The organism is Cohnella lupini (assembly GCF_003386205.1).
In the GTDB taxonomy this organism is placed as follows: domain Bacteria; phylum Bacillota; class Bacilli; order Paenibacillales; family Paenibacillaceae; genus Cohnella; species Cohnella lupini.
This window is the reverse complement of the sequence record NZ_QRDY01000002.1, coordinates 173015-403700: the sequence shown is the minus strand read 5'-3', so window position 1 is coordinate 403700 and position 230686 is coordinate 173015. Positions and strand designations below refer to the sequence as shown.

General features: G+C 52.5%; 168 protein-coding genes and 3 pseudogenes (2 of these 171 cut by a window edge). 28 read left to right on the top strand and 143 right to left on the bottom strand.

Going from position 1 to position 230686, the window contains the following annotated elements:
• The 5 genes from DFP95_RS05970 to clpP form a co-directional block, all read right to left on the bottom strand.
• Window positions 1-114: the 5' portion of a Gfo/Idh/MocA family protein gene (locus DFP95_RS05970; RefSeq protein WP_115991658.1), read on the bottom strand. Its footprint begins 990 nt before the window's first position; only the first 114 of its 1104 coding nucleotides appear in the window; its start codon is at window positions 112-114; its stop codon lies beyond the left edge, outside the window.
• Between the two features lie 22 nt (window positions 115-136).
• Window positions 137-856: a ThuA domain-containing protein gene (locus DFP95_RS05965; protein ID WP_115991657.1), complete on the bottom strand. Its 720-nt coding sequence runs from the start codon at window positions 854-856 to the stop codon at window positions 137-139.
• Window positions 857-875: 19 nt separating this feature from the next.
• The gene (locus DFP95_RS05960) at window positions 876-1898 is read right to left on the bottom strand and encodes a LacI family DNA-binding transcriptional regulator (RefSeq protein ID WP_245987386.1); all 1023 of its coding nucleotides are present in this window, start codon (window positions 1896-1898) and stop codon (window positions 876-878) included.
• 185 nt (window positions 1899-2083) lie between these two features.
• Window positions 2084-2863 carry a sugar phosphate isomerase/epimerase family protein gene (locus tag DFP95_RS05955; RefSeq protein ID WP_281273397.1) on the bottom strand — a complete coding sequence of 260 codons (780 nt, stop codon included), beginning with the start codon at window positions 2861-2863 and terminating at the stop codon, window positions 2084-2086.
• 44 nt (window positions 2864-2907) lie between these two features.
• The gene (gene clpP, locus DFP95_RS05950) at window positions 2908-3501 is read right to left on the bottom strand and encodes an ATP-dependent Clp endopeptidase proteolytic subunit ClpP (RefSeq protein ID WP_115991654.1); all 594 of its coding nucleotides are present in this window, start codon (window positions 3499-3501) and stop codon (window positions 2908-2910) included.
• 172 nt (window positions 3502-3673) lie between these two features.
• On the opposite strand from clpP, the gene DFP95_RS05945 reads away from it, so the two are divergent.
• A complete protein-coding gene (locus DFP95_RS05945; protein ID WP_115991653.1) occupies window positions 3674-4423 on the top strand; it encodes an RNA polymerase sigma factor in 750 nt (249 codons plus the stop codon).
• Between the two features lie 36 nt (window positions 4424-4459).
• Here the strand turns inward: DFP95_RS05945 and DFP95_RS05940 are convergent, their stop codons facing one another.
• The 6 genes from DFP95_RS05940 to DFP95_RS05915 form a co-directional block, all read right to left on the bottom strand.
• The gene (locus tag DFP95_RS05940) at window positions 4460-6055 is read right to left on the bottom strand and encodes a glycoside hydrolase family 3 protein (protein WP_115991652.1); all 1596 of its coding nucleotides are present in this window, start codon (window positions 6053-6055) and stop codon (window positions 4460-4462) included.
• 112 nt (window positions 6056-6167) lie between these two features.
• Window positions 6168-7709: an ABC transporter substrate-binding protein gene (locus DFP95_RS05935; RefSeq protein WP_115991651.1), complete on the bottom strand. Its 1542-nt coding sequence runs from the start codon at window positions 7707-7709 to the stop codon at window positions 6168-6170.
• A 114-nt stretch (window positions 7710-7823) separates the two neighbouring features.
• Entirely contained in the window at window positions 7824-8642 is an 819-nt protein-coding gene (locus tag DFP95_RS05930; RefSeq protein WP_115991865.1) for a carbohydrate ABC transporter permease, read from the bottom strand.
• A gap of 118 nt (window positions 8643-8760) precedes the next feature.
• Window positions 8761-9750 (bottom strand): ABC transporter permease, encoded by a 990-nt coding sequence (locus DFP95_RS05925; protein WP_115991650.1) that lies wholly within the window; start codon window positions 9748-9750, stop codon window positions 8761-8763.
• A 196-nt stretch (window positions 9751-9946) separates the two neighbouring features.
• Window positions 9947-12295: a helix-turn-helix domain-containing protein gene (locus tag DFP95_RS05920; RefSeq protein ID WP_115991649.1), complete on the bottom strand. Its 2349-nt coding sequence runs from the start codon at window positions 12293-12295 to the stop codon at window positions 9947-9949.
• A 205-nt stretch (window positions 12296-12500) separates the two neighbouring features.
• A complete protein-coding gene (locus DFP95_RS05915) occupies window positions 12501-14576 on the bottom strand; it encodes a right-handed parallel beta-helix repeat-containing protein (protein ID WP_115991648.1) in 2076 nt (691 codons plus the stop codon).
• Window positions 14577-14833: 257 nt separating this feature from the next.
• On the opposite strand from DFP95_RS05915, the gene DFP95_RS05910 reads away from it, so the two are divergent.
• Window positions 14834-15709 (top strand): helix-turn-helix domain-containing protein, encoded by an 876-nt coding sequence (locus tag DFP95_RS05910; RefSeq protein ID WP_181907283.1) that lies wholly within the window; start codon window positions 14834-14836, stop codon window positions 15707-15709.
• A 10-nt stretch (window positions 15710-15719) separates the two neighbouring features.
• Here DFP95_RS05910 and DFP95_RS05905 read toward each other — a convergent pair whose 3' ends face one another.
• From DFP95_RS05905 to DFP95_RS05890, 4 genes are all read right to left on the bottom strand, one after another.
• Entirely contained in the window at window positions 15720-16736 is a 1017-nt protein-coding gene (locus DFP95_RS05905; RefSeq protein ID WP_115991646.1) for a phytanoyl-CoA dioxygenase family protein, read from the bottom strand.
• 91 nt (window positions 16737-16827) lie between these two features.
• Window positions 16828-17736: an AraC family transcriptional regulator gene (locus DFP95_RS05900; RefSeq protein ID WP_115991645.1), complete on the bottom strand. Its 909-nt coding sequence runs from the start codon at window positions 17734-17736 to the stop codon at window positions 16828-16830.
• Window positions 17737-17867: 131 nt separating this feature from the next.
• On the bottom strand, window positions 17868-18719 hold the full coding sequence (locus DFP95_RS05895) for a phytanoyl-CoA dioxygenase family protein (protein WP_115991644.1): 852 nt from the start codon (window positions 18717-18719) through the stop codon (window positions 17868-17870).
• A 120-nt stretch (window positions 18720-18839) separates the two neighbouring features.
• Complete coding sequence (locus tag DFP95_RS05890) at window positions 18840-19619, bottom strand: phytanoyl-CoA dioxygenase family protein (protein WP_115991643.1); 780 nt, start codon at window positions 19617-19619, stop codon at window positions 18840-18842.
• Between the two features lie 147 nt (window positions 19620-19766).
• Between DFP95_RS05890 and DFP95_RS05885 the strand changes: the two genes are divergently transcribed.
• A complete protein-coding gene (locus DFP95_RS05885) occupies window positions 19767-20636 on the top strand; it encodes an AraC family transcriptional regulator (protein ID WP_181907282.1) in 870 nt (289 codons plus the stop codon).
• Window positions 20637-21352: 716 nt separating this feature from the next.
• Here the strand turns inward: DFP95_RS05885 and DFP95_RS05880 are convergent.
• The 4 genes from DFP95_RS05880 to DFP95_RS05865 all read right to left on the bottom strand — a co-directional run bounded on the left by DFP95_RS05880 (window position 21353) and on the right by DFP95_RS05865 (window position 25008).
• Window positions 21353-21988 carry a ThuA domain-containing protein gene (locus tag DFP95_RS05880; RefSeq protein ID WP_245987381.1) on the bottom strand — a complete coding sequence of 212 codons (636 nt, stop codon included), beginning with the start codon at window positions 21986-21988 and terminating at the stop codon, window positions 21353-21355.
• A 67-nt stretch (window positions 21989-22055) separates the two neighbouring features.
• The gene (locus tag DFP95_RS05875) at window positions 22056-22667 is read right to left on the bottom strand and encodes a hypothetical protein (protein WP_115991641.1); all 612 of its coding nucleotides are present in this window, start codon (window positions 22665-22667) and stop codon (window positions 22056-22058) included.
• Entirely contained in the window at window positions 22664-23518 is an 855-nt protein-coding gene (locus DFP95_RS05870) for a hypothetical protein (RefSeq protein WP_115991640.1), read from the bottom strand. The genes DFP95_RS05875 and DFP95_RS05870 overlap by 4 nt, the downstream gene beginning before the upstream one ends.
• A 107-nt stretch (window positions 23519-23625) precedes the next feature.
• On the bottom strand, window positions 23626-25008 hold the full coding sequence (locus tag DFP95_RS05865) for an aminotransferase-like domain-containing protein (RefSeq protein WP_115991863.1): 1383 nt from the start codon (window positions 25006-25008) through the stop codon (window positions 23626-23628).
• 154 nt (window positions 25009-25162) lie between these two features.
• Between DFP95_RS05865 and blaOXA the strand changes: the two are divergent.
• Window positions 25163-25962: pseudogene (gene blaOXA, locus DFP95_RS05860) on the top strand (class D beta-lactamase).
• Between the two features lie 96 nt (window positions 25963-26058).
• The gene (locus DFP95_RS05855) at window positions 26059-27225 is read left to right on the top strand and encodes an epoxide hydrolase family protein (RefSeq protein ID WP_115991639.1); all 1167 of its coding nucleotides are present in this window, start codon (window positions 26059-26061) and stop codon (window positions 27223-27225) included.
• Window positions 27226-27329: 104 nt separating this feature from the next.
• Here DFP95_RS05855 and DFP95_RS05850 read toward each other — a convergent pair whose 3' ends face one another.
• The 10 genes from DFP95_RS05850 to DFP95_RS05810 all read right to left on the bottom strand — a co-directional run bounded on the left by DFP95_RS05850 (window position 27330) and on the right by DFP95_RS05810 (window position 49673).
• Window positions 27330-28949 (bottom strand): response regulator transcription factor, encoded by a 1620-nt coding sequence (locus tag DFP95_RS05850; protein ID WP_115991638.1) that lies wholly within the window; start codon window positions 28947-28949, stop codon window positions 27330-27332.
• A 13-nt stretch (window positions 28950-28962) separates the two neighbouring features.
• A complete protein-coding gene (locus tag DFP95_RS05845; RefSeq protein WP_115991637.1) occupies window positions 28963-30708 on the bottom strand; it encodes a cache domain-containing sensor histidine kinase in 1746 nt (581 codons plus the stop codon).
• A gap of 55 nt (window positions 30709-30763) precedes the next feature.
• Window positions 30764-32326 carry an ABC transporter substrate-binding protein gene (locus DFP95_RS05840; protein WP_115991636.1) on the bottom strand — a complete coding sequence of 521 codons (1563 nt, stop codon included), beginning with the start codon at window positions 32324-32326 and terminating at the stop codon, window positions 30764-30766.
• A gap of 620 nt (window positions 32327-32946) precedes the next feature.
• Complete coding sequence (locus DFP95_RS05835) at window positions 32947-35985, bottom strand: carbohydrate-binding protein (protein ID WP_220376332.1); 3039 nt, start codon at window positions 35983-35985, stop codon at window positions 32947-32949.
• 285 nt (window positions 35986-36270) lie between these two features.
• Window positions 36271-42429 carry an S-layer homology domain-containing protein gene (locus DFP95_RS05830; RefSeq protein ID WP_115991634.1) on the bottom strand — a complete coding sequence of 2053 codons (6159 nt, stop codon included), beginning with the start codon at window positions 42427-42429 and terminating at the stop codon, window positions 36271-36273.
• Between the two features lie 575 nt (window positions 42430-43004).
• Window positions 43005-43847: a sugar ABC transporter permease gene (locus DFP95_RS05825; RefSeq protein ID WP_115991633.1), complete on the bottom strand. Its 843-nt coding sequence runs from the start codon at window positions 43845-43847 to the stop codon at window positions 43005-43007.
• A gap of 1 nt (window position 43848) precedes the next feature.
• Window positions 43849-45159 carry a sugar ABC transporter permease gene (locus tag DFP95_RS05820; RefSeq protein WP_115991632.1) on the bottom strand — a complete coding sequence of 437 codons (1311 nt, stop codon included), beginning with the start codon at window positions 45157-45159 and terminating at the stop codon, window positions 43849-43851.
• An 86-nt stretch (window positions 45160-45245) separates the two neighbouring features.
• Entirely contained in the window at window positions 45246-46580 is a 1335-nt protein-coding gene (locus tag DFP95_RS05815) for an extracellular solute-binding protein (protein WP_115991631.1), read from the bottom strand.
• Window positions 46581-46814: 234 nt separating this feature from the next.
• Window positions 46815-47495: a hypothetical protein gene (locus DFP95_RS28635; RefSeq protein ID WP_147304137.1), complete on the bottom strand. Its 681-nt coding sequence runs from the start codon at window positions 47493-47495 to the stop codon at window positions 46815-46817.
• A 33-nt stretch (window positions 47496-47528) separates the two neighbouring features.
• Window positions 47529-49673, bottom strand: coding sequence for a beta-galactosidase (locus DFP95_RS05810; RefSeq protein ID WP_181907281.1), 2145 nt, complete (start codon window positions 49671-49673; stop codon window positions 47529-47531).
• A gap of 130 nt (window positions 49674-49803) precedes the next feature.
• On the opposite strand from DFP95_RS05810, the gene DFP95_RS05805 reads away from it, so the two are divergent.
• The gene (locus DFP95_RS05805; protein WP_245987432.1) at window positions 49804-50694 is read left to right on the top strand and encodes an AraC family transcriptional regulator; all 891 of its coding nucleotides are present in this window, start codon (window positions 49804-49806) and stop codon (window positions 50692-50694) included.
• Between the two features lie 254 nt (window positions 50695-50948).
• On the opposite strand, the gene DFP95_RS05800 is transcribed toward DFP95_RS05805, so the two are convergent.
• Entirely contained in the window at window positions 50949-51785 is an 837-nt protein-coding gene (locus DFP95_RS05800; protein WP_115991628.1) for an AraC family transcriptional regulator, read from the bottom strand.
• A 129-nt stretch (window positions 51786-51914) separates the two neighbouring features.
• On the opposite strand from DFP95_RS05800, the gene DFP95_RS05795 reads away from it, so the two are divergent.
• Window positions 51915-52907 carry a Gfo/Idh/MocA family protein gene (locus DFP95_RS05795; RefSeq protein ID WP_115991627.1) on the top strand — a complete coding sequence of 331 codons (993 nt, stop codon included), beginning with the start codon at window positions 51915-51917 and terminating at the stop codon, window positions 52905-52907.
• A 1-nt stretch (window position 52908) separates the two neighbouring features.
• Window positions 52909-53676 carry a TIM barrel protein gene (locus DFP95_RS05790; protein ID WP_115991626.1) on the top strand — a complete coding sequence of 256 codons (768 nt, stop codon included), beginning with the start codon at window positions 52909-52911 and terminating at the stop codon, window positions 53674-53676.
• Window positions 53677-53741: 65 nt separating this feature from the next.
• Here the strand turns inward: DFP95_RS05790 and DFP95_RS05785 are convergent, their stop codons facing one another.
• The 3 genes from DFP95_RS05785 to DFP95_RS05775 all read right to left on the bottom strand — a co-directional run bounded on the left by DFP95_RS05785 (window position 53742) and on the right by DFP95_RS05775 (window position 57885).
• Entirely contained in the window at window positions 53742-54776 is a 1035-nt protein-coding gene (locus DFP95_RS05785; RefSeq protein ID WP_115991625.1) for a cytochrome d ubiquinol oxidase subunit II, read from the bottom strand.
• A 4-nt stretch (window positions 54777-54780) separates the two neighbouring features.
• A complete protein-coding gene (locus DFP95_RS05780; RefSeq protein WP_115991624.1) occupies window positions 54781-56112 on the bottom strand; it encodes a cytochrome ubiquinol oxidase subunit I in 1332 nt (443 codons plus the stop codon).
• Between the two features lie 162 nt (window positions 56113-56274).
• The gene (locus DFP95_RS05775; RefSeq protein WP_115991623.1) at window positions 56275-57885 is read right to left on the bottom strand and encodes a glycoside hydrolase family 36 protein; all 1611 of its coding nucleotides are present in this window, start codon (window positions 57883-57885) and stop codon (window positions 56275-56277) included.
• Window positions 57886-58022: 137 nt separating this feature from the next.
• Between DFP95_RS05775 and DFP95_RS05770 the strand changes: the two genes are divergently transcribed.
• Window positions 58023-58901, top strand: a complete 879-nt coding sequence (locus DFP95_RS05770; RefSeq protein WP_115991622.1) for an AraC family transcriptional regulator — start codon at window positions 58023-58025, stop codon at window positions 58899-58901.
• A gap of 58 nt (window positions 58902-58959) precedes the next feature.
• Here DFP95_RS05770 and DFP95_RS05765 read toward each other — a convergent pair whose 3' ends face one another.
• The gene (locus DFP95_RS05765; protein ID WP_115991621.1) at window positions 58960-61851 is read right to left on the bottom strand and encodes a family 78 glycoside hydrolase catalytic domain; all 2892 of its coding nucleotides are present in this window, start codon (window positions 61849-61851) and stop codon (window positions 58960-58962) included.
• A 150-nt stretch (window positions 61852-62001) separates the two neighbouring features.
• On the opposite strand from DFP95_RS05765, the gene DFP95_RS05760 reads away from it, so the two are divergent.
• Entirely contained in the window at window positions 62002-62934 is a 933-nt protein-coding gene (locus tag DFP95_RS05760) for an AraC family transcriptional regulator (protein ID WP_181907279.1), read from the top strand.
• On the opposite strand, the gene DFP95_RS05755 is transcribed toward DFP95_RS05760, so the two are convergent.
• The 3 genes from DFP95_RS05755 to DFP95_RS05745 form a co-directional block, all read right to left on the bottom strand.
• Window positions 62921-63283 (bottom strand): eCIS core domain-containing protein, encoded by a 363-nt coding sequence (locus DFP95_RS05755; protein WP_115991619.1) that lies wholly within the window; start codon window positions 63281-63283, stop codon window positions 62921-62923. The genes DFP95_RS05760 and DFP95_RS05755 overlap by 14 nt on opposite strands.
• Before the next feature lie 22 nt (window positions 63284-63305).
• Window positions 63306-63866, bottom strand: coding sequence for an NUDIX hydrolase (locus DFP95_RS05750; RefSeq protein ID WP_342768186.1), 561 nt, complete (start codon window positions 63864-63866; stop codon window positions 63306-63308).
• 202 nt (window positions 63867-64068) lie between these two features.
• The gene (locus DFP95_RS05745; protein WP_115991618.1) at window positions 64069-64881 is read right to left on the bottom strand and encodes a phytanoyl-CoA dioxygenase family protein; all 813 of its coding nucleotides are present in this window, start codon (window positions 64879-64881) and stop codon (window positions 64069-64071) included.
• 135 nt (window positions 64882-65016) lie between these two features.
• Between DFP95_RS05745 and DFP95_RS05740 the strand changes: the two genes are divergently transcribed.
• A complete protein-coding gene (locus tag DFP95_RS05740; RefSeq protein ID WP_115991617.1) occupies window positions 65017-65823 on the top strand; it encodes a helix-turn-helix domain-containing protein in 807 nt (268 codons plus the stop codon).
• A 7-nt stretch (window positions 65824-65830) separates the two neighbouring features.
• On the opposite strand, the gene DFP95_RS05735 is transcribed toward DFP95_RS05740, so the two are convergent.
• Window positions 65831-66868, bottom strand: coding sequence for a Gfo/Idh/MocA family protein (locus DFP95_RS05735; RefSeq protein ID WP_115991616.1), 1038 nt, complete (start codon window positions 66866-66868; stop codon window positions 65831-65833).
• Window positions 66865-67599 (bottom strand): ThuA domain-containing protein, encoded by a 735-nt coding sequence (locus DFP95_RS05730; RefSeq protein WP_115991615.1) that lies wholly within the window; start codon window positions 67597-67599, stop codon window positions 66865-66867. Before DFP95_RS05730 ends, DFP95_RS05735 begins: the two co-directional genes overlap by 4 nt.
• A gap of 185 nt (window positions 67600-67784) precedes the next feature.
• On the opposite strand from DFP95_RS05730, the gene DFP95_RS05725 reads away from it, so the two are divergent.
• On the top strand, window positions 67785-68714 hold the full coding sequence (locus tag DFP95_RS05725; RefSeq protein WP_115991614.1) for an AraC family transcriptional regulator: 930 nt from the start codon (window positions 67785-67787) through the stop codon (window positions 68712-68714).
• A gap of 4 nt (window positions 68715-68718) precedes the next feature.
• Here the strand turns inward: DFP95_RS05725 and DFP95_RS05720 are convergent, their stop codons facing one another.
• Entirely contained in the window at window positions 68719-70395 is a 1677-nt protein-coding gene (locus DFP95_RS05720; protein ID WP_425453243.1) for a glycerol-3-phosphate dehydrogenase/oxidase, read from the bottom strand.
• A gap of 256 nt (window positions 70396-70651) precedes the next feature.
• A complete protein-coding gene (locus DFP95_RS05715) occupies window positions 70652-71200 on the bottom strand; it encodes a glycerol-3-phosphate responsive antiterminator (RefSeq protein WP_115991613.1) in 549 nt (182 codons plus the stop codon).
• Window positions 71201-71325: 125 nt separating this feature from the next.
• Here DFP95_RS05715 and DFP95_RS05710 point away from each other — a divergent pair, with 125 nt between their 5' ends.
• Window positions 71326-71664, top strand: a complete 339-nt coding sequence (locus DFP95_RS05710) for an ArsR/SmtB family transcription factor (RefSeq protein WP_115991860.1) — start codon at window positions 71326-71328, stop codon at window positions 71662-71664.
• 154 nt (window positions 71665-71818) lie between these two features.
• Here DFP95_RS05710 and DFP95_RS05705 read toward each other — a convergent pair whose 3' ends face one another.
• From DFP95_RS05705 to DFP95_RS29240, 3 genes and pseudogenes are all read right to left on the bottom strand, one after another.
• Window positions 71819-72619 carry an alpha/beta fold hydrolase gene (locus DFP95_RS05705; RefSeq protein WP_115991612.1) on the bottom strand — a complete coding sequence of 267 codons (801 nt, stop codon included), beginning with the start codon at window positions 72617-72619 and terminating at the stop codon, window positions 71819-71821.
• Window positions 72616-73032: pseudogene (locus tag DFP95_RS29245) on the bottom strand (SRPBCC domain-containing protein); the annotation flags it as partial. The pseudogene DFP95_RS29245 and the gene DFP95_RS05705, both read right to left, overlap by 4 nt.
• A gap of 132 nt (window positions 73033-73164) precedes the next feature.
• Window positions 73165-73476: pseudogene (locus DFP95_RS29240) on the bottom strand (ArsR/SmtB family transcription factor); the annotation flags it as partial.
• A 943-nt stretch (window positions 73477-74419) separates the two neighbouring features.
• On the opposite strand from DFP95_RS29240, the gene DFP95_RS29785 reads away from it, so the two are divergent.
• Window positions 74420-74572 (top strand): helix-turn-helix domain-containing protein, encoded by a 153-nt coding sequence (locus DFP95_RS29785; protein WP_115991611.1) that lies wholly within the window; start codon window positions 74420-74422, stop codon window positions 74570-74572.
• A gap of 115 nt (window positions 74573-74687) precedes the next feature.
• Window positions 74688-75278, top strand: coding sequence for a phosphatase PAP2 family protein (locus tag DFP95_RS05685; protein ID WP_181907278.1), 591 nt, complete (start codon window positions 74688-74690; stop codon window positions 75276-75278).
• Between the two features lie 107 nt (window positions 75279-75385).
• Here the strand turns inward: DFP95_RS05685 and DFP95_RS05680 are convergent, their stop codons facing one another.
• The 27 genes from DFP95_RS05680 to DFP95_RS05550 all read right to left on the bottom strand — a co-directional run bounded on the left by DFP95_RS05680 (window position 75386) and on the right by DFP95_RS05550 (window position 119930).
• Complete coding sequence (locus DFP95_RS05680) at window positions 75386-76609, bottom strand: DEAD/DEAH box helicase (RefSeq protein ID WP_115991609.1); 1224 nt, start codon at window positions 76607-76609, stop codon at window positions 75386-75388.
• Window positions 76610-76635: 26 nt separating this feature from the next.
• Complete coding sequence (locus DFP95_RS05675) at window positions 76636-76992, bottom strand: nucleotide excision repair endonuclease (RefSeq protein ID WP_115991608.1); 357 nt, start codon at window positions 76990-76992, stop codon at window positions 76636-76638.
• 285 nt (window positions 76993-77277) lie between these two features.
• Window positions 77278-78576 carry an alpha-glucosidase/alpha-galactosidase gene (melA, locus tag DFP95_RS05670; RefSeq protein ID WP_115991607.1) on the bottom strand — a complete coding sequence of 433 codons (1299 nt, stop codon included), beginning with the start codon at window positions 78574-78576 and terminating at the stop codon, window positions 77278-77280.
• 55 nt (window positions 78577-78631) lie between these two features.
• Window positions 78632-79516, bottom strand: a complete 885-nt coding sequence (locus DFP95_RS05665) for a carbohydrate ABC transporter permease (protein ID WP_115991606.1) — start codon at window positions 79514-79516, stop codon at window positions 78632-78634.
• 18 nt (window positions 79517-79534) lie between these two features.
• Window positions 79535-80431 carry an ABC transporter permease gene (locus tag DFP95_RS05660; protein WP_115991605.1) on the bottom strand — a complete coding sequence of 299 codons (897 nt, stop codon included), beginning with the start codon at window positions 80429-80431 and terminating at the stop codon, window positions 79535-79537.
• Window positions 80432-80470: 39 nt separating this feature from the next.
• On the bottom strand, window positions 80471-82159 hold the full coding sequence (locus tag DFP95_RS05655; protein WP_220376329.1) for an extracellular solute-binding protein: 1689 nt from the start codon (window positions 82157-82159) through the stop codon (window positions 80471-80473).
• A 339-nt stretch (window positions 82160-82498) separates the two neighbouring features.
• Complete coding sequence (locus DFP95_RS05650) at window positions 82499-82690, bottom strand: hypothetical protein (protein ID WP_115991603.1); 192 nt, start codon at window positions 82688-82690, stop codon at window positions 82499-82501.
• A gap of 363 nt (window positions 82691-83053) precedes the next feature.
• Window positions 83054-84094, bottom strand: coding sequence for a response regulator (locus DFP95_RS05645; protein ID WP_115991602.1), 1041 nt, complete (start codon window positions 84092-84094; stop codon window positions 83054-83056).
• Window positions 84069-85838: a sensor histidine kinase gene (locus DFP95_RS05640; RefSeq protein ID WP_115991601.1), complete on the bottom strand. Its 1770-nt coding sequence runs from the start codon at window positions 85836-85838 to the stop codon at window positions 84069-84071. Before DFP95_RS05640 ends, DFP95_RS05645 begins: the two co-directional genes overlap by 26 nt.
• Before the next feature lie 173 nt (window positions 85839-86011).
• The gene (rbsK, locus tag DFP95_RS05635; protein WP_115991858.1) at window positions 86012-86926 is read right to left on the bottom strand and encodes a ribokinase; all 915 of its coding nucleotides are present in this window, start codon (window positions 86924-86926) and stop codon (window positions 86012-86014) included.
• Window positions 86927-86934: 8 nt separating this feature from the next.
• Window positions 86935-87942, bottom strand: a complete 1008-nt coding sequence (locus tag DFP95_RS05630; protein ID WP_115991600.1) for a LacI family DNA-binding transcriptional regulator — start codon at window positions 87940-87942, stop codon at window positions 86935-86937.
• Window positions 87943-88387: 445 nt separating this feature from the next.
• Complete coding sequence (locus tag DFP95_RS05625; RefSeq protein ID WP_115991599.1) at window positions 88388-89515, bottom strand: glycoside hydrolase family 88 protein; 1128 nt, start codon at window positions 89513-89515, stop codon at window positions 88388-88390.
• A 92-nt stretch (window positions 89516-89607) separates the two neighbouring features.
• Window positions 89608-90414, bottom strand: coding sequence for a response regulator transcription factor (locus DFP95_RS05620; protein ID WP_115991598.1), 807 nt, complete (start codon window positions 90412-90414; stop codon window positions 89608-89610).
• Window positions 90407-92266 carry a cache domain-containing sensor histidine kinase gene (locus DFP95_RS05615; protein ID WP_181907277.1) on the bottom strand — a complete coding sequence of 620 codons (1860 nt, stop codon included), beginning with the start codon at window positions 92264-92266 and terminating at the stop codon, window positions 90407-90409. Before DFP95_RS05615 ends, DFP95_RS05620 begins: the two co-directional genes overlap by 8 nt.
• An 81-nt stretch (window positions 92267-92347) precedes the next feature.
• Window positions 92348-98602, bottom strand: coding sequence for an S-layer homology domain-containing protein (locus DFP95_RS05610; protein ID WP_115991596.1), 6255 nt, complete (start codon window positions 98600-98602; stop codon window positions 92348-92350).
• Between the two features lie 86 nt (window positions 98603-98688).
• The gene (locus tag DFP95_RS05605) at window positions 98689-100356 is read right to left on the bottom strand and encodes an extracellular solute-binding protein (protein ID WP_115991595.1); all 1668 of its coding nucleotides are present in this window, start codon (window positions 100354-100356) and stop codon (window positions 98689-98691) included.
• 83 nt (window positions 100357-100439) lie between these two features.
• Window positions 100440-101315: a carbohydrate ABC transporter permease gene (locus DFP95_RS05600; RefSeq protein WP_115991594.1), complete on the bottom strand. Its 876-nt coding sequence runs from the start codon at window positions 101313-101315 to the stop codon at window positions 100440-100442.
• A gap of 17 nt (window positions 101316-101332) precedes the next feature.
• Window positions 101333-102286, bottom strand: a complete 954-nt coding sequence (locus tag DFP95_RS05595) for an ABC transporter permease (protein ID WP_115991593.1) — start codon at window positions 102284-102286, stop codon at window positions 101333-101335.
• Between the two features lie 126 nt (window positions 102287-102412).
• Entirely contained in the window at window positions 102413-104185 is a 1773-nt protein-coding gene (locus tag DFP95_RS05590) for a glycoside hydrolase family 36 protein (RefSeq protein ID WP_115991592.1), read from the bottom strand.
• A 285-nt stretch (window positions 104186-104470) separates the two neighbouring features.
• Window positions 104471-108646 (bottom strand): Ig-like domain-containing protein, encoded by a 4176-nt coding sequence (locus DFP95_RS05585; RefSeq protein ID WP_115991591.1) that lies wholly within the window; start codon window positions 108644-108646, stop codon window positions 104471-104473.
• 93 nt (window positions 108647-108739) lie between these two features.
• The gene (locus DFP95_RS05580) at window positions 108740-109729 is read right to left on the bottom strand and encodes a DUF4432 family protein (protein WP_115991590.1); all 990 of its coding nucleotides are present in this window, start codon (window positions 109727-109729) and stop codon (window positions 108740-108742) included.
• A 14-nt stretch (window positions 109730-109743) separates the two neighbouring features.
• Window positions 109744-111753, bottom strand: a complete 2010-nt coding sequence (locus DFP95_RS05575; RefSeq protein WP_115991589.1) for a beta-galactosidase — start codon at window positions 111751-111753, stop codon at window positions 109744-109746.
• A gap of 94 nt (window positions 111754-111847) precedes the next feature.
• Window positions 111848-113419 (bottom strand): ABC transporter substrate-binding protein, encoded by a 1572-nt coding sequence (locus DFP95_RS05570; protein ID WP_115991588.1) that lies wholly within the window; start codon window positions 113417-113419, stop codon window positions 111848-111850.
• A 73-nt stretch (window positions 113420-113492) separates the two neighbouring features.
• On the bottom strand, window positions 113493-114389 hold the full coding sequence (locus DFP95_RS05565) for a carbohydrate ABC transporter permease (RefSeq protein WP_115991587.1): 897 nt from the start codon (window positions 114387-114389) through the stop codon (window positions 113493-113495).
• A gap of 15 nt (window positions 114390-114404) precedes the next feature.
• Window positions 114405-115316, bottom strand: a complete 912-nt coding sequence (locus DFP95_RS05560) for an ABC transporter permease (RefSeq protein ID WP_115991586.1) — start codon at window positions 115314-115316, stop codon at window positions 114405-114407.
• A gap of 222 nt (window positions 115317-115538) precedes the next feature.
• Window positions 115539-117779, bottom strand: a complete 2241-nt coding sequence (locus tag DFP95_RS05555) for an AraC family transcriptional regulator (protein ID WP_115991585.1) — start codon at window positions 117777-117779, stop codon at window positions 115539-115541.
• A 93-nt stretch (window positions 117780-117872) separates the two neighbouring features.
• The gene (locus tag DFP95_RS05550) at window positions 117873-119930 is read right to left on the bottom strand and encodes a beta-galactosidase (protein WP_115991584.1); all 2058 of its coding nucleotides are present in this window, start codon (window positions 119928-119930) and stop codon (window positions 117873-117875) included.
• A 128-nt stretch (window positions 119931-120058) separates the two neighbouring features.
• Between DFP95_RS05550 and DFP95_RS05545 the strand changes: the two genes are divergently transcribed.
• Window positions 120059-120925 carry a helix-turn-helix transcriptional regulator gene (locus DFP95_RS05545; protein WP_115991583.1) on the top strand — a complete coding sequence of 289 codons (867 nt, stop codon included), beginning with the start codon at window positions 120059-120061 and terminating at the stop codon, window positions 120923-120925.
• Window positions 120926-121007: 82 nt separating this feature from the next.
• Here DFP95_RS05545 and DFP95_RS05540 read toward each other — a convergent pair whose 3' ends face one another.
• Window positions 121008-121877: a phytanoyl-CoA dioxygenase family protein gene (locus DFP95_RS05540; RefSeq protein WP_181907276.1), complete on the bottom strand. Its 870-nt coding sequence runs from the start codon at window positions 121875-121877 to the stop codon at window positions 121008-121010.
• A 129-nt stretch (window positions 121878-122006) separates the two neighbouring features.
• Between DFP95_RS05540 and DFP95_RS28630 the strand changes: the two genes are divergently transcribed.
• Both DFP95_RS28630 and DFP95_RS05525 read left to right on the top strand, forming a co-directional pair.
• Complete coding sequence (locus tag DFP95_RS28630) at window positions 122007-122864, top strand: AraC family transcriptional regulator (protein WP_147304136.1); 858 nt, start codon at window positions 122007-122009, stop codon at window positions 122862-122864.
• Between the two features lie 7 nt (window positions 122865-122871).
• Complete coding sequence (locus tag DFP95_RS05525; protein WP_181907275.1) at window positions 122872-123729, top strand: helix-turn-helix transcriptional regulator; 858 nt, start codon at window positions 122872-122874, stop codon at window positions 123727-123729.
• Window positions 123730-123748: 19 nt separating this feature from the next.
• Here DFP95_RS05525 and DFP95_RS05520 read toward each other — a convergent pair whose 3' ends face one another.
• The 9 genes from DFP95_RS05520 to DFP95_RS05480 form a co-directional block, all read right to left on the bottom strand.
• Window positions 123749-126103: a glycoside hydrolase family 95 protein gene (locus DFP95_RS05520; protein WP_181907274.1), complete on the bottom strand. Its 2355-nt coding sequence runs from the start codon at window positions 126101-126103 to the stop codon at window positions 123749-123751.
• A 219-nt stretch (window positions 126104-126322) separates the two neighbouring features.
• Window positions 126323-127246, bottom strand: a complete 924-nt coding sequence (locus DFP95_RS05515) for a phytanoyl-CoA dioxygenase family protein (RefSeq protein ID WP_115991580.1) — start codon at window positions 127244-127246, stop codon at window positions 126323-126325.
• 63 nt (window positions 127247-127309) lie between these two features.
• Complete coding sequence (locus DFP95_RS05510; RefSeq protein WP_147304135.1) at window positions 127310-127633, bottom strand: hypothetical protein; 324 nt, start codon at window positions 127631-127633, stop codon at window positions 127310-127312.
• On the bottom strand, window positions 127630-128469 hold the full coding sequence (locus DFP95_RS05505) for a carbohydrate ABC transporter permease (RefSeq protein WP_115991578.1): 840 nt from the start codon (window positions 128467-128469) through the stop codon (window positions 127630-127632). Before DFP95_RS05505 ends, DFP95_RS05510 begins: the two co-directional genes overlap by 4 nt.
• A complete protein-coding gene (locus DFP95_RS05500) occupies window positions 128466-129359 on the bottom strand; it encodes a carbohydrate ABC transporter permease (protein ID WP_115991577.1) in 894 nt (297 codons plus the stop codon). The genes DFP95_RS05505 and DFP95_RS05500 overlap by 4 nt, the downstream gene beginning before the upstream one ends.
• A gap of 80 nt (window positions 129360-129439) precedes the next feature.
• Window positions 129440-130729, bottom strand: a complete 1290-nt coding sequence (locus DFP95_RS05495) for an ABC transporter substrate-binding protein (protein WP_220376328.1) — start codon at window positions 130727-130729, stop codon at window positions 129440-129442.
• Between the two features lie 115 nt (window positions 130730-130844).
• Window positions 130845-132389 (bottom strand): response regulator, encoded by a 1545-nt coding sequence (locus DFP95_RS05490; protein WP_115991576.1) that lies wholly within the window; start codon window positions 132387-132389, stop codon window positions 130845-130847.
• Window positions 132386-134173, bottom strand: a complete 1788-nt coding sequence (locus tag DFP95_RS05485; protein ID WP_115991575.1) for a cache domain-containing sensor histidine kinase — start codon at window positions 134171-134173, stop codon at window positions 132386-132388. Before DFP95_RS05485 ends, DFP95_RS05490 begins: the two co-directional genes overlap by 4 nt.
• Before the next feature lie 154 nt (window positions 134174-134327).
• A complete protein-coding gene (locus tag DFP95_RS05480) occupies window positions 134328-135158 on the bottom strand; it encodes a helix-turn-helix domain-containing protein (protein ID WP_115991574.1) in 831 nt (276 codons plus the stop codon).
• 127 nt (window positions 135159-135285) lie between these two features.
• On the opposite strand from DFP95_RS05480, the gene DFP95_RS05475 reads away from it, so the two are divergent.
• The gene (locus DFP95_RS05475; protein ID WP_115991573.1) at window positions 135286-137283 is read left to right on the top strand and encodes a glycoside hydrolase family 127 protein; all 1998 of its coding nucleotides are present in this window, start codon (window positions 135286-135288) and stop codon (window positions 137281-137283) included.
• Window positions 137284-137487: 204 nt separating this feature from the next.
• On the opposite strand, the gene DFP95_RS05470 is transcribed toward DFP95_RS05475, so the two are convergent.
• The 6 genes from DFP95_RS05470 to DFP95_RS05445 form a co-directional block, all read right to left on the bottom strand.
• Window positions 137488-139095: a response regulator gene (locus DFP95_RS05470; protein WP_115991572.1), complete on the bottom strand. Its 1608-nt coding sequence runs from the start codon at window positions 139093-139095 to the stop codon at window positions 137488-137490.
• Window position 139096: 1 nt separating this feature from the next.
• Complete coding sequence (locus tag DFP95_RS05465) at window positions 139097-140884, bottom strand: sensor histidine kinase (protein ID WP_245987378.1); 1788 nt, start codon at window positions 140882-140884, stop codon at window positions 139097-139099.
• A 132-nt stretch (window positions 140885-141016) separates the two neighbouring features.
• Window positions 141017-142705, bottom strand: a complete 1689-nt coding sequence (locus DFP95_RS05460; RefSeq protein ID WP_181907273.1) for a type 2 periplasmic-binding domain-containing protein — start codon at window positions 142703-142705, stop codon at window positions 141017-141019.
• A gap of 66 nt (window positions 142706-142771) precedes the next feature.
• The gene (locus tag DFP95_RS05455; RefSeq protein ID WP_115991571.1) at window positions 142772-143668 is read right to left on the bottom strand and encodes a carbohydrate ABC transporter permease; all 897 of its coding nucleotides are present in this window, start codon (window positions 143666-143668) and stop codon (window positions 142772-142774) included.
• A 3-nt stretch (window positions 143669-143671) separates the two neighbouring features.
• The gene (locus DFP95_RS05450; protein ID WP_115991570.1) at window positions 143672-144565 is read right to left on the bottom strand and encodes an ABC transporter permease; all 894 of its coding nucleotides are present in this window, start codon (window positions 144563-144565) and stop codon (window positions 143672-143674) included.
• Between the two features lie 537 nt (window positions 144566-145102).
• Complete coding sequence (locus DFP95_RS05445; RefSeq protein ID WP_115991853.1) at window positions 145103-145942, bottom strand: sugar phosphate isomerase/epimerase family protein; 840 nt, start codon at window positions 145940-145942, stop codon at window positions 145103-145105.
• Between the two features lie 284 nt (window positions 145943-146226).
• Between DFP95_RS05445 and DFP95_RS05440 the strand changes: the two genes are divergently transcribed.
• A complete protein-coding gene (locus tag DFP95_RS05440; protein WP_181907272.1) occupies window positions 146227-147105 on the top strand; it encodes an AraC family transcriptional regulator in 879 nt (292 codons plus the stop codon).
• 662 nt (window positions 147106-147767) lie between these two features.
• Here the strand turns inward: DFP95_RS05440 and DFP95_RS05435 are convergent.
• The 5 genes from DFP95_RS05435 to DFP95_RS05415 all read right to left on the bottom strand — a co-directional run bounded on the left by DFP95_RS05435 (window position 147768) and on the right by DFP95_RS05415 (window position 155653).
• The gene (locus DFP95_RS05435; RefSeq protein WP_115991568.1) at window positions 147768-148685 is read right to left on the bottom strand and encodes a phosphotriesterase family protein; all 918 of its coding nucleotides are present in this window, start codon (window positions 148683-148685) and stop codon (window positions 147768-147770) included.
• A 131-nt stretch (window positions 148686-148816) separates the two neighbouring features.
• Window positions 148817-151906, bottom strand: a complete 3090-nt coding sequence (locus tag DFP95_RS05430) for a glycosyl hydrolase family 95 catalytic domain-containing protein (protein ID WP_220376327.1) — start codon at window positions 151904-151906, stop codon at window positions 148817-148819.
• A gap of 120 nt (window positions 151907-152026) precedes the next feature.
• The gene (locus DFP95_RS05425; RefSeq protein WP_115991567.1) at window positions 152027-153052 is read right to left on the bottom strand and encodes an ABC transporter substrate-binding protein; all 1026 of its coding nucleotides are present in this window, start codon (window positions 153050-153052) and stop codon (window positions 152027-152029) included.
• 67 nt (window positions 153053-153119) lie between these two features.
• Complete coding sequence (locus tag DFP95_RS05420) at window positions 153120-154115, bottom strand: ABC transporter permease (RefSeq protein ID WP_181907271.1); 996 nt, start codon at window positions 154113-154115, stop codon at window positions 153120-153122.
• A 29-nt stretch (window positions 154116-154144) separates the two neighbouring features.
• The gene (locus tag DFP95_RS05415; RefSeq protein ID WP_115991566.1) at window positions 154145-155653 is read right to left on the bottom strand and encodes a sugar ABC transporter ATP-binding protein; all 1509 of its coding nucleotides are present in this window, start codon (window positions 155651-155653) and stop codon (window positions 154145-154147) included.
• Between the two features lie 256 nt (window positions 155654-155909).
• Between DFP95_RS05415 and DFP95_RS05410 the strand changes: the two genes are divergently transcribed.
• Window positions 155910-158093 (top strand): fibronectin type III domain-containing protein, encoded by a 2184-nt coding sequence (locus tag DFP95_RS05410; RefSeq protein ID WP_115991565.1) that lies wholly within the window; start codon window positions 155910-155912, stop codon window positions 158091-158093.
• A gap of 27 nt (window positions 158094-158120) precedes the next feature.
• On the opposite strand, the gene DFP95_RS05405 is transcribed toward DFP95_RS05410, so the two are convergent.
• The 13 genes from DFP95_RS05405 to DFP95_RS05345 all read right to left on the bottom strand — a co-directional run bounded on the left by DFP95_RS05405 (window position 158121) and on the right by DFP95_RS05345 (window position 175227).
• The gene (locus tag DFP95_RS05405; RefSeq protein WP_115991564.1) at window positions 158121-159104 is read right to left on the bottom strand and encodes a substrate-binding domain-containing protein; all 984 of its coding nucleotides are present in this window, start codon (window positions 159102-159104) and stop codon (window positions 158121-158123) included.
• Window positions 159101-160882, bottom strand: coding sequence for a cache domain-containing sensor histidine kinase (locus DFP95_RS05400; protein WP_115991563.1), 1782 nt, complete (start codon window positions 160880-160882; stop codon window positions 159101-159103). Before DFP95_RS05400 ends, DFP95_RS05405 begins: the two co-directional genes overlap by 4 nt.
• Before the next feature lie 6 nt (window positions 160883-160888).
• Window positions 160889-162508: a response regulator gene (locus DFP95_RS05395; protein ID WP_115991562.1), complete on the bottom strand. Its 1620-nt coding sequence runs from the start codon at window positions 162506-162508 to the stop codon at window positions 160889-160891.
• Window positions 162509-162528: 20 nt separating this feature from the next.
• Window positions 162529-164601, bottom strand: a complete 2073-nt coding sequence (locus tag DFP95_RS05390) for a methyl-accepting chemotaxis protein (protein WP_181907270.1) — start codon at window positions 164599-164601, stop codon at window positions 162529-162531.
• 741 nt (window positions 164602-165342) lie between these two features.
• Window positions 165343-166242 carry an SGNH/GDSL hydrolase family protein gene (locus DFP95_RS05385; RefSeq protein ID WP_115991560.1) on the bottom strand — a complete coding sequence of 300 codons (900 nt, stop codon included), beginning with the start codon at window positions 166240-166242 and terminating at the stop codon, window positions 165343-165345.
• 21 nt (window positions 166243-166263) lie between these two features.
• Window positions 166264-166998, bottom strand: a complete 735-nt coding sequence (locus tag DFP95_RS05380) for an alpha/beta fold hydrolase (RefSeq protein ID WP_115991559.1) — start codon at window positions 166996-166998, stop codon at window positions 166264-166266.
• A gap of 188 nt (window positions 166999-167186) precedes the next feature.
• The gene (locus DFP95_RS05375) at window positions 167187-168230 is read right to left on the bottom strand and encodes a CapA family protein (RefSeq protein ID WP_115991558.1); all 1044 of its coding nucleotides are present in this window, start codon (window positions 168228-168230) and stop codon (window positions 167187-167189) included.
• Between the two features lie 133 nt (window positions 168231-168363).
• A complete protein-coding gene (locus DFP95_RS05370; RefSeq protein WP_115991557.1) occupies window positions 168364-169044 on the bottom strand; it encodes a YjgB family protein in 681 nt (226 codons plus the stop codon).
• A gap of 18 nt (window positions 169045-169062) precedes the next feature.
• The gene (gene alr / locus DFP95_RS05365; RefSeq protein ID WP_281273396.1) at window positions 169063-170100 is read right to left on the bottom strand and encodes an alanine racemase; all 1038 of its coding nucleotides are present in this window, start codon (window positions 170098-170100) and stop codon (window positions 169063-169065) included.
• A 331-nt stretch (window positions 170101-170431) separates the two neighbouring features.
• Window positions 170432-171430: a type I glyceraldehyde-3-phosphate dehydrogenase gene (locus DFP95_RS05360; protein ID WP_115991555.1), complete on the bottom strand. Its 999-nt coding sequence runs from the start codon at window positions 171428-171430 to the stop codon at window positions 170432-170434.
• A gap of 176 nt (window positions 171431-171606) precedes the next feature.
• Window positions 171607-172356, bottom strand: a complete 750-nt coding sequence (eutC, locus tag DFP95_RS05355; RefSeq protein WP_115991554.1) for an ethanolamine ammonia-lyase subunit EutC — start codon at window positions 172354-172356, stop codon at window positions 171607-171609.
• 24 nt (window positions 172357-172380) lie between these two features.
• Window positions 172381-173739: an ethanolamine ammonia-lyase subunit EutB gene (locus tag DFP95_RS05350; protein ID WP_115991553.1), complete on the bottom strand. Its 1359-nt coding sequence runs from the start codon at window positions 173737-173739 to the stop codon at window positions 172381-172383.
• Window positions 173740-173751: 12 nt separating this feature from the next.
• Window positions 173752-175227, bottom strand: a complete 1476-nt coding sequence (locus tag DFP95_RS05345; protein WP_115991552.1) for an ethanolamine ammonia-lyase reactivating factor EutA — start codon at window positions 175225-175227, stop codon at window positions 173752-173754.
• A 182-nt stretch (window positions 175228-175409) separates the two neighbouring features.
• Between DFP95_RS05345 and DFP95_RS05340 the strand changes: the two genes are divergently transcribed.
• Both DFP95_RS05340 and DFP95_RS05335 read left to right on the top strand, forming a co-directional pair.
• The gene (locus DFP95_RS05340) at window positions 175410-176162 is read left to right on the top strand and encodes a hypothetical protein (protein ID WP_115991551.1); all 753 of its coding nucleotides are present in this window, start codon (window positions 175410-175412) and stop codon (window positions 176160-176162) included.
• Window positions 176163-176367: 205 nt separating this feature from the next.
• Entirely contained in the window at window positions 176368-176697 is a 330-nt protein-coding gene (locus DFP95_RS05335) for an antibiotic biosynthesis monooxygenase family protein (protein WP_115991550.1), read from the top strand.
• A 566-nt stretch (window positions 176698-177263) separates the two neighbouring features.
• Here the strand turns inward: DFP95_RS05335 and DFP95_RS05330 are convergent.
• From DFP95_RS05330 to DFP95_RS05305, 6 genes are all read right to left on the bottom strand, one after another.
• On the bottom strand, window positions 177264-179714 hold the full coding sequence (locus DFP95_RS05330; protein WP_115991549.1) for an RICIN domain-containing protein: 2451 nt from the start codon (window positions 179712-179714) through the stop codon (window positions 177264-177266).
• Between the two features lie 117 nt (window positions 179715-179831).
• Complete coding sequence (locus DFP95_RS05325; RefSeq protein WP_115991548.1) at window positions 179832-180572, bottom strand: hypothetical protein; 741 nt, start codon at window positions 180570-180572, stop codon at window positions 179832-179834.
• 29 nt (window positions 180573-180601) lie between these two features.
• Window positions 180602-181417: a carbohydrate ABC transporter permease gene (locus DFP95_RS05320; RefSeq protein ID WP_115991547.1), complete on the bottom strand. Its 816-nt coding sequence runs from the start codon at window positions 181415-181417 to the stop codon at window positions 180602-180604.
• A 1-nt stretch (window position 181418) separates the two neighbouring features.
• Window positions 181419-182300 carry a carbohydrate ABC transporter permease gene (locus DFP95_RS05315; RefSeq protein ID WP_220376326.1) on the bottom strand — a complete coding sequence of 294 codons (882 nt, stop codon included), beginning with the start codon at window positions 182298-182300 and terminating at the stop codon, window positions 181419-181421.
• A gap of 31 nt (window positions 182301-182331) precedes the next feature.
• Complete coding sequence (locus DFP95_RS05310; RefSeq protein WP_181907269.1) at window positions 182332-183657, bottom strand: ABC transporter substrate-binding protein; 1326 nt, start codon at window positions 183655-183657, stop codon at window positions 182332-182334.
• 166 nt (window positions 183658-183823) lie between these two features.
• Window positions 183824-184822 (bottom strand): LacI family DNA-binding transcriptional regulator, encoded by a 999-nt coding sequence (locus tag DFP95_RS05305; protein WP_181907268.1) that lies wholly within the window; start codon window positions 184820-184822, stop codon window positions 183824-183826.
• A 318-nt stretch (window positions 184823-185140) separates the two neighbouring features.
• Between DFP95_RS05305 and DFP95_RS05300 the strand changes: the two genes are divergently transcribed.
• The 3 genes from DFP95_RS05300 (at window position 185141) to DFP95_RS05290 (ending at window position 187452) form a co-directional block, all read left to right on the top strand.
• Window positions 185141-186085: an alpha/beta hydrolase gene (locus tag DFP95_RS05300; protein WP_115991544.1), complete on the top strand. Its 945-nt coding sequence runs from the start codon at window positions 185141-185143 to the stop codon at window positions 186083-186085.
• A gap of 182 nt (window positions 186086-186267) precedes the next feature.
• Entirely contained in the window at window positions 186268-186933 is a 666-nt protein-coding gene (locus DFP95_RS05295) for a Type 1 glutamine amidotransferase-like domain-containing protein (RefSeq protein ID WP_115991543.1), read from the top strand.
• 15 nt (window positions 186934-186948) lie between these two features.
• Entirely contained in the window at window positions 186949-187452 is a 504-nt protein-coding gene (locus DFP95_RS05290) for a phosphoglycerate mutase family protein (protein WP_115991542.1), read from the top strand.
• Between the two features lie 58 nt (window positions 187453-187510).
• On the opposite strand, the gene DFP95_RS05285 is transcribed toward DFP95_RS05290, so the two are convergent.
• From DFP95_RS05285 to DFP95_RS05235, 11 genes are all read right to left on the bottom strand, one after another.
• Window positions 187511-188008 carry an LptM family lipoprotein gene (locus DFP95_RS05285; protein ID WP_115991541.1) on the bottom strand — a complete coding sequence of 166 codons (498 nt, stop codon included), beginning with the start codon at window positions 188006-188008 and terminating at the stop codon, window positions 187511-187513.
• Window positions 188001-189761 carry a sensor histidine kinase gene (locus DFP95_RS05280; protein WP_115991540.1) on the bottom strand — a complete coding sequence of 587 codons (1761 nt, stop codon included), beginning with the start codon at window positions 189759-189761 and terminating at the stop codon, window positions 188001-188003. Before DFP95_RS05280 ends, DFP95_RS05285 begins: the two co-directional genes overlap by 8 nt.
• Entirely contained in the window at window positions 189758-190438 is a 681-nt protein-coding gene (locus DFP95_RS05275; protein WP_115991539.1) for a response regulator transcription factor, read from the bottom strand. The genes DFP95_RS05280 and DFP95_RS05275 overlap by 4 nt, the downstream gene beginning before the upstream one ends.
• Before the next feature lie 808 nt (window positions 190439-191246).
• Complete coding sequence (rhaS, locus tag DFP95_RS05270; protein ID WP_115991538.1) at window positions 191247-192299, bottom strand: rhamnose ABC transporter substrate-binding protein; 1053 nt, start codon at window positions 192297-192299, stop codon at window positions 191247-191249.
• Between the two features lie 73 nt (window positions 192300-192372).
• Window positions 192373-193362 (bottom strand): ABC transporter permease, encoded by a 990-nt coding sequence (locus tag DFP95_RS05265; RefSeq protein WP_115991537.1) that lies wholly within the window; start codon window positions 193360-193362, stop codon window positions 192373-192375.
• A 2-nt stretch (window positions 193363-193364) separates the two neighbouring features.
• Window positions 193365-194414, bottom strand: coding sequence for an ABC transporter permease (locus tag DFP95_RS05260; protein WP_115991536.1), 1050 nt, complete (start codon window positions 194412-194414; stop codon window positions 193365-193367).
• The gene (locus tag DFP95_RS05255; protein WP_115991535.1) at window positions 194411-195946 is read right to left on the bottom strand and encodes a sugar ABC transporter ATP-binding protein; all 1536 of its coding nucleotides are present in this window, start codon (window positions 195944-195946) and stop codon (window positions 194411-194413) included. Before DFP95_RS05255 ends, DFP95_RS05260 begins: the two co-directional genes overlap by 4 nt.
• Before the next feature lie 174 nt (window positions 195947-196120).
• The gene (locus DFP95_RS05250) at window positions 196121-196453 is read right to left on the bottom strand and encodes an L-rhamnose mutarotase (protein ID WP_115991534.1); all 333 of its coding nucleotides are present in this window, start codon (window positions 196451-196453) and stop codon (window positions 196121-196123) included.
• Window positions 196431-198098 (bottom strand): response regulator transcription factor, encoded by a 1668-nt coding sequence (locus tag DFP95_RS05245; protein ID WP_115991533.1) that lies wholly within the window; start codon window positions 198096-198098, stop codon window positions 196431-196433. Before DFP95_RS05245 ends, DFP95_RS05250 begins: the two co-directional genes overlap by 23 nt.
• Window positions 198085-199917, bottom strand: a complete 1833-nt coding sequence (locus DFP95_RS05240) for a sensor histidine kinase (protein ID WP_115991532.1) — start codon at window positions 199915-199917, stop codon at window positions 198085-198087. Before DFP95_RS05240 ends, DFP95_RS05245 begins: the two co-directional genes overlap by 14 nt.
• Window positions 199907-200866: an autoinducer 2 ABC transporter substrate-binding protein gene (locus DFP95_RS05235; RefSeq protein ID WP_115991531.1), complete on the bottom strand. Its 960-nt coding sequence runs from the start codon at window positions 200864-200866 to the stop codon at window positions 199907-199909. The genes DFP95_RS05240 and DFP95_RS05235 overlap by 11 nt, the downstream gene beginning before the upstream one ends.
• 324 nt (window positions 200867-201190) lie before the next feature.
• Here DFP95_RS05235 and DFP95_RS05230 point away from each other — a divergent pair, with 324 nt between their 5' ends.
• Window positions 201191-201664, top strand: coding sequence for a LysM peptidoglycan-binding domain-containing protein (locus tag DFP95_RS05230; RefSeq protein WP_181907267.1), 474 nt, complete (start codon window positions 201191-201193; stop codon window positions 201662-201664).
• 210 nt (window positions 201665-201874) lie between these two features.
• Here DFP95_RS05230 and DFP95_RS05225 read toward each other — a convergent pair whose 3' ends face one another.
• The 7 genes from DFP95_RS05225 to DFP95_RS05195 all read right to left on the bottom strand — a co-directional run bounded on the left by DFP95_RS05225 (window position 201875) and on the right by DFP95_RS05195 (window position 210529).
• Entirely contained in the window at window positions 201875-202558 is a 684-nt protein-coding gene (locus tag DFP95_RS05225) for a helix-turn-helix domain-containing protein (RefSeq protein WP_115991530.1), read from the bottom strand.
• Between the two features lie 864 nt (window positions 202559-203422).
• On the bottom strand, window positions 203423-203959 hold the full coding sequence (locus DFP95_RS05220) for an MgtC/SapB family protein (RefSeq protein ID WP_245987374.1): 537 nt from the start codon (window positions 203957-203959) through the stop codon (window positions 203423-203425).
• 60 nt (window positions 203960-204019) lie between these two features.
• The gene (locus tag DFP95_RS05215) at window positions 204020-205951 is read right to left on the bottom strand and encodes a CehA/McbA family metallohydrolase (RefSeq protein WP_115991529.1); all 1932 of its coding nucleotides are present in this window, start codon (window positions 205949-205951) and stop codon (window positions 204020-204022) included.
• 28 nt (window positions 205952-205979) lie between these two features.
• Window positions 205980-206876 carry a carbohydrate ABC transporter permease gene (locus tag DFP95_RS05210; RefSeq protein WP_115991528.1) on the bottom strand — a complete coding sequence of 299 codons (897 nt, stop codon included), beginning with the start codon at window positions 206874-206876 and terminating at the stop codon, window positions 205980-205982.
• A gap of 15 nt (window positions 206877-206891) precedes the next feature.
• Window positions 206892-207818 carry an ABC transporter permease gene (locus DFP95_RS05205; protein ID WP_115991527.1) on the bottom strand — a complete coding sequence of 309 codons (927 nt, stop codon included), beginning with the start codon at window positions 207816-207818 and terminating at the stop codon, window positions 206892-206894.
• A 119-nt stretch (window positions 207819-207937) separates the two neighbouring features.
• Complete coding sequence (locus DFP95_RS05200) at window positions 207938-209581, bottom strand: extracellular solute-binding protein (protein ID WP_115991526.1); 1644 nt, start codon at window positions 209579-209581, stop codon at window positions 207938-207940.
• A 195-nt stretch (window positions 209582-209776) separates the two neighbouring features.
• Window positions 209777-210529, bottom strand: a complete 753-nt coding sequence (locus DFP95_RS05195) for a GntR family transcriptional regulator (protein WP_281273395.1) — start codon at window positions 210527-210529, stop codon at window positions 209777-209779.
• A 345-nt stretch (window positions 210530-210874) separates the two neighbouring features.
• On the opposite strand from DFP95_RS05195, the gene DFP95_RS28810 reads away from it, so the two are divergent.
• The gene (locus DFP95_RS28810) at window positions 210875-211096 is read left to right on the top strand and encodes a hypothetical protein (protein ID WP_181907266.1); all 222 of its coding nucleotides are present in this window, start codon (window positions 210875-210877) and stop codon (window positions 211094-211096) included.
• A 587-nt stretch (window positions 211097-211683) separates the two neighbouring features.
• On the opposite strand, the gene DFP95_RS05185 is transcribed toward DFP95_RS28810, so the two are convergent.
• From DFP95_RS05185 to DFP95_RS05120, 14 genes are all read right to left on the bottom strand, one after another.
• The gene (locus DFP95_RS05185) at window positions 211684-212634 is read right to left on the bottom strand and encodes a sensor histidine kinase (protein WP_245987372.1); all 951 of its coding nucleotides are present in this window, start codon (window positions 212632-212634) and stop codon (window positions 211684-211686) included.
• Window positions 212635-212656: 22 nt separating this feature from the next.
• Window positions 212657-213448, bottom strand: a complete 792-nt coding sequence (locus DFP95_RS05180) for an ABC transporter permease (protein ID WP_115991524.1) — start codon at window positions 213446-213448, stop codon at window positions 212657-212659.
• Window positions 213441-214364: an ATP-binding cassette domain-containing protein gene (locus DFP95_RS05175; protein ID WP_115991523.1), complete on the bottom strand. Its 924-nt coding sequence runs from the start codon at window positions 214362-214364 to the stop codon at window positions 213441-213443. The genes DFP95_RS05180 and DFP95_RS05175 overlap by 8 nt, the downstream gene beginning before the upstream one ends.
• Window positions 214365-214486: 122 nt before the next feature.
• Window positions 214487-215491, bottom strand: a complete 1005-nt coding sequence (locus DFP95_RS05170) for a wax synthase family protein (RefSeq protein ID WP_181907265.1) — start codon at window positions 215489-215491, stop codon at window positions 214487-214489.
• Entirely contained in the window at window positions 215488-215907 is a 420-nt protein-coding gene (locus DFP95_RS05165) for a hypothetical protein (protein ID WP_147304134.1), read from the bottom strand. The genes DFP95_RS05170 and DFP95_RS05165 overlap by 4 nt, the downstream gene beginning before the upstream one ends.
• Before the next feature lie 130 nt (window positions 215908-216037).
• Window positions 216038-216727 (bottom strand): response regulator transcription factor, encoded by a 690-nt coding sequence (locus DFP95_RS05160; protein WP_115991520.1) that lies wholly within the window; start codon window positions 216725-216727, stop codon window positions 216038-216040.
• A gap of 199 nt (window positions 216728-216926) precedes the next feature.
• Complete coding sequence (locus DFP95_RS05155) at window positions 216927-219410, bottom strand: family 43 glycosylhydrolase (protein WP_115991519.1); 2484 nt, start codon at window positions 219408-219410, stop codon at window positions 216927-216929.
• A gap of 102 nt (window positions 219411-219512) precedes the next feature.
• Window positions 219513-220343, bottom strand: coding sequence for a carbohydrate ABC transporter permease (locus DFP95_RS05150; RefSeq protein ID WP_115991518.1), 831 nt, complete (start codon window positions 220341-220343; stop codon window positions 219513-219515).
• Complete coding sequence (locus tag DFP95_RS05145) at window positions 220340-221206, bottom strand: carbohydrate ABC transporter permease (protein ID WP_115991517.1); 867 nt, start codon at window positions 221204-221206, stop codon at window positions 220340-220342. The genes DFP95_RS05150 and DFP95_RS05145 overlap by 4 nt, the downstream gene beginning before the upstream one ends.
• Window positions 221207-221294: 88 nt before the next feature.
• Window positions 221295-222695 carry an ABC transporter substrate-binding protein gene (locus tag DFP95_RS05140; protein WP_115991516.1) on the bottom strand — a complete coding sequence of 467 codons (1401 nt, stop codon included), beginning with the start codon at window positions 222693-222695 and terminating at the stop codon, window positions 221295-221297.
• A 134-nt stretch (window positions 222696-222829) separates the two neighbouring features.
• Window positions 222830-223624, bottom strand: coding sequence for a response regulator transcription factor (locus tag DFP95_RS05135; protein ID WP_115991515.1), 795 nt, complete (start codon window positions 223622-223624; stop codon window positions 222830-222832).
• A gap of 3 nt (window positions 223625-223627) precedes the next feature.
• On the bottom strand, window positions 223628-225382 hold the full coding sequence (locus DFP95_RS05130) for a cache domain-containing sensor histidine kinase (protein ID WP_115991514.1): 1755 nt from the start codon (window positions 225380-225382) through the stop codon (window positions 223628-223630).
• A 293-nt stretch (window positions 225383-225675) separates the two neighbouring features.
• Window positions 225676-230097 (bottom strand): S8 family serine peptidase, encoded by a 4422-nt coding sequence (locus tag DFP95_RS05125; RefSeq protein WP_115991513.1) that lies wholly within the window; start codon window positions 230095-230097, stop codon window positions 225676-225678.
• A 72-nt stretch (window positions 230098-230169) separates the two neighbouring features.
• Window positions 230170-230686, bottom strand: partial view of a S8 family serine peptidase gene (locus DFP95_RS05120; RefSeq protein WP_115991512.1) — the end only. 3005 nt of this gene lie beyond the right edge of the window; only the last 517 of its 3522 coding nucleotides appear in the window; its start codon lies beyond the right edge, outside the window; the stop codon is at window positions 230170-230172.

Here is a 230686-nt window from a genome sequence, read left to right as displayed (position 1 = left end):
GACGTCTATATCCGCGCACGCGACGACTTCCATCGACTCGAACCTTTTGCCGTTCTGAAAATAAATGCCGCTGATATTACCTGTTCCGATGATGCCGACTTTGATTTTCTCCATGAAATGATCCTCTTCTCGCCAGTTAGAGTTGGTTGTCCGCCATGCCCGTGTACGTTCCTGCATCGGTCTCTGTTGGAGCCTGCGCCTTGCCTTCCGCGCACCAATTGAATCCTCTGCGCATCAGTTCCTTGACGACGGGAATTTCCATGATATTCGCTTGATGACCAAGGGAATTGTAATATACGCGACCATGTCCCCAACGCTTCGTCCAAACGACGGGCATATCGACCGTTTTGTTCGGGGAATGCGGTCCGGGAGCTAACGGAAATCTAGTCGTCGCCAACACTTCGTTGGCCGGATCGACATGCAGGTAGTACTGCTCCGACGATACGGTGAAATCCTCGATTCCTTCGACTAGGGGGCTGGAATTGTATTTGATGTTGACGGTGTATTCCGTGCCGTCGTTGCCCGGATGAGCGACCCATTGCCCGCCGGTCATGAATTGCCAATCCGTGTTCGCGCGGAACGCGTCGCACATCCCGCCATGGCAGCCCGCCAATCCAACGCCGCTCTGAACCGCCGCGGACACGTTGTTGACCCAATCTTGCTCGATGCGGTCCATCGTCCATACCGGAACGATCAGATCGAGACCCTTCAGCTTCTCTCCGTCCGCGAAAGCTTCCAGCGTATCGGATACTTCGACTTCGAAGCCTTCTTCTACCAGCTGGCCGCGAAAAATTTCAGCGACCTCCTTAGGCTGGTGTCCGTCCCATCCGCCCCATACGATTAGCGCTTTTCTCATCTTGTTTTCCCCATTCGGCTTAGATTCCGCTAGATTTTCTGACTTTAAGCTCCGTTTGCAAAATCTCGTTGATAACCGGCTCCGCGTTGTCTTTGTCCGCCAGCAAGGTCAGCAGCCGTTCCGCGGCTAGCTTGCCCATCTCGTAGAAAGGCACTTTAACCGTCGTAAGCGGCGGTTCGGTGAGACTGGCCGAATCCGAATCGTCGTACGCGACGACCTTGAGATCCTCCGGCAGCCGGCAGCCCTTCTCTCTCAAACCTTGCATAAGCCCGATGGCCATGCGATCGTTACCCACGAAGATGGCATCCAGTTTCCCAAGATCCCGATAGACGGCTTCGGCAACGTTAATGCCGCTCGTCCTGCTGTAATTCCCTTCGTAAACGATCGAATCGTCCACTCGGATACCCGCTTCCTCCAACGCTTGGCGGTAACCGGTCATCCGGTCCCAGCTATTGGAGTATTGCGGAGAGCCGTTCAGAAATCCGATATTCCGGCAGCCCTTGCCGATCAAATGCTTAACCGCGTCGTAACTGCCCTGCACATGATCCGCGGCGACGATGCTCACGAGCGGATTATCGAATCTCTGGTCCATCACGCAGAACGGCAATTTCTCCGCCGCTAACCGATCGATTCCTTCGGACTCCGATTCCGCCGCGTTCGCTCCGAGCACGATGCAGGCATCGACCCGTTGCGTGCGGTATAAGGATGCATAGTCGTAAACGCTGGACGGATCGCGGAACAGCAGAAGCAATCCGTAACCCCTCGATCGAACGGCTTCCCCGATTCCGCTTAACAGCTCCGAGAAATAATAAGTCGAGAAGAGATGAACCTTCGGCACGTGGGGCAGCACGACTCCCAGATTTCCGCTCCTTCCTCGAGCGAAGCTGGATGCGACGGCGTTCAGTTCGTAGTTCAACCGTTTGGCCGCTTCCAAGACGCGAACGCGGGTCGATTCCTTCATCGGGCCTATTCCGTTAAGCACTCTGGACACCGTCGCTTCCGAAACGCCGGCAAGCTTAGCCACTTCCTTGCGGTTAGTCAAAAGTCTGTTCATCCTGTCTGTCTCAATTAATGTACACGTGTACATTATGGCATGGAGACTAATCGGAGTCAAGACATAATCGTGCGGTAATCGCAGCGAAAAAGCCCGGCCCCGCAACCTTTTCAAGGGCGGGATCGGGCTCTCCGGACAGGCTGCGACTTGTGCTAAGGCTCAAATTACGACGACTACAGCTTTACGCCTATGTCTACGGCAACGCCTCTGATATAAGCCGCGGCAGCTGCATACTCTTCTTCGCTCGACAAATGCTCTATCATAAGAGGGGTATCGGGATCAAGCTTATCAAGTTCGCGCAAAAACATCTCGTAGTCGAGAGCTCCCGTTCCCGGCAGCACTTCGTCAAGATGCACGGTCAGCTTGCCGGACAACCGGATGTCCTTCGCATGACAGTTCTTAATATACGGACCTAACTTGGCGAAAAATTCCCGGATCATTTCGCCGTTCCGATAATACACCCTCGGACTGCTAATCATGTTCACGGGATCCAAGTGAACCGCGAAAGCCTTGCGGTCGATCGCCTTGATCAACGCCAGATAGGAATCCGCCGAATCGGGGAAAACCCAAGGCATCGTTTCCAACGCGAAGAAAGTTTCGCGAGGCTTCACCGTATCTATGATATCTCGTACGGTATCCACGATTAAGTCGAATGTCCCGTCCGAGAAATTATCCGGATGCTGGCCATCCCACTGTTCTCCGAGCGAGCCCGCGATATTGACGCAGCATCTGGCGCCGATTTCGTCCGCTAGCCGCAACTGTCTTATACAATGCTCCAAAGCCGCTTGCCGCACGACGGAATCCGGACTGATCGGATTGCTCCATGCGCCGACCTCGGAAATCACGATGTCATTCGATATGGCGCTCTCCCGATACGCTTGAACGAGCACCTCGTCCGCGTCGCTCCCGATCGGGCTGACCGCGGCCCGGAAGCCCGCTTTCTTAACGGCAATCGCCCAGCTCGCGGGATCTTGTAACGATAAGGAGGCCGGAAACTCTATGCTTGATCCGAAGAGGCGATCACTTGATCGATGATTCCGTATTCCAGCGCTTCATGGGCGGACATGAAATAGTCGCGATCCATGTCTTTCTCTACCTTCTCGAGCGGCTGCCCGGTGCGCGACGCGGTCAGCTTGTTCAGTCTCTCGCGAGTATCCAATATCCGCTTGGCGCTAATCGCGATATCGCTGGCCTGCCCTTGCGCGCCTCCATGCGGTTGGTGGATCATGATCTCGCTGTTCGGCAACGCGAACCTTTTGCCCGGAGCGCCTGACAGCAGCAGAATCGCCGCGAACGAAGCCGCCATGCCCGTGCATATCGTATGAACCTGGGGCTTAATGAATTGCATCGTGTCGTAGATGGCGAAGCCCGCCGTCGTCGACCCTCCGGGAGAGTTAATATAGAGGCTGATTTCCTTGTCCGGGTCTTCCGCCGACAGGAACAATAATTGGGCGATGATGCTGTTCGCGACTTGATCGTCGATCGCGCTTCCCAAGAAAACGATTCGATCCTTCAGCAGACGGGAATAAATATCGTAAGACCTCTCGCCTCGATTCGTCTGTTCGACCACGTACGGTACGTAATTGCTCATGGGCATTTCCTCCGCTTCCTGAGTTGTCGTTCGCTTTCCCCCTGTAAACGAACGAACGGCGCTCGGGGATACGGATAATATTTTTACTTAGCATCTATAAAATGAGTATCTTCCTAAGGGCTTCGTTCGTTTACAATAGAGGAAAAGACCGAGTGAAGGAGGAGGATGTTCCATGTACAAGGTTGAAGACGTCGACCATGACCCGGTCAGCATCCGGGATGACGACCGCGGCTTGGAGCGATTGCACGCGATGCTCAGACGTTATTGCCTGTCGCTGACCGAATCCGCATGGGAAGCGGAAGATCTGGCGCAGGAAACCTGGCTCAAAACCATACACGCGATGCCCGGCTTCGATCATCGCAATCTCGAGGCTTATTTGCTGCGGATCGCCAGAAATACTTGGATTGACCAAACAAGGAGAAGCGCGACGCTTAACCGTATCCTGAAGAAGGAACGACCGGTATCCTCGGCTGCGGACATCGGAAGCGTAGAGATCGAGGTTATCTTCCAAGCGCTGCTCAACCATATGTCCCAGCTTCAGCTCACGATTTTCTTGCTGCGGGACGTGTTCGACTATTCGATAGCCGAGACGGCGGACCTATTGAAGACGACCGAGGGAGCCGTCAAGGCGGCGCTTCATCGCGCTCGCCGCATGCTTCCGGCCGTCAAGAACGAGATCGAGTCGGATATCCTCTCTCTGCCCGCGAACAACGAAGACATGAAGACTCTGCTAAGGGTCGTTGCTCTAGCATACGATTCCGGGAATATCTCCACGCTTGTCGATTTGATCAACCGGAGCGAGATGGAGCCCGTCATGGCAATCGGAATGCTGCATAGCGGATATCTCCAAGCTTCCACCGCTTCTCCTGGCGGGTTTCATACCTATACGGGCTACAATACGAACATGTCTTTGGCCGCATAACGGCATAAACTACCGACTTACCACTCTTCGCGTTACTTACAGGGCTACCGGAGATTTCCCCGTCATGGGGATTTCTCCGAATAGAGCATCCACCGCCGCTTTCAACGTAGCCGGAACATGAGAGTAAGCGTTCAGGTACACGTCCGCCATCTCGAAATAATCCGTGAACATATACGGCGATCCGAAAGAGACGACGACGGATTTATCCGCCGCGACCGTCAAGGAGCTCCAGATCGCGCTGGCTTCCTCGGCGCTGTATTGCATCGGTCCCATAGGGCGATGCGGCCTCATGTAAGGAGCATAAACGATTAGATCAAACTCCGCTTCGATCTTTTCCAGTTCTTCGTACCAGATATTCCGCCTGAATTCCGCTTCTATGCCACGCTCCGCGAACACACCCGTCAATCCCTTAAGCTCACCGATATCCTCTTCGTTCGGACTGATACCGATAATAAGCGCTTTTCCGATCTCCTCCCGCCTCAAAGGAAGCAATCCATTCCGATCCCTCAGCAGCGTAATGCTCGCCTCCGCGACCCTGCGCGCGGTCTCCCGCACCCAAATCGTTTCCTGCTCCGCAATCGGTTCTGCGACCTTACGCGCTTCGTCGAACAGCCCAAGCTTACGCTTCATCTCCAGAATTCTGCTTACGGCATCGTCAAGCCTCTCCATCGATACCTCTCCGGTTTCCACCGCCCGCTCCATAAGCTCGAAGTACTCCAAGCCCGGCCACAGCATCATGTCGGTTCCGGCTTTGAAACATTCGATCTCCGCCCGTCCGCGCGCGAACCACTTCAAATAACCGCCCATAATAAGCGCGTCGGACACGACGACGCCCCGGAAGCCCATGTCCCGCTTAAGCAACTGCTGCGTTAGCTCATCCGACAACGTAGCCGGAAGCGGCATTCCCTTGATCGACTTCTTCTGGTACGCGGGAAGCGAAATATGCCCGGTCATAATCGAATACAGTCCCTTGTCGATCAGGCGTTGAAAAACATAACCGTGATTGCTCAGCCATTCCTCCATCGGAAGAGGATTTCGGGTCGTCACCATATGCTGATCGCGGTAATCGTTGCCGTCTCCCGGAAAATGCTTGGCCCCGGCGGCAAGGCCTCCGTCTTGCATTCCCTGGATGACCTGTTCCAGAATGGCGGCGGTTAATTCCGGCTCGTCGGATACCGCGCGAATGTTCGTTATCGGATTGAAACGGTTCTGGTTCAAGTCGGCAACGGGTGAGAACGTCCAATTTACGCCGATCGATCGTGCTTCCAATGCCGTCGCTTTGCCGTAATCGTAGGCAAGCTGGCCGGAACCCGCCGCCCCAAGCGCCATGGCCATCGGCAGCTTCGTTAAACCCGAAACCATGCTGCCGCATCCGTTCTCGAAATCGGAAGCGAACAGCAGCGGCACGCGAGATGCCGCCGAATAAGCGGCAGTCGCCTGCTTCACCTGCTCCTTGTCCCCGCCCGTCATCACCTCGTCGATAATCTCTGCGCCGACGAAGAACCCCCCAACCGGATATTTCTCTAGAAAGCCTTCCAACGAACCCCCAAGCTTCGTTTCCTTAACCGGATTGCTAAGCAGGACGACCGTCTGGCCGATTTTCTCCCGCAAGCTTAATTGTTTAATGTCCACCCTGGTTGCCTCCTCGTCTTCTTACAATCCGCTCTTCGTTTCATTCCGTTATGTTCTATTTCGTCGCATAAGAAAAGAGAGAGCCGGAGGAGGCCCTCTCTATCCTTCGGACTTATTTCTTGCCGTGCGCTTTCAACCATTCGTCCAGTTGTTTTTGCATTTCTTCGGTTTGCTTATCGACGCCCGCTTTTTTCACGGCATCTTTATATTTAGGGAATACTTTTTCCGGATCTACGGCACCGCTATTTAATGCTTTGCCATATTGTTCGCCTACCGCGAATACGTTGGCGCCTTCCGTTTTGTAAGGCTCGTTGTTGAAGTTAAAGCCGTTGACTTCAGGGAGCTTAGCGGTTTCGTTCAACGTTTTCGTCACTTCCCACGTATCCGCCGCTTGACCTTCCTTCAAGTAGCCGATGAGAACGTTACCGAATACCCAACCGAGATCTTCCTTGTATCCGCCGTCTTGGTTGATTTTAACCGTTTTGTCATCGATTTTCGTATAGTGCTTGCCTTCGATTCCAAATGCGAGAAGATTGAATAGAGTCGGATCCGTAGCCGTCAATTCTAAGAACTTAATAGCGGCTTGCGGGTTTTTCGAAGTTTTGCTGATTGCCGTCATCGTAGGACGAACACCCGTGAACTCAGGCTCGGAGATGCGTTTGTACACGATCTCGTTACCGCCGAAACGCTTCTGATCATCCACTTCGCCGCCCGGTTTCATCGTCGTGTTCCACTCTACGGCTACTTTACCGGATAGAAGCAGGTTGTTGAATTGATCGTCTTTGATCGTCGGAGCATCTTTGTAGATATAACCGGCTTGGTACCATTTGCGCATCAAGTCAAGGAACGTTCTGTATTCCGGCTTGTCGATCGTATCGATGATTTTGTATTCCGGATCGCCTAGCTTGTAGCCTGTCGGAGCATAACCGTAATGTCTGCCGAAGTCGAACATGTTAGCCGTCTTCGCGATCGGAATGATGTCGGGCTCGCCTTCTTTAATGGCTTTCAGCACAGGCTCGATATCGGCTTGGGTCTTGATCGCATCCAGATCGATATTATATTTGTCTACGAATCTCTTCTGAATAGCGAAGCCTTCGGCTTTCGCGGCGATTTGCATATTCGGCACGGCGTAGATTTTGCCGTCTACCTTCGTGTCGTCCCATGCGACTTGAGGAATGGCCGATTGCAAAGCCGGAGTAGAAGCAATCAGCTCGTCAAGCGGCAACAATGCGCCTTTGACGACTTTGTTGTCGTAATCCCCGCCGCCCCAGTTGGACGTCCACAGCAGGTCGAATGCTTCGTTCGCTGCAAGCATCGTGTTGATTTTATCTTTGTAACCGGATTCAATAACCGGTTTAAGTTTGATCGTTGCGTTGATTTTCGGTTTAATGTACTCGTTGATGGCATCTTCCACCGCTTGTTGGTCGGTCGGCATGTTGAATACGATGTAATAATAAGTCAATTCGGCCGGCGGCTCTTCCGGCGTAGGCGATGGAGATTCCGAAGCGACTTCGGATGCCGGTGCCGAGGACTGGGCTGCGGAGGATGAGGCTGCAGGCTCGTTATTGTTTTTCCCGCTGCACCCGGCGAGCACGAGCGTGATCATAAAGCATAAAGCCAAGACGCTTACCATTGAACGTTTCAAGACTTTCATTGTTTGACCTCCTTGGTCGACTCTTGTTTTTATATTTCAAACTATTGCCGGGTAAGAACAAATTCGAGATGACCCCGCCGTGTTCCTACCTGGTCGAATAGAAGAAAACGATCTTTAACCTTTAAGCGAGCCCACCGTTAACCCTTTGACGAAATACTTCTGGAAGAAGGGGAAGATGAATACCATCGGTCCACCCGCCAGAATCGCCATCGCCATACGCGCTGACAACGTAGGAAGCTCGCTAGTATCGACTCCGAACTGATTCACGAAATCGCTGTTGCTGGTCAGGAACTCCAAGCTTTGAAGCATTCGGACGAGAAGGAGCTGGATTGGGATCAGCTTCTCGTTATCGATATATAAGAGCGAAGGGAACCATGAGTTCCAGAATCCGAAAGAGATGAACAAGCCTAATGTCGCGAGCGCCGGAGTGGAGAGAGGCAGAATGATCTTGAAGAAGATCTTAAGCTCCCTGGCCCCGTCCATCTTCGCCGACTCGATGATCTCGAACGGCATTTTCGATAGGAAACCCTTCATGATCATGATGTAGAACGGCGAGATCAACGCCGGCAAGATAAGCGCCCACAACGTATTCTGCAGGAACAGATATTGCGTGATCAGAATGTAGGAGGGAACCAACCCTCCGTTAAACAACATCGTGAAGAAAATGAGGAAGGTCGCCGGAGTCCGATACCTGAAATCTCGCCTAGAGATGACGTAACCTAACATCGCGGTGACGAACAAGCTGAGCAAAGTACCGGCAACCGTCGTCAGGATCGTAACGCCGTACGCTCTCAACAGCAGGATCGGCGCTTTGAAAATATACTCGTAAGCTTTCATCGAAAATTCACCCGGAATAAATTGATAGCCGTTCTCCATGATGGAGGTCTCGTCCGTGAACGATATCGAGACGACTAATATAAAGGGAACGATCATGCACAAGGTCACTATGATAAATAAGAGATGGATCAACAACTTGGAGAAGGAAATCGGGTTTAACCTTCTCGCTTTGGGCGTCGTTTTTGCGTTAATCGAGTTCAAGTCTGTCTCCCCTTTAGAAAAGCGAGTTTTCTTCGCTGATTTTGCGAACGACGAAATTGGCGGTGATGACCAGGACCAATCCGACTATCGATTGATATAAGCCGATCGCCGTCGACATTCCGATATCCCCGTAAACGCGCAACGCTCTAAATACGTAGGTGTCGATAATATCCGTCGTCGGGAAGGTCATGCCGTTATTGTTCGGAATGAAATAGTGAAGTCCGAAATCTCCTACGAAAATGTGTCCGATGGCTAGGATCAGAAGCACGACGATCAACGTGGAGAGCATGGGCAGCGTTATTCTCGTCGCCATCTGCCAACGGGAAGCGCCGTCGATCTTAGCGGCTTCGTAGTACTCTTGGTTGATTCCCATGATTCCCGCGAAGTAGACGAGAGTCGAGAATCCGATGTTCTTCCATAGATAAGCGGAGATGAGAATGTAAGGCCAAGGCTTCGTCTCCAGATACCACATGTGAGTCTCCATATGGAAGAACTCCAGTATCTTGTTTAAGTACCCGTTCGAGCTGTCCAGCAAAGCCAAGGCTAGATAACTGACGACAACCCAGGAGAGGCAGTACGGGATGAACATCGCGGTTTGGTGAATTCGAAGCCACTTTTTCCCCATCTCGTTCATGAGAATGGCGAAGGTGAGCGCGATGACCGTCGTCAAGATCATATACACGAGACCGTAACCGACCGTGTTGCGAGTAATGAGCCATGCGTTATCCGACACGAAGAAAAATTTGAAATTGTCGAATCCGATCCACTCGCTACCCCAGAATCCCTTGTCGTAACGGAAATCCTTGAAGGCGAGCACGGTACCGAACATGGGCAGGTAGGAAAATATAAGGAGGAGAAGGGCGCCCGGCGTCAGCAACAACAACAATTCCGAGTTCTTCTTGAGATAGAACCATTCGGTCCTTCGTTTCTTCTTCGCGGCACCGGGAAGCGTAAGCCGCTGCTCCACTGCGTCTATCGATTCGGTATTGCTTAGTTTGGCCATGCTTTTACCTCCGATGTTTGGCGTTGCGACTTGCTGCTACCCCATCATGGCAAAAGCGAAACGAAAGGACTACTGTGCGATTAAATGTTTCATCGATTTTCGACTATGATTTTTGCGACTCTCTCCATGAAATGAAAATAACGCTCCGAGAAAGCCCTTAAAGCAGGCTTTTCGAAGCGTTATTCCGCTATTCCGACTAGCTAATGTTTCGCTTCAATCGGTATTCCTTCGGCGTTACTCCGTACTTTTTCTTGAAAAGCTTGAAGAAGGTGCTTTCGTTCAAGTATCCGACCAGCTCCATGATCTCCTTGATGCTGAAATTTTTGGTTTCCAGATATTCAAGCGCGTGGGATAGCCTGACTTCGTTAATATATTCGCCGACGGAAACGAATTCGCTTTGCTTAAACATCCGCCCAACGTATGCGGGAGTCATCCGCAGCATCGTGGCGATCGCTTGCAGGCTTAAATTCATATCGTCGTAATTCGTCGCTACAATCTCTTTGATCGCGTCCATGAGGACGGCATTCTTATCTTGTTCCGAATCCTTGAGCTTCTCGTGGATTTCTCGGCATACTTGGACGATTAATTGTTCGATTTCTTCCATCGTTTCCTTCTCGAGCACTTGCCTGCTTAAAGCGTTAAGATCGACGGGTACGGAGGCAATTCTGTTCTTGTTGATGTCGCGAATCGTCGATTTGATAATATCGACCAAATGCAAGATGCCGTGCAGGATGTGATCGTAATGGTAAGCCGTCACTTGCGCCAATATTAAGCCTGCCGAGCTTTCCATCGCTTCGAGATCGTTCGTCTTGATCGCTTCGATCAGCTTCTTCTCCTGATCCGCGGGGAAGCTGTATTCGAATCTCTCGTTGTTCGTCTTCACCCGATCCGGCGTAATGATCTCTTTTTTACCTAAAATGAGTTTGTACATCGAATTATGCAAGACTAAATTATATTGTTCCGTTATCGAATCATGACTGGGTATGAACTTGCTGATCGTCATGGTCAACGATAGCTTGTAGTAGCTGAGCACGACTTCCTGAAGCTTCTTAAGATGGGACACGGCATCTTGGTAATGGGCTTCCGTTCCCGCTTCGACGCTCAGGATCATGACCAAGTGATCGCTTCTCATATCGGCGGTTTCGGACCGAAACGGGCTCGGAGACATAATCTCGCTCGCGATATTGGAGATCGCGAAGGAATATAGCCTTCTTTCGTTCTCGCTCGTTCTCGCGATGAAATCGGCATAGTTATCGATCTTGATGACCACGAGCAGGAATACGCCGTCCGTTGCGATAGCCAGCCCGTTCTGCTCCACGCAATTGCGGAATCCGTCTTGCGAATAGGAGGAGCTCCCCGTAATGATACTTCTCAGGTGGTAATTATGGATGATGTTTTTCTGCTTATCCTGCTCGTTCGTGACCAGGCTCAGCTTCTGCGCCATATCGCTGTAGACGTTCGTAACGTAGGAAAGTTCGTCCTTGCCCCGCTTCATCCCGTCCGATTCCTCTCCCGCATGGGTTCGGATTCCCGCCAGCATTTGTTCGACGGGCTTATACAGCTTATGGGCCATAATGATGGAGACGGCTACGGATAAGATCAAGAAGCAAACAATGACGTAAACGGAAGTCATCCTCATCTCGTAAATTCCGCCAAGAACGGCATCATACGGTTGAATGCTAATGACATTCCATCCTCCGACTCCCATCTCCATATACGAGACCATGTATTTGCCGGAATTGCCGAAGGATCGGGAGAAGAAGCCGAACTTGTCTTTGTTTTTCGATTGGTGATTGCTTAAGGCTTCCGTAAGACCGTTCAGTTCCGGAATGTTCTGCTCGCTGCCCGATAACACGAGATTGCCCGACTGATCGATGATGAAGACGTCCGACTCGCCCGGAATCGCGAAATCGTTCACCGCGTTCAAATTGTCGAATATCCATTCCGGTTTGACGTTGAGAACGAGAGCGCTTTCATGATCGTTTTTGTCGCTGAAGCTCTCGTAAATGACCAACGAGAAAAAATCGACGGAATTTTCGCGTTTGCTGAAGTTCATCGGGAGCAACTGCATCTGAGGAATCTTCGTTTCGTTCTGAAGCATGACGGCCATCGCTTCCGCTTTATCATGGTCCTTCATGTTATCGGCAAGATCGCCCAAGGCGTAGATTTTGTCCATATGTCCGTTGTAGATCATGATGGAATGCAGGAAATTCGAGGCTTCCTGAGCTTTGCTCATTAACCGCATTCCGTTAATAATATCCATATCCTCTTGCTGCTGGCTCGACATCAAGGTGAAAAAAATCTGGTTGTCGTTGTATATGGTAAGAGCTTGATTCTTAACGATCTCCTGCATGTAAGTAATATTGTGATTGATCTGATTCATGACCTTGCGGTTGGCTTCCTTCTGCATCTGCACGACCCGGGTTTCCGAACTATAATGGAGGACGGTGGAAGATAAGAATAAGACGATAACCATCAGGAACGTAATTGAAAGTAGGATCCGAAGCAAGTATTTCCTGGATTTGTACGACTGTAGCATTCTCATCGGATGACACCCTCTTTGTATAGACTTCTGTTAAGTTTAGAATGGCACACAACCGACGTTTGATCTACTATGAATTTTGCGAATAACTTCCTTATACCCCGATGAACGGCGTCCAACCGCAAAAAGCCCTTGCCGCCCGGAATTGGCGGCAAAAGCTTGATCGGTTCAGGGGTGCTGCGACGTTTTCCGGATTTTGGAATTCGTTCTATGGTCGGGGGCCAATCCGATCGAAATCGATATCCAGCCACCCTAACGCATAAGCGGGGGAATTTGCCCGCATTCGATAATCGCCCGACTCGGCATCGACGAACAGCGGGTCGGCGACCATCGATTCTCCGTCGTATTTACGATCGAGCAGCAACCGCCATTGCTCCCACGTATACTCGTTTCGCTCCAACGCGTCTTCCCCCTGCGGGGTTAACGGGGTTATTTCTCCAGCGACCTTACACGGCTCGCCTTCCCGCCAGAAGAGATTCCGATCGGCGGCGGTAAACCTGTCGTCCGCCCAGTTGACGAAGTAATACAAATATTGTCCGGAGTTATAGATTACGTTACTCTCGGCAATCACGTGTTTATTCGCATCGCCAACCATCTCTTGCGTTCCGATTCCGGAAATCGCCTGAGGGTTGTTAACCAGCAGGTTGTTGCGAATGCGGTTCCCGATGCCCTTGGAGAAGATGGTCATCCACAGCTTCCCTTCGCCCGTGCTGTACAGATCGTGCAGGATATTGTTCGTCACCGTGAAATCGTCCGCGGCGTCATCCAAGTAAATACCGAAACCGAACGAGAAATGAATTCCGCTATGATGCAGCCGATTACCGTGGATCGCATTGCCGCGGCCCGGCCCCCATGCCTCGATCATCCCTCCGTCTTGGCTATCCAGCATCACGTGCGAGATGTCGTTGTAAGCGATCAGATTATTCTTCGTATGGAGGAAATCGTAATGGTTATCCCAAGTCACGGGAATTCCGTATAACGAATCGGGCATCGCCCCGAACCGCAGTCCTTTTATCGAGATCCCGTATCGCGGCATGTGGGAGATCAGATTATGGGAAATTTCGTTGTCTCCGCTCTGATAGAGCAGAATTCCGCTGCCGTGACCGATCAACTCCCCGCCGTGCGAGATCCGGTTGTTCGTAATGACATGACCCTTATTCGTATACGAAGCGGCGGCTTCGGTAAACTCGCCTTCTCCGGCCGCATATCCGGAAGCATAAATACCGTTATAGCCTACGTGCTCGATCAAGTTGCCGTCGATGGCGATATGATTCGCATGCCGATCCAGATAAATGCCGCTCGTACCGGATTGGGTAATGGAACAACCGGAAATTCCGATCTCAGAGGCATGATCGACATAGATCATAGCCTGCCGGTGTTGTTCCTTCTCGGCATTCCCGTCCATCATCGCATAATCGCGATCGCTGTTCGTACACTCCAGAGTCAGGCCTTCCAGGACCAAGTTCCGAACGGGACGGTCGCGATCGCTTCCGATGAGTTCGATAAGCCTCGTTAAGGTCGGAGCTATGACTTCTTGTCGAGCCGGAACTTCGTTATCGTTGCTCGGCCGATAATAGACTACGCCGTTCTCTTCGTCCAAATGAAACTGCCCCGGGTTGCGCAGGAACGCGAGCGACCCTTGAACATAGTAACGGGAGCCGTGACCGATGCCCCATGTCGCCGGTGTCTCGAACGTCAAAGTCCGAGTATTCTGATCCATAGCCTTGACCGCCTTCGTTTCGGAGAACCAATTCCATTCCCCTTCCCCCGGCCAGACGAACACTTGGGCATCCTGCAGCTCCAATTCTTCGGGAATATCGCCCGCGCGGAACCTGATCCCTTCGGCCGATCGTCCCTCTTCGACCTCATCCGTCAGGAAGTAACCCGTTGCCGGGAATCTCGCTTTCTTTACGCGTGCTCCGTCGGCGTACAGGGTCTGAAATCCGCGATTCGACTCGAGCTTGGTTTTCCAGATATAATCATCGTGTTTCTCCCAACCGTCTAATCTTATCCCCCCGACCAGAACCGGCTTCTCCCCGGGCGCGTTGCGATAATGGACGCGATACCCGTCTCTCCCGGAGTCGCGTTCGTCGAACCGGAGCGTCGATTCCATTTGATATAGACCGCCATGAATGTAAACGGTGACATCGGAAGTCATGCCTCCCGCGATCCCTTCGCGAACGGCTAGCTGCGCTTGGCCGATCGTCAAGAACGGTTGTCCGGCGTTTCCTTGGCCGAGATCGCTCCCGTGCGGAGCCACGTGATATTCGTAAATATGATGCATGCGTAAAGGGCCTCCCTGCTTCGGCAACAGATATGTTTAACTTCCTTCATTGTGACGGCAACCGCTCCGCGAACCTACTGCTAGTATGCAAAAACCCTGCTTGGCGGACTGTTCATATTACGAATTCCTGCTCCATATGCGATTTACCACGCTATATTAACGGAACCGACGCCGGCAATATTCTGTTGCTTCTCTTTCCTTTGCTATTTATGATGGGAATGAACCTTGCTAGATTTCGTGTTGGAAGAGGGTCACTTATGTCCATTCGAGCGTTGGACGAATTGATGCCGACCGTGAATTTCGCTAGCCGCGCTACCGCCTTGCCGGGTACGGATTGGGGAGTACGGCTTATCCCCGATTGCCAGCTTGTCTACGTGGTATCCGGTCATGCGGAGCTGAACGTCGGCGAATGCTTTTATGAAATCCGAGCAGGAGAGTGCGTCTATTATGACGGAGAAATTCCCCATAGGCTCTTAGCCTTAGGAACGACCGATTACTATAGCATACATTTTCAGTGGACCCGGCACTCGTCCCGGCCCCTTCATCCGGGTCATTCCATTCGGTATATGGAGCCGCGGGATTTAATCGGCAAGCCCCTTCATCCGAAGGTCGAAATTCCTGATATCGGGGAGTTCACCCTGCCTACCAAATGGTCCCCTTCCGGTTTAGAGCCTATTTTCACGAAAATAGTCAAGGAATACGAGCTCGAGCAGCCGGGATACGGGGTTTCTTTGCGCGCGTTGATGATGCAAGCATTATCGCTCATCTTCAGGCAACTGGTAGGCCAACGTTCGGAGCAACGATCACGCAGCCGTATCGACCCGGCCATACAAGCCATGCAGGAGCAGCCGGGCAAGAACTGGGCAGTCTCGGAGCTGGCGGCGATTTGCGGGTACCACCCGATTCATTTTGCGAAGCTGTTCAAGGAAGAGATCGGCTTATTGCCCAAACACTACATTATCGGGGAAAGAATCAAATTGGCGAAGCGCGCGTTATTGCAGGGGGAGAAAGTCGAGGCTTTGTCGGAGAGGCTGGGATTCACGAGCATCCATTATTTCAGCCATCAATTCAAGCATTTAACCGGATTGACGCCCACCGAATTCAGAATGCATGGGCGTCCGCCGGAGTCGTGAATCGTTGCTTCTATTCTTTCTTCTGAACGACCGGCATCATCATTCCGTCGTCCATTCCCATCATCCTAACGCTATCCGACTCGTCTTCCGCCTCGGATAAGTATATCTCCGTTCCGAAAGCGGGCTCGGCATAAGGAAGCTGCGTTCGGCCCCGCGCAAGAATTTGCCGGTAGTTGCCCGACTCTCCTTCATAGCCGTCGTGATCCCACGGAACCCATGAACGCGCATTGCAATAATGGCATACGTAGGCACGGCGGAAGCGATCCTGCGTGCGATTCGGATAGGAACGATGGAACAGATGCGAATGGAAAAACAGGACGTCGCCCGGCTGCATCGGCACGGGAATCGGAGGCGGATAGTTCGATACCACCTTGGATAGGGTGTTCACCTCGTCGTCCAAATGGCTAACGTTCTCGACGGATCGCAGATCCTTGAACGCGTCGACGGCATGGACATTGCCGCCGCCATTGTTCCCTTCCGGCGGATAAATCGGTTCGTGATTGGAACCCGGAACGACCCACAGGCAACCGTTCTCTTCATCCACTTCCTCCAAAGCTATCCAAGCGCCGACCATCGTGTCGGGATGAGTCTTGATATAGTAGGAATCCTGATGCCAGCCTTGACCTCCGCGACCGGGAGGATTGAGGAACATCATCGACTGCAAGGCGTACACGTCCGGCCCGACCAACGCTTCCGTTACGTCGAGAATACGGGGATGAAGCAGACCCCATTCCGCAGTCTTATCCAATCTGGATACCATATGGACTCTCGTCTGGTGTATGAATTCCCCCGACAAAGGGTCCTTGCTTTCAGGGTCTTCCGGTTGGTAGGAAGATTCGTTTCCCTTCGTGTTAATGCCGCCGAGCCTCGTTCTCTCCGCTAAATCGTAAAGAAGACCGGTGTCTTCTTTTGATAACAAACCTCTTACGACCAAATATCCGTCCCGGTGATATTGCGTATATTCCTTCACGCTTACCAAGTAGCGATTATCCCTTGCCTTCGACTTCGGCGTATATGAAATTCCCATCGTACGAGCCCCTCTCCATGGATTGTCTTTCTTCTATTGTGCGCGATCGAAGCGCCAATGCTCAATGGATGGAAACCTGAAATCGATGTGTTTATTTGATATATTCGTTCACCAGAATATAGCGATTGACGGGATACGGGGTTTCCGGATCCGGAACTGCCGCGGCATGCCGGAACTGCGAGCTCTCGCATCGTTCGATATATTCGCTGGCGGTGATTCCCCGAAGTCGTTTGTACATTTTCGAGAAGTGGTGCTCGTCCCCGAAGCCGACTTGATACGCGATCTGTTTGACGCTCCATTGACCGCTCATCATCAGGTGCTCGGCTCGAAGCAGCCGACGTTCCAGAAGCGCGCGCTTGGGCGACGATCCGACGGAGGCGACGAACATTCTCGTGAAATGCTCGTGAGACCACCCCGACTGCTGGGCGATCGCTTCAATCGTCAGCGGTTGCTCCAGATGCTCCTCCATGTACCGGATCGCCCTGGCGATCGGAATCGGGAGCGGACTCGCGAGCTCTTCGATCGCGTTATCCGCCGAAGCGCATAATTCCTCTAACGCGGTAGCCAGTAGCGCGGACACCCTTCTCTTCCAATAAGGCAATTGATAATTGGCAATTCGCAGCATTTGCTTCATCAGTGCCGGAAGCAGACTGTTCGCGCTAACGGGAAGCGGGTTGCCTTCCCCTTGCAGCAAAGCGCCAAACCGGCTATCCGACCGGCGAAGGCAGTCGTAATCGAAATGCGCGAAGAGATGTCGGACTTTCCGGTCGGGATCGAAGAGATAGCGGTGCTCCTCGTCCGGGCGCGTAAAGATGAAGCAAGGTTCGCGCAAAACGTTAGACGCGCCCCGTAACTCGTAAAGAGTAGCCGAGCCCTCCGGAAAATAAACGAGCTCGTAATCCGGGATGCTTCGCGTACCTAATACGGAGCCCGCTTGCGCCCACATATCGCCCATGTTATGGACGAACGGCCAGTGCTCCTCTTGCTCTTTTTCCGCCATTTTCTCCCCACCGCCCAATTAACCTTCTGATGATTGTATTTTAAGTCCGGTTTGGATCCGGCGCAATGGCTGTCGTCCGGAATTACGAAAATCAAAAACCCCCGTGAACGGGGGCTTCTACTTGCACGCTATTAACGAACGCCTGCCGGAGCATAAACGACCGGGAAATGCTCGCCTTGCATGATATCGCCTTTGTTAACCGTTACGTAGGAGAGCATGACATGGTCGCTCGACGGTTCGTAGCGGGTGTGACCCGGCATATAGTGGACGGCGATGGCCCGGCGCTTCAGTTCGGAGCGGTTGTTCGGGCTTCCGTGCCAGGTTAGGCTGTGATGATAGCCCACTTGACCTTTCTTGATCTCGAACGGTACGGCTTTCACGTCGGCGCCTGCCGGAAGCAGCTCGGGATGGCGGTGATACGGCATGAAATCATTGTCGCTGGCGAGATGCTTCTGGTGGTTGCCCCATTTATGACTGCCGGGAACCATCCACATACATCCGTTTTCGATTACCGCATCGTCGAGCGCGACCCACGCGCTCACGAGATCCGCCGGTTGGATAATCGGCCAGAGCGGATGATCCTGATGCCAAGCCGTCGGCCCCCCCGTGATCGGCGGTTTGTACTGGATTTGATCATGCCAGATGCGCAGCGTATCGGTGCCGCAGAGCTGCGCGACCTCTTCGCATATCGTCTTGTTCGCCGCATGTCGGAAAAACGCGTCGCTAGCCATCCAAATGTTGACGATCTGAACCACTTTCTCGTTCGCGGTCATTTTCATATTCTCGTAGAGAGAGGAGCTTTCCTTATTACCTTCCTCATCGCCTAAAAGATTATGGTTCAGGACCGGTTTCTTCACGGACTTGCCTTCCATGACGTCGTTCAGTTCTTCCCGTAGCGCCTCCACTTCACCGTCGCTTAGCACGACGCTCCCCTTAAGAAATCCGTTTCTTTCAAATTCCGCTAGTTGGCTCTCGTTCAACATCCTGCTACACTCTCCTCGGCACTGGTTACGATTGGTTGATGGCTTAATCATACGTGTTAGGAGAGCGGATGTATTTCCGATAAACCAACATTCGTTTGCGTTTTTCTTAGATTGTGATCGCTATTCGCCGTCGATGCGGAAATCGGGCTTCACTTTATCGAAGTTGGGATTTTTCCCGTTTACCATAAGCCCCATGCCCCAATCGAAATGAACGTTAGCCGTCGGGAAATCTTCCGGGTCCTTATATTGAAACAGCACGTTTCTTCTAGTTCTGTCGCTACGGTTTGCCGATGATCCATGGATCGTTAAATAGTTGAAGAACAGTACATCGCCGGCATCCGCTTCGCAAAGCGTTCCGTCCGTAATCGGATACTCCTTATGATTCAAGTAGTACGACCCTACGTGCGGCAGCTCTCCTTGAATATGAGATCCGGGAATGACGCGCAGACATCCGTTCTCTTCGTCGGCCCGATCCAAGTGAAGGCTGGCGGCGAGCATCGTATGCTTGGCATGGGGAAAATACGGATAATCCTGATGCATCGGGAAAGCGGCGCCGTTTTCGGGAGGTTTCACGAGCATCTTGGAGTGATGCAGCTGGACGTTCGGTCCGATCAAGCTGGAAAGCACGGATGCCATGTTCGGATGAATCGCCGCCCGCATGAAGGAAGCGTCGTGATAATGAACATCGTGAAATCCCTTAAGCACGAGTTTCTTCAGCTGTTCCGGCGGAAGAAAATCTCCTTGCCAGGCTGCATTCGAATCTTGCTTGGCTAGCGCCGCTCTGCGAACGATTCCTTCAACCGCTTCCCTCATTCGTTCTACCTCGTCCGCATTAAAAACCCCTTTAACCAACAAGTACCCATTTTCTTTGTAAAATCGAACGTCTTCATCCCTAATCATAGTCTAGCCTCCACGTTGGAATTTGAATTGAAATCATTGTTTATATCCACTATTGTAGAGTTATCGGCTGTTGTTCGTCTTTGTTGGCAGCAGACCTATTTTTGCACAATGAAGCCAATATCCCGAATAAGGTTAGGCGGAAAAGTTATGTATCTAACGCAAGAAACGTATAAGCTGCTGAATGACCGAGCTCTGTTGCTAAAGGGAGACGGCGCAGCTTTTAAAGTTTATTACTGGGGTTTCGAGTCCCCGTTGTTCGATAATCCGGTGCACAAACACTCCTTCATCGAGGTTTGTTACGTCATGGATGGCGAAGGCGAATATATCGAAAACGGAATCCGATACCCGCTAAGCCAAGGAACCCATTTCTGCTCCAAGCCCGGCATAACGCACCAAATACGCACCCGGAACGGACTTTTCCTCCTCTTCGTTGCCTTCGAATTGGATGAAGCCGACTCGACGGCGAACATCGTCGAGTCGTTCCGCTCGCTTGCCGATAACGGGGAAGTCTGCGTATTCGCGGGCGACGAGTTGCCGACCGCTCTCTTATGGAAAACACTACTCGTTCGGGATAATACGAAAGGGAATATCCCCGCGCACGCGATCGCATCAGTCGCGCATGCGTTGCTGCTGTCTTTTCTCTCTTTATTCGGCAAGGACGAGCCTCTCCCAACCGCCAGAAGGGATTCCGCGATCCTTCTCCGCCAAGCCAAGCTATTCATTCGCGATAACTTGTCTCAGCCATTGACGCTGAACGGAATCGCCCGGTACTTAAACGTGTCGGAAAGACACTTATCCCGAATGTTCTCCACGGGCATCGGCGAGAATTTCACGAATTACGTGCGCGATGAAAGAATTCGCAAAGCCGCCACCTTGCTCGCTTCCGGCGACCTTCCGATTAAAGAAATATCCGAGGCTGCCGGCTTCTCGTCCGTTCACTACTTTACTCGCGTGTTCACGCAAATGAAGGAGGTTCCTCCGGGGCAATATCGCAGAAAATATCAAGCTTCTCCGTGATTATGAACACCAGGCATGACAAAAAGACCGCAGAGATGCTCATAGTCACTCTGGCGGTCCAATGTTGGCGGTGTGCGCGGAGTTTCTCCGCCAAGCATAACCACCCCGTAGCGGCACGGCGTGCCGTTATCGTCCTTCCTCACACTTACAAGCCTCTGGTCTTGCCGCTACTGGCGGAATAGCCGTTCCTCAAGCGGGTATTTGGTTGGTTAGCGAAGCTTTCGGCGAAATAGCAGTTTCTGGCGCGGGTATTCGACTGGTTAGCAAGTTTTCGGCGAAATAGCAGTTTCTGGCGCGGGTATTTGGTTAGTTGGCGAAGTTTTCGACGAAATAGCCGTTCCTCACGCGGGTATTCGACTGGTTAGCGAGTTTTCGGCGAAATAGCAGTTTCTGGCGCGGGTATTTGGTTAGTTGGCGAAGTTTTCGGCGAAATAGCAGTTTCTGGCGCGGGTATTCGACTGGTTAGCAAGTTTTCGGCGAAATAGCAGTTTCTGGCGCGGGTATTTGGTTAGTTGGCGAAGCTTTCGGCGAAATAGCAGTTTCTGGCGCGGGTATTTGGTTAGTTGGCGAAGCTTTCGGCGAAATAGCCGTTCCTCACGCGGGTATTCGACTGGTTAGCGAGTTTTCGGCGGAATAGCCGCTACAGAAAGACGCTCAAAAAAAGCGTCAGCATAGCGATCACCCTACGCTGACGCTTTTCCTATCAAGATCCGAGATTAAATGACTTTCGCCGCCCATAAGCCGGCGTTTAAAATCAATTTGCGGTAAGCCTCTACCTTAAAAGCAGACAATTGATGACCGGGCATGAGGTACACGATGCGGCCCAAGCCGAACTCGTGCGTCCAAGCGGCGGGCCACTTTTCTCCGTCATGATCGTACTCGGCGAGGATGGTCTTTTGGACAAACGGATCGAATTCGAACCGGTATGGCTCGTCGTCAACCGCAAAAGGCTCCACGCGATCCATGATTCGGTGATTCGGTTGACGGATGCTGATCGGCAGCGTCGTAAAGTCCGGATGGCTTACGAATTTGGCGCCGATCATGGAAGCCAGCTCTTGGTTTCGCTGCAAGGAGATGCCGTTATGGATGGCCAAGAACCCGCCGCCGCGCGCCACGAACGAAAGAAGCGCGGCAGTTCGCGCCGGAGATAGCTTCTCCTCGACGAACTCCGTGTACGAAATGAACAGACGATACGGCTCCAAATACTCCTCCTTGAGCATACCGTAATCGCCCGTGCTCCTTACGTCTATCGCTCCTCGAAAGATGCTTTCGATTTCCTTGTCGACGCCTTCGAACGGATGATAAATCGCGTCCGCGTAATTCCCCAACGCCAGTGCATGAATGTTGCTCATCGGCTTCACCTCGTCCCTTCCCTAGAAGAATAACACGACTACCGCTTGTCGCATGCAAGCTTTTAAGTTATGCGATAATATCCATCTTCCGTCCCAAGTTCCCGTCTGGATCGCTCCCGTGTTGACCAGGCAGCTCTCGAGAAGCGCGCCTTGCCAGTAAAATAACCCAAAAACTTGAAAAGAGATAACCGAGCATCACCATTATAGTGAGCGCTTTCCCCTCTTCGATAAGATGGCTAAGTTGAAAGGGCAATAGGAAGGATACCCCCGCTCCGAAAGCGAAATTCGCGTGCCATGTATTCCTCGCGGCATTCGCAAGCCGGATTCTTCCTCTAGCCTGCGCGTTCGCTCTTATCACTCCGCAAATGCCGTATAGCATCGCAAGATCGATTACGATAGTCGCAGCGACTATTGACAAAGAGTCCACAGTGGGAATCCCGTTATCCGTAAGAGAGATTTCCGCCTGCATTCCGCCGAGTCTTGCAATCGACAATACGAGCAGCATTACCGTTGCCCCCCACGCGATTCTGAAATCGCTTCTTGCCGACTTCAATGTCGTAAGTCCAAGCATAATGAGTAAATAACCTATACCATCGGGAAGAAGATCGATACTCTGAATTCGAAAGTCGAACAGTGCCAGCACGAGTCCCCACGAAATCCGGATATAAGCCCTCTTCATTCCGCCTGCCTCCTTGTCTCCCTAACAAAGGAACGCATATCGGCTTCCGTCGGATAAGGCGTGTAATCCGCGAACAGCACATGGTTGGTTCGTCGCCCGTCCGATTCTTGAAATTCTTCTCTAAGCATCACCCGATAAGCCGTCATTTCGATTTTGTTTTCATCCGGAATCATGAACCGATAATTCACCGAAAGAGATTCTCCCTGCTTCAACTCCGCCGGTAACGTGAGGGGTATTTCCTGAGGAGTTCCACGGTTCGAAGCCAGCTTCACATCGAATTGAAATCGATCTCCCAACCTATCCAACAATCGCGAGTTCACGCTCGTAAGTTTAATCGGCTTATCGATTCGAATAGTTCCATACCCACTGTTATCGGAACTGCTTCCACCGGAACTGAATAAAAACGGCCTTTCCTTTTCCGACATCGGCCAAACATTGCGGTACACGATTATCTCGCCGACTTCTTCTTCGCGTTCGGTACCGTCATTATATAACGCTGTAATCGAATGCAATATTAGTGGCTCCATCGCTGTAGTCCGCGGTTCGACCGCTTCTTCCTCAAAGTAACCTCTTATCACATAAATCGATTGTAATCTCATTTCCTGATGGGCTGCTATGGGGTAAAACCTAAACGCGGACAGCTCCTTGATACGGATGCCGATCAGCTTCCGCTTGTCTTTATTATTGTCCACGTACAGTAGATCGAAAACGGCGCTAGGAGCATAGTCGGTCTCGATATAATGGCTGAGGAATTGCCCCTCGGGCAGCTGAGATCCGCGGCTATAAGCTATATTGCCGATCCAGCTCGCTATGACCAGCGCTAACACGGCCACGTATACCGTAATTTTCATGCTGCATCCCCCTTCGATGTGCTTATAAGATTTAACGCTATTCGAAGGGTTTTGTTACTATGAATTGGAAATTATACGCTGAAATCCTGGACAACTTCGTCCTCGCATCATTGTGCTGATGATTGACTTGCGAACCTCACTTCAATCCGTCTGTTTATCAACTCGGTTATTCCCTTAGCAATCATTTGAATCCCTTTCTCGATCAAGTCCTCTTCCACTTGAGAGATACTGAGACGGACCACGTTATCCTTGGCGAAGTCAGGGAGGAACATTCGCTCCGCTTGATCTACTAACACATGCTGATTCTCAAGATATTGCGCCATCTGCTTCGCCTTAATAGGTACAGGCAATTCGATGGTCGAATAGAACCCGGATAAAGAACCCGAGTAGCTGGCCTCTGCAGGCAACCAATCTTGGAAAGCTCGCTGCAGGAGGGTCGCCTTCCTGCTATACAGCTTTCTCATCCGATCGATATGCGCGTTGAACATGCCGCTTTGAAGGTAAATCTCGAGCGCGCCTTGCGTTAGCATCGGAGTATGAACGTCCGCGGCGAACTTGGCCCGCAGGAACGCTTCGCGCAATTCGTCGGGGATTACCGCTAAGCCTAGCCGGAGGCCGGGGAGCATGACTTTCGAGAAGCTTTTCACATAGATAACTCTACCTGAAGGATCGTAAGCGAACATCGGGTCATTCTTAGGGTTCGAGTCGAGGTCTCCCATATAATCATCTTCGATGATATACACATCATATTGTTGAGCTAGTTCAACAATCCTTTTCCTCGACTCATTCGTATGACTGTAACCGGTCGGGTTGTGAAACCGGGAGACCATGTAAAACAGCTTAATGTCATGATGCTTGAACAGCTGTTCCAACCGCTTCAGATCGATCCCTTCTCTCCCCACCTCTATTCCGTATGATTCCTTGCCATAATGCCGAATGGATTCAATGAACCCGGCGTGCGTGGGCTGTTCAAGACAAATATTTTGCTTGCCATTGGGAAAAGGCAGGGATACGAGCAGATGCAAAGCTTGCTGCGAACCGGATACGACATAGATTCTCTCAGGCACCGTGAATACCTGGAGGTCTTGCAAATGACGTGCCAGCTGAAATCGTAACGACTGTAGCCCTTGAATGTCAGAATACGTGAACATCTCTTCTTTGTATCGTTCTATAGCCTGATTGATGCAATGCTGGAAGTCGAGATAGGGCATCGCATGTCGATCCGGACCAGCTGATAGAAAATCAATAGTAGCGTCCGTTTCTTCCGTTTGTTCCCTTCTTCGGTATCCTTCCACGACATAATAACCGCTCTGAGGCACGGAATAGATGATATGCCTCTTCTCTAATTCGATATAAGCCTTAATCGCCGTGTTCTTGCTGCAAGCGAAATCCTGGGACAGAGCACGAATAGAAGGCAATTTGTTCCCGGGTTTTAATGATCCATCCTCTATTCGCTTCATTATCTCATCCACGATTTCTTCATAAATCATCATTCCGATTAACCCCTTTCCTTCCGAACTGTATGGGTACAATTCAAGATTAACGCCCTATAGAATTCGATCGAATGCGCTTATACTCAACGGGACGAGACTCAATCACACGAGTCTTTGGACAATTATGCTGACGATGAAGGAGGAATGCAAGATGAAGAAAGTCACGAAAGTCGTTCTGCTGTTCATTGCCATGCTGCTTACCATTACATGCTCCCTAGGTAACCTAGAGACAAACGTAATCGCTGCATCCCGAGTCAAAGAGCTTCATGCGGAAGAAATATTCCATGGAGTTCCGGGCACCACCGTTATCAAGAACCTGAGGACGAATAAGACTTACGCCTATAACCTTCAGAGGAGCAACCAGCGCTTCACGCCGGAATCTTCGTTTAAAGTCCCCAATGCATTAATAGGCTTGGAAGAACATGCGGTGGAGGACGAGTACGAAGTCAAACGTTGGGACGGAGTCATTCGGGAATTCGAAGTCTGGAATCAGACCATACGCTAGCCTCAGCAATGAGAGAATCCGCCATCTGGTATTATCAAGCGCTAGCTCGGGATATCGGTCCTGATCGAATGCAAAGCAACCTGAATCGAATCCAGTATGGTAATCAAGACATCAGCGGCGGAATCGACCGATTCTGGTTGAACAGCAGCCTGAACATCTCGGCGCAAGAGCAAGCCTCGTTCATGGAGAATCTCGTAGAAGAAACTTTACCGTTCCATGAGCAAACGATGAAAACAGTTAAACGCATGATGATCGATAACGAACAGGATGACTATACGATTCATGGCAAAACAGGGACAAGACTATCCGACCTTGGTCTCGGATGGTATGTGGGCTACGTGGAAACGGATAAAACGGAATGGGTATTCGCCACCAACGTGGACGGTAGCGGCTCGACCGCCAAGACGATAACGCTGGATTGTCTGGAGGAATTAGAAATTCTATGAGCACTTCCAACCCTGACAATATGCTGTCAAGGTTCATGCTCTAAATTAAGAAGTATACGAAGGAAAAAACACCCACATTTCGAGGAGGCAATAATAATGACAATCTCTGCACAAAAATTAAACGATGAAGCAATCTCCGAGATCTTACCTTTTCGTATCGCAATTGCACAGTCCGACTTGGATGACTTGCAATATCGCTTGGCGCATACTCGCTGGCCCGATGCGTTATCCGAAACCGGCTGGAAATACGGCGTGTCTCTACCGTATGTGAAAGAGCTGGTTTCCTATTGGCAAAATGAATATGACTGGCGCAAGCATGAAGCACGCCTGAATGAATTTCCGCAGTTCGTCACTACCATAGACGGGGCGCAAGTACACTTCCTGCATGTCCGTTCTCCCGAGCCCGACGCGCTTCCGCTCATACTCACGCACGCATGGCCAAGCTCCATTGTAGAGTTTCTAGACTTAATCGGACCATTGACCGACCCCCGGGCTCATGGCGGCGATCCGGCGAACGCCTTTCATCTGGTCATTCCTTCCGTGCCCGGTTTCGGCTTTTCCGGCTCAACCCTCGATGCTGATTGGAATATCTCTCGTATCGCTAAAGCCTGGGCTGAATTGATGAATCGTTTGGGCTACGAGAAATACGGCGCTCATGGCAGCGACGTCGGCGCGCTTGTTTCCCGTGAAATGGGCATTCAGAAACCAGCAGGGCTAATCGGCATCCATGTCCTGCAATTATTCTCGTTCCCTTCCGGCGATCCGGCGGAGATGGCAGATCTGTCCGAGAACGATCAGGCCCGCCTGCGATTTCTTGCCAACTTCCATGAACGGGCAGGCTTTAATGCCATACAGCAAACCCGGCCGTTAACGCTCTCTTACGGATTAACCGACTCTCCGGTCGGTCAGCTCGCTTGGGTCGCTGATCTGTTCAACGGGTTCGGCGATCATGTGGACTTTATTAACCGCGACGCGTTTCTGACGAACGTAACGCTGTATTGGCTAACCAATACGGTGGAATCCTCTACTCGCTTGTATTATGAAAACGCGCATAGCGAACAGACGGAGCAAGGACCGAACGCGACTCCGACAGGGGTCGCCGTGTTCGGGAATGACTTCAAGTCCATGAAGCGATTTGCTCAACGCGATAACACCAATATCGCGCATTGGTCGGAATTCGAACGCGGCACTCATTTCGCCGCCATGGACGAACCGGATCTTGTGGCCTCGGACCTGCAAACCTTCTTCCGTCGGTTCAAATAAAGAGAAGTCTCAAAATGGCCGAGCGTATCGCATGATACGCTCGGCCTTTTAATACACCATGTCCGAACAAGATCCCATCGCTCTAACGCAGAAGGAAGCTCTGTTTAAACCTTGCGGTAAGGTTTGCGATAATCATGCGGCGTCACTCCGTGCACCTTGCGAAATAACCTTGCAAAATACGAGAAATTACCGTAGTTTAAGCCGTCCGCGATGTCGCTGATACTGCGGTCCGTCGTCGTAAGCAGCTCGGCCGCTTTGCGCATTTTCTCCTGCAGGATGTAATCGGTCAGCACCATTCCCGTCTCCTTGCGGAATAGCCTGGACAAGTACGCCGGGTTTACGAAGGCGGTCGCCGCCAGTTGCTCGCGCGTCAATTCTTCGTGCAGATTACCCGCGATATGAGCCTTCACCTTCTGCACGACCGGGCTAATGGCGAGCGGCCTTAAGAACAAGCTACCCGCGGATGCGGCGATGCAACGAACCCATGTTTTAAAATGGACGACCGATCGGGTCGCCGTCTCCAAGCCGGGACAGGAACGCTCCTCGTAGAGCTGCTGCGCTTGAAGTCCTTTACGGTGCATAGCGTAATAAACGACTTGCAGCAGCGCGTGATAAGAAGCCGTTAGCGTTTCGACCGTTACCGTACCGGTGTCGAGCTGTTCGATCCAATCCTCCAGCTTCGTATCCAATTCGCGCAAAAGACCTTGTTCCAGCAAATCCGCCCAATCCAGCATGGAACTCGTCATGACGTGAGCATGCGGAGCGGCTTCTCCGCCCGAAATTCCCGTCGCATCTCCGCTCCAGATAATTCCGTTGGCCATGTTGACGTTGCGATATTCCTTGTTCAGCAACGCCAGGTAGCTATTCAGCACGTCAGTAACGGGCGTCGTATCCCCGATATAACAGGAAAGCCTGCAATAGAAATAGCTGTTGCAAGCATCCCGATATTCGCGGCAGCGGGCTTCGAGTTCTTCCCTCGTCGCCTCCGTCTCTCCTTGGTGCAGCACGACAAGAATGTTGCCCCGATGATCTTGTATCACGTTACCGGGAATGCCGAGCAGCAACACTTCTTCGGCAGCCTTGCGCAGGGCGAATTCCATGATCAACTCGTCGCGCTCGTTAAGAGGTTTCTCCCAGCTCTCGACGCTAATCAAAATCAGTCGCAGCTTTTCCACCGCGCCGAGTGCCATATCGTACGCCGCTAGCGATCTCGCAATGGACTCGCGGTCCATCGAAATTCTGCGCTCCAGCAGATCCTGCCAGAATCTCTCGATGAGCATCGGCTTGCGGCTGTTCCACAGCTCGACGATCTTGCCGTATTGGTCGTCCGTCTCGCTAATGCGCCTTTTCTCCGTTACTCTCGAAATCGCGTTCAGCAGAACGTTCTCCAGTTCCGTATAAACGACGGGCTTCAATAAATATTCGAACCCGCCGAGATGCATGGCTTTCTGAGCGTAAGCGAACTCGGAATGGCAGGTTAGCACGACCGTCTCGAGTTGCAGCCCACGTTCCTTTACCCATTCCATAAGCTCGAGTCCGCTCGTCTCCGGCATCTCGATATCGCAGATCACGATGTCGATCGGTTGTTCTAGCAATACCTGCTGGGCCATCGGAGCATGATAGGCTTCATAGACCTCGTCGACCCCGATTTTCTCCCACCTGACCCCGGAGCGCAGTCCCTTGACCGCATAGATTTCATCGTCGACTATGAGCACTCTTATCATTCTAAGCCCCCCTTTATACGGCTTTGTTGCGCGGCAACGGTAACCGCAGCATGATTAAGGTTCCTTGCGGCACGGCATCCGCGAACGTCATTCTGACCGGCGCTTTATAGTAGAGGCGACATCTGCGAACTACGTTCCACAGCCCCAGGCTCCCGTCGCCAGGCTCCAACTCGTGAACCTTCTCTTGAAGCCTTATGACCTGTTCCTCCGGGATTCCCTTCCCGTTATCCTCCACCTCGATGAGCAAGCCGCGCTCCTCCGCGTCGTCTACCGGCGATATTTTCACCCGAATCCGAAACGGACTTTCCGTACGAATGGAAAATCCGTGCACCATCGCGTTCTCGACGATCGGTTGAATAATGAGCGGGGGAATTCCCGCCCCCTCCACGGAAGGATCCACTTCGAAATCGAACTCCAGCGTCTCCGGAAACCGATACTTCTGAATCGATAGGTAATGATAGATATGCTCTACTTCCTCCTTAACGGTTATCGTAGATAGCTGAGTGCGCGTCGTGTACCTGAAATACCGCACCAGATGCAGCGACATATTCTGAATGACCTCGTAGTCTCGCATTTGCGCCAGTTGGTAGACGATATTCAACGAATTCATGAAAAAATGAGGGTGAATCTGAGCCTGCAAATGCTTGAGCTCGGCTTTCTGCGTGCGAATCTGCTCCTCGTAGATGTCGATTTTGAGATGCTCGATCTGCTGTGCCATCCCGTTAAACGTCTCTTTCAGGGTGATGAACTCCTGCAGCTTATTGTCCTCCATACGGACGCTGAGATCTCCGGAACGGATTTTGCGCATCCCTTTAATGAATTGATGGATGGGCTTCACGATCGAATTTTGCAGAAAAAATAAATAGAGACCCAGCATGATCGCCGCGAGCATCGGAATGAGATAAGTCAGGTTTCGGAAAAAGGGCAAGCCCTCCAGAAGCGTTCGTTCGGGCAGCATAAGCAAGAGATCCATGTCGGCCATCCTCGAACTCTTGGCCACGAGCAGGTAGGGCTTATCCAGGTTGACGATATTGTAAGCCGCGCTACCGTCGTCCAAGTAAACGCCTAAATCCACCGATTGGAGCGCATGGCGGATGGGAGCTCCGATCGTCGATAGAGGTTGGCCCCGACCGGATACGAGCAGCGCTTCGCCCTTGCCTCCTTGACTTAACAGCCTCATCGGCTCCATTAGCCTGTTGAGATCGACCCAAGCTCCGATGTAGGAATCGTAATGCGTATCCACGATTCTCAGCAGGGCATACTCTCCGTTCTGCACCACTAGCTCCCAACGCGAGGAGTTGCCGGACTTTTCTTCCGTTAAAATGGCCTTAAGCTTCTGCTGTATGATTTGCTTGCGTTCATAAGTAACGGACTGCTGCTGCGCCACGAACAGCTCCTCGTATTTCGAACCGTATGCGAATAACACATCGGCCGCGTCGTAGTAGTTAATATTCAAATTCAGATCGTTCGTCGCCTGCGTCGTGGACAAATAGTACTCCCAGCTTTCCTTGTCGTACTGGCTAAGCGAGATCAAGCTCTGATCCTGCTCCGCCGTTTTGTACAAGTAATTCTCGATTTCCCCTAGCACCTGGTCCATATCGTTCATGTACATGGTCAGCATGTTTCTATTAGATTGAGCGACTTGGGAATGGACGACCTTCGTCGCGTATAGGTTGTTCCACAATAGCACGATGACCAGAGGTACCGTGACGAGACCGAACCCGATAATCAGCCTGGAACGCATCGTTGCTTGTCTCATCGTCGTATTCCTCCCTCCCTGCTGCGTCCATAACCAAAGTCGCAAGTCCAACCCTTTAACGTCCGCTAACCAACCACTCGTCGAGCTGCCGTTGCTTCTCCGCCACGACTTTATCCGCCCCGGCGGCTCTCAGCTTCTCCAAGTACATCGGCATGATTTTCTCCGGATCCTGCGCTCCCGTATTCAAGGCCGGCATCATTTCCTTCTCGACCAGGATTGATGCCGCGATTTCCGTCTTCACCCGTTCCGGATTAAAGACGAAGCCGAGCGCTTTCGATTTGTCCGCTTGCTCGTTGAAGCGGCGATATTCTTCCCACAATCCCGGATTCTCGTTGTCCCATAGATAGGAGTTCAACTGGTTGCCGAACATCCACGGCTGGTTCAAATTATAGCCGACCGTCTTGGCGTCTACGCCGGGAGGGTATTGAATGACGTTGTCCTTCGTCTTCACGTAATGTACGCCTTCTACGCCCCAATCCAGCAAATTCAGCAAATACGGATCGGTATAGAGAAGGTCGAGGAACATCATCGCTTTCTCGGGATGCTTGGCGTTGCGGGTAATCGCGAACATCGCGCTCGTCGTATCGGCCGTCGTCGTATACGGTTTCGTCAGCTCGACGCTTACCATCGGATATCCCGTATCCCGCGAGGCTTGAATTTCGAAGCCGGGCTTGAGCGACTCCGCGTAGGCGAACGCATTGCCGGCCTTAACGGCATCGTACTCGTTATCCTTCGACGTCGTGGCGTCGGCGTTCAGATAACCCGCGCGATTCCATTCGTACATCAGCTTCGCGTATTCCATTAATTCGCTCGTCTCCGCCAAGTTTACGACTTTCGTCGATTTGCCGTCGCGGTTCAGAACGCCGGGGCCTTCGCCGAGCATATCGAATATGCCATACTGCATCATGAACGTGAGCGGGCTTCTGTCCGCGCGCGCTTGCAAGGGAGCCATGCTCGGCTCGGCGGTTTTGATCTTATCGAAGATCGGACCGAAATCGGAAAGCTTGCGCACCTTCGAGAGATCGATGTCCAATTTGTCCACGATATCCTGACGAAGGACGAGTCCCTTGCTGGAGGCGAACTCCTTGTTGGTCACGATTCCGTAAATGCTTCCTTTCACATTGCTCGCTGCGAGAATGGAAGGATCGAGAATCTCGCGAATCCCTTCCCCGTATCGGTTAAGCAAATCCTCGAGCGGCAAATATCTGCCTTTGGCGACCTCGTCTCCGAATCTCATCCAACCCGCGGTGAACAGAATATCGATCTGCTCGCCCGAAGCGAACATGAGGCCCGTCTTATCCCACCAAGCTCCCATATCTATCGTCCGTATATCCAACGTCGCGTTGATTTTTTGCATCAAATATTCGTTTATCGTTTGCTCGATGAGTCCAAGATCCTTCGGAACGTTACCCGCGGGAAAAACCATGACGAGCTTATCCGTATTGGATGTATCCCGCGCCGGCTGGGGAGAAGCCTCGGCGGTCGAAGTCGTGGAAGTATTCGCGGGTTCCCTCGACTTTCCGTCCCGGCCGAGGGCAACCGCTGCGATGATCGCGATGACCACCAATAATATCGCCGCTATGTATGGAAACGCTTTCCCTTTTACCTTGAGTCGCATAGTACCCCGTCCTCTTATCGCGTGAAGTTCGATTCCTCATCATACAATGCCGCCCGTTCGAGCCGCTACTCTTATTGTAACCTCTACTAGTAAAATTGTGACCTTCGGGAATATGCTAAGCTTGCTTGACTATGTGGTAGCGTTCGGCTGGATCGACGCTTTCCGCCGGCTGTAGCTATAGATTTTATTGCGGCTCGATTGGTGGAGGTGGCGTAAGCAGGTGGTGTGCGATCGCCATCCTGCTGCACTTTGGCGCCATAAACGTGTGCCGGGAGAGGCGCGCGAAAGTATATAGTTGCAGCTCATTTGGCGGGGGTAGCGTAGATTGTAGCTATAGATTTTATGGTTACGGCTCGTTTGGCGAGGATGGCGTAGGCTGTAGCTATACAATTTATGGTTGCAGCTCGTTTGGCGGGGGTGGCGATGGCTGTAGCTATACAATTTATGGTTGCAGCTCGTTTGGCGGGGGTGGCGATGGCTGTAGCTATACAATTTATGGTTGCGACTCGTTTGCCGGGGGTGGCGTAGGTTGTAGCTATACAATTTATGGTTGCGACTCGTTTGCCGGGGATTGGAGTAGAAAACCCTCTCCGCCGATGGCGAAGAGGGTTTGGAGCTTCTTACCAGCCGCTGTTGCCGGATCCCCTTACGATCGTATAGAGATTGCCCGGATTGTTTAAGCCTCCGGATGCGGCTCCCGTGACGGTAACGCCGGAGAAATTGCTCGTTCCGTTCACCAAATCGAAGTTCAAGCCGTAGCCCCCAGCTCCGTTGATGGAAACGTTCTGGAATGTGACGTTCGTAATCGTTTTGTTCCAACTGAATTTAACCCCGTCGTAGGTGCTGTCGTTAATCTGCACGTTCTCGACGATAACCGGAGTCGTTATCGGGTGAATGTTCGCGAAAATCCATATGCCGCCAAAGCTCGTGTTCCAGTTGTTTTCCCATCCGCCCGTCCGGTTGAGCGTATTCCGGCGCACTTCGGTCGTCCCGCTAAACGGGAGCGTACCTAAGGTAAAGTCCCGAGTGCTGATCGCGATGCCCGCGGCCGCGACTACCGTATCCGAGCCGATGTTATCGAGCACTTTGTTGTCCATCCCGCCGTATATGGCATAAGTGTTCGCAAGGACCGGAATTTGCGCGGTATTAAAGCGGAACGAGCAATTCTCGTTGGGATTGCCTTGCGACCACATCGCGAACGCATCGTCCCCCGTATTCCTCACGTTGAAATGGCTGATTGTCGTATTTTTCACGCCGCCGCGAAAATTCACCCCGTCCGCCCAGGTATCGCGAATTCTTCCTCCGACCAAATAAAAACCGTTCGTTGCCGGAAGCAACCAGACGCCTACCTTCATATGCTCGACCCAAACGCTCTGGATAAGCGATCCGGTTCCGAAGTTTCCTTCGAAAGCGGCATGATCGTTAGAGTCGTTACGGTACAGCGAATCTCCCGAAACCGCAAAATCGATCAGCTGTACGTTATTGCCCGTTCCGTAAAAACCTCCCTTGCCGTTCGTTCCCTGAAGGGTCGTGTGCCACATTCCGGCTCCGCGGACGTGAATGTTGTCGACGTTCACGCGATCGTTCATGCGGAACGTTCCCGCCGGTATCCACACTCCCGCCTTGCCCGTCGACTTGGCGTTCGCGATGGCATCCCGGATGGCTTGTGTATCGTCCCCAGCGTCGTTGGCCACTGCTCCGAAACTCGTAATGCTCACGAAGTCGGCAGGTGCCGAATATGCCGCATCCGCTTGTTCCAGGTCGATCAGGTCGATCGTATAATAAGCAGCCGAATCTCCGGAATCCTTCTGCAGCTTCACGGTCGCCCCGGCCGGGATGTTGGTCACCAGGAAACGACTCTCATCGTAAAAATGATGCGGTTGAACGCCTGCGGGATTATCGTCATACGGGTAATTGCCATAGGTCCAGGCGTATTTCGACGACAGGTACAGCGTCTGGGTTTTCGTTCCGTTTACGTACAAGCTAAGCGTCGAGTTCGTTCCTCCGCCGCCTGCCGAGTCCGGCATGCTGTAGCGAACGACGATGGAGTTGGCAGCCTGCGGCGCGCTCCACTGCACGTAATGTCCGGTCGACGTCAGCTTAACCGCCCTGCGCCCGGACGATTCCGACTCTACCGTGGCATAAGTGCGATTGGCCGCTAACACTTGCGCGTTCGTCGTTCCGGCTTCCGCCTCCAGCTCTTGGTAAGGAAGCGTCGCTCCCCTTGCGGCTAGCGCAATCCCGCCGGTCACAGAAACGTAATCGAGATTGACGTTGCCGGTATTCCCGCTATCGTATTGATAGCTGATAGTATTGAGGCCCTTGCGCAATGGCAAGGCTTCCGTCTTGGACGCCCAAGCCGTCGCCCCTCCCGTATTCGCAAGAGAGGTCGTTACGGCGAATAAGCCATTAACGTAAACGTTGAGCGTCTTCGCGCTACCCGTTCCGTTCGCGTATCGCAAATCGACGTTCACTGTCGCCGCGGTCCCCGCGTTAACCGTGAAGATCGCGCGCGCTCCCGTTGCCGTGAAGTTTTGCAAATAGTTCGAGGCCTTCGTCACGCCGCCCGAAACAAACTGATCCTCCGCCTGATACACGCTCGAAGACCCCGGCGGCGGTGTTGGTGTTGGTGTTGGTGTTGATGTTGGTGTTGGTGTTGGTGTTGGTGTTGGTGTTGGTGTTGGTGTTGGTGTTGGTGTTGGTGTTGGTGTTGGCGTTGGTGTTGGTGTTGGTGTCGAGCCAGCGGCGACTTGGATGCGATCCAGGTTCACGTTGCCGGAGTCCGCGGAATCGAATTTGTAACCGATCGTATTGTTGCCGGCGTTCAACGATACCGTTTCCGACTGCGTACCCCACGTATCCCAATTCGCCGTGGCGGCAAGCGATATTTGCTTCAGCTTCGTGCCGTTAACGTATAGGCTTAACGTTTTTGCCGAGCCGTTGCCGTTGGCGAATCGGAGCTCCGCCGTATAGCTTCCCGCGGCCGATGCGTTTACCGTGAACTGAGTCTGCGCGTTACCTTTGTTTCCGTCGACGTAACCGCCGACGAAGCCCGTTCCGCTATATCCGCCGTGATCCGCGGCAATTGCGGCTCCGCCGTACAACGCCGCGCTTTCCGCTTCGTAAATGCCGGCAGGCGGCGGAGAAACCGTATCGACGGATAAGCTATCCAGATTAACGTTTCCAAGATCGGTCGAGTCGAATTTATAGGCAACCGTGTTGTTGCCCGCGTTAAGCGTTACGGTTTCCGTTTGCGTCGTCCAGGAATCCCAATTAGACGATGCCGGAAGGGAAACCTGCTTAAGCTTCGAGCCGTTAACATACAAACTGAGTGTCATCGAGCTACCCGTTCCGTTCGCATAGCGAAGCTGCAACGTGCGGCTACCCGCCGCCGCGGCGCTCACCGTGAACTGCGTCCGAGCATTTCCCTTGTTCGTATCGGTATACCCTCCGACGAAACCGGTACCCGTATATCCGGTATGGTCCGTCGACGTTACCGCGCCGCCGGACAACGCGGCGCTCTCCGCTTGGTAAACCGTTGGAGCAGCGCTCACGACCCCGTGCTCGGGGCTAACGATTACCGTCGTCGTCCATAACAAAACCGCCAACATAATAGCTATCCCTTTTTGCGACACCGACCAGCCACTTCTAGCGCTCATCATAAAATGACCTCCTCCGATTATTAGGTTTTGCTAGATTGATCCCGATCGAATTACCGGAAACGGATTCCCCCTCTCGTTATCGCGCGATTGCCAAGCTTGATGTAAGCGCTTTACACATATCTTGCGGCAACGCTTCGCATAAAACTACCAATATTGTGCAGAGAAATAGCGTTATTGTGACCGTAGCGCGTTTACAGACCAAAAAGAGGCCGCCGCATAATGCGTCGACCTCTCCTTTTGACGACTCAACCGAACTCAGAACACCTGCTTCCGCCAATAAATCTAATTCATGAAGCCGACGGCTTGAAGCATTCTCTTCAACGCGACGGTCGCTTCGGCCCGGGTAGCTTTATCTTGAGGAGCAAAGCTATCCGAAGTCTTTCCTTTCATAATTCCTGCCTGGACCAGTTCCTCGACGGATGACCGTGCCCAGCTTGCTATTCGCGAGCCGTCCTTGCCGAAGACCGCCGTCTCCTCGACGATAGCAGGCTTCGCCTGAGTCAATCGAATCGCATTGGCTAGCATGACCGCCATTTCCTGACGGGTAACCTCCCTGTCGGGAGCGAAAGTTCCGTTCGTTCCGCCGCTGATGATGCCGAATTCGGCAGCCGTTTTTACCTGATCGGCGTACCATGCGTTCGACGGCACATCCGCGAAGCGACCTGTCGTGCCGGCCGTAACCGTAGCATTGAGACCTAGCGACCTGACGACTAAAGCCGCGAATTCAGCCCTGCTGACATTGCGGTTCGGCGCGAATTCGTTAGCCGACACTCCGCTCGCAATCCGTTTGTTCGCCATCAACGCAATGTCTTCCTTCGCCCAGTGCGCCGCGATGTCCCCGAAGGAAACATCGGATACAGCGACTGCGTAAATGCTGTTCGTTGCGCTCTTCACCGTAACGACGGTACGGCCGTCTACGACGGAGAACAAGGCAGGCACCGTTCGGAATAGCCCCGTCGCAAGATCGAATACAATCACGGATGAGCGATTGTCGTCCAACTCTCCTTCGACGACGAACGCTCTCGTCACGAATTGCTTACCGAAGCTGTGAATCGGCTTAAAGGTACCTCCCGCTTCCAGCGCGAGCTCGAAGGACACCGGCTTACCGGCGATGCGAAATCCTGCCGAGCCTGCCTTTTCTTCGACATCCGAAGCAATAGTCTCGGATACGGTGGACAGCTTTATGTTCAATTTTGCGCCTGCGGCAATCTTCTCAAAACCGGCCGATTCAAGGATCGCAATGATATTCGACGGAAGCTCGTAGCTTAGATCGCCGAATTTCAACACGATCTTGGCATTCGGCAAAGACGAAGCGGCCTTCCGTAACGCGTCGACGGTAAAAAACGCTTCTCCCGTTCCGTTGCCGGAGGAGAGGTCGATCAAGATTTCTTGCTTGCCCGCGGACACTTCGGCGTTCAACTGAGCGTCTCGGTCGGCATTCGCGGGAAAGAAGACTCCGCTTCCGCCGTTCGTCGGACCGCTTTCCTCCTCTTCTTCCTCATCCGGCTGCGTGCTTGTCGTCCGAAGCTCGAATGCCGCCCCCATCGCATTAAAGACGGAGCCTACCTTTGCGTTGCGTAGGATGACGTTGTCCAGCTCGACCGAACCTGTCACGCTGCTATTAACGTGAATACCCCAAGTGCCGGCTCCATCCACGACGTAGTTCTGAATGAGGATCTTATGATTCGCGTTCGCGATAGCATTAGGGCCGTTAATGTATAAGCCTTGATACGTGCTGTCTAGAGCCGTGTTATCGCGGATGACGATATCGGCATCGATAGCTTTGTCGCCAGTAAAAATCCAGATCGCGCCGAAGTCCTGACTCCAGTTATGCTCTCTTCCCCCGGTGCGAATCAAGGTATTCCGTTCGACCGTAGTCGTACCGTCGAAGGCGACCGGATTAAATCGGGTGGACACCGCTATACCCGCTCCGAAGCCGACCGTATCGGCCAAGACGTTGTCCTGCACCTTGTTATCCCGTCCTCCGAAAATCGCCACGTTATCCGCAAGCCAAGGAAGCTGTATCGTGTTAAACCTGATCGTATTTCCGCTCGTGCGGCTTTCTTCCTCGGATACGCCTTCCGGCTTCTGCGACCATAGCGCGACACTGTCGTCGCCGGAATTCCGAATGTGCGTTTGTTCGATCATCGAGTTGCTGGTACCTGTCGTCAAATTAATCCCATCCGCGTAAGTGTTCCTAATGCGTACGTTACCGACGTATAGGCCATTCGTCGATACTCCGGCTTCGCTGCGCATCGACCAAATCCCAGCCTTCGCGTGCTCGATCCACACGTTCTGAATGACTGATCCCGTTCCGAACGTCCCGTCGAAGCCCGCTTCTCTTTCTGCGTCGCGGCGTGCCGTCACGTTTACGTCTAGCAGCAAGTCATATACGCGAATCTTGTTGCCTTCCGCGATGAAACCCGCTCCTTGCAAAGTCGTGTGCCACATTCCCGCTCCGCGAATCGTTATATTGTCGACTTGAAGCGGACCTTTATCCAGAAGGAATAATCCTGCAGGGATCCACAAGCCGACGCCTTGCTCCTTGGCGGCTGCGATAGCATCCAGGAACGCATCTCCATCGCCGTTAGCATCGTCCGCTATCGCTCCGAAATCGGCAACGGACAGATAACCGTCCGGTTTCGCGTAAGCATCCGCCGCTTGCTCCAATTCGACCAAATCTATCACGTAGTATTGTGCCGCGTCGTCTCCGTCCTTCTGCAGACGAATCGTAGCCCCAGCCGGTACGTCTCCAATCAGCTGATGCGATTCGTCAAAGAATCGATGAGCATCGCCATCCGCTGGATTATTGGACCAAGGATATTTGCCGTACACCCAGCTATGCTCGCTAGTCAACCGAAGCTTACCGCGACTCTCTCCGTTGACGTACAGGGATAATGTCGCATTCGCGCCTTCGCCCGTCTCCGAATCAGGAACGATATATCGAACGACCAAGGAATTCGCTTGCTTCGTCGTCTTGAACTCGACGTATTGTCCGGTAGCATCAAGCGTTACGGCTTCGCGACCGGACGCTTCGGAGGTGAACGTCTTGAATGTCCGGTCCTGTTGCAGTAGCGTTCCGTTCGTCGTACCATGCTCTGCCTCATAAGTCGTAAAAGGTAAAGTCGCTCCTCGGTATTGTTTGTTCACGGAACCCTTCACGAGCAAAGCATCGATATCGACTTGACCGGAATCGCCGTCATCGACCTGCAGCGCTACCGTGTTCATTCCGGCGCGTAGGGACAAGGCGATTGCCTTTCCGGAGACTGCCGAGCCTGTCGGCGAGAAGGCGACGGATTCCGCTTGCTTCAAGCCGTTCACGTAAACGCTGAGGCTTCTCTCTCCCGCGGAAGCATTCCGATAACGAATGGTAGCGTCATAGGATTTGGCTTCTTCCGCGTTAACGGAAAAGAGCAAAGCGGCATCCACGGCGGCGAATCCGGTCGCGACGCTTCCGTTAGCCGTCACTCCGCCTGTCATGAATGCGTTCTCCGCTTCGTACCGGGTTTCGCCGGATACGGGTTCCGCTAACCAATGGGCTTCGATCGCCCCATCAGACAGAGCCTGCGATGTCGCTCCACCCGATTCGCCGAGCGCCAAGTAATGGCTTTCAGCTGCCGATGCGTTGCTGATCGTGGTGTAGCCAGCGTGGGCTTCGAGCTTCCATTGGGAAAATAGTTCCGCTCCATTATTGGAGGCGGTCGCCGCGCCGTTGTTGTTCAAGGCGAGGAAATGGCCAGTCGCGCGGTTAACGAGCCGTTTGCGACCGTTATAATCCTGCGGCATCCACTGCGACGAAGCATCGTTCTCCGAAGCTTGAACCTCCGTCACGATCGCGCCGTTACGTTCGATCAAAGCTTTACCCGTCAAGGCGTCCGTGATTCGAACGTAATTGGTTTCCGACAATGCAGGTGTCACCGCGTTTGCCGGGCCGTTATCCCAAGGTACGTTTACTGCCTCCGCCGAAGCGTCTTCGAATATCCATTGGACGCTAGGGCTCTCCACGGAACGTAGCTCATATTGCGCATAACCTTGCGAATCCGCCGTATGAATATAGGCATCCTTGAATCCGTCCGCTTCGCTGCGAATCAAGTACACGCCCGTTTCGGTTCCTTTTTCCACGGTCCAGTTTGCTTTGTTGTCGTTCACTACGGATGAAGCCGTCGTCTCCAAATAGCTTTGCAGATTTGCGATGGAGATGACGTTACCCGTAGCCCGATTCTCGATGCGCTGCGTACCGTCTGCCTTTTTCAAAATCCAATGCGATGACGCGTTATTCGCTTCCGGATTGCCGTACAAGACGACGTTGTTGCCGTTTTCGTACAAATATTGGCCGGAAGCTTTGTTCTTGATTCGAATGTTTCCTTCGGGAAGAGCGATCGGCGGGTTCGGGGTACGCTCGAGAACCCACTTTGCCGTGCCCCAATCCGAAGGTATGTCGCTTGCCTGGCCGTATCCGGTTTCGTCTTCGACGTGAATAACCGCGTTGCCGTTCCAGTCATTATTAAACACTTTCACGTTGTCCGTGCCTTGAACGCCGTACACCGTCCATTGAACGCTCCCCCATGTCGGATCGAGGTCCAAGCTTTCCAACGGGTCAAGGTGGCCATCCGGATGGTTGATCGGATCCCGGTTGATATGCTCGTTCGTAATGAAATGTCCCGTCGCGCGATTGACGATCAGCGTCCCTTGGCTACCTTGTTGAAGAGCCCAATGCGAGGTTTCGTCGGTCGGCTCGGGCTGGCCGTAAGCTACTTTTCCATCCGCGGCTTCATAGAGATAAGTTCCCCGGTAGTCGTTCTTCAACCGATAAAATTCCGCGGTTTCCACGGTATCCGTTACGGTCACGAACTCCCATTTCGGACTGCCCCAAGTCGCGTTGACTACTCCGTATTGCGCATGCTTCAGTTTATTTTCGACGTTGATATAGTTGCCCAGTTCGTCCGTTAGGCTGCCGCTGTCGTCATTCGCGCCTCCGTTCTCTTCTCCGGGCTTGCTGATCAGCTTCAATCCTTGGCCGTTGGTCGCTATTTTCCAATCTCCGTCCGTGGAGTCTGGAGCCAAAGCCGAGGACTTGAGAGCGTCGCGGGCATTAGCGCCTTCTCCGGAATTCAAGTAATGGCCGGTCGCATGATTCTTGATCCGCTTCGCGCCGTCCGCATCCTCGATAAGCCATTGCGCGTTCTGATCGGAAGCTTCGACGTTGCCGTATTTCACGAGGCCGTTATCCTCATAGAGATACAACTGCAACCAATCGTTCTTGATTCGCACAAAAGGATTCGCGGGCGGCGTCGGCGGGGCGGGATCCTCCAGCTTCCATTGCGCGCTTCCCCATGTTGCTTGCGCCCAATTATTTCCTTGCGCGAAGCCGTCCTGGTTTTGCACGTTCACGAAGCTGTTGTCGCTAACAACGCTTCTGAAGGTCACGAAGCCTTCCACTTCGTTGCCTTGATCGGTTTTGGCAGCTTCTTGCTTCCATACCGCGTCCGCTCCGAGAGATGTCGTCGTAGCTAATGGGGTTGCGCCTACATAGTCGACACTAGTTGCGTACTTACCCGTAGCCACGTTTCGTAAGCGCTTTCCATTTGTCGCGTCTATTACGATCCATTGGGAGCTCATGTCCGTATAGACAGGGTCGCCGTATTTGATCTGACCGTTATCTTCGTACAAATAAGTACCCTTCCACTGGTTCTTGACGCGCTTAGGCAGCGAGTCCGACGCTGGGGCGATCATTTCCTCCGTCACGGTATAACCTGTCAAATATTGTCCCGTCGAACGATTGCGATACTGTTTGTTCCCGCCGTTTTCTTCCACGAACCAATGCGAGGCGGTATTATTCAATGCGGGATTTCCGAATATGAAACTTCCCGCTTCCTCGTATAGATACGTGCCGTCGACAAGGTTGGCTATTCTAACCGGCGCTGTTTCCTCTGCCGGTTCCAGCTTCCAAGTCGCGCTTCCCCATTCCTTCTGCGCCCATCCGTTGCTTTGAACGTACCCGTCCCGGATTTCAAAATTCACGATCCAAGCCGCGTTTCGAGTGCTTACGATATTCACTTCGCCGGGTTTATTCGCAACGTCCGCGATGTCCCAAGTGTCCGAACCCGTAGATGGAGCCGCCGAACTTTCCAGCGGCCTCGTGATGTTCTCGTCGGTCACGCTCTGCGAATTCAAATAATGGCCGGTCGCGCGGTTCTTGATCCGCTGATGGCCGTCTTGGTTCTCGACTAACCATTGCGCATGCGGGTCGTTTACCTCTGTGAATCCATAACGAACTTTGCCGTCGGAGTCTTCGTAAAGGTAATGCCCTTGCAGAGTATTTTTGATCCGGAAGTAGTCGCTTCCTCCTGTGCCGTTATCGTCGTCCGCGCTGGCCGATAACGGGGGAATCATTATTATAAGAGCCAAACTCAGAGCAAGCAGCCTTCGTAGAACCTTCATCGTCCATCCTCCTTGTCGTATGTAGAGCTAGTATTCAATTGGTTAAAAGACATCTGCTCGGTTCAGCCGGCTGGGGAGAATTACCCGGTTTCGCCGGGTAATCCGGCGGGATTCGGTCCACCGAGGCTGAATTACCCGGTTTTGGCGGGTTATTCGGCTGGATTCGGTCCGCTGAGGCGGAATTACCCGGTTTCGGCGGGTTACTCGGTCGAATCTAGCCCGCTGGAGTTGAATTAGCCGGTTTCGGCGGGTTACTCGGCCGAATCTAGCCCGCCGAGCCGGAATTACCCGGTTTCGGCGGGTTACTCGGTCGAATCTAGCCCGCCGGAGTGGAATTACCCGGTTTCGGCGGGTTACTCGGCCGCTTTCGGCTCGCCACGGCGGAATTACCCGGTTTCGGCGAGTTATTCGGCTGAATTTGGCCCGCCGGGGCGGAATTACCCGGTTTCGGCGGGTTATTCAGCTCGACTCGCCCGCCGAGGCGGAGTTACCTGGTTTTGGCTGAAATAGTAGAACCCCGTTCCGCTATTTCAGCCGCTACAGCACATACGCCCCGCCGTCAGCGGCACTCACGCCTACCCCTTAGTAGCGCCGTCCGCCAGCCCCGAGATCAGGAACCGTTGCAGCAGCAAGAACACCGTCGCGATCGGAATCGCGATGAGTATCGTGCCCGCGGCGAATATGGTGAAGTTGTTGGCGAACTTGTCGTTGATGAAGTTGTAGAGTCCGAGCGCCAGCGTGAATTTCTCCGGACTGCGGATGATGATGCGCGGCGTAAGGAAGTCGAAGAACGGCGCCATGAACGTGAACAAGGCAACCACCGCTATGATCGGCCTTGCGAGCGGCATCAAGATGCGGAAGAAGATCGTCATGTAGCCGGCTCCGTCCATCTTGGCGGATTCATCCAAATCCCGCGGGATCGTATCCAAGTATCCCTTTACGAGGAAGACGTTCATCGGAAGTCCGCCGAATACGTATACCAAGATCAAGCCTGTAAAAGTATCCAACAGGTTGACGGTATTCAGCAGCAAATAAATCGCCACCATCCCCATGAGCACCGGGAACATCTGCAGTAGCAGGAACGTGTATATACTATTTTTCCGACCGACGAACCGAAATCTCGAGAATACGTACGCCAGAATCGTCACCAGACACACCGAAGCCAATCCATTGGAAACCGCCACAATCAAAGTGTTCTTATACCACAACGTGTAATCGCTCCGCGGATCCGAGAACAGCCAGCGGTAATGCTCCAGCGACCAATTGTCGGGTATGAGTTTCAATGAGAACAGGCTCGTGCCGGGATTCAAGGACATGCTGAACGCCCACACCAACGGATACAGGATCACGGCGAACATAATTAGAACGATCAAATAAATACCCGACACTTCCAGAGCGGATTTTAGGGAACGTTTCATGCTAGTACATATCCTCCTCTCGGAAAGAACGGGTTTTGCGGAATTGATAGAAGGCGAAAGCAGCGACGACGATGCCCATAATAATGGAAATGGCCGCTGCCATCTTATAGTTGTTCTCGTTAAACGTCAGGCTGTACACCCAGGAAATAAGAATGTCCGTGGCGCCCGAGTTTTGGCCCGATACCGGAGGACCGCCCTTGTTGAACAAGAAAATCAAGTTGAAATTGTTAAAATTGAAGGAGTACTGCATGATGAGCAGCGGAGCGGTCGCGTACAGGACGTGCGGCATCGTGATGAAGCGGAACTTTTTCCACCGGGACCCTCCGTCCACGTCCGCGGCCTCGTACCAATCCTTGGAGATGCTCTGCAACACGCCGGTTATGAGCGTGAATACGTAAGGGAAGCCCAGCCACACTTGAATGCCGATGATCGCGATTCTCGCCCATAACGGATCCGAGAGCCACGGGATGGACAGACCGAAGTGGGAGAAAATATCGCGATTGATCGCGCCGAAAGTATCGTTGAACATCGCCGTGAACACGAGCACGGTCATGAAAGAAGGAACCGCCCAAGGCAAAATAAGCACGGTGCGGATCACCCGCTTGAACTTGACCCGGTTGTCGTTGATCAATACGGCCAGGAAGAAGGCAAGCGTGATTTGCAAAGTCGTCGCGACCAACGTCCAGACGACCGTCCAGGATAGAACGGAGAGCAAGCTCTTGCTCCAAACCGCCTCCGTGAAGAGCGCCTTGAAGTTCGCGAAGCCGACCCAATCCAGCAGATGCGCGGGCGGGGAATTGTATAGGTTGTAGTTGGTGAAAGCGAGCGAGATCATGAACAGCAGCGGAAAAATAACGATTAAAGCCATCATGATGAAGTTAGGAACGACGACGAAATACGGGAAGCCGTGCTCCCAGCTATCTCTGAATGCTTGCCTGACGGACGGAGTTCGGGTGCCTTGCTGCCGTTTCTTGGCGTCTTTGAACGCGTCCGATAGATTAATAGCGTACAAGCCTAAGAAGATAACCCCAATGATGACGGATAAAATACCTTGAACGAGCAGGCTGCGAGAATCGTCTTTCTCGGGCGTATCTCCGAGATCGATCAAGCCCGCGACTCCGTGAATAACGGGTAAAGTCAGCGCGATAATCAAGCTTAAGCCTATGATCAAGAATGCGAATCCCTTGATCCAACGACGATTATAAAGCTGTCCCAATCCGGGAACGAGAGAGAGCAGGAGCGCTACAACGGGATTATGATTTTGATGTCCGCGTGGGATCGTCTGTTGTCCGGGCGCGTTCTGGATGTTCATGTGTTTGGTTCACCTTCCATAGCCCGGTAGGTAAAGGAAAAGGGACTACGGAGAGCCCCTTTCCCTTGCCTACGGCTGCAGTATCGTTATTTCGCGCCGGCCATCTTCATCTTGTCGCTAACCAATTGGACCGCATCGTCGAGCGACGCTTGAGCGTCCTTGCCCTCGGTGATGAATTTCAGCGCATTAGCCATCGGATCCCATACGTGATCCAATTCGGGAACGGTAGGGAACGGTATGCCGTATTGGATTTGGCCGGAGAAGCCGGATACGAGCGGATCTTCCGCCAGAATCGGGTTGCTCAGCACGTTCTTGACCGGCGGCACTTCGCCAGTTTGCTTAAAGTACTCGAGCGCGTTCTCTTCGTTCGTCAGGAAAGCCGCAAAATCCGTTGCCCATTCCGGACTCTTGGAAAACTTGGATAACATCCAGCCTTTGACTCCGATGAAGGAAGTCGGGTGAGCGCCGCCATCGAGAGTCGGGATCGGAACTACGGCAAGATCGTCGCCCAGCGCCTTTTTGTAATCCGTAATTGCCCAAGGCCCGTTGATGACCGCGCCGACTTTCCCTTGCGTGAACAATCCGCCGACAACGTCGCCGTTGACGCCCTTCGGAAGGTATCCGTTGGTGAACCAGCTTTGGATCAGGTTGGCTCCTTTCACGGCGCCTTCTTTGTTCAAGCCGATATCGTTAATGTCATAAATTCCGCTGTTATCTTTGAAAATATAACCGCCATTACCGCCCATGAAAGCCCATGCGTAGTAGAAGTTTGCCGCTTCGAACAAGAAGCCGTACTCTTGTTTCTTAGCGTCCGTTTTCTCCTTCATGATCGTTTCCAGCTCGGCCATCGTTGTCGGAGCCTGCGGGACGATTTTCTTGTTGTAGAACAAAGCGTACGTTTCGGTTACTAGCGGAAGACCGTACAGGACGCCGGCTTGGCTAAGCGCCGCTAGAGCTTCCGGTGTATACGTGTCTTTGATCGCGTCGGTCGTCTTGACCTCTTGCACGAGGCCTTTCACCACAAGGCTGCCGATTCCCGGTTGGTAGAACAAATCCGGGCCTTTGCCTGCGGGACCGTCAAGCGCGAGAACGTCCGGCTGGTCGTTCATCGCTACCGGCTTGATGTTGATCGCGATACCGGTTTGCTCGGTGTATTTTTTGGCTGCCGCTTCTATGACGGCCAGCTTGTCTTCGCTCGTGTCGGGCCAGATCGTAAGCTCGGCCGGTTTAGGCGGCTCCGTGCTGGTTTCGCTGGCAGGGGCGCTTGCGCTTGCCGATTCTGATGGAGCAGCCGCTTCCGAGCTTGCCGGAGCGGACGAGTTGCCCGCGTTGTTGCCGTTGTTATTGCCGCCGCACGCCGCCAGCGACGAAGCGACTAGCATAAGACAAAGCGTCATGAGCATTTTTTTGCTTTTTAACATGTTGAAACTCCCTTCTCTTTGTGGACCCGTTAGTGTCGTCGCCCCCCGGCCGTTGCCGCGGTTCTTGAGATTAATTTTACGGTCGGAGCACCACCCCCAACCACCAACCTCGTGACCTGAAAGGCTAATATTGTGACTTGTGCGTCCCGACGAGAGAGGAGGATTTGTGTTGACGAATAACTTGTAATTCATCCCATTTGGAGTCTCATTGCTCACATACAGCAGGCTAAAATGTTAGCTGTGAATGGGATTGGTTAGATGGATGAGTGACTTAGTAAAGCGGTTTGGACATGTATCACCGTTCAAATTGGCAACTGCGCCGGGAATAACCCGGTTTGGACGTGTATCTCCGTTCAAATTGCCAGCAGCGACGGAAATTACCAGGTTTGGACGTGTAACTCCGTTCAAATTGTCTGCTGCGTCGGGAATTACCCGGTTTGGACGTGTATCTCCGTGCAAAATGCCGGCTGTGTCGGGAATAACCCGGTTTGGACGTGTATCTCCGTTCAAATTGCCAGCAGCGACGGAAATTACCAGGTTTGGACGTGTAACTCCGTTCAAATTGTCTGCTGCGTCGGGAATTACCCGGTTTGGACGTGTATCTCCGTGCAAAATGCCTGCTGCGCCGGGAATAACCCGATTTGGACGTGTATTTCCGTGCAAAATGCCGGCTGTGTCGGGAATAACCCGATTTGGACTGCTAAGGTTGAGTACTGGTTGTTGGTTGGAATGTGCTGGCTTGGTGGGGCGCGGAGGTTCGGCAGGGTTCCTGAACGAATGGGATATCGACAAAAAGAAAAAAGAGTTGCTCCGCGGATTATCCCGCGCAACAACTCCCGTCTTCATGCTTTCCATATCTTCCGATCCACCCGCGTTCATCTCATCTTCCCTACCTGCCAATTCAACTTCGTTCATCTCAAATATCCTATCTTCCGAACCAACCAGCGCTCATCGCGACTTAAATCCGTACACCGATACGCCGTTCTCCTCGACATTGAGTTCCACGACCGATCCGGCGGAGATTTCGAGAACGGCACTTTCGGTATCCGAGCTCAGCTCGTTCAATAATCCCGCCAACGTAAAACTCACCTTTGCCGTCCTACGAGAGCTTTCGTTAATGAACACGAGTATTTTGCCTTCCGGGTGGTTTAGCGTCTTTAATCTCAACCCGCCGACTGCTTCTCGCTTAACCGTCATCTTCACGCTCACGCCCGCGCCAGTGTCCGCGTCCACGTCAGCTGCCGAATCCCCGACTAATTGAATATTTTCCCATACGGCATCGCGAACGATCGACTCGACATAGTTAAGCGTTACCGCATCCGGCATAGCAAAATAACGCTGAAACGCATTCGTCCCGATTCGAATGGCGCTACCCTCACCGTACTTACGCGACGTCACCGCCGGTCTGCCATCCGCGAATCTTGCCGACACGTCAACATCCGCTCCGACGATCTCCAGCGGCAGCCGATAGAACCAGCCCGGCAGCGCAAGCTCGCCGCCCGTTCCGTACAATTCAAGCCCGTCGTCGGCCGTCTCGATATCCTCGACCTCGGCTCCGAACAAGGCAGCTAACCGCCGAAGCGACTCTCCCGCGAGTTTGCCGTTCTCGTCCTTCATCCCCGAAAGTCCATCCGCGATTACGATTCCGCCACGACTGACGAACGACTCTATCGCGGCAATCTCTCCCGCTCCAAGGACGATAGCATTCGGAACGATCAACGCCCGAATCTCCTCGCGAATGCCCTCTTCCGCCAACCTCTTATCGGAGATAAGCTCTGCGGTGACGGAAAGATCCGAGAGTAGCAGATGAGCGCCGGCCACCGCGTCCGCGTACATGTTTCCGTTTCTCGGATTCGACGGATCTAGACCTTCGCCCTCTACTTGTCCGAGGGACATCGACCGTTCGGAAAACAAGATCAATACTTTGCCTCTTTCCGGGGTCGAATCACTGAATAATGCCTCGTGCGCCCCGATGATCTCCGCGGCATGTTTCGCCGCCAGCAATCTTGGCGACGGCTTCTCCAACTGGTTCAACAATGACCACTCGCCCGCTTCATAACCCGCGTTCCTCGAGTTGAAGCACCAGAACACGACCGCTTTCGCCCCGCTGCCGATCCCTTCCCATATCCAATGCTTAATCGTAGTTCCGGATGGAGTATACGCCTTCTCCGAGGAATACAAAGTCGTTCCTCCTTGCAGCTCGCTTACCCAGAATTTGCGCTCCGGATCGCGGGTCGCGCTCTTCATTAAATCCGAGAAATACCCGACGGATTGCGTCCATCTTTGCTCCGGGTAACGCAAGGAATGCCACATCGGATGAGCCGAACACCCCATGAAGTCAACGAGATCGGCTTCCATCCAGACGGATTGACCGACTCTCTGCATATCGAGCTGTATGTTATGAGGATTCACGTGAACCGGATGCACGGGATCCAGCTTGCGAATCTCGTCCCGGATGAAAATCAATTGTTCCTCCATATTGCGCACGGTGAATCTTATCCACTCCAACTGTTCGTTAAAAGAAACGAAAGGCTGCACATAGGATTGAAGCGTGCGGCCCATCCCTTTTTCCAACTCTTCGAAACTGGAATATTGCGTATAGGAGCCCTTGTTCACCTCTTCGATCGTCCCGTAAACCTCTTGCAAATAGCGGGAGTACGCCTTGATGGCATGAGGAGTCTTGTAGATCTCGCGACTCGGCTCGTTCCATAGAATCCAAGAATCCAACTGCGAATGGTTCCCGTATCTGGCAACGATCTTCTCGATATAGGCTTTCGTCCGTTCATGAAACACCGGATCATCCAAATCCGCTAACGACTGAGGCCCTTCCGTCAAGCGCATCCAGCCCGGCGGACTGACCGACATAAGCGTCGGCACGACCGTAAGTCCCGACAACGCCGCCTGCTCGAAGCACGCATCGTAATTATCGAAGCTCCACTTTCCGTCGGACGGCTCCAACTGCTCCCATATCATAAATAGACGGATAATCTCCAATCCGTTTTCTTTCATCGACACGACCATTCGTTTGACGTATTCCGGTGTATCGTCCTTGTTAATGAACAGTTGGCTCCCGATTCTGACCCGTTCCGGCACGCTGATCTCTCCCATCCTAACCGCATTATTTTCAAAGCTTACTATGCGACTATGATAAGTGATACAATATTCCCGGAGAAAAATAGCACGATTCTATCATCATAGCCCCAAGGAGATGAAGTATGTGACGATGGGTTCGACGGAAGAGAAACGTTTCACCGGAGGAGTCTCCCAGCATCCGTTCGCCTGCAAATCGCATGACACCGCGCGCCTCGGTTACCATTTCCCGGCTCATTGGCACACCCATCTCGAATTGCTCTACATCACTCGCGGGCAGGGAACTTTTCATATCGGAGGCAGATCCTACCTCGCTCTCGAAGGCGATTTATTGCTCATCAACGCGAACGAGGTGCACGCGGTAGACATATCGCCGGAAGACGACGCGGAGTACTTGATTCTGAGCGTTGTTCCCGAGGTCGTATACCATACGGGCAGCACGATTTTCGAAGCGAAATACATCTTCCCGTTCTTGCTGGGCAACAGGCAACACGAACGCCATTTTCGACAACGCGTCTTAAACGGCAGCCCGATTCCCGCGCTCGTCATGGACATCCATAGAGAGTACGAGCAGCAGAGGTACGGCTTCGAGCTTGCGATGCGGTCGGCGTTTACGAGTATTTTCTTATGGATGCTACGCTTTTGGATGAACCAAGAACCGGCGCAGGCGGGATTTCCTTCGTTCGCCGCTTCTTCGTTGGACAGCATCAAACCGATCTTCGAGCATCTGGAATACCGCTTCAAAGAAGACCTGACCGCTTCCGATGCGGCCCGGCTGTGCGGGATGAGCTACAGTCATTTCGCGAGATGCTTCAAACAAATCACGGGTCATAGCTTCGTCCGCTATTTGCATTATCGCCGCATTTCCGAAGCCGAGAAACTGTTGCTCACGACCTATTGGAGCGTCACTCGCGTTGCGTTGGAATGCGGATTCTCGCACACCAGCTATTTTATCCGTCATTTCCGAGCCCATAAGGGGTTAACTCCCAAACAGTTCGTCCTACGGGTAAAAGGAATGGGCTGACAGGTGGCGGTGAGACGGGGGGGAAGGCGGATTGGGCGGAGTTAGTCCGATTCGCTTACTATCTCGAGCGAATTCGGCCGCGGTGGGCGGAGTTAGTCCGATTTGAGCACTATCTCCGGCGAATTCGACCGCGGCGGGCGGAGTTAGTTCGATGCGCGTACTATCTTCGGCGAATTCGGCCGCGGCAAGCGGAGTTAGTCCGATTCCCGCACTATCTCCGGCGAATTCGACCGCGGCGGGCGGAGTTAGTCCACTTACTCCCCGTACTGCAGCCGAAACTGAGTCGGAGTCGCGCCAGCCAGCTTGCGGAACGTATGCACGAAATGGCTATCGTCCTGAAAGCCAACCGCCTGCGAGATTTCCTTGACCGTGCGGTTACGGTTCGCCAGCAGCAACTCCTTCGACTTCTGGACGCGAAACTGCACCAAATACTGATAGGGGCTGATGCCCCAGCTTTTGCGAAACAACGTGTTCAAGTACTGCGGGCTTACCCCCAGCGTCTCCGCCATTCGGCCAAGTCCGAGCGCCGCATCCCCATACTGCTCCTCGATCAGCAAATAAATCGGCGTTAGCCTCTCATGGCCTTTGGAGAGGGAAGGCTGTCCGCTGATTTGCCCGTACCTCTTGATTTGAGCCAAGAAGGAATACACCTCTAACGATCCGTTAATGCCCGCAAAATCAAAGCTGTACCCGCACTTCTCGTTATATTGCTCATGAATGTTCGCAAGCGGGCAATCGGTTTCCCAACTCAGCGGGGTCATCTGCGGAATGTCGAGGGATGCCGTAATCGGCGTGGACAAAGCGCCATCGAAAGTCATGTACCAAGTCGACCAAACCGCCGTTTCCGGAAAATAGCTATGAGGAACGTTCGGCTTCAGCAGAATGCCTTGGTTGGGATTCAGCTTCACGGTTGTGCCGTTAACCGTAAATTCGCCGCAACCTTCGACCGTGTGCAGCCAATGAAAGCCATTGTAACCGTGCTCTCTGTTTATCGCCGTTTGATGCCCCAAGCAACCGACGCTCGTGAGATGCAGAGGCAATCCGCGATCCCATTCCGTCGTCACGAAGTATCTGCTATATGAGTTGTTCATGATGGACCTCCAGTTTCATTTTCCTATACGATATATGAATTATATTATATTTCAATTCGTTATCCGTTGATCTAAAATAGGGTCGAAGTTGAATTATATTATACTCTATTGACCGGGAGTGAAGAAGCCATGACGATTAAGCTTGGTTTTATCGGATCTGGAGGAATCGCCAATCATCACCTGAAGAACTTGGTGCAAATGGACGGAATTAAATTATCGGCGTTCTACGACGTAAATCTGGAGCGCGCTCAAATAACCGCCTCCGAGCACGACGGAGCGAAAGCGTTCTCAAACCTGGACGACATGCTGGATGGCGAGAGCTTAGATGGCGTATACGTCTGCGTCCCTCCCATGGCGCATGGCGAGGCGGAAAGCAAGCTCGTCGAACGGGGAATTCCTTTTTTGGTGGAAAAGCCGCTAGGAATCGACAACGAAACACCGCACCGAATCGGACAATTGGTGAAAGCGAAGAAATTGACTACTTCCGTAGGCTATCATTGGAGGTATAATGAATCCGCGGGGCTTGCCAAACGGCTTCTAGAGAACAGCAAGCCGGGTATGGCCCTCGGCTACTGGATGGGCGGTATGCCTATGGTTCCTTGGTGGAGAACGCAATCCGGCTCGGGCGGGCAATTCGTCGAGCAAACGACCCATATCGTGGATTTGCTCCGTTATCTTTGCGGGGAAGTTCGAGAGGTGTATGCCGCTTACGCTCTTCAAGTGATGGGCGAGAAGGTCGAAGGCACCGACGTGCCGGACGTCGGCTCGGTCACTCTAAAGCTGGCCAACGGAATGGTGGCGACGATCTCCAACACTTGCCTGTTACCGGTCGGACATCATGTAGGTCTGGACATTTACACGAGCAACGGGATACTCGAGCTTCGAAGCGATGCTCTCCATGAGATCACTTCCGAAGGTAAGCAAACCCATTCGAACGTAGCCAATCCTTATTTCGTGGAAGACGAAGCTTTCATTCACGCCTTAAGAACCGGAGATACATCGCTTATTCTATCGGATTACGAAGACTCGCTGCGGTCTCATGAAATCACGATAGCGGCCAACGAATCGGCCGTTTCCGGCAAACCTATTCTTTTAACGAATCCACAAGGGGTGCTTAGCTGAAATGAAATACTCATTATGTATCGGAGCCTATTCGGGCAAAGACGAAATCTATCATCTGGAGAAAATCAAGGAGCACGGCTTTCACGGATTGGAGTATTACGCGTGGTGGGAATTGAAAGACCTCCGTCAAGTAGCCAAGGAGCAAGAACGCATCGGCGTCGGGATCAGCGCGACCTGCACCAAGTTCATCAGCTTAGTCGACGTATCCTACCGCGATGCTTATTTGGAGGGTATCCGCCAAACCATCGAAGCTTGCAAAATTCTTAATATTCGCTCCGTCATCTCCCAAACGGGCAACGTCGTGGACGGAATTCCGCGCGATATTCAAAGGCAAACGATGGTGGAAACGCTCAAACGTTGCGCTCCCCTTTTCGAAGAAGCAGGCATCGTATTAGAAGTCGAACCGTTGAACGGTCTAGTCGATCATAAGGGGCATTTCTTGCAGCGGTCGGACGAATCGGTCGACGTCATCGATCAAGTCGGCAGCCCGAACGTTAAGCTTGTCTTCGACGTTTATCATCAGCAGATCACGGAAGGAAACGTCATCCGCAACGCGACGGGTTATATCGACCGGATCAACCACTATCACATCGCGGATAATCCCGGACGCAAGCAGCCGGGCACGGGCGAGCTGAACTACGTCAACATCCTGAACGCGATCAAAGGAACGGGCTTCGAAGGTTTCGTCGGCTTGGAATGCGGCTATACGATCGACACCGACGTCGCGGTCCGCCAATTCAAGGACAACGTGTTGTCTCAAGTGGAGTAAGACGTGGAAGTATAATCTTAATAAGGTACCGACCGAGAGCTAACGCTTCCGGTCGGTACCTTTGCCTACTCCCCTTGCCGCGAAATATACTTCTTGTCTTTGAGGAACAACCGCCAGAACAAATAGAAGCCGGGGGCGAGCACGGCGATCCCGATCGAATAGGACACGAGCAGCGAGCGAAATAACGCATCGTTCGTAATCGCTTGTCCGATAGTCAGATGGGGATACAGGATATAGGGCAAGTGAGCCATGCCGTAGCCGACGCTCGCCAGAAAATATTGTCCGATGACGAAGGTGACCGCCAGGCGTGGTCGTCCTGGAGGACGTTGCCCGTCCTTGATCCATAACGCGCTGTACCCGATCGCGAACGAGACGATCGAAGCCAGAAACCATGGCAAGTGCTCGCCTATCCTCACCACGATCCAAGCTGCTTCCGGAGTCATCGTGTAGATGGCCAGAACGGCAGTTAACAACGTTAACGGCCCCATGGCCACCGCGACTTTCCGGTACGAAAGATAGGTAGAGGTTTCCCCCGCTTCATGGGCATAGTCGGACAAGAACAAAGCCGCCAAGAATAGCTCGGAGGAGATGCCGAAGGCCAAGTGCGCATACTCCGTCGGGCTCGACAGCAGCTTACCGAATAACAACGACGGATTGCCTTCGGACGATAACTCGACGAAGCCTCCGAGCGAAACAGGCAATACGCTGAGCAGCAGACCCGGAATCAGCACTCCCGTTAGTCCGGATACCCATCGCAGCGGCCTGCTGTATCGCTTCGTCGAATAGCTGTACACCATGAAGCTGCTGCGAATCGTAAGCAGAATAAGCACCAAGCTGACGGGAACGAGCAATATCGTACCGAGCCAGAACGCCGCTTTCGGGAAAAACCCGACCATGGCGACCGTAATCAGCACGAGAAACACGTTCGTGACTTCCCAAGACGGAGACAAATACCGATTGGCGATCTGCGCCGCTCTCGTGCCGGATCTTCGGTCGAAAACCAACGCCCAGAAACCCGCTCCGAAATCCACCGATCCTAGAATGGCATACGCGAATATTAAAGCCCACACGAGCGCAATAGCCACCGTAGCATGATCCATTCTCTTAGCTCCCCTCCGTTACGCCCAGCTCGCGCGCCACAGGCTTGCGTTTGAAATAATACCGCATAACCGTGATCGTGAGGATCATGAGCAACACGTACAGGCCTATGAACAAGCCGAACAATACGCCGATATTGTCCGACAAGGTTGCCGCGTCCGCCGTTTTCTGTACTCCGCTAATAACCCAGGGTTGCCTTCCGGTGCAACTGAAAATCCAGCCCGTTTCTATTCCGATAAGAGATAACGGTCCTCCGGCCACAAGTACAGCTAGCAGCCAACGGGGATAGGGGCGCTTCAGGACAAGTCGATAGAATAACGCTCCAAAAGACAGCGCTACTAAGAACCCGCCGATAATGACCATCAGATTAAATAACGTGTGGATATATAGCGGCGGCCACAGCTCGCGTGGATAGTCGTTCAATCCCCGAACGACTCCGTCGAACCGGTCCGTCGCCAGAAAGCTGAGCGCACTGGGAATCGTAATCCCGCCAACCACTTCTTGCTTCTCCAAGCTGGTGCTGCCGAAGATTTCCAAGGCGGCGTGAGGTCCCGTTTCGAACAACCCTTCCGCCGCGGCAAGCTTCAAAGGCAAATAATGATGGAGCATCTGCGCCGTGAAGTGGCCGTTGATCGCCGTAGCCATGGAGCAGACCAAGCCGACGATCAACGCGAGATAGAGGCTTCTTCTGTGATACTCCCGTTCTCTCTCCGACTTGCCCTTCTTCAATAGCTTATAGGCGGCAATCGATCCGACGCAGAAAGCACCGGTCATGAACGCCGAAGCGACGACATGAATTGCCGTTACGGCGAAGCTTGGATTGAATATCGCTTGAAGCGGATGCACGTCCGTTACTTTGCCGTCCGCGAGCTTGAAACCCCGAGGAGTGTTCATCCAAGCATGAACGTTCGTAATCAGCACCGCGGAAGAGGCCGACCCGAAGGATACCATAATGACGCTGAGTATTCGCAGCTTGCGCGACAAGCGATCCGCGGCGTAAATATAAATCGACATAAACAACGCTTCCAGGAAAAAAGCCCATATTTCCACTTGGAAGGGTACCGCGATGACCTGTCCCATGATCTCCATGAATCCGGGCCACAGCATCGATAGCATAACGCCCACGATCGTTCCCGAGGGAATAGCTACTCCGAGCAGAATCGCCTGAGCTTTCGTCCAGCGTTTCGCCATGAGGGAATAGTCTGAGTTTTTCGTAATGCCGGCGAAGATCTCCGCGAATACGATCATTAGCGGCACGCCTACGCCGAGAGTCGCGAAAATAATATGAAAAGCCATGGAGCTACCGAACAAAGCCCTTGCCATCACAACCGAATCCATCTCTCGCATCCGCCTCCCTGCTAGTCTTCGGGTAGTATTCCGCCGCGGATGGGAAAAGATGTATATTCATGAATCTCAAATCAATCAAAATCCGATGACGCATGCTTCTGTCACAAAAAATCCACAGCCGGAGATGGCTGCGGATGATGATATAGCGATCTTTCACTTCCACCAAATACTATCCCTTTCCTCTTCGCGGATGCCTTCTTCCCCGTACCAATCGAACTCCGCTTCCCGCTTCCCGAATTTCCAGCGCGAGGCGCAAGTCGTTCGAAGCCAGTCCAGCGGTTCCGCGGCCGGCTGCGGCATCGACGCTATCCGGAAAGCATTGCGCACCGCTTCCGTCTGCTCGGCATCCAAAGATCCCGGCTTAGCGGAAAGAAACAGCGGAGTGCCGCTATTGGCCACCAACTCCAACCACTGCTTGCTTTCTTGCCAAGGGGTAAACGATGTCAACGCTACGCAATCCGCGTCATGGCTGAAGAACGCTCCATGCTGATGCATGCGGAACGCCAACGTGTTGATTCCCATTCGTCGGGTTCGCTCCCAACCCTTGCCGCTCGTATCGTCGCCGGTTCTCTGGATGGCGAAAAGGCCGGCGGCCAGATGTCCGATCGTATTGCAACCGATCACCAAGGCATCGCTGGCGGCATCCGCGATTGCGCGATAGAAGTCCACGATGATCTCCGCGGTCGTTCTCGATCGGTCCGAGAAGGAATGTCGCGAGCCGATGGGCCGGGATCCCATTTTAAAACCCCATTCGCCCAACAGATCAAACGTGCTGAAGTCGTGCTTAATCAGCTTGAACCCCCATTGGACGAGCGTCTTCATATCCTCGGCTACGTATCGAAGCACATCGGGATGACTGGGATCCAAGCACCTATCCGCGCTTCCCTTGAGTATCCACGACTCCGGCACGCGCTCCGAAGTAAGCAGCGGACGGAACCAAATCCCCGGTCTCACGCCGGCTTCGGACATCTCTTCCGCCAATCCGCGCATATCCGGAAATTTGCGGTTCCCTACCCAAGGCCCTCCGTTGTATTCGGGTATGTTGCCGTTAATTTGCCATCCGTCGTCGATGATCATATAAGGGCGATTCGATAATCCTTCCGCCAACTCCGAGATGAAACGGGCGTCCGCTACGACTTCCTCATGCGAGCTCACTCCGTAAGTATAGTACCAATTGTTGCCGCCATAGATAGGTTGCTCCGGCATGACTGGCGTATCGCACAAACTCCGGCATAGACGATTCGCCGCCGAATGAGCGCTCTCGCCTTCTTCGCCGGCATATTGCACAACTTCCGCCGCTGGCAGAATTCTGCTTCCTAATAGAACGCCCTCCGCCCCGCAGCTAATATCGGATACTAGCGTGACTCCGTTCCTATCGAGCCGCCAATGGGAGAAGGACCTCCCGCCCGTTTTCACCCCGAAACCGAACGAATGCGCCCCGTCGTGAATGATCGCATACCACGGCATTACTCTCTCGGGCACCATTTGGCGCCACTCCAGGTCGCCATAGCCGCGTTCCCAGTGATCTCCGTATACTTGCAAGCCGCCTCCGGCTCGAAGCCCATGTTTCCATCGCATCACTATGCGTTTAACCGCCGTTCTTGGAGCGCTAATGCTTATGCCAAGAACGCCGCCGGCAATTCCGAATTCGAGTCCGGCATCGGAATTCCGCCATCCCGCCGTACCTTTTTCAAGCGCCGAGCTCCCCTCTTCCGTTTCGATCCAAGCCCAGTCCGGTTCCCTGATCAAATCGATATCCATCATGAGATTATACCTGCCTTCGGTAGTGTTCGAATCCGTTCTCTGACTTTATAATAAAGAGATGCGATTCGATAAACCTCTCAATAGTTAGAGTCTTGTTCTCATTTCATGAGACGTGCGAGAAAGGAAGCGGCATCGAGATGCAACAGCCCGGATACATGAGAAATTATACGAATATGAACAAGCAGTTTCCGTTCTCCATCGACCTGTCCGTGATCGACGGGACTCTTGCCGCCCACCGCCATGACTTCCTGGAATTCTCTTACGTCCGCGAAGGTCATGGAACGGAGATCATTAACGGCGTCCGTTATCCGTTAAAGCCGGGCACGTTAACGTTCTTGCTCCCGTTTCAATATCACGAGATCGTCTCGGATCCCGGAACCCCGTTAACCTTATATCATAGCGGCATGTCCCCTAGCCTTCTTATGGGAACCCCGGAAACGGGCGCGGGATTGGAGCAATTGCTCCATGAGGACGATTCATTACCGCCGAATTGTTCGCTTGACGAGACGGACAGGTCAAGAGCCGACCGGCTGCTGGACGATATGTTCAAGGAGCATCGCGGAGAATCCGCTTGGAAGAACGTCGTGTTGCGCAGCCTGTTGCTCGAGCTGCTCGTCCTATTCGACAGGTCTCGAAAGTCTGCGGCCCCTACGATCTCCGATCGCCCGGCCCAACTAGCCGGCAACGGTTCCAACCGCCATAAGTCGTTCGGCAAAGTCGTTTCTTACGTAGAAGCTCGCTATTCCGAGACGTTAGCTCTCGCAGAAGTAGCCCGCGTTCATCATTATCACGAGACCCGTCTAAGCGTGCTCTTTAAGCAGCACACCGGTCAAAGCTTCGGCGACTACCTGCAAGACGTGAGACTACGGCATGCTTGCGCTTTATTATCGACGTCGGCATTGAAAATTACCGATATCGCCTCGCAAACCGGCTTCGGGTCCATCGGTACGTTTAACCGCGTGTTCGGCCGCAAAAAAGGTCTGACTCCATCCGCTTACCGCAAGAAGTTCCAATAACGCAAAAAACGTCTCGGAGGATTCGCGATCCACCGAGACGGCTTGACTTATAGAATATCTAAATCCGTTCCAGCTTTCTTTCCTTGATCTCGCCGTTATAACCTTCTGGAAGCTTGACGATCATCCGGATATCCGACGGGTACGTCACGTTAATACTCATCGTTCGGGTAGCCTCGTCGGCTTTCCACGACACGTCGATCCTTCCGCCCGACGGATGCGGTACGCTGCCGCGCGCCCATTCCAGTCCGCACGGAACCGGCGCGATCTCGACGACGCTCCAGCCCGGCGCCGAGCTACGAACGCCCAAGGTTTCCCTGCCGAGAAAATAAGCCGGAGCGGAAGACCATGCGTGGCAATGACTGCGGGTCACCATATCCGGATTCGCGCGATTCTCGAGGAAGTTCGGATATTGTTCCCAGCAGGTCGTCGCTCCGTGGGCGATCATGTTGCCGTAGTTATGGCGTATATCATCGAGAATCAGCTTCACTTCGCCGACTTTCGCCAACGCTTCGTAGTAGAAGAACGACATGAACGGACTTCCGATCTGAACGAAATGCTCGGGCGGTTGAATCAAGTACTTGTCAATGACCGATTTCCGTTCGCCCTGCGCCACTCCCGTTAGCGATGCGACGACTTGGGTTTGCATGCTGGTCACGGTTGATCGTCGACCGTCGGCATGAATGCAATCGATGTATACCTGCTTCTCCTCGTCCCACAGTTGCTCGTTGATTGCCGCTGCCAACTTATCCGCAGCCTCCCCGAAGCGAGCCGAGCCTTCCGCGTCCCCGGCCAGTCGGCCCATTGCGACGGCAACACGCAGTGTTTGCACCAAGAAGACGTTCTGATGCGTCACGATCCCGTCGTTCGGTTGATCGATCGGAGACCAATCCAGCAAATTCCATCCTTTGACGTTGAACAGCCCGCTTCCGTCGATTTTGAGCAAATAATGGTCCATCGTGTAGCGGATATGATCGTACATCTCCACGGCGAAAGCCTTATCGTCGGTTTGCTCGTAATATTCGGAGCAGGCGATCGCCCAGAAAAACGTCCAGTTCGGAATGACGCTGCTCCATCCGCTCGGCACTTGGTCCGCATAAAGCGGCGTCTGATACTTCGATCCCGGGACAAGCCTTAAGCAACGCTTCAGAATGTCCTGCACGCCGTATAGGTAGTTGCTGACGAGCGCTTCGTTACGGCTATCGCCTACCCAGAATGTCTGCTCGAAAGCTGGGCAATCGACGAACGTGTCCTCCATGCAAAGCTTGGTCGTATGGCGACTGATTTCCCAGATGTCGTTAAGCAACGGATCCGAACACTCGAATCTACCGACTTCGGCGACCGGATAGTTGCTTTGGGCGAAAGTTATTCCGTGAATTTTTACCGGAGCTTCGGCTTTTCTTACCGTTAACGCCAAGTACCTGAATCCTCGGCGGACCGGAGACGTATACGACTGACGGCCAGACCGGCTTACGTATCTAAGCGTATGGTCAAGCCCGAACATATCCTGACGATATTCCCCTAACATATACTCGAAGCCGTACCAATCCAAGACGGTTCCTTCCGCCGCCTCGACCTCGAACGATAAGTAACCCGAATACTCTTTGCCGAAATCCAGCAAAATCTCCGTGTCGTACCCTTCGTATACCGGAACGATTGCCGCATCTCCATTCGGAATGACAGCGTTCTGCAGTTGCGCGGGAACGGCTATATCCGCACGGTCTTTTTTCCAAACGCATTCGCTGAAGACATCCGCTTCCGATACGTATTTGAGATCTATCGGACGGAGACTGTCAACATACTTCTCGAGATCCGCGGCTTGCTTGACCGATCCGAGCAATTCCTTATATCCGCCGAGTTCCCGATCAATCTCGCGGCGATCCTGATGATCCAAATTCACGACGAAGTCGAAAGGACCTACGGTGCAAAATGTCGACTGCCCCGCGAAACGCGACAACGGCGTTGCGAATGCCAGCTCGTCCGCGTCTTCCGCGTAAACGCCGATCTGAAGCTTCCCTGTATGCATGCCGCCGGATACGTCTACGAGCAGCAGGTTATCTCCCGCCTTCAGCTCCACGTCCACATACCTCTCGGGCTGGCTGCCGTACAACCGATCCATCCCGATCGTTTCCCCGTTTACCGACAAGGCGTTCAAGCACTCCCCGCTAGCCAGAAAACCTAGCGTAGCCCGCGCCGGACGGCTCGTTCTTATCGAGCTTGCCACGAACCCGGTCAACTCGACGACGTTGGAATGATCCTCGCTTCCTTCCACCAAAGCGGATCGAACGTCGATAGCCGCCGAAAGCTGGAACGACTTGTATCTAACGAGAGATTCCACTCTAACGGGATGGACGATCTCTTCCGTCAGCATGGGAATATCCCTCGGTTTTAGCGTCGTCCACGGCTCCATTCCGGCCGGCCCCAGTTCGAGCGCGTTCCGCCATCCCGAATCGTCGAACTCCCGGCCGATCCACTCGGCGTCCCAAGCAGAAGCGTCCACGTATTCCGCGAAAGCGTGCTGGCAAGACATGCGAGGCGATCTCGAATGCTGGCCTTCGTGCTTGGAGGTCTTCCAAGCGGCATCGGTCGTTAGCGCAACGGTCCCGTCTCCGTACTCTAGCTGGGCAAGCAAACCGCCGCGCCCGCGAAGGTAGTAGAACGTAGAAACGCCGAAGTGCATGACCATAACCGCTATCGTGTTGGCTTCTCCCGCTTTCAGCAAATGACCGACTTCATACGTATCGTAAGACTGCTCGAAGGGCCAAGAACGAACCGGTCCCCGCCCGAGCTGCGTGCCGTTCACGTATAACACGTATCGCGAATCCGCCGTTATCTTTAATGACGCCGTGTTCGTCCCCATCGAAGGCGCTTCGAAGACCGATCGGAAGCATCTCCATTCGTTACGCGGACTTTGTTCCCCGTCTCCCCATATCCATGACGCCTGCCAGTTCATTGTCGACAACACTTCCCCGAGTTTATTGTCCTGCCCCTCTATTGTAAAAAAATAAAGCGCTTCCGTTATGGGTTTATCACGACAAAATGTAGGTGTATAATGACTTCATACTCTGCGACTTAATGATGTTCGGAAGGAGTGCCTATGCTCATGCGCAAACCTGATCCAGTCCTCGAAAAAGGAGAAAAGTTTTTCGCGAACGGCTTGGCCTTATTCGTTAATCGGGTACGCGAACGGTTCGATTTGGCCGAACACGCGCACGATTTCATCGAAATTTGTTACGTATGGGCGGGGAGCGGATTTCATTACGTCGGGGATCGAACGATTCGCGTCTCTCAAGGGGATCTATTTTTTCTTCCCGTCGGCGTTTCCCATATTTTCCGCCCGTCCTCTCCTAATCCCAAAGAACCGCTTATTATCGGAAATTGCATTTTCGACGAAACGATCTTTCGTTTCCTGACGTCGACCCTGCCCGTCGAATACGGCTTGTACCGTTTCCGCGAGATTAACCCCGAGACGGAGCAGTGGCTGCACACGCGCGAAAAAACGGGCGAATTCGGTCGTCTGTTCGAGTCTTTGCTAATGGAGTTCGAGAATAAGCGAACGGGCTACGAGACGATGATGTGCGGATTGCTCCTCCAACTGCTCATAGGAATGGAACGCGCGTTGGCTCCTCTTCCTCTTCCTCGGCCTGGAGCCGAAGCTTCCCCCTACGAACGGATGGACAGCATTTACCTTTACGTTCGCGAGAACCTTCACGGAAAGCTACCGATCTCCTCCGTCGCTCGTCAAGCCGGTATCGGAACAAGGCAGCTTCAACGTTACCTAACCGAACATAGTGGCCTGACCTTCACCGCACTCCTGCAAAAAGAAAGGATCGACCGCAGCTGCGAGCTGCTGGCCGACCCTTCTTCCGCTTCCCTCTCCGTCGCGGACATCGCCGTGCGGGTGGGCATTCAAGATCTCAAACGTTTCCATCGCCTATTTAAATTGGCAACCGGCACGACTCCGGCACGTTATCGCCAGAGCCATTCGCTTACCGGCGACTCCCGTCGGGCAAATCGCTCAGCTACTGCTGAATGACATGCGAAGCCTCGTGGGGGAGATGCTGCTCCTGGCCGGAAGCCACATGGATGTCGGAACCTTGCGCGTAGGCTGACGCTTGCAACGGCGCGGGATCATGAATCCTCACGCCTCCGTCGGAGCGACCAAATGAAGCCTGGATTTGCTCGAAATAAGGCAACCTCGCTCCTGGCGCTTCCGCCATCGCCATCGTCTGCTGATTGCCGATCTGGGCCTGCAGCTCAAGCATGTGCTCTGGCGTCATGCCGCCGGACGCCGAAGACGACGCCGGCGAGCTTGAACGGGAAGATCTAGAATGCGAAGCTAGACTCTCATTCGACTTGGCATTCGGAGTGAACCGGAATCCCATTGGTTTCCACCTCAATTAATAATTATATTCTAAACAACCCGTAACCGTTTAACGGAACGACCGGTGTGCGGTCAACGGCAAGTCCTTCCGACTCTCTTCTTAGGGCAACGTCGACCAACCACTGAGTGAACGAAGCGACGTTCATCGATTCCATTTCGCTTAAGCTATAGAACCCCGCGGCATCCACTTCGACGCCGTCCGGAATCGGCTCCCCGCTCACGTATTCCATCGAGAAGGCCACGTACAGGTTATGAATGATTCTCGGCTGATCGCGCAATGCCACGACTCCCAGAACCCTGGCTTCTACTCCGCACTCTTCCAGAACCTCGCGCCTGACGGTATCCTCGATCGGTTCCAGCTGCTCGATATATCCGCCCGGATTCGTCCAGAATCCTTTGCCCGGTTCTTGCGCCCGGCGGACTAGCAATATTTTATCGTCCTTAGTGACAAGCGCGCCGACGCCGACGCTGTAGTTGCCCCAGTGAACGAAGCTGCATTCGGTACATGCTCTTCTTAACGTGCCATCGACGTCCCGCGTCTCCATTTCTTTGCCGCACGACGAACAAAACTTAACCTCCAACACGGTCACCTGCTCTATGATGTTGTTTCTTTCATTTATACTCCTGCCGGCGTCATCTAGCAATAGGGTTGGGACAATTCGTCGTCTACAATCGAAAAGAACCCCCGACCGCCTTGGCGGAGGAAGGGTTCTTCAGCTGATTCGTCTCGTTGTAGCTCATGGCGGCGGTGTTAAAGAACTTTCTCCGTTAACTCCGGCCCTTCTATCAATGATAGAATGGAACATCGAACTCGATTCCGCAAGGTCCGCCGTCGGGATTCAATTCCCGATCGACGGGCGTTCCGTCCGCCTGGTACAAGGGACGATAGTGTCCGTTGATATGGGTCGACGAAGCATTCGCGTAATGGCAGATGAAAGCGCGGCGGAACTGGTCCTTCGTCTTGTTCCGGTAAGAGCCGTGAATCAGGTTGCCGTTGAAGAAGAGCACGTCGCCCTTGTCCATGGCGACCGGAACCGCCTTCTCGCCTTTCGGAGGCTTCACGTAGTGTGACGTGAACGATTCGCTGGAATCGGCTTCGGCCGGACAAGAGAGCTCGTAATCGCCCGTCTTCGGAACGACGAGCAAACCGCCGTTTTCTTCGTTCGCGGCATCGATCGCCGTCCACGCCGCGATGCAGTTGCCCGGTTCGACTTGCAAATAGAAGTTGTCCTGATGGAGCGCTTGCCCCCGTGAACCCGGCGGCTTGTAATAGAACATGCTCTGCGCGGCCAATGCTTCTTCGCCGTACAAATCCGCCAAAATGTCCAGAACCGGTCTATGAAGCATGTATTGTTTGGCTACATCGTTGAACCGATGCGGGTGCATCACGCGCGGAAACCGCTTCAAAGGATCGTCCGTCGCCCCGCTCAAGTCCGGCTCGAAATATCCGGGTACCGGCGTATGGCTCATCTCTTCGAACGTATCTTCGATAACGCGGACATCATCGCTCGTAAATAATCCTTTGACCAATAAGTAGCCATCCTCCGCGAACCGGGCAAGCTGTTCTTCCGTCAGCGTCTTTATTTTCGTCGTCTCCATATCCGATATCTCCCTTGATTGCATATTCTGCTTCTTGACATCAGATTAATCTTTTCCGTATGTTAGTTGAAGTAAGAATACTGCTAATAAGTATCGGAATCCTGCTATTTCTAAGAATAGGAACGGAGGCGTTTCATGATCCGGGAACATCAACTCGATAAATATCCCTACATGCCGACCGATATCATATTCGGAGACCACTTCGATATGGGAGACAGTTACAACTTGCGACGGCCTACCGGAATAGACAACTGGCTTATCGTCTATACCTTGAGCGGCGAAGGATATTTCCGCACGCCTTCCGGAGAGAAGCGCTGCGGGGCGGGACAAATCGGAATACTAAGAGCCGGAGTCCCCCATGAATACGGCACGGTCAAAGGCCAGCGCTGGAACTTCTTCTGGGCGCATTTCCGCAAACTACCGGAATCCGACTATTTGCCCAACGAGGAAATACTGATCCACGGCTTGCCCGAAGGTTATCTGCAAGAGAGGGTTTATTCGGGCTTCCGCAACTTTTTCCACGATTCCCAAGACCGATCCAGCTTCTGGGTCTCCTTGTGCGAGAACACCCTGCGGGATATTATTCTGCTGATCGCCCAACGTCTGGAGAAAAAAATCGACTCGAGAATCGAGCAAGCGCTCCAGCTTCTATCGCAAACGATGGCGAACGAAATCCGGATCGACGATCTAGCCAAGTCCGTCGGGCTCTCTTCCTCGCGATTGTCGCATCTGTTCAAGCAAGAGGTCGGAGTGTCCGTATTGGAGCATCTCAACGGAATGAGGCTCCGGCAAGCCGCCTTGCTCATGGAACACATGGGCAGGACGGCCACCGAAGCCTCGCTCGATGTCGGTTTCAATAACTATAATCACTTCGCGACGCTGTTCCGCAAAGCTTACCAAATGAGTCCAAGGCATTTCGTTAATCGCAAAGACCCGCCGTAAGTTTAACTTATAATCTAATCTCCCGGCCAAGCTCGGCCGATTCGTAGATAGCGGATAGGATCTTGATCATGTCTACGCCATGGTCCGGCGTGATGATCGGCTTCTCGCGGCCGAGCACGCATTCGACGAAATGCTGAATGTTAGCGGTGTGCTGCGGAACGGCGGCGGAAGTAAACTGCGGCTTCTGGTCGATCAACACTCCGTTGTTCTCCGTGAAGATGTTCAGCTTGTCGTTGATCAGGCTGAACCCGCCTTCCGTGCCTCTCCATTCCAAGAACTTCTTCTCTTCTTCGATGTTGGAAGCCCAACTGAACTCGATTTGCAGCGAAGCTCCGTTATCGAAACGGATAAATCCGGCCGCCAAATCCTCCACGTCGAACGTACCCGCGGGAATCGCGCCCGAAGCGTCCGGACGATCCGCGAACTTGCGGTACGTCGAGCCCGATACCGTAACCGGCTTCGGATTGCCGCTTAGCCACATCGCCATGTCGATCATGTGCACGCCAAGATCGATAAGCGGCCCGCCTCCCGACAGCTCCTTCGTCGTGAACCAGCCTCCGCGCCCGGGAATGCCCCGGCGACGAATCCACCCGCAGCGTCCCATATAGAGATCGCCGAGCTGGCCTTGCTCGATGATGCTCTTCGCGAATTTCGCTTCCTCGCTGAACCGGTTGTTGCGCATCGTCATCAGCAGCTTGCCCGAATCGCGGGCGACGTCGGCCATCTTCTGGGCTTCGACGGGATTAACGGCATCCGGCTTCTCGCAGAATACGTGCTTACCCTTCTGAAGTGCCGCGATAGCAATCTCCGAATGGTACAGGTTCGGCGTGCTGATGCCTACGATATCGATCGACGGATCCGCAATCAGCTCGCGGTAATCGTCGTACACCTTCGCATCGGGGAAATCCTTCGCCGCGGCTTCCGCGGACGCGCGGAACGCGTCGCAGAACGCCACGACTTCGACTTCCTTATGAGACAGCCATCCCGGCAAATGAGCGAATTTGAAAATTCCTCCCGTGCCTATAACTCCTACTTTAAGCGTCATGCTTGATTCCCCTTGATCGTCTCTAATGGTTGGGCATTGCCGTAACGCGGGTATTCGCGATCGACGGGAGCTGCCCATTTTACGGCATTGGAAATGACTTTGCGTACTTGAGGGTTGTAGTAAGTCGGGTACGTCTCATGACCCGGACGGAAGTAGAAAATCTTGCCCGCGCCCCGAGTGTAGCAGCAACCGCTGCGGAATACTTCTCCGCCTTCGAACCAGCTCACGAGGACGAGCTCGTCGGGCTGCGGGATATCGAAGTGCTCCCCGTACATTTCTTCTTGCGGAAGCTCGATATATTCGCCGATGCCGTCCACGATCGGATGGCCCGGATTAACGACCCAGATGCGTTCCTTCTCATCCGCTTCCCGCCACTTCAGATCGCAGGAAGTTCCCATGAGCTTCTTGAATATTTTCGAAAAATGACCCGAATGAAGCACGATCAGCCCCATGCCCTTCAGCACGCGTTGGTACACTCTTTCCACGATGTCGTTGTTCACTTCGTCATGGGCCATGTGTCCCCACCAGATGAGGACGTCGGTTCCGTCAAGCACCGCTTCGGATAAACCATGCTCCGGATCGTCTAGGGTCGCCACTTGAATGTTGCCCGTAACGTCCAGACCTTCCGCAATCGCGGCATGCATTCCTTTCGGATAAACCGACGCTACCTTCTCGTTCGTTTTCTCATGACGATATTCGTTCCAAACCGTTACGTTGATTGATTGGCTCATTTTCGGCAGACTCTCCCTTAACGTTGAATTTCCTCTTCATTGTATCCGAGGACCGGGAGTCAATCGATTGCCTATCGGGTTCAATTTTTACGGTATTCTGTTATCGCTTACACACTACACTGCGGCTATGTTAAAATATCGTTACGCGATCCTGTCGCCACCTTCACCCGTAAGGAGCCTGTGCCATGTATCCAGATATGCGCCACGAGCAAGTCGTCTACCAGAATCCGTTCCTCGCGATGAGGATTTGGCAGATTGATTCCGAATACGTTCCTACTGAAGATTTTCTTCGTAAGAAACAGCGCGAGCTGCAGCAAAAAAAATATCTCGATTGGCACTACCACGTGGAGGTCGAGTTTCTTCTCATTCTCAAGGGGGAGCTTACGGCCTTCTGCGGGGAAGAGCAGCATGTGCTGCGCAAGGGGGATATCGCGTTGTTCGGTTCTTCCGAGCCTCACGTAACGGTGCAAACCACGGACGGAAGTCTAAGCTATATCGTGTTCCAGATCGATCTGCGCAAGTATTGGGACGTCAGCACGCTGAACAGCATGCAGCACTTCTCCGAGGTTATTCGACCGCTTAGCTCGCTTAATTACGTCTATAGCGATAATCGCGATGCCAGGCTCCAGACCGCATCCCTCATCCGCGAGATTTACCGGGAAATGAACGACGGCCATATCGGCTACGAGCTCGCCGTGTCCTCCCGCATCAAGAACATTTTGCTGCTCCTGCTCCGGAACGATACCCGCCAGCTGTTACATTATAACGACAATCGCCTGCTCGGCAGGCTTCAGCCGGCCGTCGATTACGTCGAAGCTAACCTGAGCGAGAAGCTCGCCGTGTCCGACATCTGCGCGAAAGTGAATATGAGCTACACTCATTTCATCAAAACCTTCAAGAAGGCGGTCGGCATGTCGTTTACCGATTTCGTCGTCTACAAACGGATTAAGAAAGCCGAGCAGCAACTGCTCACGAACGACGTGAGCATAGCCGAGGTGGCGGAGTCCGTCGGCATCTCCAATCTTGGCCACTTCTACGACATGTTCCGCCGATACAACGACTGTTCCCCCAAGCAGTTCAAGGATAGGCTTCGGGAGCCGATCGCGGAAGCTTGATCCATTACGCCGAAGTTGTCGCTTCCTTGATCAAGCGATCCAGATCTTCCGCGTATTGGCGCCGCCGATCCTCCGTCCAACCCGACCTTTCCGCCATGGCCTCGATAATCCGCGCTTTCCATGCGTTGGCGGCCGAAATATCGAAGAACAGCCAGCCTTTGCGACGAACGATGAAGTCTTCCGGCTTCACGGCCATCTCTTCCTCCATGGCGTACCTGAGCTCGGCGGCTACGCGAAGCGATAGTTCGTACCGATCTGCCCACTCCGTATTACGCGTATCCTCTGAAAAGGCAAAAACCGATTTCGCGTTGGAGCCGTAGAATCTCGCGATAGCCTCCGCGTCTTTCTCTTGGAAACCGGCGAGTATCCCTTCCTTCGTCTGTTCTGCAACGAATCGTTCGAAGTTGCGCGAACCCCCGACGTCACCTCCCGAGATCGGCATCTCCTTCGTTCGGGCACCCGAATTCGCGCCGGTGTTTAACCCTCCGTCCTGAAGCCGTTTCGCCACGTCGTCCACGATCGCTTCCGCCATTTTCCGATATCCCGTTAATTTGCCGCCTGCAATCGAAATCAAGCCCGAGGGTGCATGGAAAATTTCGTCTCGCCTGGAGATCTCGGAAGGATCCTTCCCTTCCTGATGAATGAGAGGGCGCAGGCCGGCCCAACTGGACTCGATATCGCGTTCGCCGAGTTTAACCCCAGGAAACATGAAGTTCGCGGCGTCCAGCAGGTATACGCGATCGTCCGCCGTCGCCCGCGGACGATCGATTTCCCCTTTGTAATTCGTGTCCGTCGTGCCGAGATACGTCTTGCCCTGCCGCGGAATCGCGAATACCATCCGTCCGTCCGGAGTATCGAAATAAACGGCCTGCCGCAGGGGAAACCGGGATTGATCGAACACGAGATGAACGCCCTTCGTCAGCCGTAACGTTTTGCCCGACTTGGAGCCGTCCAGCTTACGAAGCTCGTCGACCCACGGCCCCGTCGCGTTGACGACTTTGGTCGCCGATACTTCGTAATTACCGCCGTCGATGACGTCGCGGATTAAAGCCCCGGTTAATTTACCTACCGCGTCGTAAGAAAGCGAGTCGACCTGGGCATAGTTGACGGCAAGTACGCCGAACTCCCGCGCCTTCTTCATGACTTCGATAGTCAACCTCGCATCGTCCGTGCGATACTCGACATAGTATCCGCCGCCCTTCAATCCCTCTCTTTTAAGCAACGGTTCTTTGCCAAGAGCTTCCTTCGCGCTCATCATGGAACGGCGCTCCTCCCTCTTGACTCCCGCCAGAAAATCGTAAACGCGGAGGCCGAGCGACGTAGACCACTTGCCGAACGTACCTCCGGCGTATAATGGCAGAAGCATCCACTCCGGCGTCGTCACGTGCGGTCCGTTCTCGTAGACGATCGCCCGCTCCTTACCGACTTCGGCCACGACTCCGAACTCGAATTGCTTCAAGTACCTCAGCCCGCCATGCACTAGCTTCGTCGAACGGCTTGACGTCCCCGCGGCGAAGTCCTGCATCTCGACCAACCCGACCCGCAAACCTCGGCTTGCCGCGTCCAGCGCGATGCCCGCGCCCGTGATTCCTCCTCCGATAACGAGCAAATCGAGCGGACGATCGCTCATTTCCTCTAACATTTCCGTTCTCTTCGCGTAAGACATTCCGTATGCGTTCATTGTCATCTCTCCTCTGGCTAAATAAAAAAACCACGTTAACCGCCTCCGGGGATTTAAAGCTTCCCCCGGAAACCATTACGTGGCTTCTCCATGAACTCCGACCGATATTAACTTAAGGTTATGATAGCACCGTTATTCCGAGAATGCAATGGCCGCTTTGACCGCTCTTTTCCAACCGTCGATCGTACGAACAACAGCTCACCGCTCTCTGCCTTATCCCGCGCTCCATCCACTTCGTCCAATAAAGGAGCGTGGACTATATTTTCCACAGCTCCCGTTTCGATGTCGTAACCGCTGTCGCTCCCGCTTCCAAAGCGACCTTCACGTCGTCTTCCGTTCGGATGAGCCCCCCGGCGATGACCGGGATGCCCGTTCTCTCTTTTACTTCCCGAATCATATGCGGAATGACGCCGGGAAGAACCTCGATGAAATCCGGTTTCATTTTCTCCATCAAGGAATAGCTCTTCTCCAGTGCGCCGGTATCGATGAGGAACAGCCTCTGGATCGCGATGAGCTTGTTCTGCTTCGTTTTCTGAATGACCGCGGAGCGCGTTGTGATCAACCCCGCCGGCCTCACGTGCTGGCATAGATATTCCGCCGCGTATTCGTCGTTCTTCAGCCCGTCCACGAGATCGGCGTGAAGCAGCACATGCTTCCCGTGGCGTTCCGCCAATTCGACCAAATTCCGCAATTGGCCGAGATGCCCGCCTAGCAGGACCAAGTAAGCATACGGAGTCGACAGCGCCGCTTCCATCTCTTTCGGCGTTTTGACCGCCGGCCATACGGACTGATTCTTGATCAGCATGCTACCCCTCCAAACCGAGTTCAAAGCTGTCCTAAATATACAAACGGGACATTCGGAAAGTCAAACTGTTTCGCCCAAGTTTATATTCCTTGACAGGTATATTCAAATTGGATTATATTCAGGTCATGAACACTATGACTTTAAGCGCTCTCGCCGAGCCAAACCGGTTACACATCGTCGAATTGTTGCGTGACGGTCCCCGCCCAGTAGGAGAGATCGCCGATCGGCTTCGGCTGCATCAGCCGCAAGTGTCCAAACATCTCCGCGTGCTCAGCGATTCCGGGCTCGTAGAGGTGCATCCGATCGCTAACCGGCGGATATATAGACTGCGGCCTCAGCCTCTTCAAGAGCTGGATACATGGCTGGATTCTTTCCGCCGCATCTGGGAACAAAGATTCGATCAGCTGGACGATTATCTGCTTGAGCTTCAAGCCAAGGAATTGACCGACGGGGACAAGATTTAATAACCTCCCGTCACAGTATCCCCTTGAAGGATTGACAATTGACATCCTCTCGGAAAGGAGAACCGTTGCGCGTTCCATATTAGGAAAAGAGGCTTCGCCTCTCCGTTTCGCTTAACTTAAGCGTCCGGGGCGGCGAAGCCTCTTTCGGTATGGATTAGTCCTTGAAGAATGATGCCAATACCGGAGCAAGGACATCCATCGCTACGTCATGGCTTTGTCCTTCCAACGTTCGGTATTCGGCGTTAGGAAGAATGTGCGCGATCGCTTGCGACGATTGTCGGATGGACGCCTGGCTCTTGTCGCCGTCAACCACGAGCGTCGGCACCCGGATGCCTTGCCACTCCCTGGCGGATAAAGGCTTTCCGGACACGGTGTCCCCCATGATGGCAAAATCGTACGGGAGCGTATGGGCGACGGCCTTCAGCCTTTTCCATACGCCGGGCATCATCCGCATCATGCCGACGAAGAACCCCGGGACTCCCATTCCCTTCGTCATGAACCATTTGACCGCGTCGCCGCGTCGTTCGGAGTCCACCATGTCTTGAAGCTTCGCGAGAAAATCGGCCGGAGGAAGCTTACCGTTATCCTCTAGCATGAAAGGTGGCTGATACAGCGCCAGCTTCTTGATCGGCAGACCGCTTGCTGCGGCGCGCAAGGCGAGAACCGCTCCGGAGGACATCCCCCATAAATGCGCGAAACCCCCCGCTTCTTCGATTAGAGCTCCAATATCCTCGATCTCCCGTTCCGCCGCATAGGGAGCCGTATCCGAACTGTCGCCCCGGCCGCGTCGATCGTAATTGATAACCGTGAAATCCTTCGATAAGAAATCCGCGAGTTTTAAGGTGCCTGGAAATTTCCGAAAGCTGAATGCTCCTCCTACGAGGATCACGACGGGTCCGCTACCGGTTAAGTCATAAGCGATTTTAGTGCCGTCCTTCGAAATTGCCTGCCTCATGACATTTCTTTTAAGTATCCGTCCAGTGTGTCCAGCGCCATCGAGAAGCCTTGTTCCATTCCCATTTCTACGGTCAGTTTGAGCGCCTCCGGGGATTCGAATTTAATATGGCTAACGAGCCGCGTTTTCCCCTCGACTTCGATGAATTTCATCGTTCCGAATTGCTCGGGAATCATATCGTTCGGAACGGCGTTCTCGTCCGCGAACAAGCTCGTATAGGAAACTCGCTCCGGACGCTTGATCTCGCCGTACACGCTTCTGACCCAATGCGTTTCGCCTTCCGGCGACCGCATGCAATAATGCCATATGCCTCCGGGGCGTAGGTCTATCTTACACACGGGAATGGTGTACGGCAACGGCGCCCACCAGCGCGCTACGTGCTCGGCCTCCGTAAACGCCCTGAATACGAGCTCTTGCGGCGCATTAAAAGTGCGCTCCATGACGAGATCCAATTCCCCTACCGTCGTAGTCATTCCATTGTTTGGCTTGCTTCCCATTTCGTTTTCCTCCAATAGTGTATTTTGCGCTAGCGATTGAATCCGGCTCTCCTTTCCTTGAAGCTCATGGAGAAAGTCGTCTAAGTCGTCGAATCTTTGCCCCGCGACTCGGCCGAAGGTCTTCAGCCAGACGTCCAATTCCATGAACGGCTCGGGCCGCAGCGAGTATATTCTCCGATTGGCGATCGGAAACGCCTCGACGAGTCCGGCTTCGCTTAGCACGCGTAGATGTTTCGATACTTGCGATTGCCCAAGCCCCAATCGATCGGCGATTTCTCCCGCCGTAAGGGGGCCATCTCGCAAGAGCTCGACAATAAGAAAGCGGTTTGGCTCGGCTAGAGCGCTCCAAGTCGAATTCATGCTTTGAATATACCCTTTATGGAATATTCTTGTCAAGGAATATTTAATGCGTGTTATGCGTTTTGTACTTTTTATCCTTTAACGTATCGTTCAGAAACATATGGGGGGGCATATTGCGTCTACAATAATAAGGGAGCTGGCAATAGCCATGAATAAGCTTACATTGACATCGTTTGTGCTGTTCTTTCTCCTTCCGAAAAAAGTCTTAAACGCTTATGCAAAAGGTAGTGGAGTAGCAATACAAAGGGAGGAGCATGGGATTACCGTGAAGAAACTCATTAGTCATTTTGCTCCTTATTCTTGATGCGGTAGTCGATGTTCGGAGACGGAGAAGGCGACGTACAACCGAGTAATTCTCTCTCCCGCCGACGTTTCCCGCCGAGTTACTCGTCCAAACCATGTAATTCTCCTCGCGGCCGACGTTTCCCGCCGAGTTACTCGTCCAAACCGTGTAATTCTCCTCGCGGCCGATGATTTCCCACCGAGTTACCCGTCCAAACCGTTTAATTCCCTCTCCCGCCGGCTTTTCCCGCCGAGTTACTCGTCTAAACCGTGTAATTCTCCTCGCGGCCGACGTTTCCCGCCGAGTTACTCGTCCAAACCGTCTAATTCCCTCTCCCGCCGGCTTTTCCGACCGAGTTACCCGTCCAAACCGTCTAATTCCCTCTCCCGCCGGCTTTTCCGACCGAGTTACCCGTCCAAACCGTGTAATTCTCTCTCCCGCCGGCTTTTCCGACCGAGTTACCCGTCCAAACCGTGTAATTCTCTCTCCCGCCGGCTTTTCCGACCGAGTTACCCGCCCAAACCGTCTAATTCTCCTCGCAGCTGACGTTTCCCGCCGAGTTACCCGTCCAAACCGTCTAATTCTCTCTCCCGCCGACGTTGCGATCTGAGCGAGGTCCGGCTTACCTTCGCGGACGTTCCGGCCAACGCCTAAATCGAGTTGCAGGCGCAAAATAAGCTGAAACAATCGCTAACCTCGGAATTGATCATGGAAATCGACATTAAGGTGGGATTCGACTCTCCGACCTCTTTCGGAAGATTCTTCAAACGCGAGACCAACGTTACGCCTCAAGAATACAGAGGCGACGAATAGCCGTATCCAATTATTCAAAATTTTGTTGCTTCCGATCGTCCTTTTCGCTACTAATAATAGATATAATAATCAAGGAGCGAAAAGCAGAACGACGGAAAGAAGAGTGAGTCCCATTTTGTCGGATTTGGATATTCGATTATTTCAATTCATTAACGATAACGCCAACGGAAACACTCCGCTTGGCCACGCCTTCATCCGAGCCGCCGATTGGGGAGACTGGTTTTTCGCCCTTAGCCTCGTATTGCTATTATTCCGAAATCGGAAAATGGCTCTATACGGAATGGCGGCCGCGGCCCTCACCGTTAGCGTCAGCAGGCAGATCGGCAAGCTCTACTGGCGCGATCGGCCTTTCGCCGAGTTGGAGGAAGTCAACCAATTATTGATCCATATCGAAAGCAACGGTTTCCCTAGCGACCATGCCGCGGCCGCGGCGGCCATTTCCGTCATGCTGTTGCGATTCTCCCGGCCGATCGGAGCCATATTCATCGGCGCGGCGGCAATCGTCGGATTTTCCCGCATCTGGGTCGGCGTCCACTACCCCGGCGATGTTCTCGTCGGCTTCGCCATCGGCATAACGTGCGCATGCGTCTTGTTCGCGGTTCTTGAGCGCCTGAGATTATACGAGCTCGTCGTTGGTAAACTGCGTGCTTTCGCGGAGCGCGATTCCAAGTCGCATTCCCCTTCGCGCGGAGGCAAATCGACTTAATCCAGCACAAAAAACAGGGCTGTCTCAAAAGGTCACTTGATGACCTTTTGAGACAGCCCTTTTGCATCGAGCAATCAGATGGCGGTACGATTTGTCTTGAAGTCGATTTATCTACTCACTCTAGTTCTGCTTCGGAAAGCCGGCGGCTTCGGCGACGAACTTCTCGGCGCTTCAACCTTAACCGCGGCGGGAACGCCCGTCATCGGATAAGGATGGTTCTCCACGAGAGGGATCTTCTTCTTGATGACTTTCTCGATATCCCTCAAATACGGCAGCTCCTCGGTTTCGCAGAAAGAGATTGCGATGCCGCTATGACCCGCTCTGCCGGTACGGCCGATGCGGTGAACGTAGGTTTCCGAAATATTGGGAAGGTTGAAGTTGATGACGTGGGACAGCTCGTCGATATCGATTCCCCGCGCCGCGATGTCCGTTGCTACCATTACGCGCGTCGTGCCGTTCTTGAAGTTGCTCAAAGCGGCCTGGCGGGCATTCTGCGATTTGTTGCCGTGAATGGCTTGGGCGGATATATTCGCTTTCGCGAGTCCGCGCACGACGCGATCCGCTCCGTGTTTGGTACGGGTAAATACCAGCGCCGAGACGATCGTTTTGTCTTGCAGCAAATGCACCAGCAGGTTCTGCTTGTTGTCCTTGTCCACTTTGTAAACGGATTGCTCGATGCGATCGACCGTCGAAGACACGGGAGTTATCTCTACTTTCACCGGATTGACAAGAAGCGTCTTCACCAGCGTGGCGATTTCCTGAGGCATGGTGGCCGAGAAGAACAGCGTTTGTCTTTGAGTCGGCATTTTCGCGATGATTTTTTTTACGTCGTTGATGAAGCCCATATCCAGCATTCTGTCCGCCTCGTCGAGCACGAGCACTTGGATATTGCGAAGCTGGATTAAATTTTGGTTCAATAAATCCATGAGCCGACCGGGAGTCGCGATTACGATATCCGCTCCGCGAGCGAGCGCGCGTTCTTGCTCCCGCTGCGATACGCCGCCGACGATGGCCACGCAACGCAATTCCGTGAATCGGCTATAAGCCTTCACGTTTTCGTCGATCTGAAGCGCGAGCTCCCTCGTCGGAGTTAGGATTAACGAACGGATAGGGCGATTCGAGCCTTGTTTGCCCTTTTCGCTTAACAGTTGGATGATCGGCAAAGCGAACGCCGCCGTCTTGCCCGTTCCGGTTTGGGCGCAGCCCAGTAAGTCCCTGCCAGCCAACACGGCCGGAATAGACTGTTCCTGAATCGGCGTCGGAGCCGTGTAGTTTTCCATGCTCAGAGCTTTAAGAATGGAAGGGATGAGTTTTAAGTCGTTAAATGTCATTGGTTCTCCTGTCTTGGTACGCGTATTTACCTGTACAACACCTTGTCCACGTTGTATTTGGATTTGAATTCGTTGATGATATACGTTTCGTATATTTCCCGGTGAACGGGATCTTCCACGATGCAAACTTCGATTTTCGAGACTTCGTTCCTATGATTTTTCATGTCGGAAACGGAATCCTCGAAATGCTTCTTTATTCTCGGTCGTAACTTCCTCGCTTTGCCAACGAACAATAGCTCTCCGCTATCGTTGTAAAACATAAAAATTCCGCCCACTTCCCTGGAGATCAGGTGGAATTCGGTAAAGCCGTTAATATGGCTTTCCTTGGGCGACGCTTGCTTATAGATGGTCACGTCGGGCGTCGGAACGGTAATTTGGATCACGAATTTTCTTCCTCTCTTTATCTTTTAAACGCAGAGCCCTTCTTGCCGACCCTACGACAAATAGCGCCTTTGCTATCGATCTCCGCTACTTCATTTAGACTTACGATAGCACGCGCTAGCCGGGAAAACAAATGGGATTTATTAATCGGTGCTTCCACAGATGTTAAATCGCCTTCCGTTAAGCTAGATTATTCCTTCATTCGCAGCTCCCGATCATGAATCATACAAAGCAAAGAGGCTGTCCGCAAGCGAATGCGGAACAGCCTCTCCTTACATGAAAGCGGATCACTTGAAAGCCGTCAGCCAGCTTGCGTTCACTTCGAACATCTCGTCGACGAGCGCCTTGATCGTGTCGATCGGCAGTTCCGCGGAAGTATGCGGATCGAGCAGGGCCGCATAATAGATCGGCTCCCGTTTGCCGGTCAAAGCCGCTTCCACGGCTAGCAATTGCATGTTGATATTCGTCCGGTTGAGCGCGGCAAGCTGCTGAGGGAGCGCGCCGAACCGGGTCGGCGTGATGCCGTCGGCGTCGACGAGGCAGGATACCTCTACGCAAGCTTCCTCTGGCAAGTTCGAGATCAATCCGCCCGTGTTCAGCACGTTGCCGGCGATCTTGTACGGAATGTTCGTCTCCATGGCCTCCATAATATACGAAGCGTATTCGTGAGTCCGGGTGTGGGTCAGATTGGAATCGTTGACTAAGCCGTCCATGACCTTGTCCCAATAATCCTTGTTGCTGCTTCCCCACCCTTTGTAATTCTCGGTAGGAATATTATACTTCTCCAGCAGCTCCGGATAAGCGTTCTTAATGAAGTACGGTACGTATTCAGCTCCGTGCATGCTAGATTCGGTCACGTAGTACCCGAACGTATTCATGATTTCGTAGCGCACCATATCGTCGTGAGGACCGGGGCGAGCCGCCGCGCGTCGTTTGATTTCCGGGTAAAGATCGACTCCGTTGCGGGTAATATCCAGCAGCCACGCTTGGTGGTTGATGCCGGCGATTTTCCAACGGACGTCATCCGATTCCATTCCGAGTCCTTCGAGAAGCTCCTTCGCGCACACCTGAACGCTGTGGCACAGTCCGACGGTTTTGACTCCGGTACCTCTAAGCATCGCGCCTGTCAATATCGCCATCGGGTTCGTGTAGTTCAAGAACCAGGCATCCGGACAAAGCTCTTCGATATCTCTTGCGAAGTCGAACATCGCCCCGACCGTTCTCAGTCCCCGGAATAAGCCGCCCACCCCGAGCGTATCGGCATACGTTTGCTTCAAACCGTATTTCCGAGGAATCTCGTGATCCCCTCGAATCCAAGGCTCATGCGCTCCGGAAGTAATCGCGTTGACGACGTAAGTCGCTCCCTTAAGAGCTTCCCTACGGTCGGCATACGCCACAATGGTCGCTTTTCCTCCGTTGTTGCGATTGAGGGTTTGCAGCATTTTCTCCGATTCCTTCAGCCTCGCCAGATCGATGTCGTGAAGGGCGATGTGAGCCTCGGCAAGCGCGGGCGTCATCATGCAATCCCCCAGTACGTTTTTGGCGAAAATCGTGCTTCCCGCCCCGATGAATGCGATTTTTAGCATCGTTTCTCTCTACTCCTTTTATCGTTCGTATGAATAAATGCTCTAGCTTGTCGGTCTAGCCCTTGACGCTTCCCATGACGATTCCCTCGGCAAAATACTTCTGAAGGAACGGGTACACGAGCAGTACGGGTAACATGGCCACGAATACTTGCGCCGCCTTCGAGGTGCGATCCGATATTTCCGACCATCTGGCCATTTCGGCCGCGGAGATAAGCGACATGTCCCGGTTGACGATGACGGTCTGCAGATAGCTTTGCAACGGATAATTATCCGGGCTGTTCATGAGAATAAGTCCCTCGAACCACGAGTTCCAATGGGTCACTATACAGAATAAGGTTAAGGTCGCTATCGCCGGCGCGGATAGGGGCACGGCGATTTTCCAGAGCGCCTGCCACCGCCCGGCACCGTCGATCAGAGCCGCTTCCTCGATTTCTTCCGGGATCGTCTTGAAGAAGTTCAATAACAGGATCACGTTGAATACGGGTACGGCTCCCGGAAGGATCAAAGCCCAGAAGGAATCGATGATTCCGGTCGATTTAATGGTCATGTACCATGGAATCAGACCGCCGCTAAACAAAATCGTGACGACGAAATACCATGCGTAAGCGTTGCGAAAACGAAAATCCTTCCGTTCCCGCGATAACGGGTAAGCGACGAGTATCGTAAGCAGCATATTGACGGGCACGCCGATAGCGACTCTCTCCAAGGAGATGAGGAAGGCCTTGGCGAACTCCGGCTTGCCGAGCACGAATTCGTACGATTTCAGGTTAAAGCCGATGGGCCATAGTTTAACCTCCCCGGCGCCGACCGCCGAGCTCGCGCTGAGAGAGATCGCGAGCACGTTGACGAGCGGGAATATGCAAACCGCCGCTATGGCCGCCAAGAACAAATAGTTAATCACGACGAATGCGCGTCTGCCTTTCGAAGCGTTTTTTATCATAGGTCAACCCACTTTTCGTTAGAAAATCCGGTAGTTCGTCAGCCGGTAGGCAAGCAGATAGGATAAGCCAACCATAACGAAGGAAACGACCGACTTGAACAATCCGACCGCCGTAGCGACTCCGTAATTGGCGTTCTCTACCCCGATCCGGTACACGAGCGTATCGATGATGTCTCCCGACGAGTACACTTGGGCGCTATAAAGGTTGAAAACCTGCTCGAAGCCCGCGTTGAGAACGTTGCCGAGACTTAAGATCGACATCAGCATGATCATCGGAAGCAGGCTCGGCAGCGTGACGTTCCACGTTTGCCGGATTCTGCCCGCCCCGTCGATCGACGCGGCCTCGTACAAGGCCGGATTGATGCCGGCCAGCGCGGCAAGGTACACGATCGTACCGTAGCCGAACTCCTTCCAGACGTCGGAGATGACGAGCGTGAAAGGGAACCAGTCCGGATCTCCAAGAAAGTAAACCGACGGTATGCCCAAAGACCCGAGCGCGGCGTTGACGATACCCGTCGAAGGCGATAAAATATCGATCAGAATTCCGCTGAGTATAACCCATGACAGAAAGTGCGGAAAATAAATGATCGTCTGCACGCTTCGCTTGAACAGCCGGTTGCGGGCTTCGTTCAGCATTAGCGCGAAGGTGACCGGCACGACGATGCCCAAGGCCATCTTCATCGCCGCGATAAAGACGGTATTCCATAGGACGCCTCCAATGCCGGGCAGTTGGAGCATGTACTCGAAGTTCTTCCATCCGACCCAAGGGGACAGGAACATCCCCTTGGACGGCGAAAGCTTCTCGAAAGCCATCACGATGCCGGCCATCGGAAAATAACTATAGACGAGCACCAGCAGAAAGCCGGGTAAAATCATCAAGTGGAAAGGCAGCTCCCGGATTGTCCTGCGCCTCATGTCAACACCGCCTTTTCCTTGCCGGCAAGCGGATGTCCCTTATTGGGCCGCTTGCCATTCATTCACTTCGTCTGTAATCGTTTTGCCGCCCAGATCGCTCCACTGCGTTACGAACTTATTGAATTCGTCGATGGAGCCGCTCATGATGATGCGGGTGAACGTCTCGAGCTGCAGCTTCTGCAACGTTGCTTTGTTGTCCGTCATCCCTTGCGTCGGGGCACCGAAGTAAGCGTCGTCGACTAGATTGCCGTTAGCGGTATAACCTTGGAGAACCGATAGCGAGCCTTCCGGTCCATACATTCTTTCGTTACCCCACATTTTGACGTCTCCGCCGCGATAGGCAACGATATTATCGTAATACAGCTTCTCCTCCGCGTTCAAAGGAGACGGATCGTTCGCTTCCAAAGCTTTGACGACGTTCAGATGGGCATCGAGATTTTTGCGCGGCGCTTCCCCGTAGAGAAGGGCATAACCAAAGGTCGCGATTCCGTTCTTATCGACGTTGTAGACGTCCGGTTGCGCAGTCGCGCCCCAAAGCTTCTCGTAATCGAAGTTAAGCAGCTTGATTGCGGCTTCCGGATGCTCCGCGCCTTTCTTGACGACGTAATAAGTGCTGATCGCGAACGGAACTTGCGCTTTCGCGGGTGTTGCGTCGGCCGTAGGCAACGGCAGAGGTTTCCACTCCATAGTCGGATCGGCGTTCTTGCCGTCCTGCTGCCAGCCGATGTTCCAGAAGTAACCGTAGTACATGCCTAGCTTGCCGGCGTTCGCGGATTCGCTAACTTTGGTGGCGTCCTTCGTGCCGAATTCCTTATCCAGCAATCCGTCTTTGTACATATCCTGCAGCTTCTGAAGCGCCGTCTTCGTTTCCGGCAGGACGCTTCCGTTGACGAGCTTGCCCGATGCGTCCTTCACCCATGTGTTCGGGTAAGCATGATATCCGTTAAAGAAACCGTCCATGGCGGCATAGAAGCCGAAAATGTCTTTATTGATGCCTAGGCCGTAAGTGTCCGGTTTGCCGTTTCCGTCAGGATCTCCCGTAACGAACGATTTTGCGGTGTTCACTACGTCGTCCATCGTCTTCGGCTCGGACAAGCCCAGCTTCTTGAGCCAATCCGTCCGTACCCATAACACGTGAGTCTGACCGATTCCCGAGCTCATGTTCGGCAGGGCGTACAGCTTACCGTCGAACGTGGCCGACTTGATCGCGTTGCCGCCATCCTCGCCCATGATTTTCTTGGTCAGCTCCGAGCCGTATTGCTCGTACAGCGATGTCAAATCTTCCAATTGGTCGTCTTCGACCAGCCTCTTCAGCTGCGCGGCGTTAACCGGCGTAATATCCGGCAAATCGTTCGAAGCGATGGAAATGTTCAGCTTCTGGTCGTATTGAGCCGCGGGAGTCGTCCAATCGTATTTCAGCTTGATGCCGAGCTCGCTTTCGTAAGCGCGGGACCAAACGTTATTATCGATCGCTTCTCCTTCGTTGAATTTCATTCCTTCCGTGATCGATCGAACGGCTGAAACTTCGATCGGAGGCGAATAAGCGCCTAGCGGATCCGCGGGTGCGGAGGAGGACGATGCGCTTGGACTCCCGCTTGCCGAAGCGGATTCGGCTGGAGAGGATGCGGTGCTCGAGGCGTTATTCTCTTCGTTTCCGCCGGAGCAAGCCGCTAGCGTCATTACAAGAACGGATGACAGCAGCAAAGCGATTCCTTTTTTGGTTTTCATATTGTCGGACATCCCCTTATCCTAATTGTCACTTCACTTGCAAATTAAGTATAGCAAGCGCTTGCACGGCTCCGTGAGCGGTTGATTTCCCGGAATGCTGCCGCTAATATTCGAGGAAAACCGCCCGTTCGCAATCATCGTCCCCCCGATTGAAGAAAATAACCCCACCTATACTCCGAAACACTCGCCGACTAACCCAATACTCTCGCTAAGAGTGGCTATTTCCTCGAATGTAGCTCGAACACTTAGAATACCCGCGCCAAGAGCGGCTATTTCCTCGAATGAACCTCGAACACTCAGAATACCCGCGCCAGGAGCGGCTATTTCCTCGAATGTGGCTTAGATACTTGAAATACCCGCGCCAGGAGCGGCTATTTCCACGAATGTACCTCTAACCACCGGAATACCCGCGTCAGGAGCGGCTATTTCCACGAACGTACCTCGAACACTCAGAATACCCGCGCCAAGAGCTATTTCCACGAATGTACCTCTAACCACCGGAATACCCGCGTCAGGAGCGGCTATTTCCACGAATGTACCTCGAACACTCAGAATACCCACGCCAGGAGCGGCTATTTCCTCAAATGTGGCTTAGATACTTGAAATACCCACGCCAGGAGCGGCTATTTCCTCGAATGTACCTCAAACACTCAGAATACCCGCGCCAAGAGCGGCTATTTCCACGAAAGTACCTCTAACACTCAAAATACCCGCGCCAAGAGCGGCTATTTCGCAACCAATACTCTATTGCCACTTGTGAGCGAATAGCGATCCTGGTCCGCTATCCCGGCCGTTCCCGCTCCCGCACTTACTCTAACTCGCCAGCCAAATAACCAAAAACGGAAGCGGAGCGGCATCGACCGCAAACCGCTTCCGGGAAAGTTAGATAGAATTTCAATTGCATTCCTTATGCCGCTGCCTGTATTCGCTCGGCAGAAAGCCCGTCTGCTCCTTGAACAGCTTGCTGAAATGGCGCTGGTCCGCGAACCCGCACCTCTCGGCGATCCAATAGACGGGGTGGTTCGTCGATTCCAGCAGATCGCGCGCCGCGTATACGCTGGTTGCCTGCAGAAAGTGGCTGAACGTCATTCGGGTAATGTCGCGAAAGCTCGTGCTGAAGTAGCTCTTGCTTAAATTGACCGATCGGCTTATTTCCTCTTGCTTTCCTTGCGTACCCGGTTGCTCCGCAATCCGGTCAACCGCCTTAAGGATCGAACGGATCACGTCCTCCGAATAAGCCGATTTCCGCAACCAAGCTCCCACTTCGACGCGGATAGCGTGCAGCCATCTTTCCGCCGCCCCCGCGGATACCGGAGATGAGGCAACCGTATCCCAATTGAATGCCGGGAAGCTCCGCCGCCACCGCTCCATCGCATCCTGCAGCACGGAAACGATATCTCCGGCCGATTCACCCGCGGACGCAGCCAGCACTCCGACTAACTCTCCGAACAGCTCGTCGTCCACGATCCACAACACGCCCGCCGCCGCATCGGCTAGCCTGCGCAGACCCGGCACCCCTGCGACGGATTCAGTCTTAGCGTCCCCCATGTTCCCGTTCCGGTTAACAGCCTTCACGATGCGTTCCAGCGTCTTGTCGAGATCTAGCTCCTCCAACTGCGTCTTAACGATATAGTCGATCGCCCCGAGCCGGAGCGCCTCTTGAATAAATTCGAAATCCTGATGGCAGGTCAGAATGACGACCTTAAGCGACGGATCGAGCTCCTGAGCTTGCTTAGTCAGTTCGATTCCGGACATTCCCGGCATCGTGATATCCGTCATCAGAAGCTGGACGGGGTGACTTCGCAGAAACTCCATCGCTTTCTCTCCGGTTGCCGTCTCCCCGGCAATCTCGATCCCGTATTTTTCCCACGGAAACAAGAGCCTTAACCCCTTGCGCACCAAGCTTTCGTCATCCACGATCAGAGCCTGTATCAAGCGCCTCAGCTCCTTCCAAAGTATCGGGAAGCCTGATCGATATCGTCGTCCCCAGTCCGATTCCGCTTTCCACGGTTAACTCCGACTTCGAGCCGTAGTATACCGTCAGCATCTTTTTCACGTACCGCAGACCGATTCCGAGTCCCGATTTCCGCAGTCTTTCGTCATCGTCTTCGAATAGTTCCTTCTGCTTTTCTTCCGGCATCCCCCTGCCGTTGTCCTTTACCCGCAATAGAATGGCGCTCTTTTCCTTCGTGATGGACACTTCGATAGCGCCTCCTTCATCCTCGTCGAACCCGTGGTACAAAGCGTTCTCTACCAACGGCTGCAAAATGAAGCGAGGAATAAGCACGTCTTGCGCCTCCGGCTCCACGTTCAGAGCGACATTAAACGAATGGTCGTAGCGAATGTTCTGAAGATCGATATAGTCGCGAACGGCATCCACTTCCTCGCGAACGGTAACGATAATATTCTTCTTGCCGAGATTATAATGCAGAACGCGGGTAAAAATCGACACCAATCTCGCGATGTTGGCCTGTCCTTGGATTCGCGCCAGCCACTGGATCGTATTCAAAGTGTTGTGAAGAAAATGCGGGTTGATCTGCACGAGCAGCTTCTCGACCTCCAGCTGTCCCCTCCGCTTCTCCTTGTCTTCCACGTCCGTGATCAGTTCGGAGATACGGTGGCTCATCTGGCCGAAATTATCCAATATTCGATCGAATTCCGTGAGCCCGGTAGCCGGAACGTCGGATAGAGGCTGTTGGTTACTGAATCTCCTGATCTCCCGGTTAATGATCCGTATCGGACGGTACACCATTCGCCATATGAGCCATGCGAAGCCGATTCCAAGCGCCAACGACAAAGAAGCGAGCAGCATGAACTGCGTAAACCATTTGTTCATCTCGCGGTCGTAATCGGCATTCGGGATCAGCTGGTACAACGTCCAACCATGGTCGCCTTGCGCTCGGAACGTCTGGTAAGCCGAGTTCGTTTCGGCGAAATCTTCCCCGATGCGAGCTTCGCTCTCGAGATTGCTGTAGGCCACCTTACCGTCCGGGCCCGTCAGCACGTGATAAACGGAGTAGCTCGCACCCCCAGCCGAACGAGACTTCCCCCCCGGAGCGAACATCGCTTCCAAGCCGACGGCCTTCGTCTCGATATAGGCGTAGAGCGGCTGTCCTTTCCCATACTCCAGCTTGCGAAGCAGCGCGAACACGGGCTCGTTTTTGTTGTCCCCGTTCAGCGACGGATAGGGGCCGTAATATACGAATGCCTTTTGCTTGTAAAAAATTTTCATGGAGTCGGGAACGAACGGAAACTTCGCGTCCGTATTCGGAAACAACACGGGTTCCTCGCGCCCCGGCGCATAATAGAGCATAACCCCGAGATTCGGGTTCGAAAAATTTACGTTTGCCATCGATTGGGAAATATTGCGATATAAGATCGAACGTTCGTAAGGAGTACCGCTCGATATGAATTGAACGACGTCGCGCCCGATGCCCCCTTCGACATCCAGAAGCTGGGACACCCTTGCCAGTTCGTCCAACTTACGATCCAGCTCGTCCCTTTCGAACAATGTCCTATCTAACCAATCCTGTTGTATTTTCTCCGTTTGCACGATGTAAATCCAACGATAGGAAATGTATCCCGTCAGCAGAAGCGGAATCACGGTGGCTACGGTCAGTATTAACGCTAGCCTGCTTTTTAGAGATTGCGGGGAAAACATACGATAAAGCGCATTCATAATGCCGATGCCTCCTGCGTACGGATTGACGGTCAAGCGTTCTTCCTATTAGCGTAGGCATAAATCCCGCAAAAGGCAATCGGAAAATACGAAGGTAAGTTTCTTGTTTCACGGATACGCCAATAAAGCCCTTCGGGTACGAAGGACTTTTCCGCGATACGGTCATCGAAAGCTTAGAGACTGCGAACCTCGGTCAATGTGGGCATCCCGTCTTGGGCGCCGAACTTCTGAACGGATAAGGAAGCCGCGGACACGGCGAATCTCGCGATCTCGCCGATCGGCTTCGCTTCGGATAACCCGTAGGCGAATGCCGCGTTAAACGAATCTCCGGCTCCGGTCGTATCGACTACTCCCACTTTAGGCGAAGGAACCGTAATCAACCGTCCGCCATCGAGATAGGAGCAGCCTTTTTCTCCGCGCGTGACGATCACTTTCGTTCCGTACCGCAATTCCCAGCTGGTCATGGAGTCTTCGAACTCTTTGTCCTCACGGCAAGGAGTACCCCCGATAAGCTCCCATTCGGTTTCGTTTGGCGTGATATAATCGGTCAGACGAAGCAGCTCGTCCGGCAGTTCCTTCGCGGGAGCCGGATTCAAAACGGTAATGACCCCGGCGGCTTTGGCGATCTCGAAAGCAGTCGTTACCGAGGTTAGAGGAATCTCCAATTGGGCGACTGCTACGGAAGCGGATTGGATATCGGCTTCGTAGCGTCGCACGTATTCCGCCGTGCAAGCCGAATTGGCACCCGCCACGACGACGATGCAGTTATCGTCCTCCGTATGGGAAATATGCGCCGTCCCCGTCGATTCTCCTTCGATTTTCCCGATCGCTCCTAGCGCTACGCCGTTGTCCGTCATTTGCCTTAGGATCATATCTCCGAACATATCCGATCCTACGCATCCGATCATAGTCGTTTCCGCCGTCAAGCGGCTGCAGCCGATCGCTTGGTTGGCTCCCTTGCCTCCCGGTACGTAGTGGACGGCATCCCCATGCACCGTTTCGCCCAATTTGGGCAACCTTGGCATAGTCACTACGACATCCATGTTCAGACTTCCGATGATGACGATTCCCGATTTAGAAGTACTCATCTCCGATTTCATCCTCTCGTGTGTACGATTTGGCTAGATTGCTTAACGACTAAGGTTACATCCATCACGTGCGCGCGTTCTTCGACTCTCTCGCCGTTAAGCATGCGAATCAAGTAATCCATCGCCTGCGTTCCCATCTCCCGGATCGGCTGCGCGATCGTCGACAACTCCGGAACGACCGTGCTCATGGCAAGACCATCGAAGCCGACCAGCTTGATCTCTTCCGGCACTTTACGTCTTAGCCGATATAACGCCTTCAAAGCTCCGCACGCCATCAGGTCGTTGCCCGCGAAAACACCGTCGATATCCGGATGTCGCTTCAGCAGCTCCGCCATCGCGCGAGTACCGCCCTCAACGTGGAAATCGTCGCTTGTCGCGATGAGACTGGGGAGAAACCATGGCTGGGTCCCGCATGCTTCTTCGTAGCCGAGGCATCTTTCCCGGCTCGCGACTATGCTCATCGGCCCGCAAATATGGGCGATTTTCCGGCAGCCTTGTTCAAGCAAGTGTCTTGTCGCCATCGCTCCGCCGGCCCGGTTATCGGATACGAACGAGACGATCGGATGGGCTCCGAAATGATTGTCGATGGCGATGACGGGAATGGATCTTTTCTTCAGGTTTAAGATTTGGTCGGGACCGAGGCTATAGGAAGCCACGATCAACCCGTCTACTTTCTTGCTGACCAGCATATCGAAATAATTCATTTCTTTTTGGAGGTCATTGTCGGAGTTGCATAGAATGACGCTGTAGCCGTATCCGTTCGCGGCATCTTCTATCGCCCTTGCGAGCTCCGGAAAAAAGGGATTCAAAATATCCGGAACCATGAGGGCGATCGTCCCGGAGCTCTTGCCCGCTAAGCTTCTCGCCGCGATGCTCGGAGTGTAATTCAAGGCACTCATCGCCGCGACGATGGACTTCTCCGTAGCAGCGTTCACGTAGCCTTTCTTGTTCAAAACCCTGGAAACCGTCGCGACGGAAAATCCGGACATCTTGGCGACGTCCCGTATGGTAGCCATATGATCCGTCCTTTGAATGAAATCTTCCGGCTTACCCGCATATATCAACTTATGTGGTACCGGTTACATAGTTATTAGTTTAGCTAGTTATACGTTGCCTGTCAAAAGATTATTGGACGGATTTGAATTGATTATGTTGCCCATTATGGTATCGGTTACGCAAACCGTCGCCATTCGTAAATCGTTGAATTTACGACTACGGAGTGGTTAGATCAAGGCATGCTCAGCTTTTTTTTGAATTCTTCGACGGTTCGAGAGAAATAACCCGGTCTGGACGGGTTATTCGACGTAAATGGGGTAGGTTAGTTAGAGCGGCAGTCAGTCTCTGAGCGAAAGGGATAGCGGCGGTAGAGACGGTGGAATCGCATAGAAAAGAGGGGCCGCGCCAGTATTGCCTAGCGGATAGCCCCTCGAATCGAACATGAATGTTAGTCGTTCATATACTTTAGCGAGACTTGCTCAAATCAATAGCCTCAGTTAGCAATAGCAACGTCAGTCCCTGTCCGTACAAGGTCGGGAAGATCGGAACCTCGTTGTATGCGGCAACGCTGTCGAGCACCGGCGTTCCCCCGGAGACGCCTTCGACGGCTCCGTTGGCGCCGATCTTGGATATAACGGCGGCCGTCGCCCTATCGGCGCAGGCCATCGCTTGCTTCGAATCGGGAAGCAGCCCCATCCGGGCAGCCTTGTACAACCCGTAAGCAATGCCGGCCGACCCCGAAGTTTCCTCGTAATAACCGGGTCGGTCCAATACGGTTGGCCACAGCCCGCTCGCGTTTTGCTTGAGCATTAGCCCCTCCGCGAGCTTGACATACCTTCCCTTGATCTCGGCCAGCGCTCCGGAGTTACCGGAATCCCCAGTATCATCGGAGGAATTCCAATTGCCGAAATCGCAACCTTCCAACGCTTCCAGAATCATCGGAACGCCGCAAGCGTTCCATGCGTTCGCCCGGTTCCACCGCGCGGCGGACATCCAATCCTCCGCCTCGCAATTCCAGGCGTGAAAGAGTAAGCCCGTCCCGTCATCCTGCAACGCGCGCAAGTGCAGCAGCACTTGCCGCAGAGCCTCGTCCGCCATTCGGCGATTGGAGAGCATCCTGGCCGCGCGAGCTAAGAATAGCACGGCCATGAAGACGGTATCCGCCCAGATCTGCTCGCGGAACGAAGCCTTCTCCGTGACGGTGTGCTCGAAAGCGCCGTTCCCCGTGCGGGGAGACTGCTCCATCATCCAAAACGCGATTTCCTCGGCCTTCGCCGCGTAATAGGGATCCGCCTTCTTCTCGAGCAACAGCGGAAATACGGCATAAGGCGCCATCGAATTGATGACCTTGACGGAGTCCGACTGCCACTTGTTCCGGTTCACCCAATCCTCTACCTCCTGGATCGCCCAATCCTCACGCGACATTTTGCCGAATTCCGCGGCCGCTATGATTCCGACTCCCGAATTCCAATCCCACCGGTCGATGTTCATTGCCCAGTCCGTCCATTCGTGGCTACCCCACTCAGCCTGTTCGCCGTGCATCATAAATCGATAGACTCGATTTGCCGCTTCTTCCAGCTCTCTCTTTTCCAATCCAAACTCCACCCTTCTAAACTGACTCAATACTCCTCGCGCGAGGTGTTACGATGAATGATGGTTGTCAAACCATGCCTACCGCCGTACCTCTACAAGTGCTGATTGCGATACTCCGTCGGCGTCAACCCGTATTGCTTCTTGAAGCTCTCCCGAAAATGATCCTGATCCGTATACCCTATGCGCTCGCAAATCTCGTAAATGCGATTCATAGGATTCTTAAGCAGTCGAGCCGCTTCCTCCATACGGAGTCCGATGATCAAGTGGTTGATCGTCGCTCCCGTCACGTCTTTGACCAACAGGTTCATATACTTCTCGCTAAGCCCGACGGCCGCCGCCACGTCCGACAGCGATAATTCCCTGCGCGTATATTGCTCCTTCATGTATTGAATGGCTTGCTCGACCAGTTTTTTCTTCTTCAGATTTCCCGTCAATTCACCCGGAAGCAGCATCTCCGACAGATGAGGGAGCTTATCCTTGGACACTTGGCCGGCTTGATCCAGCTCCCGGCGTTCCTCCCGCTCCTTGCTCAAAGTTCGAATCGCGCGAGCCACGACCTTCTCGATCTCTCCGGGGTCGATCGGCTTCAGGACATAGTCCAGCACTTGAAGCTTGATCGCTTGCCTGGCGTGCTCGAATTCGTTCAGACCGGATAGGATAATGCAGCGAATATCCGGCTTCCGGGCTTGCGCCAGCTCTATCAGCTCCAGCCCGTTCATCTTGGGCATCCCGATATCGGTCAGCAACAGGTCCGGTTCTTCGTCCTCCAGCCGGATCAGCGCTTCCTCGCCGTTCTGGACGGCGCCGACCACCGTAACGCCTAACTCCTGCCAAGGAATCGAACGGACCAACGTTTCGCGAACGGTCTTGACGTCCTCGGCGATAAGCAGCTTATACATTCGCTAACCCCTCCGTTTCCGGTAATCGATTCTCTTGCAGGTAAGGCACGACGATTTCGACGCGGGTGCCTTCGCCCGTCTCCTCGTATCTCAGGCCGAAGGCTTCTCCGCAGTGCAATTGAATTCGGCGGTGTACGTTTAACGTGCCGAAACCGCTTCGGACGCCTACGGCTTTGGCTTCCGGCTCGCTCCCCTGATGCTCCCTGAGCATGCGGTTCATTCGAGCCGGATCGCATCCTTTGCCGTTGTCTTCGACGCGCAACGTCAGCGTTTTCCCTTTAAGCTTGGCATCGATCGTGATGCAGCAATCGGATGTCCGGTCGGCAAAGCCGTGTATGATCGCGTTTTCTACGAGCGGTTGCAACGTAAGATGGACGATCCTCGAAGATAGGAGCTCCTCCGGCACGCGAATTTCCACTCGCAAATTGTCCATCATCATTTGTTGAATGCGAAGATAAGCCTCGATCTGCTTCACCTCGTCTCCCAGGGAAATCCAGGTTTCCCCTTTGTTCAAGCTATAGCGGAACACGTTCGCCAATGCCCGGACGATCTCGCTCGCTTCGCGATCTCCTGCCATAATGGCGCGGCAATTGATCAGATCCAAGGTGTTATACAGAAAATGCGGATTGATCTGGGCATGCAGCAGCTCCAATTGAAGCTGACGGCGTTCCATCTCCTCGGAAAAGGATTTTTCTATCAGCCCGTGCAACGTTACGAGCATGGATGCGAACCTCTCGCCCAGCTTATCGACCTCGTAAATGCCGGAATTCTGCTCCGGCAGCGCTTCCTTGAATTCCAGCACCTCCGGTCTCTGCATCGCCGAAACGAGCCTCGTGATCGGAACGGTAACTCTTACGACGATTCTCCGTAAAGTGAATCCCGCGATCAACAAGGCGATGATCGCTGTAGCGGCGCCTATAGCCGATATGGCGAACGTATATTGGCTGAAATGGCTTTCCGGAACGACCGTCAACAGCTTCCAGCCGTTCACGAACGTCTCGAACATGACTCGGTGCTGCTCTCCGTCGATTCTGGCAACCATGGATCCCGTCGCGCCATCCAACGCCTGAACATACGGAACGTCCTTCACGGATTCGAGAAAATCGTACCGCTCGCTGAAGATGACGTTGTCGTTCTCGTCCAGCAGCACGTGGTAGCCCTTCTTCAGCTGCGCGTTCTCGAATACGCTGCGGATGCTTCCCGTATCCGCGCCAACGATCACGGTACCGATGCTCCTGCCGTCCTTGATGCTCGCCTTCGTTCTCGCCGAATAAATCATGGCGACGTTGGATTGCCCCGCTGCCTGCCCCCACCATTCGGACTGGCGCGAGCCGGTGCTCAAGCTTCGATACCACTCTTGGCCTTGCAGATCCTCGAATTTGTAGATGCCCGTCGTCGGGTCGAACCGATCCGTCGCCATGGCATATAAGCCGCTTCCCGGCTCCAGCGCGATGGACACGACGTACGTCTTCTTGGCGGTGCTGCGGGATCCGAAGTCGTTGAGCAACGAAACCAACGACAGATTTTCCAGATTCGTCTGCAACGCGAAATAATCGTCGACCGAATCGTAGGTATTCTGATAGCCGCCGCTTTCCAGTAAACCTTCTATCGAAGGATTCGAGAGAATGAACGCGGCTACGTTGTTCATCGTATCGAACTGGTACCATATGTTGCGGTAGACGAATTTCATCGATTGGTTCGCCATCTCGAGAGTATGATCGTTCTGCACGCGGATCAAGATGTAACTTGCGGCCGTGGCGAAAAAAGCGATGATGGCAACGATCAGCGCAAATACGGGAAAACTGAGTCGCGACAGCAATCCGGTATTCTCGTTCCTCGTTCGTTTACGCATGAATATCCCTTCCTCCTTCTTCGCCGAAGTCATCGGAAAGCCCCATCGGCCGTTTTCGGCGTCCGAGGGGGCTTCTCCGTTTTAGATTGTCGGTTGCGCGGATCTCATTAAACCGTATATCACTTGCGCCGCTTCCGCGCGGGTCGTTATGCCCTTAGGAGCGAAAACCCCTCCCGCTCGGCCTTGAATGAAGGCAAGCGACGATGCTTCTTTCGCATAAACGGAAGCCCAAGGCGAAATCTTCGACTCGTCGGAGAACGAAACCGCCGTTCCAGTTGGAGCTTTGCCGTCGACGGAATGATAGGCCTTCATCGTCAAGGTCGCCATCTCTTCCCTCGTAAGCAGCCCTTCCGGATCGAATGAAGTCGCGCTCTTACCCGCGACGATTCCCGCCGCATGCGCGATGGACACCGCCTCCGCGTACCATTTATCCTCGGAAACGTCGGCGAATGCGGTCTCGCCCGGTTCCGTCAGCTTTAACGCTTGGACCAGCATAGACGTGAATTCAGCGCGGGTGACTGAGCGGCCGGGTTCGAAGGTCGCGAAACCGGTTCCTAGGACGATCTGCTTGGCCGCCAATTGACGGATGGCGTCATACGCCCAATGGCCGGCCGCCAGATCGGAGAAATCCTTCTTCACTTCCAGCGCGGCGTATTTGCTGAAATGTCGAATTTGCGCCGTCATTTCCCCTTCCGCGTATTGTCCTCCGATCCATTCCGGCTTGCCGTCGTCGGAGATGTAGTAAATCCCCGTCAGATCGGGATCCATGGAAGGATCGAGCCTGACGCGAATCGTGATCGGCTGATTGAATCGCGTCAGTTTCTCGGTTGTTCCGCCCGCCGTTCGAATCGTCAAGCTTAGCTCGTAGACCTCGCTGCCTAGCCTGATCTCCGTACCCGATAGCTGGCCGTTAGCAAGCCATTTATCCGCTTCCGAAGGTTGCACGGGCTTGAAGGTTAGCGATATCGAGCTGCCTTGCAATTGCTCGGCGGGAATCAGGCCGGATAACTGATCGAACAGTTCCGGCGGAATCTCGAGCGCCAGCTTATCCGTCTTCACAACGAGATTGTTCTCCGCCAGAAGGGTTGCCGTATCCCAAGGCAGCTTGACCTCCGTCGTATCCGCCGGAGCGTCCACGGTGCTTGTGCCGTTGGAACCGCTCCTCAGAGAGGCCGCAGGAATCGTGACGATTCCGGTTTCTGCCGGAGAGACGGGTTGGTCGTTCCCGGAACCTGAAGGCGAATCGTCGTCCCCATCGTCGTTTTGGCCATCATCCGCTACCAGGTTATCTTCTGGGTTATCTTCAGGAGTTCCATCAGGGTTTCCATCAGGGTTATCGTCCGGATCTTCTCCGTCGCCATCGTCCGGTTCTCCGTCGGGCTCTTCCCCCGTCTCTCCGCCGGGAGGAGAGACCAGGTTATCTACGAACGTAAAGGCGTCATATCCGGACGTGTTCTTGGCGTCGGCCGTTCCTTGCGTCCATTGAATGAAATTATCTCTGCCGTTCTGAAGATCGGCATCGTTGACGGCGATATTGAATCCGATTATCCCGTCAAGCACCGGATCCAGATCCTTGACGTATTCCGCCGGAATTTGAAATTCGTAAACCGTAGTTTTATTCGCTTCGTCCCGAAATGCTTCGAAGGGAACAAGTCCGCTCATGTCCCCGTTCGGATTCGGCGGAGTCGAGTTGAACACGTTAACCATCGCATTGCCGTTGTCCGTTAGGGCAAAGCTCCACTCGACGTCGTCCGCGCCGTAAGGCGCTTCCTTATTGTTCAATGGATCCAAGCTCACTTGAATGGAATCGTTCTTCCACATGTTCGCCGGATTTTCCGACTGCTTGTGGATATCGTCCTTAACCGCTATCGCGAAGTACATTCCATCGGTTGCCCACTTGGCATAGGCTTTCGCCTCCAGATTGTCGGAGTCCTGATATCCGCTCGCGTTCTGGTCCTTCCTGCGAAGGTGAATCGGATAAGCATCCGCCCAATCCTCCAGATCGCCGTCGAACGTGACATCATTGGCCGACTGGGCCAGATTGAAATCGAGAGGCAGCTCGGGATCGTGGAAAATGATCTTGTCGCTCGTCGTTTCTACGACCTGCAGATCGACGTTATATTCATTGAATTCCGCCGGTTCATGATAAGTCCACTGGAAGTCCAACCGAACGCGGTCGCCTTTCTTCAGATCCACGAACGCGTTCGTGGTCACCGGCGTTAACGGATTGCCGTCCGGTCCCTTCAACGAAATCTCGCCCGTCTTGCTCGCGGAGGACGTTCCCGTCAATTGAACGGAAATCGCATCCAACCCGTCTATCGTTTCCTTGATCGGAAGAACCCTTACCGCGAGTCCGTCCTCCACGGTCAGCTCGACTTTCTTCGTCTCGAAAATCTCGTCTCCATGCAGAATCTCGATCCCGATGTCATACCTTCCCTTGATCGTATCTTCGGGTACGAGTACGTTGAATAGCCGGTCACTCGAGTCGTCCGCGGGTATCGTCAATTCGAAGACGTCCGGCTTGGTTTGCGAGGCTTCCCATCCTGCCGGAAGCTTTAACCGGGCCGTCACCGGCTGGTCGACGTCCGTGCTGTTCACGAGAGAGAGAGTCAGCGTATTGACATAGCCGGCTTCTCCTGTCGTTTGGGTCGGATTCACATTGGCCATGACTCCGATGAACTTGGCTTGCTCGGATTCCGCCATCGCCGTAACCGTGGCCGCGAATTCCCGGGCCAACAAATTATAAGCGTAGCTTTCGCCGTAGCTTGCCCGATCGAAAGCGGCCTCCGCTAGCCTGCCGTACCTATTCATGCGGAGAACCGCCGAGGCCGATACGGGCATGACGCTGAACTCGCCTTTCCGCTCGTTGAACTCGGCCTCCGCCGCTTGAACGGCGTTAGCGTAATTCAAGGTATTGGCGCCGGAGCCGTCAAGAGCGTAAGACAGAGCTACGGAAGCGGTCTCCGCGAGATTGTACAAAGCTTCCAAAGCGACGTAACCCGGAGCTGCGGGGACGGCGCCTTCTTCGATGCGGCCGGCGATTCGCGTCATCAACGAATAGACGTCCTTGATTCCCTGTTCCATTCCCGAGGCGGTTTCGTTTACGTTCCCGGTAGCAGCCGCAACGAGTTCCGTCGATATTCTCTCGATCTCGTCCGCATCCTCGTCGACGAGTTCGCCGTTCGAATCGTCCCGAGCCAAGTTCAGCTTGGAGATGGCCTCCTGCTTCTTGACTTGCACGAGATTCGCCGCGGACTCGAACACGAAATCCGCAGGCGCTCCCGTTACGTATGCCGGAGATCCGGATACGACGAGATCGATGCTTCCGTTCCCAATCGCGAATGGTTTCTCCACGCCGTTGATATCCATCGCGCTGACGCCCGTTGCTGCGAAAGGAAGAGTAACCGTGCTTGTCGGAGGTTTGACCGCCGGATTGTCCTTATGGTCGACCTTCTTCCAAGCCACGATGACGGGTTTGCCTTCGTTGAGGAATACTTGAACCGCAACGTCAGGATTGCCGGCGTCGAAGGTTCCGACGTATCGCGCGTTATCCAATTCGTTCATTAATTGATTGACCGCGGCATAAGCCAGCTTCGGCCTTCCGTTGTTATCCGTAATTCCCCAGAAAATATCGTAGTAGCGGTCGTCCGTGCCGTCGTTCTTGTAATCGTAGTATTCGTACGCTTTTACCTGGTCGGTCACCATGTAATTCAAGAACGCCCGAACGATGTAATCCCGTTGGACTTCCTCCGATACGGAAGGATATCCGCTTGTGGCCGTCGGCCATCCGCCTTCCGTCAAGTAGTAGTCCTTCCAGCCTCCGTAGGCGTTAACCAAGCCCTTTACGCCGTTCATGAGATTGGGCAGGTTAACGTCCGGCATGGAATTATACACGTAAGGATGATAGGAGAACGCATCCGCGTAATCGTACGATCCGAGCTCCAATTCCCTCGGCAGAACGCTTAGCACGCTAGACGTGTGGTCGCCGGCAAGAAGCATGGCGTTCGGATCCGCCTTCTTCATGTTCAAATAGGCGATCTTCTGCAATTGCACGAACTCGGAGGGAATGTAGGGCTTGGAGAAAATCTCCGGCTCGTTCGGCATTTCCCATTGCCGGATGACATCCTTGTACTTGTCGACCGTATGGGCGACGAAATCGCCCGCGGCTTCCAGCGAAGCCGTCGTATTGGGGACTCCCGGCTGGTAGTTTCCGTTCTTCTCGATGCCTAGTACGGTAATTTGATTGAATCCGTAGGAAAACAATTTATCGAGCTGAGGGTCGACCCTCGAGTAATCGTAAACCGGCGCTCCGAAGGAATCCTTGACGTTCTTGTCCACGTCTTCCCATGCGATGCCGGAACGATGATGACGGGCTCCCATTTTGCGTGCCCCGTCGATAATATCGTCCTTCCAGTTCAGGGCGTAATGCGTGTTGAGCCCGAATTTGCTTTCGTTATCCAGGTCGAGCCCCCGAACGGGAGCGGCTGTCTTCACGACCGCCAGACGCATGATCTTCGACTTATCGGGCTGCTCCACTCCGTCGACCGAGAAATCGGCCGATACTTCATAGGTGCCTACCGAGTTTAACGCGGGATCGAAAGGGACGACCTCGCGTTCCTTCTCGTATGCATCCAATTCGTAGCTCTCCGTTCCCGAAGCCACTATCTCTTTGGCTCCGTCGGCGCGCCGAACCACGTAATCCATGTCGAACATGCGGTCTTGCGCCCCGGCTTCAAGAGCGAGGTCGAGTCCCGGCGTTTCTCCTAACGCGTAGATGCCGACGTAATTACCCATAGGTTGAAGATCGATCACGTAAGGAGATTGCAACGGCTCGATCGAGAAATCGTCGATCATGAGATTGATGCCGCCGACTACGTTCCACTGGAAGTAGCCTTTGGTCGGAGCGAGCGAATCGGAATCGTCTCCCGCCGTCGTTTCCACGCCATCGATGAGCAGCTTATGGCTGATGCCGCTTACGCGAAGCTCGTAATCATGCCACTCGTCTAGCAAAGCCTTCACGTAGTTGGCGATATAATAGTTTCCGCCGAGCGTCGTTTTCCTCATGATAAAATATTTGGAGTTGTGCGTCGCCCATTCGATCGCGTTGTTGTTCATATCGTCCGACGCGCGGTAGCGGAATCGCCAGGTGTTCTGCGCCGCCTCGCTGGTCCGTTCGTACTTCGCCTTGAACTTAACGACGAAATTGTCCGCGTTCTGGTACATCGGAAGATTAAGCTTCGCGCTTCCCGAACCGTTCAGATTAAATACTTTGTTCCCGTCCGGGAGCTGAACGACCCTCGTATTGCCTCCCGTGGTCCAACCCGCAGGGATCGTATTCGGGGCCGAGCCTTCAAAATCGTTAAGGTAAGGCTCGATTGCGCCAACGTTGACCGTAATTTCTCCGTTATCCGGATAACGGTCCGAGCTTCCCGCTTCATTCTGAGCCGTAATGTAATAGCGGATTTTATTAGTTTGACTCGATGCCGGTATAGTTGCCGAATAGACGCTCGCTCCGACGCTAGTCGCCTGCAGCACGGAATTCAGCTCGTCGTCCCCGTAACCGTAGTGGATCGATCCCGTCGTCGAGCCGTACGTCGCGTCCGCTACGGAAAAGGAAACGGGGAGATTCGCGTTGTAAGGAATTTGCGTAACCGGCGCATGCGCGATCGCGTAAGCGGCCGGCGGCGCGACTATCGACGTAACCGATACCTGCTCGACGCTGACATTAACAGCCGTTGTCGCGTTCTGACTCTTCAGGGAAAACCCGATGCCGCCCGCGGATAGGGAAGAATCCGTGAAAACGGTTACCAAAGTGCCGTCGACGGATAACGTAAATTCGGTTCCCTTGACCTCTACTTTATATTGATGTAAATCCGATAGATTAAAGGCCGGTATCGCGGTGCTGATATTGATCGGCGTTCCAACGATTACGGAAGAGGATGAATTCGGAAACTTCCATAGCTCGACCGAATTGGTATTTTTGAACTCTAGGAAATAATAGTTAGTGCCGGAGGTATAACGGAATATCGTTCTGAAGCGGTCGCCTTGCGCCGCGAATTCTAAATTGTAATCGGTCGAGGTAAACGCGAGCTTTGCGGGTTTCACCACCGCGCGTTGAGGTCCCGTGCTCGTTGTCGTTCCTATTAATTGAGCGGGAATGCCGCTACCTTGAACGGTCCAAGCCGTGCTTCCGAATAGATCCCAGTTCCCCAATCCGCCTGAAAAGCTATCATCGAACAACGGTGCGGAATCTGCTGCTTTCGTGCTGATCGGCAGAGCGGGAATGGCTAGGCAAGCAATCAATAACATCGTAATCCCGCGAAACAGCTTTCTCATTAACATAGCCTCCTTTTACAAAGGTTAAAAACCCCCCGCCATTCCGGGAAGACGAAAGGCGAGGGATTGGGTTCAAAACGAGAGGATTACAAGCCTGCTTTTTTCTTGAAGGATGCTTCAAGCTCGCTCAGGATTTGCGTTCCGCCCTGAGACTTCCATTTTTCGACGAACTCGTCGAACTTGCCGATATCGGCGCCCATAATGATTTGCGTGAACGTGGAATCGCGCATCGTGTTCAATTCGACTAACTTGGCGATTTTCGTAGGTGATTCCAAATAGTTGGCAGCGTCCGTAATCTGGAACGGGTTATTGATCGCCACGTCAAGCGGCTCGGCGGCGCGGAGCGGCAGAGACTCGAGGTAACGCGGCCAGCCGTTCAAACCGGGAGCGAACGTGTAGGATTGAATCGAACGGAATTTGCCGTTCTTATCCAGTCTCGTCTTAGGGTCCAGCAGATCGGTAACGACGGTCATTTTGTCGCCCTCTATCAAGTAATCTTCGCCTTCGATACCCCAAACGGTCAGCATTTGGTTTTCTAACGATAAGGATTCTTCGATAATGGCCAATACTCTTTTCGGGTCTTTGGTTTTAGCGCTGATAGCGGTAATTTGACCGAACGGAGCCCCTTGGGGAGCAACGGCCATGCCATCCGGCCCTACTAGGGAGCCATTAAGAGACAAATACTTGAACGGTAGCTTGGATTGATCCGGAAGCTTCTCGCCGGCCCCGAGTTTCTTGGCTTTGATCAGTTCGTTCGCTTCCACTTGCGTATCGTAATCGTTCGGCGTGGACCACCAGCCCATCCAGGAGAACAATTTTCCGCCGAACAGCTTCGCGCGCAGCTGCTCTTCCTTGATCGTTGCGAATTCTTTGTCGATTAAGCCTTCTCCGTACATTTTTTGCAGGAACAGCAAAGCTTCCTTCATTCTTGGATCGATATCGAAACTGCTGAATTTTCCGTCCGTTTGGTTGAAGTAACCCGGAGTTACTCCGAACGCTCCGAAAATATTATCGAAAGAATTGTTAGCGAATTTCACTTCTCCGATTTGAGCCGTGTAGCCTCCGAGCGGAATAACGTCCGGCTTCTCGGCTTTGATTTTCTTGAGCAGGTTATAGTACTCGTCTAGCGTCTTCGGAGCGGTTGCGCCGACTTCGTCGAGATAATCCTGGCGCATAACCAGATTCCAACGATAACCGGATCCCGGTCCGCCTTGATAAGGAATACCGTAGATTTTACCGTTCACTTTCGCTTGCTCGAATACTTCCTTCGGCACTTCGCGCATGATATTCGGCGTATCTTGTTCGTTGATCAAGTCCGTAAGATCCACGAACGCTCCAAGCGGAGCGTATTTTTGAAAATCGTCGGCGAAATCGATCCGCACGACGTCCGGGATGTCTCCGCTCGACATTTTCAGGTTAAGCTTCGTTTTATATTGCTGAACGTCTACCATCTCGGCATTGATCTTGATATTCAGCTTTTGCTCGATCGCTTGCTTCACGACGTCGTTGTCCGGATCGTAAGGAACGGAAATGTCTTGCGCTTTCAACCAGTTAAGCTCATACGGCTCCGCGGATTCCGGCGAAGCGGACGGCGACGCCGATTCCGAAGGACTTGCCGACGTTGTTGCCGGAGCGGATGCGGTACCGGATGCGTTCTCCGCGTTATTGCCGCTGCTGCACCCCGCGAGCGTGACCGAACCGATCAATACGGCGGTAAGCAAGCCGATCGACCATTTTTTTCTTTGATTAGACATGTACTTATGACCTCCTGGATTTAACTTTATATTTACCCTTGGGGGATAAACCGATGGTAATGGACGAGCAATAAACGAGCTTTCTAACCTTTGACCGAGCCGACCATCATGCCTTGATCGAAATATTTCTGGATCAGCGGATAGATGATCAGCATAGGCAACGCCACGATAACGATGGCGGACATCTGGATTCCGATCGTCGGCGGCGGCGTTCTTCCCGCGGCTTCGAGAAGCTCGGGCGGAAGGCTGGAGCTGCTGATGATGGAACGGAGCACGAGCTGCACGGGCGCTTTGCTCCAATCGGTCACGTAGAGCAATGCGTTAAAGAAATCGTTCCAATAGACGACCATGTACAGAAGCCCGACCGATGCGATAACCGGCATGGACAGCGGAAGAATGATCCGCCATAGGATTCGAAACTCGGATGCCCCGTCGATCGAGGCGGACTCCCTCAAGCTTTCCGGTATTCCCTCGAAGAACGACTTCATGATGATCATGTTGAACGCGCTGAAAGCCATTACCAATATGAGAACGTAGTTCGTATTTAATAGTCCCAGTTGCTTGATCGTGATATAGGTGGGAATCAATCCCCCCTTAAAAAGCATCGTGAACACGAAGTAGAGAATGAAGATTTTCCGGCCGGGCAGCTTCTTCTCCGCCAGCGCGTAAGCCACGGTAGCCGTAAGGAACAGGGCTAGCAGGACTCCTCCCGCCGTATTGCGGATTGTGTTGCCGTAAGAGCCGTAGATCAACGAGCCCTTCTGAAGCAGGTATTCGTAGTATTCGAAGCTGAAGGAAGTCGGGAACAGCACCATCCCGTCCTTCTCGCTGAATATATGATAGGGAGTTATCGATACCGAAATGACGTACCAGAACGGAAGAACGATGATTAGAGTCAATAGCGTCAGAACGATATAGTTGGTCGTAACGAAGGCCTTCTCGCCGCCTGTTAGCTTCATAGTTTCGCTTCCCCTCCTCAGAAAATGCCCGAATCGGGATTGATTCGCTTGGCGATATGGTTGGCGGTCAGCACCAGCAAGAGTCCGATGACGCCTTTGATGACGTCGGCTGCCGCGGCAAGGCTAAGATTGAATTGCTCGATTCCCACCCGGTAGATGTAGGTATCCAGAATGTCTCCGACCTCGAACACCATCGGGTTGTACAGGTTGATGACCTGATCCAAACCGGCGCTCATGACGTAACCGACTCTGAGGATGAAAATAACGACGATCGTGCTGGTAATCCCCGGCAACGTGACATGGATGATCCGCTTGAACCGGGTCGCTCCGTCCACGATAGCCGCTTCGTATACCTCGGGATTTAATCCGGCGATGGCGGCGATATAGATGATCGCTGCCCATCCCATCTCTTTCATGGCGTCGGTAACGACGAGGATCGCTCGGAAGTAGTTCGGCTCGACGAGCAAGTAAGCGGGCTTTCCTCCGAAAAACTCGATGAACTTGTTGATGATTCCGGTTTCCGGGGACAGCAGGATCGTAATGATTCCTCCGTAAACGACCCACGACACGAACCTTGGCAAGTAGACCGCGGTTTGCAGCGTCTTCTTGAACCAGACCGTCCGGATCTCGTTAAGCGCAAGCGCCAGCAGGATCGGACAAATGAATCCGCTTATCATTTTGTACAGGCTGATGATCAGCGTGTTCTTGAAAGCGTTGAGAAACATGTCGGACTCGAACAACATGTTGAAATGCTTGAGTCCGGCCCAACTGCTTCCCGGGAAGCCCTGGATAACGTTGTAATCCATGAACGCGATGCTAACCCCGTACAGCGGAAGATAGTCGAAAATGAATACCCATGCGAATGCGGGTAGCAACAGCACGTACAGCAGCTTGAACTTCCATATTCGCCTGAATTTCACTTCAAGCCGCGGCGAGCTCTTGCGGGTCGTACTCTTGGTTGCCAGCTCCATCCTGTTTTCCTCCTATCATCTCTCTAGCGCACTCTGTCGATGAAAGTGCTTACAATAGCTAGCTTATCTGAAAGCGGAAGGTCGGAAAACCGGAGCGAAGAACGATAACACCCGTGAAAAGTCGCATTAATCGACAAGGGTTACGGCTCCGGACGGCGGAACCTCAATTCGGTGAACTCCCGCGTAGAGTGTGATCTCCGAGCTGAGGACCACGTTTCCTTGGCAGTCTTTAACCTCGATTTGCCGGCTCCCTGCATCCCTGTCCAGCTCGATGAACACGCTGTCGCTCCGGGTGCCGTTTACGAGAATAACCGTACCGGGCAGCTCCCGGTCTAACGCGATGACCGTGCGATGATAGACGGCCGCGATCAGCTTGCTCTCGTCGCTCGCCAGGACAAGCGGATACATCAGCTCCGGATGATGGGGCTCCAAACGGCCATCCAGCAGAACGGCGCGATGCTCGTTCCAGAAGCCGAGCCAATACGCGACCATATCCAGATGCTCTTTCGGCAGCCGATCGAGCCGGACGGATATTTGCGGCACGGAGAACAGGACGTTGATCAACTGAAGCGCGGCGCTCTCCGAGGGCTCTTCCGGGTGCCACATGAGCATGTCCGCATGGGCCGCCGTATTGCCGCAAAGCAGCCGGATATCGAGGGTTCGCACCCTATTCTCGACGGAATCGTTCGGGCAATCCGCCGCCCTGAACATATTCCCGTATTTGCGCATGTAAGGCCCTACGTAGGCTTGGCGGAATTCGATCATCACCTCCGGATTAATCGCGCTTAACCGAGCCATGATGTCGGACATAAGCCGGTCGACCGCTTCCGGTACCGACACGTAGTCCCGGCCGCCGCCGAATTCGTGCTTCTGGTCCTCGGGCAGGTTAAAGCTATCGATAAAATCCAGCTTGAAGCCGTCCAAGCCCCAATCGAGCATCGCCTTCTCGTAAATGCCGATTAAATATTCGCGTACGTCCGGGAATCGAGGATCGACGATTCCCCAGCCGCGGGCATCGATCGTGTATAACATCTTGTCGCGGAAACGATCCCATGCCTTGCTATGCACGCCGACGAAAGGCACGGAATACCAAAGCACGTATTTCATGCCCAGCGCATGAACGCGTTCCACATGGGCTTTCATATCCGGAATTTTCTCCTCGCATACTTCCCAATCCCCGCAATAGGCATAGCCGCGCTCGCTGTTGTTCGTTTGCCAGCCGTCGTCCACGATGACGGTTTCGCAGCCGATTGCCTTCGCCAGGCGACATTGCTCCTCTATCGCTTCCGGCTCCACGTCCTGATGCAGGCTATACCACGTCGAATACATCGGCTCGCGCGCGGCGGCGGGAACGGCGGACGGCGTCAAGCCCGGAAGTCCGCTCCACCACTCCTGCACTTCGTTCAGGCATTCGTAATAAGCCTTATCCCGAAGATCCACTCTAAGCGTCGCTTCGTAGACGACCAGCGGCGAGGTCGGTTCCTCGAACAACGAGACCGAGCAATGGAAATCGGCCGATTCTTCGTTGATTCCCGCTTTGCAGACGACCGGATTCAGCGTATCGGAGAACGCGAACGTCATTCTGCTGCGGCCGGAGCCGCCGAACAAGCAAACGACCGGCGCCGAGCTCGTGGATTTGCTGGCGTAGCCTTTGGTCCAATCCGGGGCGATACCGCGGTTACGGTAGCCGTTCGGATGCCATACGCCTTGGATATCGACGTTCGGTCGTTGCCAGGACAACCGGAATACCGGCGGCGACTCCGGCGTATCCGCCTCGATGCGAATATGGACGAGCTCGATTCCTTCCTCCGGATATTCCACGAAGAAGGACGACCTGAATCTATCGTCCGCTCCCGTCAATTGATAGCTAAGCCGTCTTTCTTCTCGTACGATCGACATGATGCATATCCCTCCAGTTTGAATTTTGGCAACAAAAAGGTAGCCCAACCTTCGCAACTTCGCGCTTGCCGGCTTATGTAGAGAAGATCGGATGCCCTCCGATCAAGGACGGCATCCGACTTTCCTATGAATCCTTTACGGTTACTCACTCGAATATTTCGAACATCTCGCTCCCAAAGTACCTCTGCAGACACCTGTTACTCGAATATTTCGAGCATCTCGCCCCAATCGTGCCCCAGAGTCACCCCGTTTGCCCCTATCGTGCCGACAAGACACCCGATAATCTTACAAAGGCAATACCGATACCTCGTCGACCAGTAGATTAACGGCCGGGCCTACGCTTTTTACCGAGAATCCGACTCCGCCGGCCGTTAACGTAGAGTCCGTGAAGGTCGTGATCAACGTGCCGTCGATGTAGAGACCGAAATCGTCTCCGTCTACGTCGATGCGATAAGAATGACTGGCGGTCATATCGAAGCCCGGGATTACCGTTCCGATATCGATCGCCGTCCCCACCTGCGCCGGCGTGGACGTATTCGGATACTTCCACAGCTCCACGATATCGGAGCTTTTGAATTCCAAGAAATAATAGCTCGTTCCGGAAGAATAGCGGAACAGCATACGGAAACGATCCGAAGCCGCCGTGAAGGCCAAGCTGTAATCCTGCGTGCTATACGCAAGCGAAGAAGTCTTGACAACCGCCCGTTGAGGCCCGGTCAGCGTGGTGGAGCCGTTAAGCTTAGCCGTCGATCCGCTGCCTTGGATTTGCCAAGCGGTGCTACCGAACAGATCCCAATTGCCCAGACCGCCTGCGAAGCCTTCCTCGAACAGCGGCTCGTAGACTACGGTCACCGTGGAGGTCGCCGTGAAGGAGCCGTCGTCCGTAGTGGCGGTAATAACAGCCGTGCCCGGAGCCACGCCCGTCACCGTGCCATTGGAAGAAACGGTCGCGACGGACGGATTGCCGGAGCTCCACGCGACGGCTTTATTGGTTGCGTCCGCCGGTTGCACGGCGGCGCTCAGGGTCGACGTCGTGCCTGCCCCGACCGTTATCGTCGGTTGGTTCAACGTTACGCCCGTGACGCCGACGACAGCGTTCGGATCGCTTTCCGTAATCGTCCAATCCGCGAAATTATAGGTCAGCCTTTCCCCGCCCTGCGAGGCGACGAATAATTCGCCGTTCGGCTCCTGCTGAAGCCAAGGCGTGTCGAATAGCTTAAAGGAAGAATAATCGATCGCGGTGCCGTTGACTTTGTGGGTATTGGCATAAGCGCTCGATCCCAAATCGAAGGTAAGATCCAATTCGTCCCCGCTCAAGTTCGTAAAGATCAAGCGCGGGTTAGCCTCTTCGATATGCGAGCTATCCAGCGACGTTTGCGTCAGGATGGCATTCTTGAAGCCTGCAAAATCGGCGTATTCGGAAACCCCGGCCGTTTCCAGCACCCAACCGTTCTTATCCGCCTTGCTGCGAAGAATGTTGTAGTTGTAAGTTAATTGCTTAGTCGGATGAAGCGTAATCGTCGTCTTGACCTTATTCGCCGGGTCGGTCGGCGTTTGGTAATGCCAGGTGTACGGCTTGATCGTCTTAAAGGCGAAATACATTTGCTCCGTCTCGGCGAATACCCATCCGGATTGCTCGCTGCGGGTCAGAATCGATCCGGTATCCGGGAACATCGCTGTCAGAACGCTATCGCTCGCTCCCGGCGCTTTCAACGATTTATACACGGCGACTGCGGTTTTGCCGTCTTGCATGACGCGATGGTTATCCGGCTGATCGTAATTGCCGATCGGAGTGTCGGCTTGGTCGGCGACTACCCTGAACAACGGATTCGCCTCGGACGACTGCCAGCGAAGGACGACCGGAAGATCCTCGATCCAGTTGTCGACCCGATTGTACGTAACCTCTGTCGCGATTCCCCAAGTCGGCTTCACGTAAGCCTGACGGAATACCTTCAAGTTACGTCCGCTCGAATTTTGCAGGTTCGTCTTGCGCGACGTATAATCCTTCGTTGACTGTCCGATACGAACGGCCATTTCCGGCGGCGCGTATTCCATCTCCGGCGCGATCAGCAGGGCCAAATATTCCAAATACGGCCGGTAGGACGCGGGAACCATGGCATCCGTCTCGCCGATGCCTTCCTGCGCGCGATGCGCTCCGAAATACATCCAAGATAAGGCCGAATGGTCCGTCGCCCTCCATGACGGATCGCTTGCGGAGGAGCTGTCTCCCTTCGCCCTGCTCACGCTGGATATGAAGGTACCGTCAATCCAATCGTTCGCCCATTCGAACCACATGACATCCATCGCCATCTTGATCTTCTGTTTGAAATCCGGTTCGTCCGTATATTGATACAGGGCGTTCAGGCAAAGATAGGTCATGTACGTATATTCCGTGCTTTCATACTCGGCCCAGCCCTCGTGAACGCCTTTGTCGATCATTTCTTCGACGTTGGCCCTGTTCGCGCTTTTCAAAGCGGCTCCGGACGACCCGTTCAAATCCTCGAGATCCGGGAAGTATTGGCCGACTAGATAGCCCGTTGCATAGTTGCTCATTCTCAAGTTTTCGGTTTGAGGAAGTTTAGCGTAGGCATATCCGGCAAAATAATCCCTGACATGGCCCAGCATCGTACTGTCGAACCGATCGCCGAGCATGAGATACGCATACATTTTTCCGACCGTCTTGTATTGCTCCCAATCGTAAGTCTGGAACATGGTATCCAGCTTGCCCATGTTGTTGGCGACGTTCTGATTGTCCAGAATTTGGGCCACGATCTGTACGATGTTCGGTAGTCCGCCTATTTCCGACATCGACTTCGCTTTGTTCCACAGCCATTGCTGACGGGTCTCGAGCGTACCCGGGAACGGTGCAAACGTGCTCTCCGGAGGCGGGACTTCCCCGATGGCCACATGATCGAAGGTCGCCGTGGTCAACCTGGTATTGGAGTGGCTAGTAAGCGCCAGGCCGAAATACACCGTTTGCGGTAAATTCACGAGCTCCTTCTTGATCAGAGTCCAGGTCGTTCCGTCATACGAACTGTACGAGCTGACGTAATTGCCCGCGCGCACCAGCTTCACCCAATAGGGGGCAGTTACTCCCGTCGTTCCCGTCGCTAAAGTCGAAGCCCCGCCCGGTTCCAGACGGTCGCTGAAGACGACTCCGTTGTTCGGCGTGACGGCCACTAGCGCATGACGCGATTGAGGGGATACGTTCTCCCGGATCATGACTCCCGTCTTGGTCCATGCCACCCCGTTGCTGATGCCGGATACGCGGGCAACGATCTGGCCGTCGCCCGTCCACGGCCGATAGGCGTATTGGAACGCGTCGGCCGTCCCCCAAATGTCGGCTCCGGAGCCTTGCAACGAATAGGTGTCCGTTAATTCGTCGTAAGACGCGCTTCCCGCGATGCCTACGCTTCCGATATCCTGGTTGCCGAACGGCTCGGGCAGCCCGCCCGGCGAGGGATCCGTCGTCACCGTGACTTCGTTGCTGTGACCGGATACGTTCCCCGCCGCGTCCCGGGCTCTGACGGTGTAGTCGTAAGTCGTATTCGGAGACAATCCGACTACGGAATAGCTGGTCGTGGAACCGCTTACGAACGCAGCCAAGGTACCGTTCTGATAGATATCGTACCTCGTTACCCCGATATCGTCCGTCGAAGCCGTCCACGAGAGGTTCACCTTCGTATCCGTCTCCGCCGAGTACGTTAGCCCGGTTGGGATAGTCGGCGCTTCTTCATCCGCTTCCGCATAGGGAACCTCTTCATATACCGCCAGGTCGTCGACGATATACGCTTCGTCGGTCCCTCCGGTATTTACGCGAACGGTGAATCCAAGCTTTAAGCTCGTGATCGTCTTCTGGCCGCCGTTCGGCACGACTTGAAAGCGATAGCTGGGAATGTCGCTATCGTTAATCGTGTTGAGCTCGTTCGGCACGGTGCTCGTATAAGCCGCCGTTCCGGTTATGCTTGGCATTTGAGTTGGAAACCGGGGAATCAAGACGTTGTCGTAGGGTCCTAATTGGATATAAGCATAATTATCCTTGCTTACGATCATGTCGCTGGCATCGCTTCGCAACAGCTTGTATTCCAGAATGAAATCGACGGCGGGCGACCCGACCGGCTGGTTATAAATCTGGTTAAGGCGAGTTACCAGCGAACCCGATGTTTGCTGATAATAGAAGCTGCTGGCCGCGTTCGCTCCAAGCGAAGCGTCGCGAAGCTCCAGCGCGTTGTTTCCGTTAACTTGCACGATCTGCTGAGAGCCTCCGGTCGAGGTACCATCCATCGTAAACGGACTTAACCCTCCGTCGAACTCCGTATCCAAGTCGTGCGCCAATAAATTCACTAGCACGGGTTCGTCTTCGGCGGATGCCGGCAATACCGGCGTGCCGGTAATCGCCAGGAGCAGCGCCAAGAGAAGAATGGCGATATTTTTACTTTGCGATTTCCTTTTCGCTATCATTTTCAACCAACCTCCATCGTTTCGATTAACGAACAGATCTCCAAGAAAGCGCTTCCCAAACTTCGGGAGCATGATTTCCGTAAACCTAACTCTTTACTGCAACTGCTCAACGCCGATCTTCAACCAAAACTGCCGTTCTTCCATAGGCTGGAGAGAAATGCAATTATCGTGTCTTATGCAATCCCGGATATCCGAAAACCAGGAGGTCGACGGCTCCAAAGCCACCGTATATTTTCCTTCGTCGTTATTGGACCAATAGCGCAGGCAAGGAAAAGCGTCGCGATCCCATTCGAGTCGCAGCTTCACGTTCAAATCGGGATTATCGATTCCTACTTCGCCTTCCGCGGGAATTCGAACAGGAATGTAACACTCCTCCCCGTCCGCCTTCCTCGGGTCGATCTCCAGCAGGTTTTTCCTCTTGCCGCCGGGAAGGGTCACCGACGTGATTTCCTCCTCGAAGCTCGCGAGTGACTCGCTCCGGTTGTTCTCGTAGCGAAGGACGTTAAACGCGATGCTGTCCTTCGGAAGAACGACCTTTGCTCGCTCGCCGATGAACGGAGCGCCGAAAGCCGGATGATGCGTCCATATCAAATGAACGACGTCGCCGTCCCTATTCGTGATCCGTTCGGTCAGGCGAATCGCGCGCTCCCCTGCCTTCAGGGTGATCGTCTTTTCCACCGTTAGAGGCGTATAGGGTAGCGAAAGCCGGCAATGCAGCGATACGCCGTGCCCGTCCTCCCGATCGATACGATATTCCCATGGAACGCCCGCGGACTCCCCTTCCTCGCTCGCGCCTACTTCGCCGCTACCGAATAACGCCCTGTTCGGAATAATCTCCTGCCATCCTCCCGGATATCCTTCCGCATAATGAACGAGTCTTATCTCCCTAAAATCCCTCCCTTCATAAGGGGTTAAGCCGTTCTTCGTTCTCATTAACAGTTCGAGATTCAGAGGTTTATAGACGAGCTCCCAAATGTCGGTGCCTTTGCCGACGAGAACGGCGGCGCATAACCATTCGTTCTCCAGCCGTACGGCTTGTATTCCCTCGATCAGCAATTCGGTAGCCGTACAGGCACCGTTCATGTCGTTGCTCCTTCTTAGCCTTGCGTCGTCTCTTGCTCCAGGACGAGAGTACCGTATGACTCGAGGGTTATACTTCCGCCAACGGGTTCCCCCTGTATCAAGTCCTTCCACGCCGTGCCTTCAACCCCGTTCAGATCCAACTCCACGGGAGCCCGGTTGTGATTGAGAATAAACAGGAATCGTCTTCCTTTGCCCTCGCGTACGCTGACTTCTACGCCTTCCGGAGCGTTAGGAATATGCGGTTTCACTCCGGCGCTTGAACAAACATTCAATAACAGCTCGCGGATAAAAGCATCCTCCGGATGCGCGGACACGTAGTAAGCTTCTCCTCGACCGTATCGATTCCGCGTCACGGCCGGCAACCCGGCATAGTAATCTTCCGTATAGACGGCGATCGCCTCCGCTCCGTTCAAGCGTACGACCTCGCCCCATTTGTCCGTTCGGAAGCTTTTCCCGTCACTGCGTTCGATCCGGTTGGACATGCCGGGCTCGAGCGCGTCGACCTCCTCGACGACGATACCGAATACGTCTTCGATCGGACGAAGGAATCCCCCGTATTCCACGACGTCGCAGCCGTTTACCATTCCGCTGTTGTAGCTCATGACCAATTTCCCTCCGCGTTCGGCGAAGGAGCGCAGATTTTCCGGAACTCCCTCTTCGAACATATACAGCATCGGAGCTATGACGACGTCGTAATCGGACAAGTCGGATTGCGGTCGAATGACGTCCACGGGAATATTCGCTTCGTACAGCGGTCTGTAAAACGCGGTGACGGCTTCGCGATAAACGAGATCCTTGCTCGTCTTGTTCCAATCCACGAGCCAGATCAGCGAAATATCGAATAGAATAGCCACATTCGCATGGATGCGAGTTCGCAGGACGCCGTCCAATTTCTCCAGCTCATGACCTAGCTTTCCGATCTCCCGGTAAACCCGGTTGTCTGATTCGGTACCGTGGCTGACTAACGAGCTATGGTATTTCTCGACGCCGCCGCGGCTTTGGCGAAATTGGAAGTACATGATCGCTTCGGCTCCGCGGGCAACGGCCTGATAGCTCTGCAAGCTCATCATTCCCGGCCGTTTGGCCGGATTGTACGGCTTCCAGTTCACGTTGCTGGAGGCTTGCTCCATAAGCAGGAACGGAGCCTTCTTCAAGCCGCGGAAATAATCGTGCTGGAACGCGGCCCATACCGCGTAATCGTTATGAGGCGGATACGAGTCCCAAGAAATGACGTCCAGATGAGGCGCCCAATCCTGATGGATCTGTCCGAGAAAATCGATCGAATAGAAATTGGACGTGACCGGGATATCCGGCGTAATCCTAACGATTTCCTCCTTCTCGGCCAAGAACCCTTGCAGGTTGCCGTCGGATAGGAAGCGTTGATAATCCAAGCTTACGCTCGTATGCGTCATTCCCCCGACCGGCGGCATGATCTGCTGCCAATCGGTTTTGACCAGACTCCATTGCCGAAGCTGCCAAGCCTCGTTCAACCGCTCGAGAGTACCGTATTTATTCTGAAGCCAAGCCCGAAAGGCCATAGCGCAGTTATCGCAATAACAGTGCAAAATACATTCGTTGTTGATATGCCACATCATGAGATTGGATCTTTTTCCGTACCGTTCCGCGAGCGTTCTTGCGATATTGCGTATTTCCTTGCGATATAACGGATGATTAGGACAATAAGCCTGACGGCTCCAATGCGTAACCCTTTGGCCGTTCTCGTTTACTTTCAATAGCGTCGGATCCTTGCCTAACATCCAAGACGGCGGAGCTGCGGTCGGAGTGGCTAATACGACGCCGATTCCGTTGCGTTCCGTTAAGTCGAATACGAAATCCAGCTTGTCGAAATCATGCGTTTCCTCCGAGGGCTGTATCGTCCCCCAGCCGAACACGTTCAACGTAACGGAGTTAACGCCGATTTCTTTCATCAATACGATATCCCGTTCGATGATCTCGATCGGCCATTGCTCGGGATTATAATCGGCCCCGTACAGAACGCGGGACCATTCCTTCTTGCCTTGCATCTTGCTCACCTCTCTTGAACCGGGGGCGGGAGTTCGGCCAATCCGATCAGCCGAATTCCCCCTTTGGTATCGACCCGTTAACGGGCCCGTTGCTTTACTTTGTCGCCAAGAACTCGTCGATTTGCTTTTGCAGCTCGACTTGAATTTTCTTCAGGTACGCTTCGCCCTCGGACTTCAGCTTGTTCCAGGTTTCGGTAGGATCCGATACTCCGTTGAACAAGGAAGAATAATACTTGTCTTCGATCGCGCTGTACAAGGAAACTTCGTTGGCAACCGGCTCCGGATTAAACGAGAATCCGGTCAGCTTGCTCGCGATTAAATTGTCCGCTACGGTATTGAATTTCAAATGCTCGATAGCATCCGGATCGAGACCCGCGTCCAAACGGTCAAGCGTCGGATTCCATACCCAAGCATACGGGAAGTAAGAATATTTGCTATCCGGAAGCGTTTTGTATTGATCGTCTCCGATCGCTTCGTAGTTCGTTCCTTCGATTCCGTAAGCCAACAAATCGTAGTTTTCTTTTTGCGCCGTCCAGTTCAGGAACATCATGGCGCGTTCTTTGTTTTTGCTTACCTTCGGAATAGCTTGGAAGTTCGCTTGCTTGAAGCTGGTCGTTATTTTGCCTTTTTCCAACGGCATGAAGGTAACGGCTTCGACCTCGGCTCCCGGCACGTTTTTCGGAATGGATGCTTTCATAGCGGCCGGTACGCCGAAACCGTTCGTTGCGTAGATCGCCACGTCGCCCGATTCGAAAACGGCGTTCGCGTCTTTAATGGCTAGAACGTCCGGATGGATTAAGCCGTCCGTATATAGCTTGCGGGCGTCTTCGATCCAAGACCATACCGTCGGGTCCATTTCGTCGAACAGGTTGTATACTTTGCCGTCATTGTTCTTGTAGTGCAGCACTAGGCTTTGGCCCAACGCATCGGATCTTAGAATTTCCGGATCTCTCGTCATGAAGGCTCTGAACGCTCCCCATGAGATGTCCTTCTGACCGGGCTGGCCGCTAGCTAACAAAGGAATGATGTCCTTTTCGTTCTCTTTGATCTTGTTAGCGAAAGCGATCAATTCCTCGTAAGATTTGATAGGCGCTACGCCGTATTTCTCTCTTAGGTCTTTGCGAATCAGGTACGTTCTTCCGTCGAGATGGGAATTGCCGAGCGGAAGCGCGTAGATCTTGCCTTGGAATTTGTTGGCGTCGAACATTTGCTGCGAGCGAACCGAGACTGCATCTTGACCGTACTGGGCCAATAGATCCTCTAACGGCTCGTAGTAACCCGCGGCGATCATCTGTTCCATATGCAGCCATGGAGCGTCGAAGATCAGATCGACGTCTTCGCCCGAAGCGAGCATGACTTGCGTTTTCGAGGCAAGGTCGGAGAAAGGAACGAATACGAGATCAAGCTTGACGTTGATCGTGTCCGCCATTCTCTTCTCGGCTTCCTCTATGATCACATCCATATCTGCCGGGCGGTCTCCGGGAAGGATGATCTTCAACGTAACGGGATCAAGCTTCTCTCCCTCGGCAGGTGCCGATGCGGGTGCCGACGATTCCGGATCCGCGCTGTTTCCTGAGCTTTCCGGAGTGTTCGAATTGGAGCTGCAACCGATTAATGCAAGCATGATCAATAATACCGACAACCCTGACAACAGCGTCTTTTTCATAGTGTTGCTTCAACCTCCCGATGATTATGTTCTATCTATGCTTAACCGGATCGCTCCGGGACAAGCCTGAAGCTTAGCCTTTCAGAGCGCCGATCGTGATACCCTTGACGAAAAACTTCTGAATGAACGGGTAGAGGAAAATGATGGGGCCGATCGTTAAGCATACCGTAGCCAATTGCACCCCGTAAGTCGGCACCGCTTGTGAATAATTCGTGTTGCTTCCGCCAACGTAAGCACTGATGTTGACGTTCGATATGATCTGACGAATCATGATTTGCAGCGGATGCAGCTTATAATCGTCGATGAACAAGAGCGCCAAGTAAAAGTCGTTCCAATACTGAAGCGCATAGAACAAGCTTACCGTCGCGATGACCGGCTTCGAGATCGGAATGATGATCCGGAAGAAGATGGACAGGTCGTTCGCTCCGTCGATCGTCGCCGCTTCGTTAATCTCGTAGGGCAGCGTCCGGAAGAAAGAGACCATGATGAAAGCGAAGAACGGATTCAATAAATACGGGAGAATCAACGCCCAGAGCGTATCCTTCAAGCCTAGCGTGTTCGCGACCAGAATATAGAAACCGACTAGCCCGGCGCCGAACACCATCGTAAAATACGTCATGAACGATAAAATCTTGCGATATTTGACTTTCGGATGCGCCAAAACGTAAGCGTACATCGACGTTATCAGTATGGCCAAGCAAGTTCCGGCGACCGTCACGATAACGGTGACAAGATAACTGCTCATGATCTGCTTGCCAGCTAGCGTAAATTGGTACGAATATAACGTGAATTCCTTCGGAAATAGCATCATGCCGTTCAGCTTTATGCTGCTCTCCGTGGCGAACGAATTAATGACGACAAGCCAGAACGGAATGATGCAGAGGAGGGCGAATATCGCAACGAACGCATATATGCCGATCACGAAGCTTCTTTCCAGCAAGGACTTGTCTTCCTTTACGCGATTTGTCATCGGGTGCTTCTCCTCCTAGAACAAGCCTGAATCTTTGTCGATCTTTTTGGCGATTTGATTGAAGATGAGTATGGTGATCAGTCCCATTACCGATTGATAGAGCACGACCGCGGAAGATTTGCTGAAATCGCTCAACACCCGAAGCGCTCTGTACGTATAGGTATCGATGACGTCAGTCGTCGAATACAAGGCGCTATTGTCGCCGATAATTCCGTAGATCATTCCGAAATCCCCGTAGAAGATCCGACCGACGCCCAGCAAGCCGAGCACGATAACGACGCTTCTGATCAACGGTATCGTAATATGGATAATTTGCTGGAAACGAGTCGCTCCGTCGATTCGCGCGCTCTCGTAATATTCGCCCGAGATGCCCGTGATAGCCGCGAGAAAAATAATGGAATAGTAGCCCGCGAACTTCCACACGTAGATGAGAGTCAGGAACGCCGGCCACACTTCCGCCTTCAGGTACCAATTGACTTTTTCCGCTCCGTAAGCCTCTAGAGTGTGATTGACCATGCCGTCCGTCGTATTCAGGAAAGCGAAAGCCATCATGCTGACGACCAGCCAAGAGATGAAATAGGGCATGAAGATAAACGACTGGGCCAGCTTCTTGAAGAGCGCGTGTCGAATTTCGTTCAGAAACAGCGCGAGTATCAATGCGATTCCCAATCCGAATATAAGAAACAGTCCGTTTAGAAACGCCGTATTGAAAGTTACCTTATACCAATCGGCGCTCATGAAGAAAAATTTGAAATTATCGAATCCGACGAATTTGCTTCCCCACAAGCCATCCGCCAGTCTGTATTTCTTAAAGGCGATGAGATGACCCGAAAGCGGAATATAAGCGAATACGATCAAGAACGCGAGACCGGGTAGCGCTAATAGATACAAGTACTTATTTTTCGTGATTTCTCTGATAAAGCTCATTCGTTCACCCGCTTCTGTTTCGTTAGTGTGTTCCTCTCGTGGCTTAATCATAGGTCGTCGTACCGTTCTTCGTATAGTTCTGATCCAGGAAAACCGGTGCTAAATCCGGCGGAAAAGCAGGTTCTCATTACGGATACGAGGTTCGGAATCCGGCATAACCGTTGCCCTGGCATATAAAAAGCGCTCTGGCACTAGGCCGGAGCGCTCTATAGTTATTGCCGATTATCTCCTGTCCCGATACTGGCTCGGGGTCATGCCGGTCGCTTTCTTGAATGTCGTAAAGAAATTGCTCTTCGTTTGGAAACCCGATCGTTCGCCGATATCCGTGACCGTCCAATCCGTCGTCTCCAGCAAGCCCTTCACCCGGTTGATCCGCTCTTCCATGATGTAGTCGGATAACGTCGTTTCGAATACTTCCTTGAATAGCTGCCGTATATAGCGGGTCGACAAGGAAACATGCTCCGATATTTCGTCTATCGTCAATAAAGGGTCGTGCAAGTGGTTTTTCACGTATTCCACGATTTCCGTTACGATCTCGTCGCGGCGGCTGGACCCTTTTTTATTGCTTAAGTCATCCATGATTTCAAGTAATTCTTGCTCCAGCCATCCCTTAATTCCGCTAAGGGTATCGTATCTTTCCAGAATGCTCTCGATTCCCTCTACGGATTCCACGGACGGCAATTTATTGAAGGTTTTGAACAACGTATATAGGATCAGGGATAACTGAAACTTGCTATCCGCGTAATGCATCGTCTGCATATGCCCGAATATAAGGCCTAAGCTAGCCGCCACTTCGTCCGTTTTCCCCATTCTGACCCTCTTGATCAACTCGTCCAGCAAATTCGCGTCGGGCAACGGCTGAATCCTTTCCATATAAGCTTCGAAATCTTGCTCGAGGTAGATCTTGTCCTCCCCGGATATGAACTTCAACATCGTCAGCTCATGGATATGCTTGTAAATGCTGCGCAGATCGTCGCCGAACGGATGGACTTCGCTTACCGCTATCGTAACGCGAATGCGAGTCCAATCCTGGATTTGCTTCACCACGTCCTCCAGCATTTCAACCAAGCCGCTCATATGAATATCCGAGCCCGACACGAGAAGAGCCAGATGATCGCCGCCAAGATCGACCGATTGCGCGTGCCATTTGCGATTGATGATCTCTTCCGCGATGTTGCCGATGGCGTATTTCATCAGCTTCCTTGAGGCGAAGTTGTACTGATCCTCGAAGAGGCTGTATTCGTTGATCCGAATAACGCCGAGATGCAGCCCGTCGCCTTCGAACAATTCCGTCTGTTCGCGCAAATAATGCTCGACCGGGGCAATGAGCTTGCCTTGGACGATCCATTGCCTCAAATATTCAAGCTTGATAACGCTCTTATGCTCCCTCATGGACGTATCCATCTTGTCCACCTGATCCGCCAGCATTTCGATTCCGTATTGAATGACCTTATACTCTTCCCGCGGACCTTCGTTGTTCGCGTTCTTCAATTGCAAGCCGAACTTCATCTCTAACTGATCCGCAAGCTGGGAGAAGGGTTTATACGTACGACGGGAATTCCAGAACAGAATGGCCAGCATAAGCAGGACGAAGGAAGCCGCGAAAATGAGCATTTTATTCCGGAACGAATTGAAATCGGCGAGAACGAGGTCGTACTTGGCCGTCTGGTACAACGTCCATCCTTGAGGCTCGATCTGCGCGTATTGAATCGACCATAGCTCTCCCTTGTAGGTATGGGCGAAGCTTCCGGTCTCCTCGGTGGATAAGGGGGCCAATTCGGAATACAGCTCCACCGTGTCTTCCGATCCCAGCATCACCTTTCCCTCGCGATCGAGAATGAAGGATCTCGTCCCGGTAGCACGATTGTCTTTAAGCAAATACTGTTGAAGGAGTTTGATATCCATAAGCATGACCAAATAACCGAACGATTGCTGTCCGGAAGGCACGGTCGGTATGATCAGCGCGAGCTTCTTCAGCCCGTTCGATTGGTAATTGAAGAAACTCAAATACGATTTTCGCGATTGCTTTACGATATCGAGAATCGTCTGATCCGAAAACTCGGCGAACGTAGAAATCCCGTACTTCAAGTTAATCGCATGCTGCGAACGCATATTGAACAAATAGATGTTTTCAATAAAGGGCTCCGTCGTCGTGTAGTTGGCTGCCGCTTTCATCGCGTCCGTCTGGTGCTCCGGAGTTTCCTTGCTATCCGTTAGCCAGAGTTGGATGCTCTTGTCTTGGTACATATTCAATCCGTATCCCATCATCTTCTTGAAGATGAACTGCGAGTTTTCTTGGGCATGGACGACCTCGACCTGATTAGCCTTATCGATCTGCTTCATCGCGTACGTAGAAAACTGCCGGGATATGATATAGACGAAAGGAATCGACACCAGGGAAAAGACGATGCACAATGCTAGAAAAATACGAATATACTTCTGCCTGGGAATGAACCGCTTCATCGTATCCCTCCTCACACCGGAAAGTATAGAATGAAGCGGTCCAAGTTACAAGTTCTATAACCGGATATCGAGTCTTGAATCAGGAACTGCGGCCTATGACTTTCGTTTCAGGACGCGGACTCCGTTGACGGGAAGAGCGATACCGCCGTCCATGGTTTCGCCGGTTTCGAGATCGGCATATACGCGGTTATCCAAGGAGACGCTTTTCTCTTGCCCGCTGAAGTTCATGAGGAAGACGTAATCGGAAGCTCCGTCCGTCCGGACTTGGGCCGTCACTCCCGAAGGGAGATCGGCATTCAGCGCCCGCGCCAATCCTACGTCATCCGCTAATTTTCTATAGAATTCGCCAAGAAAATCGTCTTTCAGGCGTGTAGCCATATGATAGGCGCGACCCTTACCGAACCGGTTCAAAGTTAAAGCGGGACTTCCGGCGTAGAAATCTCCCGTATAGACGCCAAGCACTTCGGCACCTTCCGGATGGACGATCTCGCACACTTCATGCGATTCGAACGAACCGTTCAAGCCCAGCTCATTGCCCTCGGTCATCTTAACTCCATTCACATCATGGTCGTACAAGCCTTCGATCTCCTCCGCCCAAATCCCGAGCGTCTTCCTTAGCGGTCCCGGAAATCCGCCCAGATGGCAAATATCGTGCTCGTCCACGATACCCGACCAATATGTAGTGACTAGCGTACCTCCGTTCTCCACGAATTTCTCCAGCTTACGGCCCGTCTCTTCCGTGCAAAGGTACAGCATCGGTGCGACGATTAACCGATAGGAGGAGAAATCCTCTTCCGATCCGATGACGTCTACCGGCACTCCTTGCTTCCAGAACGCCCGATGATGCGCGATAACCGTTTCCTCGTAGTGAATGCCCGCGTTGCGCGGGCCCGCCGCGTCGTTAACCGCCCAGCGATTGTCCCAATCGAATAGGATCGCCGTTTCGGACGGGGTCGAAGCTCCGACGATTTCCGAAATTCCGGCCAATGCGCGACCAAGCTCCGCAACATCCTGGAACACTCGCGTATGCTCGTGTCCGATATGGTCCACGACGGCGCCATGAAACTTCTCGCTCGCTCCCCGGCTCTTGCGCCATTGGAAATATTGCACCGAATCCGATCCGTGGGCGACGGCCTGCAACGAGGAAAGCTTGTGCATGCCGGGACGCTTAAGCTTGCTTACCGGTTGCCAATTCGTCGCGCTCGGGACGCTCTCCATTAATAGGAAGGGCTTACGTTTCAGCGAACGATACATGTCATGATGGAACGCGAAGGTTGATCCTAGTTGGCTGTCATCTTGCCGGCTGTGCCACGTTGGGTAGGCGTCCCAGGAGATGACGTTTACGATCGCGGCGAGCTTACGGTAATCGATGCCGTCGATCATATGCATGTTGGTCGTGACGGGCAAGTCGGGGTTAACCCCGCGAACCGATTCGATCTCGTGCCGGCAGAAGTCGACCGTTCGGTCCGTCACGAAACGGCGCCAATCGAGATTGTGCCCGTGCACCGCGAACTCCCCATGCGGAGCCGGGGATTCGACCTGCTTCCAATCCGTATACGTATGCGCCCAGAACGAAGTCCACCATGCGAAGTTAAGCTTTTCGAGAGTACCGTATTTGTTCTGCAGCCATATACGGAATTGTTGCTGGCAGTAGTCGCAATGGCACTCGCCGCTGTATTCGTTGGAAATATGCCAACCGACGACCGCCGGATGGTTGCCGTAACGCTCGGCTAGCTTGCCGTTCATGATCGCTGTTTTCTCGCGGTAGATCGGCGATGAGTAGCAATGGTTATGCCTCATTCCATGCAGGTTTCTGACGCGATTAGCTTCTACGCGCAGCACTTCCGGATATTTCTCGGACATCCAAGCCGGGCGAGCGCCGCTCGGAGTCGCAAGCCAAGCGTAGATTCCGTTATCCGCGAACGTATCCAGCACCTTGTCCAGCCATTCAAAGGCGAACTCGCCTTCCTTAGGCTCGAGCGCCGTCCACGAGAAAATCCCGACGGCCATGACGTTGCAGCCCGACAGCTTCATCAAACGGATATCCTCTTCGAAGATTGTAGGGTCGTGGAGCCATTGGTCCGGATTGTAATCTGCGCCGTGCATCATTACAGGTAGCTTGCCGCTTATGGGAGGGAATTTCTTCGTCATTCTATTTCGCTCCTTCTTTAATCGTCATATTCTCTCATTCGCTATTATCATAGATCAATAATCGCTTATACTTATAGAATAGAACCACCTAATAATCGTACGATCCTAACATGGAGTTGATGAGTGCAATGATGCCGTTCTTGCTCGCGGAATTCGCCAATCGGGAGAAATCGCTGCCGCTCTACGTTTGTTGCGTCGGAAGCCACGAACAGAAGCAGCTCGATCGCGCGAATGGATATGCGGCGCACCAGCTTTTCCTGTCCAGAAGCGGCAGGGGAACGTTCCGCATCGAAGGACGGCGTGATCTTCCGATGACTCCGGGGACGTTTCTCCTTCTGCCCGCCGACATCCCGCATTCCTACTTTCCCGAGCAATCCGGCGGAGAACCATGGGACTTAGGATTCGTCGCCTTTAACGGACAGGCCGCACCCTCGTTGATGGAGCAAATGAACGAGCTCGTTCTAACCGTGCTGCCGGCTCCTAATTTTCACGATTTGTGGGATCAGTTGGCTTCTTTATGGCATCTCATAAGCCTAAACGGCGAACACGCCTACTGGGAGACTTCGAAGAGGATTTATAATATGGCGCTCACTTTGCTGGAAGGCCAAACCCCGATTAGGAAAGACGGACTCGATACCTCGCCGGTCGCGCAGCCGAACAACGCTCTTGATTCGGCCGTGAAGCTAATTCACGACCACTACAACGAGCGACTCCTGCTTTCGAACGTCGCCAGAGCCGTCGGATATTCCGTCCAGCATTTCCACCGCTTGTTCGTGGCAAGCTTCGGCGTAACGCCGCAGCAATATATCTTGCGGCTTCGCATGCGCAGGTCCATCCAGCTCTTCGGCGACCAACCGGGCATCGCCGTCGAGAAAGTAGCACAGCAATTGGGGATGGAAACGAGTTATTTCATTCGCATGTTCAAGCGGACATACGGAACGACCCCCAAACAATTTCTGAAAGGGGGTCGCGGGAATATGAAATCCGAAAGCTAGCTTCGGAGGACTTTAAAGACTTCCAGACGTAAACGCATTCTCGCCGCCGTCTTTTTCGGCTCTCGGGTCCACCTATGCGCTCTTATTCCTCCCGATGCTCCGGCCGCTCAGCCAGCCAATCTTCCAACGTGGCGACGCGCTCGGGATGCTTTCTGCTTCGAGCCAGGAAACCTGCTCCATGCGCCGTCATCGGATCCTGATCGACGGGTTGATATCTCAGATCAACGCTCCAGCGTACTTCATCCGATAAATTGGGCGTAGACATATGAAGGCACCGATCGTTGAACAGAACGGCGCTGCCCGCGGTCATCGGAAGCACGACCGTTTCCGTCTTGCCCAGCTGGCTTTCCTTCAAGCTCGTATATCCGGTGCCTGTCTCGGTTTCCTGATGCCACTTCAGCAACCGTTTCTTATGCGTTCTCGGTTTGATATGCAAACAACCGTTCAACTTGTTGACGTCGACCAACGGAATCCATACCGTGATAACGGGATTGGAATTCGCATCCGGCCAGTAAGACTTGTCTTGATGCCAAGGCACCGCGCCGGCCGCGACTCTCGGAATCTTCGGTCGGACGTTGTAGACGGGATTCGAGAATACCTCTCCGCCGATCAAGGATTCGACGGCATCCAATATGCGAGGATTGCTCATGAGGCGGAAATAACCGGGTATGCGATCCCGCCAGCTTCTGCCGTATTTCAGAAAATCGTCGGCGCTCAAATGTTGAAACAATTCGGCCAGCCTGTAACGGAACGGACGATGCTCCAATTTATGTTCGATGAGCCCGTTCTGCAGCAACTCGTCGGCTATCATCGATACTTTCCGATTCATCGCTTCCCGCGCGGGCATTAGCTCCTCGTCCGTTAAGAGATTCGGTAGAACGATATATCCTTCCACGTTGTAAAACTCGATTTGTTCCTTAGTCAAACTTCCACCCGTTATTACGTTTGTCATCCGAATCTCACCTTCCATCATGTATTGGAATATGAGAAAATAATAGCATGCGATCAAATCCTTGTATTTGTAATCCGGTTCGTTCATTTGTCGTTTATTCCGCAATCTTTCGATTCAAGGAGGTGCGAGGTGCAGGGAATTTCTGCGATCAACCCGCTAGTCCGGGTTGCCCACTACTATTTATTGCCCGCGGATAAGAATCCGACCGAAGCGACCCGAATCGGTTACTGTTACGCCTTTCATCTCGTGGACGGCGGCAAAGGCACCGTGAAATGCGCCGACCGTACCTATCCGGTCAAGAAGGGGGACCTGATATTCATTAAACCCGGTGTCCCTCACTCCCTTTACTCCAGACCGGACGATCCCCTTTCTACTTATAATTTATACTGCGAGCTATGGAACGAGCTTCCGGTTAACTCGACGCACCATCTGGTATGGCAACAATCCGATTTCGACGAGGAACTGTTAACGTCCGTTATTCCCTGCCCGGAGCTGGACGAGCTATCCGTTCTGCATCGTCTACAGCATCAAGACGCGATCAGGGTTCTTTTCGCCCATGCCGTAACCTTAGGTCGCGAATCGGATTCCTACAACCGTATAATCGCAAGCAGTCTCGTTAAGGCTTTTCTCCTGGAGCTGGCTCAAATCGCCGAAAACGATCATCATACCGATTACCGAATAGCTCCCATTATCGAACGAATCGACCGCGAAGCCGCTCGAGGCCAATCTTATCAAGACTGGCTTACGGAGTCCCACCTGGGCAAAACGCATTTCCATAACTTGTTCAAGCAAGCTACCGGCATGTCCCCCAAAGCGTATTGGACCCAATCGGTCATGAAGCAAGCGAAAGCCTCCCTATGGGAAAGCAATCGCTCCGTCACCGATATCGCCATGGATCTGGGCTATTCGTCCATCCATCACTTTACGAAGCAATTTACCCTGTACCATGGTGTATCCCCTACCGAATTCCGAAGAAGAAAGGATTGAGGCGGCCATGGAACGAAAAGACTGGTCCGGCATGCAACCCGCGGATACGATCGGAAAGCTGCCCGACTACTATTTTCCGCCGTATATTACGCTAGCCCACATGTTCAACGCCCCCAAGGGCTGGGAAATCCGCGACCGCGAGATGACGCAGTTCGTTCTTCAGTACGTCGTCGACGGTTATTGCCGATACCCGATTAACGGTATTCCCTACGAAACCCGCAAAGGCGACTTGCTGTTCCATCGTCCGCATGAACGCCATTCTATTTTGCCGGCCGAAGATCAGCCCTATATTTGCATATCCGTCGTCTTTCACTTCGGGGCTAGCGCTTTCCCCTACGACGACTTGTTTCAGCACGGCCATCATCTAGGGAATTTCTCGGGACATCCCGTGGAATCCCTTCTTTCCCTGCTCGTGACGCATTATCGCCAGCCCGGACTCGTACACCAAGTTCTGTGCCAAAGCTTATTGATGCGAATTCTAGCGGAAGCAGCGGCGTGGGGCAGGTCCGGCGTCGAACGGAGGAAGACCGATGCCAACCCGATGCCCAAGCTGGTGTTAGTTAAAAACTATCTCCACGAACATTTCGACCGCGAAGTCCGAATCGAAGAACTGGAGAACGTGTCGGGACTCTCCAAAAATTACATTCTAGCCTTATTCCGCAAGCACATCGGCATGTCGCCTATGCAGTACCTGACTTGGATTCGGATCGCCAAAGCCAAAGAGCTGGCCATTCAATCGAATCTCTCCATCGGGGAAATCGCCCTTAAAGTCGGTTATTCCGACGTTCATACGTTCGGGCGCATGTACAAGAACAAAACCGGGCAAAGTTTATCCCAGTTTTGTTCTAATTTGATCTATTCTTGATGCCCATCAGCGAATATAACTATCGAATGATATAAGTACCGCCGACGACGGTATCGAACCCGTAGGCTCCATCCGCCAGAGCAACCGTCGGAATCTCGACGCCGTTCCCGTCTTGAACGAATATCGCTCCTACCGAACGAACAGCGCAAGCACCTCCGGAATGGGAGCGGATTACTGCGCTATTAAGCTTCCCGGCATGCCATGCGATCGAGACTTCGAAGCCGCCGCGAGCCCGCAATCCCTTGACGGAGCCCGTCGGCCAAGCGTCCGGCAACGATGGAAGCAACCGCAAAAACCCTTGATGGGATTGAAGCAGCATCTCGGCGATACCGGCGGTGGCGGCAAAGTTGCCATCGATCTGGAAGGGGGGATGAGCATCGAATAAGTTGCCGTATACTCCGCCTAGATGAAAATTCATTTTCTCGTTTTCATTCACGAGCTGCAGCAAGTTATTCAGCATTCCGTAGGCACGATTACCTTCGCCGAAACGGGCCCATAAGCCGATTTTCCAGCCAAGGCTCCATCCCGTTCCGCCGTCTCCCCGCCTCTCGAGCGATTGACGAGCGGCGGCGAATAGCTCGGGCGTGCCTTCCGCCGTCAGTTGTCGGCCGGGATACACTCCGAAAAGATGGGATACGTGGCGATGCTCCTTATCCTCGTCCTCGAAATCTTTGTACCACTCCTGCAATTGGCCATACTTGCCGATCTGCATCGGGAATAACCGTTCTCTCGCTTCGGTCAATTGCGCTCTCCACTCGGCGTCGATATCCAGAATTTCGGACGCTTCGATACAATTCGTGAACACATCCCAGATGATGGACATGTCCATCGTGGAGGCGACGCTAACCCCGGCTAACCCGTCCTTCGTAACGAACTTATGCTCCGGGGACGTGGACGGGCCCGTGATCAACCGTCCCTGTTCGTCCTCGTACAGGAAATCCAGGCAGAACAAGGCGGAATCCTTCATGATCGGATAGGCTCTATCCCGTAAATAAGCCATATCTCTACCGAAAGCGTAATGCTCCCATAAATGCTGAGCGACCCATGGGCCGCCCATCGGCCACATGGCCCACGCCGCGTCTCCGTCTCCGAAGTCGCCGACGGGAGCGGTATGTCCCCAAATATCGGCATTATGGTGGGCCGTCCATCCTCTCGTGCCGTAATGTACGCGCGCCGTTTCCTTGCCGTGATGCGCTAACTTCTCGATAAGATCCAACATCGGCTCGTGACACTCCGCCAAACCGCAAGTTTCGACCGGCCAATAATTCATCTCCGTATTGATGTTAATCGTATAATTACTGCTCCAAGGCGGACGCGTAGTCGAATTCCATATACCCTGCAGGTTGGCCGCTTGCGTCCCTTGGCGGGAGCTCGCGATCATCAGGTAACGGCCGTAATCGAAAAGAAGCTTCGCGAGACCCGGATCGCGAACTCCGAAGTTCGCTATTCTCTCGTCCGTAGGAAGATCCTCCGGAGCGGAAGATTTGCCCAAGTCCAAGGAAACACGATCGAATAGCGACTGGTGGTCCGCGATATGCCTGTTGCGCAGCTCCTCGTAGGAGGATGACATCGCCGCATGCAATCTGTCCGCGGACAAACACAACGGGTCCTGTCCTTCCGCGAAGCTGGTCGCGGCGGAGAAGATCAGCGTAACGCCCGTTGCCCCTCTTACCCGAAGACCGCCTGCGTCGATTTCCATAACCCCGCCCTCGAGCACCGCTCCCAAGCGACCGCAGAACCGAATCGCTTGCGACGTCCCTTCCTCCCCGTACACGATCGGCTCGTCCACGGTTCGATAGCTCGGCGCCACGTATTCGGGCGCCACTCCCGAGATGAGGAACGAACCGCCGTCAGCCGAAGTCGAATGCCGCAAGGCACTGTCCAGCTTGGCTTGAAAGCTCAATCTGCCTGGTTTGCTCGACTGAAGTCTTATGATGATCGCCTGATCGGGATTCGAGGCGAATGCTTCGCGAGAATAAGTCGCGTCTCCGATCGTATATTGAACGTAGGACAAAGCGTCGTCCAACCGCAGTTCCCTGCTATAGCCTTTTGTAACATCCCCGTGCTCGAAATTCAGATGCAAATCTCCGAAAGGCAAATAAGCTTGCGTGTATGTCCCCATCATTTTCTTGCACAAGAGATCCGCTTCGACGAACTTTCCTTGAGCCAGAAGCTCGCGGACTTGAGGCAAAGCTTCCAGTGCTCCGGGATTATTCCATTCCTTGCGCGGCCCGGACCATAGAGTATCCTCGTTTAACTGCAGCCGTTCGCTTTCCACTCCGCCGAAGATCATGGCTCCCTGCCTGCCGTTACCAATGGGAAGCGCTTCCGTCCATGTCGATGCGGGAACGCGATACTGTAATTTCAAATTCATGCACTCCTGTTCGTTATATGCTGACTGTCGACGCCGAGCGCCTATTCCTTCATTGTAACCATCGCGCGTTAGGTTGGACATGCCCGATCTTAACATTTCAGAGTACATAATTAACCTTCATCGCCTTAGACTGTGTTCAAGAAATAGAAAAGCCGCTGAGATCAGGAAGTACTCCTGAATTTTCATCGGCTTCTTGTTTGACTCTCTTATGGATAAGGACTAAGTTCTCCAATATTTCTCGTGCGGATAGCGATACTCGGTTTGCGGCGGCACCTCTCCTCCAGCCAACGCCAGAGCGCCGGCAGGACGATATTCGAACGATTTCTCCGATGCCCCGTATAGGGTTTGCTTACGTCTGTCTATGCAATCGTTCAGCAACCGTTGCTTAATTGTCAAGTACTCCAGAGTATGGGGCCCGAACTCGACTTCGATCTCCCCCGAACGGAATTCGTAATAGATGGTTCGGCGCAAAGCGTTGCCCTCTCCTTCGGGAGATCCGTGCAGGAGCTGAATATCGTGGAAAATCACGTCGCCGGCCGTCAACTGCACGGGGATCGCCCCGTCGAAGTCGAAGCCCGGCCGCGCGCAACGTTCGCTAGCGCTCCCGGGATCCCAGCGGTTGCTGCCGGGAATTACCCATAAGCAAGACTTCTCGTCCGCATCGTCCAGATAGAAGTCGACATTGAAGATCGGCCGGGGATCGGCGCACCCTACCGGAACCTCCGCGTCCCTATGCCAAGGCACGCTAGCCGCTTGGCTCGGAATCTTGACGACAAGGGAATCCCAAGTCGGGACGAAGTTGTTCCCTTGCAGCTTCTCGACGGACTTCAGGATGAACGGATGTCCGAGCAAAGCCTTCGTCGCGTCCAGCTTATCGATGACGTACTCCGTCCGCCAATAGACTCGTTCGCCGCTGCCGCGCACGCGATACAGATAATCCTCGTCGACGCCTTCGCCCGCTATTCCTTTATCGACGACTCCTTGCGTCTGTTCCCTCAGCAACCTTAGTTCTTCGGCGGACAGCACGTTCCGGATGACCAGATAACCGTTGTCCAAGAAAAACTTGGCTTGTTCTTCCGTAATGGCTTCCTGCACCGCCGCGTTCGCTTCCGAATTCGGTAGCGATTCGTTCGTGGCTCCCATGAATGCCAACCTCCTCTAAAGTCGTTTACAACCTTAGATTAACGAATGGCGACACAAAAATCTTTAGCCGAAATAGCCAATTCGGTTGCCAAAAGCACTTTGAGAAAAAGCCGCGATTAAATACGCGCGAGCTTCGTGATCCGGCCAAATTGCGTCCATTCGGCTCCGTTTATCGTTCCGATCCAGGATCGTGACGCGGCTATTCAAGTCCGGGAAGACGACTTCGTCCCCATAATAATAGAAGCTGCAAGGCGCATCCATGTTATCGTCGATAAAGCGCTTGTGCCGGCCGTCCATCGTAAACACTTGAAGTCCGCTCGCCGGCAGCGTCGTATTGGTGACTATAGCTCTGGCCGTAACCGTCCGACACGTAAATGGGGCTGTCAACCTTTAACGGCGCCGTTCGTGAGTCCGCTGACGATATATCGTTGGATAAAAACGAAAATGAGAATGACCGGGATAATGCTGACCGTTCCGAAAGCCATGGTATTATTCCAAGACGTGCTTTGGAAACCTAAGAAATTATAAATTCCGGCCGTTAGGGGCCTCATGTCCTCTTTACCGATAAAAGTCATCCCGTACACAAGATCTCCCCAAGCGAACAGAAAAGAGAAAACCATGGCTACGACAACCCCCGGAATCGCAATCGGAATCATAATGCGAAGAAACGTAGTCGGTATGCCGCATCCGTCTATCTTAGCCGATTCCTCTAATTCCTTCGGCAGCGAGGCGAAATACGTTCTCAACGTAACCACGGAGAACGGAATCCCCGCCGTCGCATTAGCCAGAATCGTCCCCCAATAAGACGGGCCGATCAGACCCAAGTTCTTAAGCTGGATAAACAGCGGGGTCAGAATCAAAGATGCCGGCAGCATCTGGGTGACTAAGAATAGAAGCAGGATAGCGTGCCTGCCCGGAAATTTGAATCGGGCTAATCCATAGGAAGCCGGAATCGCTAGCAACGTCGAAATCGCAAGAGCCCCGAAAGCGATAATCGCGCTGTTCCTGAAACCCTCGAATATATCGTACGATGAACTCGAGAGCTGCTCCGAATAGGCTTTGAAATACAAGGTTTCCGGAAACCAAGTAGGAGGGGACCGGAATATCTCTCCCTCCGTCTTAAATGACGTAACCACTAGCCAATAAACCGGAAACAAGAATAGCGCGACGACGATCACTCCGGCGAACGGAAGCAACCAAGACGAACGGACTCTCATTTTCATGATCCGCTCACCTCTTCCTTATGGACCAACCGCAAATACAGGAAACCGACGACGAAGAGCACGAGGAACATCACATTCGATGTCGCTGCTCCAAGGCTAAAGTTGAACTCGTCGAAAGACAGCTTATATGCATACGTGGACATCATCTGGGTGGCGTTTACCGGCCCTCCGTGAGTCATGATGAGCACGAGTTCGAACACTTTAAAAGTATAGATGAAACCGAGTACCAGAAGCGATAAGATTGCCGGTTTTAATAGGGGAAGCGTGATCCGGAAAAATCTCTGAAAGGCTCCGGCACCGTCTATGGACGCGCTCTCGTAAATATCTTTCGGAATCGTAGTGAGACCCGTCGTCAACAAAATCATATTAAACGGGATTCCGATCCATGTGTTTGCTAGAACCAGAGCGAACATAGCGGGGACGGGCGTAACCAACCATTCTACGGGACTCCCCGGAATATGAAACTTAGTCAACAGTTCGTTAATGATCCCGCCGTTCGTGCTGAACATGAATTTGAACATCATCGCGGTTATCGTAGCCGGAAGCAACCAACTAATCATAACAATTCCTCTAAGTCTCTGAGCCATTCGAAACGGCTTCGCGAAAAACATGGCGAATGCCAATCCGATAACGAATTGAAGGACAATGCATGCCACCGTGTAGATTAACGTATTAATTAAAGCCGTACCGAGAATACCCTCGCCGAACAATTCCTTATAATTATCCATGCCCACGAAAGGCTGAGTCCCCTGCGATACATTCATTACGTTAACGTCATACAAGCTTAACCGGAAATTATCGAAGATCGGATAACCTACGAAAAACAACATATAAATAAGCGCCGGTAAAACGAATAAATATCCTGCTAATCTTTGCGTCGATCTTGCCATCTTCTGTCACCGCCCTTGGAATACAATCGGAGTGCATGTTCGTGATACATGCACTCCAATCTTCTTATTCGCCGAAGTCGTTATTTGCCTAGCGTTGCGTCTATTTTCTCTTGCGCTCCCTTGGCCGCATCCTCCGGAGTGCTTTGTCCGGTCAAGGCTTTGGCAAGACCTTCGGAAATGGCATTGGATATCTCGGGCCATTTCGGATGAGGACCGCGCGGTTGAGCGTACTTCATATTTTCCGCGAATACTTTCAATTGCGCATTATCGGTCCAGTATGGGTCGGCAGCCACGTCTTTGCGCGAAGGGAAGTATCCGAAGCCTTCCGCGAATGGTTTAATCACTTCCGGAGAGGCGACGTATTTGATGAAGGAGACCGCTTCATCCACGTTCTTGCCATTGACTACCCCAAGATTCTCGCCTCCGAGCACAGATGCGTACTCTTTATCCTTGGGAACAAAGGAAAGTCCGAATTTCAAATCGGGCACGGTGGTCGAGAGTTCGGGCAACTGCCAAGGGCCATTAATCATCATCGCTAATTTCCCTGCCGCGAATTGCTTCATAACGTCCGATTGCGTCCAGTTAATGACTTCCTTGCTCATCGAGCCGTCTTTGACCAGATCCGCGAGTATACCGTACGCTTTGGCTCCCTCGGGACCGCCTAAGTTATCGAAGGTTGCGCCTGAAGATAATAGCCATGGAAGGAATTGGAACGTTCCTTCTTCGTTCGCGGGTGCGCTTATACCGATTCCCGTGACGCCGTTTTGGGAGAGTTTTTTCGCGGCGACCTTCAATTCTTCCCAGGTTTGCGGAGGATTAACGCCAGCATCCGCTAACATCTTCTCATTGTAGAATAAGGCCAGGTTGTTGCTTCCAAGCGGGATGCCGTATTGTTTGCCGTCATAGGAAGCGGATTTCCAAGGTCCTTCGAAAAATTGGTCTTTGTCCGGCCAGTCTTGGATTTTAGCCGTAATGTCCGCGAACAATCCCATCGCGGCGTAAGCGGCATGGTCCGGGTTGTCGATGATGACGAGATCCGGAAGATCTTCTGCCGCGAGACCTACGGAAAGACGTTTTTTGAAATCGGCGAACGGAATGTATACGGGCTCGATTTCGATATTCGGATTCAGCTTCGTGTAGCCGTCAGTCAGTACTTTGATTTTGTCGAACCGTTCCTTTCCCTCGAAATAAAACCATAACGTCAGCTTCTTCTTCTCTTGGTTATCGCCCGAATCCGTAGCTTCGGAAGCTGTCGCATCCTTCGAAGGTGCAATCGATGCTTGATCGTTCGAGTCGTTGGAACCGCATCCGACTAAAACGGTTACCACGATTAAAAACATGACCATTGCCCACAGCGCAGACTTTTTCACGGTAGTGCCCCCTTGAAGGTGTTGGTAGGTACGACTTAAGTGTAGGATCTTGAAAGCGCTTTGAAAATTTGAAATCGATAATAAGAGTGGAGAAAACTAAGGTGATTGACACCGCTTACAGCGGATTTAGTTTCTGAAAATCACCGGCCGAGAGCCCCGTCACTTCCTTGAACACGCGAGAGAAATACTTCGGATCCGGATAGCCTACCTTACGGGCGACTTCGAAAGCTCTGAACTCTCCTCCCAAGAGCAGCTCTTTCGCTTTGTTGATTCGTATTTCCTTGATATAGACCGAGAACGATTTTCCTACTTCTTTGTTGAATTGGGTACTCAAATACTCGGGAGTAATATGTAACGAGCTTGCGATCTCGTCCAAGTTAATTCCGTCCTGGTATCGCTCGTGAACCATCCGAACCGCCTTCTGGATAGTCAGACTATAAGCGGGAACTTCCGAAGAAACGCCGATGGACGCAAACCGGCTCCCGATCTCATCCATAATCCCGATTAATTCCCGTCGCGTGGATACGTTCCGAATTTTCTGCAGCCATTCGCTCTGACTTTGATAGGAGAGCTCGAAGCCATGAAGATCTCCGATAATTCGTAACATATACGACACGAACCGAATGCAGGCTTCGATCGTTTGCAAGGGCTCGTAGTGCTCTCCCATGAATTCCATAGTCCATTTCTTGAAGCATTCGAGAACTTCGCCCCCGTTCGATGCGGATATCGCAAGCGCGGACTTATTCTCCAGAATCGTCGGATAGGGCAAAGTCTTCTTTATGACGGCTTCGACGGTCTGTTCATCGATGGTTCTGTCGTCCCCGAGAGAAATCGACCATTTAACTAGTTTCATAAGTCCCTTTATATCTCGATGCAAAGTCGCGAGGTCTGCTATTTCTCCGATGCAAACGACAGGATGCCGATCGACGCCACGGATCTCGGGCAAGACGGACAGGTTCATATGATTCGGCCATGCGAAGGACTCTTCCTTAGCTTGCGCGACCGCAACGACGGTTCTCTCCTTGGGAAGCTCGAACGCGGCATACCGACTTATCGGCTCCAAAAGCCGGGAAAGGCTTGCCTTAGTAGCCTCCCGGTTCGCCGTAAACTCTTCACCTAGATAACAAACCATTAGCAGCAACGGGCACGCGTCAGCGGTAAAGCCCAGTTGACGTTGCATGTATTGCGCGATCGATCGATGATCCGCGTCCGGCTCCGTTGCCGACCGAACGAGTAACTGCTCCGTTGCATCCTCGAATCCGATCTCGGGCATCCCTGACAGCTGCTGATAGGCAAGTTCGATTTCGATTTTCTTCAACGTTTCCCGGAGGTCATCTGCCGTAATCGGCTTTTCCAAGTAATCGCTCACGCTCATCCGAATCGCTTTCTTCGCATATTCGAACTCGGAGAACCCCGTTAAAATAATCGTTTTGTGCGCTTGCCCCTGCGCCTTCGACTTCTCTAGCATCTCAATACCGGTCATTCTTGGCATCTTAATATCCGCTATGACCAAATCCGGGTGGACCGACTCGATAAGCGCCAGACCGTCTGCCCCGTTATCCGCTTCGCCTACGACTTGGTAGGCGGAGTTTATTCGTCCGATTAGTCGGACGATGCCATCCCTCGTGTTATCTTCATCCTCCACTACGACTATTCTCATGAAGCAACCTCTCCTTCCCCTTGAATGGGCAATACGATTCGAATAGACGTACCTTCTCCAAGAATGCTTTCCAATTCCCAGTTAGCCTTCGGCCCGTAATACATATGCACTCTATCGAATACGTTTCTAATGCCAAGCCCCCCACCGGTGAGCGAGTTCTCATGCTTTTGCCGCTCCGAAAGAATCTCGGCGAGCTTCTCCTCCGTCATGCCGGTACCGTTATCCTCGATCCTCACCTCGAAAAACCGCTCGTCCAGTACGATCACGCTAATGCGAAGGATGCCCCCTTGCTTTCTGCCTGCAAATCCATGAATGATCGAGTTCTCGATAAACGGCTGGAAGAGAAGCTTATGCACCCGGTAGCCGAGCGCGCGTTCATCAAGTTCGACCTCGAATCTGAATGAAGAACGGAAACGGTGTTGCTGCAAATAAATATAAGAATTCATCCATTCCAATTCTTCTTGTAAAGCGACCCACTTATTGCTGTCTTTAACGCTATAACGGAGAATCTGGGCCAACCCTTTCAGCATTTGGCTGATTTGATGTTCGTCTTTCTCGATGGCTAACCAATTGATCGAATCCAACGTATTGTACAGAAAATGCGGGTTGATTTGGGCTTCGAGCGCCCGTATCTCCGCTTCCTTCCGCTTCTCTACCGCCATCTTCGTCTCGTTCATCAACTCGTTCACCGTATTCATCATCTTATTGAAACTGAAGGCGATCGCGGATATTTCATCGCGCGTTTCGCTATCTACCTTAACGTTCAAGATGCCTTGCTGCGCGACCTTCATCGCCCTAACGACCGTTCGGATCGAACGGGTTAAGCTTCCCGAGAAATAATAAATAAGAATACCCGACAGCACTAACGCGGCAATTCCGGCGTATAAGCTAAGCCGTTGCATAGAATACATCTCTTTGAACAATTCATTCTGATCGATGAGGTTGTTGATCGTAAGTCCGCTTCTTTCGTTATAAAAGGTATTGCTTATCGTGGATTTTCCAGTGACGTCGCTAATGTTCATACCCATTTGTCCATTATCCGGAGACGATACGATCCTGTCTTCGTTATCGGTAAGAAAATTCCGATTATCCAAGCGGTCCGTTCCCGCAGGATCGGAAGCGGCTAGATTAATGGCATCGGCCAGAACGGATTCGTACACGGTAATGACGGCAACCCCGATTCCTTCCAGGCTTGCCCCGTTCAGATCGCTCAATTTCCTTGCGATATGGAACCCGTATTGCCCTTTGCTGTAGATCGAATCGATTTGGGCCGGTGGCGTAATGAGGTCTCCGCTCTTATGGGCCATTGCTTCTTGGTAGACGGACAAGCTTGTCAAGTCGCTAACGCCCGACCATAGGTTCTCATACGGCGTTCCCGTTTGCTGATCGTAGCAAATCAAAGTTCCGTTGCTTGTAAAAATGGCGACGCTGCGAATCCCTTCTTTGGCATACGAGTAACTGGAGAGAATGTTGATCAGTTTCCGGCGGCTTAATTCTGGGCTTTCCGTGCGGGGATTATTGATTTCTTTCGTCAATTCCATCACGTCGTCGTCCGTGAAGATCTGGAATAAAATATCCGCGTAGGCATTCAAGGAGGTATCCAAGTTTTTGGACGTTTGCAGGAGATTCGCTTGCACGAGATTATCGATTTTCTTCTCCATTGCCCCTGCCGAGACATAGTAGGAAATCATCTGAACCATGAGGACCGGCAATAAGCTGACGAGCAGGAAGGAAACGATTAATTTGTTACGGAAACTGAAGCCCTTTAAGATCGGTCTTCCCATGACTTAACCCCCGTACTCTGGCTTGCGCAATTCTTCAATCGTATTAACTATCCTTCTATTCATAATAGAAGGTATCGACAAATATTGTAAGCGCTTATAACGGAATAAATATCTAAGATTGGTGGAGAAATCTAAACCCGATTTCCCCCTACATTTAGGTATTATTAAGCCGAGTTCTAGCGAAAGCCCGACGATAAGCGGTCGGCGTTACGCCGGCCAATCGCTTGAACCACTTGGCGAACTGCTTATCGTCATCGATGCCGACCCGTGCGGCTACCTCCTTGACATGCAGCTTCGTGCCCGCGAGAATCTCCTTGGCCGCCTCCAGCTTGATGAGATGAATATAATTCAGGAGCCCCGATCCGAATCTCCTTTTGAACATGCGCGAGAGATAATCTTTGTTGTACCCCATATGAACCGCGATTCGTTCCACGGTGATGTCCCTATCAAGCGCGTGAAGGCGCGTCCATTCCAGCAACTCGGGCAGTTGGGGATCCATCGTTTCCAGACCGCTCGAATCCTGGAGCTGTTCGGCCAACTCGATCAACAAACAGGTCAGAAAGTAATCCCCCGCCCGTGAAATGCGATAACCCCCGTTGGCCGCATGGAGCAACTGCCGCGCCAAGATATGCACGCGGTTCGGATTGGGACATCCCGCATACCGGGGAATTCGACTGTCCGGTTCACTGTCCGGCGCGTCCGGTACTAGAAAATGAAACCAATAGAAAGATACGCCTGGCGAAGAAAGCCTGTAACCCCTATGCCGCTCTCCGGGCATCAGGAATAGAATGTCTCCGGCTTTGATCTCGTACATCCGACCGTCGACCTCCAAGAAGACGACTCCGGAAACGCCGATGATCAGCTCGTAATCCATGATCGTCCGATCCATATGAGACCAAGTCTCGTCGGATAGGAACTGACCGCCCATCTGAAGACGATGGGGCTCTTGCAGATAAAGAGACAGCACCGGCAACATCTCCTTCATTGCGGAATTCCTTTTATATGAAGTCAGTTTTTGACACTTATTATACCGGATCGCCTACCGACAGGCTATGTCTTCTTCCCTTATGATGAATCTGCAAGACATTCCACCTCGAACGGAGCGTGCGGTCATGACCGACCGGAAGTTTCATCCACGTCAACACCACCATCCTCTCCCCCTCGATCAGAGAGCGGTGAGCATTCAAGACGAATATTGGTCTTCATACGTAAATCTGATTAAGAATACGGTCATTCCCTATCAATGGGAAGCCCTTAACGATAGGGTTCCCGATGCAGAACCCAGTTACGCCATCCGCAACTTCCGCATCGCGGCAGGACTGGAAGAAGGTGAATTCGGAGGCTTTGTTTTTCAGGATACGGATTTGCACAAATGGCTGGAAGCCGTCGGATACTCGCTAGGCACCACGCCCGATCCGGATCTGGAGCGCGTCGCGGACGAGGCCATCGATCTGCTCGCCTCCGCCCAGCATGAAGACGGTTATTTGAATACGTACTTCGCGATAGCCGAGCCGAACAAGCGTTGGACGAATCTGACGGATTGCCATGAGATGTACACGGCGGGCCATCTCATTGAAGCTGCCGTCGCTTATTATAGAGGTACCGGCAAGACTAAACTACTTGACGTCGCGAGGAAATTAGCCGACCATATCGACGATCGATTCGGAATCGAACCGGGGAAGATACGCGGATACGACGGTCATCAGGAAATCGAGCTTGCGCTGGTGAAATTGTACGAGGTAACGGGCGAAGAGAAATACTTGAATCTCGCCGGCTTCTTGATCGACGAGCGCGGCCGGAATCCGAGCTTCTTGCATGAGGAATGGGAAAAGCGCGGCCGTACGACGCACTGGGCGCCCGGCGTGGTCCAGAAAGATCCTCCGGCCTTGGAATATCTACAGGCGCATAAGCCCGTGCGCGAGCAAGAAGTCGCAACGGGGCACGCGGTTAGAGCGGTCTACATGTACACCGCCATGGCCGATCTGGCTCTGCATAAGGGAGATCGGGAATTGTTATCCGCATGTAGGCGCCTATGGCGCAATATGGTCAACAAGCAGATGTACGTAACCGGGAGCATAGGCTCGACTCACCATGGGGAAGCGTTTACGTTCGATTACGACCTGCCGAACGACACGAACTACTCCGAGACCTGCGCATCAATAGGTTTAATTTTCTTTGCACGCCGGATGCTGCAAGCCGAGGTCAAGGGCGAGTACGGGGACGTCATGGAACGCGCGCTGTACAACACGGTCACGGCGGGAATCGCGGGAGACGGGAAGCATTACTTCTACGTTAACCCGATGGAGGTGTGGCCCGCCGCAAGCGAAGGCAATCCGGGCAAACGCCACGTGAAAGCCGTCCGGCAAAAATGGTACGGTTGCGCCTGCTGCCCGCCCAACGTCGCAAGGCTGCTCTCCTCGCTCGGACAGTACGTCTACACCTCCGGCGCGGATACTTTGTACGCTCATCTCTACATTGGCAGCGAAGCGAAGCTGCAATTGGCCGGACGTAAGGTTCGCGTTCGACTGGACAGCGAATTGCCATGGAAGGGCAAGGCCAACCTTACGATTGCGGAGGCAGATGGCAGCGGGGCGTTTACGCTTGCGGCGCGCGTACCGTCTTGGTCGAAGCAGACTTCCTTTTCCTTGAACGGCGAGCCCGTAACTCCCGAGATTCGGGACGGTTACGCTTATCTAAGCCGCGATTGGCGAGAAGGCGACGTCCTCGCCATTGAATTAAACATGGAGCCGCAGCGGATCTATGCGCATCCGAACTTACGCGCAAGCGCAGGCCGAGTTTCCCTGCAACGCGGTCCGCTCGTCTATTGCTTCGAAGAGACGGATAACGTTGCGCCTCTGGCATCGCTCTCGCTGCCTGCCGATGCCGTGCTTCGTGCCGTTCATGACGACTGGCGCGACGGCGTCGTTTGCTTGGAGACGGAAGGTTGGCGCGTCACTGCGCCGGAAAGCCAAGCCGACGATCTCTATGGGACCGCGCGACCGCGGCTCGAGAAGCAGCCTCTTCGCGCCGTGCCTTATACGCTCTGGGGCAATCGCCAACCGGGCGAGATGTTGGTCTGGATCCGGGAAGGGTATAATAGAGAAGTATAAGTTTCCAATAAGACGCTAAGCTTCTTCGAATCGCTATCCACGTCCCCCCCTAACGGGGGTTAAGAGGGAATTCAATTGTCGAACGAGAAGGAACAGAACGGGAAGGACCTGACCGAGAAGGATCTGAATGTTTTCGATGGTCGCTTACTAATAGCGACTAGTCTATTGAAATAAGCTTATGCATGATCTTGGGGTCTTTCCCGTTCATTCCTCCGCCGAATACCGATAATCCCTGTACTCTTGGGGCGTGCAACCGACCAGCTTCTTGAACAGGTAAGTGAAGTAAGCGGACGTTTGAATACCCACTTGCTCCGCTACCTCGTAGACTTTGATATTGGGATCCTGCAGCAGCTTTCTAGCCCGCCGAATGCGGATTTCCTGTACGAATTCGGAGATGGTTTTCCCCATTTCCCGCTTGAACAGGACGCTCAAATAGCTGGCGTTCAAGTTAAATTGCTCGGCAAGCTGCTTAACCGTCCAATTTTCTTGAAGTCTATCTTCTATGAAAACGGCGATTTTGCGAATAAGATTGTGCTGCTGGTTCATGTGCGCTTTTTTCTCGATCAGCATGTAACGATTCACGTAATCGACTAATAGCTCGAGAATTTGCCCGGGGTTTCCGCAATCCAACATCCTCCGCCACATCAAAATATTCATCTCTCCGTCGGAATCTTCCTGCCCTTTCAAGTTCCGGATCAGCTCGCTTAAGAAGCTCATTCCGAACGCCTGCGCGTAGGAAAACGAAGTCGGCTCCAAGGTCAACAGAAGCTCGAAAATCCGGTTCATGTACTCGCCGACCTTCGCGGAGTCCCCCGTCTCCATCAGCTTCAGGATATTCGGCATGAATTCTTCCCTCAAGCGATAATCCTTGAATTCGTTCGAATCCATATAGTCGTACCGGACGATCTGTCCGTCCGAAATCAACCTCGCTTTGGCCATCATGAACTTGAGCTCTTTGTAGAAGAGCGGAACCTCGTCCCATCGGCTTCCCATCCGACCGCAGCCTACCGTAACCGTCGAGCCGTACCGTTCGCGAACCATGTTCTGGATAAAAGGAAGCTGCTTCTCCACTCTGACTCTTTCCTCCGGCGTCGGATTCAGATGCAGGGCGACGAACTCGTCCGGGTTGGTCTGCGCCAAAAATATCGACTCGACGTCGGACAGCCCTACTTCGACGGTTTGCTTGAATCCGCTTCCAAGAATCATTCTCTCTTTGGCATCCTTGCCCGACGACAGGAAATGATCCACTCCGAATAGGATGATCTGAAAACCCTGCTTGATTTCGGGCAGCTCCATCAGGCTGTTCCATGAGGAAAGCATTTCGTCCGTTTGCGCGACTTCCGCGATCAGATCGTTGACGAATCGCTCTCTAATCAGCTTGAGGCTGCCCGACACCTTCTTTTCCAGCTCGTTCGTCTGCTCGACGACCTGGCGCATCTTCTCCAACGTGACCCGGAACGCCGTCAGCTTGCCCGAAACCTCTTCCAGCTTAAGGGGCTTAAGCACGTAAGCCTGCGCGCCGACGTGAATAGCCTCTTGGACGAATTCGAACTCGTTGTAGCCGCTGATCATCAGCACTTGAATGTGGGGATGCATAGACTTGGCTTTGGCGACCAGCTCGATCCCGTTCATTACAGGCATCGACACGTCGGATATGAGAACGTCGAAAGCCGTTTCGAGCAGCGCCTCTAGCGCTTCTTCTCCGGATTCCTTCGTCTTCGGCTTGTCATAACCTAGCTCCGTCCAGTTGATATAGCGAACGAGCCCCTGAATATTGGAAGGCTCGTCATCGACGATGAGCACCTTGAGCATCTTATCGTTCCCTCCTGATGTTCGGCTGCACGGAGCTAGCCGGGAATACGATGGAGACGAGCGTCCATTCGCCTGTCTCGCTCGTTATCGAGAATTCCGTTTCTTTTCCGAAATATAGCGCAAGCCTCTCCTTGATGTTGGAAGTTCCGAACCCGTTTCCTTTGCCGACGTACTTACCTTCCGCGATTTCCCGCAATATCGTCCCCGGAATACCTTGTCCGTTATCATATACGGACATTCGGACATTGCCCGCTTCTCTCGCTACCGTAATTCGAATGACCGCGTTAGTCTTGCGGGTAATGGCTCCGTGCAGATAACAATTTTCGACGATCGGCTGCAGCACGGTTTTGATCGTATAGAAATCAAGCGCGCTCTCGTCGACGTCCCATTCAACCCGAACACGCTCCGGGTAACGGAATTGGCAGATGTCCAAGTACGCCTTTACGTGCTCGAGCTCGTCCCGGATCGGAATGACGCTGATTTGATTGTTCAAGGTGAGCCGATAGAAGGTAGTCAGCGCATCGATGATCTGAATTTGCTCGTGATCCTGCACGTCCAGCGCCCTCCAACGAATCAAGCCAAGGGAATTGTAGATAAAATGAGGGTTGATCTGCGCTTGCAACGCTTTGAAAGCCTGCTCCTTCTCGGTCAAGCCGGCTTGCGTAATGTCTTCGACTAGCTTACCCAGCCGCTCGGACATCGAATTGAACATGTTCTCCAGTTCTCCCAACTCGTCCTTCTCGCTATATCGGACGGTCGCCTCGAATTCTCCGCGCGAAAGGTCGCTCATCCTGTTGCCGAGCTTGCGAATTCGCCGAACGATGTTCTTCACTATGGTCATCATGAGGAAAATGGACAGAAGCAGGAAGAAGCTCGTGATGCCCACGATAAGAACGAGTATCGTCCGATTCTGATTATCCATGTATTTCATATGAACCAACGCTACGATATGCCAACCGGACGATAAGGGCTTGGAGATCAGCAGTTCCTTGCTTCCGGTCAGGTCGAGCGCGGGATCGTCGGGGTCGTTGCCTACTTCGTCCTGCCACTCCTTGATCCGAATCCGCTTGCCTATTTCTTCCCTTTCCGTCGCGGCAAGAATCCGCCTGGAATCGTCCACGATGAACAGGCTACCGCCGTTAAAAGGCTGATTGATCAATTCTCCGAATACGGCATCGTAATTCAATAAAATATAGAGCATGCCGAGCAGATTTCCGTTATTGCCGATAATTTTGCGCGTAATAACGGTTTGGTCAGGTTTACCGGGTACGTTGCTCCATACGAGCGGGTTGGAAGATTTAGAAGCAGCCTCGTACCACGACAGCTCATCCGTGCCCGCAAGGGCACGCGCCTCCGGTCGCCATAGCAATTGCCCGTCTTGGACGAGCGTATCGTTGGTATGATAGATTCGGAAATCCGCGATGCCGGGTAAATACTTGCTCGTAATCAAAAATGTTCGATCTACGTAGTTAACCGTGTCCACGATATCGGACATCTCCGTATATTCCCGCGAGAGTCTCGCGATCAATTCGCCGTCCGTCGCGGTCCTTACGGCGAGCAAATCGTAGCTCTTCTTGCTGAAATCCATGATTCGAGCCGTTTGCCGCACGGACTCGTCCGCGGTATTCACGTAGCTCTGGTGGAAGCCGCGGATGACCAGGGAGACGGAAGCGCTTCCCAGAACGAGCGTCGGCAGCAGTAGGATGATCACGTATAGGATGACTATTTTGCCGCGAAGGCTCATTCTGCGGGTAAAACCGATAATCATTTTTTCCAATCTCAGACGCACTGTGCCGTACTCCTCTCGCGCCATCGGGCAACGATGGCTATTCCGGCGAAGCGATCCATAATCGCCCGGAAAGGGAAGCCGCCAATTGGCGACTTCCCCTGTCTTATTCATATCTTTAGATTCGGCCAAGCCTTATAACGATGCGTTCCATTCTTCCTTGAGCTCGCTCCAGTGCGCGCGTTTCTCGAGAGCGGATTGGAAATCGGTCCAAGCCGATTCGAATTGTTCGTCGGTCTTAGCCATCATTAGCTTCGCCTTATACTCTTTGCGTACGTTTTCCAGCTCGGGCAAATATTTCTCCCACAATCCGCCCGACTTCGCCTTCACCATATCGTAGGTTTCCGCGACGCGTACGCCGCCCATTTTGCCGATTTGCTCGGTGAACTCGATCGTCTTGAGACGGCCGGCAGGCTCCGTTACGCCGTAATTCCACCATGGATACCATTCGTTGCTATACGAGGACGTACCGTACAATCCCGGATTCGTGCTCGCTACCTTCGCCGCGTCTCCCGAATCATGGAGCTGTTGGTAATTTTTGTCCGTGAACACCCATTTGCCAAGCGGCTGATCTACCCAATCCCAGAATACGCCCGGCGGCCCTTCGTTGGCAACCTGCTGTTGCTCCGGATTAGGCAGGAGCATATAGTCTAGGAAAGCAAGGATCGCTTCCAAATTTTTTGTGTTTTTATTGATGTACACGTCGTTGCCCGGATACGGATTCACGATTTGATTCGCGCCGATCTTGCTCACCCCGTCGACCTGCGGATAAGGGATCGCTTTGTAGAACCACGAAGGCTCGGTCGGTCCGTCGAGAACTTCCCACAAGGCGGCGTCCATGTTGAAAAATCCGCCGGCGTTCATCGCGATACGTCCGGTTTTGTTTTTCTCCTTGTAGCGCTCCTTCTTGTCCGTAATCGCTTCGGGATCGATCAATCCTTCCCGATACATTTCGTTCATCCATTTGTACGCCGCTTTATATTGCGGGTTATCGTAGATGAATTGATAGCCGTTGTCCGTCTTCTCGACCGGAACGACTCCCCCAGCCGAAGCGACCGTTACGCCGAAAGTGCTTAGAATAACGTTCTCGTCGTTAGCATCCGAAAGGAAGCTGAGCGGAATCAAATTTTTGCCGGATTCGTCCTTCTGCTTGGCCGCGGCCCGCAAATAATTTTCCACTCCGGACAGCGTCTTCAAATCATCCATCGTCATGCCGGTTTTCTCCAGCACGTCCGTGCGGACGAACCATCCGAGGGATGCCCAGCCCGGCCATGGATCTTGAGGATTCTGATCGAACCAGGTCGGAATCGACCAGATATGCCCGTCCGCATCCTTCATGGCGTCCAGGTACAGCTTAGGGATAGAGGCCAAACCCGGATATTTGTCCGGCATATCGAAGTATTGCTCCAACGACAGAACGCTGTTGGAACGAACGACCGCGGAATTCACCACGTCGCTTCTTCCGAAGATCGCCGCGTCGTCGAAGCCGCCCGTGTTCAGCTTCAAGTTAAGAGCCGTCAATGCATCGCCTTGCGTGGCTTCCAGCTTGACCTCGATGCCCGGCTCGTTTTCCTTCCAGTACTTCTGAACCATGCTGTCGTTATTGATCGTCGCGTTCCATCCGAGCCATAGCTTAAAGGTTTTGGAACCTCCCGATTCGCCGGCAGCCTTCGTGGCGGAACCGGTTGCCGTCGCTTCTCCGGCCGGACTCGACCCTTGCGCTTGAGCGTTCTCTTCCGAGTTGCCTCCGCCGGAGCATGCCGCTAGCCCGAACATAAACAGCGCGAGTACCGCCGCCATGCTCTTTTTTCTCATCATATTCATCTGTTGCTTCCCCTTCCTCGTTGTCCCGATTGGTATATGTTGATTCATTATACCCGCTTATGACGCCTAGCCTTTAACCGATCCTATCAAAACGCCTTTGACGAAATATCTCTGCAAGAAGGGATAGACGCATAGAATCGGAATCGCGCTTACCATAACCGTCGCCATCTTGATCGACATCAGGGTAACCTTGGCCATCGCCGTGCCTCTGGCCAGCGCCTCCACATTATTGTTCGAGCCCAGGACGGTCGAAATATCCTGCGCGGATAATAGCTGCTGCAAGAACGTCTGCACGGGAATCAGATTCTGATCCGAAACGAAGAAAGCCCCGGCGAACCAGTCGTTCCAATGCATGACTCCGGTAAATAATCCGATTGCGGCCAGCATGGGTTTGGAGAGCGGTACGATGACGGAATAGAGCACCCGAAACGGAGTGGCTCCGTCCATCTCGGCCGATTCGACGAGCGCCTCCGGAATTCCCTGAATGAATTTCATCATGACGAACATATTCCAAGCCGAGAAAGCGGACGGAAGGATATACACCCAGAAAGTGTTTACCAACGAAAGATCGTAGAGCTGAATGTAGAACGGAATTAATCCGCCGTTAAACAGCATCGTAATGAGAACGTATCCGAGAATCGCTCCTCGAAGCGGCATCATCCTGTAAGACAAGCCGAACGCCGCAAGCAGCGTGATGAACAGTCCGATAGCCGTTCCTATGATCGTGCGGGCAATGGTGATGAGATACGCGTGCTGGATAACCGAGTTGCCGAGAACCACCTCGTAGTTATATAGCGTGAATTGTCGCGGCAACAGGTACACCCCGCCCTTGGCCGCGTCGCTCCCCTCGTTCAGGGAGATCGCCAGCATGTACATGAACGGATAGATGACCGAGACGCACAAGAGCAGGAGTAGCACTATGATAAGGAGCTGGCTTATTCTGTCGCTTGCCGATAGTTTCATACTTTACCAGAGCCCCTCGCCGTTTATTTTTCTCGCCATCCGGTTCGTACCCAGCACCAGCGCCAGACTGATTACCGAGGATAGCAATCCGATAGCCGTCGCGGGACTGAAGTAACCCTGCTGCAAGCCGCTGCGCAAAATATAAGTATCCAGCACGTCCGCTACCGGCTGGTTGGCCGGATTCATAAGCGGGTAGATCTGATCCATCCCGACGGCGATCAGACTAGGCATGCTCAGGATGAGCACGATGGAAATCGTCGGCAGCATGCCGGGAAGCGTAATATGTCGCATCTGCCCGAGCTTTCCGGCTCCCTCCACCTTGGCCGCTTCGTACAGCTGCGGATCGATGGTCGTAATCGCCGCCAGATACAAGATCGTATTCCAGCCCACTTCCTTCCACAAGCCGCTCGCGACGATCATCGGACGGAACCATTCCGTGGAGCCGAGGAAGAAGATCGGGTCGCCGCCCAAGTTTCCGATAAATTGGTTAACCAACCCGCCGTCCAGCGTGAGCATGGATTGAAGAATGTACGCGACGACGATCCAGGAGAAGAAATGCGGGAGGTAGCTGACGGATTGGACGAATCTCTTGAACCCGCTATGTCTGACCTCGTTAATAAGCAGCGCTAGAAGAATAGGCGCCGGGAACCCGACGGCGAATTTAAGAACGGCGATATACAGCGTGTTCTTGACCACGACCCAGAACTGATCGTCCCGCAGGAACGCGAAATTCTCGAACCCGATCCACGGGCTGTTCCAGATGGTGCTTCCAATGTGGAAATCTTTGAAAGCGACTTGTATCCCGACCATCGGAATGTAACTGAACAGGAACAATAGGACGACGGACGGTAAAATCATCAAGTATTGCCAACGGTATTTCGCTAGTCTATCGAGCATGTCATCACCTCTGTACGCTAATTATACGGAGGGAGGCGAAGTGAGACCATATAACAACGGTTGGATTTCCATCGCTATGATTAGAGAATCGGCCCTCTTGGGAAAGCTTTCGCGGCATCCGCAAAAATGAAAAGCGGCGGTCCGGGGGGTTCCCGTGCCGCCGCTATATTGTTATCCCGTCGAATCGTTACTACTCAGGTTTGTAAAAGGATGCTCTCTTGGGTACATATCGAATAGCGATGTTAATCAATGCAATTTCGATGCATGATCTAAATATAAGCTGGATAAGGATGACTATTATCGCTATTGTTCTAAATTTATTGTATTCCTTCCGAATATTCGATCAATAGCGATGTTCTTCATCTTACTTTGATTTCAATATGGCTCATTGGCTTGAATAACGATGATTACCATCGTACTGGACAAGCCAAGCGGGCACCGAAGTATTAACGCGGAATCTTATTATTGGAAACCATCCGGAATATTTCAAATCTGCGGATTTATTGCAAACCCGCCGCTCTTGTAAACCAGCCCGAACTATTGCAAACCTGCCGCTCCGAACACTTTGTCGTAGCATTCCTTGGAATGCCGGACCAGCTCTTCCGGGGTTCCTTCCCGCGGCTTCTGGGCCAAGATTTCTTGGGCTACGGGACCCGCGTAACCTATCGCGTGAAGCCCCTTCAGGAAACCGGCCAAATCGATCACGCCTTCGCCGGGATATATGCGACCTCCGTCCAGCGCTGCCTCCACCGGTACGTTCGGCGCGTCGTTCAGATGTACGTGAACGATTTGCTCCGGCTTCAACGCAAGGATATCGGCGATGGTCGAGCTTGTCGTGTACCAATGATAGGAATCCAACAGCAAACCGACGTTGCTTTCGCCGATGGCGGCAATCCAATCTAACGTTTCATCCATTGTCCAGATGAACGGATTAGCCCATTGCGTACGCAAATGATGCGGCCCTACGAATTCAAGGCCAAGGCCGATACCATAAGCTCCGAGCATTTGCGCGCAAGAACGAAGACGCCGGGTAGCCAATGCCATGAAATGAGCGGACGGATAATCCGTCGACGGAAGAATATACGTGCAGCAGCGGGTACAACCCAGCAATCGGGCCGCGGCGGCATGCTCGCCCAGCTTCTTCAAACCGTTCAGAAACTCTTCTTCCGTAGATCTCCAATTGACCGGCAGTCCGATCGAGCCGATTACGACTCCATTATCCGAAAGCAACTCCTTGGCTTTCTTCTCTCCGACTCGTTCTATTAGCGTCACCGCATCGATATCGACTGCCTGAAAACCGTATTTTCCCGCAAGCTCGATCAATTGGATCTCGTTCTCGAGCGCGCCGAGACCCGCTCCGCCTAAACCTCTTAACATCATCATTCCTCCCGTTCCTTGGTCCATGAATTAACAACCTCTTAGTTAACATACGCAAACATAGTGAACATACGCAAACATAGTGAACATACGCAAACATAGTGAACATACGCAAACATAGTGAACATACGCAAACATAGTGAACATACGCATAATGAAAACCACATAGTGAACATACGCATATCGAATTGTCCTTCGCGTTTCTTATGTTAAGATAGTCCGAAAGGGATTACGTGCTAGATTTTCGATAAATGTCCCATCTTTTCGAAGGAGCATCCCCCTCGATGACCTATTTTCCGGACTATTTGAAGTCGTATCCGAACATGAACAGCTCCAGTCCGCTTCATATCGGCTTGCACCGAATTCCGCATGGATTCCGGCCGCATCGCCACGACTTCCTAGAATTCTCTTACGTGATGGAAGGCTCGGGAGCCGAATCCGTCAACGATGCGAAGCATGATATGATGCCGGGAACGTTCACCTTCGTGCTGCCCTATCAGATCCATGAGATTTTCACGGCTCCGGACAGTACCCTCGTGCTGTTCAACTGTATGTTCAGCATGGACTTGCTGATGGAAGCCGGACAACGCGAGACGTTGCTGGGCTTGATCGACCGAAGCGACGCGACGCCATACTTCCAATTCGACGGAGAAAATCGCGACGATATGAGAAGGTTGATCGAAAACCTGCATCAGGAGTACTCGGGAAACGAGCCTTGGAAACATACGATGCTGCAAATTCGGCTTAAGGAAATATTAATCGCTTTCGATAGAGCCAGAGGAAAGGAAAGTCTATCCGATGTCGAATCGACTCCTCCGACCGGCTCCAATCATAAAAGCTCTTCCGTATGGCCGATTATCTACTACATCCATCGAAATTATCAAGAAGACATCACCTTGTCCGGGCTGGCCACGCGCTTCTCCATGAGTCTCTCGCGAATCAGCGAGGTCATCAAGGAAACAACCGGCCAGAACTTCCTCCATTTCTTGCACGACTTGCGGATTCGGCATGCCTGCAGCCTGCTCGCATCCACGAAAATGAGCGTCTCGGAAATCGCGCTCGAAGTCGGCTACGGCTCCTATCAAACGTTCTCCCGCGTATTCCGCGAATCCAAAGGCATGGTGCCGAAAAATTACCGAAAGCTGCGGTTCGGTAGGGGTTAACGGCACGCCGTGCCGTTAGGGGTGCGCGATGGGGGGGCGACGAAGGATCTCCTCCGACCAGCCTAATAACCGCACCAGGAACGGCTATTCCGCAGATTGTTCCTCCAACCAACCAATTAACCGCGCCAGAAACGGCTATTCCGCCGATTGTTCCTCCCACCAACCAAATACCCGCGCCAGAAACGGCTATTCTGCCGATTGTTCCTCCCACCAACCAAATACCCGCGCCAGAAACGGCTTTTCCGCCGATTGTTCCTCCCACCATCCATATAACCGCGCCAGAAACGGCTATTCTGCCGATTGTTCCTCCCACCAACCAAATACCCGCGCCAGAAACGGCTATTCCCCCGATTGTTCCTCCCACCAACCAAATACCCGCGCCAGAAACGGCTATTCCCCCGATTGTTCCTCCCACCAACCAAATACCCGCGCCAGAAACGGCTATTCCGCCGATTGTTCCTCCCACCACCCAATTAACCGCACCAGAAACGGCTATTCTGCCGATTGTTCCTCCGACCAGCCTTTATCGGCGCGATCAGCGCTCCTGCGAAGGAGGACTAATCGCATATCGCTCCGTCATGGTGCGCGACCGGCCTCGCCGGATAGGCAAAAAAAGCCTCCGCGCACCAAAATCCGATACGCAAAGGCCCCGCTCGCTATTATTACTTTCTAACGCTCATGGCCTGGAAAGCATGACGAGTAACGCAAGCCTCCAGCCAACCCGAATCCAAACCTCGTTGTTGCGCATATGGGAAAAAATCAGTAAACAGCAAATGATAGGGATTCAATTTCCCGCCCCGCTCCTGGCCAACGTTGTACCATCCCGTATCCTGCGATAGAAGAATACGGTCGGAGATGCCTAATTCGACCAATTCTTTCAGCAGGTTAACGTGCTCGTCGTAGGTACCCGGCAGAATGGAATCGATGGATATCCACATCCCTTTGGCAGCAAGCCTTTGAAGGATCGTCTTATCGATCGACGATTGGGCATGAACCCAAATAAAACGTTCCCGGTCGAAACTAACCTCTTCCATGATCCGGTCGGCGTGCGCTGCGACGTCGTCGCCGATCGTGTGGCATTGTATCGTGAGTCCGGTTTCCAGGGACGTGCGTATGGCCGCCCGGAGTATTTTCTGCTGTACGTCATCTATAGCCTTGCCGTCGTTAAGCGCGATTTTGATAAAACCCGGATATACGCCGCTGTCTCCTATACCGTGCGAAGCTTCGCGAATCCAACGACGGGCAAGCTCGCGCTCGTCCTCGAGATGGACGAAGGAAGGCAAGTATGGCTTCTTGTAATATCCGGTATTCGTAATAATTTGCATGCCGGTTTGAAGCGACAGACTCTTGAGCAGATAGGGATCACGTCCCAAATATTCCGGGGCGCAATCCACGAACGTGGAGCAGCCGGCTTCCTTAAGCCGGAGCATATAAGGCCCGATCATTCCGACCACTTCGTCCGAATCGTAATCGGCAGGCGTCAATTTGGCATCCTCGACGAATCCTACCATAACGTGCTCATGCTCTAGAATTCTCCCCGCCGTTTGCTCATCGATGAATCCGGTAACCGTCCTTAACATGCTTCCGTCATCCCCGCTTTCTAGTCATCTTCCTATCATCATAACATTGAACCCGTTGCCTAGTAAGCAACGGGTTCAATGAGTACGGTATCGATTTTCAACTACTCTATCCTAGCTAAAACATCGATCTCCTACCGCTGGAATTTCTCCCACGGCCCGATGGAAGGGCGGTTCGCGATCAAAGGATCGACGCCGGCGGCTTCCGCGCAAACGTACTGGTTGTTCATGGCCGCTTGCAACGAGAATGTTCCGTCCCCGTTGTCGATCCACCGGAACTTCTCCCAATCTCCGATCGTAGTCGCCTGCGCGACAAGATTGGAAGTACCGGAGCTCGTCGCCGTAACGTACTTGTTATTGATCTGCGCCCTTAACGCGATCGTTCCGCCTCCGGCGTCGACGACCGTGAATTGCTCCCAGCCGCCCGCCGTCGGCCGATTGGCGATCAACGGCTCGGCGCCGGCATTTTCCGCCGTGACGAATAGGCCGTTCACCGTCGCCTTGAAGGCGATCGTCTGTCCGATCGGAGCTCCGCCGACCGGCCCGCCACCTCCGCCGCTACCCGAAATGATGAACGAAGATATGGCGTTATCGTTTCCGCTTGCACCAAGGTTATTGTTATCGGCGGTAAACGTCCACGAAGGCCCGTCGAACGCTCCGTCGCCGTAAGCGACGACAGTCATTCCCGAAGGTACTTTAATCGAAGAGATGGAATCGTTAGCAATGCCTGCCGCTTGCATCTGGGAGATACTGTAGCTTCCCGGCGGCAAGGAAACTCCCGTTCCTCCGAAGCCGCTGTTCGGATAGAAGGTCGGCATCGCGCCGGTGTACGGAGCCGCGCTGCCCAATGCTTTCGGCACCCCGTTAAAGGTCGCCGTCTTCACCGAATTGTTCGCGGTCCCCGTCAGCGCTTGATAGGTATAGCTGCCGAGCGGTTTGGCCGTCCGCTCCACGAAGTAAGACGTATTGGCGGACGTGGCGAAGCTAAGCTCGCTGCTCGAAGACGTAAGAACGATCGCGTTGTCCGACATTCTTCTCACCTGTAATTGCTGCGTTCCCCAAGGATTAACGACGGTTGCGTTGTTCCCGTACAAGCTTCTGAGCCCGACGTACTTAATTTCGTTGCCTTCCTTCTCCGAGCTGACGAGGAAGCCGCCGCTGGCGAGCAGCGTGAACTTGGCGTTCATCGTGGCGTCGTTCGGCAGAGCCGGGAACACCCTGATCTTATCGTTATAGCTCTGCATAAGCGATTCGTTCATCGCGATCAAGTGCACGCCGATATACTCGAATTCTCCGTTCGTATTCGTCGTGCGCCCGTTCGGGTAGTCCTGATACTTCTGGAGCATCGTTTTCATGCCCGAGTAAGCTTCGTCGCCAAGCCCGAGCCTTGCCGCTTGAATCGGCGCCGGATCCCACACGTTGTTCGAGCCGTACGGGAACGGCCGGCTATTGTAGTTGTTGATCAGCTTCTGCTGGTCCGCGGACCCGATCCCGGAAACGCTGTACGGCCACGCCAGCTCGAGGATCGGGTTCTCGTTATTGCGGTTTTGCGATAAGGGCGGAGTATGCGGATAATATTTGTTCGCGTCGTTCGGATCGACCGGGTAAGCCACCAAGTTATTCAGCACGTTCTGCCACTGCGTGCGCAGAGTAGCGTCCAGTCCGAGCGCTTGACTCGTTTGAATCGTCACCGGAAACAAAGCCCTTACCACCGCCAGATCGGTAATCGCATTCTGCACGTCCCAATATTGTTCATGGACGTTGGAGGAAGCCATGTAATACTTGCCCGTGGCGCTATTGAACGACAGCTTGGCGGCATAGAACTTGGCTGCTTCCTTCATGAAAGGATAAGCGGTATTGCTCAAATACGCCGAGTCGTTGGTGTACTTATACTGCGCGTACATGTTGAGCGCCGCTTCCGCCGCGGTGGAGAGCGTATCTTGCGTATAGTCGCTTCCGACCGTATGCCTGGCGTTGCCGTCCCAGCCCATCGTCTCCGGAACCCAGATTCCGTCGATCCCGTACCGGGTCATCGTGTACGACTTAAGCGCGTTAAAATTACGACTGTACAGGTTGTTGAAAATTTGGACCATATCCGCGTGGTTCGAAGCAAGGAACGAATGGTACACGTCCCGTTGGTTCCAGTACCAGTAAGCATGACTCCATTTACCGCTATCGGCGTCGTTCACGCCGCTGAACACTCCGTTAATGAAGTGGTTCGGATAGTTGCCGTAACCGCCAGCCGCGATCATGTAAGTGCTCAGATAGTAAAAGCTTTCCAAATAATCCGCATCTCCCGAAGAATTGGAATATTGAACGAAGGATTTACTCCAGAAGTTGTGCCACCAGTTCTTATAGTTGTTCAACGTCGTAGCGTATCCAGTGCTTTTCACACCGTTGAGCGCCGATTTGGCTTGGTTGACCGAGTCGTTACCCGGGGCATTAAGTCTGCTTGCGGCCGCGATCCAGATCGTGTAGCTCGAGGTCGGCGTAATATTTAACCTGACTTTGTTGCCGTTGACCGACTGGGTCGTGAAGCTTGCTCCTTCGACCGTCGCCGCCAACGTATACCCGAACTTATTCGCGTCGGTCTGTCCTCTGCTCAGGCCGACCACGGTCGGATCGACGAAGGTGGTCACCGTCCGCCAAGTATTAAGATCGGGCACGTCGCCTCCGTTCGCTAGATTGCTGACATCCCATAAGCTCAGATCGAGCGAGACGTTAGACAACCCCATGCGGCTGTCTTCCACGTGGATTCCGATGACCTCGGAGTTCGGCGATCCCATGATGGTAACCGTGCGGTTGTTATCGTACTTGGTCGTGACGATTCCGTCATGGAGGGAAAGCCTCTGCTGGTAGGTCGAGTAACCCGAGTCCAAACCCGGGGACGTATACAGATTAGCTAAGCCCTGCGATGCCCACCCTTGCTGCGAGGCATCCACTCCGGACACTTGCATCGTGAGTCCGCCGGAAGTGTTCCATACTTGCGCGCCTACCCGGCCGTTTCCGACCGTCGCTCCGCTTTTAGGATTCGTTACCGGTGCATTGAAGACGAGATCATGCTTGGAAATATAACCGGCATAATCCACGTTCAGGGCACCCGTGCCGGAATTAAAAGAATGACTCGTCGTGCTGGCCGATGCCGTTCCCATCATCCCTAGCAAAGCCGATATCGCAACCAATAGTGCCAAACCCATCCTCAGCCTTTTCCCAACGTATCTCATTAACTATCCCTCCGTTTTTATATTCAATTAACGGTAGCGCTTTCATTTTCATTTCGAAAATGATCGGGAGTCTAAGCCCCCGACCATCTCCGTTTATGAACAGCGCGATTCCACCGCTTTTTACTCGTAAAGTACGGCTTTCACCTCTTCGCTGTCGATGTTCGTTTTATCGTACCAGAGGAAGCCGCTATCGATTTTGGCCACTACCGTCTCGCCCTTCACTGCCGCTACGGCCGCTTTTACCGTCTCGTAGCCGATACCTACTGGGTTCTGCGATATCGCGCCAGCCATCAGACCGCTCTTGATTGCGTCCATCTGCGCTTTACCGGAATCGTAACCGATGACCGTGACTTTGCCTTCCATTTTCAATTCCGTTATCGCATTAACTACGCCGATTGCGGAGCCTTCGTTCGCTCCGAACATTCCTTTAAGGTTAGGGTGCGCTTGGATAATGGCTTTCGCAAGGTCGGTCGATTTCAAGTGGTCGCCGCCGCCGTATTGAATGTCGACGATTTTGATATTCGGATATTTTTCCTCGATACGGTTTTTGAAGCCGTCGCGGCGATCGATGCCCGTTTGGCTCGTTTGGTCATGCACGATCAAGGCAACTTCGCCTTCCCCGCCGATCAGCTCCGCCATTTTGTCGGCCGCCATTCCGGCCGCCAACGCGTTATCCGTCGTAACCAGGCTGACCGGAATGTCGCTGTCCACGCCGGAGTCGAACGCGATGACCGGAATGTTGGCTTCTTGCGCTTTCTTGAGGAGCGGAATCGAGGCTTGGCTATCCAGCGCCGCGAAACCGATCGCGCTCGGCTTTTTGTCCAAAGCCACTTGAAGCATTTCGAGCTGTTTATCTACTTGGGATTCCGTTTCGGGCCCTTCGAACGTGATCTCGACGTTGAACTCGGCGGCCGCTTTCTCCGCGCCCATCTTAACGGCTTGCCAGAACTGATGCTGAAAGCCTTTGGAAATGATCGGAATGTACAATTTCTCCGTCGAAGCCGGCGTTGACGCGCTCGGGCTTTCGGCCGCGTTAGAAGACGCCTCGCTGGAAGGCGAAGCATTGTTGCCATTGTTTTTGTTCGAGCCGCAAGCGCTGATTACCATTACGATAGCCAATACCGTCAAGAGCCACACTTTTTTCATTTTCGTTTATCCCCTTCTAGTTAAAAGATAATTGCTCTATATAATCTCCGAGGAGACCATACCGTCGTTAAGACTTACGTCTGCGTAAAATGTCGCCATACACCGCCAGGAGGATAACCAGACCGACGACGACCGTCTGCCATTCCTGAGGCACGGACAAAATGCGCAGTCCGTTCGTTAGCACGCTCATGATCAACGCGCCGATCACCGTGCCCACGATCGTACCCTTGCCTCCGCTGAGCGAAGTACCCCCGATAACGACGGCCGCGATCGCTTCCAGCTCATAGCCCATACCAAGCGAAGGCTGCGCCGAGTTGAGCCTGGACGCCATCAGCACTCCCGCGATTCCCGTAAATACTCCGGTTATCGTGTAGATGACGATCTTCCAATTGCGAACGTTAACCCCGGAGAGGCGGGTTGCCTCCTCGTTGCTGCCGATCGCGAAGTTGTATCGGCCGATGATCGTGCGAGACAGCACGATACTGCCGATGATCGCTACGACGAAAAATATAAGCACGGCGTTCGGAATGTCGAAGCCCGGAATCAAGTCGCCCAATACCGAGCCTAGCGAAATCTCCATGAACACTTCGTAATCCGTAAAATAAATGGGCTTCGTACCGGAGATGACGAGCGCCAGCCCCTTGGCGATCATCATCATGGCGAGCGTCGCGATAAAAGGCGGGATCCCTAACCGGGCAATCGTGAAGCCGGACAGAAATCCGCATAACGCTCCGGTCAATAATCCGCCGATAATGCCGATCGGAACCGGCAGCCCCCACATCGAGATGAACACTCCCGTCATGACCGCGCTTAACGTCATGACCGTTCCGACCGAAAGGTCGATTCCTCCGGTTACGATAACGAACGTCGATCCCAACGCAAGCACGCCGATCACGGCGGTAGAGAGCAATATTCCGACGATATTCGAAAAATGAAAGAAATTGCTCGAAGCAATCGAGAAAACAATGACCAATAAAATCAAACTGCCGAACGCCAGAAGCTGCTGCAGGCCCGCATGGAACGCGAACCGCGGTTTCTGGACGACCACCGTCGCTTCTTTCACTTGATTTCCTCCATTCTCTGCCGGCTTTCCTAGCTTATCCGGTCCGTCGCGTAAGTCATGATCCGTTCCTGCGTGATGCTATCGTCGTTAAGAAGCTCCCCCGTGATTCTGCCCTCGCACATGACGATGATCCGATGGCTCAGCCTTAGAATTTCCGGGAGCTCCGAGCTGATCATGATGATCGATTTTCCCGAAGCCGCCAAGCTTTCCAGCAGCTTGTAAATCTCGCTCTTCGCTCCGACATCGATGCCGCGCGTCGGTTCGTCGAAGATAAGAATGTCGCAGTCCCTCGTCAGCCATTTGCCGATAATGACTTTCTGCTGGTTACCCCCGGACAGAAACTTCAGCTTCTGATTGATCCCCGGCGTCTTGACCTTCAACTCCTCGACGACCTTGCGAGATACGTCCGCCATATGCTTGTCGTTCATCCAACCGCCGCCCCGCGTGAACCGCCCCAAAGTGGCCAACGCGATGTTCGTCTTGACGTCCATGTCGAGCAGGCAACCGAAATGCTTCCTATCCTCGGATAAATAGCCGATGCCGTGCTTGACCGCTTGATGCGGTCCGTTGATTCGGACCTTGCGCCCCCGAACGTACAGCTCTCCGGAATCGATAGGATCCGCTCCGAATATCGCTCTGGCGGTCTCGGTCCTTCCCGCGCCGACAAGCCCCGCTACGCCGAGGATTTCTCCTTTGCGGAGCGAGAAGCTTACGTCCCGGAGCACGTTTCCGCGGCTCAGATTGCGTACCTCGAGCACCGTGTCTTCGCTCTCGCCTTGCTGGCGGTCCGGCTTGGCCGGCTGATAGATTTCCCTGCCGACCATCATCGCGATGATCCGATCGACGCTGACGTCCGCCGTCGGCACCGTATCGATGTAGCTGCCGTCCCGCATGACCGTTACGCGATCGGTTATTCTCTTTAATTCCGCCATACGGTGCGAAATGTAGACGATGCCTACGCCCTTGGCCTTCAGCTGCTCGATCATCTTAAACAGATCCTCGATCTCGGCATCGCTGAGCGCGGCAGTCGGTTCGTCCATGATCAATACTTGGGAATCGTAGGAAATCGCTTTGATGATCTCTACCATTTGCTGCTTGGCTACCGTCAGCTCGGATACGAGAGTCGTCGGTTCGATATCCAGATTCATTTGCTTCAGCAATTCGTTGGCTTGCCTATTCATCTCTTTGTCGTTCAGGAACAACCGGATCGCTCTCCGCGGCTCCTTGCCGATAAAGATGTTCTGGGCCACCGTAAGATCAGGGGCCAGATTCAGCTCCTGGTGAATCATGCTGATCCCCAGCTTCTGGGCCGTCCTCGTATCGGTAATCTGAACTTCCTTCCCCTGGTAAAAGATCCGTCCTTCGTCCTTCTGATAGACTCCCGTCAGCACCTTCATCATCGTCGACTTGCCCGCGCCGTTCTCCCCGACCAAGGCATGAACCTCGCCCGAAAGCAGCCCGAACTTGCACCCCTTTAAAGCGTGAACACCCGCGAAATGCTTCTCGATGCCTTCCATCTCGACAAGATTTCGGCTCATCGTACCACCTCCCAGCTCCTTGTTCTTGTTGTTGAGGTTAACTTTACACGCTCGGCTTTCCGGCTTACATGTGATTTCTTCCTGTAAAGGTCGAATAATTTTCGGTGTTCGTTTGAGGCGCGTAATGCGAATAAAGCGCAACCCGGGGGCAGCGCTTAAAACGACCTTTCATTAATTTTATATTCATATCGCGAACAAAGTGTTATATTATTCTCGAATTGAATATTATTCCTAATTGTCAATATAAAGGAAAGAGGTGGACGCTATTTTTACCGTTCAAAGACTCGCATCGTACTTGATCCTTATTGGTTTGGTTTTCTGCTTGCTTTCCCCTGCTTCGGCTTATGCGCAAGAGAACCCGGATGCAGGCAGTCCCGCATTGGCAACCGACACTACCCCTCCCCATATCGGCAATCTATTCCCTGAAAACGGGAAAACCGTGACGGAGAACACGACTCTTCTATCCGCAGGTATCAGCGATAACGAATCAGGTCTAAGCTCGATCGAATTCAAGCTTGATGGACTCGTCTTAGGCACAGGCAATATACCCGTCAATTATAGTCACGGCCTCGCGTTTACTTATTCGCCCCCATTACAAAGCGGGACCCACGTCTTTGAAGTCGAAGCGACCGACCAGTCGGGAAATGTCGCTCGTAAATCAAGCGTTTTCTATGCTAGATCATCCATTTGGCCTGAGGGGAGCACTCTGAACGCGGAAAATAATAGCTTCTACTCCGTAACTTTATCCTGGACTGCCGCCGAAGGGAGCATGGGCTATCGAATCTATTGGGGACAACACCTTCTGGCCGAGGTTGACAAATCGGTTCGTTCGTTCGAAGCAACGGAGCTGGAAGCCGGTTCATCCTACGGCTTTAAGGTAGAAGCCCGGCTACCGAATGGCGGCTGGTCAACGGATGGTCCATACGTATTTACTGAAACGCTGCCTCTGCCGCATTTCCCGCCGACCGTCTGGTCCGTTTACCCGGAAACGGGAGCGACGGTACCGACGGCCAATCCGGTCATCAAGGCAAAAATTCGCGATGCCGGATTCGGCTTGCAAGAGGATGCCATCCTAGTCAAAATCGACGAAGAACCCGTTCCTTACAGCTACGACGCAAAAACATGGAATCTGTCTGCACAAGCAATCGGATTAGAAAACGGAATTCATACCCTAACAATCCGCGCAATCGATGATGCCGGAGTGTATAAAGATTATTACGGCACATTCCTTGTACAAGCCGTATGGCCTGCCGGGAGCGCTTTAAGCGCAGGGAATGTAGGGCAGACCTCGTTAACCCTCGCTTGGAGCCCTGCCGCGGGAAGCGGCGGCTATCGGATCTATAGAAACGGCGAGCTGATCGACACGGTATCCAATGCGATTCTCTCTTACGAGTCCAATGATCTTCAGCCTGGCACCTCCTATGTTTTTAAAATAGAGGCACAGCAGTCGGGGGGCGATTGGACGACGGATGGACCTACCGTGATCGCAACGACGGGAATGCTGTCGAACCCGTTCCTTGAACGGCTTATTAAGCTTCATGCCGCTCTAATGGCCGGCGATCCTTCCGATGTGCAGAAGGTGCGAAGTTTACGCGATGAAATCGCCGGATTAAAAGAAGAAGACGCCTTATCTCTTATCGATCCGGTATGGAATAAAGTAAGCGCGAAGCTGCCTCTAGACGTAAACCGACCGGAGCTGAAGAGCAACCTCTTTCAACTCTTCAAAGCAATCGGTTCTATCCATTACGACACGTATGAAGCGGAATGGCTCGACATTCGATCCAATTCGGCATTCCGGGAAGCTTTGCGCGTTATAGCGGCGGCTGGGGGACAAGAGAGCCTAACGATCTCCGATGTCACGACCTTTCTGACAGGGGACGGCGACAGCCTCATTGGCGTTGAAGGGACAATCGCCGGTATGCTTGCGCAGAAATCCAAGCTTGAGCTCGCTCAACTGATCTTGGATAAACAGAAGCAAACCGAGCTTTTACTTGGTGCGTTAGCGCGGATGTTCAGCGACTCGGAGGCGTACAAAGTCACTAGCGTTCTTAATCGGCTTGGCGTTACGCCGCAAGATCTTCTGGCCGTGGCGAACAACTTCCTCGGGAAACTACGGGAAGACGAGCCTGCCCTTCAAGCTCTTGGCGTTGCTTACATTCGCTCTGAAGCGATCGAGACAGTCAAAATAACAGCCAATGGGAAAAAACGCGACTATTCGCTTAAAGTGCTCGACATTCCGATTCCTTCCGTCCTATTGAAGTGGACGAAAGTATCCGGAGACGACAAGGTAACCGTCACTTCCAATGGAACGGTATCTATCCCCGATCAATTGGCAAACGGTACCGCCGTGATTCAAGCATCCCTTCTCAATCCTTACGGAGGGAACGCAAAGGTTATTTTCCAGAAGGAAGTGACTTTAGTTAACGGCGGAGGAAACTGACGTCGGTTGTATCTCTTGACGGTACGCTCACTTCCCGACGAAGGGAAACAGTAGCTTCTGGTTCTCTTCGTCGTACATGTTCTGCTTGGTGATCACGAGAGAACCGGTGTCCAGAAACTTGGACACCTTCTTCCCTTTCACCGCCTCCATTGCCGTCTTGATGCTTAAGTAGCCCATCTGGAACGGTCGCTGAATGACAGTCGCCTTCATGACGCCTTCCTCGAGCAGCTTGATTTCATTGACGGAGCTGTCGAACCCGATCAGCTTGACCCGCTCCTTGAGCTCGAGCTCCTGTATCGCTCTTCCCGCACCGACCGTCGTCGGCTCGTTCAGGCCGATAATCCCTAAGACGTCCGTATGCTTCCGCAAAATTTCTTTGGCTTTCAAGTAAGCATTCTGCTCCGAGCCTTCCACGTAGTAGGTATCCAGAAGCTCGATATTCGGATATTGCCCGAGCACCTCGCGAACGCCCTTTTCTCTATCGATATGAGAGGCCGCGTTTTTGACATAGCTGATGATGGCTACTTTCGCATTCCCCGTCAATTCCTGATGCATGGCTTGGCCCGCCTCCCGGCCGGCCTTCACGTTGTCCGTCGCTACGATGCTCTTGGCCGCGTCGGAATTAATCCCGGAGTCGACGATGATAAGCTTGATACCGCTTTTTCTCGCCTTTTCCGATATCGGAACCAGCCTATCGAAGTCGTTCGCCGCCAGGACGATCGCGTCGGGACGATTCCGCATCGCCTTCTCCACCAGGGAAATTTGCTCGTCCACGTCCGTTTCGGTTTTCGAGCCCCACACCTGCACGTTGGCGTCGAACTCCTTCGCCGCTTCGTGTACGCCATCGATCAGCACCTGCCAGAATTCGACCGAATCGTCGGTCGTCTTGATGATGACCGTGACTTCCAACGCTTTTTTCTCGGAGAATCCGTTAATCCAATAAACCAAACATCCGACGACGAGGAGAAGGGCGACGGCCCCGGATAACCACTTGTGCTTCCAAACTATCATTTCTCGTCCTCCGTCGGCCGATGGGACTTAGGGATGCGGATATACACCGTCGTTCCCTCGCCCAAAGCGCTTTTATACGTCAAGCCGTATTGCGTTCCGAAATACAATTGAAGCCGTTCGTGCACGTTACGGACTCCGACCCCTCTTCCTTCCTTCGGATTGGGGCTAGGCAAGAGCAGCGTGCTCAGCTTTTCCTCGTCCATTCCTTTGCCGTCGTCCTCGATTACGATATAAATATCCGATTCCGTTTCCTCCGAAGTAATTCGGATCAGGCCGGGTCCGTGCTTCATCTTTATACCGTGATAGATCGCGTTCTCAACGATCGGCTGCAGGATGACTTTAATGGTTCTGTAATCCCGGACGGAATCGTCTATCTCTATCCGATAATCCAATTTGTTCTTGTACCTCATCTTCTGAATCATCAAATAGTTCGTAATATGCTCGATTTCGGTGCGGATCGATACCAGTTCTTCCCCTTTGCTGATCGAAGAGCGAAATAGCTTCGCGAGAGCCGAGGTCATAAGCACGACGTCTTTGGACTTGTTGCTCTCCGCCATCCACACGATAGAATCGAGCGTATTATAAAGGAAATGCGGGTTGATCTGGGCTTGCAGCGCGTTGATCTCGCTCTTGCGCTTCTGCTCCTGATCGTGCACCACCTGCGACATGAGCTCCTTGATTTTTCCGACCATGATATTGAACGCCCGCGCCAGTCTTCCGATCTCTATCGCCTTCGGAACCGGCACGTGAATATCGAAATTTCCCTTCTCTACTTCCTTCATATAATCCTGAAGCCGTTTGATCGGCTGGCTCACCCGCTGCGACAAGAAGAACGAGATGACGATGGCAATGACGATGCAGATCAATCCAAGCACGACGTAGGATAGCCTCACTTCGTTCTGATTGCCGACGAGCTCGCTAACGTAAGATACTCCGACGATTTTCCAACCGAAATCCGAGTCCTGCACCGTGTACATCCTGCTGTCGCTGCCCTCGTCGCTGACGAACGTTCCGCTCTCGATTTCCAGCACCTTGTCGATCATTTCGGATTTCAGATGGCTATAGATCAACTGCTGCTGGGGGTGGTATACGATTTTGCCGCCGGAATCGATGATGAACAAGTACCCTCTCTGGCCTAAGCGAATGTCCTTGAACATGTCGTTCATCACGCTGAAATTCAAATCGACCAAGAATACGCCGAGCTTCCGAGTTCCGTCCCTGCTGAATAGCTCCCGGCTCAGCGAAACGACCCACGGATACCGATCCTTGAACACCGGCTGCACGTGGGAAGGGGATATCACGTTTTTCCCGCCGGCTTCCTGCGCGTTCTTATACCAACTCAATGTCGACCTATCGATGAACGGGTTCAATTCCAGCTCTTTCCTTCCGGACACGAACTGTCCGCCATAACCGAAAACGTTTGCCGACGCAATGTCGGTCCGGGAAAATAGCATCGACTCCAACAAGTCGGAGATCGCTTCCTTGTGATCCTTCTCGTCCTGCAAGCTCTTAAAGCTCGTCGCGGATAAATAGTCTTGCACGGAGTGGTTGGCGGCTACGAGATCCGACATGTACTTCATCCCGTTCACGTAGGATTTGATGTTGTTGTTCACTTGCTTGACGAGCTCCGTCGTATAGGATTGCGCCTGAGATTGAACCGCGTCCTTGGTCAAGTAATACGAGGTAAAGCTCATGATCAGAATGGTCATCAAAATCAGAAATACCGAAGCGAGCACCATGTTGGTCTGCAGGCTTCGCAACCGCGAGAACATACGCATCCGTCATCACACTTTCCCCGATATCATTTTGTTGCGATAATCCGTCGGAGTATCCCCCGTATGCTTCTTGAAGGCTCCGCTGAAGTAGTGAGGATCGCCGTAGCCGACCGCATAAGCGATTTCGTAGCTCTTCATCGCCGTTAAATTCAATAATTCCTTGGCTTTCTCCATTCGCTCGTGCGTGACGAATTCCACGAACGTTCTCCCCTTATGAAGCTTGAAAATACTGCTGAAGTAACTCGAGCTTAAGGAAACGTGCTTGCATACCGTCTTCAGCGACAGCTCCGGATCCATGTAGTTGTCCCTCACGTATTGCATCGCCTTGTTGATCTGAAGGGCGCTTTGATCCTCGCGTTTGCTTTGGATAACGGTTACCGCCTTGCCGCACAATTCCATCATCCACGCCTCTATTTCGTCCAACGTGGCGAACCGGTTGATTTCGGCGATCGGATTGGTGTTCGCTCCGAATACCTGGGAGGCGTTGCTGTCCATCTCGTAGAGAGTATGCATCATCGTGAGCACGATCCGTTGAAGATAGATGTAGCAGACATCGATCGGAAATACGTGCTCTCGGAACGTCGTGAAGAGCTTAATCATCCATTGTTCCATTTCCAGCGGCGTTCCGGTCTTGAGCTTGGTAATCAACTCGCTCTCCCACGTGACGACGGATAGCAATTCAGGCCGATTGCGCCGCTCCATGTCCGATAAGCGAATGATCGAATTCGTTCCGATCACGTATCGATAGTCCAAGGCGGAAACCGCCGATTGGTGGAGGACCGATGCGTTGTCGGCTAGCCTGCAGGCGTTGCCGATTCCTATCGATACGAGAATTGGCAAATAAGATGAAACCGCGTTATGAATATCGTCCGCCGCCACGATCGCCCGTTCTTGAAGCTCGTCGGGATTTTCTCCGGACAGCAACGCGAGAACGCGATTTTCCCGATCCCTGAAAGTCGCCGCTCCCTTGTATTTAGCCGATATTTCTTGCGCGATATTGTATACGGCGAAACGAATGAGCTGCTGATCGAAAAGGGTCGAAGGCTGATCCATGACGAATTCGTCTACGTCGATCGCTAGCTCGGTCACCCATTCGCCGTCCCACTCGATCTGAAAATAACCGCTGCTTTCCTTGATCTGCTTCTCCGTCATCGGAGAGGTAACGAGTCGCTCCAGAAACCGCTCCTTCAGCAGCGGCAAGCTTTCCGTCAACTGTCGCTTCAGTTGCTCGTGATCTTGCTTCCGGCTGCGCTCGACATCCATTTCATCGCTTAATTTGCGTAAAACGGCGGCGAGCTCCGCGGCTGTAACCGGTTTCAAAATATAATCTACGGCTTGCAGTTTGAGCGCCTGCTGCGCAAAGTCGAAATCGTCGTATCCCGTCAGGATGATGACCTTCATGTTCGGATAACGGACCGCGAGCTCGTTCGTCAACTCCATGCCGTTCATGAACGGCATCCCGATATCGGTCAAGACGACGTCGGGCTGCTGCCGGCCGATGAATTCCAGCGCTTCCGCGCCGTCTTCGCAATCGCCTATGCATTCGTAGCCGAGCTCTTCCCAATTCATCTGATCCTTGATCGCTTCCCGCACCAATGCTTCATCGTCCACGATCAGCAGCTTGTACATAGATTCCCCGCCTTATCCGTCTATGATACTTTGAACTTGAGTATCGAGTTCGAAAGAGTCGAAGAGGTTCTGCTTAGCTCCTCCGCCATGTCGGCCAGCTTCTCCGTCTCCGAGATCTGGTCTTCCGAGCTCGCGTATGCCTCTTCCGTCACCGCCGCGATCTCTTGGGCTACGGACGCGATGACTTCTATTGCCTTCATTGTCTTTTCTTTCGAGTCTATCATATTATTGGAAGCGTTGTACGCGCTAGTTACGTAATTGAGGATATGATCGATCTCTTGCTTAATGACGACGAAGCTTTTGTCCGTCTCGGCAACGGCCGCCGTCTGTTCTTCGAACAGGCCCGCCGCGCGCTCCGCCTCCTTCACCGTGGCTTCCGACTTCCGGATTACGGCGGTTATGATCTCTTCGATATCCTCGGAAGCAAGCCTGGATTGGTGCGCAAGCTTCTTTACTTCATCCGCGACGACCGCGAATCCCCTTCCGGCGCTTCCGGCGCGCGCGGCTTCGATCGATGCGTTGATGGCTAATATGTTCGTCTGTTTAGAGATGTTCGTTATTAATCGAACGATGCCCGTTATCGTATCCAGCTGATGATTGAGAGATCCGATGTTCTCGTTAACCGTCCGCGAAACGGAATTCGCCGTCGCCGTTTTGTCGTTCAGCGCTGTGACGACTTGTTTCGTGCCGTCGCAGATCGATCCGATATTTACGATCGCCGCGGATATCGTGCTAATATCTTCTCCGATCGCATTCATTTTCAAGGACAATTCGTTCATATTCCCTACGCTCACCGCAACCTCGTTCGCCTGATCGCTCGATCCTCCCGCGATCTGTTTAATCGATTCCACGAGCTGCCGATGACCGCCACGGAATCTGTCGGACACGGACGCGACGAAACGGGCCTGATCTCGCATCTCTTCGGACGTACTTCCAACTTGCCTTATAAGGGATCGTATGGTCCCTATCATTTCGTTGAAGCTCTTCGATAGAGTTCCCATCTCGTCCTTATTCTTATCTTCGAAATCTACGTTCAAATTCCCTTCGTTGACTAATTTCATTTGATGAAGCAACTTCTTGCCCGGAATGGAAACGCCAAGCGATATGAAAAACGCGATCAATGCAGAACCCAGAAGACAGGATAACCCGATGAGAATCATCGTTCGTTTCAATTCGTCTATCTCCGCGCGAATGAACGCTTCGGGAATGACGGATACGACCGTCCAATCGTTGGCGGCGATCGGCGAGAAGGCAATCAAGGAATCCGCTCCGAACGCACGCCCGAAGAAGGATGTCCGGTTAAGCTCCCCTTGCTCGTCCGACAGCTTCTTCGCGAACCCCGGATCGGTCAAATCGCGGTTTACCGGAAATCGCTCCTTGTTCCTGCTCGAAATGACTTTGCCGAGCGAATCTAGGATGAAGATTTCCGCCGAATCCCCCAGATCAAGCTCGCCGTATAGCTTCGCGATATGCTTCTCTTCCAGCGTTATGACGATTACGCCGAGAATTTCTCCGTTAACGGCGGATTTGATCTGCTTGCTGAGAGATATATAAGCCTTTTCCTTTACCGGGTCGTCGATCAGGAAATAATGGTAGCCGGCATTGTTCCTCGTAGCTTGAACGATCGTTCCGAGCTGCGACTTATCCAGTGAATTGTAAGTGCCAAGCGAAGTTTCCTCGTCCACGTATATCGTAACGCTCGATAAATAGTTCAGCAGGGAAAGCTTGTGCGCTATCGTTTTATTGATCTGATCCGTTAGCTTATACGCGAGGTCCCCCGCTGTCCCGAGTTGGCTTAATCCGTTCTGGATTTCCCCGCTTGAGGTCATATCCTCCATCGCGATCTTGATATGCTCCAGCTCCAGATTGATATTGGAACTGATTTGACTCATGATCTGCTTGGAATACAGTTCGATCTTGCCGTTCAGCGCCTCGTCCGATTTCTTATAGCTAACTAAGCTCGTAATGGCGATGGATAGAAAGATAATCATTACGAAAAAAACGGTCAGCCGTATTTGGATCGTGGAGAATCGTGCGATTTTGGAGTTGGATAATCGTTCCAACAGCTTAATTCGGCTTGCCGATGCGACCATCGTCAATTCCCCCTGCATAAGATTGACTTCAATCTTAAAGGGCATCGCTCGACAAATACATGCAATATTCTACTGAAAGAGTCGATTATCCTATTGGGAAGTAGAATGGTAATCATCGCTATTGGAGTTATCAAGCGCTTTTGCAATCAAAGTAGAATGAAGAACATCACTATAGATCGAATTTATGAAAGAAATCGAACAAACGGGGACCAATAGGAATAAAAAGCATCTTTATCCAGAATAGTTTTTGAACGAGCTCCAAAAATACATTGAAAAGCATCGTATTTGATAGGGATGACTCACACTCACCTGGCGATCTGAATTCAGAGTTACCCGGTTTGGACGTGTTACTCCGTGCATTTCGCTGGTTGCGGCGAGAGTTACCCGGTTTGGACGTGTTACTCCGTGCATTTCGCTGGTTGCGGCGAGAATTACCCGGTTTGGACGTGTTACTTCGTGCGTATTGCTGGTTGCGGCGAGAGTTACCCGGTTTGGACGTGTTACTCCGTGCATTTCGCTGGTTGCGGCGAGAGTTACCTGGTTTGGACGTGTTACTCCGTGCATTTCGCTGGTTGCGGCGAGAATTACCCGGTTTGGACGTGTTACTCCGTGCGTATTGCTGGTTGCGGCGAGAGTTACCCGGTTTAGACGTGTTACTCCGTGCGTATTGCTGGTTGCGGCGAGAGTTACCCGGTTTGGACGAATGAAAAAAATCGCCAGCATGGCGATTTTATCGAGACCTTAACTTTCGCGAACGGTTTCCTTAGACAACTCTCCGATCCGTGTCGCCAATTCTTCCCCTCGCAGAATCGCGATATCCAGGGGTAAAGCCACATCCTTATTTTCATTGGTATGACCCACGTGCTCTTTCCATGCCGCGCTCAGCAAGCGGTGACGCTCCCATACCAGTTGGTAGACCGGCGACTTCTCCGGTTGGCTTACGTAAGCGGGCGTATTCTCCATGTCGATCTCGAACAAACGTTTAAACAACGTCTTCGCTATGATCCAATGTCCTCCGGCATCCGGGTGAATGCCATCCCCGTAACGATAGCCCGGATCCTTGCTTCTCTCATCGGCAATATAACGGAGCAAAGGTTCGCGGATCGGAACGATGCCGTCCACGACCGACCCCAATGTAAGCAGCCAATCCGAATAACGGCCCAAGACGCTATTATATTGGGCATACGGCGCGGAATAGCTGTACTTCTCTTCTCCTTCGGGAAGCAGGATCGATTCGTCCAGCGTACTCGCGTCGAACGGAGGCGGCGTCATGACGATCGCCTTGGCACCGGCTCTTTGCACCGCGCCGATCACTTTAAGCATGCCGTCCTTGTAGGCTTCGAATCGCTCCTCCGCGAACGGATAATAAATCCCGTCGTTCATGCCGTAGCAGATTACGACCCAATCCGGCCGGCTTTCGCTCAAAGCCCTGTCCAGTCTTTCATGAACGCACGGGCGCGGAAAAGGATGATCCGGTTCGCTTAACCCCGAAGCCGTCTCGCTGCTGACGCCGAGATTAATAAGCGTAAGGCGCGGAACGGACGGCGCGCTTTGCAGAAAATGGGCATCCAAGAACGAGATGTAAGTCCCTTCGTCGGTAATGCTGTCTCCTAGGAAAACGATTGTTTTCGCATCCGCCATCGGGTTTCATCCCCCTGTCGATTATTTAGAATGCTTAAGAATGAAGTCCACGATCGGGCTAGGATCCTCCAAGGAATGGGGATGGTGACCGATACCCGGCTTGAGTATGACTTCGATTACCCCGCCGTGTTCACGGTACCGGGAAGCCAGTATTTCACCGTTATCGGCATAAGGAACCAGATCGTCCGCATCCCCCGCAACGAGTATAATAGGGATGCCGAATTCCGCTAACTCCTCGGCGCGATCGAGAGGATTACCCTTGAAGTGAACGAACTGCTCATCCGTCATCCCGTAACAACGCAAGCATTCGGCCCATTCGCTTGCCGATTCCGTTTTCTTTCCTTTGCCGCCAGGCCAACTCCCGAGATCCAACACGGGTGCGTCCAAATACAAGGCCGCGACTCGATCCGGATATGTCGCGGCATAATTGACCGAATAAAGTCCTCCCCTGCTGAAGCCGAATAGAACCGTTTTCGCCGACAGGTTGAACTCCTCTTCCGCCTTCTCCTGAAATCCATGCATCAGCTCGATCGCTTCCGGACAACCGTACATATCGCTGACCATGTAATAGGCCAAATGATACCCTTGCTCCAGTAGCGCCATATCGGCTTGCGCGAACGCATCGAAGAACTCGGCGCGCCAAATCCAAGGATTCCCGGGAGAGGCCCGTTTCGGACAAACAACGATGGCCTCTCGGCCGGAAACCTCGAAATCGTACCTGTCGTATCCCTTCCAATTGGACTTGCCGGTTGTCATCCAGATCCCCTCCGTATCTTCTACGAGACTCTGTTTCTTCCATATTTTACTCGGAATGATTATCGAAAAAAAGAGTTTTCGTTTCGTATCTCGGCAACGTAACGCAAGACAAACAAGTAGTACGGCTTCGCCGTCCATGGGACGGCAGGTGTGAAAAAGCCAGCACCAATGATGGCGCTGGCTTTCCGTTACCGCTTGCTCAGAACCTCGTTGCCCGACATTCGGACTCCGTACGAGAGGGTCTCCAAATATCTGGATATCTTCTTGTCGTATTGCGGGCCGCGCTTAACGATCTGATTGTCCCTTATGTAATACGGAGTGAAGGACATTTTCACTTTACCGTTACGGAGCTTGAGATGAAGCAATCCGGTATCCGCTTTGCGGTTGCTGACGTAGTCCGGAAAGAGGAAGTTGCCGATGGAGTACGCGATCGGTTTGCCTTTGTAGAACTCGAAGCCTTGAAGCACGTGCGGATGGCTCCCGACGATCGCGTCGGCTCCCGCGTCGAGCATCTTGCGGGCTAAATCGCGCTGCCAGTCTTCCGGCCGGTTGTTCTTCTCTATGCCCCAATGCATGAACACGATGAGATAATCCGCTCCTTCCCTCTCACGGGCAATCGCATTCAAGACTCTCTGAGGCTGATAAGCTTCCGCGACTCCGGGATGATTCCCATGGGCGAACCAATTTTCGGATGGGAGGAATCGCGCAAAAGCAGCGATCTTAATGACTTTCCCCCTCCTGACGAACGTACTGGCCGAATACGCTTCGCGCTCGTTCCTTCCCGCGCCCACATAGTTCAGATGATGCCGCTTCAAATTATTGAAGGTATCGAACAAGCCTTTCTCTTTATAATCCAAGACATGGTTGTTAGCCATCGACACCAAATCGAATCCGGCATGGTTAATTCCATTGAGAGAGGACGGATCGGATTTGAAATTGAACAGCTGAACGTCGTCTTTGCGGCTCGCTTGGGTGACGGAGGTTTCGAGATTAACGATGGCCAAGTCCGCCTTGGATACCTCTTTCTTTACGTTGCGAAAGGGAAAGTCCGCTCCCAATCGTTGAATCGCGCGTTTAACGGAGCCGTCCATCATAGCATCTCCGGCGAAAACGACATCGATTGGCCTGTCCGTTTGGACGGTCTGAATTGTTTGTGAGGTTTTGCCCGTTGGGGCGGTTGTGGCCGTAAGGGATTGAGTGCCAGTCCATCCTAAGAACAGCGAAGCGGCCATGATTAATTTGTATACCAGTATACGATCACCTCTAAGTTCGATTTCCTTATATCGTTACCTTCACATGCAATTTCCATTAAAAAAAAGGGCGAGCAGGACAATCCTGCTCAACCCCGTTCGGCTCTGCATGGTGCTACCCGGCCATAAGATTCTTTGAATCCTTCGGCGAGAACACCGAGATATGGTGAACTTTACCCGTCGACTTGGGAATAATGAATTTAAGTTGGAACGATTTGTTAACGTTGTAGAGGTAAATATTATCATCGCCGTTAACCGTCTGACCTTCCGGTTTGCCTAACGTTTGTTCGATTTGTTTCAACGTCAGCTTCCGTAATTCGGGGGCGCTGGACCTAACGTCGAAAATTTTACTGCCCTTGTTAAATCCGATAACGGCGTTTTTCTTGGAATAGGTCGCATATATGCCTTTACCCGCAGACTCCGTAACGTCCGACTTGCCCCATGCTTCCGTGACGGCGTCGATTAAATCGACGTGAGCCCTGAACTTGATTCCGGGTACCTGGCCTAGCTTGGCGAGCGCCAGTAATTCCTCCAACTGTTTCTTTACGGCCGTCGAGGAAGAAGTCCCGTTGTTTGATTGAGCAGGCGGTTTGCTTGAGATCTCGGTTGGCGCAGGTTGGGATTCGGACGGCGTCGGCGTCGGTGCCGGCGAAGTTTCGACCGCATCCGACGTATTCGTAGGAACCGGCGTGGACGCTGAATTCGCAGCGTTTGGACCGCTTGTACCGCAAGCCGTCAGAGCAAGCAAGCCGGCGAGAGTAATGGAAGCTGCCATGATTTTGATCAAGCGAGTCATGTTATCATCTCCTATATCCTAAATAACGTATTTGCGTTCAATGGTCTCTTTAAGAGACAGAATGGAATCAACCTTAATGACGACCGTATCGCCCGGCTTCGCGTTTAGATGACTAACGTCGGCGATAATGTAGGTCATGCTCGCATTGCCTAACGGCGTGACCGGTTGTCCGTGAATGAACAATTTCGGCTTCGGAAACAAGCGATGATAAATATCTCGCAGGATGCTTTTAGGTTGTCGCGACAAGCCGAACCCGTCGTATCCCCCGAATGAAATTACCGCCGCCCACATATTCCGATTTGCTTTGAAGGTACATCCGTATCCTATGAAATCGCCCTTGCTTACGAATCGGACCGACATGACGTTTGCCTTGATATGATAAGTCGGCAGCAAACCGATATCCGTACTGGCGGATTGGAAGCCGTACATCGCGTTGCCGATCCGGACCATGTCCAATCGCGATTCGGGGAAATCGATGCATGCCGCGCTATTGGCCATATGAAAAATCAGCGGATCGCTATGGTTCATGGTGATGAGATCTTTGACGAACATGAACCTCATCCACTGCTTCCGGGTAAATTTGCGGTGTTTGGCGTACGTCGAGCCGAAGTGGGTAAATACCCCTTCCATTGCGATATGGCTACAATTTTGCAAAACTCTCATGAATTCGTCGATCTGATCGATCTCCAAGCCGAAGCGATTCATTCCCGTATTGATCTTAAGATGAAACCGGCCATGATAGCCCTTAAGCTCGCATATCGAATCGTATCGCCGAAGATCCTCGATCCGGTCTATCGTCGGTATGATTCCTTCGCTCACGGTATCGTCGAAGTAAGGAGCCAGGACATGCACCGGCTTCGTAATCCCGTTCTGCAGCAACTTGTTGGCTTCCTCCACGTTGCTGACGCCGAATCGGTCAATGCTTGGCTCTATATTCCGCGCGAACTCCACCAGACCCAATCCGTAAGCGTTCGATTTTACCACGGCCATGAACATGGCGTCACCGCTTATTTGTCGCACGTTTCGTATATTTTGAATGACACTCTGCATGTTGATCTCGATAAAGACGATAATCGCCTCCCAGTAACTCTAGTTCATCGATTGTTCGACAACCTCAGCATAAGGGGTAGTTGTTTCAGACTTGGATATCGGATGTTTCGTTTTTGTAAAATGTCCAAGTCTTTCCGCACTGCGATAACTTTTGTACGGCTAGTATTTCCCGTTGATCGGTTTTGTTGCTTTCTTCGTGGTAACGAAATCGGACTATCCAGGCGGCCTCTTCTAGACAGAACGACCGTCAGAACTGGCCCGCATATCGAAAAACCGGCCTCAGCGAATGAATTCGCCGAAGCCGGTTTGTCAGCCAATATTGTAGTTACGAAGCAGCTTATCGATTAGCCAAAAATGCGGCAACCTCGGCCAAACGCGAAGCATATCCCCACTCGTTATCGTACCAAGCAGCAATGGATACGATCTCTCCTTGGACTTGGGTAAGCGGCAAATCGATGATCGAGGAATGCGAATCGCCGACGATCCGGGAAGAGGCCCATTGTCCTTCAAGGACGTCCAGCACTCCCTTCAGCTCGCCTTCCTTGGCCGCGCCGCGAAACATATCGTTGATCTCATCAACAGAACATGGCTTCTCCGTTATAAGGTTGAGCTCCGCGATGCTTCCCGTACGCGTTGGAATCCGATAAGCTTTGCCTGTTATCTGCAGATCGTTCCAAATGAATTTAAGCGCTTTGGCCGCCCCGGAGGAAGAAGGGATAATATTCTCGGCCGCCGCCCATGAGTCCCTGACGTTTTTCATTGGTTGATCCGTCAGCGATTGCGTGTTCGTATACGAATGGACAGTGGAAAATAAGCCGTACTTGATTCCGTAATTTTCTCTCACCAATTTGACCACGGGAGCCAACGCGTTGGTCGTGCAGCTCGCCATGCTGATGATCTTGTGCTTGTCAGGATCGAAGCTATCGAGATTGATCCCTTTCAGCAGCACCGCATCGCAGTCTTCCACTTGATTGCTTGGTCCGCTGACCAGTACTCTGTTGGCGCCGCGATCCAGATGCGCTTGCGCAACAGAGCGCGTAACGGCCCTGCCTGTGCAGTCGATGACCAAATCCACGTCCAGCGCCTTCCAGTCCGGAACTTCCTTGGTCGAATCGATGAATTTGATTTCCCGTCCGCCGATAGTCATCGCACCCCCTTGGCCCGAAACCTCTTCGTGCCAACGCTTGTAGTTGGTGTCGACCTCGAACAACGCGGCCAGCGTGCCCACGTCTTTGATATCCGATATAGATACGGGTACGAACAGTTTATCCTGCAAAGCGACTCTCAGCAATTGCCTTCCGATACGTCCGAATCCGAAAATTCCTATTTTACCCATAGTTACCTCCAAATTTGTCTTAATGAGTGACCAAGGCATGCTTTCAGAGTTACCTGACATTCTCCAATAGTATGTCTCTGCTATCCCGGAAGTATATCGCTTTAAAATACCCGAGTCAAAAAAGGCCTCCCGTCGAGATACATCCCCCGGGTTCGGATTCGGCGAGGTCCTTCACCTCATTTCCGCATGCTATCCAACTTCACGCCGCTCGCCTTATGTTGGAGTATCGTATGGAGCAAATCGCCGATGTAAGCTCCCGCTTCCGCCGGAAACGTACCTTGGGGATGAATGTTGGAGATGACCATCCTGTCGCTTTCCACCGTGCCGAACCGCGGACGATAACACATATAAGCGCTCATGGAACTAGAGCTTACGAGCCCCGGTCTTTCCCCGATAAAAAGAACCAAAACCTCCGCCTGCAAGAGCTCGCCGATCTGATCCATACAAGCGACTCTGCCTCCTTTGACGAAGAAAGGGGTACCTGCCTCCAGTCCGTGCACAGCCAACGAATCGAGAAGGGAAAGATAACAATCGGTTAAGTTCGCCTCGATCGCGCTCCCGCTTAATCCGTCGGAAACGACGATCTGCACCTGAGGATTTAGCTTGCATTTCTTCGTTATCGTATCAATGGCCTCATCCGTCAGTTTCCGTCCCCTGTCGGGACGTTTCAAGTAAATCTCTTTATTCCCGTATTGCGTTTCCACCGTAAAAAGCCCGAGCTCGAGGAGCAACTCTTCGCTGACCTCGCTATACACGGCATCCACGGCAGAAGCATGATCGCAGCGGAATTTCAGCATTTGACCCGTCGTGGGGCGGGTTCCCGCTCTCCAAACGCCGATTCTCGCCGGAGTGCTCGATTGAAGCCGTTCAAGCCCTTCGGTCGATCGAGGTCGCCAAGCCGTCGGTAATCGCGGAATGTCTTCCATTGCTCTTCATCTCCCTTGTTGGAATTACGTAAAGAGGGTCGGATCGCCCGCAGACGGAGTGAGTCCGTTCTGATTCATAATCCCCATCTTTCCGAGCCACTCGGCGAATTCCGGAGCCGGAGAGCGTCTGAGAACATCCCGAAGCGTCGCGATATCGTGAAAACTCGTAGACTGATAATTCAACATGCAATCGTCCGCCATCGGTACGCCGATGAGGAAGTTAACGCCTGCCGCGCCAAGCAACAGTCCGAGATTATCCATGTCGTTCTGGTCCGTTTGCATATGGTTCGTGTAACAAACGTCGCATCCCATAGGCAGCAGATGCATTTTACCCATGAAATGATCCTCGAGCCCCGCCCTAATGACTTGCTTGCTATCGTACAGATATTCGGGGCCGATAAAGCCCACAACCGTGTTAACGATAAAAGGCTTATATTTCCGCGCTAACCCGTAACATCGGGATTCCAGCGTCAGTTGATCTATTCCGGCGTGGGATTCGGACGATAGCTCGGAGCCCTGCCCCGTTTCGAAATACCAGCGATTCGCTCCGGTCGACGAGCCTTGGGCGCGAATCAACTCGTCCGCTTCGTCCAGCAAGGACAAGTCGATGCCGAACGCCCGGTTTCCCGCTTCCGTACCCGCTAAGCTCTGAAATACCATATCGGCTGGAGCGCCTTGCCGGATCGCTTGCATTTGCGTTTGAATATGCGCGAGAACGCAATTCTGAGTCGGGATTTCCCACTTCGCCATGACTTCCTTCGTCGCTTCCAGCAATCGTTTTACGTTCTCCGGAGAGTCGATGACGGGGTTAATGCCCAACACGGCATCCCCGATGCCGTAGCTTAACGCTTCGTACAACGAAGCTAACATTCCGGGCACCTGATCGGACGGATGATTGGGCTGCGCTCTGCTTGCAAGCACGCCTCTCTGGCCGATCGTCGTATTGCAGGTCGTTAACACCTCTATTTTGGCCGCCGCTTGAACGAGATCCAGATTGCTCATCAATTTGGTAACCGCGGCGATTATCTCGCTCGTCAGGCCGAAGGAGATTCTTTCGATATGCCGACCGGTCGTCCCTTGATGCAAGATATATTCCCTTAGCTCGCCAACGGTCCAACTGGCTATCGAGGAGAACGCGGGCTCGTCGACGCCTTCTTCGATGATCCTGGATACCTCGTCGATATCGGCGGGTAACAGAGGTTCGTTGCGAATTTCGGCGAGCGTAACGTCGGCTAGTACGAGCTTGGCCGCCATCCGTTCCTTGGCATCCGCGGCGGCGATTCCGGCCAGCTGATCGCCCGACTTTTCTTCGTTCGCCTTGGCGAACAGTTCCTTGAGATTGCCGAATGAATAGGCGTTGCCGAAAAGTTGAGTCGTTCTCACTTGTTTCCCTCCTTATTGTGCGGCGGAATGAAAGGCTAGCGTCTTGACGGTTACCGGAATCCATGTACCGGAAGGCGCCTGGCCGATATCGATGTAATCTCCTTGCCTGGCCCGAATTTCGTCGAGGCAAACGATGCGCATTTCGTATCCGCTCTGCCGATAGATACTCTGTCCCAGTGCCTTGGCCATGTCCTGCTCGCATATCAGAACCATTTTATGATTATCCGGCTCCTCTTCCCTATACGCTTCTAACAAGGATTTAGCTAGATCTTGAATGCTTCTATAAGAATAGTACCCTACGCTTCCTATAGCAATCGCGAAGGTTGCTTCATCGGGATTCGATTGGCCGTACCAGATGTTCCCCTGACGGATAAGCTTCGCGGCTGCCTCCTTCATCCCCATGAAAGACGACGAACCGCTTTCCGCTAGATCGAGCTTCAGCACGGGCAAATTGCGTATCGGCAGCATCGATTCTTCCACGAAGACGGTAGCTCCGCTTAGCTCGATGCTTTGCGTTCCCGCACCGATAACGGTCGCCCTTGTCGTCTGATCCGGCAGCCCGAGGTTTAACCCGAGTGATTCGCTTGCTCGGGCCAATGATCTTGCCAATATCGGTCCGATATCTCCGTACGCGGAAGACCCATCGAGCGATTCGGGTAAAGGCTTGCCCATTAGCTCGCCTACGCCTCCCGAAAACGTCCATTCTTCGACGGGATAACGGTTAGCTAGTGCCGGACCCAAGAGCAACTGATGCCAGGTTAATGAAGCTTCTTGTCCGGCTAAATATCTCAGCATGTCCCGACTCATCCGATTGCAAATTTCTTCCCATTGCCCATACTTCAATATTTGCCCCGGAGTAATCAAGAACCCGTTGACCGTCAGCCAGGGAACGATATGAGGGGAAACCTTGAGTACTTTCCCTCGTTCGTTCATTCGTATGACGCGTCCGCCAACGTGGAAAGTAACGGTATCGATCCATTGTCCGTTCCGGAAAAAAGCAACGTTGGCCGTCCCGCCGCCCACGTCGATATTGGCGACTACTCCTTTCAAAACTCGCGACCGCCCGTCGGCTCCCGCTCCTTTGCCCGCGAGGATGCCTTCCAGTTCCGCTCCCGCCGTGGCGACGACGAAATCGCCGGCTTGCTCGGCCAGCAATCGTACGATTGTCGAAGCATTACCCTTGGTTGCCGTCTCTCCCGTAACGATGACCGCTCCGGTCTGAATGTCGGCTGCCCGAATGCCTGCCTTAACGTACTCTTCTCGAATGATCTCCGACAGAGCCGATCCATCTATCTCCTCCTCCGATAGCAGAGGAGTTCCGTGCAAAGGCCCGACGTATAGCAACTCCCGGCCCACGATTTCGTGTTTGGGGATCGCACCCGGCCCCGACACTTGATCGATGCGCAATCGGCTGACGATCAGCTTCGTCGTGCTTGTCCCGACGTCAATGCCGACGCTTAGGATCCATGCGTTATCTACGAGGATCACTCCCGATCGAGCTTATGATTTATCTTATCTTCTTAATATATGGCGATACGCTCCGATCTTCAACCTCGCCGCATACGTCGGCGTTAATTTCATTTTCAATAATTTTTCAAATCGAGCAACAATTTATGGAACTGAGCCGTTTACTTCTGTAGACATGCTGAATTGAAAGGATGAACTCAACAATGAATAAACAAAAAAACAGATCTTGGATTGCCATCGCCCTTCTGGCCGTCAGTTTGACGCTCGTCGCCAGCGGATGCTCGAACGAATCGAACAGCCCCGCGACTAATGCTTCGAACAGCGGCGTCTCTTCGCCGGAGAACAGCCCTTCGGGAAGTCCTTCTAGCGACGATACCGCGACCGACGATATGGAGGAAAGCCCCTCCGATAGCCCTTCTACCGATGAAACAGCTTCCAAAGATCCGACTGACGGCGCTTCGGTCAGCCCGGCCGGAAGCGAGTCGCAAGTGAGCCCTGAACCAAGACCGAGAAGCGGCGGCAAACCGGCGCAAGAAAATCCCGGACCGAGAAGCGGCGGTAAACCGGCGCAGCCTGCAGCAACCGAAGAAACGGGCGTAAACCCATACGAAGTAGCGGGCATCGACGATCCCAAGAAGTTCGAAACCTTCTTTGCGGACGTGCAAGCGCTCGTAGGTGCCGACAACAAAGAGAAGCTGGCGGAATACGTTCAATACCCGATGCATTTCTTCGAGGGCGACAAGAAGGACGCGCCGATCAAGGACAGCAAAGCGTTCATCGCCGCTTACGACCGCATTTTCACTAAGGAAATCAAAGAAATGCTCAAGACCCAGACGCTCAAGGACCTGTTCGTCAATTATAAGGGGATTTCAGCGGGCTCCGGCGCGATCTGGTTCTCGGTGGACGAAAAAGGGAAAATCGCAATCATGACCGTCAACCAATCCCCGACGTCTTAATAACACGCCACGCCTAAGGCATCAAAAAAAGGACATTTCCCTTCGCGGGAAATGTCCTTTTTTCACGGCAAGCCACCGAACCGACAATATCATCATAGACATCGTAACCAACAAGAAATCGCATAAAATGGTGACGTGATGCAAAAGATAGATCAATTAGAAGGACCTTAACCTGAGTTTACTAGAATAAACGAGGAGTTAACTAATGACTCATATCACAATGAATAATCGCTTTGTTACACTGATCAATGTATTTACGGTTGATCCCGGAAATCAGGAAAGGCTAGTAAAGTTGCTTACCAGCGCAACCGAAGTCTCCGTTCGGTACGCTCCCGGATTTATTTCATCTAGTCTCCATCGAAGTACGGATGGAACTAAAGTTACGATGTACGCTCAATGGAGCAGCGCGGAAGAGTACCAGGCTATGCGAAATGACCCTAAACCTCTTCCGTATCTTCAGGAAGCAATGACGATAGCCACTTTTGAACCGGGTATGTACGAAGTCGTCAAAACGTTTGAACCGTTCAATAAATAGGTTCCGCATTTGCATTTTGCAGCTCTCAGGCTGTCGAGAAATCTCGACAGCCTGATGTGTTATCAAGCGAAGCGGTTGTGACTTCAACCATAATGTTGCCAAAGAATAAACCAATATATTGCCGCGATAGTAGCTTTCATATCCGATAATCCCCGATTGTCATTCGAAATCAAGCATATCATTGCCGTAAGTAAAAGAATCAATCATAAGTTTGCCAGGAATGATATCCGCTTACTAACCCAACTCACCTTCGTTAGATTGATCCATAAAGCTAATTATCTATATTAAAATTAAACTCAATTTGCTCAGTGTTTATAAATCCATTTATATCAAGTTGAAGGAAGAAATGATACAAAAGCTCCTGAGCGAATATTTAGGACTATGAATCATTTCTATTAAGGAACTCTTTCACAATTATCAGATTAAAGTTGAATTTGAAGACTGTAACTATTGCCAGTGTACCCACGAAAATATTCAACAGACTACAACCATTCAGCATGTTAAAAACCAAAAACCAATCGTCAACAAGGACGATGGTTTTTGGTTTTTACAACGATGGTTATGTTTTACTTAATCGTAAATCGCCAAGATTCATCCATCGGCTTACCATACCATCCCGGCAAAAGTAGAAGAGAATCATCATTTATAATAGTTCCGGGAGTAGTGAAAGATCCCCATTCACGTGACGGACCATTATCACTGTAATAAGCTTTCCTGCGAAAGATGGAATAAGTAAGCGTACTCGATGAACTGGACCCCACTTCCCACTCTTGAAGGGATTTATTGAAAAAGCCTTCCAATTGCAGCTGAGCGAAAAAGATATTGGAACTACTTCTCCCATATTGTGCAAGTACCTGCATGGTAACCGGATTAATAAACGTATAGGTTCCATTGGCATTGGTGATAACGCGAAATTTATATTTCGAAAACGTGTTCCCGGACTGTGGCAGAACATAAACATTATTATCCTCATACTTATCTCCATAAGAGATGACAAGGTCCTTCGTAGCGATCACGCGATCATACACGGGAATCACGAACCATTGCCCGACTTCGGATGTTCCGGGAGTGAAAATGACGCTATACCCATCGCTGCTTGGGACAATATGTTGGGCTTGGACATTGTTAATCGCGAACATGCCGCCTTGCGCGGGATGATCCAGGAAGAATTCCAAGTTGGGGTGCTCGTTCTGCTCAAAGATTTGTACCTGATTGGAATTCCCTCCCACGGGTATATCCATTGCTTGGCCGCTGACGGTATGAACAATGTGAAATACAGTGCTGCTGGAACCTACTCTTTTAAAGTTCCAGAGCTGCGCGTCCGAGCCGTTGTAATCGTTTAAAACCACCTTTGCTCCATTATCGTAATAATTGCCCGGCACTTCGAGCACCTTGCCCGAGGTTGCATCCACAATTTTATAAAAAAGACTGGTGTCAAACTGGTTCCAATCCACTACTTTGGAAATCGCCCTTTGGGTCGCATCCCGGGTCAGCAGCTCGTTTTTCAATACGAGCGGCGCATCCTCCACCGTTAGGATTCCGGCCGTTTGCCTTGCGTCGACGTAGTCTTTAGCGGTTTCCTTATAGACCGGATAGGCACCCATGCCATCGTCCTTCCAGTTGAATCCGATAACGGTTTTCCCGTTTACGAAGACCGGAGCTTTCGCCAATACATCGGCCGGCCGCCAGGATTGCATGTTGGTTGAATACGAAGTCGCATAGTTGTAAGCGGCTTTAAGCGGGTTGGTATCGCTCCCGTCGCCGTTATATCCATTCTCAATCGTGACTACGCTCGGATTATTCCAATCAGACACATAATCTAAAATACTGCCTTTTATTTGTGAAACGTCCGGTCCCGAAGGGCACGGAGTATAATAGCTATACGGAGACGTATCGGAAACCGAATTGCAGGGAATCACGGATGGCTCTCCCGGAGGGTTAGGCTCAACCAAACGATTGGACACAACCGGAATCCACTTGTAATCCAGCGCCCCAAAACCAAGCAATCCCACCAAGGAATTTGGTGCCGGGGGCTCACTTATCTCATTATGACCAAACAAGCCGTCTGGAAAAATATTAGCGAATGGTTTCAAAATCACCCAATCCATCGCCGGAGTTCCTTGGCAGTTCTTTACTTGGTCGATAACATCCATCGCGCTTTTCACTTCATCAAGATGACGAAGATCCAGGACGACGGTCATGCCGGGATAATGATCCCCGATGTACTGCAACGCTTTACGAAGACTTGGCACCGTATCCGTTGACTCTTTCCACTCTCCGACGGCCGAAACGTCGACTCCGCCGACTTTCATCGTGCCCAGGGATTTGGAGGAATATTTATCGAATATTTTCAAATGAACATTGTCCTCCAGATACTTTATAGTCCACCCCGCCATCTTCACCAACGGGTTGTAGTCTATGATGATTTGTCCAAAAGATTCCTCAGTAAGTTGACTTGGGTTCCCCTCATATTGTGGCGTGTCGCCATTGGGCGTGACCTGATTGAACACGTCCCATTCATACATGGGATTGTCCCATCCGGCCGTCGTCGTTCTTCCCAACGTATAATCATGCATCAATACCAGACCGTCTTCTGCTTCTTTCACATCCAATTCAACCATTTCGAATTTAAGCTTGGCCGTGTTATCGATGGCGGTAATGGAATTTTCGGCAGCATCCTGCAACGGTTCGCCGGATGGGCTCAGCCCCAAGTTGGTTCCCCACACCCCGCGATGCGCGGACAGGAAAGGTCCATAGGTGCCCGTGCGCGGCTTACCCATTAGCTTCATCAGCGTATTCGGGTCGTACTGATAACCCGGTTCCGGCCCATACGGCACGCAGCCGGTCGTTGCGGACGCCTGCGCGGCGACCGGCGCCGATGCCGCCAATTGCGATGCGTTCATATCGGATGATGTCGCGCCGGAAGCGGCATGGGTGACTCCTGGCATCGCGCTAGCGAACAGACTGAGTGACACGGAAAACAACGCAGCCTGCTTGATCCATTTTTTCGCGTTCATTGTTAACCTCCAAATGATGTATTTTTCCAGGTCGGACAGATAAGCTTCGTCTTACGGGCGAGCTATCTATGCTTGGCGAACATGCCTCACCTCCTCTCGTTGCTTCGGGAGCTGCGCTTACGAGTCAGCGGCGATGGCCTTTATCCCGAATACGTCGCGAAAATCGTTCATATGGTAGTGATGCTGATAGACAAGCTTGGCGACGTCCAGCTCGAGCGTCAGCTTCATCTCCCGATTCAATTGACGCAAGGTGTCGTACAAGTCGGCAACCTCCTCCGGGCCGTACGGCCGCAGCTGGAAGTACCCGAGCGACACATGCGGCACGAAAAATTCCCCTAACGGGTAGACGCTCTCCAGCCGGTTGAACAGCTCGATCAGGATGTCGTAATCCTCTTCGGAGGCCGGCACGAACTTGATGCCGACGATATCCTTCCCGCTCGTGCTGACGCCAAGCGCCCGCATGCGGATCGAGCTCTCCGCATAGCGTTCGGCAATCGCGCGGAATTGCGCCGCTACCTTCGGCTCCGTCTCTGCGATGCTTTGCGCGATTAATTCGTTGTCGTCCGCCACGTTATACACGTTGCTCAGTGCGTGAATCGTCAGATGATACGTGCTCGTATCGAGCTTCACGAACAGGTCGCCATGCTTCTCGAACAGACGCTCGCGGATGCCGATACAGGCGTTCTTGTCGAGGTCCGACAGCTTGATGACCGTCGTTGCGCCGTAAAACGGCTTCATCTCGCCGCCGGGCGTAATTTTGCCGCCCAGCTTCTCGGATATCGTCCACTTCAGCGGTACTTCGTTCATGTCCCGCTCGAATTTATCTTCCAAACGTTGGATATAGTCCAGGTATTTCATGCTTGTGCAGCTCCTTTATGCGTGTACGTTTACTTGATCGCTCCATCCGACAACCCGGATACGAAATATTTCTGCAACGCCAGAAAAATGACGGTTACCGGCAGAACGGCCAGCACCGCCGCGGCGGATGCCGAACCGAAATCGGAGGAAGTATCGGAGAAAAAGTGCGAGATGGCCAGCGTGATCGTCTGGTTCTGCGGTTTTTGCAAAAAATAGAGCGGGAACTCGTACTCGTTCCACACTTTGAGCCCTTTCAAGATCACGACGGCCGCCGTCACCGGCTTCAGCTGGGGCAGAATGATGCGGAAAAACAACCGGTAATGCCCGCATCCGTCCACTTTGGCCGCTTCATCCAGTTCCTTCGGAATGGTGTTGATGAAGTTGGCGTACAGGAAGATGCCGAGCGGCAGATTGAACGCCGTCGATACGAGCACGATGCCCCAGTACGTGTTGAGCGCATGCAGCTGATGCATGAACGAATAGAGCGGCACGATGACGCTCAGCGTCGGAATCATCATGACGCCGAGAATGGCGTTCATGACGCCGCGGCTCAGCTTCGTCTTGACCCGTGACAGCGGATAGGCCGCGACCGACCCGATCAACACCAGCAGCAGCGCGGTAGCGACGGTCAGGACGACCGTATTGGAGAATGCCCGCAGCAGATGCCCCTCCGTGAACGCTTGCTTGAAATGATCCAGGTAGAAGTACCCCGGGAACCGCCATCTGGACGACAAATCCGTCGTTTTCTTGAAGGCCACGGTTGCGGCGATGTACAGCGGCAGCAGATGGATGGCTGCAAGGCCGATCGCGATGACCGATACGGCCCATTTGGGGAAGCGGCTCATGTCAATGCTCCACCTCTCTTCGATAGAAATACCGGTTCACGCCGACGGTAACGGCCATGATGAACAGAAATAGCGCGATGCCGAGCGACGACGAGTACCCCGCGTTTTGGCTAGTGAAATACGTATAATTAATCAGCGTCGAGAAGGAATGGGTGCTAAAGCCCGGTCCCCCGCCGGTAAGGGCAACGATTAGGTCGAACAATTGCAAGCCGCCGATCAGCTTCAGCGTCACGTTGGCCATGATTGCCGGCGACAACAGCGGCAGCGTGATATGCCTGAATTTGCTCCACCATCCGATGCCGTCGATCTCCGCGGCTTCGTAATACATGCGCGGGATACGCTGAAGGCCTGCCAAATAGATGACCATCGCCTGTCCGACGAACTGGAGCGACGAGATGAACAGAATCAGGCTAATCGCCCGATGCTTGTCCGCCAGCCAATCTACAGGCGCCGCACCGAAGAGAGAGCGCGCGTCGTTCAGCGCGCCCCCGCTGTATTGCAGCAGAAAGTACCAAATATACCCCATGATGAGACCCGATACCATGACCGGCAAATAGACGGCGGCACGGGCCGCGTTTCGGCCGAAAAAATTGCGGTTGAGCAGCAGTGCGTAGAGCAGCCCCCATACGTTTTGAATGACGGCCGATCCGACGCCGTAGAGGAGGGTGTTCACGAAAGCGGTTCGAACATTCGGATCGACGGCTAGTTTGCGATAGTTGTCCAGTCCGATGAAATGATCATGCTGCGAATAGCCGTTCCAGTCGGTGAACGAGATCCGTATCCCTCGCAGCAGCGGATAGAAGACGAATACGCCGATTAATAGGAGCGCGGGAGCGACCATCGCGGCAAGCTGGACCCGCGCCGCTGTTTTGCGCCATGTCATGGTTGTGTCATCCTTCTTCCTTAGGCCTAGCTTAGTTGGCGTTGTTCAAGCGAACGTAATCGTCACTCAACGCGGACTCGGCATGAGCGGGATCCATCGTGCCGGACAGAATGGCCGTGCCGACCGTGCCCAGCGTCGTATACATGCCGTTCGGCAAATATTGCCTGTCGAAGTGGTTCGATACCGCCGCCTGCGCGTACTGGTCGTACACGCTCTGCAGAGCGCCAAGATCGGACTTTACGCCGGTCAAGCCTGCGGGCAGCGCGTACGATTCGGCGATCTTCTGCACATTTTCGGGCTGCGCCAGGAAGTCCAGGAACGTCAACGCCTCTTCCTGATGCTTCGAGTCCTTCCATACGCCGACCGAATCCCGTTCGCCGCTGATCAGGAACGGCTGCGCGCCGTCGCCGCTCACCGGCAGCATCATCATGGATACGGAGGAATCCGGATTGAGCTTCTTGATCTCGGCGATCGTCTGATTGGATTGGAACGCGAAGGCGACTTGATCCTTGGCGAACTGAGCGTAGACGGATGGCTTGTCCGCCGTCAGATTGTCTTTGTTCAGGTAACCCTTGGCCTTCAAATTCAGCACGAAATCCGTCACGGGGCCAAATTGCTTCCAATCGAACGTCTTGCTGTCGAACGCGTCTTTATAGCTTGGGTTGCTCTGGACCAGCAGCGAGAGCGCGATCCGGCTCATAAAACCGGCCGCGTCGCCGTCCTTGCCCGCGATCGCGATTGGCGTCAAGCCGGCTTTCTTGATCGCTTCGCAGTCCGCCAGGAATTGGTCCCAGGTTTGCGGCACGGTCAGGTTTAAGTCCTTCAAGATCTTCGCGTTGTACACGATGCCGCTGATGTCGATATCCATCGGCAGCGCGACGAGATTGCCGGCCATATCCGTTACGACCGGTTTAATCTGGCCTTCGACTTGTCCAGCCCACGAGCGGTCGTTAAGCGGAAGCAGATACTCGCCGAACCGCCGAACCGACCAGCCGGCCGTCGAGAACAGATCCGGCATATCGTTGCTTGCCATCTTGGCCGTCATGAGCGTGTTGAAGTCTTTGCCGAGGTCAGCCACTTCGACGGTAATGCCCTGATGCGCCTGATTGAATTGATCGGTAATCGCCTTGAACGCTTCGAGCGTTCCCCCTGAAGCATTGGTGGAGAAGTTCAGCGTAACCGGATCCTTCGCCGGAGCAGCCGGAGCTGCGTTGCTTGTATCGGCAGGTTTGTTTGCTGCCGCGTTCGCGGGGTTTGAACCGCCGATTGCAGCGGTGTTTTCGCTGCCGTTCGAGCAAGCGGTCGTCAAAATGCTAAATGAGAGTGCGAGCAGGGCTAAACCGTTTCTTTTTTTCATCTTCACCATTCCTATTTTTGGTTTTTTGTGTACAGCATGACGGCAAACCCCAACCAATTCGTTCCGCTTGGTATGTATGCACTCCTAGTGGGCCTCACCTCCTTAAAAAGATCGATTATTGAGAATTAGTAAAAATGACACCGTTGTCAATTCATGCAGTGTGAACCTACCTCACACTCTCGCGGACAATCAATTGCGGGTCCACCTGCACGGGTGCGATCCCCGGATCTCCATCGAGCAGCTTGCCGATCACCGTGAACATTTCGGCAGCCAGTCGCTCGAAATCTTGCCCCATCGTCGTAAGCGGCGGACTGTAATACTTGGAGATCGGGATATTATCGAAGCCGATGACCGATACGTCTTTCGGGATGGATAACCCATGCGCGTAGACCGCGCTAAATACCGCGATCGCCTTCTCGTCGCCGGAGACGAAGAATACCTCGGGCAGTCGCCCCTCCTCGATCCGGCCATCGACGAAATGCTTGATCGCTTCCAAATTGTTCATATCGTAAATGATTTCGAGCCGGTCCTCCGGCACGCCGCGGCGGGCGTAGACTTCTTTGATCGCTTCGGCGCGATCCACGTTGACGTCGATTTCAGCTCCGAGCAGCAAGCATATATTCGTCAATCCCCGATCGATAAGAAACTCGGTGGCCTCTACCATCCCCCGTCTGTTATTATTGGAAATCGATAGGGGTGCTTGCACGTTTTTCTCGAACGAGATGAATGGGATATTGTTTTTATTGGCCAGCTCGATTCGCTTGTCGTTTTCCTGCAAATAGAATAGAACGACTACATCGATGTATCCGCCCGATTTCTCCAGCATGGAATGCTCTAGATCCTGATCGTCATAGATGACCTCCTGAATCAGCGTATATTGTTTGGCGTGCGCTTCCCTGATCATGAAGGACATCAAATAATCGAACCATTGCGTCGTGTTTTGCCCGTGGGTCTTGCGGATTGAGACGAGAATATTGATATTCGTCTTGTTGCTCAGATTTTGCGCGTAGCTATTGGGCTTGAAATTGGTTTCCCCGATGACCTTCAAGATCTTCTCGCGCGTGCTCGGCTTGACGCTAGCTTCTTCGTTAATAACGCGCGAGACTGTTTTGAACGAAAAACCCGACATTTTCGCGATGTCCCGAATCGTATAGTTGCGTTCCAAATTCATCTCTCCAGTTTGGTTTTATGACACCGTTGTCATTATCGAATCGTGTTTATAGGATTTCATACGCTCCATCATAAGAATATCATTTGATTGTTAACTTCATATCATGTTGGTGTTAAGGAATTATAAAGAGGAGATGTGAGCGCAAAAAAAATCAAGCATATTCTTGCCTTATCTATAATCAAGCATAACGTTGCCAAAGCGGCAATATTATGGTTGATTGCACAGCGGTCGAAGAGCGAGTCGGGAAAGCTTAAACTTCACCAAATGGGTGTAAACAAGTAATACGCTGTAATTCGAAGGGAGACATAAACGATGACCAATGAAGTGAGACTGGAGTCTGAAGCGCAGAAATTCGTAGAAGACACGGCGAATCCGCCCTACTTGTATGAGCTGGGGCCTGAGAAGGGCCGAAAGACGGTGGATGAGGTGCAGTCGAGTCCTGTCGTAAAACCGGAGGTCGATCTCGAGGAGCGCTCGATACCGGGAGGACCCAAGGGAGAAGTGTCGGTAACGATCCTGAAGCCGACAAACGCCACGGCCCGAATGCCGGTTATCGTCTATATCCATGGCGCCGGATGGGTGTTCGGAAATGCTCACACGCATGACCGGCTGATTCGAGAACTGGCTGTGGGATCGGATTCCATAGTGGTGTTCCCGAATTACAGCCTGTCCCCGGAGAACAAATACCCTATTGCGATCGAGGAGATCTATGCCGTCGTTAAATGGGTTGCCGAGCACGGGGAAGAAATCGGCGCCGATCCCGCCAAGCTGACCGTTGGCGGAGACAGCGTCGGTGGAAACATGACCGCAGCCGTCACGCTTATGGCGAAGGAACGCGGGGGCCCCGCTATCCAGAAGCAGTTGCTGTTCTATCCGGTAACGGATGCCTCGTTCGATACGGATTCCTACAAGCAATTCGAGAAGGGTTATTTCCTAAGCCGGGAAGGGATGCAATGGTTCTGGGATCAATATACGACCAACCCCGCGGAACGGGCGCAAATCACGGCATCGCCGCTTCGTGCCTCCACCGAACAGTTGAAGGGGCTGCCGCCTGCTCTTGTCATCACGGGCGAGGCCGATGTTCTGCGAGATGAGGGAGAAGCCTATGCCAACAAGCTTCGCGAAGCTGGCGTTCGAGTGACTTCCGCACGCTTTCAGGGCATCATTCACGACTTCGTCATGCTGAACGCGCTAGCCGAAACCGCCGCAGCAAGAGGCGCGCTGGCGCTGGCGAACGCCTGGCTGAAGGAAACGTAAACGGATTCCGCAAAACCGAAAACCGATCATGAGATTATCTCCTCACAATAACAGAGAGGAGGTTTTTTCATGACCGTAATTAGATTTTTCACTTGAATCTTGCTACACCCTGATGTAAATATAAAGATACGACAAGCAGCAGGAATAAACATCAGAACCCCACAACGATAAGGAGTGGAATTATGAAATTACTGCTCACTTCCGCAGGCATCAAAAACCAAAGCATACGCGACGCGTTGGTTGACATGCTGGGCAAACCGATTGCCGAGTGTAGCGCCCTTTGCATTCCTACTGCAATCTACGCCATACCCGGTGGTGCCGGCCACGCATGGCAGTTCGTTAGCGGACAATCCTCCACGCCGATGTGTGAGCTGGGCTGGAAGTCCATGGGGGTTCTCGAGCTCACCGCGTTGCCTAGCATCGATGAAAAGCTATGGATTCCTATGGTCAAGGAAACCGATGTTCTTCTAGTGAATGGCGGTGACCCCTTGTATCTGTATTACTGGATGCGGCAGTCCGGACTGGCGGACCTCTTGCCGTCGCTGAACTTAGTCTATGTGGGACTGAGTGCCGGGAGCATGGTGATGGCACCTAGTATCGGGAATTTCTTCGTTGGGTGGACTCCACCAAGCGGTGGCGATGAGACGCTGGGACTGGTTGATTTTGCAATATTTCCGCATCTGGGTCACGAGATGCTACCGCATAACACCATGGCTAATGCAGAGAGATGGGCTGCCGGGATGCAAGGGCCAGCGTATGCGATTGATGATCAGACCGCCATCAAAGTGATCGACGGAGCGGTCGAAGTTGTCTCCGAAGGCCATTGGAAACTGTTGTCGCCCATATAATCGAGGTGAAGGATAATGGTGATATTAGTCATTCGGCATGGCGAAGCAGAGGATGAAACGGTAAATGTTCTTGAGCCGTTAACAAGCTTAGGCATAGAACAAAGCAACAAGATGTCCTTACGTGTTTCAAGAGATTTTCCGCCGGAAACGATTTGGTCAAGCAAGCTTCAACGCGCAAGGCAAACGGCGAACATTTTAGGGAATACCGTCGATTGCGAAGTAAAATACCTTGATGATCTGCGCGAGCAAGAGGAACATGAAAGCGACTTGATATTCTATGAACGAGTCCAGCGAATTTTTGCTTACATCAAAGAGAATAGTAAGCCATTTAAAAGGGTTGCCATAGTTTCTCACGGAGGAACGATAACGAAGCTCATTGAAAATTTTCTTCAGCTGCCTTCGAACAATAATGTCTGGTTTCATACCGACAACACCGGCATTCATTTCTTGGACTATCACCCCAAGGCGGACATCATTAGATATTCGAATTGCACCCGTCATTTGAACGAGGTAAGGTAGTTTAATAAAAGCGGTAGTCTAGGACTTTAATTTCTCGTCCAAGACTACCGCTTTTTTATTAACTTAGGGTGATTTCCTTCTTCCAAGTCAGCTCTTTGCCTTGATCGTTCTTGAACAAGAAGATAACCTGCCCCTTCTCGCCTTTCATCGTATCCGGATAGAAGAAGCCCGAGAATTGTCCGTCGCCGCTAATGTAGAAGCCGTCTTCTCCGTTACCGCCGTGTTGAGCGGCTTCCTGCACCGTATTTACGATCTTGCTCTTATCGGAGAGCCATTGCATTTCGGTCATCATGTAACCTTCCGGTACTTTGTTTAAGACGAAATCGAAGCTGTTACCCTCGATAGGCTTAGGAGTCTGGTCGATGACGATCAATATTTCCTGCTCGGGATCCGCCGAAGCTTGTTCGTTGCCCGACGGCGCGTTCCCTTGACTAGCTTCCGGCGGCTTCGAATTCACGCTATCCGATGGTCCGGAGCTCGCTTTCGCGCCGCATGCGCTGATTAGAAGGAGAACGAACAGTGCCGTGATCAGATGGAAAATTTTCTTGTTATTCATTGGGTGTTTCCCCGCTTTCGTTTAATGTGTAATAAAACGCAACGCCTTGCTTCGTGTTCCTGGCGCCAAACTCGCTTTCATGAAGCTCCAGAATATGCTTGACGATCGCGAGTCCCAGTCCGGTTCCTCCGGATTTGCGATCCCGCGAGCGCTCGACCCGATAAAACTGATCCCATATCCGGCTCAGATCTTCCTCGGCAATCGGCGAACCGACGTTTTCGATAGTGGTAGTAATCTTTCCCGCCGCCGAGCGTTGGATACTAACGGTAATAATGCTGCTATCCGCTGCATGCCGAATGGCATTGCTCAATAAATTAAGAACGACCTGTTCGATTCTTCTGGTATCCGCCGTTACGAACATCTCTTCCTCTTCGTCCGCGGTTATCTTGATTTGAAGCTGCTTGCTCTCCAACTGTCGGGAAAACGAATCAACTACCCTTCGGACAAGGCTCGTCGCGGATACGCTTCGCGGCTGCAAACGAATAGCGTTCACTTCGAATTTGGAAAGCTCGAGCATGTCCATGATCAGCGCGTTCATCCGATCCGTTTCGTTTACGATTAAGGCGAGGTACCTGTCTCTTTTATCGCTCGCCACCCCGTCTTGAAGCCCTTCCGCGAAGCCTTTGACGATGCCAAGAGGAGTTTTCAACTCATGGGAAATATTCGCGATCAGTTCTTTGCGAAGCTCCTCCGATCGCTTCTTTTCCTCCACGTCCTCCTGCAGCTTCTCGTTCGCGCGGGTGAGCTCCTTCAAGGTAACATCCAAGTTCCGCGACAACTCGATCATATCGCGCGATAGATCCCCGAATTCATCCTTGGAACGGATTTCGGGTTGCGCGCTGAAGTCCAGCTTGGCGAGACGAGCCGCCGAACGGCTTAAAGCGACTAACGGCCTCGACACCATTTTGGAGTAAAACAAGGACAGAACGATCGCAAGCGCGACGATGATCGGCGCCATGTATACGAAATATTGCTGGAGCGTTTCGACGGCTTCCCCGACTGGCTGCAGGGAGGTCATCACGAATAAATAACGGTCTCCGTTCGTCCCTTTAGACAGCGATCGAATGATAACCTCATATTCGACTCCGCTCCACTTGTCCGTCCATTTCTCCCGTACGGTCAACCCTTTTCGCAAAGCGGAACGGTTCTGTTCCGCTTTCTCTCTTAGGTCCAGAACGGCGTTATCCATAAGCGTATCCTGGTAGAGAGGATTGAACGACCTCTGCTCGGGAAGCATAATATCCGTTATTGTACCCGTTACCCGCACCAAGCTCTTCTCGGGGAGCGCGTTTGCCGTTCGCCGTATTTCGACCGGATGCATGACGGTATCCTTCTCGTCCATGAAAATTCCGTCTACGACCAGCGAATCGCCGATTTGAAGCCCGTGCGGGATATCGTCCATGGTCATTCCGTCTCTCGGAATGCTGACGGTAACGGTTTTACCGTCAGCTTGAAGCTCCAGGTAATACGGATTGATGTCCGTCCGCCCGAATTCCTCGTTCATGATGGCGGTACTGCTATCGTTATGATTCATGAAGTCCCCAAGCAGCCGCGAGACCTCGCGCTCGTCGGATTGCGCCTGCTCGAACGTCTCCGCGAATTCGCTCATGTTCCGTTCCAGCTCGTTGATCTTGGACGAACGGTAAAACCGCTCGAAAAACAAGCCCTCCGCAAGCATCGCCAAGGAAAAAACAATGAGAATCAGGACCGACGTTACGACGAACAGCTTTAAGACTACGCCGTTCCTTCTCATGCTTCCGTTTCGAATTTATAGCCCGAACGAATCACGGTACTTATATATCGACCCTCGTCCCCGAGCTTGGCCCGCAGCTTCTTGATATGGGTATCCACCGTGCGCAAGTCTCCCAAGTAATCATACCCCCATACGGAATCCAAAATATATTCGCGGGATAAGACCTTGCCATAGTTCTTGACGAGAAAGAGAAGCAATTCATATTCCTTCGGCGACAGATTAACCGAATTTCCCGCTACCGATACCGCATGCGCTTCTCTGTTCACCGACAGATCGCCATAGATTAGCATGTCGCTTTCGCGACCTATGGTGCCTTCCGTTCTTTTCATCAACGCGATAGCCCGCGCTACCAATACTCTAGGACTAAACGGCTTAGTCACGTATTCGTCGGCCCCCAGCTCGAAGCCCATCACTTGATCGTCGTCTTCCGCCCTCGCCGTGATCATGATAATCGGGACGTCCGACTTCGCGCGAATGCGCCTGCATACCGACCATCCGTCCATCTCGGGCATCATTATGTCCAGAACGACAAGGTCGACAGGTGTCTGATCGAAAATGTCGAGCGCAATTCTGCCGTTCTCCGCTTCGAGCACTTCCCATCGTTCCTTCTTGAAATAATCCGTTATGAATTCTCGCATAAGCATATCGTCTTCGACCAACAATATTCTTCGTATCATTGCAGTACACTCCATAAGGAAGCTTAGTCGATCTATTCCTATAATATTATTGTTACCTGAACACCTCCGTTTCTAATCTCAAGACCGAGTATAGAGGACTCCTGTGTCCATCGTGTGTATTCCGTGTGCATGAAAAAAGAAATAACCACTCTTCGGTAGAAGAGGGGCCGTTGCGCTTTGCATAACATAGTCGAATTAACCGACTATGGCGGTCTCAATTCCAAACATCACCCTCCCATAGTCGAATTAATCGACCATGGCAGTCGCAATCCCAACCATCACCCTCCCACAGTCGAATTAATCGACCATATCTCGAAAGTAGTAACCAAAAAATCGACGGACGAGGCACATTCGGCGAGAATAGAGCGGCTACGCCGCTTTAAATCGACGGAGTAAGCACATTTGGCGGGCATAGAGCGGCTACGCCGCTTTAACTCGACGGAGGAGGCACATTCGGCGGGTATAGCGCGGCTACGCCGCTTTAAATCGGCGGAGGAGGCACATTCGGCGGATATAGATCGGCTACGCCGCTTTAAATTGGCGGAGGAGGCACATTCGACGGATATAGAGCGGCTACACCGCTTTAAATCGACGTAGGAGGCACATTCGGCGAGAATAAAGCGGCTACGCCGCTTTAAATCGGCGGAGGAGGCACATTCGGCGGATATAGATCGGCTACGCCGCTTTAAAAAAGAATTAGCGTCACAGGGAAACACCCTATGCCGCTAATTCTCTTCTTTGGCTACAACCGAGCAGTCGGATCAGTGAATCAAACTACTGTCGCATCAATCTCTCTTTTATTTCGAGATTAATAAACCGTCTTCCATTCCGCGATATTCGATGCGTCGAATTTGAACGGAGCGCCGAGCATGATTTGCGTGCCTTCGCCGTCTTGGATGACTTCTTTGTCGCCCAGGGTGCCCGCCGTGAATTTGTCGCCTACTTTTCCCGTGATCTTGCCGTCAACCAACGCGGCGGCCGTGTAGCCGGACAGATATCCGACATCGATCGGATTCCACAGGTACATCCACGGGCATATGCCGCTCTCGATATACTCAGCCATCTCGCTCGGCAATCCGAGACCGGTCAGCTGTACTTTTCCTTTAAGGCCCTTGTCCGTCAGCACTTTGCCGGCCGCCGCGATTCCAACGGTCGTCGGAGCGATGATGCCCTTCAGATCCGGGTAAGATTTAAGCAGCGCTTCCGCCTCGGACACGCTCTTGTCCCGAAGGTCGTCGCCGTACGCGACTTTGACGAGCTTAACGTCTTTGTATTTCGGGTCCTCAAGCTCCTTTTTCATCCACTCGATCCACGCGTTCTGGTTCGTAGCTTGGGAAGTCGCGCTTAAGATCGCGATCTCTCCGGAACCGCCGATCATCTCTACGACGCCTTGGATCAACGTACGTCCGATCAGCTCGGGATCTGCTTGGTTAACGTGAACCAATCGGCTCTTCGCATTAACGGCGGAGTCCAGGGACAACACTTTGATGCCGGCTTTCATTGCCTTCTCCAGTGCGGGTTGCAAGGCATCCGGGTCGTTGGCGGCAATGCCGATCGCGGCGACCTTCTGCGAGATGAGCTCCTCGATCATGGCGATCTGAGCCTCGGCGGTCGGTTGATCCGGCGCTTTCAGAATCGCCTCGTAACCCAACTCTTCGATCGCGTTCTTGTAGCCGTCCATTTGCTTCTCGCCGTAAGGATTGCCCGTATTCTTGAAGATGATGGCGAATTTCTTCTTGCCCCCCGCATCGCCGGATGCCGCCGGGCTTGCGCTGTCGCCTGCGTTGTTGTTGTTTCCGCAAGCCGCGACCACAGTCATCAGGAAGACGACGGCCAGACAGGTAACGATAAACTTTTTCATTTTTTATTTCCTCCCTATTCAGATCTGTTTTTTATCTATACAGAACGGTCGGATAACCGTCTTGTAACGCGGGTTATATTCTTCGCATAGAGGCAAAGCGTTGCTTCAGCTGCGGAATCGCCACGGACAGAATAAGCAGCAGTCCAAGGATGATCAGAAGCATTTGGGCGGACACGTTCACTAGACCTAACCCGTAACGGAGGAAGCCGATCAGGAATACCGCCAGAATAGCCCCGATCATCCTGCCTTTGCCTCCCGCGGTGCTAATTCCGCCCAGCACGACCATAGCGATGACTTCAAGCTCGTACCCGGAAGCGATGTTCGGTCTCGTGCTTCCCATCCTAGAGGTTAAGAACATGGCTGTTACCGCCGACATCAAGCCCGCGAGCGTGAAGACCAGCACCTTGATCTTGTCTACTTGAACGCCGGAGTATCGGCTTGCGGTCGCGTTGTTGCCGATCGCGTATACCCTTCTGCCGAAAACCGTCTTATGAAGAAGCCATCCGAATCCGATGGCGCAAACCGCGAAAGCGATAAGAATAAAGGGAATGCCGCCGATATACTCCCAGCCGAGATATTGGAACCAGTCCGGGAATTTGCCCGATGCTTGGTCCTTAAGCAAGATATAGGCAATGCCCCGGTAAATGATCATGGTCGCGAGCGTCACGATAACGGACGACAGCTCCTTAAACCTGACGACCAGCATGCCGTTGATCCATCCGCAGATCGTCCCGACCGCCAGACCGGCGACCATCGCCCATCCCATCGGCAATCCGTGGTTGAACAGGTCCGCCATAATGACTGATGACAGAGTGACGATCGAGGCGACGGAGATATCGATGTCTCCCATTAGAATAATGAATACCATCGGAAGCACGATGAAGGCTTTATCGAGGAATCCCATCGTGGCGTCCCTCAGGTTGTCGTACTCCAGGAAATACTCGGACAAGCTCGCGTTCATGACGGACACGGCCAGGATCAAAACGACGAGCAACCATTCCCATTGGAGGAAAAACGACTTAAACGTAAACTCCTTCTTGTTCGCGAGCACTCTCGGTTCCATCGTTAGATTTTCCTCCTCATCAGATGATTGCGGTCGATCCCGCGCTTGACCAGAGCATTGATCAACACGGCTATGAGGATGATCGTCCCTTGGATGAACATCTGCCAGAACGGCGACACGTCGATCATCGGCAGGGCATTGTTCAATATCCCGAGCAGGACGGAGCCTAATACGATTCCGGAAATTTTACCGACGCCGCCGGCAATGCTCACTCCTCCGAGCACGCATGCCGCGATGACGCTAAGCTCGTACCCCGAAGCCGTATCCCCTTGCGCGGAAGCGAATTTGGAAACCCACAGCACGCCGGCCAATCCGGACAAGCCGCCCATTATCGTATACACGAGCCATAGAACCCTGCCCGAGCGAATTCCGCTGATCGTCGCCGAATCCGGATTGCTGCCGACCGCGTAGATCCTCCTGCCGGAACGGGTATGGCTAATGAAGTAATAAGCGACGATATAGATCGCGACGGCGATCAGAATCAGGTTGTTAACTCCGAAAAGAGTCCCGGTCGCGATCGCCTTGAAGCCCGTCGGCATCTGATGGGCGCTGACCCACTTCCCGCCGCTAGCCTCGAAGGTCAGCCCGCGGTAGACGTTCATCATTCCGAGCGTTGCGATGATCGGCAGAATGTTGACCCAAGCGACCAAGCAGCCGATCACCATGCCGCATATCAAGCCGATACCGATGCCCGACGCTATCGCGAGCAGCGGATGTATTCCCGGGTAATGACTGACCAGCAATGCGGAGATCATTCCCGAGACGGCGAGAGTAGCGCCGATCGACAGATCGATTCCCCTCGTAATGATGACCAGCATCATCCCGACGGCCAGAATGCTGAGTATCGCCGTATTCGTCGCGATATCGCTAATGTTCTCCCAAGTCAGGAAGCTGGGATTGCGAAGCTGTACGCCGACCGACAGCAAGAGAATAAAGCCGAGCAAACCCAGCTCCCTGAACTTCCCGATCATCTCGCTAACCGATCTGGCCGGCTTGCCTATGTTGATCTGCGCTCCCGGTACGCCGGCGGATTCCGTTATTTGCCGTTTCATGCTTCGGCCCTCCTTCCTTCGAGCGCCCCGGGTGCCGTGTCATCCATAGACGCCTTCAGAATCGCTTCTTGCGTCAAGACTTCGCGATCCAGCATCGCCGTTATCCGGCCTTCCCGCATAACCGCCACTCTGTCGCACATCCCTATGACCTCCGGCATTTCCGAGGAAACGAGAACGATGCCGTATCCGGATCGCGCCAGCTCGTTGATCATTTCGTAGATTGCCGACTTGGCTCCGACGTCCACGCCTTTGGTCGGTTCATCCAGAATCAGCACGTCTAGTTCCGCAGTCAGCAGCTTCGCGAACACGACCTTCTGCTGGTTTCCTCCCGACAGGGAACTGACCAGATCGAATACGCTCTTCGCCTTGACGCCGACTTTCTCGGCGAGCGACTTCGCGACTTCAAGCTCCTTCCGCTTATCGATTGCCCCTCCGCCGGAGAATTTCTCCAACGCGGATAGCGTAATATTCCGCCCGATATCCCATTGGAGTACAAGCCCTTGCTTCTGCCGGTCCTCGGAAAGGTAACCGATTCCCTGACGCATCGCGTCGCGGGGATTGCGTACCTTCAGCTCCTTGCCCTTGAAGATCACCTTTCCCTTGTCGTATCTCTCCACTCCGAAGAGCGTTTGACATACTTCCGTTCTCCCCGCTCCGACCAGACCCGTCAATCCAAGAATTTCTCCTCGGCGCAGAGAGAAGGACACATCGGCGAAATAACCGGCTTTCCCAAGCCCCTCCACGCGTAGAATCTCTTCGCCGATGTTCGCTTCCTTCTTCGGGAACAGCTGGGAGATTTCCCGTCCTACCATCGCGACGATCAAGTCCGAATTCGCGATCTCGTCCACGTTCCATGTACCTATATATTTGGAATCCCGGAAGACGGTCACCTTGCTCGCCAGCCGGTACATATCCTCGAACCTGTGGGAGATGAAAATGATCGAAGCCCCGTTGTCGCGAAGCCGCTCCGCGATCCTGTATAATTCCTCGCTTTCGTTGCTCGTCAGCGCCGCCGTCGGTTCGTCCATGATGATGATTTTCGCGTCCACGGATAATGCCTTGGCTATTTCCACTAGCTGTTGCTCGGCTACGCTTAACGCGCCCATCGGAGTCCTCGGATCGAAGCCCGCCCCAAGCTCGCCAAGAAGCCGCTCCGCCTCCTTATGCATGTCATCCCACAGGATGCACCGCGTTCTCCTCCGTATCTTCTCGTGTCCCATGAATATATTTTCCGTTACGCTAAGATCCGGGTAACAGGTGACATGCTGATAGATGGCCGCGATTCCCGCTTTCTGCGCGTCCGTAGGATGGTTAAACGCCACCTGCCGGCCATTCAGATACATTTCTCCCTCTTCGGGAGCGTGAACCCCGGTTATGACCTTAATGAAAGTCGATTTACCCGCTCCGTTTTCCCCCATCAAAGCATGAATTTCCCCGGTTTTTAATTTGAAATAGACGTCGTCCAGCGCCTTGATGCCCGGAAAAATTTTGGTGATGCCTTTGAGCTCCAACGCGTATTCCGAATCGGCCATGCCCGTTCCCTCCCTCTCTACTGATGCCTGCCTTTCTCGTAACCTTAAGATACAGGCGCTAGAACGCGCTCCATAGGAGACAATGTTCAGATAGGGGGGATAAACCACGGGCGTTCGGAATAAAAAAATACCCCGAGTCCATCGGCAAGATGGATCGGGGCGTTCGAAATCGTCTTATTTCAAATAAAATACTTCGCGCATAGGCTTGATCGGCTCGGCTTCGTTGAAATCGAAGGAGCCTTCGACCATCTTCGAGGTGATCGCGTTCCAGCGATTGCACGCTTCGCTCTCCGCGATGGTCTTAAACGCCCCTTCCACGTCGTCGCATTCGAAGCAATAGAAGAATCGATTGCCATTCTGGAATATCGAGTAATTCCGAATACCCGCGCGGGAATGCTCGGCCATGATCTCCGGCCAAGGCTCCAAGTGAAGCGCGACGTATTCCTCCAAGAATTCCTCCTTGATCGTCCATGTCCATGCAAACTTATTGCTGCCGTTCTTCCGCATGCGTATCGTCTCCTCTTTGAACGATGTATCGTTCCCTGAATTTAGACGGGGTCTGACCCGTCCATTGCTTGAACAGCCGACTGAAATATTTGACGTCCTGGTAGCCTACCCGCTCGCATATTTCCTGAAGCTTTAACCGAGGTACCGCCAACAGCTCCTGAGCCATGGCCATTCTCTCCCGGGTCAAATAATCGAGAACGGTTTCGCCGGTTTGCAGCTTGAACAGCTCGCTGAAATACGTCGGATTCATGAATACTTGGTCCGCGATTTTCTTGATCGTGACTTCCTGTCCCGCGTTTAACTTGATCCAGCTCTTCGCTTGCTCGACCGGCTTCATGTTATTGCTCTCCCGGGCGGCTTGAATGAGGCCGATCACCCGATCCATCAACTGCTTCACGCACCGCTTCAACTCGTGCAGATCGGTTGCCTTCTCCGCCTTGCGAAGTTCATCTTCGATCGAAGTCGAATTCGCGATGCCGCCTCGGCTTTCCAACGCCGCGGAATGAATCAGGATCATCGCGTTCTGTACGGCTTTCCGCAACCTTTCCGGAGATTCCAGCCGGTCCAATAGCTGAAAGAACTGCTTGGCGTATTCGGCCGACTCTTCGGCATTTCCTTGTTCGACGCCGCGCTTCATTTTCTGAACCGTTTGAGTTAATTCTTTATCGTCCGAAGTCGAAACCTTCTCTTCTTCCATCTCGCCGGATGGCCGGAATATCCGGTTCCCCCCATGTAGGAAACGATAGTTCATCAAGGTCGAAGCTTGGCGTCCCGCCTCGGGAAGCAAATACAAATCCTCGATCAGGTCCCCGTACGCGACGGATACCGAGAAAGGCGTATAGGTCTGAATGGCGGAACGGATTCGATTCGCCAATTCATAGGCGGACGTTTCCCAATCGTAATCGGGATCCGGACCGTGCAGCAGCAACCAATATTCGGTTTCCCCTCCCCGCCAGCTCCATCCTCTCCGATTCGAATTCCCGATCTGGTTGTCCAGAAGCTCCCCGAGGATATTGTCTAAGGCAAAGTAGAACGCCTTCCAATCATTAGGCTTGTAGGCACGGGCTTTAACGGGAAGAGCGCCGAAGCGGACGGAGAACAGAAGATACGCTCCGCTCGGGAACTCGTCTACCCAATATCCCAATGACGTCATATCGATCCCCATGGAGGTGATATAGCTCAAAGCTTGGGTTTGCCGGGTTTTCTTGAGCTTCTCCGCTTCGCGTTCCATTTCTCCCTTCTTCAGGCTCTGATATTTGCCGTTGGCTATAATCAGCCTGATTTCGCTCATACGAACGCGAAATTGTTCTCGATCCACGGGCTTTAACAGGTAGTCAAGCGCGCCTTCGCGCAATGCCGCCTGCAGGTAGGAAAAATCATCGTAGCCGCTTATGAGCAGCGGATAGAAGGAATATCGCTTCTTCGCTTCCTTGATTAACGTCAATCCATCCATCTCCGGCATCTTCACGTCCGTAATGAGCAGATCGACGGCTCCGTCCGAACTCTCGAAATAGTCGAGCGCTTCCCTTCCGTCGCTAGCGGTCGCCACGATCTCCCAGCCTTCCCCGCAGGAGGTAACGAGGCGCTCGATTCCTCGCCGGATGCGGGCTTCGTCATCCACAATCATAGTTCTAATCGTTTGCATTCGAGATCGCCTCCCCGCGCGTCATCGGAATTCGAATCATGATTTCCGTGCCCTTGCCCACTATGCTGTGCAGTTGCAGTCCGTAGTCCGCGCCATGCATCATGACGATTCTGGCATTGACGTTAACGAGGCCGAAATGCGAGCTTCGGCTTTCCAGACTGCTTTTCTTAAGCGATTGCTCCAGCTCTATGACTCTATCGGGGGGAATCCCCGGACCATTATCGCGAATCCGCAGGACGACGTCCCTTTTTCCCGAACGCGCTCCGAATTCCTCGCTGACGGCGATATGGATCTCGAGCGTCTTTCGGGTTTCCAAGCCGTATTTGATCGAATTCTCGACGATAGGCTGCAGGATGAATTTCGGAATGAAGAGCGTATGGAAGTCATTCTCGTTCATGTGATGGACGATCTCGAAGCTTACCCTGTCTTCGAAGCGGAACTTCTGGATCGTCAGATAATCCCTTACGTGCTGCACTTCCTCCGCGATGGTCACGAATTTCGACTGATTGGACACGGAGAATCGCAGCATGCGGCCAAGTAGCGTGACCATGTCTACGACCACCTCCGTCTCTCCTTCTTCCACAGCCATTCCGATCGTTTCGAGCGTATTGTACATGAAGTGGGGATTAATCTGCGATTGCAGGGCGTACAGCTCGGCGTTTTTCTGGCGAATTTCGATTTGATAGTTTTGCTGAATCAGATCGCGAATCGTCGCGATCATCGAATTGAAGCTCCGAGCCAGCATCCCGACCTCGTCCCCGCGCTGGACCTTGAGATCCACCTGAAAATCTCCCATCTCGACCGTCTTCATCAATCCGGTAAGCTTCTTGAGAGGGCGTGTCATGCTATAAGAAATGATAACTCCGATGACCGAAGTCAGAATGATAATTCCGATCAGCACGAATACCGTTACGTTACGAACCAGATCCGTTCTCTCGGTCAGATCCCGCAGCGGAATGCTGTGGAGAAGAATCCATCCCCGGTCGGTAGTCTGATTGACGCTGACAAGCCTGTCTTGTCCGGTGGCGTTCGTCCGGAAGCTTCCGTTAAGCGTCGGATATTTGGCGACATCCTTGTCCTCGCTGCCGATCAGGTGCCGATTCGTGTGATAGATGATTTTCCCGGACGGATTCATGACCCATAAGTCCGCCCTGGCATTCTTCTCGAAGTTGCGCACGATATCGTCTATGAACGACAAGTCGACCGCGATGAGCATGGTCCCTAAATATTTGCGGTTATCGACGTCGTTGATCTGTTGAAGCATAAAGACGTAAGGAACGTCGCTCTCGAATTGAACGTCGATTTCGTCCGGAAGAATGATTCTGACTTTCCCGCTCGGTTCGATTCCCGCGGCGTAATCGGTGATCGTCCGGCTCCAATCGGTTTCCTTGAAGTTCAATTTGGAGCTGGAAAACAGCCTATCGTTCGAAACGACGAAAACTCCGAGCACGTCGGCGTTCCTCCCGTTCGTATAAGTACGCGCCAAGTAACTGTTCATCGCGTACTGATCGCGGTTCAGCTCGGAGCGTTGGGTATAGGAGGTACGTCTTAAGATCGCCAGTATGCTGTCCGAGTTGAACAGAATCTCGGGAAGAGTCGTCAACTCGTCGATATGTTTCCCGACGTCCGCGTTGGCTTGGTACAGGAATCGCGGCATATACTCCCCGATCTGTTCCTCGACCGATCTCGCGTATTGCGTATAAGAAATATAGACAAGGAGCAATAGCGGCAGCGCCGTTAATAACGTATAGGATACGATCAATTTATAGGCGATCGGATAGTTCCGGAACTCGAACCCTCGCCAGCGCTTAGAAGTCATACTGATCCACATTCTCCGCGTTGAAGTCCAGCGGCTCCCCCATAATGACCATGTCTCCGTTCACTCGGACGATCCCGACTCCTTCGACGGCCTGGCCGTCGACCGGCAGTACCTCGTTCAAGTAGTTGCAAGCCAGAGCGATCGTCAAGTATCCGAGCTTCTTCGGGCTCCATAGCGTCGCTACTTGCGCCGATCCCTCGTGCAGATAATCCCTCATCAGATTGGGATTCGATAATCCCACGACTTTGACGCTGCCCGCTTTTCCCGCTTCTTTAACCGCTTGCGCGGCGGCCGGCGGCCCGACGGAGGAGTTCCCGATGATCCCGTTTAGGTCGGGATAGTCCATAAGCAGCTTATTGGCAACCTCGTATGCCTTATCCCGATCGTCGTCGGTAGCTACCGTCGCAACGAGATTCAAGTCCGGGTAATATTCTCTTTGTTGGACATTGATCCATTTTAACCATTCGTTCAGATTGGCGGCGGAGAACGAGCCGGTCATAATGGCATAATTGCCGGCCTCTCCCATCGTAGATGCCAACGTATCCAAGAGATGTCTTCCCAGCACCTCGGGATCGACCATATTGACGAAGAACTCTCTTCCCTCCGGCAGCGTATCGGCATCCCAGGTGATAACCTTGATCCCTGCAGCCCTCGCTTCCTCGAGTACCGGCACGAGCTTAACGGGATCGTTCGCGGATATGGCTATGAGATCGACCTTCTCCTCGATCAATCGCTCTACGGCTTCGATCTGAAGGCCGGCATCCGCGATCGTCGAGCCGCGGAATAGCACCTCGACGCCGAGATTACGCGCAGCTTCCTGCGCTCCTTGGGCCGCGTAATTGAAATAGTCTATCTCCGTTCCCTTCGGCACAAAGGCGATCTTGTATTTCCGCTGAGGTTCATCCGTCGATTGGGGCGCGGAATGTCCAGATGAACTCACGGGCTCCATAGAGTACACAAGCTCGTAACGATTCCCCGGTCCAGATTGGCAAGAGGAACCGAGCAAGGCAATGAATAGAAGAACAAAGATTGTCCGATACAAACCGCTCACAACCTTCGCTCTGGAATGATTGAATTCATTATAGCGAAATGAAGGCGCTTTCGGAATGGATATTTTCGATGCAAATACGCACAAAACAGACAAACGGTAATTTCGAAGCGGCCAAGCCGCGTCCGACCCTGTCTGGCTTTATTTTCATCGATATGTAACCAATCGCCCATTAAGTAATACCCTGTAAGAGACAAATGACTATTTTTACGCGGAGGTTATGACATGGATCGTGGTTTTTTCCCGGGCGGCGGATTTGGTGGAGGTTTTGGCGGTGGCGGCTTCGGTGGCGGGGGATTCGGTGGCGGTGGTTTCGGCGGCGGTGGTTTTGGTCGCCCCTTTTTCCGTCCGTTTCCTAGTCCCTATTTCGCCAATCGTTTCTTGTACCCGTCTTTCTTTTTCTCCCCGTTTTTCTTTCCCTTTATCAGAGACGAAGCAGCTAACGATACGTTATTCGCGCAGCACCAAGCTCGGCCAGGCGATACAATGGCTACGGTAGGCTACCAATATAACATGCCTCATACTATATTGGAGGAAGCCAACCCGCAGCTAGCCGCGAAGAGTCAATTGAGCCCCGGGGATGTCGTCTACGTGCCTCGTATTTCCAACATGATGTGTCAAAAACATTACATGGAAATGCCGGCGCAGACTGCCCCTCAACAGCAGCAACCGATGGTGAATCAGGGGCAACGGGAATAAATATTTCGTGCGAAAATGTCCGCTAAAACAGACGATGTACAGCAAGAGGCTGCTCAAGAATGTTCTGAGCAGCCTCTTTCAGGTTACACGGCGTCACTTGAACCCGGTCGCACAAGGGAGTCAGCCCGCGCCTCTATAGACAGAATAGTACGTGTATATAAGTCCCGTTCAGAGAACAAGTTTCAGAGAACAAGAGTGATACAGCCTGCCTTACAAGTACCCTTTTTTGCTTCGATACCGCCTGATAGGACCACCGGGTTTGCTAGCATCCGGCATGACTTTGCCTTTTGCGACAAGCGACTTAAGATGTTTGACTGCCGTATTTCGATGAATGCCTACCGCTTTCGCAAGGGTAGCCGGGGAGAAGGACTCCGCTCTATTTTCGACAAATTTGTAAATAGCCGTTTCGGCCGGCTTTAATGCTGGTTCTATCCTATTCGATTCAAGCCCCCATTTCGCCAAAGCGTGCATTAATTGTTGCTGGCAGCGACGGGGCTGATCCATGATGCTTCTGAAAGAAAACCTTAACACTTTCCAATCGTCGATTATGAGGTCATTTTGACGGAACCGGTCATCCGAAAATTTATGGGCATCCGCATTCGAACCATGCGTACCTTTATCGTCGATTTCAATAGCTATTTTGATGGCGACCGATGGCTTAGCCAAATCCAAGTAGCGATAACCGTCTTTAAAGTCGATGACCTCGTACTCCGCAAGCCATCCGTCAAAACTCCCGAATGCCGGCCATAATATGCGGATAACGAATTGCTTCGAAGAAAAGCTCAGGCCTTTCTTCAGACGTTGACGCCGCTCTCTAGAGCTCGACTTGATTTGAGACGCCAACCACTGATTGTATGCCGCATGCAGTTGCGGATTCATTTCGACATTCTCCATCTACTTCTCCTCCGGAATAAAAAATAGCCGCCAGTCCGGAATCGATTCCGGAGCTAGCGGCGTGTTCTTCACGACCTATACACTCATAGGATAATATACCTGCACTCCAACGAGTTTGCAATTATTATCTACAAAAAGGGTGCGCGAGGTATGCGGGAGGCGCCTCGTTGGTGGCTGTTGCGCACATTATTTGTGCGCTAGACGTGCGGCGGCGGTTTCATCTTGGCCGTTGCGCACAGTTTTTGTGCGCTAGATCAGCGGCGGCCGCTCCCTCACCGCCCTTGCGCATAGTTTTTGTGCGCTAAACACGCGGCGGCCGCTCCCTCACCGCCCTTGCGCACAGTTTTTGTGCGCTAAACACGCGGCGGCCGCTCCCTCACCGCCCTTGCGCACAGTTTTTGTGCGCTAAACACGCGGCGGCTTTCCCTCACCGCCCTTGCGCACAGTTTTTGTGCGCTAAGTCCGCGGCGGCAGTCCCTCACCGCCCTTGCGCACAGTTTTTGTGCGCTAGACACGCTGCGGCAGTCCCTTCACCGCCCTTGCGCACAGTTTTTGTGCGCTAGTACACGCGGCGGCAGTCCCTTCACCGCCCTTGCGCATAGTTTTTGTGCGCTAGATCAGCGGCGGCCGATCCCCCACCGCCCTTGCGCACAGTTTTTGTGCGCTAGTACACGCGGCGGCCGATCCCCCACCGCCCTTGCGCACAGTTTTTGTGCGCTAGTACACGCGGCGGCCGTCCCTCACCGCCCTTGCGCACAGTTTTTGTGCGCTAGTACACGCGGCGGCCGATCCCTCACCGCTGTGCGCTCAGTTTTTGTGCGCTAGACCAGCGGCGGCCGATCCCTCGCCAAGTACCGTAAATCATTATTCGGTCAGCTCTTGCACATCCGAATTTCTAATATTACTTATCGGTTGTCCTTTTTTATACTTTTGATTTTCTATTACGTTGGCAATTCTGGCTAGGGTCATACAGAGTACGACCGCAAATATAACCAAGCTATAGAATCCCGCGCCGATGCCGATACCCACCCCGCCGACGAACAGAATCATGGCAGCGGATGTAAGGCCTTTGACCTTCAAGCCGTCTTTAAGAATGACGCCTGCACCTAGAAAACCGAGTCCGGATACGATTTGAGCAGTCAAACGCATCGGGTCCATCATTGTGTTCTTATGCAGCGTACTGAATTCGCCAACGCTGTAAATCGAAATCAAGGTAATCAATGCGCTCGCGACGCAGACGTACATATAGGTTTTTAACCCGGCGGGTTTGCTTTTGGATTCCCGATCCCAACCGATTATAAAGCCAAGAATAGCACTAAGAGCAATACGAATGTATATCTCGTAATACTGATTAAAGTAATGGATCGTATCTTCTGAGAGCCAAGAATAAAGGCTATCCAAATGACAACAACTCCTTAAGCGCACGTAAGTCTGATCAAACGTCTTGTAATCGGTTCACTGTTACTCCGTTTCTATCCAAACCGGCGAAGTCGCCGCAAATTCGCCATCCTCTTGATACACCTTCGCGAAGTAATAGCGATCTGCGCTTGGCAACGAAAACTTATAATCAAGTTGCTTACTTTTCAGATTAATCGCATGAAGCACGCGTCCCTGCTCGCCGATGATCTCTGCCTTGACGATTCGGCTGCCCGTGTCGACGCCGTACAAAGCCTTAATATCGATTTCCAGCGTATCGGCACATTTGATTCTCGACCCCATAATGGCACCGTTCACCTTGAACCACACCTTCAAATGAAGCGCCGACGTAAAGTATACGCGATGATGTCTGACTGCATCGAAGAAGTGCTCTCTTGTCAGTTCGTCCACCAATAACCCCGTCCGAAGAGTGTTTTGCGTTCCCCACTGCCCGTGATGATTATCTTGGCTGCCTACGGGCGATACATGCCAACCCTTATCCAGCGCCATGACATAATAATAGAGACCGCCGAGCTCCTTCGATTCAATCGTGTTGATCTCTATCATTTGCAGCACTTCATCCAACTGCGCATCGTAAGGATCAAACCCATCGAGATGACGTTTGCCGCATGACCACGGATGATTCCATTGATGAATCGAATCGGGATATTGCTTTAATGTGTCGTAGTAAGTCGGAATATCGTTATATTGGGTTTCGTAGGCGTTAATAAAAAAGTCCATATTGTACGTATTCATATGACCGAATTGATTGTACCAAGTCGTTTCTGCTCCGATTAGGGCGAGGAAAGCGCCGTCTTCGGTTTTCAGGTCGGCCATCTTCTGGATATCCGCCCATTTGCGGCTTTTATCCCAGTCCAGATAATGATCATACAGATTGCTGTGCTCGGTGATCGCCAGAAAATCCAGACCGGCCGTATATCGCGCATAATCGAACGCAAACTCCGGTACCCCGATGCCATCCGAAAATCCGGTATGGCTATGCAGATTGCCGAAATAGATTTTATACTCGTCGTCGATCGGAGCCGGTAAAGCCTTCGAACGAGGCTTTGGCGCTGGCAGAGGCGACTTTTGGACGAACGCCAGCCAATGTATCATCAAACTCTGAGGCGGCGCGGGTTCCGTGATCACGAGATAAACGTCATGAACGCCCGTTAACAGCAACGGATTCGTATGCTCCAGGCGGCCGGCCAATATCGACCATCGTATCCATTGCTTGAATAAAACGATCTCTCCTATTTTTTCTCCGTTAAGATCGTCCAATCTCACTTCCAAAGTGATTCGCTTTTCTTTGTCCTGATCCGTAAAGCCGAATTGTCCGCGCAGTTGGTCCACTCCGGCTTCCGTAAAATCGACGTCGCGGTAAACCAAATAACTGCCGGCCTCTCCGCCAACCAGCACCTGATCTTTCTGACCTGACTCAATATCGTCGACTTCCATCTCGCCGAATCCGTACGCCTGATCGAATGCAATCGCAGGAAACTTCAGAGGCGAGACCTTGCTCGGCAAAGCCGCCTCCAACGTATCCGTTTCATGACCGTATACTTGGAAATGGCGAATCTTCGCGATTTCCCCTGAAGAGCTGTATGTAACGGTTACCCTTATATAACGGGCCTTAAAGGACACGTCATAATGCTCTCCACCGGTCGTTGAAGCCGTATCTATTTTTTCCGCAACTGTTTCCCAGTTCAGATTATCCTCGCTGCTTTCAATAAAATAGTGCGTATAGTCATCGGATTCCGAAGTCGTGCTAATTCGAATCCGCTCGATCCGACAGCATTGCCGTAAGTCGAGCTTCCACCACTTATAGTAAGGCGCACCCGCCCAGCATGTATCGTCCCGGCCATCGATCGCTTTATCCGCTTCGGAACCTTCGATTTGGTTTTCCGCCGTGGCGATCTTGCCAAAGCTCAACAAAACGGCTTGCTTTGAATTATCTTCTTGGTTATGTTGGATCATCGCTCTTCACCCATTCTGCGTTGTATTCTTATCCCTTAACGGCTCCCATCATTACGCCTTTCACGAAATGCTTCTGAACCAATGGATATAGCAGCAGCATCGGAATGCTCGACACCACGATCACCGCATACCTCATCCCTTCCGCCATCAACAGCTGTTCCACCAAACTTTCGCCTTCGCTTCCAGCCATAGCGGACATATCCTCTTGAATCAAAATATTACGTATGACCATCTGCAGCGGTAGCCTCCAGTGATCATTCAAATAAATCAACGCCGTAAAATAAGAGTTCCAGTGCGCTACGCCATAATACATGGTCATTACGGCAATTATCGGCATAGAAAGCGGAAGCACGACGCTAGTTAACGTTCTGATATTGCTGCAACCGTCTATAAATGCGGCTTCTTGGATTTCATCCGGAATGGCCGTCTGAAAATAGGTCCTCATGATAATCAAATTCCATACGCTAATCGCGCTCGGAATCACCATTACCCATAAGTTGTTATATAGTCCAAGCATATTTTTATAGACAAGATAAGTCGGAATCAAACCGCCGTTAAAGAGCAGGGTAAACGTAAAAAATAAGACCAGTACGTAACGTCCCTTAAAATCCTTGCGAGATAACACATAGGCCCCCATTGTCGTCATAACGATATTAATCGTCGTTCCGACAACCAAATAGATCAGCGAATTCCGATAACCCATCCATATATCGGGATTATGAAATACCTTTTCATAGGAATTCAGCGTAATATGCTTCGGCAACAGCCAAAGCTCTCCCTTTACGATGGAAATCGGATCGCTAAAGGACGCGCTAACTATATATAGCAACGGATAAAGCGTTCCGAGCATAATGATCGCAAGTATCGTATAAATCGAAATATCGTATATTCGATCTCCCCAACTCGCCGATTTCGCGTGTTCCATTTTACTATTCCTCCATCACCACAAGCTGGTGCCGCCGACCCTTTTGGCAGTTTGATTCACGATAATAATCAGCACGAAGTTAATCACCGAGTTGAATAATCCTACCGCGGCCGAAAAGCTATATTGCGATCCAAGTAAACCTATCTCGTATACATAGGTCGATATCACGCTGGACGAGGTTCGATTCAGATCATTCTGCATGAGATATATTTTCTCGAAGCCGACGTCCATAATCGAGCCAAACTGAAAGATTAGCATGATGATAGCAGTCGGAATCAAGCATGGAATCGCGATATGAATCAACCGCTTCAGCTTGCTAGCGCCATCGATCATCGCCGCCTCGTATAAGTGCTTATCGATGCCGGCAAGAACCGCAATATACAGGACGGAACTAAAGCCCATGTTCTGCCATATATCCGAGAACACGTAAATGAATTTGAACATTCCCGGCTCCGTCATAAAATAGATCGGCTCTCCGCCGAATGCTCGAATCACATTGTTAACCAAGCCTGTGGAAGGAGAGAGAAAAGCCATCACCGTGCCTACAAGCACGACCGTGGAAAGGAAATGCGGCATAAAGGTAATCGACTGTACGCTTTTCTTAAACCACTTGCCGCGTACCTCGTTTACCAGCAACGCAAAAAAGATCGGCAGCGGAAACGCGAGAAGAATTTGAAAAATGCTTATCCCAACGGTATTCTTAATTAACGTCCAAAACTGATAGTTATTAAAAAACCGAACGAAGTGTTTCATTCCTACCCAATCGCTGCCCCAAATGCCCTTGGCGGCGGAAAAATCCTTGAAAGCAATCTGAATGCCATACATCGGCAAATACTTAATGAGCAGAAAATAAATGACCACCGGTAAAATAAGCAAGTATAAATCCCAATTTTTGCGAATAGAGCGAGGCAACGCGATTCCCCCCTCCGAACCTGATGTCATACTAGCACCCCTTCGTTGATTAAACGGCTTACGCGATTCTAGCAACTTTCGGCGAAGAGAGACGAGAAGCTCCGATGAGGTCCAGCCTTTAGGAGCTTCTCGTCTTGTAAGGCTCATTCCTATTTCGTTGTATATCGCGAATACGCGGTTTCGTAAATGCTTTGCAGATCGTTAAGTCCCATTTTCTCCAACCATTCTACATACTTATCGAATTCGTCGAGAGATGCTTTACCTTGTACGAACTCCGCGGTACGTTGGCTGACGTAACCGTAAATATCCGCTTCCAGCGACAGCTTCTCCTTGGATTCTTCTGAAGTAAAGCTGAACGGCGCCCACAGCTCCTCGGGTAGAGAAGGTCCCAGTTTTTCCGCCGCCGCCTTCGCTGCCGGCTCCGTCTCGCCGCCTTTGAAGTACTTTTCCAGAAGTAGCGTGGGTAAGGAACCGCCCGCGTAAGGAACATATTTCGAAACGACTTGATCGAAAGACGACCCCTCGGGTATATTGCTTACGATCTCGGGAATAAAGTCGTAGTTTCCGCTCGCATCCTTCTGATAGGTTTGGCCTTCCAATCCTAAGTAAAGCATTCGAGTCCCTTCTTCGCCGTAGAAATAATCGATCCAGCGCATCGTCGCTTCAGGATGTTTGTTCGTGCTGCTGATCATGAACGCACCTTTGGAACCGAAATGTCCCCTTGCGCTCGTAAATAGATGATCGCCATTCGGACCGGATAAAGCCGTATCAAGACCGACAAAATCCTTGGCATTCGTATTGGCGCGAGCAACGATATTGGCGAACGAGAAGCTGCCTACCATGTTCTGCTCATTCTTCGCAAGCACATTCGTGCCGGAATTCGTAAAAATCTCCTGGTCGATCAAATTTTCCGAATACAGCTTATGCAAATAGGTCAACAGTTCTTTATAGCTTTCGCTTGTCGGGAAGAAGCGCAGCTTTCCCGAATCGGGATCAACGTCCCAGTTGCCATTCCCGGTGCCTTTATTACCAAGCCCGAAGGCTCCTTTCAGAACCAACATGATATCGTCGAGAGAATCGGCGGTCAAAGGTATTTCATCCGTTTTCCCGTTGCCGTTCGGATCATCGTTTCGGAACGCCTTCAATACTTCATACAACTCATCCGTCGTCGTAGGTAGCTTTTTACCCGTTCTCTTGAGCCAGTCTTGGTTGAGGAACAGCTTCTTGGTAATCTCGATGCTGGGGGAATCTGTGAGGTTCGGCAAAGCATAGATACTGCCGTCCGCTGTTGCTATACCCTTCTTTACGTCCGGGTACTTTTCCATGACAGCCTTGAAGTTCGGCGCATATTGATCGATTAGATCATTTAATTTGAGGAAAGAGCCTTGCGCTCCGTACTTGTCGACATCGCTATCCGGCATTTTGGTTCTGTAAAAGATGTCTGGAAGTTCGTTGCTCGCAAGCGCCAAATTTCTCTTTTCCGTGATATCCGCAGTGGTATATTCATCCCAATCGATATGAATGCCGGTCATCTTCTCGTATTCCTGCCAGACTGCAATATCATTCCATTCCGTTGGCTGTGCCGGACTTAACAAGACCATCGCCGACAATGAAATCGGCTCATTCGCAATCGGAAAGCCGGATTTACTCACTTGTTCAGCATTTTCCGTTCCGGACTTAGGAGTGGCCTCACCCGCTTCGGTAGATGATGACGAATTATTGTCGCTGCAAGCTGAAAGCAAAGAAACCGTGAGTAACATTGCTGCCGAAGCGGCAGAAAATGCCTTTATCAAGAAAATTCCTCCTCGTAGTTTGTGTTGTTCTTAAAATGGAATAAAATAACAGAATATTCTGACTTTTAATGCAATGAATAGGCAAAAGCTCCCCTCGTCCTCGGCTTTCCCAAGATGTTATGTATGCTTAAAATCAGATCGTTCAACGTGTTTTTGAACGATCTGGATTTTATTTTCGTCGGTGGACATGCTAATTTATTTTCCGTCTGTATGATCCGAATATGCGCCATCATAGAAAGCTTTTTTTCTTAAGATTTGTTTGTACTTGTATTTATATTTTTCGCTGCGGATATAACTTTCACAGTATTCGATGCACCGATTTTGGGCAGTCGTCACCCTCGTTAGATGCAATACGGCCGTATTTTTCTTGATCTTAAGCTGCTGAGCGATTTCATCTGGACAATTCACCGCCTCGGCTTCTACTTCGGCCTCCTCCGCCATTAATCCCGAACAACGGAAAATAGTGAAGTACAAGCCTTCCTTTTGCAATTGCTCTTCTCCAGCGCCTTCCATCAGAGAACAAGGGGTAAATGCTCTTTCCCAAGCAAATAACTCATCGCCAATAAACCGCAGACGCGTGATTTCATACAAGCTATCGCTATCGGATAGTCCGAAAATCTTCTTCAGATGGCTGGTAGCGTTTGTTCTTCTGAAGCCAAGAATCTTAAAATCCGAATACAAACCTTCCTTCTCGATTTCCTGAGAGAGACTGTAAGTGCTTGACAACTCATGCTCGAATTTAGGTAAAGATACAAAAGTGCCTTTTCCTTGCTTGCGAACCAAATAGCCCTCTTGAACCAATTCCTTGAGTACTTCCCGTACCGTAATGCGACTAACGCCATACTCATCGCACAATTCCCGCTCGCTTGGAATTTGAGAGCCGGGGGACCAAAATCTATTCTCGATTTTCTCGAACAATTTACTGCGTAATTGGTATTGCAATGTCACAGGCAAAGTATCATCTAACAAAATGATTCCTCCATAAAAAATGATTTCATGATTTCAGGTTTATTTTAGTTTTCTAATTCGTTCAACTGGTTATAACATTATAATATAATAATGGGTAAGTCAATCCTTTTAAAGAAGAGGGGAAAAGGCTCCATAAAATATAATTTCTAATAGGTTAGTAAACTCCATTTCGTCCTCCTTGGGACGGCAGGTTACGTTTGTATCCAGCAATCAGATGAGTATAAAAAGTTCACAAGATTTTATGCTTTCTGATATTGCGACAAATCGCGAAATTTAGGGTCGCGTGAGAAAAATAACCCGGTTTGGACGGGTTATTCGGCGAAAATGGGACTGCGCGGGAAAAATAACCCGGTTTGGACGGGTTATTCGGCGAAAATGGGGCTTCGCGAGAAAAATAACCCGGTTTGGACGGGTTATTCGGCGAAATCGGGACTGCGCGAGGAAAGTAACCCGGTTTGGACGGGTTATTCGGCGAAAATGGGGCTTCGCGAGAAAAATAACCCGGTTTGGACGGGTTATTCGGCGAAATCGGGGCTGCTTGAGTAAAATAACCTGGTTTGGACGGGTTATTCGGCGAAATCGGGGCTGCTTGAGTAAAATAACCCGGTTTGGACGGTTATTACGGCAAGCCGAGATTGTGGTGTCCGCTGTAATACTGATCAAAAGTAGAATGGTAATCATCGCTATTGGAGTTATCAAGCGCTTTTGCAATCAAAGTAGGATGAAGAACATCACTATAGATCGAAATTTATGAAAGAAACGAACAAACGGAGACCAAAAGGAATAAAAAACATCTTTATCCAAGCTCGTTTTTGATCGAGCTTTAAAAATACATTGAGAAGCATCGTATTTGCTAGGGATGACTCACACCCCACTCACTTCCAACTACCTACCTGAATACCAGGCAGGGTATTAACTTCTGAGCACAGCAGTTAGTTTGAATCGAGCTTTCGATGAAGAGTGGCGAAACGACTCAACACCCTCCCATAGTCGAAATAACCACTTAAACTCGATCAGTATAAATGAATAACTCATTATTCTGCATGAAGCATTTCAAAAACGACTTCGTCGTCCTTTGAGGACAGCGAATGTCGTTTTTATCGTGGATGATTCAGGACAAGTATAGACATTGGTTATTCCGTTAAAAGCCGCGTTCGCTCGTTATCGGAAAGTCTAGTTTCCCTGTGCCAAACGCATTTCAATGCCAAGCGGTCTCCGAGAAGCTCGGCGGTCAAGGACCCGTTCATTTTCTCCATTAAGCTCTTGGCGATGGAAAGACCAAGACCCGACCCTTGGGCGGATCGAGTCCGGTCTGCCGTATAGAAACGGTCGAACAGCAGGTTTACGTCGCTGCCCGCAAGAGACTTCGCGTCGTTAACGACCGTCAGCTCCGCACGATCATGCTGCCGCTCGAGATGAATTTCCACTCGTCCCTCGGCATGCTTGATCGTATTGGCGAGCAAATTTTCCATTACCCTTCGAACCGCGGATTCGTCGGCATGGACGATGATTTCCTCGTCCGGAAGCCGGATATCCGGCTTCAGACCGCGTTCGTTAAACCGGTCGTAGAAGCCGACCAGCACATCGGACAGCAGTCCTGTCATTCGAAGCCGCTCGGGCTTCAAGAAATAATCCGTCGATTCGATGACGGACAGCTCGAAGAAATCATTCAGCAGAGTCTGCAGACGCTTCGTCCGGTTTTTCACGATGGCGACGTATTCCTGCTTCTCCTCCGGTGTCAGAGAGTCCGACTCTAGCAATTGAATATAGCCGAATATGGATGTCAACGGCGTGCGAATGTCATGGGAGATGTTCGCGACGGCTTGGCGCAGCTCGTTCTCCGTGCGTCTTCTGGCGGCTTCGGCGTCAACGATAAGCTCCGACTGCCGATTGATCTGCTCCGCCAGCGCCTCGACCTGCCGGTCGAAAAGCGCCACGTCGATTTTTTTGCTGACTGCCTGATCGTTGCGGAGACGAAGCTGCTCCGCCATTCGTCGCAGCTCCCGCTTCGTCACTTGCAGCCGGGCAAGCAACAGAACCGCCGCCGCGACTGCTGCAATCGCGACCATCGTGGAAATCGCCATCCCTTAACCCGCCTCGCTGTCGTTATTTAATTTCCTTCCTACGAAACACGATGGCGCCAAGCAGACCGGCCACTGCGATCGTAAGTAGCGGCACGAGCAATATCTGTACCGTACCGACTTCCAAAACGGGCTCGCCGATCTGGCCGATCAGCTTAAATACGGAATAATCATAGATGGTTTCGAAGACCGGGAAATAAGAACCCAGCATGGACAGAATCGTATCGATCATCATGAAGAAGATAATGGTGAGCCCGATCGTCTTGCCGCTCTCGGTCAGCAAGGTCGAGAATAAAGCGGAAATTACCGCGAAGCTTGCCGAGAAGAGTAACGTCAGGCCGAAAGCGCGCAGAATGAACGCTACGGGGACACCCGGCGGCAGTTGTCCGAATACGGATGTCGCATCTACCGCCGGCTGGCCGAAGCCGGCAAGCAACGTCGCCTCGATCGTGCTGATTACCGGAAAAGCAACCGAAATCGCCATCGCTCCCGCGGCAAACCCGATCAGCTTGGCCATGAACAGCCTACCGCGACTGTTGCCCGAAGAAACGATCGTTTTCATAACGCCGGTCGAATATTCGTTGGCGATGAAGAAACCGGCAAGAATGGCGGTTCCGAACTTGATAAAAAAGCTGTTTATACCGATGGAATCGAACAAAAAGGCAATGCCCGGAACGAGCGGGAACCCATGTGTCTTGTTGTCGAAATAAGAAAACAAAGGGAAGATAATAGCAAGGGCGGAGATCAGCAGCATCAGCATTCTGAAAGCCTTGTCCTTGCGCAGCTTGAACAGCTCGACGCGAATCAGGTTATACATGGCTGATTCCCCCGATCCGCTTGGTGAAATAGCTTTCCAGATCTTCGCCCATCGGCATGAATTGCTCTAGCATGAGTCCGGAGGAGACGAGCAACGCCGATATTTCACCCGGCCTTTCGATCTTGCCGTAAAGCTTGATGGAACCGTCGGGCATCACCTCGAAATCGGACGTTTTCAGCCCGTTCTGGATGACCGCGGACGCTTTGTCCGGATTGTCGGACTTAATATGGATGTACTGCTGGCACTTACCTTTCAACTCCTGCGCCGTGAGCTGCTCCAGAAGCCGGCCGTGATGTATGATTCCGTAGTGGGTCGCTAGCAAATACACCTCGCTCAGAATATGGCTAGAGATCAGAATCGTAATCCCGCGCTCGCGGTTGAGCCGTACCAGAAGCTCGCGCATTTCCACGACGCCCATCGGATCCAGACCGTTGGTCGGCTCGTCCAAAATCAGAAATTCCGGATCGCTTAGCAGAGCGATTCCCAGCCCTAGCCGTTGCTTCATGCCGAGCGAGAAATTTTTCGCTTTTTTCCTGCCGGTGTCCTGCAGACCGACCAGCGCCAGCGTCCGACCGATGCATTCCTTTCCGGGGATGCCGCGGAGTATTCGGTTCGCCTCCAAATTCTCCGCAGCCGTCATGTTGGGGAACAGCGCGGGGTTCTCGATAATCGAGCCGATCCGCTTGCGGGCTTGAACGAGCTCCAGTTCGCCGCCGGCACCGAACAGCTCGATATGTCCATCGGTCGGAAAAGCCAGTCCGGCCGCGATGCGGATCAGCGTTGATTTACCGGCGCCGTTCTGGCCGATAAAGCCGTAGATCGATCCTTTGCGGATGGACAGGTTTACTTTATCCAGGGCAAAGGCGCCCTTGAATTTCTTGGTTAATTGATTAGATTGCAATACATGATCATTCATCGTCTTTTGGGCCTCCCTTATGAGATAGCTTAACAATAAATTCAAAACCATAAGAGAGGCTTAAGCCGATTCTTAAAAAAGTCTTAAGGTAATCATTAAGGTAATAGCCGATTATCTATTTTTTAAGATATCCGTATTCCGACTATCGGCCAAACGATCATTTTCAGGAATGGAGCATGAAACAGTATCGGCATCGGAACAAGAAGCCAGGACATCGTCCACACCCGTCCTACCCAGGGAATTGCGGAGATCGGGCGACCTTTTCTCTCCATGGCCCTCTCGGCGCTCATCGCGATTCCGTGCAGAATAAAGTATAACATCGGCAATCCAAAACCCTGACGAACGGGAAGACTGATAGCAAGCTCATGAAGAATGCCGGAAAACAGAAAGGCCAGAAAAAGCGCGCTCTTATGGCTGATAATTTGACTTAACGGTCGGTACACGCCCAATGCGGTCATCTCCAAGAAAGCAAGGTTCCAACGCCTGCCCCAGAACTCGTTCAAGCTTGTCGAACGGATCGGATTGCGGAACAGCCGCTGACATTCGTAGCCCAACTGTCTCCAGTAGCCGGTGACGAGGTTAAAAACGCCGAAATGCACGATAAAGCTGAGTCCGATCAACAGCGGGGCAGTCGCGGTTATCGCCGCAAGCCCGCGGTTCCAGCGAAAATGTATGCCGAATTTCCATATTCCCCATGACAGCAGAACAAGAGCGATGCCAAATAGCAGCCTCTTGAAACCGTCAAGAAAATACCGGGAGGCATCCGCATAGGGTTTATCCTTCTTCCGCATAAAGACGTACGGCCTCATGCCGAACCATAAGTGAAATAGGACCCATCGGAAGAAGGGTATCGTTCGTTTCTCCCGGATGACGTACTCGCTGTATATAACGGATTTCATACCATACAGAAGTACGCCAATAATAACCGACATTCGGAATCCGGCAGGCTCGTCCGCCGTCGCCAAATCGATAAAAGCGATGGAGCCCACAGCAAGAGCCCATGACAATGAACGTTTCATCGCGGCTACTCTTAGTTGTGCGATGAAATAACCCAGCAGCGGAATGCAGAGGCATACAAGCACGGCGATAGCGATGAACTTCATGCTACTCGGAACGAACGCGCTCATTGCGCCATCCCCCATTCGTTCCAGCAAGCGGCCAAGCTATACACTACCGTTAGGAAAATAAAACAGATGACGAGCATCCACTCACCCATTCGGTAAATACCACCGACGGGCAGACCCTTTTTATCGAAATAGACGAATTGGATCACTACGCGCGCGGCCCAGTATAAGGCTATGAAGACGTTTAATGCCGTTGCCAGCCGCGAACCGTCCAACAAACCTTCCGTTGCGAATACGGATACGATCGCAAAAAACAAATTCGTACATAGGATGTAGCCCGCATACGTCCAGAATATTTGCTTGATTAGCGTCTGTACTTTTGCCAGCTCTCCGCGCCAGTTAAGCAAATAAGGGACGGCCAAGCTTCCCGCGACGACCGCAAACTGAACCGCTCCAGACGCTATTACCAGTTTCGACAAAATGTCCTCCATCCCGATCCCGCCTCTCCCCGTCTTCCATTTATTTCAATATATCACACGGATGGAGGGAAAATCGGCGAAACAACGAAGGATTTGTGAATTTTATCACATACAATTAACCTTTCGAGTCTTAAGGCTGAAGCCGGTATCCGATTCCCCACACCGTCTCGATCCACTCGACGTCCGGAGCCGCCTTGGCCAGCTTGCCGCGCAGATGGCTCATATGGACGTTGATCGTATTATCGTCCCCGTAGAAAGACTCGCCCCATACGCTTTCGTACAAGTTCGCTTTAGTGAACACTTTCTGAGGCGAGGAAAGCAGCAGCGCCATAATCTCATACTCCCTTGCCGTCAGCGCAAGCCCTTCCCCGTTCACCTTCACGGATTTGGCCTCGCCGTCCAGCTCCAATCCCTTGTGGCGCAGTACCTTCGGCTGAATCTGCTGAGCGGTTCGCGAATATCGGCGAAGCAGCGATTCGATCCGCGCGGACACTTCCTCCACGTCGAACGGCTTCGTAATGAAATCGTCCGCACCTCCGCGTAAAGCCGCGACTTTCGTTTGGCTTTCGTTCTTGGCCGACACGATCATGACCGGCACTCCGGTTCCGTTCAGCTTCTCCAGCACCTGCTCTCCCGTCATGCCGGGCAGCATCAAATCGAGCAACACCATCTCCCACGTCCGGCGCTCGAGCTGCAGAAGAGCTTCCGTCCCCGAGAAGGCGGGCTGAGGCGTATAACCGGCTCTCCTTATCACGTTGCACAGCAAGCTGCTGATATCGGCATCGTCTTCGACGACTAGAATATGAATATCCTTGTTCATGTGGCTCCTCTTTCGAATGATCCGACTTATATTCCGAATATTTCCTTCATGATACTAGATCGGACGGGATAAATAAATTGTCCGCGGTTCATCCTTTGACCCATAAATATTTTTGCCGGTTAATACTAGAGTAAAATACGTCAAAAAGCATCGCGGCAGAAATCCTCTGCCGCGATGCTTTTTGAGATTTATTTGAATTTTAATGAGTCACGCTGAAGTTATCGAAGTGGGTATGGGCATAATGAGCCCTCATTCCTACCTTTCCGGTAATGAAAGGATTGCTATTGTCGGTATAATCGATTTTGGGATTGACCATATCTCCGACATAGACTTTGATGTTGTTTCCGGCGACAACCACTTTCATGTGATGCCAAGCGTTGAGATTATACGTACCCGCGGCGCTAGCCAAAGTGGTCCAATTGTAATTCTGCTTCCCGAGCGACAATTGAGTGGGCGAAATAACGGCCAGATAGCCTTGGTAGAAATCGGTTCCAAGACCGGCGTCATTGCCGGCGCCGCCTTGGGCGGGATTCTGTACCCGAACCATGATTCCGCTGTTTAAGCCGTCGATCCCCTTGATATCGGCCTCCACGGTGTAATCCGACCAGCCCGTACTTCCGAGCGTCCGCTTGCCTACGTTATTAATGCTTGCTTCTCCGCTTTCGATAGCCCAGTTTCCGCCGCTCCAGTTCCAATCTCCGCTGAAGGAGGTCGCGAAGTTATCCGATTTCGCGAAGGAAGAGTTATCCGCGCTATTCAATTGCAACGTATAGAAATCGAATTCGCCCGTTACGGTTTCGACTCTGAGCGTGTGATTTCCTCCAGTTAGGTTCAACCCTTTAATCGTATACGTTCTCCAGTTATCCCAGCCTCCGGTGCTCGGAAGGGTAACCAAACCCGTGACGTCCGTCGAATCCAACCATACCCTCACTTGCGTTCCGGTGTAGGTCGTAGCATATCTTAAGCCTAAATTGTACGTTCCGCTGGCTTTAACGCTCACATTGTACTTATACCATTCGCCCGTACTGTTCCAGCCGATATTGTGTCCGCCCTCCGGATTGTCCCTAATATCGACGTTGTCGTTTCTGATATACTTGCCGCCTGCGTTTCCGCCCGACAAATCATGGTAACCTACGCCTTCGCCGCCGGAATTATAATGAACCGCCTGAATCGTACCCGGAATCGGTTTGTACGCATCGAAGATGCCGCTTCCGTTCACTTTGTTGCTGACGGCGATATAACCGAAATTAGCTTCGTTGTCGCAGGATAAATACCCGACCTTACCGGCTCCTAATCTCGTTGTTATCTTCGTTTCCAGCAGCATCTTATCGACGAAATACTTATAAGTCGTTCCGGACTTCTCGATGCGAATGGTATGCAGCTTGGTAATGTCGAAGCCTGCCGGCAGGGGCGTATTCACTTGCGTGTCCCAAACCCCGTTGACCAAAGTAACCGTCTCGAGCCGATTCAGATTACCGTTTAATATCGCAACGCCGTAGTTGCTTGCATCCACGTACCCGTACACGGCGCCGAGTTTGGGTCCCGCCGTTCCCTTCGAAATTTCCTTCATATTATATTCCGCCGTATAGTCGCTTGCCGTCGTGAACGTATTTTCATAGTTGATATAGAATGCCGTACTCCCCTTCGCGCTCTGGTACATGAAATTGTTCGAGATTCCCCAAGTGCCCCCGTTAAGATTAGAGTATCCGGCGCCTACGCTCGCTCTCTGAAATCTGTCCTCGAAGTTCGGCAACGAGGGATTCGGCATGGACCAATTCGTAGGACCGTACATCGCCATCTTGTCTCCGTTCCAGCCTATGGCGTCAATATTCACTTTGCGTACCGGCAAACCTCCCGATGAAACGCTAGTCAAATTGTGATAAACAGCGTAATAAGTATCCAGATCCGGTCCGATAAAAATGCTGTTGTGCCCCAAGCCTACTTGGGAACCTTCGCTGTTCAAGAGAATCGGATTATTGTTGCTCGGCGTAAACGGTTGTCGAGGTCCGGTCGTATTCGAGAAGGCATTCACCCGATAACCGGGGCTAAGCACATGATTTCCGGTAGCGGTGAGATGATACGTCCCGTTTCTCTTAATAACCGTCGCGCCTTCCGTCCACTGTCCGCCCATTTGCGTACCGCCAAGAACGACGTCGCTTCCGATCGACGTGGGACTGCTCATCGGAGCTGCGTGAATGCCGTCGCCGCCCGCGCTGTAAAAGGTCCAGCTGCCATTGTCGTCAATAAAGACGGACCCGTCTATGCTGTGGCCCAAATTGCCGGTCACCAGGGTAAAGGGTCCCGTCGGGCTACTGCTGGTCAATACGTAATGACCGGCGCCTCTGGGGGAAGTATACATATAGAACGTTCCGTTCCAATACACCACTTCCGGGGCGTAACCATCGTTCGTGATGGCCTCGGTGGAACAGAGTCCCGCGTAAGTCCAGTTAACGGCATCGGTCGAGCTCCAGCATTTGAACCCGGTATAGTTTTGACCCGTGCTGGTATACAGATAGAACGTTCCGTTGTATTTCATTACGAACGGATCTCCGATACCGTCGTTAGGATTCTCACTGGGAAGCGTCATATAGTTGGTATAAGCGAATGCCCCCGAAAAGGGAATTAATAGAGCAATTAATAAACACGCGAAAGCTACCGTCTTTTTCAATATTCCCGACATCATTCATTCCTCCCGTTATTGAATTCGCATCTTTCGTTATTCGAAATCGACAAAACCGCACCCTCTCAAAAACCAAACCGATGCGGAGGGCGCGGGTGTGATTCCTTACCCCTTAACGGCACCCGCCGTTATCCCCGCCACGATTTTCTTGTTGAAGAAAATGAACAGCACGAGAGGAGGGAGGGTAATCAGTAGAATGTTCGTATAGAGCAAGTTGTATTGCGATACGAATTGATTCATGAAATTGTAGAGCGTGAGCTGCACGGTCGCATTATCGGAGCCGGGGAAGAAGTAGAGAGGGTTGGTAAAATCGTTGAAGATCGCCACCGACGAGGTCACGATGATCGTTGCGTTCACGGGCTTCAGCAGCGGGAAAATAATCTGGAAAAACAATCGAAACCCTCCGCAACCATCGACAACGGCCGCTTCGTCGATTTCCCGGGGAATCGCCCCCATGAAGCCGCGGTACAGCAATACTCCGAAAGGAAATCCTAGAGCCACCTCTACCATAATGAGACCTAGCATCGTTTTGAACAGATGCAGATTGTCCAGCACCCAGATCGTAGGGACGATAGCAGGGGGGATAATCAAACCGGCCAGCACGAAAAAGCCTATCCAAGGCGTCACACGATCGGAGCGCCTTTGCATGACGAAGCCGGCCATCGCGCACACGAGCAGCAGTATGGCGATAGACAGGAGAGTCAGCGTCGTACTGTTAACGAAGGCGCGAATCAGCATGTGGTCGCGCGCTTGTATGACTTCCTTAATGTTGCTCCACAGATGGTTAGATGTCGGCCACGACATGCTGCGCAAGGACGCGCCTCTCTTATCCTTCATGGCATTAACGAACACGAAGTAGAGCGGAATCCAGAAAATAAGGACCGAAGCCAGAACCGCTCCAATCTCTACACCGAAAAGGCGAAGTCTGCGAATCATAAGTCCACCTCTCTTCGGTTCAAGTAGAGCGACAGCGGGAAGGCGAGCGCGGATACGAACAGAAACAGGATGACGTTACCCGCCGTGGCCAACCCATAGAAGCCGGCTTGATATTGCTTATAAATGATGGAGGCAATAACATCCGTAGCAAAGCCTGGCCCTCCTCGTGTCATCGGCCACAGAATATCGAAGCTGCGTAAGCCGCCTATGAAAGCCAGAATGATAACCGCATTCGTTGCCGGTCGGCTAAGAGGAAGAATGATGTTCCAGAACTTGCGCCACGAGTTTCCTCCATCGATCTGCAACGCCTCGTAATATTCCTCGGGAATAGACATGATGCCCGCGATATAGATAACCGTGGCAAACCCGACGCCTTTCCAGACGTCCACGAAGGCGACCGAAAGCAACGCAAATCGCGTATCCCCCAGCCAATCCGGACCGGATATTCCTAGAGAAGCTAGCGTAGTGTTGATTAACCCCTCCGTCGGATGCATAAGCGTGCTGAAGGCGATACCGACGGCTATCGTGCTGACCAAGGTGGGGAAGAACACGACGGATCTGAGATAGTTTTTGGTCCTTATTTTCGAAGTGAGGAAGACGCCCAGAAGCAGCCCGAATACGACCTTGAAGCCGCAGGTGACGACTGCATAGACGAATGTGTTCTTAAAGCCGATATTAAGCGACGACTCCTGGAAGAACGTCTTGAAGTTATCGAATCCGATATAAGTCCAATCCTGCAACGTCCAACGGGTCATGCTGAAGAAGAAGGACATGAAAGTCGGCAGTATGAAAATGATCAAGTAGATGATCGCCGCGGGAAACAGGAAGTAATAGGTATAGGTTCTTTTCCAAACCTTGGTCATTGCGATCCTCCTTGCCGGTATCGATTTCGCCACCCGACGTACAAACGTCAAAAGGACGGGTCAAGATGCCCTTTTGACGTTTTGGGTTTTACCAGCCGGCGAGTCCGAGCTGCTGCGCTTGCTTCTCTACGTCTTTGTCGTACAACGCCGCGGCGTCGGCCGCCTTCCGTTTGCCCGATCCGACTTCTACCGTGATTTGCTCGAGACTTGGTCCTTTAATCGGCGAGACGTACTCGAGCGCCGGAGCCGTCTTGCCGGAATCGAAGTAGGGCAACATGTCTTTAACGACCTGCGGGACGTCATCTGGAATCGGTGCACCTTTGATGACGTAAGGGCCGGTCGGTTTCGCCACCTTGCCGACCTCGGCCATCCCCTCGGGTGAGGCTATGAAAGCCAGAAATTTCTTCGCTTCTTCCACATGCTGCGAATTTTTGTAAATATATGCCGCGGGCGGCATCCATACCGTAATTCCGTTCTTATCGGGACTATCGCCGGGCTGCGCGAAAAATCCGATATCGTCTATGCTCTCGGGATTGTTCTGTACGATGGTCGGGATGATGAAGGTGAGCATTGGATAATGCGCGCCCTTGCCTTCGGCTAACATTTTGATACCCGAATCCAAGTTTGCGGCCAGGTAATCCTTGTTCATATAGCCGACCGTCTCTTCAAGCTTCTCGAAGCTTCTTAATGCTGCGTACGTTGTCGCGTACTTTGCCTTATTCGCCGTGTAGTCGGCCGCGAAGTTCGGAGCTTCGGCCTGAACGTTGTAATAATCGGCGAGCATGATCAACTGCGAAGTCCACGATTCCTTGTAGGTACCTATAATGGCGGTAATACCCGCATCTTTGATCTTCTTGTTGTTCGCCATTAGTTCGGCCCAAGTCGTGGGTACGGTTAACCCAAGATCCGCATAGATTTTCTTGTTGTAGAACCAGCCTCCGCCCATCGATGAGTTCGTAGGAGCGCCGTATAGCTTGCCGCCAAAAGAAACGGTCTGTTTAAAGGAGTCGATCACCTCGGATTGCCAAGGCTCATTCGACACGTCCAGGATGTTCTGTTCCGGATTAAGCGCTTGCATAAGCGAGCCTGCGTTGTAGAAAAAGACGTCGTTCATGTCGCCGGTCGATAGCCGTGTCTTCACGAAGTTGTCGCCTTCGCTGCCAGCAGGACGCGTCTCCGTCTCGACCGTGATGTTCGGATTCTTCGCTTGGAATGCATCTACCAATGCTTTCGCTACATTCACCGCATCTTGCGAGTTATCGACGAGCAATGAGATCGTGACCTTGTCCTGCGGTTTGCTGGATTCGGTCTCCGATGGTGATTCGCTCGCGGACGATGATGCGCTAACAGATGGCGAAGCGCTCTCGGAAGGAGAGGCCTTGTCGTTGTTGTTCGAACCCCCGCAACCCGCTAATAAACTAGCAAATAACAGAACGCAAGATAGGACGGAGACAATTTTTCCCGATTTTCCTAAGCTCGGCTTTACCATGTACGGTTTCCCCCTGAATGTTATCGATTAACAAGTAATGGATGAAACTAGGGCCCGGGTTCCCATACCCTCATTATAAGTCCCGCTCCCGGCAACGATCAGTGAGTCATTTCATTGTTAGATGTCCGATTTTTTTAGATCGTTTCCCGATATTGTCCAGGGGTGGTGCCCGTGCATTTCTTGAATACTTCCGAGAAATGCCGATACGTATGATAACCGATGCGCTCGCTCACTTCATTAACCTTCAAGCCCTTGCGGAGCAACATCTTGGCCAGTTCCATCCGGTAACGGGTTAAGAATTTGATATAAGTTTCGCCTGTCTCCTCCTTGAACAGCACGCTTAGGTAAGCGGCATTCATGCCCACATGATCGGCGACCTCCTGCAGCGACAAGTCTCGGTTCACATGCTGTACAATGTAGGTGCGTGCCCTCTCGACCGCCGAGCTCTTCGGCGCATGGCCGACATCTAACGCTTGGTCATCTAAGCGTGCCTTATCCAGCAGCTCCCGCTGACTTTCCTCCCACTTCCTGCGGATATCCATCGTCTCCCGCCGACTAACGATTTGGCCGACCGCCTTGCGCAAGGATCGTTCCACGCTCGCGTCCGTTATTGGCTTCTCCAGATAATCGGTAACGCCCAGCTGGATCGCCTGCTTCACGTATTCGAATTCGTTAAAGCCGCTGAATACGATGCAGCAGGTATCATCGGCGTCGCGCAAGATTTCCTGAATAAGCTGAAGGCCATCCATCCCCGGCATTCGGATATCGGTCAATACGATGTCGGGTCTCTCTTGTCTGTAAACCTCAAGGGCCGTAATACCATCTCCCGCCGTTCCTACCAGTTCTATTCCTAGACCCGTCCAATCGATGAGCGTCCGCAACGCTTCGATTACGATGTACTCATCGTCGAATACGACAGCTTTAAGCATAACTTACGCCTCCTCGCGATAAGGTTTGAATCCTACTTCTACCTTGGTGCCCGTGCCCGCATCGCTCGTAATTCGGAAGAAGCTCGTCGCTCCGTAGTACAGCTCTATTCGTTCTCTCACGTTGGCTAGTCCGTAGCCTTGCCGGGTAACCGCCATATCTTCGATGCCTACCCCGTCGTCCTCGACGACGAACACGAGATAGTCTCCGTCTTTTCTCCCCGACACCTCGATCTTCCCTTCTCCAACCTTCGGCTCTAACCCATGATAGATCGCATTCTCGACGAGGGGCTGAACGATCAGCTTCAGAATTTCGATACCCATAATCGATTCGTCTATGTCCGCTCGATAGGTGAACCGATTGTTATACCGAATGTTCTGAATCGTCATGTAATGCTCGATATGCTGAAGCTCCTTATAGACGGGAATCGTTTCTTTGCCCTTATTCAGGCTGAGCTTGAAGCTCTCGGACAAGGAGAGGGCCATCTGGGCGGCCTCCTGATTCTTCTGCAATCGGGCCATCCAATAGATCGAATCCAGCGTGTTATATAGAAAATGGGGCTTGATTTGCGCCTGAAGCGCGCGCAGCTCGGCCTCCCTCTCCTTCAGCTCCGAATGGATGAGCCTCTCGGCTAATTCCTCGTTCTCCGACGAAATTCGCTTGAACGTTTCGCCGATCGTACCCACCTCGTCCCGCGAGAATTTACCGTCAAATTCCCTTTTTCCTTTGTTCCAATCGACCATCATCTTCTTGATCTGAATGAGCGGCTTAGTGATCGTGCCCGAAATGATGACCGATAGCAGCAATGCCACGAGCGCAATTAAAGAAGCGATCAACGTTGTCGCCGTGCCGATCCGATTAGACTGCTTCAGCAGTTCCTTCTTCTGGATAAGATGCAGTAACGTCCACCCCGTCGTCTGGTTGCGATACTCGCTGACCAAGTAACCTTGATCGCGCAGCTTGTTCACCGTAGCGGACAAGCTGCCTGCCGTTCTCGGCAAATCGATGGCGTTTCCCTCCGGATAAACCACCTCGAGCGCGCCTTGAGAGGAATCCACCGCCATGAACATCCCGTTATTATTGCTTCCGCTAAATACGCTGCCGAACATGGACTTCGATAGATTCACGATCAATAGGCCGATCGGTCTGCCTTTCGGATCTCCCGAGTCGCGGAATAGCTTGACCGTCGAGAAAGTATTGGAGGTGTCTCCAAGCACGTTATAGCTGAAGAACACCACTCTGCCTTTGGCGGCGACTGCTTCTTTGTACCAGTTCGATCCTTCAATGTCTTGTTTCTTCGTCGGCGTCTCATAGACGCCCGCGTCATCGGATTTTCTCAGGCAGTAAGTTTGGTAATAGAGGTCAAGCACGCATAGCGAGTCGACGTAACGCGAATCGTAAGAGTCGCTGTTGATAACCCTCTGCAGCCGATTGCTGGTCGTTGCGTTCATTTCGTTCTGCTGCACGCTCGAATTGACCTCGCTGTCTCGCAGATCGTTACGAATCTCATCGTTCAGGACGATCGAACGGTTCAGGTTCAAGATGTTGCGAAACAACAAATCGGCCACTTCGCTGGACGTCTCCAGGTGGTCGTTATTCGTCTGCGTATTGTTAAGCGTCAAGGTATCTTTGGCGATGTTAAAGGAAATATATCCGAGGAGGAACAGAGGGGGCACGGACAACAAAATCATTGCGAGCAAAAACCGACTTCTGACTTTGCGGAAACGGAACCGGGATAACAGCCTTGATGCCCATTTCATGAGTCCAACGCCCGCCTTTGATATCATAAACAGCCTGACAATGGAGGTCAGGCCGCATTCGACTTAATTATATAATATTATCCATTGCGGAGCGGAAAAAATAGTTCGGTTTTCATAGAATCGACGTCCGATTTTATTGGATGCGGCTTAAAGCACCAGTTTCACCGCGTTAATGCCCAGCTCGGCGTGGCAATCGTCCAATCCTGACGCGCGGCTCGATAAAGTTCGGAAAAGAGGCTCCTCAATGTCGGTGAATCACCGAACTTAAGGAGCCTCTTAAATGACGTATTAAGTTATTTCAGTTCAATCGCTTGTAGCAATTCGAATACTATTTTGGCCGCAGCTTCGCGAGTAGTCGACTCTGTCGGTTGGAAGTAAACGGCGCCATGCAGCTTAACGCCTTGCATTAATCCGGCCGACGAAACCATGCCGATACTCTCTTTCGCATAGGAGCCGAATTGTCCGGCGTCTTGATACGAGACAGCGGAATTCGTATCGACCTTAAGATCGAGAAGTTTAATCGCCCTGCCGAGCATCACAGTCAATTCTTGGCGACTAATCACAGCGTTAGGGCTAAATTTGCCGTTCGCACCCGTTACAAGACCCGCAGCAGATGCCGCGGCAACGGATTGGGAATACCAAGCGCCCGCATTAACGTCGCTAAACGATGAGGCTATCGTTGTTTTCTGCAATCCGAGCGCGTTCACAAGCATGGATGCAAATTCGGCGCGAGTGACGTTAGCCTTCGGCTTGAAGGCCGTCGGCGTTACGCCGTTCAAGATAAACTCATCGGCCAAAGACTGAATTTGACCTTTTGCCCAGGACTTATCGATATCCGTGAACGAGATGTGACGCTCAGCCACGGCGTATGCCGAGAAGCCCGGACGGCTAATCGTCACGATTGTGGAGCCGTCGCTCATCTTCTCGAAATGGGCCGGCACCGGATACACCTTACCGGATTCTTCATATAAAGCACCCGCGGAATCCGCATCGATGCCTTTAGGAAGCAGGAAGGCACGTTTGATCGCTTGCGAAGCCGTCAACTCAATCGGCGTCGCTACGCCGTTAATAACCGAGTTTGCTTCAAAGGAGTACGGAGTACCTAGCATCTTCGCTTCCGGATACGCCTTCTGGAATAGATTCGTATCATCCGTATTCTGCGAAATGGACAAAACCAAGCTGGCATCCGCAGCTAATCCGTTCAATACCGATACTGGCAGAGACACGGAAGCTTCATTCCACGAGAGAACGACCGAGCTTACACTAGAAGCGCCTTTCAAAATCTTCACTTGTTCAGGCGATAACTGTAGCTTAGACTCCGTGGAATCCTTCGATGACACGCCGATCACAATGGCAGTCCCGGACTGCTTCGCCTCATCGATCGCTTTTTGCAGCTCTGCATCGGTCACAGTCGCGATTAATTGTTTGCCTTGCGACTCCACGCTGGACTTAACCGTTACGGAAGGTTGTCCTTGATTCATGACCGCCACCATTACGTCCTTATTGTAATCCACTACATCGATTTCAGGAGGAGCTATGCCAATCGAACCGCTCGGCGGCGCAGGCGATGGCGATGGCTCTGGCGATGGTTCTGGCGATGGTTCTGGCGATGGTTCTGGGTCCGGATCTGGTGATGGCGTTGGCGTCGGCGTCGGCGTCGGCGTCGGCGATGGTGTCGGAGGATTTCCAGGGTTTCCATTTCCGGGATTTTCAGGACCCTCCGGATCAACCCATATCGTTCCGGTGTCCGCCCCCGGCACCGAATGGCCATAATCGACTGCGAATGATTTTATCGCAACTTCAACGTCATCCTCATTATAGGTTCCGTCCTCTAAAACATGGACACCCAGGATATAGAGCTTATACAACCCGCTATCTATTAGACTGCCGACAAGAAAGTTCCCAGCTTCGTCTATGCTTCCGTAAACATAGCTGCCATCGAATCTTTCAAAGGTGTATCGTCCAGGAGCGAAGAGGTTCAATTTTTTCGTGTTCTCGTCAATGTCTTTTAGCTCGGAAATGGTTCCGACATATTGTCCGTTGTTATCAATGATTTCAGCTTCGATATAGTTGATGTCGGTTGAATTCAAGGTAAACGAAATATCGGACGTCGTCCATTGCGGCGAGATCTTGTAATCCGACATTGTCAAATCATGCAATGCGAAATCATTGTCCCCGGTATCTTCTCCCACGTGAATGACAAAAGGAAGATGAAGCGCAGGTATGCCGACGGTATCGCTCTCCAGTACGACTTCGCCTTCATAAACGCCGTAGGCATCGCTAGATGCAGTAGCCATAAGCGCGAGAGTTTGAACTCCGGCATAAGGATCGTTAGAATCCGCTGGAGCTACTGTAATTTTCGGATTCTGTTGATCCGCAAAATTGATAAACTTTAATTGAATATCACTTCCGTCCGGCGTCGGAATCGGACCGTTAGGATCGGAAGTCACATCGGTATGCATTTCCACACGCGCCGTATAGGTCTGCTCAACACCCGACAAATTCTTAAGCTGCAAGGGTTTCACCGAAACCGCTCCGGGCGTCATCATACCGAAGCTTACATTACTAGCCTCGCTTGGCATTTCCGAATCTTCCATATTGCCGTATTCATCGTACTTGATAATATCGATATTATCCATCGCATGGAGCACGGCCGGCGTCTTCACCGCACGGGCGATATTGACAAGCCCCGACCCTTGGGAGTACACATCGTACAAGGTATCCGAGTCTTCATGAAGAACTTCCGCCGTGTTGGCGAGAGCAGCCCGGATATCCCGCGGCGACCAGTCCGGATGCGCCTCCTTCATAAGAAGCGCTAAGCCTGCCACGTGAGGCGTTGCCATACTTGTTCCGCTGATTCTGTTATAGGCTTGCGAGTAGTCCGGATCTCCGTATGTCGGCCACGAGGAATTGATATTCACTCCGGGTGCGCCAAGGTCGGGCTTAATGCTGTAATTCCCGTCCGAATTCGGCCCCCGCGAGCTGAACGAGGCGATTTTATTCCCGTCATCCGATATCGCTTGAAAGATCGAACCGAACGTAAACTTTAATTGCCCGCCCGGAGCAGCCGATATTTCCGCAGCGATAGCCCTTCCGTATGCTCCGGCCATATCGAACGTCGGAATACCGTGTTTAGTCGGACCCGTGTACAACCCTTCTCCGACAGGGCCGTTCCTTCCCGGTATATTCGGCGATAGATTCGGAACGTCCATGCCGCTCTCTTTCTTCTCGATTCCGTTAAACACGATTACGGCTTTGGCGCCATTCGCTTCGGCGTTCTCCGATTTTTCCAATAGGGAGTTAGATCCCCGCGAAACAAAAACGACTTTACCCGCGACGTCGACGCTTTGGAAATCCCTCTTCGTCCCTAAACCGACATACACGGCTTCTTGGCTATCCGCGAACATTTGCGCAAAATCGTCCTCTCCGGTTTTCCATCCCACCAGTTGAAGAGGCTCGTAAACGGCGGCCATAACCGAAGGATCGTCGGTTTTCGGCGTCGCGCCATCGATTGCATATTGAACGGATGAATTATAATAAGCGCTCTTGCCGGTAACGGCCGCTACCGATATGGCTAACTGCGCTCCCGCAGGGGATCCCATAGAGTAATAGTATTCACCAGAAGCACCCGCATTGCCGTTCGCGATAACGACGACGACCCCGTTGAGTACCGCATTATTAACCGCGATGGAATCCGGGGAGTTCGGATCCTTCTCCGCGTCGGAACCCAAAGACATATTAATAACGTCCATCCCGTCGATGACGGCATGTTCGATACCGTCGATGACCTGCGCGCTAGAGCCGCCTGCCGGCCCCAATACTTTGTAGGCATGCAGCTCCGCATTGTATGCGACCCCTTTCTGTACAATGTCGGCATCCGGATTCATTGCTCTTCCGACAATCGTTCCCGACACGTGCGTGCCGTGAAAGCTACCCTCGCTTTGCGGAGTCGGCAAATCCTCATAAGGATCGTCATCTTCATTCACTGAATCCCACCCGCCCGCATAAGCGGGAGCGATATCCGGATGAAAGTAATCGACCCCGGTATCCACGACTCCTATCTTCAGCGCTTCTCCGGTTTCTTGATTAATTCCGCTCAAGCCCATATCCCATGCTTCGTCGACGCCGATCTGCGCGAGCGGATCCATATCGTAGGTTGCGGCTGCCACAGACGCTTCGGGCTCGGCTACGGGAATAGGATAATAGTTAGCGTTCTTATGGATCGAAAGCACTCCGTCGATTTTCGCAAGTTCCGGAATTTGATTCGCTTGAATCGTCACTTCCATTCCGTTAAATACCGTATTGTATTTATAGTTGATCTCCATGCCGATGCCGTCGGAACTTGCAGCCCTCAGGAACGTCGATTGCTCCTCTACGACCGCTTGCTTCATGACGCTAGCGGATAAAGAACGACCTCCGGTCTGTTTCGCGGAATATTGCCTGACCGCTACAGGGTCTCCGCTTAACTGCACGATTACGTTAACCAGCTCCGAGGAAGTCGTGTTGATATCGGGTGAAATTACGTTTTCCGTTTTTTCGCCCTCAGACTTTAATTTGGAAGCAGATTGCCAGTCAGCATATAGATCGCCCGGACGAATCAGGCTGGAGCCCATCGACGGGCTGCTCGTCGCGGATGCGCCTGTTGCTAGCGTGTTCCATAGAATCAGCAGCGACGCGGACGCGTAAGCTATCTTAGTCAGATATGTTTTCTTCAAGTTGGGTTCCCCGTTTCAGAAAAGTTAGTTGCTTTACACCGCCGACGAATCTAGCACTATGAAACTTTTCGATTAATCCGACGATTTCGTGATCTCGAACGCATCAATAGAAATCAAGGTTCCTGAAGAAGTTTCGTTCTTCTCGTCCAAGTTTTCCATTTTGATCGTGTGCTGACCCTCGCCGAGGTTTTCGGATACGAACACTGGCACCCTCATGAAGAACTTCTCGCTATAGAGATCGATAACGGCGACGGGCTGATCATCGATGTAAATTCTGGCTTTGCCTCGGTTATTTCCCGTATTCGCCAGCAGCTTTACCTTCGAGCCCCTGAAGTTCAATTGGACGTAATCTCCGGCCTTACTCGACACTCTAGCCGTACCGCCGGAGTGAAGAGCCGAAACATTCATGTTCCATGCGCCTTTATATTGAACTAGCGAATCGTTATTCGACATTCCGGACAACGGATAAGCCTCTTCGATTATCATTTTCTTGTCATTAGTAGGTACATCCGCCGGAGAACCGGAAACGACTAAGAAGTCCACGTTAATGAAGAGCGCCGCATGATCCCGACCGTCCTTCGGGTTCAGA

Excerpts from the sequence above, each read along its gene's own strand:
- DFP95_RS05765 (WP_115991621.1), bottom strand. The coding sequence starts at position 61,851 with ATGAACTGGCAGGCGTCATGGATATGGGGAGACGGGGAACAAAGTCCG.
- DFP95_RS05455 (WP_115991571.1), bottom strand. The coding sequence starts at position 143,668 with ATGAAACTATCGGCAAGCGACAGAATAAGCCAGCTCCTTATCATAGTG.
- DFP95_RS05790 (WP_115991626.1), top strand. The coding sequence starts at position 52,909 with ATGAAATACTCATTATGTATCGGAGCCTATTCGGGCAAAGACGAAATC.
- DFP95_RS05910 (WP_181907283.1), top strand. The coding sequence starts at position 14,834 with ATGTCCATTCGAGCGTTGGACGAATTGATGCCGACCGTGAATTTCGCT.
- DFP95_RS05505 (WP_115991578.1), bottom strand. The coding sequence starts at position 128,469 with ATGAAAATGAGAGTCCGTTCGTCTTGGTTGCTTCCGTTCGCCGGAGTG.
- DFP95_RS05565 (WP_115991587.1), bottom strand. The coding sequence starts at position 114,389 with ATGACAAATCGCGTAAAGGAAGACAAGTCCTTGCTGGAAAGAAGCTTC.
- DFP95_RS05615 (WP_181907277.1), bottom strand. The coding sequence starts at position 92,266 with ATGCGTAAACGAACGAGGAACGAGAATACCGGATTGCTGTCGCGACTC.
- DFP95_RS05885 (WP_181907282.1), top strand. The coding sequence starts at position 19,767 with ATGTATCTAACGCAAGAAACGTATAAGCTGCTGAATGACCGAGCTCTG.
- DFP95_RS05560 (WP_115991586.1), bottom strand. The coding sequence starts at position 115,316 with ATGAGCTTTATCAGAGAAATCACGAAAAATAAGTACTTGTATCTATTA.
- DFP95_RS05265 (WP_115991537.1), bottom strand. The coding sequence starts at position 193,362 with ATGGAACCGAGAGTGCTCGCGAACAAGAAGGAGTTTACGTTTAAGTCG.
- DFP95_RS05715 (WP_115991613.1), bottom strand. The coding sequence starts at position 71,200 with ATGCTGATCAAGAATCAGTCCGTATGGCCGGCGGTCAAAACGCCGAAA.
- DFP95_RS05435 (WP_115991568.1), bottom strand. The coding sequence starts at position 148,685 with ATGTTAAGGACGGTTACCGGATTCATCGATGAGCAAACGGCGGGGAGA.
- DFP95_RS05445 (WP_115991853.1), bottom strand. The coding sequence starts at position 145,942 with ATGTTAAGAGGTTTAGGCGGAGCGGGTCTCGGCGCGCTCGAGAACGAG.
- DFP95_RS05360 (WP_115991555.1), bottom strand. The coding sequence starts at position 171,430 with ATGGGTAAAATAGGAATTTTCGGATTCGGACGTATCGGAAGGCAATTG.
- DFP95_RS05460 (WP_181907273.1), bottom strand. The coding sequence starts at position 142,705 with ATGAATATGATGAGAAAAAAGAGCATGGCGGCGGTACTCGCGCTGTTT.
- DFP95_RS05405 (WP_115991564.1), bottom strand. The coding sequence starts at position 159,104 with ATGATAGTTTGGAAGCACAAGTGGTTATCCGGGGCCGTCGCCCTTCTC.
- rhaS (WP_115991538.1), bottom strand. The coding sequence starts at position 192,299 with ATGAAAAAGTTTATCGTTACCTGTCTGGCCGTCGTCTTCCTGATGACT.
- DFP95_RS05555 (WP_115991585.1), bottom strand. The coding sequence starts at position 117,779 with ATGAAGCGGTTCATTCCCAGGCAGAAGTATATTCGTATTTTTCTAGCA.
- DFP95_RS05610 (WP_115991596.1), bottom strand. The coding sequence starts at position 98,602 with ATGAGAAAGCTGTTTCGCGGGATTACGATGTTATTGATTGCTTGCCTA.
- clpP (WP_115991654.1), bottom strand. The coding sequence starts at position 3,501 with ATGAGCAATTACGTACCGTACGTGGTCGAACAGACGAATCGAGGCGAG.
- DFP95_RS05825 (WP_115991633.1), bottom strand. The coding sequence starts at position 43,847 with ATGAAACGTTCCCTAAAATCCGCTCTGGAAGTGTCGGGTATTTATTTG.
- DFP95_RS05745 (WP_115991618.1), bottom strand. The coding sequence starts at position 64,881 with ATGGAGACGACGAAAATAAAGACGCTGACGGAAGAACAGCTTGCCCGG.
- DFP95_RS05470 (WP_115991572.1), bottom strand. The coding sequence starts at position 139,095 with ATGCTCAAGGTGCTCATCGTCGATGACGAGCCTTCCAATATTCAGGGG.
- DFP95_RS05755 (WP_115991619.1), bottom strand. The coding sequence starts at position 63,283 with ATGGGATTCCGGTTCACTCCGAATGCCAAGTCGAATGAGAGTCTAGCT.
- DFP95_RS05735 (WP_115991616.1), bottom strand. The coding sequence starts at position 66,868 with ATGACGCTTAAAGTAGGAGTTATAGGCACGGGAGGAATTTTCAAATTC.
- DFP95_RS05330 (WP_115991549.1), bottom strand. The coding sequence starts at position 179,714 with ATGAACGCGAAAAAATGGATCAAGCAGGCTGCGTTGTTTTCCGTGTCA.
- DFP95_RS05550 (WP_115991584.1), bottom strand. The coding sequence starts at position 119,930 with ATGACGAAGAAATTCCCTCCCATAAGCGGCAAGCTACCTGTAATGATG.
- DFP95_RS05890 (WP_115991643.1), bottom strand. The coding sequence starts at position 19,619 with ATGATTAGGGATGAAGACGTTCGATTTTACAAAGAAAATGGGTACTTG.
- rbsK (WP_115991858.1), bottom strand. The coding sequence starts at position 86,926 with ATGAGTACTTCTAAATCGGGAATCGTCATCATCGGAAGTCTGAACATG.
- DFP95_RS05895 (WP_115991644.1), bottom strand. The coding sequence starts at position 18,719 with ATGTTGAACGAGAGCCAACTAGCGGAATTTGAAAGAAACGGATTTCTT.
- DFP95_RS05630 (WP_115991600.1), bottom strand. The coding sequence starts at position 87,942 with ATGGCTACCATACGGGACGTCGCCAAGATGTCCGGATTTTCCGTCGCG.
- DFP95_RS05875 (WP_115991641.1), bottom strand. The coding sequence starts at position 22,667 with ATGAAGAGGGCTTATATCCGGATTTCGTGGGGACTCGTGCTGGCACTG.
- DFP95_RS05390 (WP_181907270.1), bottom strand. The coding sequence starts at position 164,601 with ATGGTCGCATCGGCAAGCCGAATTAAGCTGTTGGAACGATTATCCAAC.
- DFP95_RS05730 (WP_115991615.1), bottom strand. The coding sequence starts at position 67,599 with ATGAGCCAATCAATCAACGTAACGGTTTGGAACGAATATCGTCATGAG.
- DFP95_RS05845 (WP_115991637.1), bottom strand. The coding sequence starts at position 30,708 with ATGAGACAAGCAACGATGCGTTCCAGGCTGATTATCGGGTTCGGTCTC.
- DFP95_RS05475 (WP_115991573.1), top strand. The coding sequence starts at position 135,286 with ATGACCGACCGGAAGTTTCATCCACGTCAACACCACCATCCTCTCCCC.
- DFP95_RS05525 (WP_181907275.1), top strand. The coding sequence starts at position 122,872 with ATGGAACGAAAAGACTGGTCCGGCATGCAACCCGCGGATACGATCGGA.
- DFP95_RS05300 (WP_115991544.1), top strand. The coding sequence starts at position 185,141 with ATGACCAATGAAGTGAGACTGGAGTCTGAAGCGCAGAAATTCGTAGAA.
- DFP95_RS05835 (WP_220376332.1), bottom strand. The coding sequence starts at position 35,985 with ATGAGCGCTAGAAGTGGCTGGTCGGTGTCGCAAAAAGGGATAGCTATT.
- DFP95_RS05840 (WP_115991636.1), bottom strand. The coding sequence starts at position 32,326 with ATGCGACTCAAGGTAAAAGGGAAAGCGTTTCCATACATAGCGGCGATA.
- DFP95_RS05385 (WP_115991560.1), bottom strand. The coding sequence starts at position 166,242 with ATGGCGGATGCGAAAACAATCGTTTTCCTAGGAGACAGCATTACCGAC.
- DFP95_RS05830 (WP_115991634.1), bottom strand. The coding sequence starts at position 42,429 with ATGAAGGTTCTACGAAGGCTGCTTGCTCTGAGTTTGGCTCTTATAATA.
- DFP95_RS05660 (WP_115991605.1), bottom strand. The coding sequence starts at position 80,431 with ATGAGGCGCAGGACAATCCGGGAGCTGCCTTTCCACTTGATGATTTTA.
- DFP95_RS05870 (WP_115991640.1), bottom strand. The coding sequence starts at position 23,518 with ATGAAAATTACGGTATACGTGGCCGTGTTAGCGCTGGTCATAGCGAGC.
- DFP95_RS05740 (WP_115991617.1), top strand. The coding sequence starts at position 65,017 with ATGATCCGGGAACATCAACTCGATAAATATCCCTACATGCCGACCGAT.
- DFP95_RS05285 (WP_115991541.1), bottom strand. The coding sequence starts at position 188,008 with ATGAATAACAAGAAAATTTTCCATCTGATCACGGCACTGTTCGTTCTC.
- DFP95_RS05680 (WP_115991609.1), bottom strand. The coding sequence starts at position 76,609 with ATGACATTTAACGACTTAAAACTCATCCCTTCCATTCTTAAAGCTCTG.
- DFP95_RS05275 (WP_115991539.1), bottom strand. The coding sequence starts at position 190,438 with ATGATACGAAGAATATTGTTGGTCGAAGACGATATGCTTATGCGAGAA.
- DFP95_RS05380 (WP_115991559.1), bottom strand. The coding sequence starts at position 166,998 with ATGACAACCGGCAAGTCCAATTGGAAGGGATACGACAGGTACGATTTC.
- DFP95_RS05210 (WP_115991528.1), bottom strand. The coding sequence starts at position 206,876 with ATGGAACACGCGAAATCGGCGAGTTGGGGAGATCGAATATACGATATT.
- DFP95_RS05160 (WP_115991520.1), bottom strand. The coding sequence starts at position 216,727 with ATGAACAAGGATATTCATATTCTAGTCGTCGAAGACGATGCCGATATC.
- DFP95_RS05925 (WP_115991650.1), bottom strand. The coding sequence starts at position 9,750 with ATGGCCAAACTAAGCAATACCGAATCGATAGACGCAGTGGAGCAGCGG.
- DFP95_RS05175 (WP_115991523.1), bottom strand. The coding sequence starts at position 214,364 with ATGAATGATCATGTATTGCAATCTAATCAATTAACCAAGAAATTCAAG.
- DFP95_RS05130 (WP_115991514.1), bottom strand. The coding sequence starts at position 225,382 with ATGAAATGGGCATCAAGGCTGTTATCCCGGTTCCGTTTCCGCAAAGTC.
- DFP95_RS05400 (WP_115991563.1), bottom strand. The coding sequence starts at position 160,882 with ATGCGTATGTTCTCGCGGTTGCGAAGCCTGCAGACCAACATGGTGCTC.
- DFP95_RS05185 (WP_245987372.1), bottom strand. The coding sequence starts at position 212,634 with ATGGCGATTTCCACGATGGTCGCGATTGCAGCAGTCGCGGCGGCGGTT.
- DFP95_RS05230 (WP_181907267.1), top strand. The coding sequence starts at position 201,191 with ATGGATCGTGGTTTTTTCCCGGGCGGCGGATTTGGTGGAGGTTTTGGC.
- DFP95_RS05520 (WP_181907274.1), bottom strand. The coding sequence starts at position 126,103 with ATGAATTTGAAATTACAGTATCGCGTTCCCGCATCGACATGGACGGAA.
- DFP95_RS05340 (WP_115991551.1), top strand. The coding sequence starts at position 175,410 with ATGAATAAACAAAAAAACAGATCTTGGATTGCCATCGCCCTTCTGGCC.
- DFP95_RS05820 (WP_115991632.1), bottom strand. The coding sequence starts at position 45,159 with ATGAACATCCAGAACGCGCCCGGACAACAGACGATCCCACGCGGACAT.
- DFP95_RS05905 (WP_115991646.1), bottom strand. The coding sequence starts at position 16,736 with ATGGGAATTTCATATACGCCGAAGTCGAAGGCAAGGGATAATCGCTAC.
- DFP95_RS05805 (WP_245987432.1), top strand. The coding sequence starts at position 49,804 with ATGGGTTCGACGGAAGAGAAACGTTTCACCGGAGGAGTCTCCCAGCAT.
- DFP95_RS28810 (WP_181907266.1), top strand. The coding sequence starts at position 210,875 with ATGGGACTGCGCGGGAAAAATAACCCGGTTTGGACGGGTTATTCGGCG.
- DFP95_RS05425 (WP_115991567.1), bottom strand. The coding sequence starts at position 153,052 with ATGAAAAAAGTGTGGCTCTTGACGGTATTGGCTATCGTAATGGTAATC.
- DFP95_RS05315 (WP_220376326.1), bottom strand. The coding sequence starts at position 182,300 with ATGACATGGCGCAAAACAGCGGCGCGGGTCCAGCTTGCCGCGATGGTC.
- DFP95_RS05665 (WP_115991606.1), bottom strand. The coding sequence starts at position 79,516 with ATGATAAAAAACGCTTCGAAAGGCAGACGCGCATTCGTCGTGATTAAC.
- DFP95_RS05585 (WP_115991591.1), bottom strand. The coding sequence starts at position 108,646 with ATGATAGCGAAAAGGAAATCGCAAAGTAAAAATATCGCCATTCTTCTC.
- DFP95_RS05720 (WP_425453243.1), bottom strand. The coding sequence starts at position 70,395 with ATGAACGCATACGGAATGTCTTACGCGAAGAGAACGGAAATGTTAGAG.
- DFP95_RS05915 (WP_115991648.1), bottom strand. The coding sequence starts at position 14,576 with ATGCATCATATTTACGAATATCACGTGGCTCCGCACGGGAGCGATCTC.
- DFP95_RS05415 (WP_115991566.1), bottom strand. The coding sequence starts at position 155,653 with ATGAGCCGAAATCTTGTCGAGATGGAAGGCATCGAGAAGCATTTCGCG.
- DFP95_RS05215 (WP_115991529.1), bottom strand. The coding sequence starts at position 205,951 with ATGATCCAACATAACCAAGAAGATAATTCAAAGCAAGCCGTTTTGTTG.
- DFP95_RS05655 (WP_220376329.1), bottom strand. The coding sequence starts at position 82,159 with ATGAAAACCAAAAAAGGAATCGCTTTGCTGCTGTCATCCGTTCTTGTA.
- DFP95_RS05815 (WP_115991631.1), bottom strand. The coding sequence starts at position 46,580 with ATGTTAAAAAGCAAAAAAATGCTCATGACGCTTTGTCTTATGCTAGTC.
- DFP95_RS05250 (WP_115991534.1), bottom strand. The coding sequence starts at position 196,453 with ATGCGGAAGAACGGCAGCAATAAGTTTGCATGGACATGGACGATCAAG.
- DFP95_RS05935 (WP_115991651.1), bottom strand. The coding sequence starts at position 7,709 with ATGAAAGTCTTGAAACGTTCAATGGTAAGCGTCTTGGCTTTATGCTTT.
- DFP95_RS05930 (WP_115991865.1), bottom strand. The coding sequence starts at position 8,642 with ATGATCGTTCCCTTTATATTAGTCGTCTCGATATCGTTCACGGACGAG.
- DFP95_RS05545 (WP_115991583.1), top strand. The coding sequence starts at position 120,059 with ATGATGCCGTTCTTGCTCGCGGAATTCGCCAATCGGGAGAAATCGCTG.
- DFP95_RS05640 (WP_115991601.1), bottom strand. The coding sequence starts at position 85,838 with ATGAATGCGCTTTATCGTATGTTTTCCCCGCAATCTCTAAAAAGCAGG.
- DFP95_RS05605 (WP_115991595.1), bottom strand. The coding sequence starts at position 100,356 with ATGTCTAATCAAAGAAAAAAATGGTCGATCGGCTTGCTTACCGCCGTA.
- DFP95_RS05780 (WP_115991624.1), bottom strand. The coding sequence starts at position 56,112 with ATGGATTCGGTTGTGATGGCAAGGGCTTTGTTCGGTAGCTCCATGGCT.
- DFP95_RS05335 (WP_115991550.1), top strand. The coding sequence starts at position 176,368 with ATGACTCATATCACAATGAATAATCGCTTTGTTACACTGATCAATGTA.
- DFP95_RS05725 (WP_115991614.1), top strand. The coding sequence starts at position 67,785 with ATGTATCCAGATATGCGCCACGAGCAAGTCGTCTACCAGAATCCGTTC.
- DFP95_RS05375 (WP_115991558.1), bottom strand. The coding sequence starts at position 168,230 with ATGGCCGCTTCGCTGTTCTTAGGATGGACTGGCACTCAATCCCTTACG.
- DFP95_RS05320 (WP_115991547.1), bottom strand. The coding sequence starts at position 181,417 with ATGAGCCGCTTCCCCAAATGGGCCGTATCGGTCATCGCGATCGGCCTT.
- DFP95_RS05620 (WP_115991598.1), bottom strand. The coding sequence starts at position 90,414 with ATGTATAAGCTGCTTATCGCCGAGGACGTCAAGACCGTTCGCGAAACG.
- DFP95_RS05710 (WP_115991860.1), top strand. The coding sequence starts at position 71,326 with ATGAACACTATGACTTTAAGCGCTCTCGCCGAGCCAAACCGGTTACAC.
- DFP95_RS05370 (WP_115991557.1), bottom strand. The coding sequence starts at position 169,044 with ATGACTCGCTTGATCAAAATCATGGCAGCTTCCATTACTCTCGCCGGC.
- DFP95_RS05880 (WP_245987381.1), bottom strand. The coding sequence starts at position 21,988 with ATGAGCAACATTCATGCACTGGCGTTGGGGAATTACGCGGACGCGATT.
- DFP95_RS05515 (WP_115991580.1), bottom strand. The coding sequence starts at position 127,246 with ATGGGAGCCACGAACGAATCGCTACCGAATTCGGAAGCGAACGCGGCG.
- DFP95_RS05135 (WP_115991515.1), bottom strand. The coding sequence starts at position 223,624 with ATGCTTAAAGCTGTCGTATTCGACGATGAGTACATCGTAATCGAAGCG.
- DFP95_RS05865 (WP_115991863.1), bottom strand. The coding sequence starts at position 25,008 with ATGATTTATGAAGAAATCGTGGATGAGATAATGAAGCGAATAGAGGAT.
- DFP95_RS05155 (WP_115991519.1), bottom strand. The coding sequence starts at position 219,410 with ATGATGTCGGGAATATTGAAAAAGACGGTAGCTTTCGCGTGTTTATTA.
- DFP95_RS05760 (WP_181907279.1), top strand. The coding sequence starts at position 62,002 with ATGCGCAAACCTGATCCAGTCCTCGAAAAAGGAGAAAAGTTTTTCGCG.
- DFP95_RS05575 (WP_115991589.1), bottom strand. The coding sequence starts at position 111,753 with ATGCAAGGCAAGAAGGAATGGTCCCGCGTTCTGTACGGGGCCGATTAT.
- DFP95_RS05590 (WP_115991592.1), bottom strand. The coding sequence starts at position 104,185 with ATGTCGATCGTACGAGAAGAAAGACGGCTTAGCTATCAATTGACGGGA.
- DFP95_RS05965 (WP_115991657.1), bottom strand. The coding sequence starts at position 856 with ATGAGAAAAGCGCTAATCGTATGGGGCGGATGGGACGGACACCAGCCT.
- melA (WP_115991607.1), bottom strand. The coding sequence starts at position 78,576 with ATGCTAAAAATCGCATTCATCGGGGCGGGAAGCACGATTTTCGCCAAA.
- DFP95_RS05295 (WP_115991543.1), top strand. The coding sequence starts at position 186,268 with ATGAAATTACTGCTCACTTCCGCAGGCATCAAAAACCAAAGCATACGC.
- DFP95_RS05310 (WP_181907269.1), bottom strand. The coding sequence starts at position 183,657 with ATGAAAAAAAGAAACGGTTTAGCCCTGCTCGCACTCTCATTTAGCATT.
- DFP95_RS05430 (WP_220376327.1), bottom strand. The coding sequence starts at position 151,906 with ATGAGATACGTTGGGAAAAGGCTGAGGATGGGTTTGGCACTATTGGTT.
- DFP95_RS05325 (WP_115991548.1), bottom strand. The coding sequence starts at position 180,572 with ATGAAATACCTGGACTATATCCAACGTTTGGAAGATAAATTCGAGCGG.
- DFP95_RS05850 (WP_115991638.1), bottom strand. The coding sequence starts at position 28,949 with ATGATAAGAGTGCTCATAGTCGACGATGAAATCTATGCGGTCAAGGGA.
- DFP95_RS05595 (WP_115991593.1), bottom strand. The coding sequence starts at position 102,286 with ATGGAGCTGGCAACCAAGAGTACGACCCGCAAGAGCTCGCCGCGGCTT.
- DFP95_RS05205 (WP_115991527.1), bottom strand. The coding sequence starts at position 207,818 with ATGACATCAGGTTCGGAGGGGGGAATCGCGTTGCCTCGCTCTATTCGC.
- DFP95_RS05705 (WP_115991612.1), bottom strand. The coding sequence starts at position 72,619 with ATGAGGCAGGCAATTTCGAAGGACGGCACTAAAATCGCTTATGACTTA.
- DFP95_RS05440 (WP_181907272.1), top strand. The coding sequence starts at position 146,227 with ATGACCTATTTTCCGGACTATTTGAAGTCGTATCCGAACATGAACAGC.
- DFP95_RS05235 (WP_115991531.1), bottom strand. The coding sequence starts at position 200,866 with ATGGAGCCCGTGAGTTCATCTGGACATTCCGCGCCCCAATCGACGGAT.
- DFP95_RS05770 (WP_115991622.1), top strand. The coding sequence starts at position 58,023 with ATGCAACAGCCCGGATACATGAGAAATTATACGAATATGAACAAGCAG.
- DFP95_RS05920 (WP_115991649.1), bottom strand. The coding sequence starts at position 12,295 with ATGAGAATGCTACAGTCGTACAAATCCAGGAAATACTTGCTTCGGATC.
- DFP95_RS05480 (WP_115991574.1), bottom strand. The coding sequence starts at position 135,158 with ATGAAGGAGATGTTGCCGGTGCTGTCTCTTTATCTGCAAGAGCCCCAT.
- DFP95_RS05290 (WP_115991542.1), top strand. The coding sequence starts at position 186,949 with ATGGTGATATTAGTCATTCGGCATGGCGAAGCAGAGGATGAAACGGTA.
- eutC (WP_115991554.1), bottom strand. The coding sequence starts at position 172,356 with ATGGAAGACATTCCGCGATTACCGACGGCTTGGCGACCTCGATCGACC.
- DFP95_RS05240 (WP_115991532.1), bottom strand. The coding sequence starts at position 199,917 with ATGACTTCTAAGCGCTGGCGAGGGTTCGAGTTCCGGAACTATCCGATC.
- DFP95_RS05795 (WP_115991627.1), top strand. The coding sequence starts at position 51,915 with ATGACGATTAAGCTTGGTTTTATCGGATCTGGAGGAATCGCCAATCAT.
- DFP95_RS05800 (WP_115991628.1), bottom strand. The coding sequence starts at position 51,785 with ATGAACAACTCATATAGCAGATACTTCGTGACGACGGAATGGGATCGC.
- DFP95_RS05500 (WP_115991577.1), bottom strand. The coding sequence starts at position 129,359 with ATGGCAAGATCGACGCAAAGATTAGCAGGATATTTATTCGTTTTACCG.
- DFP95_RS05540 (WP_181907276.1), bottom strand. The coding sequence starts at position 121,877 with ATGACAAACGTAATAACGGGTGGAAGTTTGACTAAGGAACAAATCGAG.
- DFP95_RS05855 (WP_115991639.1), top strand. The coding sequence starts at position 26,059 with ATGACAATCTCTGCACAAAAATTAAACGATGAAGCAATCTCCGAGATC.
- DFP95_RS05570 (WP_115991588.1), bottom strand. The coding sequence starts at position 113,419 with ATGAAAAAGACGCTGTTGTCAGGGTTGTCGGTATTATTGATCATGCTT.
- DFP95_RS05490 (WP_115991576.1), bottom strand. The coding sequence starts at position 132,389 with ATGAGAATAGTCGTAGTGGAGGATGAAGATAACACGAGGGATGGCATC.
- DFP95_RS28635 (WP_147304137.1), bottom strand. The coding sequence starts at position 47,495 with ATGAACGAAGTTGAATTGGCAGGTAGGGAAGATGAGATGAACGCGGGT.
- DFP95_RS05245 (WP_115991533.1), bottom strand. The coding sequence starts at position 198,098 with ATGCAAACGATTAGAACTATGATTGTGGATGACGAAGCCCGCATCCGG.
- DFP95_RS05580 (WP_115991590.1), bottom strand. The coding sequence starts at position 109,729 with ATGAACGGTGCCTGTACGGCTACCGAATTGCTGATCGAGGGAATACAA.
- DFP95_RS05450 (WP_115991570.1), bottom strand. The coding sequence starts at position 144,565 with ATGCTCGATAGACTAGCGAAATACCGTTGGCAATACTTGATGATTTTA.
- DFP95_RS05255 (WP_115991535.1), bottom strand. The coding sequence starts at position 195,946 with ATGGCCGATTCGGAATACGCGTTGGAGCTCAAAGGCATCACCAAAATT.
- DFP95_RS05945 (WP_115991653.1), top strand. The coding sequence starts at position 3,674 with ATGTACAAGGTTGAAGACGTCGACCATGACCCGGTCAGCATCCGGGAT.
- DFP95_RS05170 (WP_181907265.1), bottom strand. The coding sequence starts at position 215,491 with ATGAGCGCGTTCGTTCCGAGTAGCATGAAGTTCATCGCTATCGCCGTG.
- DFP95_RS05280 (WP_115991540.1), bottom strand. The coding sequence starts at position 189,761 with ATGAGAAGGAACGGCGTAGTCTTAAAGCTGTTCGTCGTAACGTCGGTC.
- DFP95_RS05775 (WP_115991623.1), bottom strand. The coding sequence starts at position 57,885 with ATGATGGATATCGATTTGATCAGGGAACCGGACTGGGCTTGGATCGAA.
- DFP95_RS05145 (WP_115991517.1), bottom strand. The coding sequence starts at position 221,206 with ATGACCAAGGTTTGGAAAAGAACCTATACCTATTACTTCCTGTTTCCC.
- DFP95_RS05900 (WP_115991645.1), bottom strand. The coding sequence starts at position 17,736 with ATGGCGGAAAAAGAGCAAGAGGAGCACTGGCCGTTCGTCCATAACATG.
- DFP95_RS05140 (WP_115991516.1), bottom strand. The coding sequence starts at position 222,695 with ATGGTAAAGCCGAGCTTAGGAAAATCGGGAAAAATTGTCTCCGTCCTA.
- DFP95_RS05485 (WP_115991575.1), bottom strand. The coding sequence starts at position 134,173 with ATGGGAAGACCGATCTTAAAGGGCTTCAGTTTCCGTAACAAATTAATC.
- DFP95_RS05395 (WP_115991562.1), bottom strand. The coding sequence starts at position 162,508 with ATGTACAAGCTGCTGATCGTGGACGATGAAGCATTGGTGCGGGAAGCG.
- DFP95_RS05600 (WP_115991594.1), bottom strand. The coding sequence starts at position 101,315 with ATGAAGCTAACAGGCGGCGAGAAGGCCTTCGTTACGACCAACTATATC.
- DFP95_RS05180 (WP_115991524.1), bottom strand. The coding sequence starts at position 213,448 with ATGTATAACCTGATTCGCGTCGAGCTGTTCAAGCTGCGCAAGGACAAG.
- DFP95_RS05260 (WP_115991536.1), bottom strand. The coding sequence starts at position 194,414 with ATGAAACGGCAAATAACGGAATCCGCCGGCGTACCGGGAGCGCAGATC.
- DFP95_RS05150 (WP_115991518.1), bottom strand. The coding sequence starts at position 220,343 with ATGATTCGCAGACTTCGCCTTTTCGGTGTAGAGATTGGAGCGGTTCTG.
- DFP95_RS05785 (WP_115991625.1), bottom strand. The coding sequence starts at position 54,776 with ATGGATCATGCTACGGTGGCTATTGCGCTCGTGTGGGCTTTAATATTC.
- DFP95_RS05225 (WP_115991530.1), bottom strand. The coding sequence starts at position 202,558 with ATGGAGAATGTCGAAATGAATCCGCAACTGCATGCGGCATACAATCAG.